The organism is Pelagibacterium lentulum (genome assembly GCF_003992625.1).
Taxonomy (GTDB): domain Bacteria; phylum Pseudomonadota; class Alphaproteobacteria; order Rhizobiales; family Devosiaceae; genus Pelagibacterium; species Pelagibacterium lentulum.
Map to the genome: position 1 here is coordinate 114,484 of NZ_RZMW01000008.1, position 192,823 is coordinate 307,306.

At 56.1% G+C, this 192,823-nt stretch carries 192 protein-coding genes and 6 tRNA genes (1 of these 198 cut by a window edge); 81 read left to right on the top strand and 117 right to left on the bottom strand.

All coding sequences use genetic code 11. From position 1 onward, the window contains the following. The 11 genes from EO133_RS02305 to tpiA all read right to left on the bottom strand — a co-directional run. A protein-coding gene (locus EO133_RS02305; protein ID WP_127071056.1) for a pyruvate dehydrogenase complex dihydrolipoamide acetyltransferase crosses the window boundary here: on the bottom strand, positions 1–704 show its 5' portion. 622 nt of this gene lie to the left of the window's left edge; only the first 704 of its 1,326 coding nucleotides appear in the window; its start codon is at positions 702–704; the stop codon falls past the left edge of the window. A gap of 12 nt (positions 705–716) precedes the next feature. Further along, positions 717–2,123, bottom strand: a complete 1,407-nt coding sequence (locus EO133_RS02310; RefSeq protein WP_127071057.1) for a pyruvate dehydrogenase complex E1 component subunit beta — start codon at positions 2,121–2,123, stop codon at positions 717–719. A 20-nt stretch (positions 2,124–2,143) separates the two neighbouring features. Next, entirely contained in the window at positions 2,144–3,157 is a 1,014-nt protein-coding gene (gene pdhA, locus EO133_RS02315; RefSeq protein ID WP_127071058.1) for a pyruvate dehydrogenase (acetyl-transferring) E1 component subunit alpha, read from the bottom strand. A 201-nt stretch (positions 3,158–3,358) separates the two neighbouring features. Beyond that, entirely contained in the window at positions 3,359–3,679 is a 321-nt protein-coding gene (locus tag EO133_RS02320) for an FtsB family cell division protein (protein WP_127071059.1), read from the bottom strand. Positions 3,680–3,729: 50 nt separating this feature from the next. After that, positions 3,730–4,092 (bottom strand): DUF4180 domain-containing protein, encoded by a 363-nt coding sequence (locus EO133_RS02325; RefSeq protein WP_127071060.1) that lies wholly within the window; start codon positions 4,090–4,092, stop codon positions 3,730–3,732. A gap of 54 nt (positions 4,093–4,146) precedes the next feature. Then, on the bottom strand, positions 4,147–5,421 hold the full coding sequence (gene eno, locus EO133_RS02330; RefSeq protein WP_127071061.1) for a phosphopyruvate hydratase: 1,275 nt from the start codon (positions 5,419–5,421) through the stop codon (positions 4,147–4,149). Positions 5,422–5,562: 141 nt separating this feature from the next. Continuing rightward, positions 5,563–5,928, bottom strand: coding sequence for a PRC-barrel domain-containing protein (locus EO133_RS02335; protein WP_127071062.1), 366 nt, complete (start codon positions 5,926–5,928; stop codon positions 5,563–5,565). A 107-nt stretch (positions 5,929–6,035) separates the two neighbouring features. Next, complete coding sequence (locus tag EO133_RS02340; RefSeq protein WP_127071063.1) at positions 6,036–6,224, bottom strand: DUF4169 family protein; 189 nt, start codon at positions 6,222–6,224, stop codon at positions 6,036–6,038. An 8-nt stretch (positions 6,225–6,232) separates the two neighbouring features. Further along, positions 6,233–7,861 (bottom strand): CTP synthase, encoded by a 1,629-nt coding sequence (gene pyrG / locus EO133_RS02345; protein WP_127071064.1) that lies wholly within the window; start codon positions 7,859–7,861, stop codon positions 6,233–6,235. Between the two features lie 121 nt (positions 7,862–7,982). Beyond that, entirely contained in the window at positions 7,983–8,453 is a 471-nt protein-coding gene (secG, locus tag EO133_RS02350; protein WP_127071065.1) for a preprotein translocase subunit SecG, read from the bottom strand. 194 nt (positions 8,454–8,647) lie between these two features. Next, the gene (gene tpiA / locus EO133_RS02355) at positions 8,648–9,403 is read right to left on the bottom strand and encodes a triose-phosphate isomerase (protein WP_127071066.1); all 756 of its coding nucleotides are present in this window, start codon (positions 9,401–9,403) and stop codon (positions 8,648–8,650) included. A gap of 135 nt (positions 9,404–9,538) precedes the next feature. Here tpiA and EO133_RS02360 point away from each other — a divergent pair, with 135 nt between their 5' ends. From EO133_RS02360 to EO133_RS02390, 7 genes are read left to right on the top strand one after another with little or no spacing between them, the layout of a single operon-like run. Next, positions 9,539–11,410, top strand: coding sequence for a SurA N-terminal domain-containing protein (locus EO133_RS02360; RefSeq protein WP_127071067.1), 1,872 nt, complete (start codon positions 9,539–9,541; stop codon positions 11,408–11,410). Between the two features lie 18 nt (positions 11,411–11,428). Then, the gene (gene trpE, locus EO133_RS02365; protein ID WP_127071068.1) at positions 11,429–12,934 is read left to right on the top strand and encodes an anthranilate synthase component I; all 1,506 of its coding nucleotides are present in this window, start codon (positions 11,429–11,431) and stop codon (positions 12,932–12,934) included. Beyond that, positions 12,931–13,530, top strand: coding sequence for an anthranilate synthase component II (locus EO133_RS02370; protein WP_188681896.1), 600 nt, complete (start codon positions 12,931–12,933; stop codon positions 13,528–13,530). Before trpE ends, EO133_RS02370 begins: the two co-directional genes overlap by 4 nt. A 21-nt stretch (positions 13,531–13,551) precedes the next feature. Next, a complete protein-coding gene (gene trpD / locus EO133_RS02375; protein WP_127071070.1) occupies positions 13,552–14,568 on the top strand; it encodes an anthranilate phosphoribosyltransferase in 1,017 nt (338 codons plus the stop codon). Beyond that, on the top strand, positions 14,565–15,365 hold the full coding sequence (gene trpC / locus EO133_RS02380) for an indole-3-glycerol phosphate synthase TrpC (protein ID WP_127071071.1): 801 nt from the start codon (positions 14,565–14,567) through the stop codon (positions 15,363–15,365). The genes trpD and trpC overlap by 4 nt, the downstream gene beginning before the upstream one ends. Then, on the top strand, positions 15,365–15,847 hold the full coding sequence (gene moaC / locus EO133_RS02385) for a cyclic pyranopterin monophosphate synthase MoaC (protein WP_127071072.1): 483 nt from the start codon (positions 15,365–15,367) through the stop codon (positions 15,845–15,847). Before trpC ends, moaC begins: the two co-directional genes overlap by 1 nt. Next, the gene (locus EO133_RS02390) at positions 15,844–17,040 is read left to right on the top strand and encodes a molybdopterin molybdotransferase MoeA (protein ID WP_127071073.1); all 1,197 of its coding nucleotides are present in this window, start codon (positions 15,844–15,846) and stop codon (positions 17,038–17,040) included. Before moaC ends, EO133_RS02390 begins: the two co-directional genes overlap by 4 nt. On the opposite strand, the gene EO133_RS02395 is transcribed toward EO133_RS02390, so the two are convergent. The 7 genes from EO133_RS02395 to EO133_RS02425 all read right to left on the bottom strand — a co-directional run bounded on the left by EO133_RS02395 (position 17,037) and on the right by EO133_RS02425 (position 24,964). Further along, entirely contained in the window at positions 17,037–18,194 is a 1,158-nt protein-coding gene (locus EO133_RS02395) for an iron-containing alcohol dehydrogenase (RefSeq protein ID WP_127071074.1), read from the bottom strand. The two genes, EO133_RS02390 and EO133_RS02395, sit on opposite strands and share 4 nt — an antisense overlap. 1 nt (position 18,195) lies before the next feature. After that, the gene (locus EO133_RS02400; protein ID WP_127071075.1) at positions 18,196–19,572 is read right to left on the bottom strand and encodes an aldehyde dehydrogenase family protein; all 1,377 of its coding nucleotides are present in this window, start codon (positions 19,570–19,572) and stop codon (positions 18,196–18,198) included. 110 nt (positions 19,573–19,682) lie between these two features. Continuing rightward, positions 19,683–21,044: a glutamine synthetase family protein gene (locus EO133_RS02405; RefSeq protein WP_127071076.1), complete on the bottom strand. Its 1,362-nt coding sequence runs from the start codon at positions 21,042–21,044 to the stop codon at positions 19,683–19,685. 83 nt (positions 21,045–21,127) lie between these two features. After that, positions 21,128–22,195 (bottom strand): TRAP transporter substrate-binding protein, encoded by a 1,068-nt coding sequence (locus EO133_RS02410; RefSeq protein ID WP_127071077.1) that lies wholly within the window; start codon positions 22,193–22,195, stop codon positions 21,128–21,130. 150 nt (positions 22,196–22,345) lie between these two features. Continuing rightward, positions 22,346–23,671 (bottom strand): TRAP transporter large permease, encoded by a 1,326-nt coding sequence (locus EO133_RS02415; protein ID WP_127071078.1) that lies wholly within the window; start codon positions 23,669–23,671, stop codon positions 22,346–22,348. Next, positions 23,668–24,180: a TRAP transporter small permease subunit gene (locus EO133_RS02420; protein WP_127071079.1), complete on the bottom strand. Its 513-nt coding sequence runs from the start codon at positions 24,178–24,180 to the stop codon at positions 23,668–23,670. The genes EO133_RS02415 and EO133_RS02420 overlap by 4 nt, the downstream gene beginning before the upstream one ends. Continuing rightward, positions 24,164–24,964: an N-formylglutamate amidohydrolase gene (locus tag EO133_RS02425; protein ID WP_127071080.1), complete on the bottom strand. Its 801-nt coding sequence runs from the start codon at positions 24,962–24,964 to the stop codon at positions 24,164–24,166. Before EO133_RS02425 ends, EO133_RS02420 begins: the two co-directional genes overlap by 17 nt. Before the next feature lie 110 nt (positions 24,965–25,074). Between EO133_RS02425 and EO133_RS02430 the strand changes: the two genes are divergently transcribed. Together EO133_RS02430 and lexA are read left to right on the top strand one after the other, a co-directional pair. After that, the gene (locus EO133_RS02430; protein WP_127071081.1) at positions 25,075–25,905 is read left to right on the top strand and encodes a MurR/RpiR family transcriptional regulator; all 831 of its coding nucleotides are present in this window, start codon (positions 25,075–25,077) and stop codon (positions 25,903–25,905) included. Between the two features lie 100 nt (positions 25,906–26,005). After that, on the top strand, positions 26,006–26,716 hold the full coding sequence (gene lexA, locus EO133_RS02435; protein ID WP_127071082.1) for a transcriptional repressor LexA: 711 nt from the start codon (positions 26,006–26,008) through the stop codon (positions 26,714–26,716). A 23-nt stretch (positions 26,717–26,739) separates the two neighbouring features. On the opposite strand, the gene EO133_RS02440 is transcribed toward lexA, so the two are convergent. Then, the gene (locus EO133_RS02440; protein ID WP_164734847.1) at positions 26,740–28,812 is read right to left on the bottom strand and encodes a ComEC/Rec2 family competence protein; all 2,073 of its coding nucleotides are present in this window, start codon (positions 28,810–28,812) and stop codon (positions 26,740–26,742) included. Between the two features lie 145 nt (positions 28,813–28,957). On the opposite strand from EO133_RS02440, the gene gltX reads away from it, so the two are divergent. Both gltX and gltA read left to right on the top strand, forming a co-directional pair. Further along, entirely contained in the window at positions 28,958–30,385 is a 1,428-nt protein-coding gene (gene gltX / locus EO133_RS02445; RefSeq protein ID WP_127071084.1) for a glutamate--tRNA ligase, read from the top strand. Positions 30,386–30,556: 171 nt separating this feature from the next. Continuing rightward, on the top strand, positions 30,557–31,846 hold the full coding sequence (gene gltA / locus EO133_RS02450) for a citrate synthase (protein ID WP_127071085.1): 1,290 nt from the start codon (positions 30,557–30,559) through the stop codon (positions 31,844–31,846). Here the strand turns inward: gltA and lpxB are convergent. The 35 genes from lpxB to EO133_RS02625 all read right to left on the bottom strand — a co-directional run bounded on the left by lpxB (position 31,833) and on the right by EO133_RS02625 (position 71,389). Continuing rightward, on the bottom strand, positions 31,833–32,969 hold the full coding sequence (lpxB, locus tag EO133_RS02455; RefSeq protein WP_164734848.1) for a lipid-A-disaccharide synthase: 1,137 nt from the start codon (positions 32,967–32,969) through the stop codon (positions 31,833–31,835). The two genes, gltA and lpxB, sit on opposite strands and share 14 nt — an antisense overlap. After that, on the bottom strand, positions 32,959–33,780 hold the full coding sequence (locus EO133_RS02460) for an LpxI family protein (RefSeq protein ID WP_127071087.1): 822 nt from the start codon (positions 33,778–33,780) through the stop codon (positions 32,959–32,961). The genes lpxB and EO133_RS02460 overlap by 11 nt, the downstream gene beginning before the upstream one ends. Before the next feature lies 1 nt (position 33,781). Beyond that, on the bottom strand, positions 33,782–34,591 hold the full coding sequence (gene lpxA, locus EO133_RS02465; RefSeq protein ID WP_127071088.1) for an acyl-ACP--UDP-N-acetylglucosamine O-acyltransferase: 810 nt from the start codon (positions 34,589–34,591) through the stop codon (positions 33,782–33,784). Beyond that, positions 34,588–35,025 (bottom strand): 3-hydroxyacyl-ACP dehydratase FabZ, encoded by a 438-nt coding sequence (fabZ, locus tag EO133_RS02470; protein WP_127071239.1) that lies wholly within the window; start codon positions 35,023–35,025, stop codon positions 34,588–34,590. The genes lpxA and fabZ overlap by 4 nt, the downstream gene beginning before the upstream one ends. A gap of 47 nt (positions 35,026–35,072) precedes the next feature. Then, positions 35,073–36,101: a UDP-3-O-(3-hydroxymyristoyl)glucosamine N-acyltransferase gene (lpxD, locus tag EO133_RS02475; RefSeq protein WP_127071089.1), complete on the bottom strand. Its 1,029-nt coding sequence runs from the start codon at positions 36,099–36,101 to the stop codon at positions 35,073–35,075. A gap of 226 nt (positions 36,102–36,327) precedes the next feature. Continuing rightward, entirely contained in the window at positions 36,328–38,646 is a 2,319-nt protein-coding gene (gene bamA / locus EO133_RS02480) for an outer membrane protein assembly factor BamA (protein ID WP_127071090.1), read from the bottom strand. A gap of 185 nt (positions 38,647–38,831) precedes the next feature. After that, on the bottom strand, positions 38,832–39,944 hold the full coding sequence (rseP, locus tag EO133_RS02485) for an RIP metalloprotease RseP (RefSeq protein ID WP_127071091.1): 1,113 nt from the start codon (positions 39,942–39,944) through the stop codon (positions 38,832–38,834). A gap of 58 nt (positions 39,945–40,002) precedes the next feature. After that, positions 40,003–40,878 carry a phosphatidate cytidylyltransferase gene (locus EO133_RS02490; RefSeq protein WP_127071092.1) on the bottom strand — a complete coding sequence of 292 codons (876 nt, stop codon included), beginning with the start codon at positions 40,876–40,878 and terminating at the stop codon, positions 40,003–40,005. Then, positions 40,875–41,627, bottom strand: a complete 753-nt coding sequence (locus tag EO133_RS02495) for an isoprenyl transferase (protein ID WP_127071093.1) — start codon at positions 41,625–41,627, stop codon at positions 40,875–40,877. The genes EO133_RS02490 and EO133_RS02495 overlap by 4 nt, the downstream gene beginning before the upstream one ends. 38 nt (positions 41,628–41,665) lie before the next feature. Further along, positions 41,666–42,226, bottom strand: coding sequence for a ribosome recycling factor (gene frr / locus EO133_RS02500; protein WP_127071094.1), 561 nt, complete (start codon positions 42,224–42,226; stop codon positions 41,666–41,668). A gap of 126 nt (positions 42,227–42,352) precedes the next feature. After that, positions 42,353–43,066: a UMP kinase gene (gene pyrH, locus EO133_RS02505; RefSeq protein WP_127071095.1), complete on the bottom strand. Its 714-nt coding sequence runs from the start codon at positions 43,064–43,066 to the stop codon at positions 42,353–42,355. Between the two features lie 314 nt (positions 43,067–43,380). After that, on the bottom strand, positions 43,381–44,307 hold the full coding sequence (tsf, locus tag EO133_RS02510; RefSeq protein WP_127071096.1) for a translation elongation factor Ts: 927 nt from the start codon (positions 44,305–44,307) through the stop codon (positions 43,381–43,383). 169 nt (positions 44,308–44,476) lie between these two features. Continuing rightward, the gene (gene rpsB, locus EO133_RS02515) at positions 44,477–45,268 is read right to left on the bottom strand and encodes a 30S ribosomal protein S2 (RefSeq protein WP_127071097.1); all 792 of its coding nucleotides are present in this window, start codon (positions 45,266–45,268) and stop codon (positions 44,477–44,479) included. A 225-nt stretch (positions 45,269–45,493) separates the two neighbouring features. Next, the gene (gene dnaE / locus EO133_RS02520) at positions 45,494–48,943 is read right to left on the bottom strand and encodes a DNA polymerase III subunit alpha (protein WP_127071098.1); all 3,450 of its coding nucleotides are present in this window, start codon (positions 48,941–48,943) and stop codon (positions 45,494–45,496) included. Positions 48,944–49,417: 474 nt separating this feature from the next. Further along, positions 49,418–50,104: an ABC transporter ATP-binding protein gene (locus EO133_RS02525; protein WP_127071099.1), complete on the bottom strand. Its 687-nt coding sequence runs from the start codon at positions 50,102–50,104 to the stop codon at positions 49,418–49,420. Continuing rightward, the gene (locus EO133_RS02530) at positions 50,097–51,401 is read right to left on the bottom strand and encodes an ABC transporter permease (protein ID WP_127071240.1); all 1,305 of its coding nucleotides are present in this window, start codon (positions 51,399–51,401) and stop codon (positions 50,097–50,099) included. The genes EO133_RS02525 and EO133_RS02530 overlap by 8 nt, the downstream gene beginning before the upstream one ends. Before the next feature lie 65 nt (positions 51,402–51,466). Then, positions 51,467–52,816, bottom strand: a complete 1,350-nt coding sequence (proS, locus tag EO133_RS02535) for a proline--tRNA ligase (protein WP_127071100.1) — start codon at positions 52,814–52,816, stop codon at positions 51,467–51,469. 358 nt (positions 52,817–53,174) lie between these two features. Continuing rightward, positions 53,175–53,420 carry a DUF1467 family protein gene (locus EO133_RS02540; protein ID WP_127071101.1) on the bottom strand — a complete coding sequence of 82 codons (246 nt, stop codon included), beginning with the start codon at positions 53,418–53,420 and terminating at the stop codon, positions 53,175–53,177. A 3-nt stretch (positions 53,421–53,423) separates the two neighbouring features. Next, on the bottom strand, positions 53,424–55,106 hold the full coding sequence (locus EO133_RS02545; RefSeq protein ID WP_127071102.1) for a ribonuclease J: 1,683 nt from the start codon (positions 55,104–55,106) through the stop codon (positions 53,424–53,426). 72 nt (positions 55,107–55,178) lie between these two features. Beyond that, positions 55,179–56,015, bottom strand: a complete 837-nt coding sequence (locus EO133_RS02550) for a biotin--[acetyl-CoA-carboxylase] ligase (protein WP_127071103.1) — start codon at positions 56,013–56,015, stop codon at positions 55,179–55,181. A gap of 1 nt (position 56,016) precedes the next feature. Next, positions 56,017–57,462, bottom strand: a complete 1,446-nt coding sequence (nuoN, locus tag EO133_RS02555) for an NADH-quinone oxidoreductase subunit NuoN (protein ID WP_127071104.1) — start codon at positions 57,460–57,462, stop codon at positions 56,017–56,019. 9 nt (positions 57,463–57,471) lie between these two features. After that, positions 57,472–58,974 (bottom strand): NADH-quinone oxidoreductase subunit M, encoded by a 1,503-nt coding sequence (locus EO133_RS02560; RefSeq protein WP_244640782.1) that lies wholly within the window; start codon positions 58,972–58,974, stop codon positions 57,472–57,474. Beyond that, positions 58,971–60,929 carry an NADH-quinone oxidoreductase subunit L gene (nuoL, locus tag EO133_RS02565; protein WP_127071105.1) on the bottom strand — a complete coding sequence of 653 codons (1,959 nt, stop codon included), beginning with the start codon at positions 60,927–60,929 and terminating at the stop codon, positions 58,971–58,973. The genes EO133_RS02560 and nuoL overlap by 4 nt, the downstream gene beginning before the upstream one ends. A 6-nt stretch (positions 60,930–60,935) precedes the next feature. Then, on the bottom strand, positions 60,936–61,250 hold the full coding sequence (gene nuoK, locus EO133_RS02570; RefSeq protein WP_127071242.1) for an NADH-quinone oxidoreductase subunit NuoK: 315 nt from the start codon (positions 61,248–61,250) through the stop codon (positions 60,936–60,938). Positions 61,251–61,261: 11 nt separating this feature from the next. Continuing rightward, positions 61,262–61,870, bottom strand: a complete 609-nt coding sequence (locus tag EO133_RS02575; RefSeq protein ID WP_127071106.1) for an NADH-quinone oxidoreductase subunit J — start codon at positions 61,868–61,870, stop codon at positions 61,262–61,264. Positions 61,871–61,879: 9 nt separating this feature from the next. Next, positions 61,880–62,368, bottom strand: coding sequence for an NADH-quinone oxidoreductase subunit NuoI (nuoI, locus tag EO133_RS02580; RefSeq protein ID WP_127071107.1), 489 nt, complete (start codon positions 62,366–62,368; stop codon positions 61,880–61,882). Between the two features lie 11 nt (positions 62,369–62,379). Then, complete coding sequence (gene nuoH, locus EO133_RS02585) at positions 62,380–63,414, bottom strand: NADH-quinone oxidoreductase subunit NuoH (protein ID WP_127071243.1); 1,035 nt, start codon at positions 63,412–63,414, stop codon at positions 62,380–62,382. Positions 63,415–63,486: 72 nt separating this feature from the next. Beyond that, a complete protein-coding gene (nuoG, locus tag EO133_RS02590; protein WP_127071108.1) occupies positions 63,487–65,580 on the bottom strand; it encodes an NADH-quinone oxidoreductase subunit NuoG in 2,094 nt (697 codons plus the stop codon). Between the two features lie 6 nt (positions 65,581–65,586). After that, on the bottom strand, positions 65,587–66,894 hold the full coding sequence (nuoF, locus tag EO133_RS02595) for an NADH-quinone oxidoreductase subunit NuoF (RefSeq protein WP_127071109.1): 1,308 nt from the start codon (positions 66,892–66,894) through the stop codon (positions 65,587–65,589). A 6-nt stretch (positions 66,895–66,900) separates the two neighbouring features. Continuing rightward, positions 66,901–67,818 carry an NADH-quinone oxidoreductase subunit NuoE gene (gene nuoE, locus EO133_RS02600; RefSeq protein ID WP_127071110.1) on the bottom strand — a complete coding sequence of 306 codons (918 nt, stop codon included), beginning with the start codon at positions 67,816–67,818 and terminating at the stop codon, positions 66,901–66,903. Beyond that, positions 67,818–69,008, bottom strand: coding sequence for an NADH-quinone oxidoreductase subunit D (locus EO133_RS02605; RefSeq protein WP_127071111.1), 1,191 nt, complete (start codon positions 69,006–69,008; stop codon positions 67,818–67,820). Before EO133_RS02605 ends, nuoE begins: the two co-directional genes overlap by 1 nt. Beyond that, on the bottom strand, positions 69,005–69,607 hold the full coding sequence (locus tag EO133_RS02610) for an NADH-quinone oxidoreductase subunit C (RefSeq protein WP_127071112.1): 603 nt from the start codon (positions 69,605–69,607) through the stop codon (positions 69,005–69,007). Before EO133_RS02610 ends, EO133_RS02605 begins: the two co-directional genes overlap by 4 nt. Positions 69,608–69,620: 13 nt before the next feature. Next, positions 69,621–70,199, bottom strand: a complete 579-nt coding sequence (locus EO133_RS02615) for a NuoB/complex I 20 kDa subunit family protein (RefSeq protein WP_127071113.1) — start codon at positions 70,197–70,199, stop codon at positions 69,621–69,623. Further along, positions 70,190–70,555 (bottom strand): NADH-quinone oxidoreductase subunit A, encoded by a 366-nt coding sequence (locus tag EO133_RS02620; protein WP_127071114.1) that lies wholly within the window; start codon positions 70,553–70,555, stop codon positions 70,190–70,192. Before EO133_RS02620 ends, EO133_RS02615 begins: the two co-directional genes overlap by 10 nt. A 327-nt stretch (positions 70,556–70,882) precedes the next feature. Further along, entirely contained in the window at positions 70,883–71,389 is a 507-nt protein-coding gene (locus EO133_RS02625; protein ID WP_127071115.1) for an outer membrane protein, read from the bottom strand. A gap of 313 nt (positions 71,390–71,702) precedes the next feature. Here EO133_RS02625 and EO133_RS02630 point away from each other — a divergent pair, with 313 nt between their 5' ends. Next, positions 71,703–71,957 carry a YjhX family toxin gene (locus EO133_RS02630; protein WP_127071116.1) on the top strand — a complete coding sequence of 85 codons (255 nt, stop codon included), beginning with the start codon at positions 71,703–71,705 and terminating at the stop codon, positions 71,955–71,957. Positions 71,958–71,996: 39 nt separating this feature from the next. Here the strand turns inward: EO133_RS02630 and EO133_RS02635 are convergent, their stop codons facing one another. The 5 genes from EO133_RS02635 to EO133_RS02655 all read right to left on the bottom strand — a co-directional run bounded on the left by EO133_RS02635 (position 71,997) and on the right by EO133_RS02655 (position 75,312). Beyond that, positions 71,997–72,314 (bottom strand): hypothetical protein, encoded by a 318-nt coding sequence (locus tag EO133_RS02635; RefSeq protein WP_244640780.1) that lies wholly within the window; start codon positions 72,312–72,314, stop codon positions 71,997–71,999. A 2-nt stretch (positions 72,315–72,316) separates the two neighbouring features. Further along, on the bottom strand, positions 72,317–73,801 hold the full coding sequence (gene gatA, locus EO133_RS02640) for an Asp-tRNA(Asn)/Glu-tRNA(Gln) amidotransferase subunit GatA (RefSeq protein WP_127071118.1): 1,485 nt from the start codon (positions 73,799–73,801) through the stop codon (positions 72,317–72,319). Positions 73,802–73,820: 19 nt separating this feature from the next. Continuing rightward, positions 73,821–74,339, bottom strand: coding sequence for a GNAT family N-acetyltransferase (locus EO133_RS02645; RefSeq protein ID WP_127071119.1), 519 nt, complete (start codon positions 74,337–74,339; stop codon positions 73,821–73,823). 3 nt (positions 74,340–74,342) lie between these two features. Next, positions 74,343–74,630, bottom strand: coding sequence for an Asp-tRNA(Asn)/Glu-tRNA(Gln) amidotransferase subunit GatC (gene gatC / locus EO133_RS02650; protein WP_127071120.1), 288 nt, complete (start codon positions 74,628–74,630; stop codon positions 74,343–74,345). Positions 74,631–74,778: 148 nt separating this feature from the next. Then, a complete protein-coding gene (locus tag EO133_RS02655; RefSeq protein WP_127071121.1) occupies positions 74,779–75,312 on the bottom strand; it encodes a hypothetical protein in 534 nt (177 codons plus the stop codon). 72 nt (positions 75,313–75,384) lie between these two features. Between EO133_RS02655 and ruvX the strand changes: the two genes are divergently transcribed. Next, positions 75,385–75,849 (top strand): Holliday junction resolvase RuvX, encoded by a 465-nt coding sequence (gene ruvX, locus EO133_RS02660; protein ID WP_127071122.1) that lies wholly within the window; start codon positions 75,385–75,387, stop codon positions 75,847–75,849. On the opposite strand, the gene EO133_RS02665 is transcribed toward ruvX, so the two are convergent. Continuing rightward, positions 75,814–76,788, bottom strand: a complete 975-nt coding sequence (locus tag EO133_RS02665) for an AraC family transcriptional regulator (RefSeq protein ID WP_127071123.1) — start codon at positions 76,786–76,788, stop codon at positions 75,814–75,816. The two genes, ruvX and EO133_RS02665, sit on opposite strands and share 36 nt — an antisense overlap. A gap of 132 nt (positions 76,789–76,920) precedes the next feature. Here EO133_RS02665 and EO133_RS02670 point away from each other — a divergent pair, with 132 nt between their 5' ends. The 9 genes from EO133_RS02670 (at position 76,921) to rpmG (ending at position 87,749) form a co-directional block, all read left to right on the top strand. Continuing rightward, a complete protein-coding gene (locus EO133_RS02670) occupies positions 76,921–77,751 on the top strand; it encodes an NAD(P)H-binding protein (protein ID WP_127071124.1) in 831 nt (276 codons plus the stop codon). A 266-nt stretch (positions 77,752–78,017) separates the two neighbouring features. Next, positions 78,018–79,004, top strand: a complete 987-nt coding sequence (locus EO133_RS02675) for an aspartate carbamoyltransferase catalytic subunit (RefSeq protein WP_244640778.1) — start codon at positions 78,018–78,020, stop codon at positions 79,002–79,004. After that, complete coding sequence (pyrC, locus tag EO133_RS02680; RefSeq protein ID WP_127071125.1) at positions 78,997–80,295, top strand: dihydroorotase; 1,299 nt, start codon at positions 78,997–78,999, stop codon at positions 80,293–80,295. The genes EO133_RS02675 and pyrC overlap by 8 nt, the downstream gene beginning before the upstream one ends. Beyond that, positions 80,292–80,885, top strand: coding sequence for a glycerol-3-phosphate 1-O-acyltransferase PlsY (plsY, locus tag EO133_RS02685; protein ID WP_127071126.1), 594 nt, complete (start codon positions 80,292–80,294; stop codon positions 80,883–80,885). Before pyrC ends, plsY begins: the two co-directional genes overlap by 4 nt. A 13-nt stretch (positions 80,886–80,898) precedes the next feature. Then, entirely contained in the window at positions 80,899–82,014 is a 1,116-nt protein-coding gene (gene dprA / locus EO133_RS02690; protein WP_127071127.1) for a DNA-processing protein DprA, read from the top strand. Positions 82,015–82,178: 164 nt separating this feature from the next. Continuing rightward, positions 82,179–84,737 (top strand): type I DNA topoisomerase, encoded by a 2,559-nt coding sequence (topA, locus tag EO133_RS02695; RefSeq protein WP_127071128.1) that lies wholly within the window; start codon positions 82,179–82,181, stop codon positions 84,735–84,737. Positions 84,738–84,746: 9 nt separating this feature from the next. After that, positions 84,747–87,044, top strand: a complete 2,298-nt coding sequence (gene rnr / locus EO133_RS02700; RefSeq protein WP_127071129.1) for a ribonuclease R — start codon at positions 84,747–84,749, stop codon at positions 87,042–87,044. Positions 87,045–87,046: 2 nt separating this feature from the next. Further along, positions 87,047–87,478, top strand: coding sequence for a DUF983 domain-containing protein (locus EO133_RS02705; RefSeq protein ID WP_127071130.1), 432 nt, complete (start codon positions 87,047–87,049; stop codon positions 87,476–87,478). Between the two features lie 103 nt (positions 87,479–87,581). Then, positions 87,582–87,749 (top strand): 50S ribosomal protein L33, encoded by a 168-nt coding sequence (rpmG, locus tag EO133_RS02710; protein WP_116654165.1) that lies wholly within the window; start codon positions 87,582–87,584, stop codon positions 87,747–87,749. A gap of 371 nt (positions 87,750–88,120) precedes the next feature. Here the strand turns inward: rpmG and EO133_RS02715 are convergent, their stop codons facing one another. Further along, positions 88,121–89,491 carry a PleD family two-component system response regulator gene (locus tag EO133_RS02715; RefSeq protein ID WP_127071131.1) on the bottom strand — a complete coding sequence of 457 codons (1,371 nt, stop codon included), beginning with the start codon at positions 89,489–89,491 and terminating at the stop codon, positions 88,121–88,123. 41 nt (positions 89,492–89,532) lie between these two features. Next, the gene (locus EO133_RS02720) at positions 89,533–89,907 is read right to left on the bottom strand and encodes a response regulator (RefSeq protein ID WP_127071132.1); all 375 of its coding nucleotides are present in this window, start codon (positions 89,905–89,907) and stop codon (positions 89,533–89,535) included. A gap of 99 nt (positions 89,908–90,006) precedes the next feature. On the opposite strand from EO133_RS02720, the gene EO133_RS02725 reads away from it, so the two are divergent. The 6 genes from EO133_RS02725 (at position 90,007) to EO133_RS02750 (ending at position 94,602) form a co-directional block, all read left to right on the top strand. Beyond that, positions 90,007–90,282, top strand: a complete 276-nt coding sequence (locus EO133_RS02725) for a DUF3572 family protein (RefSeq protein ID WP_164734850.1) — start codon at positions 90,007–90,009, stop codon at positions 90,280–90,282. 27 nt (positions 90,283–90,309) lie between these two features. Next, positions 90,310–91,605, top strand: a complete 1,296-nt coding sequence (locus tag EO133_RS02730; RefSeq protein ID WP_127071245.1) for a DNA polymerase IV — start codon at positions 90,310–90,312, stop codon at positions 91,603–91,605. Further along, entirely contained in the window at positions 91,595–92,050 is a 456-nt protein-coding gene (locus tag EO133_RS02735) for a RidA family protein (RefSeq protein ID WP_127071134.1), read from the top strand. The genes EO133_RS02730 and EO133_RS02735 overlap by 11 nt, the downstream gene beginning before the upstream one ends. Next, entirely contained in the window at positions 92,051–92,806 is a 756-nt protein-coding gene (locus tag EO133_RS02740) for a glycerophosphodiester phosphodiesterase family protein (RefSeq protein WP_127071135.1), read from the top strand. Further along, positions 92,803–93,984, top strand: a complete 1,182-nt coding sequence (locus EO133_RS02745; RefSeq protein WP_244640777.1) for a GNAT family N-acetyltransferase — start codon at positions 92,803–92,805, stop codon at positions 93,982–93,984. Before EO133_RS02740 ends, EO133_RS02745 begins: the two co-directional genes overlap by 4 nt. A gap of 198 nt (positions 93,985–94,182) precedes the next feature. Beyond that, positions 94,183–94,602, top strand: a complete 420-nt coding sequence (locus EO133_RS02750; RefSeq protein ID WP_127071136.1) for an HIT family protein — start codon at positions 94,183–94,185, stop codon at positions 94,600–94,602. A gap of 88 nt (positions 94,603–94,690) precedes the next feature. Here EO133_RS02750 and EO133_RS02755 read toward each other — a convergent pair whose 3' ends face one another. The 3 genes from EO133_RS02755 to EO133_RS02765 form a co-directional block, all read right to left on the bottom strand. Then, entirely contained in the window at positions 94,691–95,383 is a 693-nt protein-coding gene (locus EO133_RS02755; protein ID WP_244640776.1) for an outer membrane protein, read from the bottom strand. A 196-nt stretch (positions 95,384–95,579) separates the two neighbouring features. Continuing rightward, on the bottom strand, positions 95,580–96,215 hold the full coding sequence (locus tag EO133_RS02760; RefSeq protein WP_127071137.1) for an outer membrane protein: 636 nt from the start codon (positions 96,213–96,215) through the stop codon (positions 95,580–95,582). Positions 96,216–96,415: 200 nt separating this feature from the next. Next, the gene (locus EO133_RS02765) at positions 96,416–96,982 is read right to left on the bottom strand and encodes an outer membrane protein (protein ID WP_127071138.1); all 567 of its coding nucleotides are present in this window, start codon (positions 96,980–96,982) and stop codon (positions 96,416–96,418) included. Between the two features lie 466 nt (positions 96,983–97,448). Here EO133_RS02765 and EO133_RS02770 point away from each other — a divergent pair, with 466 nt between their 5' ends. From EO133_RS02770 to EO133_RS02800, 7 genes are all read left to right on the top strand, one after another. After that, positions 97,449–98,075, top strand: a complete 627-nt coding sequence (locus EO133_RS02770) for a helix-turn-helix domain-containing protein (protein ID WP_127071139.1) — start codon at positions 97,449–97,451, stop codon at positions 98,073–98,075. Positions 98,076–98,185: 110 nt separating this feature from the next. After that, positions 98,186–98,259: transfer RNA gene (locus EO133_RS02775), tRNA-Cys, on the top strand. An 80-nt stretch (positions 98,260–98,339) separates the two neighbouring features. Beyond that, on the top strand, positions 98,340–98,984 hold the full coding sequence (gene mobA, locus EO133_RS02780; RefSeq protein WP_164734851.1) for a molybdenum cofactor guanylyltransferase: 645 nt from the start codon (positions 98,340–98,342) through the stop codon (positions 98,982–98,984). A gap of 68 nt (positions 98,985–99,052) precedes the next feature. Beyond that, positions 99,053–99,127: transfer RNA gene (locus EO133_RS02785), tRNA-Asn, on the top strand. A 94-nt stretch (positions 99,128–99,221) separates the two neighbouring features. Next, positions 99,222–100,616 (top strand): site-specific integrase, encoded by a 1,395-nt coding sequence (locus EO133_RS02790; protein ID WP_127071141.1) that lies wholly within the window; start codon positions 99,222–99,224, stop codon positions 100,614–100,616. A gap of 154 nt (positions 100,617–100,770) precedes the next feature. After that, positions 100,771–101,109: a hypothetical protein gene (locus EO133_RS02795; RefSeq protein ID WP_127071142.1), complete on the top strand. Its 339-nt coding sequence runs from the start codon at positions 100,771–100,773 to the stop codon at positions 101,107–101,109. Beyond that, positions 101,106–101,318 (top strand): hypothetical protein, encoded by a 213-nt coding sequence (locus EO133_RS02800; protein ID WP_127071143.1) that lies wholly within the window; start codon positions 101,106–101,108, stop codon positions 101,316–101,318. Before EO133_RS02795 ends, EO133_RS02800 begins: the two co-directional genes overlap by 4 nt. A gap of 803 nt (positions 101,319–102,121) precedes the next feature. On the opposite strand, the gene EO133_RS20670 is transcribed toward EO133_RS02800, so the two are convergent. Both EO133_RS20670 and EO133_RS02805 read right to left on the bottom strand, forming a co-directional pair. After that, entirely contained in the window at positions 102,122–102,247 is a 126-nt protein-coding gene (locus EO133_RS20670) for a hypothetical protein (protein ID WP_280516117.1), read from the bottom strand. Continuing rightward, entirely contained in the window at positions 102,244–102,480 is a 237-nt protein-coding gene (locus EO133_RS02805; protein WP_127071144.1) for a hypothetical protein, read from the bottom strand. The genes EO133_RS20670 and EO133_RS02805 overlap by 4 nt, the downstream gene beginning before the upstream one ends. An 83-nt stretch (positions 102,481–102,563) precedes the next feature. On the opposite strand from EO133_RS02805, the gene EO133_RS02810 reads away from it, so the two are divergent. The 9 genes from EO133_RS02810 to EO133_RS02855 all read left to right on the top strand — a co-directional run bounded on the left by EO133_RS02810 (position 102,564) and on the right by EO133_RS02855 (position 111,658). Further along, positions 102,564–103,049 carry a thermonuclease family protein gene (locus EO133_RS02810; RefSeq protein WP_244640774.1) on the top strand — a complete coding sequence of 162 codons (486 nt, stop codon included), beginning with the start codon at positions 102,564–102,566 and terminating at the stop codon, positions 103,047–103,049. Positions 103,050–103,303: 254 nt separating this feature from the next. Next, positions 103,304–104,470 carry a DUF6161 domain-containing protein gene (locus EO133_RS02815; RefSeq protein WP_127071145.1) on the top strand — a complete coding sequence of 389 codons (1,167 nt, stop codon included), beginning with the start codon at positions 103,304–103,306 and terminating at the stop codon, positions 104,468–104,470. 676 nt (positions 104,471–105,146) lie between these two features. After that, positions 105,147–106,115: an SRPBCC family protein gene (locus EO133_RS02825; RefSeq protein WP_127071147.1), complete on the top strand. Its 969-nt coding sequence runs from the start codon at positions 105,147–105,149 to the stop codon at positions 106,113–106,115. Between the two features lie 255 nt (positions 106,116–106,370). Continuing rightward, a complete protein-coding gene (locus tag EO133_RS02830; RefSeq protein WP_127071148.1) occupies positions 106,371–106,568 on the top strand; it encodes a hypothetical protein in 198 nt (65 codons plus the stop codon). A gap of 190 nt (positions 106,569–106,758) precedes the next feature. Then, positions 106,759–106,953 carry a hypothetical protein gene (locus EO133_RS02835; protein WP_127071149.1) on the top strand — a complete coding sequence of 65 codons (195 nt, stop codon included), beginning with the start codon at positions 106,759–106,761 and terminating at the stop codon, positions 106,951–106,953. A 14-nt stretch (positions 106,954–106,967) separates the two neighbouring features. Next, positions 106,968–107,723, top strand: a complete 756-nt coding sequence (locus tag EO133_RS02840) for a BRO-N domain-containing protein (RefSeq protein WP_127071150.1) — start codon at positions 106,968–106,970, stop codon at positions 107,721–107,723. Positions 107,724–107,733: 10 nt separating this feature from the next. After that, entirely contained in the window at positions 107,734–107,982 is a 249-nt protein-coding gene (locus tag EO133_RS02845) for a hypothetical protein (protein ID WP_127071151.1), read from the top strand. Positions 107,983–108,969: 987 nt separating this feature from the next. After that, positions 108,970–111,189 (top strand): hypothetical protein, encoded by a 2,220-nt coding sequence (locus EO133_RS02850; protein WP_127071152.1) that lies wholly within the window; start codon positions 108,970–108,972, stop codon positions 111,187–111,189. 82 nt (positions 111,190–111,271) lie between these two features. Next, a complete protein-coding gene (locus EO133_RS02855) occupies positions 111,272–111,658 on the top strand; it encodes a MarR family winged helix-turn-helix transcriptional regulator (protein ID WP_127071153.1) in 387 nt (128 codons plus the stop codon). A 189-nt stretch (positions 111,659–111,847) separates the two neighbouring features. On the opposite strand, the gene EO133_RS02860 is transcribed toward EO133_RS02855, so the two are convergent. After that, positions 111,848–113,134: a serine protease gene (locus EO133_RS02860; protein ID WP_164734852.1), complete on the bottom strand. Its 1,287-nt coding sequence runs from the start codon at positions 113,132–113,134 to the stop codon at positions 111,848–111,850. Between the two features lie 825 nt (positions 113,135–113,959). Here EO133_RS02860 and EO133_RS02865 point away from each other — a divergent pair. Beyond that, positions 113,960–114,319, top strand: a complete 360-nt coding sequence (locus EO133_RS02865) for a MarR family winged helix-turn-helix transcriptional regulator (protein ID WP_127071155.1) — start codon at positions 113,960–113,962, stop codon at positions 114,317–114,319. Positions 114,320–114,595: 276 nt separating this feature from the next. Here the strand turns inward: EO133_RS02865 and EO133_RS02870 are convergent, their stop codons facing one another. Beyond that, complete coding sequence (locus tag EO133_RS02870) at positions 114,596–115,390, bottom strand: potassium channel family protein (protein ID WP_280516116.1); 795 nt, start codon at positions 115,388–115,390, stop codon at positions 114,596–114,598. 185 nt (positions 115,391–115,575) lie between these two features. Between EO133_RS02870 and EO133_RS02875 the strand changes: the two genes are divergently transcribed. The 7 genes from EO133_RS02875 to EO133_RS02905 all read left to right on the top strand — a co-directional run bounded on the left by EO133_RS02875 (position 115,576) and on the right by EO133_RS02905 (position 120,586). After that, complete coding sequence (locus EO133_RS02875) at positions 115,576–116,208, top strand: recombinase family protein (RefSeq protein ID WP_127071156.1); 633 nt, start codon at positions 115,576–115,578, stop codon at positions 116,206–116,208. A gap of 86 nt (positions 116,209–116,294) precedes the next feature. Beyond that, the gene (locus tag EO133_RS02880) at positions 116,295–116,579 is read left to right on the top strand and encodes a hypothetical protein (RefSeq protein WP_206513452.1); all 285 of its coding nucleotides are present in this window, start codon (positions 116,295–116,297) and stop codon (positions 116,577–116,579) included. A gap of 29 nt (positions 116,580–116,608) precedes the next feature. Beyond that, positions 116,609–116,971, top strand: a complete 363-nt coding sequence (locus EO133_RS20785; RefSeq protein WP_428372625.1) for a DUF805 domain-containing protein — start codon at positions 116,609–116,611, stop codon at positions 116,969–116,971. A 376-nt stretch (positions 116,972–117,347) separates the two neighbouring features. Beyond that, positions 117,348–118,376, top strand: coding sequence for a TerC family protein (locus EO133_RS02890; RefSeq protein ID WP_127071157.1), 1,029 nt, complete (start codon positions 117,348–117,350; stop codon positions 118,374–118,376). Positions 118,377–118,476: 100 nt separating this feature from the next. Continuing rightward, positions 118,477–119,673, top strand: a complete 1,197-nt coding sequence (locus EO133_RS02895) for an MFS transporter (RefSeq protein WP_127071158.1) — start codon at positions 118,477–118,479, stop codon at positions 119,671–119,673. A gap of 14 nt (positions 119,674–119,687) precedes the next feature. Then, complete coding sequence (locus EO133_RS02900; RefSeq protein ID WP_127071159.1) at positions 119,688–120,125, top strand: SRPBCC family protein; 438 nt, start codon at positions 119,688–119,690, stop codon at positions 120,123–120,125. A gap of 77 nt (positions 120,126–120,202) precedes the next feature. Next, entirely contained in the window at positions 120,203–120,586 is a 384-nt protein-coding gene (locus tag EO133_RS02905) for an ArsR/SmtB family transcription factor (protein ID WP_164734854.1), read from the top strand. A 4-nt stretch (positions 120,587–120,590) separates the two neighbouring features. Here the strand turns inward: EO133_RS02905 and cysN are convergent, their stop codons facing one another. Together cysN and cysD are read right to left on the bottom strand one after the other, a co-directional pair. Further along, positions 120,591–122,480 (bottom strand): sulfate adenylyltransferase subunit CysN, encoded by a 1,890-nt coding sequence (gene cysN, locus EO133_RS02910; protein WP_127071161.1) that lies wholly within the window; start codon positions 122,478–122,480, stop codon positions 120,591–120,593. Between the two features lie 2 nt (positions 122,481–122,482). Then, complete coding sequence (gene cysD / locus EO133_RS02915; protein WP_127071162.1) at positions 122,483–123,397, bottom strand: sulfate adenylyltransferase subunit CysD; 915 nt, start codon at positions 123,395–123,397, stop codon at positions 122,483–122,485. A 198-nt stretch (positions 123,398–123,595) separates the two neighbouring features. Between cysD and EO133_RS02920 the strand changes: the two genes are divergently transcribed. The 3 genes from EO133_RS02920 (at position 123,596) to cls (ending at position 127,669) form a co-directional block, all read left to right on the top strand. Further along, on the top strand, positions 123,596–125,008 hold the full coding sequence (locus EO133_RS02920; RefSeq protein ID WP_127071163.1) for a cryptochrome/photolyase family protein: 1,413 nt from the start codon (positions 123,596–123,598) through the stop codon (positions 125,006–125,008). A gap of 159 nt (positions 125,009–125,167) precedes the next feature. Then, positions 125,168–126,214 carry a cysteine synthase A gene (locus EO133_RS02925; protein ID WP_127071164.1) on the top strand — a complete coding sequence of 349 codons (1,047 nt, stop codon included), beginning with the start codon at positions 125,168–125,170 and terminating at the stop codon, positions 126,212–126,214. Between the two features lie 15 nt (positions 126,215–126,229). Continuing rightward, positions 126,230–127,669, top strand: coding sequence for a cardiolipin synthase (cls, locus tag EO133_RS02930; protein ID WP_127071165.1), 1,440 nt, complete (start codon positions 126,230–126,232; stop codon positions 127,667–127,669). A gap of 18 nt (positions 127,670–127,687) precedes the next feature. On the opposite strand, the gene EO133_RS02935 is transcribed toward cls, so the two are convergent. The 5 genes from EO133_RS02935 to EO133_RS02955 all read right to left on the bottom strand — a co-directional run bounded on the left by EO133_RS02935 (position 127,688) and on the right by EO133_RS02955 (position 133,431). Continuing rightward, positions 127,688–128,701 carry an amino acid ABC transporter substrate-binding protein gene (locus tag EO133_RS02935; RefSeq protein WP_127071166.1) on the bottom strand — a complete coding sequence of 338 codons (1,014 nt, stop codon included), beginning with the start codon at positions 128,699–128,701 and terminating at the stop codon, positions 127,688–127,690. 436 nt (positions 128,702–129,137) lie between these two features. Then, complete coding sequence (locus EO133_RS02940) at positions 129,138–129,932, bottom strand: amino acid ABC transporter ATP-binding protein (RefSeq protein ID WP_127071167.1); 795 nt, start codon at positions 129,930–129,932, stop codon at positions 129,138–129,140. Positions 129,933–129,937: 5 nt separating this feature from the next. Then, complete coding sequence (locus EO133_RS02945; RefSeq protein WP_127071168.1) at positions 129,938–131,080, bottom strand: amino acid ABC transporter permease; 1,143 nt, start codon at positions 131,078–131,080, stop codon at positions 129,938–129,940. Positions 131,081–131,089: 9 nt separating this feature from the next. Then, complete coding sequence (locus tag EO133_RS02950; protein ID WP_127071169.1) at positions 131,090–132,292, bottom strand: amino acid ABC transporter permease; 1,203 nt, start codon at positions 132,290–132,292, stop codon at positions 131,090–131,092. Between the two features lie 119 nt (positions 132,293–132,411). Next, positions 132,412–133,431, bottom strand: coding sequence for an amino acid ABC transporter substrate-binding protein (locus EO133_RS02955; protein WP_127071170.1), 1,020 nt, complete (start codon positions 133,429–133,431; stop codon positions 132,412–132,414). Between the two features lie 252 nt (positions 133,432–133,683). Between EO133_RS02955 and metC the strand changes: the two genes are divergently transcribed. Continuing rightward, positions 133,684–134,877 (top strand): cystathionine beta-lyase, encoded by a 1,194-nt coding sequence (gene metC / locus EO133_RS02960; protein WP_127071171.1) that lies wholly within the window; start codon positions 133,684–133,686, stop codon positions 134,875–134,877. Here metC and EO133_RS02965 read toward each other — a convergent pair. Then, the gene (locus EO133_RS02965; protein ID WP_164734855.1) at positions 134,853–135,650 is read right to left on the bottom strand and encodes a phosphatase PAP2 family protein; all 798 of its coding nucleotides are present in this window, start codon (positions 135,648–135,650) and stop codon (positions 134,853–134,855) included. The genes metC and EO133_RS02965 overlap by 25 nt on opposite strands. Positions 135,651–135,735: 85 nt before the next feature. On the opposite strand from EO133_RS02965, the gene EO133_RS02970 reads away from it, so the two are divergent. The 3 genes from EO133_RS02970 to EO133_RS02980 all read left to right on the top strand — a co-directional run bounded on the left by EO133_RS02970 (position 135,736) and on the right by EO133_RS02980 (position 137,202). Further along, positions 135,736–135,812 (top strand) — tRNA-Pro (locus tag EO133_RS02970). A 41-nt stretch (positions 135,813–135,853) separates the two neighbouring features. Continuing rightward, positions 135,854–136,159 carry an ETC complex I subunit gene (locus tag EO133_RS02975; RefSeq protein ID WP_127071173.1) on the top strand — a complete coding sequence of 102 codons (306 nt, stop codon included), beginning with the start codon at positions 135,854–135,856 and terminating at the stop codon, positions 136,157–136,159. 248 nt (positions 136,160–136,407) lie between these two features. Further along, positions 136,408–137,202 (top strand): DUF4394 domain-containing protein, encoded by a 795-nt coding sequence (locus EO133_RS02980; protein WP_127071174.1) that lies wholly within the window; start codon positions 136,408–136,410, stop codon positions 137,200–137,202. A 59-nt stretch (positions 137,203–137,261) separates the two neighbouring features. Here EO133_RS02980 and EO133_RS02985 read toward each other — a convergent pair whose 3' ends face one another. From EO133_RS02985 to EO133_RS03025, 9 genes are all read right to left on the bottom strand, one after another. Continuing rightward, positions 137,262–138,410 carry a Gfo/Idh/MocA family protein gene (locus EO133_RS02985; protein ID WP_127071175.1) on the bottom strand — a complete coding sequence of 383 codons (1,149 nt, stop codon included), beginning with the start codon at positions 138,408–138,410 and terminating at the stop codon, positions 137,262–137,264. 12 nt (positions 138,411–138,422) lie between these two features. Next, a complete protein-coding gene (locus tag EO133_RS02990) occupies positions 138,423–139,478 on the bottom strand; it encodes a sugar phosphate isomerase/epimerase family protein (RefSeq protein WP_127071176.1) in 1,056 nt (351 codons plus the stop codon). 196 nt (positions 139,479–139,674) lie between these two features. Beyond that, positions 139,675–140,811, bottom strand: a complete 1,137-nt coding sequence (locus tag EO133_RS02995) for a Gfo/Idh/MocA family protein (RefSeq protein ID WP_127071177.1) — start codon at positions 140,809–140,811, stop codon at positions 139,675–139,677. Between the two features lie 12 nt (positions 140,812–140,823). Then, complete coding sequence (locus EO133_RS03000; protein ID WP_127071178.1) at positions 140,824–141,570, bottom strand: sugar phosphate isomerase/epimerase family protein; 747 nt, start codon at positions 141,568–141,570, stop codon at positions 140,824–140,826. A 13-nt stretch (positions 141,571–141,583) separates the two neighbouring features. Beyond that, entirely contained in the window at positions 141,584–142,666 is a 1,083-nt protein-coding gene (locus tag EO133_RS03005) for an ABC transporter ATP-binding protein (RefSeq protein ID WP_127071179.1), read from the bottom strand. 4 nt (positions 142,667–142,670) lie between these two features. Further along, the gene (locus EO133_RS03010) at positions 142,671–143,597 is read right to left on the bottom strand and encodes a carbohydrate ABC transporter permease (protein WP_127071180.1); all 927 of its coding nucleotides are present in this window, start codon (positions 143,595–143,597) and stop codon (positions 142,671–142,673) included. Next, on the bottom strand, positions 143,594–144,532 hold the full coding sequence (locus EO133_RS03015) for a carbohydrate ABC transporter permease (RefSeq protein ID WP_127071181.1): 939 nt from the start codon (positions 144,530–144,532) through the stop codon (positions 143,594–143,596). The genes EO133_RS03010 and EO133_RS03015 overlap by 4 nt, the downstream gene beginning before the upstream one ends. 116 nt (positions 144,533–144,648) lie before the next feature. Next, positions 144,649–145,899, bottom strand: coding sequence for an ABC transporter substrate-binding protein (locus tag EO133_RS03020; RefSeq protein ID WP_127071182.1), 1,251 nt, complete (start codon positions 145,897–145,899; stop codon positions 144,649–144,651). A gap of 350 nt (positions 145,900–146,249) precedes the next feature. Then, the gene (locus tag EO133_RS03025; protein WP_127071183.1) at positions 146,250–147,548 is read right to left on the bottom strand and encodes a DEAD/DEAH box helicase; all 1,299 of its coding nucleotides are present in this window, start codon (positions 147,546–147,548) and stop codon (positions 146,250–146,252) included. 419 nt (positions 147,549–147,967) lie between these two features. Between EO133_RS03025 and EO133_RS03030 the strand changes: the two genes are divergently transcribed. Together EO133_RS03030 and EO133_RS03035 are read left to right on the top strand one after the other, a co-directional pair. Beyond that, positions 147,968–148,044, top strand: a tRNA-Arg gene (locus tag EO133_RS03030). A gap of 94 nt (positions 148,045–148,138) precedes the next feature. Beyond that, a complete protein-coding gene (locus EO133_RS03035; RefSeq protein WP_127071184.1) occupies positions 148,139–148,573 on the top strand; it encodes a universal stress protein in 435 nt (144 codons plus the stop codon). Between the two features lie 2 nt (positions 148,574–148,575). On the opposite strand, the gene EO133_RS03040 is transcribed toward EO133_RS03035, so the two are convergent. Next, positions 148,576–149,070, bottom strand: a complete 495-nt coding sequence (locus tag EO133_RS03040) for a DUF192 domain-containing protein (RefSeq protein ID WP_244640771.1) — start codon at positions 149,068–149,070, stop codon at positions 148,576–148,578. Positions 149,071–149,077: 7 nt separating this feature from the next. Continuing rightward, positions 149,078–149,704, bottom strand: a complete 627-nt coding sequence (locus EO133_RS03045) for a cold-shock protein (RefSeq protein WP_244640769.1) — start codon at positions 149,702–149,704, stop codon at positions 149,078–149,080. 249 nt (positions 149,705–149,953) lie between these two features. Here EO133_RS03045 and EO133_RS03050 point away from each other — a divergent pair, with 249 nt between their 5' ends. The 8 genes from EO133_RS03050 (at position 149,954) to EO133_RS03085 (ending at position 153,706) form a co-directional block, all read left to right on the top strand. Next, the gene (locus tag EO133_RS03050; protein WP_127071186.1) at positions 149,954–150,373 is read left to right on the top strand and encodes a VOC family protein; all 420 of its coding nucleotides are present in this window, start codon (positions 149,954–149,956) and stop codon (positions 150,371–150,373) included. A gap of 161 nt (positions 150,374–150,534) precedes the next feature. Then, positions 150,535–150,942, top strand: a complete 408-nt coding sequence (locus EO133_RS03055) for a YcbK family protein (RefSeq protein WP_164734856.1) — start codon at positions 150,535–150,537, stop codon at positions 150,940–150,942. Positions 150,943–151,011: 69 nt separating this feature from the next. Beyond that, a tRNA-Glu gene (locus tag EO133_RS03060) sits at positions 151,012–151,087 on the top strand. 147 nt (positions 151,088–151,234) lie between these two features. Next, positions 151,235–151,417, top strand: a complete 183-nt coding sequence (locus EO133_RS03065; RefSeq protein WP_127071188.1) for a hypothetical protein — start codon at positions 151,235–151,237, stop codon at positions 151,415–151,417. A gap of 584 nt (positions 151,418–152,001) precedes the next feature. Continuing rightward, positions 152,002–152,661: a response regulator transcription factor gene (locus tag EO133_RS03070; RefSeq protein WP_127071189.1), complete on the top strand. Its 660-nt coding sequence runs from the start codon at positions 152,002–152,004 to the stop codon at positions 152,659–152,661. A 79-nt stretch (positions 152,662–152,740) separates the two neighbouring features. Next, on the top strand, positions 152,741–152,935 hold the full coding sequence (locus tag EO133_RS03075) for a hypothetical protein (protein ID WP_127071190.1): 195 nt from the start codon (positions 152,741–152,743) through the stop codon (positions 152,933–152,935). 249 nt (positions 152,936–153,184) lie between these two features. Then, positions 153,185–153,418 (top strand): hypothetical protein, encoded by a 234-nt coding sequence (locus EO133_RS03080; protein WP_127071191.1) that lies wholly within the window; start codon positions 153,185–153,187, stop codon positions 153,416–153,418. A 96-nt stretch (positions 153,419–153,514) separates the two neighbouring features. Continuing rightward, a complete protein-coding gene (locus EO133_RS03085) occupies positions 153,515–153,706 on the top strand; it encodes a hypothetical protein (protein ID WP_127071192.1) in 192 nt (63 codons plus the stop codon). Positions 153,707–153,915: 209 nt separating this feature from the next. Here EO133_RS03085 and EO133_RS03090 read toward each other — a convergent pair whose 3' ends face one another. Next, positions 153,916–154,137 carry a DUF4376 domain-containing protein gene (locus EO133_RS03090; RefSeq protein ID WP_486813335.1) on the bottom strand — a complete coding sequence of 74 codons (222 nt, stop codon included), beginning with the start codon at positions 154,135–154,137 and terminating at the stop codon, positions 153,916–153,918. 244 nt (positions 154,138–154,381) lie between these two features. On the opposite strand from EO133_RS03090, the gene EO133_RS03095 reads away from it, so the two are divergent. From EO133_RS03095 to EO133_RS03105, 3 genes are read left to right on the top strand one after another with little or no spacing between them, the layout of a single operon-like run. Then, complete coding sequence (locus tag EO133_RS03095; RefSeq protein WP_127071194.1) at positions 154,382–154,984, top strand: sigma-70 family RNA polymerase sigma factor; 603 nt, start codon at positions 154,382–154,384, stop codon at positions 154,982–154,984. Then, the gene (locus EO133_RS03100; RefSeq protein WP_127071195.1) at positions 154,981–155,634 is read left to right on the top strand and encodes a ChrR family anti-sigma-E factor; all 654 of its coding nucleotides are present in this window, start codon (positions 154,981–154,983) and stop codon (positions 155,632–155,634) included. The genes EO133_RS03095 and EO133_RS03100 overlap by 4 nt, the downstream gene beginning before the upstream one ends. Before the next feature lie 3 nt (positions 155,635–155,637). After that, positions 155,638–156,384, top strand: coding sequence for an SDR family NAD(P)-dependent oxidoreductase (locus EO133_RS03105; RefSeq protein WP_127071196.1), 747 nt, complete (start codon positions 155,638–155,640; stop codon positions 156,382–156,384). Between the two features lie 12 nt (positions 156,385–156,396). Here the strand turns inward: EO133_RS03105 and EO133_RS03110 are convergent, their stop codons facing one another. The 4 genes from EO133_RS03110 to recJ all read right to left on the bottom strand — a co-directional run bounded on the left by EO133_RS03110 (position 156,397) and on the right by recJ (position 161,770). After that, positions 156,397–157,632 carry an SAM-dependent methyltransferase gene (locus EO133_RS03110; protein ID WP_127071197.1) on the bottom strand — a complete coding sequence of 412 codons (1,236 nt, stop codon included), beginning with the start codon at positions 157,630–157,632 and terminating at the stop codon, positions 156,397–156,399. Next, positions 157,625–158,461 carry a DUF1365 domain-containing protein gene (locus EO133_RS03115; protein WP_127071198.1) on the bottom strand — a complete coding sequence of 279 codons (837 nt, stop codon included), beginning with the start codon at positions 158,459–158,461 and terminating at the stop codon, positions 157,625–157,627. Before EO133_RS03115 ends, EO133_RS03110 begins: the two co-directional genes overlap by 8 nt. Next, the gene (locus EO133_RS03120; RefSeq protein WP_127071199.1) at positions 158,446–159,783 is read right to left on the bottom strand and encodes an NAD(P)/FAD-dependent oxidoreductase; all 1,338 of its coding nucleotides are present in this window, start codon (positions 159,781–159,783) and stop codon (positions 158,446–158,448) included. The genes EO133_RS03115 and EO133_RS03120 overlap by 16 nt, the downstream gene beginning before the upstream one ends. 205 nt (positions 159,784–159,988) lie before the next feature. Continuing rightward, on the bottom strand, positions 159,989–161,770 hold the full coding sequence (gene recJ, locus EO133_RS03125; RefSeq protein WP_127071200.1) for a single-stranded-DNA-specific exonuclease RecJ: 1,782 nt from the start codon (positions 161,768–161,770) through the stop codon (positions 159,989–159,991). Positions 161,771–161,937: 167 nt separating this feature from the next. Between recJ and EO133_RS03130 the strand changes: the two genes are divergently transcribed. Further along, positions 161,938–162,480 carry a hypothetical protein gene (locus EO133_RS03130; RefSeq protein ID WP_127071201.1) on the top strand — a complete coding sequence of 181 codons (543 nt, stop codon included), beginning with the start codon at positions 161,938–161,940 and terminating at the stop codon, positions 162,478–162,480. A 52-nt stretch (positions 162,481–162,532) separates the two neighbouring features. Here the strand turns inward: EO133_RS03130 and glpX are convergent, their stop codons facing one another. The 4 genes from glpX to argC all read right to left on the bottom strand — a co-directional run bounded on the left by glpX (position 162,533) and on the right by argC (position 167,618). Next, positions 162,533–163,504 (bottom strand): class II fructose-bisphosphatase, encoded by a 972-nt coding sequence (glpX, locus tag EO133_RS03135; protein WP_127071202.1) that lies wholly within the window; start codon positions 163,502–163,504, stop codon positions 162,533–162,535. Positions 163,505–163,509: 5 nt separating this feature from the next. Beyond that, a complete protein-coding gene (locus EO133_RS03140) occupies positions 163,510–164,826 on the bottom strand; it encodes a homoserine dehydrogenase (RefSeq protein WP_127071253.1) in 1,317 nt (438 codons plus the stop codon). Between the two features lie 334 nt (positions 164,827–165,160). Beyond that, a complete protein-coding gene (locus tag EO133_RS03145) occupies positions 165,161–166,378 on the bottom strand; it encodes an LL-diaminopimelate aminotransferase (RefSeq protein WP_127071203.1) in 1,218 nt (405 codons plus the stop codon). 187 nt (positions 166,379–166,565) lie between these two features. Then, positions 166,566–167,618, bottom strand: coding sequence for an N-acetyl-gamma-glutamyl-phosphate reductase (gene argC, locus EO133_RS03150; RefSeq protein ID WP_127071204.1), 1,053 nt, complete (start codon positions 167,616–167,618; stop codon positions 166,566–166,568). A gap of 146 nt (positions 167,619–167,764) precedes the next feature. On the opposite strand from argC, the gene EO133_RS03155 reads away from it, so the two are divergent. Further along, positions 167,765–169,048: a glycosyltransferase gene (locus tag EO133_RS03155; protein ID WP_127071205.1), complete on the top strand. Its 1,284-nt coding sequence runs from the start codon at positions 167,765–167,767 to the stop codon at positions 169,046–169,048. Positions 169,049–169,114: 66 nt separating this feature from the next. Here the strand turns inward: EO133_RS03155 and EO133_RS03160 are convergent, their stop codons facing one another. The 5 genes from EO133_RS03160 to EO133_RS03180 form a co-directional block, all read right to left on the bottom strand. Then, on the bottom strand, positions 169,115–169,876 hold the full coding sequence (locus EO133_RS03160; protein ID WP_127071206.1) for an ABC transporter permease: 762 nt from the start codon (positions 169,874–169,876) through the stop codon (positions 169,115–169,117). Continuing rightward, positions 169,873–170,820: an ABC transporter ATP-binding protein gene (locus EO133_RS03165; protein WP_127071207.1), complete on the bottom strand. Its 948-nt coding sequence runs from the start codon at positions 170,818–170,820 to the stop codon at positions 169,873–169,875. The genes EO133_RS03160 and EO133_RS03165 overlap by 4 nt, the downstream gene beginning before the upstream one ends. Before the next feature lie 163 nt (positions 170,821–170,983). Continuing rightward, positions 170,984–171,463, bottom strand: a complete 480-nt coding sequence (gene rpsI / locus EO133_RS03170) for a 30S ribosomal protein S9 (protein WP_127071208.1) — start codon at positions 171,461–171,463, stop codon at positions 170,984–170,986. 1 nt (position 171,464) lies between these two features. Next, complete coding sequence (rplM, locus tag EO133_RS03175; protein WP_127071209.1) at positions 171,465–171,929, bottom strand: 50S ribosomal protein L13; 465 nt, start codon at positions 171,927–171,929, stop codon at positions 171,465–171,467. A 177-nt stretch (positions 171,930–172,106) separates the two neighbouring features. Beyond that, positions 172,107–173,168, bottom strand: coding sequence for a COX15/CtaA family protein (locus tag EO133_RS03180; RefSeq protein WP_244640766.1), 1,062 nt, complete (start codon positions 173,166–173,168; stop codon positions 172,107–172,109). 92 nt (positions 173,169–173,260) lie between these two features. On the opposite strand from EO133_RS03180, the gene EO133_RS03185 reads away from it, so the two are divergent. Next, positions 173,261–173,470 carry a DUF2842 domain-containing protein gene (locus tag EO133_RS03185; RefSeq protein WP_244640765.1) on the top strand — a complete coding sequence of 70 codons (210 nt, stop codon included), beginning with the start codon at positions 173,261–173,263 and terminating at the stop codon, positions 173,468–173,470. Positions 173,471–173,479: 9 nt separating this feature from the next. Here EO133_RS03185 and EO133_RS03190 read toward each other — a convergent pair whose 3' ends face one another. Both EO133_RS03190 and EO133_RS03195 read right to left on the bottom strand, forming a co-directional pair. Further along, a complete protein-coding gene (locus EO133_RS03190; RefSeq protein WP_164734857.1) occupies positions 173,480–174,436 on the bottom strand; it encodes a polysaccharide deacetylase family protein in 957 nt (318 codons plus the stop codon). Positions 174,437–174,543: 107 nt separating this feature from the next. Then, positions 174,544–176,598, bottom strand: coding sequence for a GumC family protein (locus tag EO133_RS03195; protein ID WP_164734858.1), 2,055 nt, complete (start codon positions 176,596–176,598; stop codon positions 174,544–174,546). A 140-nt stretch (positions 176,599–176,738) separates the two neighbouring features. On the opposite strand from EO133_RS03195, the gene EO133_RS03200 reads away from it, so the two are divergent. From EO133_RS03200 to EO133_RS03215, 4 genes are all read left to right on the top strand, one after another. Continuing rightward, complete coding sequence (locus EO133_RS03200; RefSeq protein WP_127071213.1) at positions 176,739–177,293, top strand: polysaccharide biosynthesis/export family protein; 555 nt, start codon at positions 176,739–176,741, stop codon at positions 177,291–177,293. Between the two features lie 8 nt (positions 177,294–177,301). Continuing rightward, the gene (locus EO133_RS03205; protein ID WP_127071214.1) at positions 177,302–178,429 is read left to right on the top strand and encodes a glycosyltransferase family 4 protein; all 1,128 of its coding nucleotides are present in this window, start codon (positions 177,302–177,304) and stop codon (positions 178,427–178,429) included. 111 nt (positions 178,430–178,540) lie between these two features. After that, a complete protein-coding gene (locus EO133_RS03210) occupies positions 178,541–180,058 on the top strand; it encodes an undecaprenyl-phosphate glucose phosphotransferase (protein ID WP_127071215.1) in 1,518 nt (505 codons plus the stop codon). Next, entirely contained in the window at positions 180,055–181,329 is a 1,275-nt protein-coding gene (locus EO133_RS03215; protein WP_127071216.1) for an O-antigen ligase family protein, read from the top strand. The genes EO133_RS03210 and EO133_RS03215 overlap by 4 nt, the downstream gene beginning before the upstream one ends. Here the strand turns inward: EO133_RS03215 and EO133_RS03220 are convergent. Together EO133_RS03220 and EO133_RS03225 are read right to left on the bottom strand one after the other, a co-directional pair. Further along, positions 181,326–182,306, bottom strand: coding sequence for a phosphotransferase enzyme family protein (locus EO133_RS03220; RefSeq protein ID WP_164734859.1), 981 nt, complete (start codon positions 182,304–182,306; stop codon positions 181,326–181,328). The genes EO133_RS03215 and EO133_RS03220 overlap by 4 nt on opposite strands. Before the next feature lie 48 nt (positions 182,307–182,354). After that, positions 182,355–182,431 (bottom strand) — tRNA-Pro (locus EO133_RS03225). A 139-nt stretch (positions 182,432–182,570) separates the two neighbouring features. Here EO133_RS03225 and EO133_RS20130 point away from each other — a divergent pair. After that, positions 182,571–182,738, top strand: a complete 168-nt coding sequence (locus EO133_RS20130; RefSeq protein WP_164734860.1) for a hypothetical protein — start codon at positions 182,571–182,573, stop codon at positions 182,736–182,738. Positions 182,739–182,751: 13 nt separating this feature from the next. Here EO133_RS20130 and EO133_RS03230 read toward each other — a convergent pair whose 3' ends face one another. The 10 genes from EO133_RS03230 to EO133_RS03275 form a co-directional block, all read right to left on the bottom strand. After that, the gene (locus EO133_RS03230; protein ID WP_127071218.1) at positions 182,752–183,510 is read right to left on the bottom strand and encodes an iron ABC transporter ATP-binding protein; all 759 of its coding nucleotides are present in this window, start codon (positions 183,508–183,510) and stop codon (positions 182,752–182,754) included. Next, positions 183,507–184,502, bottom strand: coding sequence for an iron chelate uptake ABC transporter family permease subunit (locus EO133_RS03235; RefSeq protein WP_127071219.1), 996 nt, complete (start codon positions 184,500–184,502; stop codon positions 183,507–183,509). The genes EO133_RS03230 and EO133_RS03235 overlap by 4 nt, the downstream gene beginning before the upstream one ends. Next, entirely contained in the window at positions 184,492–185,454 is a 963-nt protein-coding gene (locus tag EO133_RS03240) for an ABC transporter permease (RefSeq protein WP_127071220.1), read from the bottom strand. The genes EO133_RS03235 and EO133_RS03240 overlap by 11 nt, the downstream gene beginning before the upstream one ends. A 78-nt stretch (positions 185,455–185,532) precedes the next feature. Next, positions 185,533–186,462: a siderophore ABC transporter substrate-binding protein gene (locus EO133_RS03245; RefSeq protein ID WP_206513453.1), complete on the bottom strand. Its 930-nt coding sequence runs from the start codon at positions 186,460–186,462 to the stop codon at positions 185,533–185,535. Positions 186,463–186,606: 144 nt separating this feature from the next. After that, positions 186,607–187,104: a MerR family transcriptional regulator gene (locus EO133_RS03250; RefSeq protein ID WP_127071221.1), complete on the bottom strand. Its 498-nt coding sequence runs from the start codon at positions 187,102–187,104 to the stop codon at positions 186,607–186,609. 26 nt (positions 187,105–187,130) lie between these two features. Further along, the gene (locus EO133_RS03255) at positions 187,131–187,442 is read right to left on the bottom strand and encodes an integration host factor subunit alpha (protein WP_127071222.1); all 312 of its coding nucleotides are present in this window, start codon (positions 187,440–187,442) and stop codon (positions 187,131–187,133) included. A gap of 85 nt (positions 187,443–187,527) precedes the next feature. Then, entirely contained in the window at positions 187,528–188,505 is a 978-nt protein-coding gene (locus tag EO133_RS03260) for a beta-ketoacyl-ACP synthase III (protein ID WP_127071223.1), read from the bottom strand. After that, positions 188,502–189,569, bottom strand: a complete 1,068-nt coding sequence (plsX, locus tag EO133_RS03265; protein WP_127071224.1) for a phosphate acyltransferase PlsX — start codon at positions 189,567–189,569, stop codon at positions 188,502–188,504. Before plsX ends, EO133_RS03260 begins: the two co-directional genes overlap by 4 nt. 104 nt (positions 189,570–189,673) lie before the next feature. After that, a complete protein-coding gene (locus EO133_RS03270) occupies positions 189,674–190,213 on the bottom strand; it encodes a YceD family protein (RefSeq protein ID WP_127071225.1) in 540 nt (179 codons plus the stop codon). Further along, the gene (locus tag EO133_RS03275; protein ID WP_127071226.1) at positions 190,210–190,737 is read right to left on the bottom strand and encodes a ubiquinol-cytochrome C chaperone family protein; all 528 of its coding nucleotides are present in this window, start codon (positions 190,735–190,737) and stop codon (positions 190,210–190,212) included. Before EO133_RS03275 ends, EO133_RS03270 begins: the two co-directional genes overlap by 4 nt. A 155-nt stretch (positions 190,738–190,892) precedes the next feature. Here EO133_RS03275 and EO133_RS03280 point away from each other — a divergent pair, with 155 nt between their 5' ends. Continuing rightward, entirely contained in the window at positions 190,893–191,339 is a 447-nt protein-coding gene (locus EO133_RS03280; protein ID WP_164734861.1) for an outer membrane protein assembly factor BamE, read from the top strand. Here the strand turns inward: EO133_RS03280 and EO133_RS03285 are convergent. Continuing rightward, complete coding sequence (locus EO133_RS03285) at positions 191,331–192,530, bottom strand: MFS transporter (RefSeq protein ID WP_127071228.1); 1,200 nt, start codon at positions 192,528–192,530, stop codon at positions 191,331–191,333. The two genes, EO133_RS03280 and EO133_RS03285, sit on opposite strands and share 9 nt — an antisense overlap. Positions 192,531–192,823 lie beyond the last annotated feature (293 nt).

Below are 192,823 nucleotides of genomic sequence, written 5' to 3' on the forward strand. Positions count from 1 at the left end.
TGTGGCACCGTCTGCTTGGATTCTGTAAGCCGCGCAGCCACGGTTTTGCGCATGCCGTCGGCAGGCACGAGATCGTATGTGCCTTCCTCGTACATCGCGACGACCTGGTTCTTGGAAAGCCCGGTAGCCATAGAAGCACCGGCGACGGGAGCCGGCGAAGCCTTGGACGGCACGCCATCTTTTTTGGCTTTCTCAACGTCGGCTTTGACAATGCGCCCCTTGGGTCCTGTGCCGGAAAGATCCGAAAGCTCGATACCGGCCTCTTTCGCGAGACGGCGGGCCAGCGGCGAAGAGAAAACGCGGCCGCCAGAGTCCTTTGGTGCAGGCGATGGCGCTGATTCTACTTTGGCTTGCACAGGTGCAGGAGCGGCCTTTTCCTCGTCCTTGGAAACTTCCGGCTTTGCTTTTTCTGCTTTTGCGGCAGGGGCCAGAGCGACGTCGCCGATGTCGCCTGCGCTTTCGCCTTCCTCCAGCAACACGGCAATCACGGCGTTGACCTTGACGTTTTCGGAGCCTTCCGAGACAAGAATCTTGCCAATTGTGCCTTCGTCGACGGCTTCAACTTCCATAGTCGCCTTGTCGGTTTCGATTTCGGCAATGACATCGCCTGCGGAAACGCTGTCGCCTTCCTTGACGTGCCACTTGGCTAGCGTGCCCTCTTCCATGGTCGGCGACAGGGCAGGCATTGTGATGTTGATGGGCATCTCGTTGCTCCCTCAGCTCCGGTAGGTCACGGCGTTTACCGCCGCGATGACTTCATCGACGCTTGGCAACGCCAGTTTCTCGAGGTTGGCGGCATATGGCATCGGAACGTCCTTGCCCGTCACACGCGTCACCGGCGCGTCGAGATAGTCGAATGCCTGCTCCATCAAGCGCGCCGCAATTTCTGAGCCGATACCGCCCTGCGGCCAGCCTTCTTCGACGGTGACGCAGCGACCGGTCTTTTTGACCGATTCGATTACCGTCTCAATGTCGAGCGGACGCAGCGTGCGCAAGTCGATCAGTTCGACATCGACCCCGGCATTGACCAGCTTTTCAGTCGCCTGGGTCGCGTAGCGCATGCCCATCGAATAGGACACGATGGTAACGTCCTTGCCCTTTCGGGCTACACGAGCCTTGCCGATAGGCAGAACGAAATCATCCATCTTCGGCACTTCGCCGGTTGAACCGTAGAGAATTTCGTTTTCAAGAAACACAACCGGATTGGGCGAGCGTATTGCTGCCTTGAGCAACCCCTTGGCATCGGCGGCAGTATAAGGCGCAATAACGATCAGACCCGGTACATGGGAGTACCACGCGGAATAATCCTGGCTGTGCTGGGCGCCAACGCGCGCCGCAGCACCATTGGGGCCGCGGAACACCATCGGCGCACTGACCTGTCCGCCAGACATGTAAAGCTGTTTTGCAGCAGAGTTGATGATCTGATCGATGGCCTGCATGCCGAAGTTCCAAGTCATGAACTCGACAATTGGCTTAAGGCCGGCAAAAGCGGCACCTACCGCCAATCCGGCGAAGCCGTGCTCGGTAATCGGTGTGTCGATAACACGTTCCGCACCAAACTCCTGAAGCAGGCCCTGGGTCACCTTATATGCGCCCTGGTACTCGGCCACCTCTTCGCCCATGACAAAGACGTCCTTGTCCGCCCGCATTTCTTCGGCCATTGCGTCGCGCAAAGCCTCGCGAACCGTGATCGTTACCATCTCCACGTCACCGGGAATATCGGGGTCGTCCTGTGGCTTGAACTGCGGCGCTGCCGGAGCATCTGTTGCCTTGGTGGTTGGCTGGGATTGCTCGGCCGCCGCGCTATCGGGACCCGGCTTTTCCGATTCCTTGGGCTCATCAGTACCGGTCTGCGAAGAAGAAACGTCATCGGCGCTTTCGCCCTCGCCGAGCAAGGCAGCAATCGGGGTGTTGACCTTTACCCCTTCAGTGCCTTCGGCAACGAAAATCTTACCGATCGTTCCTTCGTCCACAGCCTCGACTTCCATCGTGGCCTTATCGGTTTCAATCTCGGCAATTGCGTCGCCTGGGGCAACCTTGTCGCCTTCCTTGACGAGCCATTTGGCCAGTGTACCCTCTTCCATCGTCGGAGACAGGGCGGGCATAAGAATATCGGTTGGCATTGCGAATGTTCTCCCTGCCCTTAGAGCGTAATGTCGGTATAGAGCTCGGATGTATCCGGCTCAGGATCGTTGGTCGCAAAGTCTGCCGCCTCGGTGACGATGGCGCGAATTTCCTTCTCGATTTCCTTGAGATCGTCCTCGGTAGCATGACCTTCAGCAAGGATGCGCTGACGCACCTGTTCGATAGGATCGCGCTCGGAGCGCATAGAAGTCACTTCGTCCTTGGAACGATATTTCGCCGGATCGGACATAGAGTGCCCGCGATAGCGATAGGTTAGCATTTCAAGGATGTACGGCCCCTTGCCAGACCGCGCGTGTTCAATCGCGCGCTCCGCCGCTTCCTTGACCAGCCGCACATCCATGCCGTCGACCTGTTCGCCGGGAATGCCGAACGACACGCCGCGCTGGGACAGATCCGTGGTCGATGCCGCGCGCTCAAGCGATGTCCCCATGGCGTATTTGTTGTTTTCGATTATATAGACAACCGGCAGGTTCCAGAGCTTGGCCATATTGAAGCTCTCATAAACCTGCCCCTGATTGGCTGCGCCATCGCCGAAATAGGTAAGCGATACGCTGTCCTCACCGCGATATTTGGATGCAAAGGCAAGGCCAGTACCGAGTGAAGCCTGCGCGCCAACGATGCCATTACCGCCATAGAATCGATGCTCGTTGGAGAACATGTGCATCGAGCCGCCCTTGCCTTTGGACAAGCCGCCCTGGCGGCCGGTCAATTCCGCCATGACCCCCTTAGGATCAAGTCCCATGACGAGCATGTGCCCGTGGTCGCGATACCCAGTTATCTGGGCATCTTCGCCCTTGCGTGAGGCCATGGTAATGCCTGTAACAACAGCTTCCTGCCCAATATACAGGTGGCAAAAACCGCCAATGAGGCCCATGCCATACATCTGACCGGCCTTTTCTTCAAAGCGCCGGATCAGAAGCATTTCACGGAATGCGTAAAGCTCGTCTTCCTTGGAAAATTGAGGGGCATTGGTCTTGGCTTTGGCCTTTGTGGCCGTCGCTTTACGCGCCATGCGGACGTCTCCAGTCGAAATGGATCAAATCCGACACCAGAAGGTGCGCGGATACTGAACAGCAGTGATGCACATTATAGGCTGGATTGCTATCGCAAAAGTGGCAAACGCATCCCTTTTCGACACGCAATTATATGATATTAAACAGAAAAATAAAATTACCTGAATTTCAGTTAACTCTTGATGTTAACCTATATCAAGTTATGCGTCCGTGTCGATGACGATGACAATATCGTCGGGATGGACCAGCCCCAGCAATGCTCGTGCTCGTTCGGTGAGGATATCTGGATCGAGTTTGCGTGGATTAAACAGCGCAATTCTATGCCGATAGGCATCAGCTTCTATTTGAAGAGCAGCTTTTCGAGCGTTGAGTACCGCGATTTCTTCAACCATAGCCTTCTGGCTTTGAATGCCGAACGCACCTGTCAAAACATGGTAGCCAAGATAGCCTTGAAAAGCCAGCAACCCCGCGGTGACCGATAGCTTAAGCAATATTGAGGGACGCTTGATGCGGGTGGGCATGATGACTCGACACTCACAAGGTACTTTATACTGTTAATAGCGCATCAAGCTTAAGGACTGGTTGCCGAGCCTGCCAATTCTGACAAGCAATTGAGAAAGCGAAAACTGCCGCCCCGGTTGCATTCGCGGACAAAATCCTGAAGCGCTTTGCTGTTCGCAAGGTGCTCGGAAATGTCACCGACGATCAGGGCCTTCATTCGGTAATTGGTCAGTTTCTGAAAAAAGCCGCCTGCCTTGCGATTGCGAAGCTCGAAAAAATCCGGGGCCAGGCGCGAGACTGGAATGGCTACCCATTCCGCCTCGCTTCCATAAATTTCGCCCAGCAAATCGAGGGCGCCCTGCTCGTCGTTCAGTTGTAGCCCGTTGTCGTCAACAACGACGATCACCTGTCCACCGATGCTGACGTGTCTCATTATGTCGCCTCACGCATGAGGGGCAGAGACACTGCCCCTATGCCTGTCGTTATCTCAGGCTTTGAGAATAGAGCGGCCTGCATATGTCGCTGCCGTCCCCAAAAACTCCTCAATACGGATGAGCTGATTGTACTTGGCCAGCCGGTCGGAACGAGCAAGCGAGCCTGTCTTGATCTGTCCGCAATTGAGTGCAACGGCGAGATCGGCAATCGTTGAATCTTCTGTTTCGCCGGAGCGATGTGACATGACCGAAGTGTAGGAAGCCTTGTGGGCTGTTTCGACAGCTTCCAGGGTTTCGGAGAGCGAGCCGATCTGGTTGACCTTAACGAGTATCGAATTGGCGACACCCATCTTGATGCCGGATACGAGGCGCTCTGTATTGGTCACAAACAGGTCGTCACCAACAAGCTGAACCTTGTTGCCGATAGTTTCGGTCAATGCCTTCCAACCGTCCCAGTCGTCCTCGGCCATGCCATCTTCAATCGAAATGATCGGGAATCGATTTGCGAGATCCGCCAGGTAACTGACCATTTCGTCTGGGCCGAGCACTCTGCCTTCGCCCTTGAGATCGTACTTGCCGTCCTTGTAAAATTCGGTCGATGCGCAATCGAGTGCGAGGAAAACGTCGTCGCCAGGCGTATAGCCGGCTTTCTCGATGGACCGCATTATAAAGCCCAGGGCGTCCTCGGTTGAACTGAGATTCGGAGCAAAACCGCCCTCATCGCCGACATTGGTATTGTGACCTTCAGCCGCAAGGTTTTTCTTGAGCGTGTGGAAGATTTCTGACCCGATCCGCACAGCATCGGCAATCGAATCCGCGCCGACCGGCATGATCATGAATTCCTGAATATCGATTGGGTTATCCGCGTGTTCGCCCCCGTTGATGATGTTCATCATTGGAACCGGAAGAATGCGAGCGTTCGGGCCGCCGATATAGCGATGCAGCGGCAATGCGCTGGACTCGGCTGCCGCGCGTGCCACGGCCAGGGACACGCCGAGGATGGCGTTGGCACCGAGCTTGCTCTTGTTGGGCGTGCCGTCAAGTTCGATCATGGCACGGTCGATCGTGATCTGGTCGAGCGCATCCATTTCTTCGATTTCGTTGGCAATCAGGGTGTTAATGTTGTCGACCGCATTGAGAACGCCTTTGCCCATATAGGCCTGGCCACCATCGCGCAATTCCACGGCTTCGTGTGCGCCGGTCGATGCGCCTGAAGGCACCGCCGCACGGCCAAAGCTGCCGTCATCGAGCACAACATCAACTTCGACGGTGGGATTACCGCGACTATCAAAAATCTGACGGCCGATGACATCAACAATAGCGGACATAGGAAAAGCCCCTCATCTTTCAAATGGGAATACCAAGCCGCACTTCTATTTGAGGATTGGCAGTGATGAAAGGGTTTGGGGCAAAAATATTGCGGGCAGATGACGATCCACCTACCCGCAAACCGAAGCCTGCTGGTCAGACTAATTCCAGTAAGGATCCACGTTATAGTATTTGTAGGCTTCCTGACGAGCGATCAGCCCGTCATCACGGGTCAGTTCATTGATCGATTTCGCGGGGGCCGCTTCAAGTTCTTCCTTGGAATAGGGCACGACATAACCGTCGGCATCCTTGGAATAATCCAAGCTGGACCAGGGAAGAGGATGATATTTCTCTCCCATCCCAAGAAAGCCACCGAAACCGACGACCGCGAACATGATCGAATTATCCGTCTTGTCGAGGACGATGTCCTCAACAGATCCGATTTTTTCGCCGTTCATATTGTATACGCTTGTGCCAACGGCCTTTGTTGCGCGAATTGCCGTTGTATGACCGGACGCTGTGGGCATGAGAACCTCCTGTTGGTCTTTTGTTTGCACAGGAACAACGTCAGGAGGTCAACGAGGTTCCAGCCCGCCAAAGTGTCTGCAAACTGAGGCGCAGCAGGCGCGAACCATCAGGTCTCTTCGCTTTCATTGCGAAGATGCCCGTCAAGGCGCCGCATTTGCAGCGCTTTTTCTGCTTCGATTTTCTGCTTCTCGGTCTTTGTACGCCCAAAAAGCAGACGATTTTCGTCCGCCTGCTTCTCTTTTTCCGCCTTGGCTTTGCGTTTGCGAGCCGCTCGCAGATTGACGATCTCGGCCATAATGCTTGTTAAACCAACCGGCTTTGCTCGACTGCCGCTGAAATGAAAGACTCAAACAGCGGGTGCGGCTCAAACGGGCGAGACTTCAGTTCGGGATGATATTGTACCCCGATAAACCAGGGGTGATCGGTGCGCTCGACAATTTCGGGCAACTGACCATCCGGTGAAAGGCCTGAAAACAGCAGGCCATTGGCTTCGAGCACCTTCCGGTACTTCATGTTGACTTCATAGCGATGCCGATGGCGTTCCGAAATCCGGTTGGTTCCATAAATGTCGGCTACGCGGCTGCCACGCACGAGCTGGGCTGGATACGCACCAAGACGCATTGTGCCGCCGAGATCGGTATCCTCGCCGCGCTTTTGCTTTTCGTTTTCCTTGACCCATTCGGTCATCAGGCCAACGACGGGCTCCTTGGTTGGCCCAAACTCGGTGGAACTGGCCTTTTCAATACGTGCTGTGTTGCGTGCGGCCTCGATGCACGCCATCTGCATTCCGAAGCAAATGCCAAAATATGGTACATCACGTATGCGAGCAAATCGGGCAGCGTTGATCTTGCCTTCCGCACCGCGCTCGCCAAAGCCGCCCGGTACCAGAATCCCGTGGATACCTTCCAGATATGGCGCGGGATCATCGCGCTCGAACACTTCAGAATCGATCCATTCGATATTGACCTTCACCCTATTGGCGATGCCACCGTGAAAGAGCGCTTCGGAAAGTGACTTATAGGCATCTTTAAGGCCGGTATATTTGCCGACAATGGCAATATTGACCTGCCCTTCGGGGTTGTGGATGCGATGCGAAATCTCGCGCCAGCCTTCAAGCTTGGGCTCCGGCGCGTCCTTGATACCAAAGGCGGCAAGCACTTCCGCATCAAGTCCTTCCTCGTGATAGGCAATTGGCACGTCATAGATCGAGGCGACATCAAGTGCCTGAATAACCGCTGTCGGGCGGACATTGCAGAACAACGACAGTTTGCGTTTTTCGCTTTCCGGGATCGGTCGATCACAGCGCACCAGCAATACATCCGGCTGAATACCGATCGAACGCAACTCCTTTACAGAGTGCTGAGTTGGTTTGGTCTTGAGTTCACCCGCGCTTGGGATGAAAGGCATCAGGGTAAGGTGAACGAAAACGGCGTCGCCCCTGGGCAACTCGTTGCCAAGCTGGCGGATTGCTTCGAGGAAAGGCATAGCTTCGATATCGCCGACCGTGCCGCCGATTTCGCAAAGCACGAAATCGTACTCCTCGTTATCGGACACGACGAAATTCTTGATTTCGTCGGTGACGTGCGGGATCACCTGGACGGTCGCGCCGAGATAGTCGCCCCGGCGTTCCTTGGTCAGAATATCGGAATAGATGCGGCCGGTCGTGATATTGTCCTGCTGATTGGCGGAACGACCTGTGAAGCGTTCATAATGGCCTAGATCGAGATCGGTTTCCGCACCATCATCGGTCACAAACACTTCGCCATGCTGGTACGGCGACATGGTTCCGGGATCTACATTGAGATAGGGGTCGAGCTTGCGCAGGCGGACTTTGTAGCCACGCGCCTGCAGCACAGCGCCCAACGCTGCGGATGCGAGTCCCTTTCCAAGAGAGGACACCACGCCACCGGTTATGAAAACGTACCGAGTCATGGGATTTCACCTTACATAAGATCAGTCAAAATCGAAGCGCGTTTTTGCACGAATGCAGGAAACGCACACAAAAAAGAAGGGGATGTTTCCATCCCCATTCTTCTGGTCATTCAAGACCCGGCTAGTTTGCCGGTGCCTCCTCCTCTTGGGCAGGAGCCTCTGGCGCTGTCATCGCCTCTCCGGGAAGCAGCAAATCTTCCCCTCCAGCGGGAGCAGCGGGTGCCTCGACATCATCGGTTGGCGCCGCTGGCAGAGCAGGAACGCTCAAGTCATCATTACCAGTTCCCATTGCATCAAGCGCATCGAGAACCGATGCCGGCGAGCCATCGCCCTGCACCGCACGATCAAGAATAGTGCCCGAGCCACGTTCAACCTGGCTTACAATAGTCAGGCCAATTGCCGTGAGCATGAACAGCGTTCCAAGAATGGCTGTCGTTCTGGTGAGCAGATTTGCAGAGCCGCGCGCGGACATAAGTCCGCCGCCGCCACCACCGCCCATCCCCAGCCCGCCCCCTTCGGAGCGCTGCAGCAGGATTACGACGATCATGGCGAGCACAATCAGCAGATAGGCGACAATCAGTACCGTTGCCATAGGTCAGGGATGTCCTTCAGGTCTTCAAAGCCAAAAGGGCCGCGCAAAGCGCGACCGAGCCTTATATCTTTATTGCGGACCGCTGATACAAGCCAAACTGGCTTTTTGGCTTCGCACAACGACGGTGTTGTGGCGCGTTCTACACGGAAAAATATCCAAATGCCAGATGTCAGCACCACTTTTCGACATACCGCTCAAGCAGCGGAAATAATACCGAAAAAGTCGTCTGCAAGCAGGCTTGCGCCGCCGACCAAGGCGCCATCGACATTCTCAATCGCTAGAATTTCCCCGGCATTTGCGGGTTTTACCGAACCGCCGTAGAGAATGCGGGGCGTTGGCCCGGCCGCTCCATATCTTTTTGTCAGCTTAGATCGAATGTGGGTGTGCATTGCGGCAATGTCTGCCAGCGTGGGTGTTTTCCCGGTCCCGATGGCCCAAACAGGCTCATATGCAACAACAACCCGATCTGGGCTTTCGGTTTCAGGTAGCGATCCGGCAAGTTGCTCGGAAACAACCTGATTCGCCCGCCCAGTCTCACGTTCGGCCTCGGTTTCACCAACGCATACAATAGGCGTCAGACCGGCACGCAGCGCCGCCATTGCTTTTGCCTTAACTTGACTGTCGGTTTCGCTGTAATCCGAGCGACGCTCGCTATGGCCAACAATGACATAGGTTGCGCCGGCGTCTGCGAGCATTTGTGCGCTGACGTCTCCGGTATGGGCTCCCTGCTCGCTGGCGTGACAGTCCTGCCCACCGACGGCAATTGCCGTACCCTTAACCGCTTGAAAGAAGCGTTCGACAAGTGTGGCGGGCGGGGCAATCAAAATATCCACATCGGCAAGGTCGGCGCCGGAAAGGTGATTGCGCAATTTAGTAACTTCGCTCAATGCGGCCCCGGTTCCGTTCATCTTCCAGTTTCCCGCGATCAGCGGACGCAACGCGTTGCTCATGAATTCTCCTCAACTACATCTTGCTATGGCCAATCGAATGGCTTACCCCGGCTTCTGACACGCCTTGCGACGCTCAATGGTCCCTGTCTATTATGCGCGCGCCTCAAATGCCACTGGGTTTTAGAACGGAAAAAGATGCTCGATAGTCTTCGTAATGCAGGCCGGTCCTGGGTAGCCAAAGTGTTGATCGGTGTTCTTATTCTCGCCGTGGCAGGTTTTGGTATTCCAAGTGTTTTTCTGGATCTCAACGCAAATACAGTTGCGCGTGTCGGGGATCAGAATGTGACCGCGCGCGATTTTGATCGTCTTTATCGTAGCCAGCTCAATCAGTTTGCGGCTCAGACAGGTCAATCGCTAACCGCGCAGCAAGCGCTTGCGTTCGGTGTACCGGGTTCCGTTCTTGGGCAGTTGGCGAACGATGCCGCTATCGAGACGCTGGCGCAACGGCTTGATCTTGGTGCATCCGACGAGCGGCTTGCCGCATTTGTTCGACGGGACCCCTCTTTTGCCGGCGCGCTTGGAGCATTTGATCGCAGTGAGTTTGTCGCCGTTCTGCGGCAGGCCGGCTATACGGAAAGCGAGTATCTCAATCTTCAGCGCCGCGCAGCAAAGCGTGAGCAGGTTGGCGCAATCTTTGACGGTCTTGCCTTGCCTCAAACGGCATTCGATATCGCCCGCGCATATGAGAACGAGCGGCGCGTGATAGAGTTTATCGAGCTGAACCCCGTTTTGTTTGCCGTTATCGACGAACCAAGCGAGGAGGAACTCGCTCAGTTTTTCGAGGAAAACCAGAATCGGTTTCGCACTGAGGAAACCCGTCGCGTTCGTGTTTTGCCACTTACCGCCGAGACGCTGGCCGCCGGCATTGAAGTTTCTGACACGGAAATAGAGGCCGAGTACGAACGCACCTCCAGTCAATATCAGACTGTCGAGCGCCGTTCAGTTCATCAACTCGTGTTGGCAAATGAGGAAATCGAGACAATCTTTACCCAAGGATTGGCAGATGGCGTTTCGTTTGAAGACCTTGTTGCTGAGGCCGGTGCGGAAGGTCGGGTGCAGGCACTCGGGACGCTTCAGCAATCGCAGATGACCGATACTTCTCTGGCTAATGCCGCGTTCGGCCTGGAGGAAGGCGAGTTTGCGATCATTTCCGGCGCACAGGGGCCGCGCGCCATCTGGGTGTCCGAAATCATTGAAGGCGGCGTTCAGCCGCTTGACGAGGTTCGCGATGCAATCGAGCGCAGCCTCGCTACAAGCCGGGCACAGGGACTTTTGCTCGATGCCTTTGATGCAATCGATGAAGCGCGAGCAGCCTTTCAGCCAATTGATGACGTGGCTGCTCACTTCGGGCTGGCGATTTATGAGCTTGATCTAACGCGTTCGGGCGATGCTCTTGCAGAAATTGACGCTATTCCAGCCGATGCGCGCTCCAATGTCACACAACAGATTTTTGATGCATCGGAAACCGCGAACATAACACCCGCGATTAATCTGGGCTCTAATCGTACGGTCTTTTTCGAGATCGAGAACGTGCAGCCGGTGCGCGATCAAACGCTTGACGAGGTTCGTGACGAGGCAATTGCGGCATGGCAGGAGTTGCAGTCCGAACTGAGCATGATCGCGGCCGCTGAAGATATGGTTGCTTCTCTCGATTCCGGCGCGGATATGTTCATGACCGCCTCTCAGGCTGGCCAGATCCCGCAGGTATCCCAGGCATTCAGTCGTGACGGTTCGGGTGATGCTACGATCGGTGCAGATGTAGCGCGGGCCGCATTTATGGGCACGGTGGGAGCCGCAGGTTATGCGCCCATAGCCTCGGGAGAAGTGGTAGTTTTCCAAGTAACCGAGGTCATGGAAGCTGATGCCGACGCACAATCCAATATCGCAGCGGCGCTTTCAGCGAATTTCCCCGATCAGATGTTTGGTAGCTTCGTGGAAGGTTTGCGTGAAGACACGCCTATCCGCATCAATGAATCAACGCTCAATCGCTTGATTGGGCTCGAATAGGACACAAAGGCGTTATTTATGAGTGACGAGTTTGACGCCTTTGCTAAAATCTATGAGTCCGGCGCTGGGCAGGTGTTGTTCCGGAGGATCGTTGCCGATCTTGAAACGCCGATCGGCACTTATCTGAAGTTGGCCGAGGGGCGCAAATACAGCTTTCTTCTCGAATCGGTGGAAGGCGGAGCGGTTCGTGGCCGTTATTCGATTATCGGTCTTGAGCCTGATCTGCTGTGGCGCGTTAAAAACGGCAAGGCCGAAATCAACCGCAAGGCAGGGCTAGATCCGGATAGCTATGAGCCTGAACCCGGTCTGCCGCTCGACGCGCTACGGAATCTCATTGCCGAAAGTCAAATCGACATGCCTGACATTCTGCCAGCCAACTCGGCGGGTGTTTTCGGCTATCTCGGGTACGATATGGTGCGCTTCATGGAAGTGCTGCCGGATAACAATCCAGATGACCTCGGACTGCCCGACGCCATCATGATGCGCCCTTCCATCCTGGCTGTCTTCGACACGCTCAAGGATGAACTTTTCCTCTCCGCGCCGGTTTATCCGCGCGAAGGTGTTACGGCACGGCAAGCGTTAGAATCCGCCAATGAGCGGATCGAAGACGCAATCGCGCGCTTGGGACGTGCCCTGCCCCGCAGTATCGATTTGCCCGATCTCGATGCCATCGAAATCAAGAGCAATACGACCCGTGACGAATATTTCAACATGGTTCGTATCGCGCAGGATTATATTGCCGCTGGCGATATCTTTCAGGTCGTTCTCAGCCAGCGCTTTCAGGCGGACTTTTCCTTGCCGCCCACTGCTCTTTACCGTGCGCTCCGCCGCACCAATCCGTCCCCCTACATGTATTTTCTTGAGTTGGGCGATTTTGCCGTCGCTGGCTCGAGCCCAGAAATTCTGGTTCGAGTCGATGATGGTGAGGTAACGATCCGGCCGATTGCCGGAACGCGCAAACGTGGCGCTACGCCGGAACGTGACAAGGAGCTGGCCGACGAACTTCTGAACGATCCCAAGGAGTTGTCCGAACATCTGATGTTGCTCGACCTGGGGCGTAACGACGTTGGACGCGTTGCAAAGATTGGGACCGTAAAGGTTACAGACAAGTTCTTCCTCGAATACTATTCCCACGTCATGCACATCGTTTCCAATGTCGTGGGTGAGCTCGATCCTAAATATGACTACATCGATGCGCTCTCGGCTGGTTTCCCAGCAGGCACGGTGTCTGGCGCCCCTAAAGTACGCGCAATGGAGATCATTGACGAACTTGAGAAGGCCCGGCGCGGTGTCTATGCCGGATGCGTGGGCTATTTCGGCGCCGATGGCCGTATGGACACCTGTATTGTGTTGCGCACGGCAATTCTAAAGGACAACAAGCTCTACGTTCAGGCAGGCGCAGGTATTGTCGCCGATAGCAAGCCGGACCTTGAGCAGATGGAATGCGAGAACAAAGCACGGGCCCTTTTCAGTGCGGCGGAAGAAGCGCTACGCTACGCAGGCGAAGCGAAGGTTGGCCAATAATGCGCGTACTCGTCATCGATAATTACGACAGTTTTACCTACAATCTCGTCCACTATATCGGCGAGCTTGGGGCTGACACTGAAGTTGTGCGCAATGACAAGATCACCCTCGACGATATCGCCCAAAAGGCACCGGAAGCGATCGTTCTGTCTCCCGGCCCCTGCACTCCCAACGAAGCGGGCATATGTATGCCGGTGATATCGCGCTTCGCGAATGAGATTCCCATTTTCGGCGTTTGCCTTGGCTTACAGTCGATTGGCGCGGCGTTTGGTGGCGAAGTCGTGCGCGCGCCGGTGCCGATGCACGGCAAGGTTTCAACTATTACACATGATGGTCGGGGCGTGTTTCGAGGACTCAACAAGCAGTTTGAGGCAACGCGGTACCATTCGCTTGTCGTGCGCGAAGATAAACTGCCGGTCGAACTCACAGTTACCGCACGATCCGGCGACAGCCAGATAATGGGCCTGCAACACCGGTCGCTACCGGTTCACGGCGTGCAATTTCATCCCGAAAGTATTTCGTCGGAAAACGGCCACGCAATCTTGCAGAATTTTCTCAATATCGCCCGAGATTTCAATAAAGACCGTGCAGCCTGACGGTGCCGGAGGGGGACGCCAGTGGACATAAAAACCGCCCTTAATCGCATTGCCCTGGGCAAGGATCTGACCGGCACGGAAATGCGCGCCGTAATGAGCATCATCATGTCAGGTGAGGCTACGCCCGCTCAGATCGGCGCATTTCTGATGGGGATGCGAGTAAAAGGCGAAACCGTTGGTGAGATTGCCGCAGCCGTATCGATATTGCGTGAGAAGATGGTGCCGGTCGTCGCTCCGGTTGATGCAATCGATATTGTCGGCACGGGCGGCGATGGCGCTGGAACGCTCAATATTTCGACCGGCGCTGCATTGGTCGTCGCTGGCGCTGGCGTTCCTGTGGCAAAGCACAATAACCGCGCCCTTTCGTCAAAGGCCGGGTCCGCCGACACGCTGCAGACGCTTGGCATCAACCTTGATTTGGAAGCATCCGCAATCGAAGCCTGCATTGCCCAAGCAGGCATTGGCTTCATGTTTGCGCCCAACCACCATCCTGCCATGCGCCATGTCGGTCCGGCGCGGATGGAGATGGGTGTGCGCACGATGTTCAATCTGCTCGGGCCGCAATCCAACCCTGCGGGTGTTAAGCGTTACGTGCTCGGAGTTTACGATCGCGAATGGGTTGAGCCGGTGGCTGCAGCACTGCTTGCCAATCAAGCCCAGTCGGCATGGGTCGTTCATGGCGATAGCGGTCTTGATGAATTGTCGACAACGGGGCCGTCTTTTGTCTCACAGATCAAGAACGGCAACCTGACGAGCTTTGAAGTGACACCGGAAGAAGCGGGCCTTTCGCGCTCAACGCTTGACGACATCATTGGTGGCGATCCCGAACACAATGCGCGCGAGCTTCAAAAGCTGCTGGACGGCAAACTTAGCGCCTATCGTGACATTGTGCTGCTCAATGCCGCTGCGGCATTTATTGTTGCGGATAAGGCGCAAACACTCAAAGAAGGCGTTGCACTAGGTGCCCAGAGCATCGATAGCGGCAAGGCAAAGGCTACGCTGGAAAAACTGGTTTCTGTTTCGCAAGGTATGGCATGACCGATATTTTAAGGCGCATCGAAGCCTACAAGCGCGACGAGATTGCGGCGGCAAAAGCTGCGCAGCCGTGGGCGGAAGTCGTCGCGCGCGCACACGATCAGGAGCCGCCCCGCGGCTTCGTCGATGCCATCAAGGCGAAACGAAGTGCAGGCGCCTACGGTCTGATTGCAGAAATCAAGAAGGCCAGCCCGTCCAAAGGACTTATCCGACCTGATTTCGATCCCCCCGCTCTTGCCAGGGCCTATGAGGAAGGCGGGGCCGCATGCCTTTCGGTGCTCACCGATACGCCATCTTTTCAGGGCGCACCCGAATTTCTCGGCCAAGCGCGCGCTGCAACGTCGTTACCGGCTCTGCGGAAAGACTTTTTGTTTGAAACGTATCAGGTTGCAGAAGCGCGAGCGTGGGGCGCCGACTGCATTCTCATTATTCTTGCTTCCGTCGACGACGAAGCGGCGCGGTATTTGCTCGATGCTGCGGCCGAGTGGGGCATGGACGCGCTGGTGGAGGTGCATGATGAGCCGGAAATGGTGCGCGCGCTAGAGCTGGGCGCCAGTTTCATTGGCATCAACAACCGCAATTTGCGCACTTTCGAGGTAACGCTGGATACGACGTTACAGCTGGCCAGGATGGTTCCTGAGGATCGTCTGCTGGTCAGTGAGAGCGGTATTTTCACCCATGAAGACGTGCAGTTTCTTAAGCGCGAATGCGGTGTCGGAGCATTTCTTGTGGGCGAAAGTCTCATGAGGCAGGACGATGTGAGCGCCGCAACCCGATTGCTTTTGACAGGCCAGAACTGATGGCTGAACCCCTCACCCATCTCAATGAGCGGGGCGAAGCCCATATCGTCGATATCGGCGACAAGGATGAAACGCGGCGCGTGGCTGTCGCGCAGGCGGAGCTTAACGCAACATCTGAAATCGTCGCTGCTATTTTGCAGGGTGGGCTGAAGAAGGGCGATGCAGTGGCGGTTGCGCGCGTCGCGGGTATTATGGCGGCCAAAAAGACATCGGAGCTCATCCCGCTTTGCCACCCTATCCCGATTACCAAGATCGCGATCGATATTGCTGAAGGTAAGTCGAGAGACATCATCGTGGTGCAGGCGCGCGTTGAAACAACTGGCCGCACCGGGGTTGAGATGGAAGCTTTGACTGCGGCATCGGTTGCTGCGCTCACGCTTTACGATATGGCGAAGGCGCTCGATAAATCGATGACCATAACCAACGTCGCTCTGCTGGAAAAAAGCGGCGGGAAATCCGGCGATTTCACACGGGGTGCATGATGCTGCTGCCGGTTGATGAGGCTATCGCAACGATTGTCGAGGCCAGCGCTGCGCTACCCTCGGAGACAATCGATCTGCACCACGCCTCGGGCAGAACGTTGGCCGCACCTGTTGTCGCCAAGCTCGATAATCCCCCCTTCCCAGCAAGCGCGATGGACGGATATGCCGTCCGCGCAGCAGATGTGACTGAAGGAGCGGTGTTAAAGCAGATCGGAGAGGTGTCGGCGGGCGCTTTGCCAATCGGCCTCACGGTCGCTCCCGGCACATGTGTTCGCATTTTTACCGGTGCTGCGGTTCCTGATGGCGCTGATGCGGTCATTATGCAGGAGGACACAGAAGCCTCTGCCGCAGGCATCTTGTTCAAAACAAGTGCAGCCGCCGGGCGCAACATCCGCAAGAAAGGCAATGACTTCCAGGCTGGCGATGTGCTGTTGCAGACCGGAACAGCGCTTGGGCCGGCGCAGATGGCGCTTGTCGCGGCCGGAAACAATGCGCAGGTCATCGTGTGCAGGCGCCCACATGTTGCCCTACTTGCAACAGGCGATGAGCTTCTGCCGGTTGGATCTGCGCCCGCACCAGGCCAGATCATTTCTTCAAATACGACCGGTTTGAGCGCTGTATTTGGCGGAGCTTGTAACGTGACTGATTTTGGCATCGCGCCTGACGATCGCGCAGTGCTCGGCTCTATTTTGCAGACGATGCTAGCACGCGAGCCCAATGTTATTGTCACAACCGGTGGCGCCAGTGTCGGCGAGCATGATTTTGTGCAGGAAATGCTGATTGCCAATGGCGTCGAGATCGGGTTTTGGCGGCTCGCGATGCGGCCTGGAAAGCCGCTGATGTTCGGTCGTAAAGGCAACACGCTCGTTTTCGGACTGCCAGGAAATCCGGTTTCGGCACTGGTGACTGCGCAGGTTTTCGTCCTGCCCGCGATAAGAGCGATGTTGGGGCAGGAGCAAACTACCCCTTTGACTATACCGCTGGGCGCCGACCTGCCTGAAAACGGAAGCCGTCGGCATTATGTTCGCGCTCGACTGCAACGCGGATCGGATGGACAGACATGCGCGGTGCCAATCGGCGAGACCGATAGCGGGCACCTATCGTCCCTCGCTCAGTCAGATTGCCTTATCATTCAGCCAGAAAACGCCCCGGCCATGGGGGCCGGAACGCTCGTTGACGTGCTGCCGCTTTAGATTTTGCCTGCCAAGGCATTGTCGAAGATGGACAGCGCGAGTTCCTTTGTGAACTTTTGAGGATTGCCGCCCGCCGTGGGATCAACAATCGCCATGTCGCCGATCAGGTCGCGCTGGTTTGCATCCACACCAAATTCCGCCAAGCTATGCGGTACTTCGAGGCTTTTACGCAATTTCAGGATAAGGTCCATGAAGGTGTCAAAGCCGGGCTGTAGCCCCAGATAAGCCGACAGCCTGATAATCCGTTCTTCGATGACTCCTCTGTTGGCGGCCAGCACATAAGGCATGAAGACCGCGTTGGTCATGCCGTGATGCTTGTCGTAAAGCGCTCCCACCGGGTGCGAGAGTGCATGAATGCCACCGAGTCCCTTCTGGAAAGCGGTTGCGCCCATTGCCGCAGCGCTCATCATATGGCCACGCGCTTCCAGATTATCAGGTGTTTCTGCCACCTTGGGCAGGTTTTCGATTGAAAGGCGTATGCCCTCAAGGGCTATGCCATCCGCCATCGGGTGATAGCCGGGCGCACAATAGGCTTCAAGGCAGTGGGCAAGTGCGTCAAAACCGGTGCCGATTGTGATGAAGCGCGGCATTCCGACCGTCAGTTCCGGGTCGGCGATAACGACTTTGGGCATCATTAGCGGATGGAAGATCACTTTCTTGGTGTGGGTCGTCTCATCGGTGATGACCCCTGCCCGCCCGACCTCTGATCCGGTCCCGGCCGTTGTGGGCACTGCGATGATCGGTAAGATGCCGTCGGGATCGGCGCGCGTCCACCAGTCGCCTATATCCTCGAAATCCCACATGGGGCGGGTCTGCCCGGCCATGAAGGCGATGACTTTGGCAGTGTCCAACCCTGAACCGCCGCCAAAGGCGATGACGCCATCGTAGCCGCCTTCTCGTAACACTTTGATGCCAGCCTCCACATTAGCGGAAACTGGATTGGGTTTGACGTCTGAAAACAGGCCTGTTTCGATGCCTGCGGCTTTCAGCAAATCCAGCGTCTTTCGGGTTACTGGCAGGTCTGCAAGGCCGGAATCGGTGACGAGCAAAGGTTTTTTGATGCCCGCGTCTGCAAGCACTTGCGGCAGTTCTGCGATGCGGCCCGCGCCAAAGCGCATAGCGGTCGGATAGTTCCAGTTCGATTGATAGTTCATTCTATACCGCCTTGAAATGCAATGATTTTGGCTGTGTCAGGCTATGGTAGCCAAGTTCGCTCAGTGCCGCGCCCCTGCCTGTGTCTTTTACCCCGGTCCAGACGAGCGCCGGATCGAGATAGTCGCACCGGTTGGCAAACACAGTGCCCGTTTCGATCTTGAGCGCCAGTCGGGCAGCAGCATCGAGATCCCGAGTCCAGACGGAAGCCGTCAGACCATAGGGGCTATCATTCATCAGGCCGATGGCTTCGGCGTCATCGGCAACTTTCATGATCCCGACAACAGGCCCGAAGCTCTCATCCCGCATAACCGACATCTGATGATTGACGTTCACCATGACTTCCGGGGCGAGATAGGGTGAGCCTTCGCCCCTGTCTTCGCCGTTGAGCAAGGTTGAGGCGCCACTGCGTTTGGCCTGAGCGATCTGGCTGCGCACGTGATCTGCGAAATCGGCGCGCGCCATCGGCCCGACGAGGGTGGATTTGTCCAGTGGATCGCCGAGGGTCCAACCCCTTGCACTTTCTACAAAACGCTCAAGGAAGTTGTCGTAAAGCTCTGAATGAACATAGATTCTTTCAATTCCACAACAGCTTTGCCCCGAATTGAAAAACGCGCCATCGACTAGATTGTCGACCGTGGCATCAAGATCGGCATCGGCACGGACATAGGCGGGGTCCTTGCCGCCAAGTTCAAGGCCGAGCGAGGCGAATGTGCCCGCGGCGGCTTTTTCGATCCTTCGTCCGCCTTCAACCGAGCCGGTAAACTGGACGTGGTCGATTAATCCGGACGCTATGAGTTTCTCGGTATCACCGTGACTTAGAACAAGATTTTGGAACACTCCTTCGGGCAGACCGGCTGTTTTTGCTGCAATAGCAATGCGCTCGCCGACAAGAAGCGTCTGGCTGGCGTGTTTTAACAAAACCGCATTGCCAGCCATCAATCCGGGGATGATGGCATTGATTGCGGTCATGTAAGGATAGTTCCATGGGGCTATGACGAGGACAAGTCCCAGCGGTTCGCGGACTATCTTGCGATCAAAGCCGGATTTCTCGGGTAGAATGATCGGGCTAAGCGATTGTTCTGCAATGGCAATCATGTGCCGCGCGCGTTCTTCCATGCCGCGCGATTCCCCACCGAAACGGATGGGACGGCCCATTTGCCAGGCAAGTTCAGGAACGATCTCGGAATTTTGGGCCAGCAGCGCATCAACAAAGGCGCCGACCAGTTTTGCGCGCTCGGCGATAGGCGTGTGAGCCCATTCTTTTTGGGCGCTTTTGGCTTTAGTAACCGCCGCATCGATTGCTGTGCCATCGGCATAAGGACGCTCGGCATAGACGCTGCCGTCGATGGGAGAGATGATTTTGACCATATCGGTCATAGGCTGGAATTCCTTCGCTTAACGGAAAGTTTCGACCAATTTACTCGGGTTAAATTCTCAAAATCGCCGCTTAACGGAAAATTATGCGGCAAGATTTTGATTGCGGCATGTCAGTAGCGCTCGAAGCCGCGTTTTACCTCCCAATCGGTGACCCGACGATCATATTCGAGTTGTTCCCAACGCGCGGTATGAACGTAGTGATCGACCACCTGATCACCTAAGGCTTCACGCAGCATGGTCGAACCCTCGAGTGCTGAAATTGCAGCGCGGAGCGTTTTGGGAACATCACGAAGATCTTCGCCGATATATGCGTCGCCTGCATAGGGCGGATCGAGTTCGAGTTTGTCCTCGATGCCCTTGAGGCCAGCGGCGATAAGACCGGCATAAGCGAGATAGGGATTTAGGTCCGCGCCCCCGATACGGCACTCGATGCGCACGCCCTTGGTATTCTCGCCGCAAAGTCTGAAACCGGCCGTCCGGTTATCACGGCTCCAGATCACCTTGGTTGGTGCAAACGTGCCAGCCTGGAAGCGCTTGTATGAATTGACATAGGGCGCGAGGAACCAAGTGATATCGTCGGCGTACTTGATCTGCCCGGCAACGAAACTCTTCATGAGCTGTGACATGCCGAACTCGTCGGTGTCGTCGGCAAATATATTCAGCCCGTCCTTGGCCAGCGACATGTGGATATGACTCGACGATCCGGCGAGATCATAATTCCACTTGGCCATGAAGGTTACGGCCTTGTCCTGCGCGTGCGCGATTTCCTTGATCGCGTTCTTGATCACGACATGCCGGTCGGCCATCGTGAGGGCCTCGGCATATTTGACATTGATCTCTTCCTGCCCTGGGCCCCACTCGCCCTTGGAGTTCTCAACCGGAATACCAGATGCCTGAAGTTGCCGCCGGATGGCGCGCATGACCGGCTCTTCCTTGGTCGTCTGGAAGATATGGTAATCTTCGATGTAATAGCCCGCCGTTTTTGGGTTGGTGTAGCCCCGCTCATAGAGCGCACGGAAATCCTCATCGAAAAGATAAAATTCGAGCTCGGATGCAAAATGGGCGGTCAGGCCCATCGTCTCAAGCCGCGCAAGCTGCTTTTTGAGGATGGCGCGTGGCGAATGGGGCACCGGCTCGCGATGATGGTGATCGACAAGATCACACAGCACCAGAGCCGTGCCCTCAAGCCATGATGCAATCATCAGGGTTGAGAGATCAGGCAGCATGACGAAATCGCCATAGCCCTGCTTCCAGTTTGCGGCCGCATAGCCCGGCACCGGTTCCATGTCGATGTCGTTGGCCAGTAGATAGTCGCAGCCATGGGTTTCTTCGAGCGCACCGTCGAGAAAGAATTCGGCCTGAAACCGCTTGCCAATCAGCCGCCCCTGCATATCCGGAAAGCAGACAAGGACGGTATCGATCCTTCCCAGGGCGACATCGGATTTGAGCGCGTCAAGACTATAGGCGGTCATTTGAAGTTCCCGGTTTTGTTATTGTTGGCTTCTAGAACCGGCCGCGCATTTGAACGGTTGCGCGACCGGCATCCCCCAAAGGATCAAGAGTAGCGATATGGCGCGCCGGCAGCGCGCATGGTTTCCGCGTAGTTTTTGAGAATTTCGACGACCCGGCGGTTGCGATCCGATGTTTCGGCAACCTCGTCCCAGAAGGCCATCGCTTCGTTTTCGACGGTCTGCCATTCGGACTCGGGGATTGTCGTCAGTTCCAGTTTGCCGCCGGTGGTGCGGTAGTGTGCTTCGCCCCACCAATACCAGTGCTGGCGGTAATAGTGCGAGGAGTCGATCGTGAGTTTGTAGAGCGTCTGGAGATGCTCGGGCAACTCGTTCCAACGGTCCTCATTGACAAAATACGACCCCGCCCAGGCGCCGGAAATGTTGTTGGTCAGATAGTGCGAGGTAATGTCCGCCCAGCCTACGGTGTAGGTTTCGGTGGCACCGCACCATGCAACGCCATCGAGTTCACCGGTCTGGATCGCAACTTCGATGTCTTCCCATGGCAGAGTGACCGGAACGACGCCGAAACGCTCAAGGAAGCGTCCGCCTGTCGGGAAGGTGAAGACGCGCAGACCGCGCAGATCTTCAAGCGAGTTGATGGCGCGGGTGGTTACGAAGTTGCAGGGGTCCCATGCACCGGCGCTGAGCCACTTTACGCCGGGAATCTCGTCATAGGCCTCTTCCCAGATTTCCTTGAGGCCGTACCATTCCCAAAGGACCGGCACATCGAGTCCGTAACGTGAGGCGAACGGGAAATAGGCGCCGAATACGGAGACATCGACCGGGGATGCCATGGAATCGTCGTCCGACTGCGCTCCGTCCAACGTACCCTGCTGAACGGCGCGGAAAAGCTCGCCCTGCGGCACGAGCTGGTCGGCTGTATAGAGTTCGATTTCCATTTCGCCGTTCGCGGCCTTGTTGAAGGCTTCGATCTGCGGCTGGATAACGTGTTCGGCCAATGCCGGGCCGGCATAGGTCTGAACCCGCCAACGGATCGGGCTTTGCGCCTTTACGTAAGGCATAGCCAGAGCCGTGGTGCCAACGGCACCGGCCGTTACAGCGCCGGCTTTTTTGAAAAAGCCGCGACGTGTCGTCTTTATCTTGTCAGTCATGATGCATTCCCTTCCTTTGAGTCATGATGCGGCCTCATCCGGCAGCCCTGCCGTTCCCACTCAGACCGCGATTGCTTTCCCACCTTCAGTCTTGCCTATGTTCGGCCTCCGTCAGTTGATTGCATTTACAGATCATTGTCCGTCCCGCCGTTAGCGCCCCGCATAGAGATTGGGCAGCCAGAGCGCCAAATCAGGGAAGATCATCAGAATGACGATCGTGAGCACCATGAGCATCACGAACGGGAAAATGGACTGGTAGATATCGCTTAGACTGATCTCTGGCGGCGCCATGGCGCGCATGAGGAACAGATTGTAACCAAAGGGCGGCGTGATATATGCGATCTGGCAGGTAATCGTGTAGAGAATGCCGAACCAGATCGGGTTGAAACCGAGCGTGATGACCAGCGGAATATAGAGCGGTGCCACGATGACCAGCATGGCGGTATCGTCAAGGAACATGCCGAGCACGAGAAAGCTGGCCAGCATCATGATCAGGATGAACCAGGGATCGAGGACCCAGGTATCGAGCAACAGCCCGCGGATGGCGCGGATGGCGCCCAGCCCGTCATAAACCGCGCTGAAGCACAATGCGGCCAAGATGATCCATAGGAACATGCAGGAAATGGCAAGTGTGCGACGCGTGGACTCTTGGAAAACCTCCCACGTGAGACGTCGCGTGACTAGGGCGGCCAGAACGGCCATTGTGGCGCCGACAACCGAGCTTTCCACAAGGCTGGTTACGCCGGTCAAAAACAATCCCATCATGGTGCCGAACACCGCAAGCGGCAACAGCCCTGCCCCAAGGGCCTTGATTTTATCCGCAGTGGTGATCGCGGCGCGTTCGTCTTCCGGCATTGCGGGGGCCAGTTCTGGCTGAATGCGGCAGCGCAGATAAATATAGAGGCTGAACAGCCCGGCCATCATCAGACCCGGAACGATGCCTGCAAGCCAAAGTTGCAGGACAGGCTGACGCGCAATCATTGCGTAGAGCACGAGAACGACGCTGGGTGGAACGAGAATGCCAAGCGATGAGCCCGCCTGAATGACGCCCGTGACCATGCGCTTGTCATACCCCCGGCGCAAAAGCTCCGGGAGCGCAACAGTAGCGCCGATCGCCATACCCGCAACCGACAGCCCATTCATGCAGGAAATCAAGACCATAAGGCCAATGGTGCCCAAGGCAAGTCCGCCCCGCATAGAGCCGAACCAAATGTGGAACATGCGATAAAGATTGGAAGCGATGCCGCTTTCGGAAAGAATAAACCCCATAAAGACAAAAAAGGGCACGGTGATCAGCGGGAACCAGTTGAGTACCTGAAATGCCGCGTTGAAAGGCATTTCAACCGCGCCGCGCCCCCAAAGCCACATGGCAGCGATGGCACCGACAAAGCCGATGATGCCGAAGACCCGTTGGCCGGTGACAAGAAGCACCAGCATCGTCGAGAACATGAAAAGGGTGATGAATTCGGAACTCATGTCAGCGGCTTCCCGCTGGCCAAGGCAATATCCTTGATGAATTGGGAAATCATCTGGAGCAGCATCAGAAAGATGCCGGTGGTCATAATGACCTTGATCGGCCAGAGGACCGGCGCCCAGGACGTATAATTGCGCTGGTTATAGGTAATTGAGTATTCGGTGCTGGAAATTGCGCCGCGCAGCAGCAGCACGAGATAGATAATAACGAAAATGATCGTGAACGCATCAATTGCAGCCCGGCTTTTCGGCGTCCAGCGGCTGTAGAACAGGTCCATGCGGACATGCGACCCCATCTGCACCGAGTAAGCGCCACCCAGAAGATAATAGGCCGAAAGGACGAACTGGCTCATCTCCAGCGACCAGTTGATGGGCACACCAAGAAACAAGCGGGAGCCAGTCGCATAAAGCAGAATGGCCGCCAGCACGAAGAGCAGATACATGGCGAACTTGCCAACAAAGGCGTTGATCGCATCGACCGTACGGACAAAGCCCCTAACCGCCTTCAGCATGCTGCGCCCCTCCCGCCGATACCGACGCGCTAGCTGAATCGATGACCGCAAGGGCGGACACAAGCGCCGTCGCCAGGCGCTCTGACCAAACCGCTACACCCGCGTCATCTGCGATTTCATCATTGCGAACTTCAATCATGGTGGCATCCAGCCCACGCCCATCGCCATGCTTTTCAAGCGTGAGCGTGACACCATTGAGCGCCGCGTAGGGCTCGTTCCATCCGATCAGGACCTCTGGCGCGATCTGTTCAAGCTGTGTCAGCAAGGCGCGCGAATAGCGCTGGCCCGTACCGTGGATCAGTCCGATCTCCCATGGACGCGCAATGCCGAGATAGATCGGTGTGAACGAATGCATGCAGACGAGGACCGTACGCTGCCCGCTGCTCGCGCGGGCGTTGAGCAGATCGTCGATTGCAGCATGAAACGGCGTATGAAACCGATCGATCCGGGACTGGCGCTCGGCGGCAGTGAGATTGAGGTTGCCAGGAACGGGGGTTGCCTCGGATAGCGTCCAGATGAGGTCTGGCGCATCGATGTCGCGGTTGCAATCGATGACGATTCGGGAAACTTTTGAAGCAACGAGCGGCGCATCGAGCAGTTCGACAAGCCTTTCGCAGACAGCGAGTGCGCCAGGATCCCAGGCAATGTGACTTTCCCGCTCGGCCTGGGTCAGACCAAGGTCGCCAAACTCGGGCGGAATGAAGTTGGAAGCATGATCGCACACCAGAACGAATGGTGAACACCCTTCCGCGTTGATTACCGCAACGGCAGTTCCCTCTTGCACCGGTTACATCCCCTCTGCAACACGTCAGCGTTGTTAACGCTTGTAATATTTGTTCGGGAAATGCGATATATGTCAATACTGAAACGTATGGTTCAGAATGCGAGGCGAAAATGGTGCCGAAAAGCGTCGAAATCCGCATCCATGATGCGATGATTGCGCTGACCGCTGCAGAAAAGCGCGCGGCACGGGCGCTGCTGGGCAACTACCCCATGCTGGGTTTTGCGCCGGTAGCTGAATTTTCCAACGCTGCGGGCACCAGCCCGGCAACCGTCTTGCGGTTTGTCTCGCGGCTGGGCTTTGCGTCTTATCCGCAGTTTCAGCGGGCGCTGCGCGATGAGCTTGAAGAGCGCACGAAATCGCCATTGCAGCGCAGCCATGAGGTGCCTGCACGCGATCCGGACCATTTTCTCGACCGCTTCTTCGATCAGACAATAGAGAACCTGCGCAACTCTGTGGGCGGTATTCCGCTTTCGGAATTTGAGGCCGCATGTGCCCGGATTGCCGAGCAGCGCACCGCGTGCCACCTTGTGGGCGGACGCTTTACCGACGCGATCGCGCGTTACATGGAAGCGCATCTGAGGCTGGTGCGCCCCGGCATCAGACGGCTCGATGGGCGCCCGGCGACACGGCAGGATCAGTTGCTTGACATCAAGGCGGGCGATACGGTGCTGTTTTTCGACGTGCGGCGCTACGATACCGATCTGTATGAGACTGCGGAGGCGCTTGCGGCGCGGCGGGCGTTTCCTATCCTGATTACCGACGAGTGGATTTCACCGTTGTCACGCTATGCGAAAATTGTGCTGCCATGCCGGATTTCAGTGGAGCGGGTGTGGGACGCCAACACGGTATTGTTCGCGCTGGCTGAGGCCATTATCGCGCGCGCAACAGAACTTGCCTGGTCGACAGCATCACGGCGGATCGGCGACATCGAGCAGAACTGAGAAGCGGTTATGGCCACATGACTTGCGGAACAATAGTGGAACATGTATAAGTGTTCAATATTTGTTCCGATTCTCTTGAACTCCGGGAGCGAGGCCGACAATGCTGACGCGCAAACAACATGAGCTGCTGATGTTTATTCATGAGCGCATGAAGGAAAGCGGCATTCCTCCTTCTTTCGATGAAATGAAAGAAGCGCTGGATCTCAAGTCCAAGTCCGGCATTCATCGGCTGATCACCGCGCTGGAGGAGCGCGGCTTTATCCGGCGGTTGCCCAACAGGGCAAGGGCGTTGGAGGTAGTCAAGTTGCCTGACTCGATGAATCCCTCGCTCGGCGGACGCAAGGCAAAGTTCGAGCCGAGCGTTATTGAGGGAACCCTGGGTAAGGTGCCGCCGCGGCCGGTTTTGCGCAGTTCGGAAGACAGCAGCGCCCCAGTTACAGTCCCGGTCATGGGACGGATTGCTGCCGGTGTGCCCATTGAGGCCATCCAGACCCATTCCCATTCGATTTCCGTACCACCTGAAATGCTGGGTGGAGGCGAGCATTTCGCGCTGGAAGTGCGCGGGGATTCAATGATTGATGCCGGAATCTTCGATGGTGACACGGTTTTGATCCGCAAGCAGGATTCGGCTGGCAATGGCGAAATCGTGGTTGCACTTGTCGATGACGAGGAAGCCACCCTCAAGCGGTTGCGCAAGCGGGGCAATGCCGTGGCGCTGGAAGCGGCCAATCCGGCCTATGAAACGCGGATTTTCGGGCCCGATCGCGTGCGTGTTCAGGGCCGACTCGTGGGGCTTATCCGCCGTTATTGAACTGTGTCGGTACTGAGTCGATCTTATTCTTGCCCATTGGGAACGTAGGTCGGGCGCCAGGGCCGGTTCGGGTCTGGGACCGTTGGCTTGATGCGAAAGGTCTGTCTTGCCCGGTTCCAATAGAGCATATGAGTTCCATGGGTTGACAGTGCTGTTTCGTCGATAACGGCCGAGGCCATATCGCTACATGAAGGCGGCGCCGGCATTCTTGTGATGACCAGATCGGCCAGCGCGCAGTCCTCATTGAAGGCAGCAGGGTCGCGTACCAGCGCTACGGTATAGCCCTCCGAAGCAGAAATCACGCAGCCTAGGCCATCGCAATTGGTGACGTCATGGCGGGATGCGATGGACTCTATATAGCGCTCCGACCAGACATTTGTAGCAAAGGTGTTGTTTCGTCCCGCAATCAGGGCAAGAGCGCCCTCATGCCGTACGACGGTCGCTTGGGTGGAATCGGCGATCAGGACATTCGGAGACGGTTCCGTGCAAAAGGCGAAGATGACGGGGACGGCGAGGGCCGGTCCCCAGATGCGTATTCTGCATTGGAAAAAGGCTAACCAGGCCAATGCAACAAGGCCGACGACAAGCGCAGAGGGCGCGAGTATTGGGCTTGGATCGAAACCGAAGCTCACCGTTTGCACGAAATGTGCGCACCAAAGCACTGCTTCGATCGACCAGCCCATGATGAGATAGAACGGTCCTTCAAGGCCAAACGGGATCATAAGCGTTGCGATCAAAGCAGATGGCATCATTACAAGTGTGACGATAGGCATTGCCATGAGGTTGCCTAGAAGGCCGAAAGGCGCAGTCTGCTGGAAATGATAGGCGGTAAAGAGCATCGTAGCAGCCCCGGCAATAATGCTGGTGACGCCAATCTCCTTGAAAAAGCGCAGCAGTTTGCTGGTTTCGTATGTCTTTTTCTCACGTGAATCGCGGGCGAGTTCAAATGCCGCAATCAGTGCAATAACGGCAGCGAATGAAAGCTGGAAACTGGCGCGAAAAATGCTGGCCGGATCCACCAGCACGATAAGGATTGCAGCGATGGCGACATTGCGCATGGTCAGAGCGTGGCGACCGGCCATGACCGCTCCCAAGACCAGACACAGCATGATGGTTGCGCGGATGGCGGATATGCCCATGCCGGAAATGAAGAGATAGGCAAAAGCGGTCGTAATGCCACCAAATGCTGCAATACGTTTGATCGGATAGTGTTCAGCAATGCCTGGGATGGCACTGAGAACCAGACGCAAGACAGCAAAGACGCTACCGGCAGCGATTGTGAGATGCAGCCCGGAAATCGCAAGCACATGGGCCAAGCCCGCTGATGCCATCACAGCGCGTTCATCTGGATCGAGCCGGCTTTGATCGCCGGTAATCAAAGCTGTTGCGACCCCGCCAATGCGATCGTCGAGTACCGTCAAGATACGAGCACCGATTTCGGCACGAACCCAGGCAACCATTTCGGCAAAGCCGGTATCAATAGTATGGTGGACTTCAACATTTCCAAGCACAGAGCCATAGGCGCCAATAGACTGAAAATAGCTGACAAATTGTGCGTCATAGCCACCCGGTACGATTGGCGGCGGAACTGGAGAGAACCGAACACGGGCCGATATTGTATCACCCTGCTCCACGGCAAAAATATCGCGGGTTGCAAGGCGTGCCCGGTTGACGCCCGGATCGTTGCGCGGCTGGTCGGCCACAATCTGTGAAACAATCCAGCGCTGGCTGTTTCCATCGTCAAATATGATTTGGTCGATCGTGAACTCATAAATACCGTAGCGTGGCGCTTCGAGCATTTTGGTGCCCCACAGGGCGCCATGCAAAGGCAGCACCAGTGTTCCGATCCATATCCAGGTGAGAAACAGAACAAGGCGACGGGAGACGCCCGACGACCGGAAGGCGATGGCGCACAGCGTGACAAACATGGTGCCTGCAATCCACACAGTTCCCGTTGGCTCGCCAGGCATTATCCGATAGGCAATCAGGCCCAGGATCAATGCGAAAGGAACGAGCAGAAAGAAGCGGCGCTGTTCGAGCGCAAAATCGGCCGCCCTCGCAATCGAAATGGCCAGACCTCTTGATAGATCGCCCATGCGATGGCGCCAACCGGGCGGCGTTTTCGAGCCGCTATCCCCGATCAATATGCCATGAACCATCGCTGCGCTTGCCCCCGCCCTTGCGCTTGCCGTTTGCTATGGTACACACGGGCTCACAATTTCTCCAAACGGTCCTTTTAATATGTCACAGCCTGTCGTTACGCGCTTCGCTCCTTCACCTACCGGATATCTGCATATCGGCGGCGCCCGTACGGCTCTTTTCAATTGGGTCTATGCGCGCAAGCTGGGCGGCAAAATGCTGCTGCGTATCGAGGACACCGACCGGGAGCGGTCGACCGAGGCCGCCGTGAGCGCTATTCTTGATGGCATGAGTTGGCTTGGCCTGGATTGGGACGGCGAGCCCATTTCCCAGTTTGAACGTGCAGACCGACATGCCGAAATTGCAATGCAGTTGCTGGCACAGGGTAAGGCCTATAAGTGCTATTGCTCGCCCGAAGAATTGACTGAAATGCGCGAGGCGGCGCGTGCAGCGGGCAAGCCCCCCCGGTATGATGGACGCTGGCGGGATCGGGACGAAAGCGAAGCGCCCGAGGGCGTTAAGCCGGTTATTCGTATCAAGGCACCTCAGAGTGGTGAAATCGTCGTTGAGGATCAGGTTCAGGGCCGTGTGGTGTTCAAGGCCCAGAATCTTGACGACTTCATTATCCTGCGGTCGGACGGCACGCCAACCTATATGCACGCCGTTGTGGTGGACGACCATGACATGGGTGTTACCCATATCATTCGCGGTGACGACCATCTGACCAACGCGGCGCGCCAGATCGTGATCTATCAGGCCCTGGGTTGGGACGTCCCCGTAATGGCCCATATTCCGCTGATCCATGGGCCGGATGGCGCAAAGCTTTCCAAGCGCCATGGCGCCATGGGCGTAGAGGCCTATCGGCAGATGGGATACCTGCCCGAAGCACTGCGCAATTATCTGGCGCGGCTGGGCTGGGCGCATGGGGACGACGAAATCTTTTCGACCGCTCAGATGGTCGAGTGGTTCTCGCTTGAGGCACTCAACAAAGGCGCTTCGCGCTTCGACTTCGTGAAGCTGGGCAACCTCAATGGACATTATATCCGGGAAGCCGAACCTGTGCGGCTTTATGAAGTGATGGTCGATACAGCCTCGGAACTGGGGCGGAATGCTGATTATCTGGGGCTGGTCAACAATAAGACTACTGCCCTGGCCGCAATTCCCGAGTTGCAGCCACGGGCCAAGACGGTACTTGAACTCATCGACCTCGCACAGTTCATCTATACCGAGCGCCCGCTGGCCCTTGAGGAAAAAGCAGCCGCCCTATTGGGCGAGGAGGGGCTGGCGCATATCGCCGCACTGGTTCCACAGTTTGAGGCGCTGCAGGACTGGTCGGTCTCCTCGATCGATGCCTGCGTAAGAGCCTATGCAGAAACATCGGACGTCAAGCTGGGCAAGGTGGCGCAGCCGTTACGCGCGGCGTTGACAGGCAGAACGGTTTCGCCCGGCATTTTTGAGGTGATGGTGCTGATCGGCAAGAGCGAAAGTCTCGGCCGATTGAAGGATCAGGCCGCGAAAGTCGCTGCCTGATCTCCGATCAGATATTCGTTTTACCTATACGTCAAGAAGTATGACGTAGTTGCATACGTCACATAAATCGGATACCGAAAGGCGACATTTTTTACGGTTCAACAAAACAGTCCCCGTGCCAGTGAGAGCGACCGCTTTGACCCGCCGGGATGGCTAGTCGGGAGGCGCCATATGAGCGATCAAACTGCGAAACTGACCATTGGTGAAGAAACCTTCGAGTTTCCGGTCCTCAACGGCACCGTCGGCCCAGATGTCATTGATATAAGGTCACTTTACGCCAAGACCGGCATGTTTACCTACGATCCCGGTTTCACGTCCACAGCCGCGTGCGACAGCGCTATTACCTATATCGACGGTGACAAGGGCGAACTGCTCTATCGCGGTTATCCGATCGATCAACTGGCCGAAAAAAGCTCGTTCCTCGAAGTCTGCTTTCTGCTGCTTTACGGCGATTTGCCCAAAAAGAACGAACTTGCCGATTTCTCCAATCGCGTAACACGACACACGATGGTGCATGAGCAGATGCACTATTTCTATCGCGGTTTCCGGCGCGATGCGCACCCGATGGCAATCGTAACCGGCGTTGTAGGAGCAATGGCGGCCTTCTATCACGACAGCACCGACATTTCCGATCCGGTGCAGCGCGAGATCGCATCGATCCGCATGATCGCAAAAATACCGACCATCGCGGCCATGGCCTACAAATACTCAGTTGGCCAGCCCTTCGTTTATCCGCGTAACGATCTCGATTACGCTTCCAACTTCCTGCACATGTGCTTTGCCGTTCCGGCCGAAGAATACAAAATCGACCCGGTTGTCGCCAAAGCCATGGACCGGATCTTCACGCTTCATGCCGACCATGAGCAGAACGCTTCGACCTCGACAGTGCGCCTGTCGGGCTCGTCGGACGCCAATCCGTTCGCCTGTATTGCTGCCGGTGTTGCGTGCCTGTGGGGCCCGGCCCACGGTGGTGCCAACGAAGCCGCGCTCAACATGCTGCGCGAAATCGGCACGGTCGACCGCATCCCCGAATATATCGAAAAGGCCAAGGACAAAAACGATCCGTTCCGCCTTATGGGGTTCGGGCACCGGGTCTATAAAAACTACGATCCGCGCGCTGCCGTCATGCAGGAATCTGCGCGCGAAGTGCTTGAACTGCTCGGCGTCGAGAACAATCCCACGCTCCAGGTGGCTCAGGAACTCGAAAAGATTGCCCTAAGCGACCCCTATTTCGTGGATCGCAAGCTGTATCCGAACGTGGATTTCTACTCAGGCATCATTCTCGATGCGATCGGCTTCCCGACATCGATGTTCACCGCGATCTTTGCGCTGAGCCGCACCGTTGGCTGGATTGCACAGTGGAAAGAAATGATCGGCGATCCGCAAAAGAAGATCGGTCGTCCGCGTCAGCTTTACAATGGTGTCGCTGCCCGCGATTACACGCCGATCAGCGAGCGTTGATCCACGCGCCAATCCGGTCGACTGGATTTGAAAGGGGTGCCTCTGGCGCCCCTTTTTCCATTGTGGCGCGGATCGTCTTGAAGGCCTCGAGTTGGCTTTGCCGCTGCGCCTGGTTGTCGAGAAGGTCTTTGACGGCATGGATGGCGCGTTCAGGCTCGGCTCGGTGGGCAAAAAGGATTTCCGGAACGATTTCAGCGCCTGCGAGAATGTTGGGCAGGCCGACAAAGCGCGTGATCGCCTTTTGGAACATGCGGACCTGGGCGCCTTCGGCAATGTAGGTTATGGCGTGCGGAATGCCCGCGAGCGCCAGTTCGAGCGTTACGGTGCCACTGACCGCAAAAGCCGCGACAGCTTCATTCAATACGGTCTGCCGTGCATTAGCCTCGCTGACGATGCGAGCGGGCACTGGCCATTTGGCGACAGCGGCCTCGATACGCGCGTGCTGCGCCCGTGTGCTAAGGATGACAAGCTCATCGACGCGCGCGTGCGCGAGAGCCATCTCGCCCACGGCGCGCATGAGCGGCAGATGTTTGGTGATTTCGCCGGTGCGGCTGCCGGGCAATAGCAAAAGCGGGCCGTTGGCGGGCAATTTCTCGCGCATGGGGATACGGGCCAGCGCTGGATGCCCGACATAGCTCGTTCTCGGACCGCCGAGCTGTTCCATCGCGGAAGGTTCGAATGGCAATACCGCGAGCACTTCGTCGTACAGTGGAGCGATTTTCCTGGCGCGTTCCGGCTTCCAAGCCCAAACGGACGGGGCAACATAAAGAACGATCGGCTTTTCAAAGCTGCGCTTACGCAGCCGGCTCGCTACGACCTGCGAAAAAACCTGAGCATCGATCAGCACGACGATATCGGGCTGGGACGCGAGGATCGCGTTGACTGTTTGGCGCGCACGCCAGAGCAACAGCGGCAATCGCAACAGCACATCGCGATAGCCCATGACGGCAAGATCATGAATGGGAAAGAGCGAAGCCAGCCCTTCGGCTTGCATCTTTTCGCCCCCCACCCCGATAATCTCGACTTGCTGGCGGGCCTTAAGGCCAGCGATCAAGTCTGCGCCAATGGCATCGCCGGACGACTCGCCGGCAAGGATGAACAGTTTGGCCGGGTTATTGGTCATCGGGCCTGATCCCGATGAGCGCAATACCGGCAGCATCGGAACGAGCAATGATTTGCTCGCGCTCGATAAGCAGGGTGCGGCCCGTTTCGACCACTATAGCCTGAGCGCCGAGGGCCTGTGCGCCGGTTACAGTATCGGGACCGATGGCGGGCAGGTCGACATGGAGCGGTTGGCCGGGCTTTGAGGCCTTGGCGAGCACGATCCGCGCCTGGCCATCGCCGATTAGCCCGCGCTGACGCAATTGGCTACAGCGCGCGAGCAACGCATCAGTGCCACCGATATCTTCAAGCGCGACGATGCGGGCGCCTGAGGCTACAAGCGCTTGACCAAGGTCGAGTTCACCTGCGGCACGAACTTTGGCGAGCGCAAAACGAGCGGTCGCGAGCGTCTCTTCGTCGGGCTGCACCCCGCCGATGATACCCTCGGGGGCGAGCAGGTCGGAGACGATTTCATGCACACCGATGAAGGGAATGCCCAGCATCTTGAGCAACATGGAACCCAGTTGGGAGAGTTTGGCATCACCCTGGGATTGTTTTTTCTCGGCTCCGGCAAATTCCGATAGCGTCTCGCGGTCGCGATCTGACATATGCATGCCGCCAACCGCGCAAACATGGGTGGCCTTAAACTTTCGAATTTCACGCAGCACCTGATCGGGGCGCGAAACCCTGATCGGGAACGGGTTCTCGGCGGCAAGATCGTCTCGCGGATGCAGGGCAAGCACCCTTACCTCCCAACCCGCAGCGCGTGCCGCGCTGATGGCTCTTGGCACCAGGGCCCCTGCCCCGGCCACGAGTGCAAGCCGGCCTGCCATATCAGCCTTCCGATCCAGCCTCGTTGCGCGGCATGCACAGAGCACGCTCTGAGGGCTGGCGAATGAACTCGATCACATCTTCGACGAGCTTTTCGCCTTTGAAAATTTCAGCGGCGTCCTCAATGCGCTCGCGCAAAGTGCCCTCATTGGAAAAGATCATGCGGTAAGCTGCGCGCAGGGCGTGAATGGCACTACGGTCGAACTGGCGCCGCTTGAGGCCGACGAGATTGAGTCCGCCCAGATGAGCGCGATTGCCCAGTACAGAGCCATAGGGAATGACATCGTTCTCGACAAAGCTCATTGCTCCCACAAAAGCATGGGCACCAATACGAACAAACTGATGGACGCCACAAAGGCCGCCGAAGCGCACATAATCGTCGACGACACAATGCCCGGCAAGGCTTGCCTGATTGGCCATGACAACGTGATTGCCGAGGCGGCAATCATGCGCGATATGCACGCCAACCATCAAAAGGCAGTTGTTGCCAACCCGCGTTTCCATGCCACCCCCGGAGGTGCCAGGGTTGATGGTCACGTATTCGCGCAGCACACAGTCGGTGCCAACAGTAACCGTGCTGGACTCACCATCGTACTTCAAATCCTGAGGCGGGTGGCCGATAGAGGCGAATGGATAGAGTTTGGTGCGGTCGCCTATCGTCGTGCGCCCATCAAGCGACACATGGGACACGAGCGTTACATCGTCGCCGATTACAACATTGTCGCCGATCGTGCAGAATGGCCCGATCGTCGTGTTATTCCCGATTTTGGCTTTCGGTGAAACGATAGCGGAAGGGTGAACTGAAGAGGTCACGCGGTATCCCTGACGATCATTGCGCCAATTTCTGCCTCTGCATAGACCACGCCATTTACGATGGCTTTTGCTTCGTAGCGACCGACCGTCTTGCGTCGGTGTATCTTTTTGATGTGGTATTCGAGCCTGTCGCCTGGCTTGGCGGGCTTGCGGAACTTCACATTGTCGATCGTCAGCAGGTAAACGATGTGCTTTTCGCCACCCTTGTTTTCGAGATTGATCACAATGGCGCCCGCAGTCTGGGCCATGCCTTCAATTATCAGCACACCGGGAAAAATAGGTTCGCCTGGGAAGTGGCCCGTAAACTGAGGCTCGTTGTAGGTGACGTTCTTGATGCCCACAGCGGATTCATCGCCGTCGATATCAATGATCTTGTCGATCATCAGGAAGGGATAGCGATGCGGCAACGCCGCGAGAACGGCGTCGATTTCCATCGTTGAGAGTTCAGTTTTGGTGGTTATAGAGTCGTCAGACGATCCACTCACTTCTTGTCCCCTTCTTTAGACAATCGCCGCAGAGCGACGATTTCGCGCTTCCACATTTTTACGTCCTGTGCCGGTGCGCCGCCGATGTTGGAGCCTGCCGGGAAGCTATGCGAAACGCCGCTTCTCGCCAACACAATTGTGCCTGCTCCGATTGTCATGTGTCCGGCGGTTCCAGCGCCGCCGCCCATAACGACGCCATCTTCCAAAATTGTGGACCCGCTCAGTCCACACATACCGGAAATCACGCAATTGCGCCCGATTCGGCAATTGTGTCCGATCTGAACGAGATTATCGATTTTCGTGCCTTCACCGATAACCGTATCCGATAAGGTGCCACGATCAACAGTGGTATTGGCACCAATCTCCACAGCATCCTGAATGATAACGCGCCCCAATTGCGGTATCTTCTTGTGCCGATTGCTTTTGAGTTGAAACCCGAATCCTTCTGCGCCAATGACAACGCCTGGTTGCAGAACGACCTCATTGCCAAGATGGGCACATTCGATCTTGCTCCCTGCTCCAATCACACAATTGCGCCCGATGGTCACGCCAGAACCGATAACGGCGTTGGCGCCAATGACGGTACCCGAACCGATTTCGGCGCCCTTGCCGACGACAGCGCCGGCCCCGATGACCACATTGTCTTCGAGCTTATAGTTCTCGTCGTGGTAAGCGCCTGTTGCTTCGGTAATGCGCCGTGTATCGTCAGGATAAAGAACATTAAGAATATCGATAAAGACCCCATAGGGGTCCTCACAGCGCAAAATGGCCGTTCCGGGAGCAAGTTGATGCTCAAAACCATTAGGAACAAGCACAACCGACGCCGCGGCATCGGCGAGTTTCCTGGCAAAGGCCGCGCGGGCAATAAAGGAGATGGTGCCGGGCTTTGATTCGGCCAGATCACTGGCTCCGGTTATTTTTACTTCTGTGCCCGCCTTTTCAGCCAAATCGGCGTGGCCACTTTTCAAAAGAAGATCGGGTAGAGAAATGGGGCCAGTGAAACTATGAAAACGTGTATCGATCATCTGACCATTTCAAAATACCGAATTTGCATCACGCAAATCGGCGTCAATTTAATATGTTACGCTCTAGCCGATCACGGCAACTTCAAACTTACTTTGATATGAGCTGCACGAGAAGTTCCAGCATAAATTACACTTTTGACCGGGCAATTTGAGGGCCTAAAAAAGAAACCGCGGAGCAAAAGCACCGCGGTTCTAAGCTGGTATAAGGCTGGTGTCCAGTCCGTCTCTAGAACAGAGTCGAAAGTGTCAACTGGAAGACCGAAGTGCGATCCTGCTCCGCTTTGTCGATGACGTGGGCGAAGTCGCCGCGCAGCGGTCCCATGGGCGAATGCCAGATCAAGGAGGCGCCTATGGACGATTTGATATCGCCGCCGATGCCGCCAACAGCTACGCCAGCAACGTCTGGCAACGTGTCGTCGATCCAGCCGATATCGCCCCAGACGGCGCCACGGATACCCCATGCTTCCGGAAGGACCGGGATCGGGAAATCAACTTCGGCAGAAGCGGACGCGTAGGCGAGAACACCAACAGCATTATCTCCGACGTCGGTTCGCGCACCGACGCCGGCCGCGCGGAAGCCGCGCACGAAGTTCGGACCGAGCTGATAGGCTTCGGACGGGTGTATGCCGCTATCGTCAAGATCGGTTATGAGACCGGCCTGGCCGCGGATGCTGCCGATAACGCCCATCTCTTCCCAAAGTGGGTAGTAAGCACGAGCACGCGCTTCAGAACGCAGGAAATTATGGTCCAGCGTTGCATATTCTTGCGAGAAGCTGAGAACCATGCCTTCAGACGGGCGTTGCTGATTGTCGAGCGTGTTGTAGGTCAACGTATAGCCAACGGTCAGCTTATCGAGTTCTGGCGTGTTGGAGATATAGGCAGGAGCAGCAGGCGTATCTTCGTCAGTGAAGCGTTTCTGTTCAAAGCCGACATGCGTCTGCAACGTCAGATTTTCAACGATCGGAAGACCGAAGCGAAGGCGTCCGCCGTTCGTTTCGATACCATAGTCAAAGCGCGAGCCTTCCGAAACGACGCGGCGATATACGTCAACGCCCGCCGAAATCCGCAAGCCCATGAAGCGTGGCTCGGTGAAGCTGAAATCGTAGGTTTCGCCGGTTTCCGAACGACCAACGGCGAGACGCAGATATTGGCCGCGACCAAGGAAGTTGCGCTCGGTCAGCGAGATTTCGCCGAACAGGCCATCCTGCGACGAATAGCCGGCACCAATTCCGTATTCACCGGTGCTCTGCTCGGTAACGGCGACGTTGAGGACAACGCGATCCGGTGCACTGCCCGGAGCCGACGTGATCTGCACGTTCGAGAAAAAGCCGAGCGCTTCGATAGCGGCGCGACCGCGCGTTACCAGAGTCCGGTTGAACGGATCGCCTTCAGCAAAATCGAACTCACGACGAATCACATAATCGCGTGTCTTGTCGTTGCCGGTGATATTGATGCGCTCGACGTAAATGCGCGCACCCTCGTCAACCAGATAGGTGATATTGAAAGTGTTGCTGGCAATGTCACGATCGATCCGCGGCCGAACTTCAGCAAAGGCAAAGCCCTGCTGAGTGGCCCGAACAGCGAGATCCTGCGTCGAATCCTGAAGATCGGACAACGAATAACGCGCGCCGCGATTGGTCTTGATGGCTCCGCGCAGCGCATCGGTATTCAGGCCTGGAATGCTGGTTTCGATAGCAATATTGCCAAAGTCGTAGCGCTCACCTTCTTCAATCGTGAAGTTGATGAAATAGGCATTACGCTCAGCGTCGAATTCAGCGACAGCCGAAAGCACGCGCGCATCGGGGAAGCCGCGATTGGCGTAATAGACACGGATACGCTCACGGTCCACGGCCAGACGGTCTTCATCATACATGTCATCACGGAACAGGAAGCTTAGTAGATGTGATTCCTTGGTGATGAGCGTGTTTTTCAGCGCGGACGAGCTGATGGAATTGTTGCCGGTGAAATTGATGGCGGCAACGCCGGCGCGATCGCCTTCGTTGATATCGAAAATGACGCGGATGCGACCATCGGACGTCGGCTCGGTGCGCGCCGACACGCTGACATTGGTGTAGCCAGCCTGGTCGTAAGCGCTCTGGATCATGCGCACGTCGTTGTTGATGACGTCCGCAGTGTAAATCCGGCGACTGGCCACTTCGACCATCGTATTCAACTGGGCGTCGGTAAAGCGACGGTTGCCCTGGAACTGCACGGAAGAAACAGCGGCCTGCTCGGAAACCTGAACCACCAGCGTGCTGCCCGACATGGCAATGGATACACCCTGGAACAGCCCGCTCTGGTTAAGCGCTGCAGTCGACGCCTGGATGGCGGCAGGAGTCGCCTGTTGGCCGGGGCGGATCGTCAGATACGAAATTACGGTAGCCTCATCGACACGGACATTGCCCGTGACTGAAATCTGGGAAACGGTCTGGGCCTGCGCTTCACTGGCGCCGAACACCCACCCGGCATTTCCCATCAGCGGTGCGGCAGTAGTGAGCAGCAGAGCGAGAGAAACGCTGTGCAAAAGCTTTGAAGAGTTCGTCATGATTATTCTTGCTTTGCCCTTGAGACGTGTTCGGGAATCGCTGTTACGCACGGTTTCCCCCTGATTTCCGATGACCCGTTTTACCTGTTTTTGGCAAACGAGCAAGGTGTAACACCCGATTTGGACGGGAAATCCGCCCTGTCATGCAATCATGCAACACCTGTTAAGCCCTTGATCCTTCGTTGCTAGACAAGATCATTGACCAGCGTAAACACCATCAATGTACACACCAATGCAAAGCCAACTCGATATCCGATTTCCTGAACCCTTTGGCTCAAGGGGCGACCGCGTATAGCCTCGAAAAGGTAATACAACAAATGACCACCATCCAACATTGGCACTGGAAACAGGTTAATTAAGCCAATATTTAGCGACAAAAGTGCAGTTAGGTTAACCAATGCTAACAGCCCGATGGTCGCAACCTCGCCTGAGATCTGAGCCATGCCGACAGGCCCGGCAATCTGATCGAGATCGCCACGACCGACAAAAAGGTCGCCGATAAAGGCCAGCGTACGGTCCACGATGAAGCGCATTTCTTCAAAGGTCATGCCGACCGCCTCAATCGGGCCAGGATGATAAAGGAAGATATCGTCCTCACCCACATTGCGCGACACACCTATGACGCCGATCTTGATCTCGCGTCCGAAATTGGTCATCGACGACTGCGGTTGCGGGGTTACGAAAAGCTCGACGGGCTGGCTGTTGCGCTCAACCACGATCCGGACCTGCCTGTCTGGTGAGGTCGCAACAAGACGCTGGAAATCGGAAAAGCCACGCACGGCATAGGAATCAACCGAAAGGATGCGATCTTCGGGCAGAAAGCCTGCCTCTTCGGCAGCCGAGCCAGGCAGAACCTCGCCGATTGTTGGGTCCAGCGTGTGCTGCCCGTAGCTGACCAGCATGATGTAAAGCACTGCGAAGGTGAAAAGAAAATTTGCCATAGGACCCGCAACGACAATTGCCATGCGTTGCCAGACAGTCTTGTTGGAAAACAATCGGGAAGCATCCTGCGGGCTCAGGTCCTTTGCGGCATCGGGATCCGGAACGCTGGCAGCGTTCATGTCGCCGCGGAATTTCACATATCCGCCAAGTGGAATGGCAGAAATGCGCCAACGCGTGCCATGCCGATCATTCCAGCCCAGCAATTCCGGCCCAAATCCGATGGAAAAGGCGTCGATAGCGACACGGTTCCAGCGCGCGACAAGGTAATGGCCCATTTCATGGACAAACACGATAACCGTGAGCACGGCCAGAAACGGGATTATGTAATTGAGAAAGAACGGCAAGGAACCGATCATACGTTCTTTTTCCTCTCACGCGGCGCGCTGTAACCTTATGCCAGAGCGATGCGTTGCGTTACCAGAACAAAATGCCTTGCGGCACGGCGCCAAATCCCCGGTGCGTCAAGCCGATGAACCAAAGCACGAGGGCTGCCATGGTCAGGCTGTCGATTCTGTCCATCAGGCCGCCATGTCCGGGAATAATATCGCCACTGTCCTTTACCGCAAAGCGACGCTTCACCGCACTCTCGGACAAATCGCCAGCCTGAGCGGCGATGGAGACAATAACAGAAATCAGCAGTCCGATTACAAAAGGTGAAGGCGTATCCATGGCCCAGCCCGCCAGGAACCAAACGATCAAGCCGGCCAATGTGCCCGCAGCCAGCCCCCCGGCGGCTCCCGACCAGGTTTTGGACGGCGAGACGTCAGGCGAAAGCTTGGTGCCACCGACAATGCGTCCGACAAAATAGGCGCCGGTGTCGGTGAGCCACGTCACAGCAAGCAGAAAAACGCCAGCCCAGATGCCGGCAAGCGAACTGCCCCGGATTGCCATGAAAGCCATTGTTATCAGCCCAAAATAAAACAAGCCTGCAATGCGCCATTGTCTGTTGGGGCCCGGAATGAACGCGGCAACCAAAAGAGCGAAAGCAAAAATCGCAGCACTCGCCCAGGCGCCATTCATCGGATAGGCAATTGCGATCATAGCGATAAGCCCCATGATCGGGACCATGGGCCAGTTCGATTTACGGCCTGTGATCATGATTTCCCATTCGCGATAAGCACCGGCCATGACCAACGCAATCAGAAGAGCAAAGGGAATCCAGCCGACAATCAGGGCTACTATCGTAAAGGGGATAAGAATCATTGCCGAAAGCAGACGCGGAATGAGGTCCGGGCCGAATGGCCACAGCCCCTTCCCCTTTTTTTCAGGTTTGGCCTTTGCGTCCTTCACGACTCCACACCGCCGAACCGTCTGTCTCTGTCGGTAAATTCCTGGAGCGCTCTTAAAAAGACCGCCTCATCGAAATCGGGCCAACTCTCTTCCACAAAGACGAGTTCCGAATAAGCCGATTGCCACAACAGGAAATTGGACAGCCGCATTTCACCGCTGGTTCGCAAAATAAGGTCCGGGTCAGGCAAGTCCTGGGTGTGTAGATGCTGGGAGATCGTGGCCTCATCGATTGTGGCAATATCGATTTCGCCGGCCCTGGCCTTGGCGGCAATGCGCTTTACGGCGTCAATGATTTCCGCCTTGGCGCCATAATTGAACGCGATGATCAAATCGAGCCCGGTATTGGCAGCAGTTTTGCTTTCTGCCTCCGCTATGATCGATTTCATCCCGGCTTCGAGGCTGTCGCGATCACCGATGATCCGGATGCGTACGTTCTGCGCAGCGAGCCGCGCAAGATCGGATGCCACGAAGCGACGCAACAGACCGAAGATGAAGTTGACCTCTTCCGGTGGTCGGCGCCAGTTTTCGGAACTGAAAGAAAAGAGCGTAAGGCATTGAACTCCATAGCGAATCGACAGTTCGACAATCCGGCGAACCGATTCAACGCCCGCACGATGACCTTCCGAACGCGGAAGGCCGCGCGCCTTGGCCCAACGCCCGTTGCCATCCATTATGACCCCAATATGCTTGGGAACCTTGATGTTCTCAAGTAAGGGCTCTTTGGAAACAAGCGCCTGGGTGCTCGACATTACATCTCTCAGTTGAGGGTGAGGTTCGGTGCGGGTGGCTAGACCTGCATGATCTCCTGCTCTTTGGCTGCCACCAAGGTATCAATTTCGGCAATCGCATCGTCGGTTGCCTTCTGAACCTTGTCGGTTTGCGCACGGGCATCATCCTGCCCCATCTCGCCGTCCTTTTCCAGCTTGCGCAGCAACTCGATTCCGTCACGGCGAATGTGCCGCACCGCAACGCGCGCCTGCTCGGCATATTGATGGGCGACCTTGGACAACTCGCGCCGGCGTTCTTCGTTGAGTTCCGGCAACGGAACGCGGATCAGAGCACCTTCGCCAATTGGGTTAAGACCCAGGCCGGATTCGCGGATAGCTTTTTCAACCGCACCAGCCATGGACCGATCCCAGACCTGGATGCTGAGCATACGCGACTCGGGCACCGAAACGGTGGCGACCTGATTGAGCGGCATGGGGCTGCCATAGGCATCAACCATAATCGGATCGAGCAGGCTCGCGCTGGCACGCCCTGTCCGCAAGCCGGACAAATCATGCTGCATGGATTCAATAGACTTCTTCATGCGTGCGCGGAGGCTTTCAAGTGAAAACGCTTCTGACATCAGCAACTCCCCTGAACTGGTCGGTTTCCAGAAAACAGATCAGACTCGTACATATTGGTCCGAACCGTCTTAATTGTTTGTCTATGCTTCCAGAACGCAATCAAGCACATTCAAGAAGCGGAAATTTCAGCCTACCCTGGTGCTGGGCGTCCTGCCTTCAAGCACCCCAACAAGGCCTTCGGGTGCGGAAAGGGCATAAACGATTATCGGCAGGCGGTTGTCGCGCGCAAGAGCGAAGGCGGCGGTATCCATCACCCGTAGATCGCGCGTAATGACTTCTTCATGGCTGATGGTTTCAAAACGGGTGGCATCGGCATTTTTCACCGGATCATCGGAATAAACGCCATCGACTTTCGTACCCTTCAGCAACACGTCGCAGCGCAGCTCGATCGCCTTGAGTGCGGCCGCTGTATCGGTGGTGAAAAATGGGTTTCCGGTGCCGCCCGCGCAGATCACCGTGGCACCGCTCTCAAGCGCGGCAATGGCTGCGCGCTGCGTAAAAGTATCGGCAATCGAGGGCATGGGCACCGAGGAAAAGACATGCGGACGCCCGCCAGCGCGCCGAATGGCATCGCCAAGGGCTAGCGAGTTGATCACCGTGCCCAGCATCCCCATGTGGTCACCGATAATTCTGTCGCCGCCTTTTGCAGCCACGGCCATGCCACGAAAAATATTGCCGCCGCCAATAACGATGGCAACTTGCACGCCAAGACGCGTGAGATCCACGATCTGCCGAGCAACGGCATTGAGGAATTCAGGCTCGATGCCATAGGATTGTTCGCCTGTCAGAGCTTCGCCGGAAACCTTGAGTAAAACTCGGGAATAACCTGAACTGGACATGGAAAATCGGCCCTATCTTACGCAAACCTGAGTGGCGCACAACGGCCCCGGTTCGGCCCGCGCGCTACGCTTCGAATCTGAACTAGCGCAGTATCAGAGTTCGGTCGTGAGGGCCACAGTTGAACTCCAGCGCGTGGAGGCATTTCACAGATACCCAACATGCTCTAAATCTTTGTTTTAGCGCAAGTCTTTTCGCGTTTACAGGCCGGTTTTCCGTCAAGTGCAGCCAGATACAAAATTTCCCGCTTCGAGGAACATCGAAGCGGGAAACAAGTGCGTGCAGGCGATGAGGCGCTACCGCCTGTCAGAGTCGATTATGCGCCAGCTGCAGCGGCAGCAACTTCAGCAGCGAAATCGGATTCCTGCTTTTCGATGCCTTCGCCGAGGGCAAAGCGGACGAAGCCGGTGACCTTGATTGGGGCGCCTGCGTCCTTTTCGGCATTGGCAACTGCCTGAGCCACTGAGTTTTCGCCGTCGATAACAAAGGTCTGCTCAAGAAGCGTTACTTCCTGATAGAACTTGCGAATGCGGCCTTCGACCATCTTTTCAACGATGTTGTCAGGCTTGCCCGATTCCTTTGCCTGCTCGACAAAAACGGCACGTTCGCGTTCGACGGCCTCGGGATCGAGATCGTCGGCTGAAAGCGAAAGCGGATTGGTTGCAGCAATGTGCATTGCAATCTGCTTGCCAAGAGCTTCGAGAGTGGCCTTGTCACCGCTCGATTCCAGACCAACGAGAATACCGATGCGGCCAATGCCTTCGGCAATAGCCGAGTGAACATAGGAGCCGATAACGCCTTCGGACACTTCGAGAACGGCCGAACGACGCAGGGTCATATTTTCGCCGATCTTGGCAATGGCTTCGGTCAACTCACCCTGCAGGGTGCGGCCCGTACCGGGATACTGGGCTTCGGCCAGCGCCGCAACGTCGCCGTTCACTTCCAGCGCGAGCTTGGCAGCATTGGAAACGATGGACTGAAACTGTTCGTTGCGGGCAACGAAGTCGGTTTCCGAATTGATTTCAACGATGGCAGCCTTGTTGCCGGCAAGCGCAACGCCAACCAGACCTTCTGCGGCAACGCGATCAGCCTTCTTAGCAGCCTTGGCGAGCCCCTTGGAACGCAGCCAATCGACGGCGGCTTCGATATCGCCATTGGTTTCGGTCAGGGCCTTTTTGCAGTCCATCATGCCGACCCCGGTCAATTCGCGGAGTTTTTTTACGTCTGCTGCACTGATTGACATGAGAATACCTCTTTATCGATGGGCGCCATTCCACTCGGACCGGGGAATGAGCACTATGTCTTTGATATGTCGCGTTTATGAAGCCGAGAGACTTTTACGCAAATTGGGTGCTGAGACTTTCAGCACCCAAAAGACGCAGGCAGAACGCCAGCCCGGCTTGTCGCAAGCCTTAGGCTTGGGCGGCTTCGCCTTCCGCGGCGGCAGGCTCTGCTTCCAGAGCAGGCTCGGCAGGAGCTTCAACCGAAGCGCCGAGGTCAGCCCCCATGGCAGAGGACGAACGCGAAATGCCGTCCAGAGCAGCCTTGGAAATGAGCGAGCAGTACAGTTCAAGCGCGCGGGCGGCGTCGTCATTGCCCGGGATCGGGAAATCGACGACATCAGGATCGCAGTTGGTGTCGACGATAGCCACGACCGGAATGCCGAGACGGCGTGCTTCCTTGATCGCGTTCGCTTCCTTGTTGGTGTCGATCACGAACAGGAGGCTGGGGATGTTGCCCATGTCCTTGATACCGCCGAGGTCACGCTCAAGACGCTCCTGCTCACGGCTGCGCTGCAGGCGTTCACGCTTGGTAAGGCCCTGTGCGCCTTCGGCCTGCAGGGCTTCGAGTTCACGCAGGCGCGCGATCGAGTTGGAAATCGTCTGCCAGTTGGTCAGCATACCGCCAAGCCAGCGCGAGTTGACGTAATATTGCGCGCTCTGACGGGCTGCCTCGGCAACGACCGGAGCGGCCTGACGCTTGGTGCCAACGAAAAGAACGCGGCCGCCATCGGCAACAGTATCGCTGACGAGTTGCAGCGCGCGATAAAGCGCCGGCACAGTCTGGCTGAGGTCAAGAATGTGAATATCGTTGCGAACGCCGAAAATGAAGCGTTCCATCTTGGGGTTCCAGCGGTGCTTCTGGTGGCCGAAATGTACGCCGGCCTCAAGCAGTTGGCGCATGGAAAAATCTGGCAATGCCATTGGGTAGTCTCCTTTACCGGTTATGCCTCTGCAGGGCGTTTAAGAGACGGAAAACCGTCACCGGATCGGTGCCGCGCGAACGCGGTGCCATTCCCTGCATGTGGATTTGACGTGCGGGCTATACAGCAGGCCCATACGCTTGGCAAGCGCAAGAGCGCCGCAGGCTGCGGCGACGCACTAATCTTGCAGCAACTTATATAAGTGCCGCGCAATATATATTCCAGCCTAATTAAGACTGACGTCAATGACACCCGCGATCGACTTCAGGCCACCGGCCAATTGCGGGCTGATACGAAACTGCCCCGGCAACTCGATCTCATATTCGCGCTCGCCCTGATCGCGGATAAGAACCAGACTAACCACCCCTTCCCCGCCGGACTTGAGCTGGGACCGAATAGGAGCAAGACATTTAGGATCGCCCGCAAATATGGTCAGGCGACGGCTCAGTTTTTCGACCGAGCCTTCAATCGGGTCGGCCTTGAGCAGACGCAAGCGCACGCCATCGGGACGTGAGTCGGCACCAACCTCGATAACCACCGATTTGCCCGGTTCAAGCATATGGCCGTAATCATCGATCTGTTCGGAAAAGGCGATGCATTCATATGAACCGCTAGGATCGGACAGCATCATGATGAGCATGGTCGAGCCCTTGCGGGTCTTGCGCTCCTGCCGCGAAATGACTGTGCCTGCCAGCCGTCCGGCAACAGCACCTTGACGCGCGGCTTTTTCAAAGTTGGACCATTGCTGCACCCGCAATTTGTCAAAAAGCTCAAGATAATCGTCAAGCGGGTGCGCTGACAGATAAAAGCCGATGGCCGCATGCTCCTTGGCAAGCCGCTCGGTCAGGCTCCATGCCGGAATGGTCTGGGGCAGCGCAATTTCCTGTGGCTGGGTGGAGGCGAACATGTCGGTGATACCATCCGCCCTGCCCGATGTTTCGCGCTGGGCAGTGCTGATGATCGTATCTACGACCGCCATAACCTGCTCGCGGCGCTTGACGATCCGATCGAATGCACCAGCGCTGATCAGAGTTTCGAGCGTACGCTTGTTGATGACCTTGGGATCGATGCGGCTGGCGAAATCGGCAAGGCTTTTGAAGACGCCGCCGGCCTTGCGCACCTCGACAATATGCTCGGCGACTTGTCGCCCTACGCCTTTGACCGCGCAAAGCGAATAGTGAATCTTGTTGTCCTTGACCGAGAAGATGACTTCCGAGCGGTTGACGCAAGGCGGCAGCACCTCAATCCCTTTTTTCTCCGCTTCGCGGCGGAAGTCGGAGAGCTTATCGGTCTGTGCCATATCGAGTGTCATCGAGGCGGCATAGAACTGGTGCGGGTAATGGGTCTTGAGCCACGCCGTCTGGTAAGACACCCAAGCATAGGCCGCCGCGTGGCTCTTGTTGAAGCCATAATTGGCAAACTTGGCCAGAAGGTCAAAAATGCTGTCGGCAAGGCCCTTGCTGAGGCCGTTCTTGAGCGCGCCTTCCTGGAAACGGACGCGCTGCTTGTCCATTTCCGCCTTGATCTTCTTGCCCATGGCGCGGCGCAGCATGTCGGCTTCACCCAGCGAATAGCCGGACAACAGCTGCGCGATCTGCATCACCTGTTCCTGATAGACGATAATGCCATAGGTCTCGTCGAGAACGGCCCTGATCATCTCATGGGGGTATTCGACCTTTTCCAGCCCGTGCTTTCTATTGATAAAGCTCGGAATATTGTCCATCGGACCAGGCCGATAGAGCGCGTTCATCGCGATCAGATCTTCGATGCGGTCGGGCTTGAGCTCGACCAGCGCGCGGCGCATCCCAGGACTTTCAAACTGGAAGATGCCGTAAGTATCGCCATCGGCGTAAAGCTTATAGGTCGGCGCGTCATCGAGCGGGATCGCGTCGATATCGACATCGATGCCCTGCTCTTTGATCATCTCGACCGCATAGCGGATGGTTGTGAGTGTCTTGAGACCAAGGAAGTCGAACTTGACCAGACCGGCTGGCTCGACCCATTTCAGATTATACTGAGTGACGGGCATATCCGAGCGCGGATCGCGGTAAAGCGGCAGCAATTCATGGAGCGGTCGATCGCCGATTACCAGACCGGCGGCGTGGGTTGACGCGTGGCGGTAAAGGCCCTCGAGCTTTCCGGCTATGGCGAGCAGTTCGGCGACGGTTTCATCTTCGTCGCGCATCATCTGAAGGCGCGGTTCGTCGCGAATGGCCTCGGCCAATGTTACGGGATTGGCGGGATTGTTGGGCACGAGCTTACAGATGCGATCCACCTGCCCGTATGGCATCTGAAGCACACGGCCGACATCGCGCAGCGCAGCGCGCGGCTGAAGGGTTCCAAACGTGATGATCTGAGCGACTTGATCGGAGCCGTATTTATTCTGAACGTAGCGAATGACCTCTTCGCGCCGCTCTTGGCAGAAGTCGATGTCAAAGTCCGGCATCGACACACGTTCAGGATTTAGAAAGCGCTCAAACAGCAGGTTATACCGCAAGGGATCGAGGTCAGTAATGGTAAGGGCATAGGCAACGAGCGAGCCAGCGCCCGAGCCACGCCCTGGCCCCACAGGTATATTGTGCGCCTTGGACCATTTGATGAAGTCGGCAACGATCAGGAAGTAGCCGGGAAATTTCATGTCCCGAATAACCTTAAGCTCGAACTCCAGCCGTTCCTGGTACTCTTCGCGAGCCTTGCCAGGTGCAAGACCGTAACTTTCCAGTCGCCGGTCTAGCCCTTCCCTGGCCTGTCGTGCGAGCTCCTCGCCTTCTGCATGATTGGCTTCCTCCTCGCCCACGCCTTCGGCGGCAGCGAATTTGGGAAGGATTGGATCGAGGGTGCGCGGGCGGTAGCTGACACGCCTTGCTATTTCAATCGTGTTTTCCAATGCCTCGGGCAGATCGGAAAACAAGGCCATCATTTCTGCGCGCGTCTTGAAATAGTGCTGATCGGAAAGGCGCCGCCGTTCAGTCTGCGCTACGACCGATCCCGCTGCGATGGCCAAGAGCGCGTCGTGGGAATCAAAATCGTCCTGTGCCGGAAAATATGGCTCATTGGTCGCAACGAGAGGCAGATCGTTGGCATAGGCCAGATCGATCAACCGCGGCTCTACGGCATTTTCAATCGGCCGATCGTGACGCTGGATCTCAACATAAAGCCGATCGCCGAAAATCTGCATAAGTCGCGACAGTCGCTGGGCGGCAACGCCATCCATACCGGCCGCAAGCAAAGGATCAATCACCCCTTCAGGGCCGCCCGTCAGGCAGATCAATCCATCGGCGTAGCCGTTATCGAACCAGTCGATATGAGCAGATGTCCGGTTCTCTACTCCTTCAAGATAGGCCCGGCTGACAAGGGTGGAGAGATTGGCAAAGCCCTTCTCGTTGGCGGCAATGAGAACGATGTTGCCTTTGCCGAGATTGATGCGCTCGTTAGGCTTTTCTTCATCGGCGCCGAAGTTGAGAGTTAGTTCGCATCCGATAATAGGTTGCAGGCCCTTGCCCGACGCCTTCTCGGAAAACTCGAGCGCGCCAAAGAGATTGTTGGTGTCGGCAATTCCCAGCGCCGGTTGCCCATCGGCAATGGCCATGTCCAAAATCTTGCCCAAGGGCAGCGCGCCCTCGAGAAGAGAGAACGCCGAGTGAACGTGAAGATGGATAAAACCTGGTCCGGACATGACTGCTCCTTGCCGAGACTTTTCTTGTGCCATTCCTTTTGGCGGGGGCCAACAGTCCCTGCTCGATTTGCACAGGTCGCTCAACCAATATAGGCGAGCATATCGACGTAAAGCAGGGCAATGGCGCCGAACGCAGTCAAAGACAAGAGTGCCATGAAATCTTTCACAAAGGCCAGCATCTCGGTTCTCCTTGGTGTTGTTCCATATTTGTTCTTATAAGTTCATATTTTGTTCTCGTCTATATATTTTCAACGCGCAGGGCCATTTTGCTTAATGCAAAGTTAAGCTACAGGGTCTTCGCGACCAATGCATGCGCGCAATTCGGGTACAGGATCCCGACAGTGCATTGATATTGTTTGTATTTTTTATGGGAGAACCAAACGACCCGGCTGCGGCTGCCATTTGGCAAGCCTTTTGGTGGTGCGCTGCTTGACTTGCTAAAGTTTGGTGCTGTGCTGCGTAATACTACTGAGGCTAGAGTTCCGCAGGAGTAACCTTGCCGTCGACGATCGTCACCACGCGGTCCGCCTTCCGGGCGAGATCGTGATTATGGGTCGCGATGATGCAGCCCGCCTCGTGCTCCTTGACCAGAGCGGACAACGCATCGAAAACCTTGTCGCTGGTGGCGGGGTCGAGATTGCCCGTCGGCTCGTCTGCTAGAATGAGGCTTGGGCCGTTGGCAGCCGCCCGCGCGATGGCTACACGTTGCTGTTCGCCGCCTGAAAGCTCGGCCGGACGATGGGTCGCCCGATGGGCAATTCCCATGATCTCGAGAAGTTCGATGCTGCGCGCCTTTGCCTTGTCTTCATTGGCACCAGCTATGAATTGCGGCATCATCACATTCTCAATGGCGCTGAACTCGGGCAGCAGATGATGGAACTGATAGACATAGCCAATGCGATGCCTACGCAAAAGCGTGCGCTGCCGGTCCGTCAGTTTTTCGGTGGCCTGATCGACAACTGTAACAGCACCACCGGTCGGGCGTTCAAGCAGACCGCAGATGTGAAGCAAAGTCGACTTTCCGGCGCCGGATGGCGCAACCAAGGCCACCAGTTCGCCTTTGGAAACCGTAAGATCGGCACCCTTTAGAACATGTACGGCAGCCCCGCCTGTCCCGTAGGTCTGGCTGACGTCCTTGAGATTGATAAGCACATTACTCATAACGCAGCGCCTCCACCGGGTCATATTGGGCTGCGCGCCAGGCCGGATAAAGCGTCGCCAGGAACGATAACGTGAGAGCAAGAACAAGCACTACCGAAACCTCGAACGCATCCACGCGCGATGGCAGCGACGAGAGCAAAAAGACTTCGGGTGGGAACAAGGCGATGCCGAGAACTTCCGATACCCACGCCCGGATGGATTCGGCATTGATGGCAAGGATCAAACCAAGAACAAAGCCGGCAAGCGTACCAACAAAGCCGATGGCCGTCCCCGTCATGCAGAAGATGCGCATGATCGAAGCCCGCGTTGCCCCCATCGTTCGCAAAACGGCAATATCGCCCCCCTTGTCTTTGACAAGCATCACCAGGCTGGAAATGATATTGAACGCGGCGACAAGTACGATCATCGACAATATGACAAACATTACGACGCGCTCGACCTGCAGCGCGGAGAAGAATGTTTCGTTGCGCCGTTGCCAGTCCGTAAAGATCATGGGCCGACCTGCTGCCATCTCAAGCTGCGTCTGGATGGCCCAGGTCGCATCGGGATCACGTAGGAAAACCTCGACTGCGGTTGCCTGATAACGCCGTTCGTAGGCGTCGTCGATTTCCTCATCCGTTGCCATGAGGGGCAGTTCGTCAAAGCCCTCCCGCAGCACTTCGGAGTACATGCGGAAATAGTCCTGCGCCGCCTGGATCGGCATGAAGACAAAGAAGGAATCAAACTCAACCATGCCGACGTCAAAAATGACATTGACCGGATAAGAGCGGATCTGTGGCGTGGATCCGAACGGGGTCTGTATGCCGCGCGGCGTTACAATGGTGATCGGATCCCCAAGACTGAGCCCCAATTGATGCGCCATGCGCGAGCCAATTGCGACACCATCGAGCGCGTTCCAATCTTCCCAGCCACCCAGCGTAGCACTGCTGACCAGGAGCGGCAGCTTTTCAATGTCTTCCATCGACATGCCGCGTACCGCCACCCCGGCGGAATTGTACGCGCCGGTTGCCAGCGCCTGCCCTTCCACAAAGGCAACGGCACTGATGACGCCATCCACCTCTTCGAGCCGGAGCTTTACATCCTCGTAATCGGTAAAAGACTGATCGATGGGAAAGGCCGTGAAATGCCCATTGAGACCGAGAATCTTTGAAAGAAGCTCGTCCCGGAAACCGTTCATGACGCTCATCACCACAATGAGCGTTGCAACGCCGATGGCTATGCCGATCATGGTCAGCGCGGCGATGACCGAGATAAACGTATCCCGGCGGCGCGCGCGCAGATAGCGACCGGCGACCATAATCTCGAAACGCGAAAACGGTCCCGGCGCCTTATCCCTTTTGACGCTGGTTGGTGCGGAGGCGCTCACACGGTGTCTCTGCGTTCGGGTTCGATCAGGGCCTTGAGACGGGAAACCGCATCTTCGATGCCGATGGTCTCGCGCTCCCCGGACTTGCGGTGCTTGATTTCGACTTCTCCCGCTGCGAGCCCGCGCGGACCGACGATCAACTGGAAGGGAATGCCGATCAGATCGGCTGTTGCAAATTTCTGGCCTGCACCGGTTTCGCGGTCGTCATAGAGCACATCGAGCCCGGCAGCGTGGAGTTGATCATAGAGCTTGACATTGGCGGCATCGCAGGCCGCGTCGCCCGACTTGAGGTTGATGAGTGAGACCTCAAAAGGCGCAACCGATACCGGCCATATGATACCGTTTTCATCGTGATAGGCCTCGATGATCGCAGGCACGATGCGGCTGGGGCCAATCCCGTATGAACCCATATGCACCGCGACATCCTTGCCATCCGGTCCAGTTACCGTCGCGCCCATGGGCTCGGAATATTTGGTGCCGAAATAAAAGACCTGGCCGACTTCGATGCCGCGTGCAGCGATGCGCTTGTTTTCTGGCACTTTCGCGCCGAACTCGGCGTCGTCGTGCATGTCTTCGGTGGCGGCGTAAAGCGAGGTCCAATCGGCAACGATGCCCGAGAGATCGCCATCAAAATCCGTATCGGGACCGGGGATCGGCTTGTCGAGCATATCCGCGTGACAGAAGACGCCGCTTTCGCCGGTCTCTGCAAGAACGATGAATTCATGAGAAAGGTCGCCGCCAATGGGGCCGGTTTCAGCGCGCATCGGGATCGCGGTCAGGCCCATGCGGTGATAGGTCCGCAGATAGGCGACGAACATGCGCTGATAGGCCTTTACCGCTGCGTCCTTGTCGATATCGAAGGAATAAGCATCCTTCATCAAAAATTCGCGGCTGCGCATGGTGCCAAAGCGCGGACGGATCTCGTCTCGGAACTTCCACTGGATATGGTAGAGATTGAGCGGCAAGTCCTTGTAGGAGCGTACATAGGTTCGGAAGATGTGCGTGATCATCTCCTCATTGGTGGGACCGTAGAGCATATCGCGCTCGTGCCGATCCTGCATGCGCAGCATTTCCTTGCCATAATCCTCATAACGGCCACTCTCACGCCACAAGTCGGCCGATTGCAAGGTCGGCATGAGAAGTTGGATTGCGCCGGCCCTGTTCTGTTCCTGCTCGATGATCGTCTGAATTTTGCGCAAGACTTTATAGCCGAGCGGCAACCAGGCATACATACCTGCAGCCTGCTGACTGATCATGCCCGCGCGCAGCATAAGCCTATGGGATATGACCTCGGCCTCTTTCGGCGTTTCCTTGAGAACGGGCAGAAAATATTTGGATAAGCGCATGATAACTCCGGGTCCTCCAGGGGCGACTCACCTTGGATGGCAGGCGGCACTATCAAGCGCAAACCACCCCCGAAAGGCAAGGGCAAGCGATGAAGTGCATACGTGACAGTTTTTTGACAGAAAGTGTGACAAAAGACCGCAAATTTCCCTTGGCAGACATAATCCACCCTGTTAGTGTCCGGCCATAAAATTAAGGGCGAGACTAAAATTCGCCTAACGCAGACAACGTCAAGGGAGGAGCACTGGCCGCCCGTTTTACGCGCCGTAAGACCAGTGGATTGTCGCGAAACTCATTTAAGATGCAGGGCTTTAGCCCTGCTTTTTTTTGCTCTGCATTAATTTGGCGCTGGCGCCAAGATCAACTCCAGTAGGCTTGGAGCCATTCATTCGACAGCCCCCACAACACAAGCAGCATGACGACGACCGCGAGCACGGACGTAGCGATCATTTTTTGCAGTGTAAACGGATTTACCGGCGCGCCTGGCTCAGTGCCGTCTGCAACAACGCCGTCTTCATGCTGGCCACGTACGCCAAAGGGCAGCACAACGAACAGCACTGTCCACCAAATCACGAAATAAAGCGCTACATATGTCAGCCACTGCATTGCTCAAACCTTGTGTACGAACACTTTAACAATTGGCCGCCGCCCCCAGACCGCATTGGTCTCCGACCTGACTGCGCGCCGAACAGCTTCGGCAAACCGCGCCGTATCGGTACGCCGCTTCTCAGGGAAGCTCTTTATTGCCCCATGCGCGGCAGAATGAATAACATCACTCAATGGGTCGTCATCTTCCTCAAGTTCAGGGATGCCGTCCAGATCAAATACGGGGCCTGAGACGATCTGCCCCTTCCCGTTGACGGCCAGCGACACCACGACAAGACCACCAAATGCCAGCTTGCGACGATCGCGCACGCGGCTTTCCTCTGGTGTGCAAAGAATGTTGCCATCGAGATAAAGGATGCCGGTCGGCACCTCGGACGGGTAGTGGGCCGGTTCGGGGAATAGGCGCACCATGTCGCCGTTGCGTGCCGAATAGGCGGTTTTGATGCCGTTTTCGCGTCCCAGTTTGGCATGCGCTTCAAGATGCATCGGCTCGCCATGGACAGGCACCAGCAGGCTGGGCTTGACCCAATCGTAAAGCTTGACAAGTTCGTGCCGACGCGGATGACCCGATACGTGTACCATCTCTTCGCGGCCTGTGATCAATTCCACGCCACGGTCAACAAGCTGGTTCTGAATGTCGATGACGGCCTTTTCGTTGCCCGGAATGGACCACGAAGAAAAGATCACCCTGTCGCCCGGCGAAAGGTCAATGACCGGATGATTGCCAGCCGCAATGCGGGCCATGGCTGCGCGGGACTCGCCCTGGCTACCGGTACATATCAGAACCGTCTTTTCGCGCGGGAGATAGCCGTAGGCATCCTGATCGAGAAAATCGGGGATGCCCTCCATAAGCCCGAGCTCGCGCGCAATGCCGGCAACACGATGCACGGCCCGGCCGGCAGCAACGACTTCCCTACCCGCCTTTTTTGCAGCGCGGGCCACCGAAATCATGCGTCCCAGATTGGACGCAAAAATCGTGACGGCAACGCGATACGGCGCTTCGGAAATCAGCCGGTCGAGATTTACGGCCACCTCGGCCTCCGAAGGGCTCTCGCCGTCCTTCATGGCATTGGTGCTGTCGCAGATCAGAGCGAGCGGCTTGCCTTCTGCCCCGATGGCCTTGAGACGTTCGATATCGGTATGCGGTGTACCAACCGGGCCAGGATCGAGCTTCCAGTCGCCGGTATGCAGCACGCGACCCGCTGGCGTATCGATTAGCAGCGCGCAGCTTTCAGGGATCGAATGAGACATGTCGATAGCTTCAACGTGGAACGGGCCGACGTCGAATGGCTTGCCCGATTGGAAGATTTTGACCTCGACATCTTCCTCGATGGCATTTGAGAGCCGCTTGGCCTTGAGCATGGCGGCCGCAAAAGGCGTTGCATAAACCGGGGCGTCAAAGCCAGGCCAGAGATCGAGAACCGCGCCGTAATGATCTTCGTGGGCGTGGGTTAGCACCAGCCCCACGACACCGTCGGCCTCTTCTTCAAGAAAGCGCGGATCGGGCATGATCAGTTCGATACCGGGTAGATCGGGGCCGCCGAAGGTCACGCCGCAATCGACTACAAGCCACTTGCGGTCATTCTCCGGGCCAAAGCCGTATAGGCCCATATTCTTGCCGATTTCGCCAACGCCGCCGAGCGGCACGAAGACGAGTTCATCGCCGCCGCGTTTATTTCTTGCCATAAGCCAATTATGCCCGTGTGACGGAAAAGCCGTCCGGGCACCCTCTCTTCTTCACATTTCACTCGCCGGAATTCAGGCCTTAAGGCTTGCAGTCGTGCCAAAATGCACATCGCCCGCTGCAATCGCGGTTCTGTGCCCTTCTGCGTCCCGCACAATAAGGCGCCCGGCATCATCAATCGTTTCAAAGACGCCGCGAATGACGTCGGAGTTCCGCTTTACTGCCACCTCGGTCCCGATCCCGGTGGCAAATTCGCGCCAGCCCGCGAGAATTTCCCGTGTGCCAGCGCCGTTGTTCCAAAGGGCATAACACTCCACCCAGTGTTCGGCCAGTGCTTCAAAAACCGCTTGGGCATCCAGTGCGCCATTGAATGCGCTCAGTGCCGTTGCCGGATAGGGCAGACCAGCGGGTGCAGCAACGACATTGACGCCAAAGCCGATCACGATCGCCTTGCTGCCGTCAAACCGCGGCTGAACTTCGAGCAGAATACCAGCGAGCTTGGCACCATCAGCCAGAATGTCGTTTGGCCATTTGAGCGCAATGCGGACCGGCCCTTCTTGCGAGACGCCATCGGCACCATCAAGACCGCTCCTGGTTCGCATTTGAGGCACTAATTGATTGAGTGCACGGTTGAGCGCCACCCCCGCAACAAAGCCCAGCGTTGCCAGATGGTGCGCCTCGGCTTCAGGGGCAATCATCAGGCTAGCGGCCAGATTGCCATAAGGGCTTTCCCATTGACGACCGCGACGCCCCCTGCCCTCGGTCTGCTGTAGTGCGACATACCAGATGTTGGGCGCATCGCCGGCAGCAGCGGCTTTCATTGCCTCGGCATTGGTCGATCCAATAGAGTCAAAGCCGATTACCCTGTAACCGGCTTTGCTTGCATTTGGACCGAGCGGAAAGGCAACCACGTTAGAAAAGGCTTCCCGCAGCGTTATGAGCAAGTTGGGCCAAGGGTGCGCCTACAGTGAAATAGTAGGACAGGACCAGAAAGCCGGTCAGCGCCATCACGAAACGCAACTCGATTGCCGGCGTCGCGTAGGAGTTTACCGGCTCGTCGAAATACATGACCTTGACGACGCGCAGATAATAGAACGCGCTGACCGCACTGGCCAACATGCCGATCACAGCGAGGATAAACAGACGCGCTTCGATGGCAGCCAGAAATACATGCCACTTGGCAAAGAACCCGGCCAGCGGCGGAAGTCCTATCAACGAAAACATGAACATGGCGATCATGGCCGCGACGAAAGGCCGATTCTGTGAGAGTCCGGCAAGATCGTCAATGTTCTCGACGTAACCGTCTTCGTTCTTGAGTGCCAGAATGCAGGCGAAAAGGCCAATCGTCATGGTGAGGTAAACAGCCATGTAGATTGCAACGCCTTCAACACCGACAAGATTGCCTGCAGAAAGCCCCACAAGCGCAAAGCCAACGTGACCGATCGAGGAAAAAGCAATAAGGCGCTTGAGATTGCGTTGGCCAATAGCTGCAAAGGCGGCAAGGACCATTGATGCAATGGAGATGAAGATAATGACCTGCTGCCAGTCGCGCGCAATCGGCTCGAAGGCGTCGAACACGATGCGAATGAGCAGTGCCATCGCCGCGACCTTGGGCGCGGAAGCGAAAAAGGCCGTTACTGGTGTCGGAGCACCCTCGTAAACGTCCGGCGTCCACATATGGAACGGCACAGCCGAAATCTTGAAGGCAAGGCCTGCGAGCAGGAAGACAAGGCCGAAGATGATACCGACGTTGCGCTCGCCCAGTGCCACGGCCTGCGCAATCTGGTCGAGTTGAGTATGGCCGGTAAAGCCGTAAACCAGAGAGGCACCATAGAGCAACATGCCTGAGGACAACGCGCCGAGTACGAAATATTTCAGCCCGGCTTCGGTAGCCTTGGCACTGTCACGGCGGAAGGCTGCAAGCACGTAAAGCGAAAGCGATTGCAACTCGAGGCCTACATAGAGGCTCATCAGGTCGTTGGCCGAAACCATCATCAGCATGCCAAGCGTGGCAAGGACGATCAGGACGGGATATTCGAACTTATTGAGGCCTTTATCGGCTGCTGTCGAAACGGTGAGGATCAGCGCAAAGACTGAACCTGCGATGATGAGCACCTTCATGAAGCGTGCAAAACCATCATTGATGAAACCGCCGGCAAAGATGGTGCCTTCGGTACCGCCGAAAACGATCAGAACGCCTACCGCGATGAGTACGCCAATTGCGATGCCGGAAATGCTGGGAGCAATTTCCTTTTTCGCAAAGACGCCGATCATGAGCAGTGCCATCGCACAGACGGCCAGCAGCATCTCAGGGTAAGCGGGCGCCAGTGAGGCGAAACCGGCAAATTCGGAAACCATATTCACCTCCTATTGCACTGCGCCGGCAAGGCCGCTTGCGGCGGCGTACTGGTCAACCAGCGCCTGTACCGAAACAGCCGTCGCATCGAGCAGCGGTGCGGGGTAGAAGCCAAAGAAAATCGTCAGAATGATCAGTGGCACGATCGTAAGCATTTCGCGAGCGTTGAGATCGAGAATGCCTTTGAGGCTTTCCTTCTCAAGACCGCCAAAAATCACCTGGCGATAGAGCCACAACGCATAACATGCCGACAGGATCACGCCGGTCGTCGCAAGGATCGCAAACCACGTATTGACCTGAAAGATCGCAAGCAGCGTCAGGAATTCGCCGACAAATCCCGACGTTCCGGGCAGACCGACATTGGCCATGGTGAAGACCATAAAGGCGAAGGCATATCTGGGCATACGTTCGACAAGGCCGCCATAGGCCGCGATGTCACGGGTGTGCATGCGGTCATAGATGACGCCGACCGAGAGAAACAGCGCGCCGGAGACGATACCGTGCGAAATCATCTGGAAGATCGCGCCCTGTACGCCATAAACGTTGCCGGTGAAGATGCCCATGGTCACAAAGCCCATGTGCGCGACCGAAGAATAGGCGATCAGCTTTTTGATATCCGTCTGAACGAGTGCCACCAGCGACGTGATGATGATGGCAGCGACTGAGAGCACGAAGACAAAATCGGCGAAAAAGACCGAAGCGTCCGGGAACATTGGCAACGAGAACCGCAGGAAGCCATAGCCGCCCATCTTCAAGAGGATTGCGGCAAGGATGACTGAACCGGCAGTCGGGGCCTCCACGTGGGCTTCGGGTAGCCAACGGTGGAACGGCCACATGGGCATCTTGACGGCGAGCGAAGCGAAGAACGCCAGCCACAGCCATATCTGCATGCTTTCCGGAAACTCGACCTGCAAGAGCCGCGAGATGTCCAGCGTACCGGCATACCAGTACATTGCCATGATCGCGAGCAGCATCAGGACCGAGCCAACGAAAGTATAGAAGAAAAACTTGTAGCTCGCCTGAATGCGCTTCTTGCCGCCCCAGATACCGATGATGAGGAACATCGGGATCAGGCTGCCTTCAAAGAAGACATAGAACATGGCCAGATCGAGCGTTGCGAAAACACCGATCATCAATGTTTCGAGCACGAGGAACAACACCATGTATTCGCGCACGCGGAAGCTGATCGACTCCCAGCTTGCAAGAATACACATGGGCATCAAAAGCCCTGTCAGCACAATGAACAGGATCGATATCCCGTCAACACCCATGCGATATCCGATGACATCGCCCACCCAAGGGTAGTTCTGGACGAACTGGAACTCGGCGGTATCGGGATCGAACATGCCCCACATGACCAGCGTAAACAGGAAGGTAACCGTCGTGGTCGCCAGCGCGATACGCTTGATGTTGAGCACGGCGACGTCGTCGCGCCCCGGGGTCAGCAGAATGAAGAAGGCTCCGACCAGCGGCAGAAATGTAACGATGGTCAGAATGTTGTTATTGAGGATCATCCCAAAAGTCCCCCGGCGGCGATTGCCCAGGTTATGAGCGCAGCCACGCCGATCAGCATTGCAAAGGCGTAGTGATAGAGGTAGCCCGACTGGAGCTTGACCACCTGTGCGGTGACCTGCTTGACCCGGCGGCCAAGCCCTTCGACCACCGTTTGATCAATGAACCAGTCGTCAAAGCCCTTCCACAATGCGTTTCCAAGCCAGCGGGCCGGACGCACGAAGATGTGGTGATAAAGCTCGTCGAAATACCACTTGTTCAAAAGGAATTTGTAGAGGTGCGGATGCTCTGCGGCCAGTTGCTTGGGGGTCTCGGGGCTCCTGATATAAAAATACCAGGCACCGACGAAACCGGCGAGCATAGCAACAGTGGCAGACCACTTTACCCAGGTAGGGACGTAGTGCGCCGCATCGATAATCGCCGCATCCACAACGATCGAACCGTGGAAGAAGTGCTCAACATGCTCTGCATGGCCGAAGAAGACATCGTAGAAGATGACGCCCGAGAGCACCGCGCCGACCGCCAGCACATAGAGCGGGATCAGCATGACATTGGGGCTTTCATGCGCGTGATCGAACGTATGATGATCTGCGCGGGTCTTGCCGTGGAATGTCAGGTGAATCAGCCGCCATGAATAGAAGCTGGTGAAGAGCGCCGCCACGACCAGAAGCCAGAAGGACAGTGTGCCTGCCGGGCCGCCGAAAGCGTAAGCTGCTTCGATGATGGCATCCTTTGAAAAGAATCCTGCGAACCCGAACATTGTGCCGGGAATGCCCACACCGGTCAGCGCGAGCGTGCCGATGATCATCATCCAGTAGGTCAGCGGAACCTTCTTGGCGATGCCGCCCATGTTGCGCATGTCCTGCTCGTGGTGCATGGCATGAATGACCGAGCCCGCGCCAAGGAACAACAGTGCTTTAAAGAAGGCATGCGTGAACAGGTGGAATATGCCCGCGGAATATGCGCCTACCCCAAGTGCGACGAACATGTAGCCGAGCTGCGAACAGGTCGAATAGGCGATAACGCGCTTGATGTCGTTCTGAACCAGACCGACTGTTGCAGCAAAGAACGCCGTAATCGCGCCAATATATATAACGACGAGCGTTGCCGTCTCGCTCATTTCAAACATGGGCGAGAGACGCGCGACCATGAATACGCCGGCTGTCACCATTGTTGCGGCATGAATGAGCGCGGAAACCGGCGTTGGGCCTTCCATGGCATCCGGCAACCAGGTGTGGAGCAGGAACTGGGCAGACTTGCCCATCGCACCCATAAAGAGCAGTAGGCAGATGACCGTCATGGCATCGAACTCGGCGCCAAGGAACGGAATTGTCATGCCTTCAGCGCCCGACAGCACGGCAAAGGTCTCGTCAAAACCGAGCGTTCCAAACAGGAAGAACGTGCCGAAAATACCTAGCGCGAAGCCAAAATCACCAACGCGGTTGACGACGAACGCCTTCATCGCCGCTGCATTGGCCGAAGGCTTTTTGTACCAGAAACCAATAAGCAGATATGATGCCAGGCCCACGCCTTCCCAACCAAAGAACATCTGCAGGAAGTTATCGGCCGTCACCAGCATCAGCATTGCAAAGGTGAAGAGCGAGAGATAGGCAAAGAACCGCGCGCGATGCGGATCCTCGTGCATATAGCCGATCGAATAGAGGTGAACCAGGCTCGAAACCGTGTTGACGACGACCAGCATGATTGCAGTCAGCGTATCGACACGCAGCACCCAGCGCAGATCGAGATCGCCAGAATTGATCCAGCGCATGACCTCGACCTGATAGGCCTCGGCATTGCCAAGGAAGAACGGGATGAAGACGGCCCAAGAGAGCAGCGCCGAAATCATCAGCAGTGCCGTTGTAAGGATTTCGGCTGGCTTGTGGCCAATAACGCGGCCGAAAAAGCCCGCGACCAGCGCCCCGATCAGGGGCAGAAAGACAATAGCCTGAATCATTGCCCCTTAGCCCTTCATCATATTGACGTCATCGACCGCGATCGATCCGCGGTTGCGGAAAAAGATCACGAGGATCGCCAGCCCGATTGCTGCCTCAGCCGCCGCAACGGTGAGGATCAGCAAGGCGAATACTTGCCCCACGAGGTCCTGCAGGTGCGCGGAAAACGCAACGAAATTGATATTGACCGCAAGAAGGATCAATTCGACCGACATCAGAATGATGATGATGTTCTTCCGGTTGAGGAAGATCCCAAACACCCCGATGGTGAACAGTATGGCTGCGACGGTCAGGAAATGACCGAGCCCGATAACTGGTGTCATCATATGCCCCCTTACAAACCCTTCCCGCTCTCAACCTTCACGACTTCCACGCCAGTAGCCTTGTTGCGTGCAGTCTGCTTTGCGACGTCCTGGCGCTTGACATTGGGCTTGTGGCGAAGGGTCAGGACGATGGCCCCGATCATCGCGACAAGCAGGATCAGTCCGCTAGCCTGGAACAGATAGATGTAGCGAGTGTAGAGCACCAAGCCCAAAGCGCGGGTATTCTCGATTCCCCCATCGATTGGCAAGGCTCCGCTTCCCGCAGCTTCCGGTACCAGATAGGCAGCGCCAGCAACAAGTAGCAATTCAAGCAGCAAGATGATCCCGATCAGGGCGCCCACTGGCATATATTGCAGCATGCCCCTGCGCAATTCGCCGAAATCGACGTCCAACATCATTACGACGAACAGGAACAGCACCGCGACAGCGCCGACATAGACCACGATCAGAATAAGCGCGAGGAACTCAGCGCCCGCCAGCATGAATATCCCTGCGGCGTTGACGAAAGCAAGGATCAGAAACAACACCGAATGGACTGGATTGCGCGATGCAATAACCATCAGTGCCGACGCGATCACAATCGTCGAGAACAGGTAAAAGAAAAAGAGCGGTAACGTCACATCGGGCTCCTAGCGATACGGCGCGTCGAGCGCGATGTTTTGGGCCAACTCACGCTCCCAGCGGTCGCCATTAGCCAGAAGACGCTCCTTGGAGAAGTAGAGTTCTTCGCGCGTCTCGGTTGCAAATTCAAAGTTCGGCCCTTCTACGATTGCATCAACCGGACAGGCCTCCTGACAGAAGCCGCAATAGATGCATTTGACCATGTCGATGTCATAGCGAAGCGTGCGGCGCGTGCCATCGTTCTGGCGCGGGCCCGCTTCGATGGTGATTGCCTGAGCCGGGCAAATGGCTTCACAGAGCTTACACGCAATGCAGCGTTCTTCGCCGTTGGGATAGCGGCGCAAGGCGTGCTCGCCGCGAAAGCGCGGGCTTATGGCACCCTTTTCAAAGGGATAGTTGATGGTTGGCTTTGGCGCGAAGAAATAGCGCATTGCCAAAAAGAAGGTCGAAACGAATTCTCTAAGGAGAAGCGCGTCGAGAAACCTCAATGCCTGCATGATTGTTCTCCTTATGCCATGCCGCCATGCCAGCCCCAGCCCGTAAGCTGGAGAACGGCAGCAACAGCAACGACCATGAACAGTGAGATCGGCAGGAACACTTTCCAGCCAAGACGCATCAACTGGTCATAGCGATACCGGGGGACGAAAGCCTTGACCATGGCAAACATGAAAAAGACCAGCGAAAGTTTCAGAACGAACCAGACTGCACCTGGAATCCAGGTGAAGGGCGGCAGATCGATCGGCGCGCTCCATCCACCGAGGAACAGGATGGTGGTCAGGGCGCACATCAGGATAATCGCGACATACTCGCCCAGCATGAACATCATGTAGGGAGTGGAGCCATATTCAACCATGAAGCCAGCAACCAGTTCAGATTCCGCCTCCGGCAGATCGAATGGCGGCCGGTTGGTTTCAGCCAATGCCGAGATGAAGAAGATCACGAACATCGGGAAGAGTGGCAGCCAGAACCAGTTCAGGAATGTCAGCCAGGGCACGCCCAGAGCATGGGCCAGCCCCATTTCCTGCTGCGCAATCACGATATGGGTGAGGTTGAGCGATCCGACGCACAGCAGAACGGTAATGATCACAAAGCCGATCGATACTTCATAGGACACCATCTGCGCGGCAGAACGCAGCGCGCCAAGGAACGGGTACTTCGAGTTCGATGCCCAGCCGCCCATGATGATGCCATAAACGCCAAGCGAGGAAATCGCGAAGATATAGAGAATGCCGACATTGATATCGGCAAGCACCCAGCCTTCGGCAACAGGAACAACGGCCCAAGCCGACAGTGCCAGAAGCACAGTGACCAGCGGCGCGAGAAGAAACACGGCCTTGTCTGCACCTGCCGGGATGACAGGTTCCTTAAAGACGAACTTCAACAGATCGGCAAAGCTCTGAAACAGGCCGAACGCGCCTACCACGTTTGGGCCGCGCCGGATCTGGACGGCAGCCCAGATCTTACGGTCCGCCAACAGGACATAAGCTGTAAAGACCAGCAGCGTGACCAGCAGCAGAAGCGCCTTCCAAACAAAACCAATCATCGTGCCCAATCCGAAGATCGGGGCTCCGAAGAGGTAATCGAGCGCGAACAAAATCGAATCCATATCGCTGCCTTACTCTGCTGCCTGCTTTAGGCCCGCCATGAGCTGCGAGCACTCGGCCATCACGGCCGATGCCCGCGCAATCGGGTTTGTGAGATAGAAATCGCTGACCGGAGAGACCAGCGCATAATTTTTCTTAGCCGCTGCGGCATTTGCCAGCTTGCCAACATCATCGCCATTGCCTGCTGCAATCGCATCGAGCCGGGCCAGATGCGGGAATTCGCCGTAAAGCGACGCACGCAGAGCGGTAAGCGAGTCGAATGGCAGGGTCTGGCCGAGAACGCCAGACAATGCGCGCAGAATGGCCCAGTCTTCCTTGGCCTCGCCCGGAGCAAAAATTGCGCGGGTGGTCATCTGGACCCGGCCTTCGGTGTTGACGTAGGTTGCGGACTTTTCCGTGTAGGCCGCTGCGGGCAAAATGATATCGGCGCGATGCGCACCGGCATCACCATGAGTGCCGATATAGACAACCTTGGTATCGCCCAAGGCGCCCATATCGATTTCATCGGCACCGAGAAGGAACAGAACATCAAGCTTGCCGCTTCCGGCCGCCTTGACCATTCCCGCTGTATCCAGGCCGCCGCGACCCGGCACGAAGCCGATGTCGAGCGCGCCGACGCGGGCCGCCGCATTGTGCAATACGGAAAAACCGTTCCAGTCCTTGGCAACCGCGCCGTTGGTCTTGGCGACTTCAGCGGCCAGTGCCAGCACGTCCTTGCCCGAGGCGCCAGTTACCGCGCCTTCACCAACAATAACGATCGGCTTTTTGGCTTTCTTGAGGACCTTGGCAAACGCGCCCTTGCCTGAGGCAATTTCTGCCAAGGTATCGATACCCGCGCCAAGATGGGTGTAGTCGTAAGTCAGGTCGGCGGCGTGGCCGATCACGCCGATTTCGACATTGCCAGTACGCCATGCCTTGCGGATACGCGCGTTTAGAACGGCAGCTTCCTTGCGTGGATTTGTGCCGACAAGCAGGATGGCATCGGCTTCTTCGATCCCGGCAATGGTGGGATTGAAGATATAGGATGCCCTGCCCTTTTTCGGATCGAGCGCCGAGCCAGCCGGACGCGCATCGATATTGGCCGAGCCGAGCGCCGTCATAAGCTGCTTGAGCGCATATATTTCCTCAACACCGGCCAGATCACCCGCGATAGCGCCAATACGTGCGCCCTCGGACGTGTTGACGAGCGCCGCAACAGCGGCAAAGGCTTCGGCCCAGCTTGCGGCCTGAAGCTTTTTGCCCTTCTTCACATAGGGCCGGTCAAGACGTTGCGTGCGCAGTCCATCCCAAATGAAACGGGTTTTATCGGAAATCCATTCCTCATTCACGCCCTCATGGACACGCGGGAGTATGCGCATAACTTCCTTGCCGCGGGCGTCAACGCGAATGGAGGACCCAACGCCATCCATAACGTCGATGGATTCTGTCTTGGAAAGCTCCCACGGACGCGCCTGGAAAGCGTAGGGCTTGGAGGTCAGCGCGCCGACCGGGCAGAGGTCGATGACATTGCCCTGCAACTCGCTGGTCATGGAGCGTTCGAGATAGGAGGTAATTTCGGCGTCTTCACCACGACCGATCAAGCCAAGCTCGGAGACACCAGCAACTTCGGTGGTGAAGCGAACGCAGCGCGTGCAGTGGATGCAGCGGTTCATTATGGTTTTGACAAGCGGGCCGATATGCTTGTTCTCGACCGCGCGCTTGTTCTCCCAATAGCGGGATGTATCCACACCGTAGGCCATCGCCTGGTCCTGCAGATCGCACTCGCCGCCCTGATCGCAGATCGGGCAATCGAGCGGATGGTTGATGAGCAGGAACTCCATCACACCTTCGCGGGCCTTCTTGACCATCGGCGTATTGGTGAACATTTCGGGCGCTTCGCCATTGGGACCAGGACGCAAATCCCGGACGCTCATCGCGCAGCTCGCTTGCGGCTTTGGCGGTCCGCCCTTAACCTCGACGAGGCACATGCGGCAGTTGCCGGCAACCGACAGACGCTCGTGATAGCAGAAGCGCGGAATTTCCGCGCCTGCCGCTTCAGCAGCCTGCATCAGCGTGAAGTGATCGGGAACCTCGATCAGTTCGCCATCGACCTTGATTTGCGCCATAGTCTCTTACTCCGCCGCAACCGAGGGCACTGCGCCATCGGAGGTGGACTTATAGGTGTATGCGTCGATCCGCTCTTCAATCACATGACGGAAATTGCGGATCAGGCCCTGGATCGGCCAGGCAGCGGCATCGCCCAAGGCACAAATCGTGTGGCCTTCGACCTGCTTGGTCACTGCAAACAGCATGTCGATTTCGCGCTTTTGCGCTTCTCCACGCACCATGCGTTCCATGACGCGCATCATCCAGCCGGTGCCTTCGCGGCAAGGTGTGCATTGCCCGCAGCTTTCATGCTTGTAGAAGGCCGAAAGACGCCAGATGGCCTTGATGATGTCGGTGGAATTATCCATGACGATCACGGCCGCGGTGCCAAGCGATGAGCCGACTTCGCGTAAGCCGTCGAAATCCATATGCGCGGTGCGGATTTTCTCGCCCGGCACGCAAGGAACCGATGAGCCGCCGGGGATAACGGCGAGCAGGTTGTCCCAGCCGCCGCGAATGCCGCCGCAATGCTTTTCGATCAGTTCCTCGAACGGAATACCCATTTCCTCTTCAAAGGTCGCGGGCTGATTGACATGGCCCGAGACGCAGAAGAGCTTTGTGCCTGTGTTGTTTTCCCGGCCAAGACCAGCAAACCAGCTTGCGCCGCGACGCAGGATTTCCGGCACGACCGCGATCGATTCCACGTTATTGACTGTGGTGGGGCTACCGTAAAGGCCCATGCCCGCCGGGAACGGTGGCTTTAGGCGCGGCTGGCCCTTCTTGCCTTCCAGTGATTCCAGAAGCGCTGTTTCTTCACCGCAGATATAGGCGCCCGCGCCGTGATGGACGATGATGTCGAAATCCCAGCCGTGGACATTGTTCTTGCCGATCAGTTTAGCGTCATAGGCCTGCTCCACGGCTGCCTCAAGCCGCTGACGCTCGCGCATGAACTCGCCGCGCACATAGATATAGGCAGCATGAGCATCCATCGCGCGGCCGGCGATCAAGCAGCCTTCGATCAGATGATGGGGGTCATGGCGCAGGATTTCACGGTCTTTACACGTACCCGGCTCAGACTCGTCGGCGTTGACCACAAGGTAATGCGGACGGCCATCATTGACCTTGGGCATGAAAGACCATTTGAGGCCCGTGGGGAAGCCCGCACCGCCACGGCCACGCAGACCAGATGCCTTGACTTCATTGGTCAGCCAGTCCCTGCCCTGATCGAGCAATTCCCTGGTGCCGTTCCACGAACCGCGACGTTTGGCGCCTTCGAGGCCCCAGTCGTCCTGACCGTATAGATTTGTAAAGATGCGATCTTTATCCGTCAGCATGTCGCACTACTCTTTCGGCTTGCGCGGGGTGGACTTGCGCGCAGGCTTTTTGGGGGCAGTTTCTTCAATCGCGGGAGATTCCGGACCGGTTGCTCCTTCGCGCATGGCCTGGTCAGGCTTTCGGCGCGCACGGCCAGTTGCCTTTTTCTTTTCCGCTTCCGCCTCTGCGACAGATGGCTTGGTTTCTGCCGGTGCCGGGCTATCGATTGCCGGTGCAGATTCAACCGTCACCTTGCGCTTGCGGCCGGGGCTTGTGGCCTTATTTGCTGCGCTGTCGCCTTCATCGGTTGTTTCAATCGGCTTGGAAGGCTTGGGTGTTTCGAGCAATGTGATCTGCCCGTCGATCGGCGCAGAAAACCTGCGGCCATTCTGCGGACCGGGCTGGATCGTGTCCCCTTTACCTTCCTGGAAGGCAATCAGGATTTCTTCAAAGCGTTCCGGCGTCAAATCTTCGTAGGTGTCAAAGCCGATCGTCACCATTGGCGCGTTGACGCAAGCACCGGCACATTCGACTTCTTCCCAACTCATCGTTCCATCTTCATTGAGATGATGCGGCTCGGGATGAATGTGCTTCTGACAAACGGCACGGATATCTTCGGCGCCGCGCAGCATGCAGGGGGTAGTGCCGCAAACCTGAATATGGGCGCGGGTTCCAACCGGTTGAAGCTGGAACTGGGTATAGAACGTCGCCACCTCCAGCACACGGATATAGGGCATGTCGAGCATGTCGGCGACGCTTTCGATAGTCGCACGCGATACCCAGCCATCCTGTTCCTGCGCCCGCATGAGCAGCGGGATAACCGCTGACTGCTGGCGACCTGCGGGATACATGGCGATGCGTTTTTGGGCCCAAGCAGCATTTTCCTTCGAGAAGGCAAAGGATTGGGGCTGCACGGACTCTTCTGCAAGGCGACGCACACTCATCAGCGATCAACCTCTCCAAATACGATGTCGAGCGAACCGAGGATGGCCGAAACGTCAGCCAGCATATGTCCGCGACACAAGAAATCCATTGCCTGCAAATGCGCGAACCCAGGGGCTCTGATCTTGCAGCGATAGGGCTTGTTCGACCCATCCGATACCAGATAGACGCCAAACTCGCCCTTGGGCGCTTCCACGGCGGCGTAAACCTCACCCTCCGGGACGCGATACCCTTCGGTATAGAGCTTGAAGTGATGGATGAGCGCTTCCATCGAACGCTTCATCTCGCCACGCTTGGGCGGAACGACTTTGCCGTCGGTCGTTGAGACTGGCCCTTTGCCCTCTTCGGAATTGAGCAGATCGATGCACTGCTTCATGAGAGAATTGGACTGACGCATCTCTTCCATGCGGATGAGATAGCGGTCGTAGCAGTCGCCATTTTTGCCGACCGGGATATCGAAATCGAGGCGATCGTAGCATTCATAGGGCTGGCTTTTGCGCAGATCCCATGCCGCGCCCGACCCGCGCACCATGACGCCGGAAAACCCCCAGGCCCAGGCGTCTTCGAGCGAGACAGTGGCAATATCCACGTTACGCTGCTTGAAGATGCGGTTTTCGGTAATCAGGTTATCGATATCGTCGAGCGCCTTGGGGAAGGTCTCGGTGAATTTTTCGATGTCGTCGATCAGGGCCTGCGGCAGGTCCTGATGCACGCCGCCTGGACGCACATAGGCTGCGTGCATGCGGGCGCCGGTTGCACGCTCATAGAATATCATGAGCTTTTCGCGCTGCTCGAAGCCCCAGAGCGGCGGAGTCAACGCGCCGACGTCCATGGCCTGGGTCGTAACATTGAGCAGATGCGACAATATACGGCCAATTTCCGAATAGAGAACCCGGATCAACTGACCGCGGAACGGCACTTCGATGCCCAAAAGCCGCTCGACGGCCAGAGCGAAAGCGTGCTCCTGATTGATCGGCGCCACATAGTCGAGACGGTCGAAATAAGGCACGGCTTGAAGATAGGTCTTGGCTTCGATGAGCTTTTCTGTGCCGCGATGGAGAAGACCGACATGGGGATCGACTCGCTCGACAACTTCTCCGTCCAACTCAAGCACGAGACGCAGCACGCCGTGGGCTGCCGGGTGCTGAGGACCGAAATTAATATTGAATGTCCGTACGTCGTGTTCGGTCATTGCTTGGCCTTTTCATCACCGGGCAACACGTAGTCAGTGCCTTCCCAGGGAGAGAGATAGTCAAAATCACGGAATTCCTGCGCCAGCTTTACCGGCTCATAGACCACACGCTTGCGCTCTTCGTCGTAGCGAACTTCAACAAAGCCGGTCAGTGGGAAATCCTTGCGCAGCGGGTGTCCGTCAAAACCGTAGTCCGTCAGAATGCGACGCAGATCGGGATGGCCGGAGAACAGAATACCGTAAAGGTCGTAAGCCTCGCGCTCAAACCAGTCTGCGCCCGGAAACACCTCGGTGATCGAGGGCACTGGCGTCACGTCATCGGCCAGAACGCGAACGCGAATACGCATATTCTGTGTCGGGCTGAGCAGGTGATAGACAACATCGAAACGCTGGTTGCGTTCGGGATAATCCACCCCGCAAACATCAATGATCGAGATGAAACGCGTACGTGCGTCATCGCGAAGAAACCGCATAACCGATACGATGTCGTCGGCCCGCGCTTCGAGAGTCAGTTCGCCAAAGGCGACCTTAAAACCGGTAAGGGCGGCCTCGAGCTTGAGAGCGCAATATTCGCCCAGTTCTTTCAGAGCTTCGTCCATGCTGAAAACGGCCTTATCGCTCGATCGTACCGGTGCGGCGAATTTTCTTTTGCAGCAACAGCACACCATAAAGCAGGGCTTCGGCCGTAGGCGGGCAGCCCGGAACATAAATGTCGACCGGCACAACGCGATCACACCCGCGTACCACCGAATAGGAATAGTGATAGTAGCCGCCGCCATTGGCACAACTGCCCATCGAAATGACGTAGCGTGGCTCTGGCATCTGGTCGTAAACCTTGCGAAGCGCCGGCGCCATCTTGTTGGTGAGCGTGCCGGCCACGATCATCACGTCCGACTGGCGCGGGGATGCGCGCGGGGCAAAGCCGAAGCGTTCGCCATCATAGCGCGGCATGGACATCTGCATCATTTCCACAGCGCAGCAGGCCAGACCGAAGGTCATCCACATCAGCGAGCCGGTGCGGGCCCAGTTGATGAGTTCGTCGGTGGAGGTAACGAGAAAGCCTTTATCGGCCAGTTCGTTGTTGATTTCCACATAATATGGATCCGTCGCGCCGATGGGCTTGTTTGTCGCCGGATCGATGATCCCGCGCGGAGCCGGCGCGACCAGCGTATTGTTGCCGCTCAATCCCATTCCAGTGCCCCTTTCCGCCATTCATAGATAAAGCCGATGGTCAAAACGCCAAGGAAGATCATCATCGACCAGAACCCGTACCAGCCGATTTCGCCAAAGGCGACGGCCCATGGGAACAGGAAAGCGACTTCGAGATCGAAAATGATGAACAGAATCGCCACCAGATAGAATCGCACATCGAATTTCATGCGCGCGTCATCAAAAGCCTCAAAGCCACATTCGTAAGCAGAAACCTTTTCCGGATCGGGACGTTTGACCGCAATCAGGAACGGCGCAACCAAAAGCGCGAGCCCGATAACCGCAGAAAGCCCTACAAAAATCAAAATTGGCAGATATTCGCTCAGCAGTTCGTTCATAAGACAGCCATGCCTTGTCGATGGAACCCGGAAGGGGCCGTCCGGGCGGGAGCATTGGCGCGCGAACGCGCTTATCTCCATTTAACTTTGGTGAGGGCTTATCCCACCCCTAACCCGGTTTCAAGGGGTGATAAAACTGACTGTTTTTATCATATTTGATGCCATGGAACACGCACCTGCGTTTGCGGGGTAGCACGGGCTGTAAGCACGTCAGGACATTTAGACGCAACCGGTTTGAGTTGCAGCGTCGATCTATGGCACATGAACACATAAAAATGACCGCTCACCAGGAAGGTGAGCGGTCATCCGAACGAGGTTTACCCGGTCTTACATATGGAAGGCGACACCGGCGGTCAGCCGGAAGTCGCTTGGTCCCTTACCCCATTCGCCCAAGCCGAGCGCTTCGCCGCGCACGCTCATATAATCGGTAAAGCCATATTCAGCGCCGCCACCGATCGCGTAGCCGAAATCACCAGAAACAAGGCCTATACCGCCCGTGCCGTAAACCAGCGCGTCGCCGAGCGACATGCCGCCCTTGCCGAGCACGAGGGCGTCAATCGAGAAGTCGTTACCAAAATCGCCGCCAAGCTGAGCTTCGGCACCGAAAACAAGTGAGTCCATCTGAACGTTCACGCCCGTAAAGATACCGGCGCTCCAGGACGTATCGTCACCAAAGGGAATACCACCCCCATAAACGCCTGAATAAAAGCCGTCCCAGTTAAAGCCGGCGCCGTAGCCGCCATATCCATAAGGGCCATAATCTTGAGCGGAAGCGGGCATCACTGCAGCAGCAACAGCAGCGCAGGCAATGAGCAATTTCTTTGCGACCGGCATGGCGTGTCACTCCGTTAAGGTTAATTTGCAGCCATTATGGCGCGCGTGGGCAACAGGACAACCAAAGGCTGCAAACGTGCCTAAGACTTTACTAAAATTGCGCCAATTCTACCTCGTGGTTGCAAAACCCCGTTGCTCCATACCTCTCCAGGGGCTAAAAAGCAGCAATGTTTACTCTGTCTGAGACCCGCTGAGGCCTCACCCTATTGGGGTGGGGCTGATAGATCGAACCAACCGGCTGCCTGGCGCGACGCGGGCCGCATGGTTTCGTTTGACCTTCGGCATATCTGCCGACAGCAGACAGACTCAATCCATGAACATATCGAAAGTCGAACGGCGCGTTTTGAACGCGCTGGCGCTTGGCGGGCACATTGCCTTTCAGAAAGACGAGAACGGCCAGATCGAAACGCTGGACTGCATCACACGCGAGGGCTGGTTCCTCGACGGCTTTGACATGAGCCTTTTCAAAAAGCTCCGGTCCAAACGCATGATCGTGTCTCACAATGGCGGTCCCTACCGGATCACCCGACGGGGCATAGAGGCGCTGCAGGCCGCAAGGCAGGCCTGAGAGCAGAGGGGCGGCCTTGTTGGCCGCCCTGAGTTTGTTTCAATGCTTGACGGTATCGCTCAGACTCAATGCCATATGTTCCCATTCCTGGGAAACCGAGGGCGCCGAACGGCGCTTGCCTGCACGGCGGTACCAGTAGTCGGCGTTGCCCATATCGGCTTCGATCCAGTGGAGCAGTGCATGCACCCAGTCGAATGCCTGCACGCCTTCCATCTGTTGAACGATCCGATGAGCTTGTTCCCATTCGGGGCCCATACGAAACTCACCTTTTTTAACCCACCAAAGGGCTTGGAGCGGCAAGCTCATGTCTTTGGGCGGCTCGGCCCAATCGAGTGTCGAAAAGAAATCGGATGACATTTCTACCACCACTTTGCCGGTGCAAGATCGAGGCCCGCGCTGTTTTCGATCACGCGTCCGGCCGCAAACAGTGTTTCTTCATCGAACGGCTTGCCGATCAACTGCAAGCCGAGTGGAAGCCCCTGGCCGTCCTTGCCAGCAGGCACTGCAATGCCCGGCAGACCCGCCATATTGACCGTAACGGTGAAGATGTCGTTGAGGTACATCTTGACCGGATCAGCGTTCATGTCCTGATCGGCGATGCCAAAGGCGGCAGATGGCGTGGCAGGTGTCAGGATAGCGTCGACGCCCGCGTTGAAGGCATCCTCGAAATCACGTTTGATGAGCGTACGGACTTTCTGCGCGCGGACGTAATAGGCGTCGTAATAGCCTGCCGACAGCACATAGGTCCCAATCATCACACGGCGTTTGACCTCGCGACCGAAACCCTCGGCGCGAGTCAACTCGTACATTTCGGTAATGTCCTTACCAGACACCCGCAGTCCGTACTTCACACCGTCATAGCGCGCAAGGTTCGATGACGCCTCGGCCGGCGCTACGATATAATAGGCAGGAAGCGCATATTTGGTATGAGGCAGAGAAATATTCTTGACCGTCGCGCCTTCCGCCTTGAGCCATTCAAGACCTTGCTGCCAGAGCTTTTCGATCTCTTCGGGCATACCGTCCATGCGGTATTCAGATGGGACACCGATGGTCAGCCCTTTGACACCGCGTTGGACGGCCGCCGCAAAATCGGGAACGGCCATATCCACGCTCGTAGAATCCTTTGGATCGAACCCGCACATCGAGGACAGCATGATGGCGCTGTCTTCGACCGTGCGCGCGATCGGCCCTGCCTGATCGAGAGAGGATGCGAAGGCAACGACGCCCCAGCGCGAGCAGCGTCCATAAGTTGGCTTGATGCCGACAGTGCCTGTAAAGGCTGCAGGCTGGCGGATCGAGCCACCCGTATCCGTCGCGGTTGCACCCGCACAAAGCCACGCGGACACAGCAGCGGCAGAACCGCCGGACGATCCGCCGGGCACCAGGTCCTTATTACCGCCTTCAGCGCGCCAGGGATTGATGACCGGACCGTAATAGGACGTCTCGTTGGACGAGCCCATGGCGAACTCGTCCATATTCAACTTGCCCAGCATCACGGCGCCGTCGCGCCAGAGATTGCTTGTGACTGTCGATTCGTACTCCGGCCTGAAGCCATCGAGAATGTGGCTGGCCGCCTGGGTATGCGAACCCTTGGTTGCGAACAGGTCCTTGATGCCGAGCGGCACGCCCTCGAGCGGCCCTGCCTCCCCCTTTGCTACTTTCGCATCGGAAGCCTTGGCCATGTCGCGCGCCTGATCGGCGGTCACGGCAACATAAGCGTTGAGCTTGTCATTTCCCGATTCGATGGCTTTGAGGTAGGCATCGGTTGCCTCCAGGGACGTGAAATCCTTTTTGGCAATGCCATCACGCAGCGCTTTGAGGCTCAAACGGGTCAAATCAGTCACGGACATATCCTTTTTGGCGTTAGCGCGCAGTGCTTACGGCAGCATCGTCGGTCGATGGTGCCAGCGCAACTCGGCTCAGCGCCATTTCAAAAAATGCTGAATGGGGACTTTCGGGGTAATCGAGAAACGCGCCGCGTTCGACAAAGCCGGAACGCTGGTAGAGCCGCCACGCGCCAGCAAAGCCTTCACCGGTGCCGGTTTCCAGCATGAGCGTGATCACACCTTTCTCACGCGCAAGATTCTCGATTGCGTCCAGCAGCAGCACGCCAACCCGCTGCCCGCGGACATGCGGCATGGTGTACATGCGCTTGACCTCGGCCATATCGCCGGTGTGCATCTTCAATGCGCCGCAGCCGACGGCCCTGCCCTCACCGTCCCGCGCGATGAATACGGTGGTGTGCGGCTCTGCCATTTGCTCGACGGTCATCTTGAACTGGAATTCTTCCGGAGAAAGCGGCAACAGGTGATCGTTGAGCGCGTCAATCAGCGCTCGGACATCGTCCTGCAACGGCGTTTCAATGGCGACGGAAACGCTCACCGGCTACTCCACAACCTTGGGGACCATGAAGAAATTGTCTTCCGAGATCGACGCATTCGCTACGATCTTGTCGGCATAGCCACCATCGGTAACCTTGTCTTCGCGGCGGCGCAGCACCATGGGCGTAACCGAGGTCATCGGCTCGACGCCGGAAACGTCGACTTCATCCAATTGCTCGACAAAACCCAAAATCGCGTTAAGCTCACCCTCGTAAGCGCTCACGTCTTCCTCGGCAATGCGAATGCGGGCAAGGCGCCCAATGCGGCGTACGGTATCGGCATCTACCGACATGCAAGTCTCCCAAAAATAGTGCGGGGATCAATTACGGTTCGGGCCTTTTAACAATGGCAATCGCTTGCTGGCAATTGCCAAATGCCAAATCGGCCCATGCAACAAAGTGGTTTTATTACAGGGATCGGCAAGGTTGATCCCATCAACGTCAAACTTCGACGGCCAGATTGGGCTCAAGCACCTGCAACGGTGTGCGCCCAACATGCGGACGCAACCGTGCAATTGCATCATCAAGACCATCCTCGCCGCAGGCAAGCGCGATCATTTTGGGTCGTGACTGTTCCAGCATGGCAAGACCAGCGGACGCACATGCGTCTGCGTTGCCAAGCAGGATGACGACCAGCCCGTCGGCCCAGCGCCCCCACGCTACTTGTTGCCGGGCATCGGCGAGCAGCAGGCCGCCCTCCTCGCTGGACTGGGCAATCATACCTGCCCTTGCTACCCGCTGAAATTCGACATCTGCTGAGCCGCCCTGATCGATAAGCGCTCGCGGGCTGGGTAACTTCCAGGTGGCCAGATCGATTTCGTTTGTCAATGGATCGGCGAACGCCAGCACATTATCGGCGCCCGATATAAGCTCAGCCTTATCGATTTGTTCCGGTGCCTTGTCGGGATCGACAACGATAATTCTGCCAGCCATTTGCAACCGGATTGTCTTTTCACCAAACCATGTGAATTTCATGGGTGCTGCCCTCGCTTGCAATTGCCTCTTATCAATCCGATAAGCAGCGCCAGCACAACTGCCAAAAGCGCGATGCAAATGACTGAAACCGAAAATCCCCTCGCGGACCTGCCGCCATCGGGCAAGCTGATGGGGCTCGATTTGGGCACCAAAACCATTGGCGTCGCCATCTGTGACGCCATGCGGTATTCGGCAAGCCCGGTTGAAACCATCAAACGCGCCAAGTTCACGGCCGATGCGGAGCGGCTCTTGCAGCTTATCGCGCAGAACAATATCGCCGGCATCGTGATTGGGCTGCCGCTCAATATGGATGGAACCGAGGGTCCGCGCGCGCAGTCGGCCCGCGCCTTTGCGCGCAACCTCAAGCAAAAGACCGGTCTGCCTATCGCCTTCTGGGATGAGCGCATGTCGACAATGGCCGTTACCCGCACAATGATTGAAGCCGATCTATCCCGCGCGCGGCAGGCCGAAGTCGTTGACAAGCTGGCTGCAAGCTACATCCTACAAGGCGCTCTGGAGCGCTTGCGGCGGGGTTGAACGGCGCATTGCACCGGGCGGCATCCCGAATTGCTGTCGAAATGCCCGGCTGAACGCGGCCTCGGAACGATATCCTGATTGCCGCGCTACCTGAGCCAGTGGATCGTTCGAATCCATCAGGCGCGCGCGCGCCAAATGCAAACGCCATTGCGCAAGATAGCTCATGGCCGATTGGTCAAGCCCCTCACTGAACCGGGCTGAAAAGGCGGAGCGGGACATACCGGCTTGGCGCGCCAGCCGCTCAAGCGTCCAATCGGATTGCGGGTGGCGATGAATTGCCACAAGCGCCCGCCCCAGTTGCGGATCGCGGAGAGCGGCCAGCCAGCCCTGATCGGCCTCCGGGGCGGTATCGAGCCAGGAGCGAATGGCCTGAACCACGAGAATATCGGCCAGCCTTGTCATCACGATCTCGCCCCCTGGCTTGAGCGCACTTGCTTCCCTGGCGATCAAACCGAGCGTACTCTGCACCCATTCCCCCAGAGGTTCATCCCAACCGCCGATACGGATCATCGATGGCAGCACGTTTATAAGCCGCTTGCCGGCAACGCTGTCAAACTGCACGACGCCTGCCATCGCGCGTGTCAACTCACCGCCACCACCATGCGTCATTATTTCGTAGCGTTCGCTGATTTTTTCGACCGGGAGTTCAAACAGAGGCCGTGACGCCGCACCTGCATCGCTAAGCAGGCGGAAACTATCCCCGTGCGGCAGGAGTATCATGGTGCCAGCGGGCAGCGTTACGGGTTTTCCGTCGATTTCCGCCACGCATTGTCCGGCCGTGACGATGACGAAAATCATCGAATCGATGAGGCGCGGCATATCGAGCCCCCATGGCGCCGTCATTGTAGCCCGGCAATACAGGGTGCCAGTAAGCCGCAGCATATGCAGCACTTCGCCGAGCGGATCCGATAGCGGCGCGGGTTGAAAGCAATCGTCCATGCCCCGCTTTTATCTCAAGACTTGCCATTAGTCCATTGATTTGGACGAAATGCAATCTTTTGGGGACTTCTTGTGATTGAACGTCTCCCTTAACGCAAGGATATTGTCTCCATCATCAACAGGAGACAGAAGATGACAAACAGCAAACCCATTTTGGTTATTGGCGCGACAGGCAAAGTTGGCTCGCGTGTCGCTCGACGTCTGGCGGATGCTCAATTGCCACATCGCGCCGTATCGCGCGCAACCTCGCCCGCTTTCGACTGGCAGGAGCCAACCAGTTGGGCACCTGCGATGGAGGGTATGCACACAGCTTTCGTGTCCTTCGTTCCCGATCTTGCCATGCCCGGCGCGGCAGATATCATCGAACGCTTCGCTGCCACCGCCAAAACCTCAGGTCTGCGCAAGCTCGTGCTGCTCTCGGGCCGCGGCGAGCACGGCGCAGAACTCTCCGAGGACCGCCTACGCAACAGCGGGCTGGATTTCACAGTCATTCGCGCCAGTTGGTTCAACCAGAACTTCGATGAAGGTCTGCTCCAGCCTGCAATCCTCGCAGGCAAGCTGCAGATTGCCGCTGGCGACAAACGCGAGCCTTTCGTGGATGCCAACGACATCGCCGATGTTGCGGTCGCCGCCCTTCTCGATGACGGCCACAACGGTAAAACATACGAAGTCACCGGGCCCCGCCTGATGACATTTGCCGACGCGGTTCGCGAGATCTCTGCCGCTTCCGGGCTATCGATAACCTATGCACCATTGAGCGTGGAGGACTATCACGCCGTCATGGTGTCCGAGTTCGGCAAAGACCTGGCTGATCTTGTGGCCAGCATATGTGATGAGTTGTTCGACGGCCGGAACGAGCGGCTCGGCGATGGCGTGCAGCAAGTCCTTGGCCGCGCGCCGCGCGACTTCTCGGACTATGTGCGTTCGGCGGTCGCCAGCGGCGCTTGGCAGCAGGCGGCATGATGCAGTCGTTTGAAACGACCTAGATAAGCCGGCGGGTATGGTCGCGCTAGAAACCAGCCTGTCCTTGCCGGTCGGCCGTGGCAAGCTACGACCGGCCTGAGCGCAGCCAAACATTCGATCCCTCCCCTTTCGTGTCCGGGGAGGGATCGGGACAGCAGCACGTTCCCGATACCGGTAGTGACGATGAGTCACAGAAAACTCTCCCGCTACCCTTGCCGCCCCCGCGCCCATGCGATAGGGACCGCTAGTCGCGATTGGGATACATTATGGTACGACGAAAGCCAGACACTTCCGACACCGAAACCGGCGCGTCCGGTTCTTTCCTTCCATTCCGTCACCCGCATCTTTTGGGCATTGCGCAACTGGACCCGGTCGAGATTGTCGATCTGCTGGATCGCGCCGAGGCAATGATCCCGATCTCCCGCCAGCGCAAGACGCTGCCGAACCTTGCGGGCAAGACGCAGATCAATCTCTTTTTTGAAAACTCCACCCGGACGCAGGCGAGCTTTGAAATCGCTGGCAAGCGGCTGGGTGCCACGGTCATGAACATGGCTGTCAGAACATCGTCGGTTGCCAAGGGCGAGACGCTTATCGACACCGCAGCCACCCTCAACGCCATGCAGCCCGATGCAATCGTTGTGCGGCACGGTTCGTCCGGTGCAGTCGAGCTTTTGAGCCAGAAGGTCGAATGCGCAGTATTGAACGCAGGCGATGGCACCCATGAGCATCCAACCCAGGCTCTGCTCGATGCTCTGACGATCCGCCGACATCTGGGAAGGCTCAACGGGCTGACGGTCGCCATCTGTGGCGATATCGCAAACTCGCGGGTCGCCCGGTCCAACCTGATCCTCTTGGGTGCCATGCAAGCGCGTACACGGGTGATCGCACCGAAGTCCCTTCTGCCACGCGGTGTCGAACAGATGGCTTCTGAAGTGTTCACCGATATGCGGGACGGCCTAAAGGGCGCCGACGTCGTGATGATGCTGCGGCTGCAAAACGAACGGGCGTCGGGCAGGCTCATACCATCTGTGCGCGAATACTATCGCTTTTACGGCCTGGATGCCGAAAAGCTGTCCTATGCCAATAAGGGTGCGCTTGTCATGCACCCAGGGCCGATGAACCGCGGCGTTGAAATCGATCCGGCCATCGCCGATGGTCCGCAATCGGTCATAACGGAGCAGGTGGAGATGGGGGTTGCCGTGCGAATGGCGGTACTCGATGCACTGCTGAACAAGGAGAACGGCCATGAATAAGCGCCTCCTTATCGAAAATGCGCGCATTATGGACCCGGCCAGCAGCACGGATGTGACAGGCGCCATTCTGGTCGAAAACGGCGTCGTCTCCGAAATCGTCGAAGGCGCGGCACCGGGCGCCCCTGAAAAGGCCGAGCGCATAAATGCCAGAGGCCTCATCGCAGCGCCCGGCCTTATCGACATGCGGGTCTTTACGGGCGAACCGGGCCATGAATATCGGGAAACGCTGGCCAGCGCAGGCGAAGCCGCTGCGACGGGGGGCGTGACGTCTATACTTGTAATGCCCGATACCGTGCCGGTTATCGACGATGGAGCGCTTGTCGACTTTCTGATGCGCCGCGCGCAAGCGACGTCTTGTGTCCACATCCTGCCGACCGCCGCCATAACCAAGGGACTTGAAGGCAAGGAACTGACCGAGTTCGGGCTGTTACGTGAGGCCGGTGCCATTGGATTTTCAGAAGGACGACATTCCCTGCAAAGCGCGGCGGTTATGCGTGCGGCCATGACCTATGCCACAAATTTCGATGCGCCGATCATTCATAAGCCGCTCGATACGAGCCTTGCCGCTGATGGAGTGATGAATGCAGGACCCCTTGCGACATTCCGTGGCCTTAAAGGCATTCCTGGCGAGGCTGAGACCATTGCTCTGGACCGGGACCTGCAACTGGCTCTGATGACGGGTGCGCGCTATCATGCGGCGCAAATTTCTACGGGCCGATCTGCAGAAATCATGTCGTTTTATAAAGAGCGTAGCGGAACGGTAACGGCAGGTATTTCCATAAACAATCTCTGCCTGAATGAAAATGACATCGGCTCGTACCGGACCTTCTTCAAACTCTCCCCGCCCCTGCGCCATGAAGACGAAAGACAGGCTGTTATCGAGGGCCTAAAGTCCGGGTCAATCGATGTTATTCATTCGGACCACGATCCGCAGGATAGCGAAGGCAAACGCCAGCCATTCGCCGACGCCGCTTCTGGCGCGATCGGGCTTGAAACATTGCTGGCTGCGGCACTGCGGCTTTATCATTCCGGTGACGTCGATCTTATGACGCTATTGCGCGCGATGACCAGTCGTCCAGCGGAAATCCTGGGACTTGATAGCGGAAGGCTGACAAAAGGCGCGCTGGCGGACATCTGCCTTTTCGATCCGCATTATCCCTGGATTGTGGAAGAAACGGCTATCCGATCCCGCTCGCGAAATACAACATTTGAGAATGCGCGAATGATGGGTAAGGTTATGACGACCGTCGTTGGCGGCAGAATCGTCTTTAGGGAGGAAGCCGACGCATGATCGAATATGCGCTGGCACTTATAATTGGGTACGCGCTGGGTTCAGTCCCTTTCGGATTGTTGGCGACAAAACTTGCGGGGCTTGGGGACGTTCGCGATATCGGCTCGGGCAACATCGGGGCCACCAATGTTCTGCGCACGGGCCGGAGGGACCTTGCCGCGCTAACACTGATCGGTGACGCGGGCAAAGGCGCGGCTGCCGTGCTGATCGCAGCATTACTATGGAATGCCGAAGCAGCCATGATAGCAGGCGTTGCGGCATTTTTCGGTCACGTTTTTCCTGTCTGGCTGGGTTTCAAGGGCGGCAAGGGCGTCGCAACCTTCATCGGCATATTGCTGGCCCTAAGCTGGCCCGTCGGCTTCGGCTTTTGTGGCGTATGGCTGGTGGTTGCGCTGGTCACACGCTATTCGTCGCTGGCCGCGTTGACTGCCGCCACGATTGCCCCGATAAGTGCGTTCTTTTTTTCTGGACCAGCACTGGCATTGGCTTCTTTTGCGTTGGTTGCGGTCCTGTATTTCACCCATCGCGGCAACATCGCCCGGTTGTTGAACGGGACCGAGTCCCGTATTGGCAACAAGAAAGCCGCTTGAGGACGCCAGTGGGATGGAGACACGCGAAGGCCTCACCTCCGATCAGCGTGTTGCCTGGCTTCGGCTCATTCGATCGGACAATGTCGGACCGTCCACCTTTCGCAGCCTGATTAACAGGTTTGGCTCTGCCGATGCAGCGCTGGATGCTTTGCCCGATCTCGTCAAGCGGGGCGGCGGGCGGCATGGTGCAATTCCTTCACGCTCCGAAGCGGAAGATGAGATCGCACAGACCGAGCGGCTTGGCGGACGACTGGTTGCGACTGCTGAACCTGATTATCCGCAGAATTTGCGACATGCCGATAATCCCCCGCCACTGCTTTCCGTGATTGGCGGGGCGGCGCTTTCCCATGCGCAGACGGTGGGTATCGTCGGAGCCCGCAACGCGTCGGCAGCGGGACGCCGGATGGCTCAGATTCTTGCAAGGGATTTGGGCAGGCAGGGCTTTGTCGTCATTTCGGGGTTGGCACGCGGCATTGATGCCGCAGCTCATCACGCTTCGCTTGAGGCAGGAACTGTAGCCGTGATGGCGGGTGGGCTAGATCATATTTATCCCAGCGAGAATATCACCTTAGCGCATCAGATCGTTGAGCATGGCGGTTGTCTTGTTACCGAAATGCCGTTGGGCTGGGAGCCTCGGGCGCGAGACTTTCCCCGGCGCAATCGTCTCGTCGCCGGAATGAGCCTTGGCGTCGTCGTCGTTGAGGCGGCGAAGCGCTCCGGATCGTTGATTACGGCGCGGCTGGCGCTGGAGCAAAATCGCGAAGTCTTTGCCGTGCCGGGCTCGCCGCTCGATCCCCGTGCGGAAGGCGGCAATGCACTTATTCGCCAAGGAGCGACGCTCATTACCAGCGCCGATGACATTATCGAAGAGCTCAAGCATTCCGCCCCAAAGCAAACCAACCTTTTTGAGGAAAATGCCGAAGACATGACCGACATCGCCATGCCAGAACCAGATGGCGACGATAGGGCACAGTTGATCGAGGCTCTGAGCCATGTCCCCACATCGATCGATATGATCGTCCAGGTTACAAGGCTATCGGCTGCCAGTGTGCAAATGATCCTGCTTGAGCTTGAACTGGCAGGGAGAATCGAACGTTCTGCCAATCAGATGGTGGCATTGCGCGGCTGAACTGGCTTGTGAGTTGCAACAGCTTGTTACCGCAAACTGCGCGTGTGGCAATTGACACGGCGCGGGGCTTTCACCATGTTGCCCCCACCTTGATGGTCACGTTTTCTGACCCAGTTCCCCTAAAATCAAGGCATGTTCTAGTCAGTTGCGGAGCCTCAAAAGGCATGAAAGTCGTCATCGTCGAAAGCCCGGCCAAGGCAAAGACCATCAACAAATATCTGGGCAAGGACTTTGAAGTTCTTGCCAGTTTTGGCCATGTGCGCGACTTGCCTGCCAAGGATGGTTCGGTGCGTCCCGACGAGGACTTTGCCATGAGTTGGGCCGTCGATGCTGCGTCCAAAAAGCGGCTGGCTGATATCACCAAGGCCGTCAAAGGCGCCGATGAACTGATTCTGGCGACTGACCCTGATCGCGAAGGGGAAGCGATTTCCTGGCACGTGCTCGATGTGCTGCGCGAGAAGAAGGCGCTCAAGAAGGACGTGCCGGTCAAGCGGGTGGTTTTCAATGCCATCACCAAGGATGCCGTCACCCAGGCTATGAAGAACCCGCGCGAGATCGACGGGCCTTTGGTCGATGCGTATCTCGCCCGGCGCGCACTCGACTATCTGGTGGGGTTTACGCTCTCACCCATCCTATGGCGCAAGCTGCCCGGTTCGCGTTCGGCTGGCCGTGTGCAGTCGGTTGCATTGCGGCTTGTTTGCGAGCGCGAGGAAGAGATCGAAAAGTTCAAGCCCGAGGAATATTGGTCGGTCATATCGACCTTGAATCAGGCTGGCAAAAGCTTTGATGCGCGGCTTTATGCGGTCGACGGAAAAAAGGTCGACAAACTTGCCGTCAAGGCAGGCGAAGACGCAGAACTGTTGAAAAAGAGCATCGAAACTTCTCGTCTAGCGGTCGTTTCTGTCGACAAAAAGCCGACCAAACGCAACCCTTACGCCCCGTTCACGACCTCCACGCTGCAGCAGGATGCATCCAGCCGCCTGGGTCTAAGCCCTTCCCGCACAATGCAAATTGCGCAGCGGCTCTATGAAGACGGGCTGATCACCTATATGCGTACCGATGCGGTGCAAATGGCGCCCGAAGCGATCGAAGCAGCCCGCCGCGTCATCGCCAAAGAGTTCGGCGCCGACTATGTTCCTGAGAAACCGAGACTTTATAGCTCCAAAGCCAAGAACGCGCAGGAAGCGCACGAAGCCGTTCGGCCCACCGATCTCGGCAAGCACCCCGATACATTGCGCAACCTCGACCCCGATCAGCACAAGCTCTATCAGTTGATCTGGCGGCGATCGCTCGCCAGCCAGATGCGATCGGCCGAGATCGAACGGACAACGGCGGATATCGACGCCGATACGGCGGAGCGCAAGATCATGTTGCGCGCGGTTGGTTCTGTTATCACGTTCCCCGGCTTCCTTGGCGTCTATGGCATTGAAAAGACGGAAGAAGATGACGAGGATAGCCGTGAATTACCCGCGCTTGCGGAAGGCGATTCTCCCAAGCTCGAGAAGGTGAATATCGCGCAGCATTTCACCCAACCCCCTGCCCGGTTCACCGAAGCCTCGCTGATCAAGAAAATGGAAGAACTCGGGATCGGACGTCCTTCAACCTATGCAGCCACGCTCGGCACCCTGAAGGACCGCGACTATATACGCTTGGAAAAGCGCACGCTTTATCCCGAAGATCGCGGCCGGCTTGTAACCGCGTTCCTGCAAAGCTTTTTCTCCAAATATGTGGAATACGGCTTTACGGCCAGCTTGGAAGAGCAACTGGACGAAATCTCTGCCGGGGACATCGATTACAAAGATGTTTTGCGGCAGTTCTGGACAGACTTTTCCAAGCATACCACGGAAATCAAAGATCTTCGCGTATCCGAAGTGCTCGATGCGCTCAACGATCTTTTGGGACATCACATCTTCCCAGCAAAGGAAGACGGCTCTGACCCGAGGCTCTGCCCGACCTGCGGCGAGGGGCAGCTTTCGCTCAAACTCGGCAAATTCGGTGCTTTTATCGGCTGCTCGAATTACCCGGACTGCCGGCATACCCAACAGCTCTCCGAAAGTGCGACTGGACAATCGAGCGAATCGATTGATGGCGATGGTGTTCTGGGCACCGATCCTGAAAGTGGCGAGGACATTTTCCTCAAGACGGGGCGCTTCGGACCCTACGTCCAATTGGGCGATGGCAAGGAAGCCAAGCGCTCCAGCCTTCCGCGGGGCTGGGATGCGGGTTCGATGGACCTCGAAAAGGCTCTCAAGCTGCTGTCATTGCCGCGAGAAGTCGGGGAGCACCCTGAAACTGGCAAGCCGATCACCGCTGGTATCGGACGGTACGGTCCATTCGTGCTCCACGATGGCACCTATGCGAATCTACCCGATGTGGAAGAAGTTTTTTCTGTAGGTTTGAATCGCGCCGTTTCGCTGATTGCTGAAAAGAAGGCGAATGGTGGCCGTGGAGGCCGGGCAACGCCGGCCGCAATTGCGACATTCGAGCATGATGACGGCCCCATTACGGTGCGCTCGGGGCGCTATGGCCCTTATGTCAATCAGGGCAAGGTCAATGCTACCTTACCCAAGGATCTCGCACCGGAAGCTGTGACATTGGAAAAGGCGCTGGAACTGATTGCCGCAAAAGGCGGGTCTTCGGCGAAAGGCAAACCCAAAGCAAAGGCAAAGGCCAAACCCACAGCGAAATCCAAGGCAGCGGCCAAGAAAAAAGCCGAGGCATAAAGGACACAGATGGCCAAGCGCCCAGAAACGCGGCGTGCCCCGCAGAACGACCTGCCTTCTCGCAGAAAGGGCAAGCCTTCCGCAAAATATCAGCCCGGCCAATTGCCGACGCGAGAAGCCATTATGGAAGCGATTTCGGATTTTCCCGAAATCAGTTCCAAGCGCGAGATCGCGCGGCATTTCGGGATCAAGGGCGATGACCGCATTCCTCTTAAGGTCATGCTGCGTGACATGGAAAAGGAAGGGCTGCTGGCGCGCAACCGCAAGGCCATTCGAGTGGCCAACGAACTGCCTGCCGTAACCGTGCTGGATATTCCCGCCGATGCCGATCCCGAGTCGTTGCACGCGTATCCGGCCAAATGGAATGAAGACGACGGCGAAAAGCCCCGCGTAACCCTCGTTATCGGCAAGGACGCGCGCGTGGTTCCAGCACCGGGCGATCGCATTCTGGCGCGGATTTCCCGTGGCGAGGGATTGGCGCCCATTTATACCGCTCGCCCCATGAAGGTGCTCGATAAGCCACGCAAGGCCGATATCGGAATTGTGCGTATGGACGAAGACGGAGCCCGTCTGGTGCCGGTGGAGCGCAAGGCGCGCGAGATGCGTATTCCGGCCGGAGAACTCGGCGAGGCCAAGGACGGCGATCTTGTCGAAGTGGAAATCACGACGTCCGGGCGCCTGATGATCCCGCGTGCCCGCGTCGTCAATATTGTTGGCAATCCCAGTTCGGAAGGCGCTGTAAGTCTGATTGCGTTGCACGCGCTCGACATTCCCTATCGTTTCCCCGCCTCCGTGCTCAAGGAAGCGGAAAGCGCCAAGGAAGCGACGCTTAAAGGCCGTGAAGACTGGCGCGATATTGCCCTCATCACCATCGATCCGGCTGATGCCAAAGATCATGACGATGCCGTCCATGCAGAGCCCGACAGCGATCCCAACAATCCCGGCGGGCACATCATCCATGTCGGGATAGCGGATGTGTCCAACTATGTCCGGGCTGGATCGGCCATGGATCGGGAAGCATATCTGCGCGGCAACTCGGTCTATTTCCCGGATCGGGTGGTGCCGATGCTGCCCGAGCGAATTTCCAACGATCTCTGCTCGTTGCGGGAGGGTGAAAACCGTGCGGCAATGGGTCTTCGTATCGTTATCGACGCCGAAGGCCATAAGAAGCGCCACTCATTCCATCGCGTTGTCATGCGCTCGGCTGCCAAGTTGAGTTACAATCAGGCCCAGGCGGCTATAGATGGACGGCCAGACGATGCTTCGGGGCCGCTGCTCGAGACCATTCTCAAGCCACTCTGGGCGGCCTATGGCGCCTTGTGCAAGGCAAGGGAGAAGCGCAGCCCGCTTGCGCTCGACCTGCCCGAACGCCGCATCCGGCTCGGTGCCAACGGCATGGTCGAGGGCGTCTATATTCCGGAACGGCTTGAGGCCCATAAGCTCATCGAAGAGATGATGGTGCTTTCCAATGTCTGCGCGGCCGAAACGCTGGAAAAGCACAAGATCGGCCTGCTCTATCGGGTGCATGATGCGCCGGGCCGCGAAAAACTGGCTGCGCTGGGATCCTTCCTGCAATCGCTCGATTTACCGGTGCCGCGCAGCGAAGCCATGCGGCCCAAGGATTTCAATCAAATCCTGCTCAAGGCGGAAAAGGCCGGTAAGAGTGAGCAAGTCAACGAGATGGTGCTGCGTAGCCAGGCGCAGGCGGAGTATGCGCCCGGAAATTATGGCCACTACGGCTTGAACCTGGATCGCTACGCGCATTTCACATCGCCTATCCGCAGATATGCAGATCTGATTGTGCATCGGGCGCTGATCCGCGTCCTCGATTTGGGTCCCGATGGGTTGAGCCATGAGGAAGAAAGCCGGCTTGGCGCTATCGGCCAGCATATTTCTGCAACCGAGCGGCGCGCTATGGCGGCCGAGAGGGAAACGTCAGATCGCCTGCTTGCGCAATATCTGGCCGGTCACATCGGCGCGCGGTTCATGGGCAAGATCGCTGGAGTCGTTGGTGCTGGCCTGTTTGTGCGCCTGGAGGAAACGGGCGCGGACGGCTTCGTGCCTGCCTCTACCCTTGGAAAAGACTATTTCCGCTACATGGAAGACCAACAGGCCTTGATCGGAGAGCGTACCGGTGAGAAATTCGGTATTGGCGACCGGGTCGAAGTGCGACTGCTTGAAGCAGCGCCAATGGCTGGTGCTTTGCGATTTGAGATCTTATCTGAAGGTGAGCGTGTAAAGCCGCCACAGGGCCGCGCGCAACGCAAGTCCCGTCCTACATCGAGAGGGCGGCGCGGCAAGAGGTGAACATGCCGGTATTGGACAATACAGAACATTATCGCCCGCATCGCGCAATCTGGCCTGCGATGAAAAAGGGGCTGGCCTGCAAATGTCCGAATTGCGGCGAGGGCAAGATGTTTCGCGCCTATCTCAAGGTGGCCGACACCTGCCCAAGCTGTGGCGAGGAACTACATCATCATCGCGCCGACGATGCCCCACCCTACCTGGTTATCGTGATTGTCGGTCATCTGCTGGTGGGCATATTTCTCCATATTGAAATGATCCACTCGCTGCATCCGATGATCTATATCTGGACGATGATTCCTGCGACCATCGTTCTCTCGCTATTGCTCTTGCCAGTGGTCAAGGGCGCAGTCGTGGGGCTGCAATGGGCCAAGTATATGCATGGCTTTGACCCCAATGGACCAGATGACGAGTTTGATTATGACACGCGCGGCTAAGTCCGCTTGACAATTGGCGCAAAATGCATAGTTTGCGGCCAACCGATTTCCGAGCCGTGCGCCAATATCGCCGCGCGGCCTATTTTTTCCAAAGGCTACCGCGATGGCAAAGTCCAACACGATCAAAATCAAGCTCGTTTCGACCGCTGACACCGGCTTTTATTACGTGACCAAGAAGAACACCCGGACGGCAACCGAGAAGCTCTCGTTCCGCAAGTATGACCCTGTGGTTCGCAAGCACGTAGAATTCAAGGAAGCCAAGATCAAATAAGATCTCTCGGCAGACTGCCTATACAAAAACCCCGCTGGTTTCAGCGGGGTTTTTTGTTTGGATGCGCAAGTAAAAGAACATGCCGCCCAAGAGGCTGGAAAGCTGTTTTACTATTTCATGAAAAGAAGGGAAGGCTGACCCGGCGCGGGTGTCGAAGAGGCCACTCTTAGACCGCATCCGGGCCAGCCACCCTACGGAATCAGGAGTTGCGGCGGACCTGAAAGCCGTAGGGTTTGAAGCTGATGCCGCAACTCTTAAAGCTGCCGCATCAGTACAAACGACACTAATGCGGAAATCGGGGAAAACCAAGCACTCCCGGTAGGTTGAGCGCGGGTACTGCGAATCATAATGAAAAATTAACCCTAATGCGTTCAAGCTGCATCAAATACAACCTGATTACGACCCGCTCTTTTAGCGCGATACAGGGCAATATCTGCGCGCTTAATAATCGTTTCGGGTGTATCATCAAGATATTCATTAAGCGCCAGTCCTGCACTTACCGTAATATTAATTGGCAAGTCCAGGCCCGCATTAAACCCATAGTCCGACATGGCGACACGCACACGTTCAGCGACATTATTTGCCTGTCCCCTGTCTATGTCGGGCATAACCACAACAAATTCTTCCCCGCCATACCTGCACGCAAGATCAACGCCTCGGATATTGCGCTGCAAACGCAGTGCAAATTCCTTGAGAATGATATCGCCCACATCATGGCCGTAAGTGTCGTTGATTGGCTTGAAGTAATCGATATCGAGCAACATGATCGCCATTAAGCGATCCTGCTCCTGAGATTTATCAAGTAATAGGGAAAGATGGCGCTCGAAATATCGGCGATTATAGAGGCCGGTCAATTCATCGATCACGGCCAGCGCCATTGTGGAATTGACGCTTTCGCGCAACTCGACCGTGTAACGTTGGCGCCTGATCTGTGTTCTGACGCGCGCGCCAAGCTCGTTACGCTCTAAGGGGCGCATGATGAAGTCGTTCACACCCAAATCAAGGGCGCGCACGACGCGAGGCTTGTCGTGTTCGTCGGCGATTAGCAGAATAGGCAGGTTGCGCGTCTGCTCGACCGTACGGATTTGTGAGCATATCCGGAGGGGATCGAAACCCTCCAGATCCAGGCTGACGATAGCCAGTTCGTATTCTCCACCCGACAGTTGGAAAACTGCATCGGCAGGCTGGGAGAGCACATGGACGTCATGCTTTTCGCCAAGATATCCGCTGACCCGATTGCCGCGAGCGGTGTCGGTGTCAATGACAATGATCTTACCGTCATCCGTGCGTACACCGCCAGCGGATCGGTTGGCGTCTTCGAGCGCAATATGATGGCTCGTGACGGCCCGTGAACGCAATTCGTCGGTCAGAACCTTAAGCCTCACGAGACTCTTTACCCGCGCCATCAGTTGCACGTCGTCCACTGGCTTGGTCAGGAAGTCGTCAGCGCCCGCATCAAGTCCAAGTACCCGGTCCGAAGGCTGGTCCAGCGCCGTGATCATAACCACTGGGATATGAGATGTCTTGGGATCGTGCTTAAGGATCTGGCAGCACTCAAAGCCATCCATTTCCGGCATCATGACATCGAGAAGAATGATGTCGATGTCATTGGTCCTGCATATGTCGATTGCCTGCTGACCGGACGAGGCGGAAACCACATCGAAGTACTCGGCCATAAGCCGCGCTTCCAGCAGTTTTACATTCGTTGGTATATCATCAACGATCAGCACTCGTGCCGTCACGAAAAGTTCCTCTCAGCTTTTGCGTGAAAACAAGTCAGGCGTTATTCAGCCTTGCCAATGTAGCTTTCAATCGTTTCCAAAAAGTGAGGCACAGAGATAGGCTTGGAAATATATCCTTCGCATCCGCCCTGAAGAATTCTTTCCTCGTCCCCCTTCATTGCAAAAGCCGTGACAGCAATCACCGGAATGGGTGCCAGCGCTTCATCTTCCTTAAGCCATTTGGTGACAACCAGGCCGGATACTTCGGGCAACTGGATATCCATAAGGATCAGATCGGGCATATGCTCGCGCGCGAGATCGAGCGCTTCCATGCCGTTCCGGGTCTGGATGGTTGCATAGCCGCGAGACTCGAGCAGATCATGAAAGAGCTTCATGTTAAGCTCATTGTCTTCCACAATCATCACGGTTTTGGCCATGAAACCTCGCTTGGCATCCAGTAGTGATGCTTTTTGGTTGTTATCGGTATGCGGTAGCATCAATATCTTACGAAACAAGAAATAAGCGAGTCCTGCGGCGTGCGCGATACAATTGAAAGTGCGGAAATTTCCACGGTTGCGGAACAGTGCCTGAGTTGGCTGGTTTCCGATGTCGAGGAGCTTGAGCGTTTCATGCTGATGGCAGGCTACACCCCTCAAACTCTGCGTGAAGCCTTAGGCTCCTCAGCGTTTGAGGCTGGCCTGGTAGATTATTTCGGTCGCAATGAGCCGCTGTTGCTTGCAATGTGCGCCAATGCGGGCATGCCGGTCGAACGTGTCATGCGCGTGTGGCACCGCATGAACCGGCAGGACTGATTACCGGTGACACCTCCCCTCCCCTATATGTGCCGGGACTGCCTTGCCTTTGGGGAATTGACAAGGGCCGCGCGGCGCTGCCCGTCCTGCGGATCGCCGCGTATTTTCGCCCATAGCGAGCTTTTTGCGTTGGCAATCGCGCATGTGGATTGCGACGCCTTTTTCGCGTCGGTGGAAAAGCGGGACGATCCGGGCCTTATCGATAAGCCGCTGATTGTTGGCGGCGCCGTACGGGGCGTGGTTTCCACCTGCTGCTATATTGCGCGTATGAGCGGCGTGCGTTCGGCCATGCCAATGTTTAAGGCACGGCAGCTTTGCCCAGATGCGGTGATCGTCAAGCCGAACATGGCGAAGTATGTTGAGGTCAGCAGGCAGATTCGCAGCGCCATGGAGGCACTGACACCGTTGGTGCAGCCACTATCGATCGATGAGGCGTTTCTCGACCTTTCAGGCACCGAACGGGTACACAAGGCACCGCCTGCCGTCAGTCTCGCGCGGTTTGCCCGAAAGATCGAGGAGGAGGTCGGCGTTTCGGTATCCGTGGGCCTTAGCCATAACAAGTTTCTGGCAAAAGTAGCTTCCGATCTGGACAAGCCGCGCGGTTTTGCGGTTATCGGCAAAGCGGAAACGCTGGATTTCCTGCACTCCAAGCCGATCAGCTTTATCTATGGTGTGGGCAAGGCCATGTCGGAAACGCTACGACGGGATGGCTTGGAGACCATTGGGCAATTGCAGGAAATCGCTCCAGAAGACCTGATGCGCCGATATGGCGAGATCGGTGCGCGGCTGGCAAGACTATCGCGCGGACAGGATGCCAGAACCGTTTCAATCGAGCGGGAAACGAAATCTGTCAGCACCGAAACGACATTCAATTCCGATCTATCGGATTTCGATTCACTTTCTTCCTCACTGTTGGCTCTATGCGAAAGGCTTTCCGAACGCCTGAAAAAGCAAGGGTTCGTCGGCGATACGGTAACTTTGAAACTCAAGACGGCAGGGTTCAAGACACGCACCCGCGCGCAACACCTGATGATGCCGACCCAACTTGCCCTTACGCTGTACGAGACGGCACTGCGCCTTCTGGAAAAGGAAATCGACGGGACGTCGTTTCGCCTGCTTGGGATTGGGGTTTCTGGCCTTTCGATGGCCGATGGAACGGACCCAGTGGACCTGATCGAGCCGGCGGTTGCGCGCAAGGCTGCCGCGGAGAGGGCTGTGGACAAGGTTCGGACACGCTTTGGCAGAGATGCACTTGTTCGAGGCAAGCTGTATCGTGAGCCCAAACCCATACAACGAAAGCCGGAGATAAAGGATGACCGTTGAAGCAAAACTCAACGAATTGGGGCACACATTACCCAAGCCCGTCGCGCCCGTTGCCAGCTATGTGCCGGTGACGCGCAGCGGCAACCTGCTTTATGTATCGGGTCAGCTTTCCATCGGGCCCGACGGCATGATCAAGGGGCAATTGGGCAGCAATATCAGCGTTGAGGAAGCCCAGAAGGCCGCGGAGTTCTGCGCGATCAATATTTTGGGCCAGGTCACAACCGTTGCCCCGCTCGAATCGATTTCCGCAGTGCTCAAGCTGACGGTCCTGGTTTCTTCGACGCCTGAGTTCAACGAGCAGCACCTGGTCGCCAACGGCGCATCCGACCTGTTCATAAAAGTGTTAGGGGAGACAGGTAAGCACGCCCGCGCCGCTTTTGGCGTAGCTTCCCTGCCCCTTGGCGCCGCCGTCGAAATCGACGCTGTTATCGAGTTAAAGGCATAAATGAACACCTCTCCTTTTGCGCGCCCTGTGGCGCATCGCGGCTACCATGATCGGCAGGCCGGAACTATCGAAAATTCCCGTTCCGCTTTTGAAGCGGCAATTGCCCAGGGCTTCGGCATCGAATGCGACCTGCAACTGACGCAAGACAATCAGGCAGTGGTTTTTCATGACGACACCCTTGAACGCCTGGTTGGCAAGGACGGGCGTATCGATGAGATTGCCGCCACCGAAATTTGCGTGACACCGCTGCTCGGCAGCGCCGATGGGGATTGTCCGCAGCTATTTTCCGACTTTCTTGAGCAGATTGCCGGACGAACACCGCTTGTCGTGGAACTAAAGAGACAGAAAAGCGTCGAAGCCGGGCAACGGCTGGCCAAAGTGGTGGCTGCAGCCATCAAGGACTACCAGGGGCCGTTGGTTTTGAAATCCTTCGACCCCTCGATTTTGTCTGCAGTCAGAAAGGCAGGCTATAACGGTGCGGTGGGCATAATCACCTACGACTATCGGCGTCCTGAATGGGATGCCTCGCTTGGCACTACAAAAAGATTTGTTCTGCGCCACCTCTTGCACTGGCCTGCATCGCGCTTCACATTCGTCTCTTGTGAGCGGACATCGCTGACACTACCTATGGTTCGTCTGTGCCGCGCGCTGGGCATGAAGGTCATGAGCTGGACGGTCAAGGACAAAGCTCATGTGCCGCAAGTGCTGCAGCACGCAGATCAAATCGTATTTGAAGGGTTCGATCCCGATTCGTGAACAGCTCGACTGCGCCTGACCAACCGCTGACCATATCGATACAGCCTTCCACAGGCTCTATACCCAGGAGCACCTGGAATACGCTTGCAGCGATGGGTGCGGAACGGCCCGCAAGTCCCTTTCTCGAGCACGATTTTTTCCTGGCTCTGGAAGAGTCCGGATGCGCGGTTGCTGGCACCGGTTGGCAACCGCAACATATCCTTGTCGAGCGCTGCGGCGAGCCGATTGGGCTCATGCCATTGTTCCTCAAGTCCCACTCGATGGGCGAATATGTTTTCGATCATGCCTGGGCCGATGCGATTGAGCGTGCGGGCGGACACTACTACCCGAAACTGCAATGTTCAGTGCCGTTTACGCCAGCAACGGCAGCAAAGTTGCTGGTGGCCAATGGCAGCATGGAAACACAACTTTTGCTTTTGCAGGCAGCGGAAACACTTGCCCAAAGGCTTGGCGCCTCGTCGATTCACGGCACATTCGTCACCGAAAGCGAGCAGGCCATCGCACAGCAAGCTAAATGGCTCGCGCGGTACGACACGCAATTTCATTGGCATAATGATGGGTTTTCCGGCTTTGAGGACTTTCTGAGCACGCTGCAATCGCGCAAACGCAAAGCCATTCGACGGGAGCGGCGCGAGGCACTCTGTTCTGGCCTGACGGTTGAATGGGTGACTGGATCGGATCTGACGGAAAGCCATTGGGACGCGTTCTATGACTTTTACATGGACACTGGCAGTCGAAAATGGGGCCGCCCCTATCTCAACCGTGAATTCTTTTCGCGCATTTCGGCCGTAATGGCGGATCGGATCGTTCTGATTCTGGCAAAGGACGGCGGTGAATACGTTGCCGGAGCGCTCAACTTCATCGGCACCGATACGCTTTATGGCCGGAACTGGGGTGCGATTCGTGACGTCGCATTCCTTCATTTTGAGCTTTGCTATTATCAGGCAATCGATTTTGCCATTGCGCATGGGTTGAAAAGCGTCGAGGCAGGGGCGCAGGGTGAGCATAAGCTGGCGCGGGGTTATGCGCCGCAAGTTACGCGCTCCATCCATCAGATTACGCATCCCGGTCTGCGCCATGCCGTTGCCGATTACCTTGAGCAGGAACGGCGCATCGTTGAGCGCAATCAGCAGATTCTGGATGCCCATACGCCGTTCAGGAAAGACGACAGGAGTTGACCCGGAGGCCCTCGGTTTGCCGATGATTATGCTTTATGGTGCTGCAAACCAGATCAAATCTGCTGTTCAATGAATCGCAGCTTTGATCTAAATGCTTAATTTTGTCGCGTGTCCGAACCGGAAAACCGTTTCCACCCTCGGATCAGGTCCGAGGGCATGCTTTTGTTGGATACGCTCTGGTCACTTTCGGGGAGCACTATGAACGATTATCAGCCAGACAACATTTTTGCGAAGATCCTCAAAGGGGAAATCCCGAGCCACAAGGTCTATGAGGACGATACGACCCTGGCGTTCATGGACGTAATGCCACAGTCCAAGGGGCATACGCTTGTGATTCCCAAGACAGGTTCGCGCAATCTGTTCGATGCCGATCCCGATGTGCTGAGCGATCTCATCGTCAAGACGCAGAAAGTTGCCCGCGCCGTAATGATCGCCACCGAGGCTGACGGCGTGCGCATTGCGCAATTCAATGAGTCAGCAGCAGGCCAAACCGTGTTTCACCTGCATTTTCACGTGATTCCCATGTATGAGGGCGTGCCGCTGAAGCCGCATTCCGGCGACATGGCTGACAATAGCGAGTTGGCGGTGCTGGCCGAGATGATCCGCGCTGCGATGTAAGCGGTATTTCTTTTTCAAAGCCCTTGCCACAGACGAAAACGGCCCCGAAATTCGGGGCCGAAATCAATTCTATCTGCTTTTGGGCAGATTAGAAGTGGAAGTTCACGCCAGCGCGAACGGTGTGGAAGCGCAGGCCGAGATCGTCGGAGCCAATACCTGGAATTGTGTACTCTGATTGTCCGAGGTCGGTATATAGATACTCGCCCTTGAATGAAATCGAGTCATCCATGGCGATCTCGACACCGCCACCGACTGTCCACCCCCAGTGATTTGCCGTGTCGCTGCCATAGCCTTCAATGTCCAGCTTCCCACCGCCAAAGGCAAAACCGCCGGTCAGATAGGGCATAACATTGTCCATCGCGACACCTGCGCGCGCCCTTACGGTGCCGAAATATTCAAGCGAAGCGGTTGCATCAAGAAGAATAACGGCGGCAGTGACATTGGGGTCCTGAACCTGCAAGGTCTGGGACATGCCGGACAGTTGAATGTCGCCTTCGACGCCGAGGACAAACATGTCAAATTGGGCATTGGCGCCAACTTGCACCCCGCCGATCAGGCCATTGACACGATCGAACTCGGTGACACCTGCATCATTATAGACCTCCCCAAATCCATAACCGGCATTGATACCAGCGTAAAAGCCGGTCCAGTCATGGGCCAAGGGCGCAACAGCAGCTGGTGGTATAACGGGCGGCGGCAGTATCGGATCAGCGGCGTTGGCAGCCGACGCAAAAGCCAGAAAAGCCACAGAAGCAAGTAAACCAGTCTTAATCGAAGTCATAGCGGACACTCTCAAATAGATTGGATGCTTCATCATGGCTCAATTCAAGCGCTTTGCCAAGCAATTACCCCGCCCCAATGTTGAAATGAACTACATCTTGGACGCCTGTTGTCGACACAACACAATTATTGACCCGACAAACGAAAACGGCCCCGCGTTGCGGGGCCGAATTCATTTCCATCTGCTTTTGGGCAGATTAGAAGTGGAAGTTCACGCCAGCGCGAACTGTGTGGAAGCGCAAACCAGCGCTATCACCAAAGTAGGTTTCTTCGCCAAGGTCGGTGTAGAGATATTCACCCTTGAACGATACGGAATCGTCAAGCGCAACTTCAACACCGGCACCAGCCGTCCAACCCCAATGAGTGTTGGTTTCGTTGGCTACGCCGTTGTCGACCTTGCCGCCGCCATAAGCGAAACCGCCGGTTACGTAGGGCATGAAGTTGTCAACGGCGACACCGGCACGCGCACGAACTGTACCGAAGTAATCGAGCGAAACCGTAACGGGGGCGATTTCCTGAGACATACCGGAAACCTGGATGTCACCTTCAACGCCGAGAACGAACATGTCGAACTGAACATTGGCACCAATCTGAGCGCCGCCGACGAGACCGTCAATGCTGTCAAAAGCATCTACACCGGGATCGCCATAAAGCTTGCCGAAGCCGTAGCCAGCATTGATACCAGCATAGAAGCCGGTCCAGTCATGGGCCATGGTTGCAATAGGAGTGACCGGCATAACGGGAGCCGGCATGATCGGGTCAGCAGCATTTGCGACCGAAGCAAAAGCGAGAACGGCTGCGGAAGCAAGCAGGCCGGTTTTAATTACAGTCATAGTATGACACCTTCAACTAGAGTGGGTTGATGCAATATGGCTGGAATCGGGCCCGCTGCCAAGCAATTAGCCAAGGGCAAGGCTCAAATTTGGCGTCTTCGTGGCGACCTGTTGCCGATGCAACACACTTATAATGCTTAACAAATGAAAAACGGCCCCGCCGAGGCGAGGCCGTCAAACCCAACTCTAATGTAAAGCGATTAGAAGTGGAAGTTTGCACCGATGGTGAACTTGTGCACATCGGTTGAAGTGGCGTCGTTGGTCTGGTCCCAGCCATAGAGATACTGGCCGCGAACGGTCACGTCGTCGGTCATTGCGAATTCAAGACCGCCACCTGCGAGGATGTGATCGCCAGGACCGTTGGTGGCATCGAAATCCGAACCATAACCAACTGCAGCGTAAGCAAGCAGTTCGTTGGTTACGATGATACCGCCACGTGCCAGGATTTCACCATAGGCATAGGTTTCGTCTTCGTCGAAGACCGCATCGATACCGAGTTCTGCACCCAGTACGAAGATGTCGAAGGCAGCGTTGACACCAACCTGACCGCCGAGGGTCCAGTGTGTGTCACCATCGACTTGGTTGAGACCGCCAACGCGGCCACCGGCATAAAAGCCATTCCAATCAAAACCCGAAGGCTGATCGAAAACCGGAATTTCGGCTGCCGGAGGCGGAGGGGGCATACCAATAGCGTCGGCAGCAAACGCGCCACCAAGAGCAGTCGTGGACAAGAGGGCTGCAACAGCCACTGTCTTAAGCGAATTCATTTGTATTCTCCTTTTTACCGGCGTGTGTACTGAAAAAAGAGTGCCGGTGTGCTTTGGTTCCTGTGCCGATCGGGTGCTCGTTCCGTTGCCACGGGAGGTGTGGCTAAAAAAACACACACGATCGATTCACGGGACCTTCGCGACGCGCCGAACTTCACGGCTGAGTGCGGACGAAGTGGGGCCACGCCGTGGCAAGATTGAGGCAAAGGACGAATGTTGCTCAAAAGCAACGCAATCATGGTTAGCACTTAGTAAATAAAGCACTTTTGAGTGAGAGCGCCGGCTGTCGATCGCGGATCACGCGATTGGCATTATGGTCCATCCCAAAGACATGATGTTGCGCTTACCCGCGCCGCAGCCCAGCAATCGAACGCCTCACTTTTTCGTCCCAGGACCGCAAAAACCGGTTTTCTCTCCGGGTCCCGGTGCTCTACCCTAGCCATAAACAAAAAAGGGGCGGTCATTGATGAACCGGCATGTCGAAGCATCCAACTTGAGCCTCACGCGGGTTGGTCCACTTATTCGCGCGCGGAGGCATAAGCTGAAATGGACTCTCAATCAGCTTGGAGAAGCGGCCGGTATTTCGGTTGGCTACCTTAGCCAGGTCGAACGCGATCAGGCCCTGCCCTCCTTGAGCACATTGGCCGCCATCGCGCGCGCGCTTGATGTGGGGGTCGATTATTTCATTGCCTCGCCGCGCGCGCAGGATGCGCTGACTCGCGCTGGTGAAAGGATGCGCTTTTCCGTGAGCGATCCGCTTATTGCCTATGAGAAACTGCATACAGAATTTCCCGGCAATATCCTTTCCTCGTTTCTCATCACGATTCAACCGGGCTACCGGTCCGAGCCCACAAGTCATGAAGGCGAGGAAGCAATCTATGTGCTGGGCGGCGTTCTAACCCTTACCGTCGACAGCGACATGATGAAGGTGGGCGCGGGAGACAGTTTCCATTTCCGCGGCAACCGCTCACATTTCTGGGCCAACGAATCCGATGGCGTGGTGCGGCTGATCTGGTCTGGAACGCTGGAAATGTTTCACTCGAGCAAGAGCCGCTCTCCCTTTAACAGCGGTACAACGCCTTGGGGGGATTGAGACGATAGCGAAAATTGCAGGGCACCGGTTCGACCGGAAGACAAATTTGTCGGGACCAGCTTACTGGCGCTTGCGCAATTTCCTACAGTGCAATAGAACCCCGCTCCAGAGGCCTCGTGGCGGAGTGGTGACGCAGCGGATTGCAAATCCGTGTACACCGGTTCGATTCCGGTCGAGGCCTCCACTTTCCCCCTATTGCCGCACACTGAACATGCCCCATTACGGGTTACAGCATTGCCCTGCGCAGCTTGTCGGTCATCGGTCGTGACAGCATCTTCAAGAATTGTCGGACTTGTTCTGGCTGGCGGCAAAGGCAGTCGGCTGGGTGGCGTGGATAAGGCCCTGCTGCGGCTTGAAGGCGTTTCACTGGCGAATCGCGTAATCGCGCGATTAAGGCCGCAATGCGAAACGATTCTCTTGTCAGTCGCGCAAGCGACAGATGAGGCGCCTTTCAGACAATATTCGGTTTCGGTGCTGCCGGACAGAAGCGATGGACCTGCGGGCCCTGCCGCAGCTCTTTGGGCCGGCCTATGCTGGGCGAAAGCCAATGCGCCCGACGCCGCAATTCTCACCGTTACCGTCGATTGCCCGTTCACTCCCCTCGATTTTGCGCAGCGCAGCCTTGATGCCATAGGCGATTCGGGCTGTGTCGCTGGCGCCTATGAAGGGCAGATCTATCCGACTCACGCGTTGTGGCAGATCGAAGCGCTGGAGACGGTCCTTGATGGTCAAATGAGCAGCGACAAGGGCCCTTCCCTGTTCGCCTTGCTGGAAAAAGCGAAAGGCCGATCTGTCGACTATCGGGCATATGCTCATTTCAATCCATTCCAGGGTATCAATACGGTGGCCGACTTGCTGTCGGCATCGGCCGGAATTCGGAATTTCACAGGACAGCACACTTCATTTTGAAATGGGGGTTGGCAAACGCAATCAAATTGGCTAGATGATCGCCACCTGCCAATGCAGTGCTGCCTTGTTCCCCGGTAGCTCAGTGGTAGAGCAACCGGCTGTTAACCGGTTGGTCGCTGGTTCGAATCCGGCCCGGGGAGCCATTGGCACGTCTAAAAGCCCCAGAATACAAGGATTTCAAGGGTCTCCGTCTCCTCAGAGGTACACTACAAGGTACACCGAGGGGTACACTCTGTAATGCTTATGGCAGTTCCTTTCCTACAGAAACGGGGCAATTCTTATCGCTACAGGCGAAAGATTCCTGAACACCTACGTGACATTCTCGGAAAGCGAGAGATAGCGATTCCACTTGGTAAGTCTGAGCCGGAAGCGCTCAAGCACTACGCCAAGGCACATGCTCAGGCTGAAAAGCTGTTGATAACCGCTAGCCTTCCACAGTCCACCCCAACAGCCTTAGATCACTTCAAGGCCGCCCAAAGGCAAATTGAGGAATGGCAACTGGACCCTGAATGGGCCGGTGAAGGTGACCCTGATTCCCCTGATGATGATGAAGCGTTTGCCCGTTCGGTTACTGCGGAAGGCATTGCTGCGAAATATCGTGAGTACCAGAGTGGTGCCCGGCAAGAGTTTTCGCCACGCGATAAGGCACTAATTCAAAGCCTGATGAGCGGAAGCCGTGCCCCGCGCCCTGCCCCAACCCTTGAGGACGCCAGAAGGCTTTATGCTGAGGAAAAGATAAACGGGGACAAGAAAAAGAGCCAGCAGCTTGAGAACATATTCAAGCTGATTGCGCCGGTGGTGAAGCTGAACCGTCCCTTGGCAGAATTGCGCAGGGCAGACGCCAAGGAAATAAGGGACTGCCTGTTAGACGGAAGAAAGCCCCAGTCAGCCCAACGCTACCTCAATACGCTTCGGTCATTGGTCAATCACGCGATCAGGGAATATGAACTGACCGGCGTAAACAACCCATTCGATAGTTTGCCTGTCAGTAATAAAGAGGAAGCCACGCCCGACAAAACCAAGCGGGATGCCTTCACTGAGGTTGAACTGAGCAGAACACGCGCCCGTGTGCTTTCGATGGCACGGGACGATGTTCAATTAATATGGCGCATATTGGAGAACACGGGTTGCCGCCCAGCGGAAGTGTCAGGGCTTCGCGTTGAGGACGTGCTTCTTAATCACCCTATCCCTCACATTGTTGTCGAATGGCACGATGCCAGACGCATAAAGACCCTTTCATCACGGCGGAAGGTTCCCCTGATAGGTGACGCGCTCGAAGCCGCGAAAGAAGCCATTGATGCCGCTGGTGATGGACCGGGGCTGTTCCCTGCTTATTTCCGTGAAGGTGGCGCAGATAGCCTGTCAGCCGCACTCGGAAAGCACGTAAGGGCATGTGTGACCCGGAAAGAGGTTGTGACCTATTCCCTTCGTCACCGCATTGATTCTCGCTTAGAGGTCGCCAAGGTTCAGCCGTACACGATTGACCGCGTGATGGGGCATACCAGCGGCAAAATCGGTGAAGTCTATGGCGGGGAGTATGCTGACTTGCTCAGGGCCAAAGAAGCCCTTGAAGCGGCCCTGTCTCCTGAAATCACAGCACAGCTAAAAGCGATACAGCCGAACGCGCAGTAAGCCCCTCGGCAGGGCCATAGGTGCGCGTTCAGCGTCGTTCGGTTCTCTTGGGGTTTCCCTCAAGTGCCGCACTGACTCTGCGTTCGATTCTGCCTGTGGTCCTGTTTAGGGGCTTTCTGAGCCAGACTTTCAACCGCCAAAACAGGATAAGACAATGAGCGGTAGCTTCAATCAAAGCGGTATTTTTTCACGGGTTACGGCATTTGGTGCTGAGATTAAGGAAACGATCAAACAGGCAGTGAACCGAAACCTCGATTGCTTCGTCAGTGACGGGAAAGTGGTCAGCATGTTCATCCGCAATCCCCTTACCGGCACCGAGGTCTATATCGAGAGGACCGAAGAGAACTTGGGTTGGGGATGGAACAAAAGCGAGGCAAACCGCCTCGATGGATGGGACCGTGAGTTTTTCCTTGGGCGTCTCCGGGGCGATATTAGCGGCATCAAGCGTTCACTCCCGTTCACCAAGCGCCAACGGAAGGGGCAAGCGGTATGACTGTCCTTGTTGCGGCCATTTCGGGCATCGGCGCTTTTCTTGTGGTCAACACGTTCCTTGGGATTGTCCGGGCGATTGCCAGCGGTTCCATCCCGGCCATAGGCATCATTTTGCATCTTTCACCGCTTGCCGTGCCGATCAGGTGCGCAGGATGGTTTGTCGCGGTATGGGCTGGATGGTCCGTCTTTGACGCGATGGGCGGAATGTAGCCCGTAGGGCATTGACGATGACTGAGGGCGTTCTGGTGTGGATCATCGGGACGCCCTTTTTCGTTGCCCGCGCTGCCCGTACCGAACTACCGGATTTATTCTCCGGTAGTCGCGCACCTACCCACAGCACCCTCAAGACTGACGAGATAAGCAACATCTGCCGAACCGATGTAGGTCTCAAACTCGGTCGGGACTTGGTGACTGTCTTGGTTCGGACGAAAAACGCTATGTAGATCGAACCTGTTTAGGTCTGCGTCCCGGCAAGCAAATGACTATTGTATCCGAAGGACTACAAAGCATCTGATGCGGGGCACTCTGGATCGACTCTTTAAGAAGATGCTCAACGCAGACGAGGCTCAGTTTAATCGGATTAAAGTGAGTGCTGGGAGGGTTCGCATCACCATGCTGAACACCCTCAGATATTCTGCGGTAGTCGAGAACCGCAACCTAAACGCAAATGAGACTACCCTTCATCCGATGAATAGAAAGACAAGCGGGACATTGAATGAGGGATTTCCGCACTAAAAGATTGCCGGTTGAAGGGCCTGTCCGATTCAGGGCTGTCCCAGCCCCACGCAACACACCGGAAAGACCGCCCCCGGGTGAGGTTGAGCAGAATATGACATGTGCGCGTACCACACTAAGGGAGTGGGGCACCTGAAATAGAAAGCCCCGCCTCGAAAGGCAGGGCTGTCAGTCTTTGGGCTTGGTATCGCCTTATATGACTCGCCACCCGAAAGTGGACTTGAGGCGCACTACAGTTTCCCGCAAGCGCAATCGTCGGTATTCTAGTGTAGCAAGCGTCACTCGGCGGGGTGATGCTGACCGTTCTTCTTGTCGCCATAGCCGTAAATGCGCATAGCGATATAGGCCATCGCAAGGATGACCAAGGGAGCGCCATAGAGGGCGTAGATCGTAAATGCGGTCATCTCAGGCTCCTTAAGGAACGTCTCGCCAACCAATTTAGTGCGAAACCGGACAAAAGCCAAATCACGCTTGAAAGAACAAAGTTGACCGGCGGTACATCGGCTGCCGTTGAAAGCCCCAGCGTCACCGCAATGAGCGGGGCAAACACACCAGTGATAACGATACCAGACCCCAGCGCGTTCAGCCATGTGGCGAACAATTTAAGCCGCTCGTTGTAAACTGCATCTTGATCCATATCGCGCTTATATCTCGATTCTACGCCGCGTCATGCCCTTGGTTATGCTTTACATTTGGGATTTACCCGGCAATTGGTGACGGATGACACTCAAGCACCGCATTATCGTTGGCACTCTGATTGCTGCTGGAGCGGCCAGCATTGTCGTACCGCTTGCACTATCATTCTCAGCAGCCCTAGCGCCGATGCTCTCTGCATCCCCTGTTATGGCCGAACAGCCGCAATTTGATCTATGCCCAGCCGGTGAACGGCGCACCGAGGCAACTGTTTGCGTATGGGACGGTGATACCGTGGTCCTTTATGGGGAACGCATACGGCTTGAGGGAATCGATACGCCTGAGCGCACAGGGTATGATTGTGATGCCGAACTTGAACTGGCGATGGAAGCAACCTACCGCCTGCAAGAAATACTCAATAGCCACGAATGGGAACTGGTGAGGTCCGGCCAAGACCGCTACCAGCGCACCCTTGGGCATTTCCGTATTGGTGACACGACAGCAGGCCAAATGCTGATGAATGAAGGTCTTGCCCGTGAATGGCCCGATGGTGAGCGGTTCTGGTGCGAATAGCCGGTGTCAATGCTTCCCTCGAAGCCACTTCAGAACCCTGCAAGCCCAAAGAATCTCTCCTCAGTTCACCAAGGACGAAGTTGAGTACGCCATGAAGCTTGCTCGAACGGCAAACGGCGACAACCGAATATAGCCACAGCAATCGCGAGCCGCACAAAGCCCCAACGTTCCACCTCATCGGGCGAGGGCAAAACGAGCTTGCTTGGCAATTTAAGGCAATTGTGGCTACCTTGGCGAAGCGATTGGGGGAAACAATGTCCGAAGCAACAAAGCCGCTAATTCAGTTCCAACCAATGGGAACTGAACCAATCATATTAAAAGACAAAGCAGAAGCTAAAGAGTTCTTGAATAGCGAGCAGAATTGTTGGCAGTGGCTTCAATCAAGCAAGGAGCCCGACGCCGACAAACTCCACCAATATGTGCAAAGTCAATTCAGAGCTTTACACCAAGGCTTAGCGCGAAATCAATTCTCTCAGCTTGAGGTGAAGTTCACCAAAACCACCATTCCAACGTCCCGCTCCACGCTGTTTCAATTTATCGAAACGGTGCGAGCTAACGATGAGAAGCTCGCCATCGCAATTGCGGGGCTCACTTGGGGCATGGCTGAAATCAAACTAGGCCACCCTATGACATTGGCCGCGTTATCATCCCTAGTGACCTTTTGCGAGGGTGTTACACCAGAAAGCGCAGCAGCAATTCGCACCCAGCTGGATGAGGTGTTAGCCCGCTATAAACGCAGTGAAAGTGCGACGCGCGGATGGGCAAAACGTCTGGAAAGTGAGCTTGATGCGTCCCGCCAGACTACCTCACGTGTTGTTTCGCTAGGCCGTAGATACGCTAAACACAAGCTTCGTTTCCAGCGAAAGAGTGATGACGCGAGGATTGAGAGCGCAATTGGTGAACTCAACGAAACGCGCAGAGTCTATATGGAATACATGGCCCTCAGTGCGCCGGTGTCCTATTGGCAGGCCAAGGCGGCATCACATCGCAAGCGGGAGGGGACACTAAAAAACGTGGCTATCTGTTATGCCCTAGGCGCAGGAATTGTTGTCGTTGTGGCGCTCTTTTGCTTGGCAAAGTTCGCACTTCAGGCGGCTTCACAAGAGGCTCACACCAGCGTTCTCCTGATTTATGCGGGCATTGGCGTGGTCATTACAACCATCGGCTTTTGGATCGGTAGGGTTATCACGCGCCTATACCTATCAGAAGCTCATCTAGCCGTTGATGCGGAAGAGCGCGCGACCATGGTGCAAACATACCTTGCACTCACTAACGTAAATCAAGCATCCGCTGAGGACCGAACTATCGTTCTAGCATCGCTCTTCCGCCCAACTGAAGATGGAATTGTCAAGGATGATGGCGCTCCTGACTTCTCCGCGGCTGGTGTTCTGTCTCGCTTCAGTACGTCCGGCGGCGGGTGAGGTGGATCGTTAGGACGACACCTATCTTGATCGGTATTGCTCAATCATCGCGTCTGTAACGTCATCCACGTAACAGATTGGACTCTGCCCGCCCGGACGCGACCAAGCACTTCGCCCACCACATTGGCTACCATTCGCTGCCCGATTATAGGGGCAAGGGCAGTTTCCATGCCGCTGAAGGTAACTCGACACGCTTTCGTGAACTATCTGCTCAGCAATTTCCGCGCGGCTTTGTCCATAAGTAGCCTGCACGAGCACAAATGTGATGCTGAGCGCCACTATCCAGCGTTTCATTCGGTTCCCCCAAACCTACGCCGGTATCAAAACATGTCATTGGACGGGGAGTCGAGACGGTCATTTCGTGCGCTTCAAGAACCACCCTGCCCCCTCAGATCATTTCAACCGCACCCCAGTTCATTCCTACTTGTTATAGCCCGGTCCGTGAGGGCTACCCCAGTCCCCAAATACACCGAAAAGACCGCCCCGACTGCGGCTGCTAGTGCATGGTTTGGGGCATGTGCGGCGCAGTTTGTGGCGCTTCAAAGCATCATTTTCTTGTAATTGTACGACACAATTGCCTTGGCTTTGCCATCGTCCGCAAATTAATACATGCTATCGGGAAACGCAGGGCACGGAATCTCCGTTGCACTCATAGGGCACTGCCAGACAACGAATAATGACGACTAATTCATCAGTCCCGCAGCCGATCATTCGGCGGCTCGCAATCGCCTTTGTCTTCGCTCTGGCATACGGGCTTCTGCTCTATCTTCTGATATGGGTAAACGATACCGAGAGCCTGTCATTCATCGCTGGCCTCTTCTTGCTGCCCATGGCTGTTGCGGGAGTGGCGACGAGTGTAGCCGACCCCACTGGCCGGGGGCCGCTCTGGCCGCATATTCGTAACGGTTGGATCGTCATCGCATTGCTCGTCGTCATCACCATGGTTCTCTTTCGGGAAGGCGGGATTTGCGTTGCCATGGCTGCCCCCTGCTTTCTTGTAGGGTCTGCTGCCGGTTCTGCGTTGACATTATGGCTATTGCGGCAGTTTCAGTCGCCGCGATCAACAACACTTGTCATTGTCCTGCCCTTGCTGGGATTTCCTATTGAACCGCATTTGAGCTACCCGGAATACGCAGGCGAAGTGACAACCGTGATCGAGATCGCGGCACCCCCATCGACTGTTTGGCAAAATACGGTGGAAATACCAGCTATCGACCCTGCGGAACTGCCGTTCACCTTTAGCCACCACGTTGTTGGTGTTCCACACCCCGAAAATGCTGTCATCGTAGGAGAAGGTGTGGGGGCGGTCCGTCAGTTAAGCTGGACGAAGGGCGTTCGCTTTGAGGAGGTCGTAACGCGCTGGGATCAAGATCGTCATCTGGCTTGGGATTTTCGTTTCGGACCAGACTCTATCCCTGACGCGGTTGAGGCACATATTGAGGTCGATAGCTCTTACCTCAAGCTTGCCAATGGCGAATACACGCTTGAACTGCTGCCAAACGGAAACACCCGGCTCTCGCTTACAACGCGCTATTGGATAGCGACACCGATCAATGCCTATTGCAAGCTTTGGGGAACGATATTCCTCAACGATTTTCACGGCGCGGTGTTGAAGATCATCAAGGACCGGTCCGAGCGAGTATAGGCGGGGCGGCCTGTCTGTTCGCGCAATCATCTACAGGATGAGAACCACCCTGCTCCCTTAGATCATTTCAACCGCATCGCAGTTCATTCCTATTTGTCATAGCTCCGTCCGTGAGGGCTGTGGGTGCTGACGACCGGCAAGCCATGCCGCAGACGTTGAGTTTCGCACCGTGGAGTTTCGGTGTCGCGCGGTGACAGTCGATGGCGTCCCTGCACTCGCTTGGTACTACCACGATCTGCTCGTGAAGGTGGTCGTATGAGGGCAGGAAGCAGAGACCTCATCACCAAGGTCATCAAGCTGCGCAACCTGCTCAAAGCCAGTCAGCAAGACCTTCGCAAGAACCCCTCGTATGGCCGTGCAGTGGCCGTTCAGAAGGACAAGAGGAAACTGAACGAGGCCATAAGTGGGCTTCGGGCCACCTTCGTCATCGTTGATGAGCATGGGGGGCGCTGATGTGCCTACCCAGTATGCACTCCAAGAACCCTTGGCCTGACCATGAGTTCGGACCCTCGAAAGAAATCTTGCTCAGGGCGAGAGCCACAGGAGGGACGGTGATGTTTGATACCCGCACCCGCACCTTCCGTGTCCGCCCTTCGTGGCGCGTCCCCTCCATCAAGCTCAAGCGTAAGGGCCGGTGGTTCTGATGCTGGACGGAAGACAACGCGGGCTGACCCGCATCATCCGTGAGGGCTGCCCCGATCACCCCACCTACAAAGGCAAAGGCGAAGTACCGACCGCTCACTGTGGCCGGTGCCAGACACTTCACGCGGCTTGGACTGAATTGGTCGAAGCCATGAACGAACTTCTCGATGACGCACTGAGCGCACCTGATAGCTAGGAATGAGATTTAATATGACTGAACTGAAGACTTTTGATTTTGGCGCTCACGGTATCCGCGTGGTGGTGATTGAGGACGAGCCGTGGTTCATCACACGAGACGTGGCACTGGCCTTGAACATTGCGGTGCAAGAGGATGGGAGCGTCAATACCGCGAACGTGACGCGGTTCGTTGGGACGGATGAGAAACAGCTTCTTCGCCGATCTACCCCTCGCCTGACGATGGATACTGTGAATGAACTTTTCCGCCGTAAGCAGCCTTCATTGTCAGCGGTCTCCGAGTCTGGCCTTTACAAGCTCATTATGCGCTCGGACAAACCCGAAGCCCGCAAGTTTCAAGACTGGGTGACCCGCGAAGTCCTCCCCGCTATCCGCAAGACAGGCGGTTATCTTCTCAATGAGGAAGCACGGGAGACAGCCAAGGCCGACGACCGGCAGGGAATGCCGTTGCCTGAAGAGTTCGCTCAGGTCATGCAGCATTTGGCTGAGATCACCGCGATCAACAAGGAACTGGTGGAAACCAACCGTAAGCTGGTTGAGCTTCTTCAGTCCCAGCCCGCTCCGGCCCCTGAGGTCAAGGACGAAACACCGACCCTTGCCCGTGAGTTTATCCGCACCAATCGCCTTGGCTGCTCAAGCTCGGACCTCGGCTGGGCAGCAACAAAATACTGCAACGACCGGGGCATCTACTTTGTGGAAGGAAGCGGCAACCGCTCGAACCGCTACCCTCGCTGGGTGCTTGAAATCGTGGCTCCCGGTGTCTTCGCGTAGGAGATCGAATATGACCACTGAATACCAAGTCCACACACATCGGTTCATCGGCCCCGACGAAATGAACCGGCTCAATAAGGCAAAGGCCCTTGAGGTCATAGATGAGGAACACACCTGCACCCCCGGAATGAATAGGCGCGTGGTTCGGCTCCCTGATGGGACGCTGTGGCGTGGCCTCTATGACATTAAATATCTGACCTTCGAGCCAGTGGAACCGGTTGAGGTCACGGTCAAGAAGTGGCGCTCCCTGAACCACTGACCAATTACCCCTCAGTATAGGACGCTCACAACCGTCACCCTCAAAATCACTTTCGTCAGCCCTCGTGCCTCTCCGGTGCGGGGGCTTTTTGCATTTATGACCACGTTAAAGGAATAACATGGCCGACAATAAGAAGCGCAAGGCCGTAAACCTTGCGACCCCGAAGGTTCCCTTCCGTTTCCCGAAGCTCAATGAGCCGGACTACGGTTTCCGCTGACCTCCATCACTGAAATTGATAGCTCATCACAGATATTGATAATAAGACTCAGTGAATGGCAAAAAGACAAGTTATTACAGATGGATACGGATATATCCTTACCTTGTCTCTGGCAAACTCTAAATATTCCAGTAAAATCAATTACTTATAATTACCCCTCATACCTGGATAAGCTGCCCTATGATATTATAGGTTCTTCATGCTCATTCCCGATGCCTTCTCCTGAAGGATGGAGGGAAGATTATGATGAAGACAGCTATAGTGGACACTAATGTTGACCATAGCCAACCTAGGTCAACTTCAGTGGCCCGTGAGAGGTCACGTCATCAAAATCTCCTATAACCATTTTCATGGGGATAATGACCATCATTCATGCCGCGCCATTTGGTCGCCTGATCTTCATGACCCCGCAAATCCACACAGGGACTCGCTGAGAGTCCTTTTCGGCCTTCCATAAGGCTTGGCAAGGCAAAGGCCCGCAACCCCGCTCACTGAGTCTCCCTGCCCCATTATCATCACCATCATTCCATCAGGCCCCCGGCCAATGCGGTTCGGGGTTTTTCTGTATGCGACAACCGCAAGGAACATAAATGGCAAACACAGTTCCGGGGCTTCGGCCTCATACTTCTGACCGTCCATCCGTAGGCGCTGCTAACCGGGGACGCGCTCAGTCCCCTTCGCCCCGCGATATACAGGCTCCGGGGCTTCGTCCTACCGCTCGCCCGGTGGACACTTACGCGCGGCCTCAGGCACCCGCTGAGGGCAACTCGATGCTCCAACTGGCCTCCGCCTTGGCCGCGATCAGTCCCACCCTGAACACCTATTTGCAGGAAGAGGGAAACCGTCAGCGTCAACATTACGAGGACTTGGCGGCACGTAGGCTGGCCGGGATGACCAATGAAGAGGCTGAGCGTCGTTATCGCGAAGGCTCGCTTCAAGACTTGGATAACCCTTGGTATCAGGCTGCCTTTATGAAGAGCCTCGGTCAGCGCCTCGCCTTCGACCGTCAGAACCAATTGTCCCGCATCTACGAGACCGACTTCGATAAGCGTAATGGCGACTTCGGTTCCCTTATCGCGGAACAATCAGCCGCCGATCTTGAGACCTATGGTGACAATCGGTTCTTCATGGAGGGCTACGGCCCTATCATGGACAACTACCGTACCCGTGGTCTTGCCACTCAGGCGGAACACCAGACTGAGCTTCTGCACACCGAAGCCCGCGAGAATGTCTTCGGCACATTCCTCGGTGTTGCCCATGATGGCATCCGTGAAGGTCATACCCCTGAAGAAATCCACCAGTCCATCCGTGCGCTGTTCTCAGGGAACCAGCAGTTCCTCCATATGTCCTTCCGAGAGCAAGACGAAGAAATGCTCAAGGTGGCCTCTCAGTTGGCCGAAGAGGGACATTACGAGCTTGTTCAGGAAATCCTCAGAGGCAACCGAACGGGCGCTGATGGTACTGAACTTGGCCCTTTGGTGGAAAACCGTGCCCACAGTGCCCGTGCCTATCAAATCCTCACCCGCGCTCAGAATGTCCGGGCAGGAAATGACCATGATGCAACATGGGATTTGTGGTCGGACATTCAGCGTCGTGCCCGTGACGGAACGATTACTGAAGAGGAACTGAGGGAGATCAGGGAAGAGAACCCTAACCTGATGACCCGTGAGCAGTACCAGTCCATCCTGCGCATCAGTGAAGGTGAGCAGATGAAGCGGGAGGCCGCGCTGCTTGAGGCTGAGACCGAAGCGGCCTACCAGATGGCCTATAACGGTGAACGCCGTGCCCGCCTCGGCAATGACCTTCAGGAGCTTGAAGCGGGACGCCTCGGTTACCTTGAGGACATTGAGGTTATCGGCCCTGATGGAAAGCCCAAGACAATTACCGGCGATGACCGGGCTGCTGAGGTTCTGGACTATTACTCGATGGAACTTGCCAACCGGGTAGCGGATGGTGAGATCACCGAGGATGACAGGTTCGCCCTTGAGGTCACCGCATATGCCACGAGCGGCATGACGAATGACCGTTGGAAAATCCCGCTCACACATGGGTACGCTGCGGCCTCGTCCATGACCACTGCGGGTGGCGGTGATTGGCCTCCTGCGGTCGCTGAGGGTATCGAGTTGTATAATCGTCTCCGGGCGATTGACCCCCGGTACGTGAACACCATCATCGGGTCCAATGAACAGGAGTTCTTCGAGTCCATCAGGGTTTCTGAAGCGGACTTGGGGATGACCAGAGACCAAGCCTTGTCATTTGCGATGGCCGATCAGGGCACCCAGTCTGGCAATCCGTACCACACGATTACCATCAGGGACGTTGAGGACGCCTTACGCGGCTCTAACGCCCGCCAGTTCTCATTCATGGGTTTTGGTCCGGGTGACGTTCGGAACCTCGGTGAAGCCTCTGATGCTATCGTTCGGTACGCTCAGCGTTACAGTCGTCTTGGCAAGGACGAGGCGATCAGGCGTGGTGTTGAGGCATTCAACAATAACTATCAGATCATCAATGGCTGGGCGGTCCACGCAAGTGGGCGTTCGGTGCCAGCGCAGTTCTCTCAGTATGCTGGTGACTATGCCCGGTATTACGTGCGGAACTGGATGGCTGATGGAGAGGTACTGGACGAGCAGGACGTTATTCTTATTCCTGCCCCTATGGGGTCAGACACTTGGATGCTGTTTGACGTCTCGATGATGGCACCAGTTGCCAACCCTGAGCGGCGTTACATCACCCCAAGGACGCTGATGGAGCATCAGGAGACCGTGGCGGCTGAACGGGCACTCAGGCAGGACCGGGAGATCAATGCCAGAAGCATGGCCCGCGATCTCAATATGCTGCCTCAGGGTGGCGCTCCCGGCCACTACTACCAGAATAATCAGGTTTACCGGGTGGACTTTGAGGATGGTTCGACAGAGCCAATCTTCGTTCCTGCCACGCGGGGTGCCCAAGGCTCTTGGATCACCGACCCGCCTGAATGGCTCCGAGACTGAATACCCCCTTCAATCAACTTCACATGGCCCTGAGCTTCGCGCTTGGGGCCTTTTTCATATGCGACAACCGCAAGGAATCTACATGACCAAAAAACTGTCACAGAACCACAAGCCTACCGCTGAAGGCATCGATCAACTGCTTGAGTTGATAGGGCTGTTTCGAGAGCAACACCCCATGATGCCCATGCAGATGGCCCATACATTCTTATTGATTGCACGATACCCCGGCATCCGCGCTTCTGAATTGATCGACATTACCGGCCTTAGCCAACCCTCGGTCTCCCGCAACGTCGCTGCCCTGACTAAGCTCGACAGCAACGGCTCATCGGGACTGAGCCTCATCAAGCGGACGTTGTGCCCTGAAGACCCGCGAGTACACCGGCTGAAGCTAACCAAGAAGGGAAAGCAGTTCCTTTCCGAGATCACCGGGGTCACTCAAGAGAATAACGGCCTGTTCGACAATCTGTAGCTGACGCTGATCGACTAGGTATATTACCAATGCCCACAACCGGCGAGTAAATGCCCTCGGTCAAAAGGTCATTATCCCCCTGCCCATCCTCACCAACCACAGTTGTCCTGTCTTCAGGGTGATTACGGCTCTAGCGTTGTCCAATAGCAGGTGACGGGTGGGCAGCGGAATGATGATCTTGAACCCCACTTAATTGGCGTGGGTAGAGCAGACGATTTGAACGGTAAAGTCCCTCGCAATTTCCACCGAAGCTCTCACAGGAATTGCCTCTTTGGAGGGCTTGGTGTCCGGCAATCGAAATATGCTTAGAAAATCCAGCAATGGTCCGGTCTTAATGGCAAAGCCCACATTGGGTGCTACCGTTCCTATCGAACTGAGTAGATAGAGTTCATCGCTCTTAGCTACCGCCACACCGATCACCTGTCCATATTCGTCAAGCAGTGGTCCGCCACTGTTGCCATACTGAATACCCACATTGGTTGTGAACCAACGCTGTTCGCCACGTAGGCCGGTTTCGCCAGAGACAATGCCGGTGCCCACGGACAGTGAGGAATTGAGATAAGTGGCAAGAGGATAGCCAACCGATACCACGGCCTCGCCCAGTTCAATGTCTCTAGTACGAAGCGTCGCAACTGCGTGACTATGCGGGTCATCTAGACGCAGTACGGCAAGGTCCAGATCAGCATCGCTCAAAATGACGCTGGCCGCGCCATATCCAGGCACGTCGATGGCTGAACAGTTCTCAATCACATGATGGTTGGAAACCAATACGCCATTCTCCGCCACGAAAAAGCCGGTGCCATAACTCACTCTAGGAACGGTTGGCGTAAAACCTTGCGGCGTCTGTACCGCCTCTGGTGACTGTGACGTTGCCAGTAGAGGGTATGAATGCGATGCCATGAACACAGCCAGCATCCCCCCTACCTCATCATATTGACTGTCCCACTCTATCGAGAACCCAATGCTGCTTTGAGGTGCCGCCGACATATAGATGTAGAATGGAAAGCCCTGCCGATAGCCTGTCACGACAAAGCGGCTGGCATTGAAGGTCTTGTAAGTAATTTGCCGTCTGGCATTTTCGGTAGATAGCGACCGATAGAGACTCTCGTAGCTTTCGTCAGCGTACGGCTTGCTAATCGTTTCGAGCCGGATTGAGTTTGATGGATCGAAATAGGCCATGCCGCGCCGGGTGTTCTCAGTTTGACTGAGCAAAGCAGTCGGCAAAAGCATCGACATTTGGCCGCGCGCGTCTTCCACTATCTCCATGCCCATTTCGGCAAACATGAAACTGGCACGTTCATGAAGGTCAATCAGGGCTGTTGAACTGAGGACGCCGCTCGGCTGGTCACCACGCACAGCTTGGAAATTGGTCAGCGCACGGTACGTGGCGGGGCCGAACTGGCTGTCCGCAATCGCACTGTATTGTCCAACCAAGATCAGCTTGGACTGTAGCAGTCCCCGGTCTTCTTCACTCATTGAGTAGAACCACTGCCGACTTGCGTTTAAGTCCGCTTGAACGGGAAATGCCCAACCGGCAATCAGACACATGAAGCAGAAATAAAGTGACGGATTGAATAAACGCTGAGGCAAGCTGTTCCCCCGATGCAAACCTTCCGATGGTCTCGGTGTATTGTGCAGAAAAAATCAATGCCGCCAAGATCGACCTGTATGACTTGCTATTAGCGTCGCGTCCCTCTCGCAGATGCCAATCCGCATGATGCCGTCACTGGTGCCTATTGGCCGACAGAGTAGCGGATAATGTTCTTGAGCCAGTGTCCCATAGAGTGGACTCAGGGAGTCACTGAGCGGGGTCTCCAGTGTTGCCGGTGGGTAAGGACCAGCTTAGCTGAACCACTTGCGCGATGCCTTCCTGAGCTACACACAATCGAATGACGCTCGATACCCTTGAGTACTCTTATGTTTCGCTGCTTTCCCATACTGACCACAGAATCTTTCAGCTACAGGAAAAGCGTCCATTTCGTTCCACACGTTCCCAATTATCACGCCATGCTCATTGCCCGTTACGTTGTTTCCAAAGGGGCCACCATAGATATTTGCGTTCTCAGGGTCGGTGGAAGTTGCACAGCCTGTGAGAATAAGAGCGGCCGAAATGGATACAAGGCGAAGCATGAAGATTCCTTAGGTGGGCTGAAATGTACCGGGCAAAAATACCGAAAAAATCTGAGCCGCCAAGATCAATCTACATGACCCGCAATACCCCCCGTGGCCCCTGAATTTCCTCAAAATAACCTCTTGATTTGCCATTAACTCATTGTATTATATGAGGAAAAGGACGCTCCAATGACACTCAAAACTGATGAAAACCACAAGCCCAACAACCGGGACATTGATCGTTTGATCGAAGTGATAGACCTGTTCCGAGAACAGCGGCCCATGCTGCCGATGCAGACTGCCGCCATATTTCTACTGATTGCTCGCTACCCCGGCATCCGTCTCAATGAACTTATGAAAATCACGGGGCTTAGTCAGGCATCGGTCTCTCGTAACGTGTCGGCCCTATCCAAACTCGATAGGCAGGGCGCACCGGGGATGAACCTTGTCCTGCGAAGGATGGACACTAAAGACCCACGGGTGCAACGGCTAAAGCTGACCAAGAAGGGCACTGAGTTTCTTGCCAGTGCCACTCTGGTTGGGGCTTAGGTGCCCGGCACTACCGACACAGGCTTCTATCGACATACGTGCGATTGCCTCTGGAATTGATATAGTAGCATCCTCCGCGTGGTCCCCGGTAATACTGACGATAGGAACTCGTCCTTGGAACGAACACTGGGCTGGATACGGTACTGACGCTAGTGCTAGTCGGAACCGTTCCTGCGGGCCGCTGTGCGTATGGCGCAGCACAGCCCGCGAGGCATAGCGCGATAGCTAATGCGGTAAATCTAATCATTGCTCCCCCCAAAAGCGTGGTAGATGACCTTAATCAGATTTGCCGTCTTCCGTCGACTGCTCGGACTGGCGTTGCCGCTGTATTGCATCCGAGAAAGCCGAAGCCAAGATACCTGTAGGCATGGCAATTAGACCTATACCCAACAGTGCCGTGAACCCAGCTAGGGCACGCCCCAAGGCGGTGACTGGTACAATGTCGCCATAACCCACAGTGGTAAGCGTTGCAATTGACCACCACATCGCACGGGGAATGCTACCGAACGCATCCTGCTGGCTATCTCCCTCAACGATGTATAACAGGGTGGAGGAAAACAGGAGCAGCACTGCGGCAACTACTACGCTCATTAGAAGCTCGTATCGGCGGACATGCAGTGCTTCAATTATGGCAGTAGTAGCCCGCGAAAAACGCCCCAACTTGGCTAATCGTAGGACGCGGAAGAGCCTGAACAGCCGAAGGAGAAATGCTTGACTGCCTAGTAGTCCAAGCAGCAGCGGCAGAAGCGCCATAAGATCAATCAGCGCAGATGGCGAAGCCATGTAGCGCAGCCTGCCTATCAACCCGCGATATTTTTCTTGCTCGCCTGCGACCCATATACGGGCACCGTACTCCGCCGTGAAGATGATGGTGAGCACAGCTTCCACCCCAAGAAACAGGTGAGTGTTCTCTTGAAGAACCGATGCCTCGCTCTCCAAGATCGCGATTAGTGCTGCAAAGCAAATCAGCGCCGTGATGAACTTGTTCAGGGGTGAAAGACCTTTATGCGGCCAAGCCTGAGGTTCCAAAAGCACGAATAGACGATGCCTCAGCCCAATATCTCTCATCATGTCCCCCAAACCTTGCAGAGCGAATGAACGATAGGACGTTTCAGATCACCAGCCAACACCGACCGTTAGGGTATAGCCCTGCGTACAGCGCCCCTTGAGTCCACAAGGGTGACCGTAAGGGTTGACGTGACTCTGCGTACATGTATTTATATGGACACTACCCATGTGAACATACTGAGGACGCCGTGAAAACCATTCTCTATGCCCGCGTATCGACCACCGATCAAACCCTAGACCATCAGAAGACCCAAGCGGAACAAGCTGGGTTTGTCATTGACGATGTGGTTTCCGATCACGGTGTTTCTGGCGTCTCCACAAGGCTCAGGGAAAGACCAGAAGGCAAACGCCTGTTCGACATGCTTAGGACTGGCGATACTCTTGTGGTGCGCTGGGTGGACCGGCTGGGACGCGATTATGCGGACGTGACCAAAACGATCAGAGAGTTCATGGAACGCGGGGTGATCGTTAGAACGGTCATCAACAACATGACATTTGATGGTGCCACCAAAGACCCCGTTCAGATGGCCGTGAGGGACGCGCTAATCGGCTTTATGGCCGCAACGGCACAAGCCAACCATGAAGCCACCAAGGCCAGCCAGCGAGCGGGAATAGACGCCGCCAAAGCGGACAAGAAAAAGTATCTCGGACGCAAACCAAGCTATGACCGCAAGGCGCTTGATGCCGTGCTATCGATGATTGAAGTGGGCACGAACGGCACCAGTGAAATTGCCAAGGCCACGGGGCTTACCCGGCAGACTGTCATCCGCATCAAGCAAGACCCTGCCAAGGCAAACACGATATTGAGCGCGTGGGAGTGAGACAGGGTGCATCTATTGGTTTTTCCACTAGCCAGCAACCGAACTTCAGGTAAAATTGATTCGTCGACTCGCTGTGGGGGCAATAGATGCAGATTTTTTTTGGTATTGCATACTTGGTTGTGGGGCTGGTCCAGCTATTCGCTATTATGGATGGAATTTCAGCGATCACTTCCATTACTGGTTTTTTCGCGTTCATGATTGCGCTGTTTGTTACGTACATTCCGCTTTTGGGCGCTGGATTGGGAGTCTATGGCGCAATTACGGTCTGGGACTGGCCACTGTTGCAAGCGTCTCTTCTTTTCTTCTGGTATGTGCCGGTGTTTTTGATTTTGGCTATAGCTGATGGCATTTTTAGCCGGAGAACATATTGAGCCTTCCTGCTACAGAGAAATGGTTTTCTTTGTCTGCTAGGCGAAACCGAAAAAGTTTCATCCTAGCGTTGGTTATATTGAACGGAATATTACTAGCAGTAGGCGCCGGGATCGGTTTTTTCGGCGCGCCGAGCCGTGTCGCAGTTGTAATTTTTTGGTTTTTCTTTGTCCCTTACTTCATTTGTAGTTACTTTTTGACAGCTCAGCGATTGCGGGACTTTGGACTAACGGGATGGTTGGCTCTGCTATGGGTAGTTATTGGTGTCCTCGATGATGGGGTACGTGCATTTGCAACGTTGGCGTTTGCCCTAGTCCTTTGCTCGATACCGGGAACCCAAGGTTATAACCGCTATGGACCGGACCCTTTGGAGCGGTACAGCGATAACGAGTAGGTCAATAATGGTCCACAGACTGGAAAGCAAAAGTTCAACCGCTGTGTAACTGGATCGCGGTAACGCAATGTCAGCTTGACACAGAGGTACACCGAAGCTACCCCTTGAGGTACACGCAACGTGTAAACATGATTTGGGGAGCGGTCCCTACCCTTTTGTAATTAAAGGGCTTTTACCGCCTTCGGCTCAAAATCCGGTTTTTCCAGCAGACCGGCCCGGGGAGCCATTTTACTTCAATTTACGTATCGGCACTTTTATTGCCGCCTCGATAGGCGTATATCTGCTCGCGCAGTTGCCGGGCCCCTCTGGCGGATGGCCCTTGAGCCTTTCGTGATGTCGGAGCTGCTCCAGTCTATGAAATGGAGATGGTCCGGCGATGGAAGATTTCGCGCAATTTTTCGCGTCCCCGATTCTGGGGACACCAGCCTGGTTCTGGCTTGCCTTTATCACAATCGTTACTGCCGTTCTGGTCTTTGATCTCGGCTTCCTGCACCGGGAACAAAAAGAAATAAGCGCGCGCGAAAGCTTCATCCTTTATGGATGCTATGTGGCGCTGGCGCTTTGTTTCGGTGGCTGGGTGTGGGCCGTGCGCGGCCCTGAGGCCGGTCTTGAATTTTTTACCGGCTACGTCATCGAGCAGAGTCTTGCGATGGACAACATCTTTGTCATTGCAACAATCTTTACGTTCCTCGGCGTGCCGCGCGTCTATCAGCATCGCGTGCTGTTCTGGGGCATTATCGGGGTCTTGTTCTTCAGAGCTTTGTTGATTGGTGCCGGGGTCGCGCTCGTCAATAGCTTCGAGCCGATACTTTATGTCTTCGGCGCGTTTCTCGTTTTTACCGGTGTTAAAATGTTCTCCAAGGTCGAGCAACATAACGACATCGAGAACAACAAAATTCTGAAATTTCTGCGCAAGCATTTCAGAATCACACCGCGATTTCACGGCACCAAGTTTCTCGTCGAGCAGCCCCATCCGCAAACCGGCAAGCTGGTCCTTTTTCTGACCCCGCTTGCCGTAGCGTTGATTATGGTCGAAATCGTCGATGTTATTTTTGCGGTCGACAGTGTGCCTGCGATCTTTGCGATCACGCAGGACCCTTTCATCGTTTACACCTCAAATGTCTTTGCCGTTCTCGGCTTGAGGGCGCTGTTTTTTGCGCTCTCGGCGGCCCTTGCGCGCTTTCGCTATCTCCAGACCGCGCTCGCGATCATTCTCGTCCTTGTGGGAGTCAAAATTTTCCTTGTTCCACTCGACGTGCATATCGATACCGGCCTTTCTCTGGTTGTCACACTCTCGATACTTGCCACGGGCGTGCTCTATTCGCTTTGGAATACACGCCATGAAGTCATCGACAATGAACCGCCACAGACGGACGACATAAAAGCAGACGCTCACAAGACCTGATCTACGAGGCACGGCAGCGCTTGACGCGATGATGCGTCAGGATTAGGACCTAAAATATTAGTCGGCGGAATAGCGCGACGATATTTCGGGAAGTTTTCTGATGTCCATCAGCGCTCAAGCCGCGCCGGCTCCAGCGGTTCGCAACAAATCACTTTGGGTCCTGTTTGCCGTCAGTTTTGCGCATCTGCTCAACGATCTCAAGCAAGCGATCCTGCCGGCCGTCTATCCGCTGTTGCGGGATCTTTATGCTCTCGATTTCACCCAGATTGGGTTGATTACGCTCGTCAACCAGTTGACCGCATCGCTGCTGCAGCCTTTGGTGGGCATGTATACCGACAAGTACCCCAAACCCTATTCGCTGCCGATTGCGATGTGCTTTACGCTGTTCGGTCTGCTGACGCTGGCCAACGCCGACAGTTTTCCAGGCCTTTTGCTCGCTGCCGGGCTGATCGGCATAGGTTCTGCAATTTTCCATCCCGAAGCCTCGCGTGTCGCTCGCCTTGCCTCGGGTGGCAAGTTGGGATTCGCGCAATCGCTGTTTCAGGTTGGCGGCAATATCGGCACCGCCATCGGGCCGCTCATGGCGGCGTTCATCATCATTCCTCGCGGCCAATCCAGTGTGTCCTGGTATGCGCTTGTGGCCTTGACAGCCATATTTGTGCTCTGGGCCGTAGGGCGCTGGTATTCCGACCATAATCGCCAGTCCAAACCTGCACCGGTGACAAAGCGCGATCCGTCGATCTCGCGTACTCGTCTGACGTTCATTTTTATCGTCATTGGCATGCTGGTGATGTCGAAGAACGTCTATCTGGCGTCGATGACGAGCTTTTATGCGTTTTTTCTGATCGACCGGTTCGCACTCGATGCCAGCCAGGCCCAACTCGGCCTGTTTGTGTTTCTTGCCGCTGCTGCGGCAGGAACATTCATTGGTGGCCCGGTCGGGGACAGGATCGGCCGGCTCAAGGTTATCTGGGTGTCGATCCTGGGGCCCTTGCCCTTCGCTCTGGCCCTGCCCTACGCCAATCTCGAACTGGCGCTCGTGCTCACCGCAATCGTTGGGTTTGTCATGGCGTCGGCATTTTCGGCAATTCTCGTTTATGCGCAGGAACTTGTTCCCGGCAAGGTCGGGCTCGTGGCGGGCCTCATGTTCGGGTTCGCATTCGGCATGGCGGCCATTGGGGCGGCGTTGATGGGGATCATTGCGGATAAAACCAGTATCGTGTTTGTCTTCCAGCTCTGTTCATTTCTGCCTGCTGTTGGTTTATTGACGATATTTCTGCCGAAAACAAACGCCTGACCAGGAGCAAAGCGATGAGCGATCATGCGGAAACCAGCATCAGTCTCACGCGCGTGATCGATGCACCCGTCGAAATGCTGTTCGCTGCCTGGACCGATCCGGCGCTGCTCGAGCAATGGCAGGCCGAAACAGTGTCCTTTGAGCCATTTGAGGGCGGAGCGTTCCGCTTCGAGACGGCAGATGAGGACGAGCCCGGTCGCGTTCATGTGGTCAACGGGACTGTTCTCAAATTTGAGACTGACAGGTTGCTGGTAGAGCGATGGTCGTATTCAGAAGACGACGGCACGACCGACGATTCCGTTCTGACTGTGACATTTCGTGCTATCGATGACGAGCGAACTGAAATCACGCTGATTGAAGATGCGCCGGCGCATGCTGATCCGGAATCGCGCATCTTCTCGATAGAGGCATGGGACGCAGCGCTGAACGAACTTGCCGAATTGTTGGAATAGCCGACTTTCCACAGGATTACCGGGATCAACTGTCGCAAGCGCTTGCCAATTCCCCAAGCCCATATAATGGCTGGCTTATGGATATTTTCTTTGTCATTGCCGATCCCACCCGGCGCAAAATGCTGGAAATGATGCGCGCGGGCGAACTGCCCGCAGGGGCATTTGTTGCGGAATTTCGGTCTATCAGCCAGCCTGCGATCTCCCAGCATCTCAAGGTTTTGCGGGACGCGGGCTTGGTATCTGTAAGAGCAGACCGCCAAAAGCGCTTTTACAGTATCAAACTCGATGAACTCCGCGCCGTCGGGAACTGGGTTGAGGGTTTTCACCCAGGCCCGCCGACAAAGGCACAGCCACCGGAACTCGTGCCTTCTGAAGGACAGGCAGCGAAAGCCAAGCCCAAGCCACGCCCGGCAAAGCAGAAAATTGACGATGCGCCCCTAACGCTGGACCTTTTCGGCTAATCGCTCAGCCGAAAAGCTTCTCATAGAGTTGCACTGTCATTTCCTCGGGGGACTTATCTGCGCCATGGAGAATGATGTCGGCACGCTGGGGTACCTCAAACGGTGAATCGATACCGGTAAAGTTCTTGATCTCACCCTTGCGGGCACGCGCGTAAAGCCCTTTGGGATCGCGGGCTTCGCAGACCTCGAGCGGGGTATCGACATATGCCTCGATAAACTCGACATCGCCAGCGATTTCCCGCGCCAGACGCCGCTCGTTCATAAATGGCGAAATAAACGAAACCAAAACGATCAGGCCGGCATCGGCCATCAGTTTGGCCACCTCGGCAACCCGGCGAATGTTTTCAACACGCGCAGCATCGGTAAAGCCAAGATCCTTATTTAGCCCATGCCGGACATTGTCGCCGTCAAGAATATAGGCGTGCTTGCCTTCGGCCGTCAGGCGTTTTTCAAGCAGGTTGGCTACCGTGGACTTGCCCGAACCCGAAAGTCCGGTGAACCAGACAATGCGCGGCGTCTGCCCCTTCATCTGCGCTCGCACGTCGCGATTGACGTCGAAAGACTGATAAGTGAGGTTGTGTGCCCGGCGCAAACCAAAGCTCACTGTTCCAGCGCCAAGTGTTATATTGCTGATGCGATCAATCAGAATGAACCCGCCCGTCAGCCCGTTCTGGCTATAGGGATCAAAGGCGATGGGTTTATCAGTCGCAAGCGTAACCGTGCCGACCTCATTGAGTTCAAGGCTTTTGGCTGCGCTCTTTTCCAGCGTGTTTACATTGGTTCTGTGTTTGAGATCGGTCAGCGTGGCCGGCACCATCTGACTGCCGATCTTCAAGAGATATGAACGTCCCGGATAGGCTGGCTCATCAGCCATCCAGACAAGCTCCGCCTGAAACTGGTTGGAAAATTCCGGCGTCTGGCCCGGCTGGCTCAGAACATCGCCGCGAGAGATATCGACTTCCCGGTCCAGCACGAGCGTTACCGCTTGTCCAGCAACTGCGACGTCGAGATCGCCATCCATCGTAACAATCCGCTTGAGCTTTGCAGGCTTGCGCGAAGCGGCAACGAGCACTTCGTCCCCCGGACGCACGGTGCCGGAAGCGATCGTGCCGGAAAAGCCGCGGAAATCGAGATTGGGCCGATTGACCCATTGCACCGGAAAGCGGAAAGCCGCTTCTGATGTGTCGCGCTCGACCGAGATGGTCTCAAGATAGGGTAAAAGTGGCTGTCCGCCATACCAGGGCGTGCGCTCGCTGGGCGCTACAATGTTATCGCCGCGCAGCGCCGAAACCGGAATGGCGGCGAAGCTCTCAAAGCCCAACCCATCGGCGAAAGCGCGATATTCAGCCTCGATCTTTTCAAAGATTTCGGCGCTGTAATCCACAAGGTCGATCTTGTTGACCACCAGCACGACGTGCTTGACGCCCAGAAGCGACAGAATAAAGCTGTGACGGCGTGTTTGGGTCAAAATGCCCTTGCGCGCGTCGATGAGCAAAAGTGCCAGGTCCGCGTTTGAGGCGCCGGTCGCCATATTGCGGGTATATTGCTCATGGCCCGGCGTATCGGCTACGATGAACTTGCGCTTGTCGGTTGAAAAAAAGCGATAGGCCACATCGATTGTGATGCCCTGTTCGCGTTCGGCGACAAGCCCATCGACCAGAAGGGAAAAATCGATCCCCTCATCGCCCACATGCCGATTATGGCTGTCCTTCTTGAGACTGGCCAACTGATCGTCAAGGATAAGCTGGCTGTCATAAAGCAAGCGCCCGATCAGGGTGGACTTGCCATCGTCCACGCTACCGCAGGTCAGAAAACGCAACAGGGATTTATCGGTCTGCTGGCCGAGCCAGAGGTCGATCTCGGTATCTGGGGTCAGTTCTGCCAAGCTGCTCATGATCAGAAGTACCCCTCTTGTTTTTTCTTTTCCATCGAACCGGCCTGATCGGAATCGATAAGCCGCCCTTCCCGTTCGGAGGTTCGAGAGGCCTGCATTTCCATTATGATCTCAGGCAAGGTGCCTGCATTGGACCGGATCGCCCCGGTTAGCGGATAACAGCCGAGGGTTCTGAACCGCACAATTTCCTCTCGCGGGGCTTCTCCTGCCTCGAGTGGCAACCTGTCGTCATCGACCATGATCAAGGTGCCGGAACGCTCGACCACGGGCCGTGGTTTGGCAAAATAGAGCGGCACGATCGGAATCTGCTCGGAATAGATGTAGGTCCAGATATCGAGTTCGGTCCAGTTCGAGAGCGGGAATACGCGCATCGACTCGCCCGGATTGATCCGCGTATTGAATGTCCGCCAAAGCTCGGGCCGCTGGTTCTTGGGATCCCACGCATGGTTGGCATTGCGATGGGAGAATACACGCTCCTTGGCGCGGCTTTTCTCTTCATCGCGACGGGCGCCGCCAATTGCGGCATCGTATTGCCCCGCATTAAGCGCCTGACGCAGCGCCTGGGTCTTCATCACGTCGGTATATCGTGCAGAGCCGTGCTCGAACGGATTGATATTGGCAGCCAGGCCCTCAGGATTGGTATGCACCCGCAATTCGAACCCGTATTCCTCTGCCATCCGGTCCCGGAATCCGATCATCTCGGCAAATTTCCAGGTCGTGTCGATATGGAGCAAGGGGAATGGAATGCGAGATGGATAAAAAGCCTTGCGTGCCAGATGCAGCAGGACCGATGAATCCTTGCCGATCGAATACATCATGACCGGGCGCTCGAAACTGGCCGCAACCTCACGGAAAATTTCGATACTCTCGGCTTCCAGACGAGACAGATGCGTGAGCGCGGGAGCAGCTTTTGACATTCGGTATCCTGAACCTTTGTTTCAACCGAGGGAAATACGCCCTCAAATCGATTGAAACAAGGCATCGCACTGGCCCGAACCTTTGATCTGATGCGCCTGTTTTCGCGTTAGAGAAATATGGTGCCTGCCCGTTGCGCCAGATTCCTTTTGCGCGGGACGGCGTGTGAACGATACGCATAAACAAAAGAAAAGTTTTTCATGTCCCATTCTGGCTTGGTCTGGTTTCGCGACGATCTGAGAACCTCCGACAATCCAGCGCTATGGGCTGCATTGGAAAAGTGCGATGATGTTCGAGCGATCTACATCATCGAGGCCGACGCCAATCTGAGGCCAATGGGTGGCGCCGCTCTTGCGTGGCTCAAGGAAAGCCTGAAACTACTGAGCAAGGACCTTGCCAGACTTGGTGTGGCGCTTGATGTTTTCAATGGTGAAAGCGCCGAAGCGGTCGCGGCATACACGCAAGAGCACTCTGTCGAAGCCGTATTCTGGAACCGGCGCTATGGCCCGGCTGAACGCGATCATGACGCTGCCATCAAGAAAAGCCTGAGCGGTCTGGGCGTTGCAGTAAGCAGCTTCAACGCCAGCCTGCTGATGGAGCCGTGGGAGATCAAGACCAAATCCGGAACGTCGTTTTCGGTCTTCACTCCATTCTGGAAGAATTTGCGCGGCCAGAACATTGCCTTCCCGATCAATCCGCCTAAGGGGCATGGCCGCATCAAAGCTGAAGATATTGAACTGGAGCCACATCCTGACTGGGCTGACAGGCTGCTCGGAAACTGGAAGATCGGGGAAACTGCTGCACACGATAAGCTTGCCGGCTTCCTCGAACAGGGCTTGCGGACCTATCAAAAGAAGCGGGACTTGCCTTCGGAGGACGGCACATCGGGCCTTTCTCCACATTTGCGCTTTGGCGAAATTGGACCGCGGCAGATCTGGCATGCCGTTCAGCACATTATCGAAGCCAAGCACAGCCTTGCTGATGAAGGACAGAAGTTTCTGTCTGAACTGGCTTGGCGGGATTTTTCTTACCACCTGCTCTATCACCGCGACGACATTGCGGCAAAGCCGATGCAGGCAAGGTTTTCCGAAATTGAATGGCGCAATGCCCCGAAAAGCCTTGAAGCCTGGCAAAAGGGGCAAACAGGCATTCCCATCATCGATGCCGGAATGCGGCAACTTTGGGCCACCGGCTGGATGCACAATCGGGTACGCATGCTCACCGCGTCATTATTGAGCCAGAATCTGCTGATCGACTGGCGCAAAGGCGAAGCATGGTTCTGGGATACGCTGGTAGATGCCGACCCAGCCAACAATCCAGCAAGCTGGCAATGGGTTGCAGGCTGCGGCGCTGACGCCGCGCCATATTTCCGCATATTCAACCCAGTAACCCAAGGACAAAAATTTGATCCCGATGGCGCATATGTCCGGCGCTGGGTGCCAGAACTTCAGAAACTGGACGCAAAATATATTCACAATCCTTGGGATGCACGCGACGACGTGCTCGAAAAGGCGGGCATAAATCTTGGCAAAAGCTACCCAAAACCGATTGTGGACCTCAAATCCAGCCGCGAACGGGCGCTCGAAGCGCTCGGCACACGCACCAGGGCGTAGCCGGGCAAGCCATTCCATCGAAACTGCATTTTGCGCGACCGCTTTGCGCCCCTTCTACGGAATGGGAAAAGCCATGTCGAATGAGCGTGTTATCGCTTGTCCCGCCCGGACGCCGACACTACCATTTGTTCTCCCGCAACAATTCAAGTGCCAGAGAACATGTCCCGTCATCACGATATCACTTCCGCAATTGGCAATACGCCACTGATCCGGCTCAATGCTGTATCGGAAGCAACAGGGTGCGAAATCTGGGGGAAAGCCGAGTTCCTCAATCCGGGACAATCGGTCAAGGATCGCGCAGCGCTTTACATTATCCGGGACGCCATTGCACGGGGGCAACTCCGAGCGGGCGGCACCATCGTTGAGGGCACTGCGGGCAACACCGGCATCGGCCTTGCTCTTGTGGGCAACGCCTTGGGTTTCAAGACCGTGATCGTTATCCCTGAAACCCAAAGCCAGGAAAAAAAAGACGCGATCAGGCTGGCCGGCGCCGAACTTCTTGAGGTACCAGCCAAGCCCTACAAGAATCCAAACAATTACGTGAAAGTGTCAGGAAGGCTGGCCGAAAAGCTGGCGGGCGAATTGCCGAACGGCGCCGTTTGGGCCAACCAGTTCGATAATGTTGCCAACCGCCAAGCGCATATAGAAACGACCGGCCCCGAAATTTTCGAGCAGACCGATGGTAAGGTTGATGGCTTTATTTGCGCGGTGGGTTCTGGTGGTACGCTGGGCGGCGTTGCACAGGCCCTCAAAGAACGAAACAAGGATATACAGATAGGTTTGGCCGATCCTGAAGGCGCCGCTCTTTACAACTATTATGCTCACGGTGAACTTAAGTCCTCTGGCACTTCCATCACTGAAGGTATTGGCCAGGGCCGCATCACGGCAAATCTCGCCGATCTGAGCGTGGATCATGCCTATCAGATTTCAGACGCCGAGGCCTTTCCGTACATTTACGACCTGATTGAGAAGGAAGGTCTGTGCCTTGGCGGCTCGTCGGCTATAAATATAGCGGGCGCCGTTCGACTTGCACGGGAACTCGGGCCGGGCAAAACCATTGTTACCGTGTTGTGTGACTATGGAAACCGCTATCAGTCCAAGTTGTTCAATCCTGAATTTCTCCGGGCGCGCGACCTACCGGTGCCGAAATGGTTGGAAGCGGCTCCCAGTGTTGTTATCAATGGCGTACTTGAGCCGGATCAATAATTTGAAGTCTTTGTAGTGGATGTAAGCCGCGCATTTTTGGACAATTTCAGCGTCATTGCGACGCTTTATATTGCAAACTACCTGCTGGCATTCGTTTGCGCTGCCCGTGAGATCATGAACTCGCGCACCTCGCAAGGCTCGATTGCGTGGCTCATCTCTCTCGCTGTCCTGCCCTTTCCAACGACTTTCATCTATCTGGTCTTCGGGTGGAAGCTGTTTGACGATTACGCCGAGGCCCAGACCCATTCGGGCCGCGCCTGGCGCATGGCCCATTCCGAAGATATCCGGATCGTGGACCATGCCACCGGCAATGATTGGCCGGTCCTTACACGGGTCGCCGAGCTTCCCTTTTTGTACGGAAACGCTGCAACCTTGCTTATCGATGGCGAGGAAACATTCGCATCGATCATTGATGGCATTTCACGCGCGCAGGATTATGTGCTTGCCCAATTCTACATTATTCGCGACGATGCACTCGGCCAAAGGTTTGCCGACGCGTTGATTGAACGCGCGCAAGCCGGGGTGCAAGTGTGTCTGCTCTATGACGATGCAGGCAGTCATGCCTTGCCTCGCAGCTACAAGAACCGGCTGCGGGACAATGGCGTTTTGATTTACTCTTTCAACCACAGACACCGCCTTCTGCGCCTTTATGGCCTGACCCGCATCAATTATCGCAACCATCGTAAGAACGTCGTGATCGATGGACGCGAAGCTTGGGTCGGTGGCCTCAATGTCGGCGACGAATATATGGGACTTTCAGAAAAATTCGGGCGCTGGCGCGACACCCATGTAAAAGTGGAGGGCCCTGCAGCGCTCGCGTGTTCGCTCATGTTCCGCGAGGATTGGCACTGGGCGACGGGCGAGGACTTGCCTGCGGCCTATCCAACCGACATTCCTACGCCTGGAGACAACCCTGTTCTTGTGATGCCGACCGGCCCGGCCGACAAGCTGGAAGACTGCGCCATAGCCTTTACGGAGGTGATTTCGCGCGCACGTAAACGGCTGTGGATCGTAAGCCCCTATTTCGTTCCGGGTATCGAGGTGCAGACCGCCTTGTTTGCCGCATCGCTCCGCGGCGTGGACGTTCGTATTCTACTTCCTGAAAAGGCCGACCACACCATTGTCTGGCTGGCCAGCTATGCCCACGCCGATCAAATGGTTTCACACGGGATCAAGGTCTATCGCTACGAAGGCGGCTTTCTGCATCAGAAAGTTATCCTGTGCGATGACGAAATCGCAGGGATCGGAACGGTCAATTTCGACTATCGCTCGTTCAACATCAATTTCGAGGTCACGCTCTGGTTTACGGGCGCAGAAATAATTTCGCACGTAGAAAAGATGCTAGAGATCGATTTTGAAGCGTCGCGGCTGACGACCACGAAAAATCTGGCACGCCGCAGTTTTCCGTTCCGTCTGGCCTGTCAGGGAGCCCGACTGCTTTCCCCCGTTCTGTGAGCGATTGGCAAGTCGCCCTCATTTGACCGGTGGAGCGAAGAGCATCCCGCCATTGGTCCATAGCGCATTTTGCCCGCGCAACAGAGGGACACCGCTGCTGGCGCCGAAATAGCGTTCGTACACTTCACCATAGTTCCCAACGCCGCGGATCACTTCACGCATCCATGTCGGGGATAGACCGAGTTCTGTTCCGGCATCGAATTCAACGCCTAACAGCCTGCGTATGCCGGGTGTGCGCGCAGACAACATAGATTCGATGTTGACCGAAGTCACTCCGAGCTCTTCCGCATTGATCATAGCGAACAATGTCCAGCGCACGATCACGAGCCATTGCTGATCGTCGCTACGGACCACCGGGCCATATGGTTCCTTGCTCAACCGTTCAGGCAAGATCCGGTGAGCCGCAGGTTCAGGCAATGTGCGGCGAATGCTGTGGAGCCAGCTCGCAGGCGCGGAAATGGCTTCGCAAAGCCCGATCCGGTAAGCGACCGCCAAATCTTCGCGATCCTCGTAGAGCAATTCTTCATAAGCGACCTGGCCGGAAAAGAAGAAACTCTGCACGCGCCGCAGGGATTCCCCTGTATTTGCTACACAAACGGTCAAGTTTTCCAACTCGTAGGCAGAGACCACGCCAATACTGGAGGGCACCATGAAGGCCTGCCCATCATAAAAGCTGTTCGCGACATAAGTGCCGCCAAAGGCCGTATCCCGCGTCATGGTCCAAGGCGCGTTGCGCACAACGAGGTCGACATCGCCCAGCGCAAGATGCGCGAAGCGGCTTTCGCCCGACAATGGCCGGAATTCAACGCGAGATGGATCGCCAAAAACGGCGGCGGCAACCGCACGGCAAATGTCCACATCAAATCCGGACCAAAGCCCCTCGGCGTTCACCTGCGCAAAGCCGGGCGTTGGCCGGGAAGCGGCACAAATCACGTATCCGCGGGCCCGGACTGTATCGAGTGTCGAGAACTGGAAAGGAACATGCGCCTCAGTATCGCCTTGAGCGGCCGCAGGCCCCAAGGTCGCGCACATTCCGGCACTAACAAATGCAAGCGATGCAGCGCAACGCGTTATGAAACCCAACAAATCCAAACCGACGCTGACCTTTCGCGGTCATCCCTCCGAAATTATCTCGCATATTGGCATTGAACCGAAGACGGTCAAGGCATCGCAACGCGATGCCACAGAACAATTCCAGTAACGACACGATAACCGGAATGTGTCCGGCAAAGTATGCCCTCATATCCCGCTTATTGAATCTGTACAGCCACTCGGAGCACGCGAGCAAAAAAGCGGCGAGACAAAGCCTCGCCGCCTTTGCCCCCAAACGGGCATCGGAGCCTGGAGCCGTTTTGGTTTTGATGGAATCAAGACCGAGCTCCAAGTCCTTATTTTGTAACGTGCCCGAACCGCAAAACCGTTTCCGCCCTCAGATCGAGTCCAGGGGTATGCTTTTGCTGGACACGCTCTAATGGAGTATCTGACTCAGGAACAACTTGGTGCGTTCATGCTGCGGATTGTCAAAGAATGCCTCGGGCTCGTTTTGCTCAATGATCTGGCCTTGATCCATAAAGATCACACGATTGGCAACCTGCCGTGCAAAGCCCATTTCGTGGGTAACGCAGAGCATGGTCATGCCGTCCTCGGCCAGTTGCACCATTACTTCGAGCACTTCCTTGATCATTTCCGGATCGAGCGCTGATGTGGGTTCATCGAAAAGCATGATCTTGGGGTTCATACAAAGCGAGCGTGCGATAGCGACGCGCTGCTGCTGCCCGCCCGAAAGCTGACCGGGAAACTTGTTGGCCTGCTCCGGTATTTTCACCCGCTCGAGGTATTTCATCGCGATTTCCTCGGCTTCGGCCTTTGGCGTGCCACGCACCCATATTGGTGCAAGCGTCAGATTTTGCAGGATAGTGAGATGGGGAAACAGATTGAAGTGCTGGAACACCATGCCCACTTCGCGCCGCACCTCATCGATGCGTTTGAGATCGGAGGTCAACTCGATCCCGTCCACAACAATCTGACCGTCCTGATGTTCCTCCAGGCGGTTGATGCAGCGGATCAGTGTCGACTTGCCCGACCCCGAGGGCCCGGCGATGACGATACGCTCGCCCCGCATGACCTTCAGATTGATGTCGCGCAGCACATGGAAATCGCCATACCATTTGTTCATGCCGACGATTTCCACAGCGACGTCCGTTTTGGAAACGGACATCTTGGTCCGGTCGGGCTGGTGATCTACGTCAAGTTCGAGAGACATACGATTTACCTCTTATGTCCGGTATGCAGCCGGTTTTCCATAAAGATGGAGTAGCGCGACATTGCAAAACAGAATGCCCAGAACAGGAAACCGGCAAATATATAGCCGGTCACCGCGTGCGTGGGCGAAGACCAATTGGCGTCCGAACCTGCGGAACGAACAGTGTTGAGAAGTTCAAAAATGCCGATGATCGAGACCAGCGAGGTATCCTTGAACAAGGCTATGAAGTTGTTCACGATGCCCGGAATCACATGCTTGAGCGCCTGGGGCAAAATGACCAGCCCCATGGTTTTCACCTTACTCAACCCCAAGGCATAAGCGGCCTCAAACTGGCCACGCGGCATTGCCTGCAGTCCGCCGCGAACCACTTCGGCCATATAGGCGGACTGGAACAAGCATATGCCGATTATGGCACGGAGCAATGTGTCGGGATTAACACCTTGCGGCATGAAAAGCGGGAACATGACCGAGGCCATGAACAACACCGTAATCAAGGGCACCGCGCGCCAGAGCTCGATGAATCCGACACAGAATGTCTTGACGATCGGCAGCTTCGATTGCCGCCCCAATGCCAGCAGAATGCCGAGCGGCATTGAAACGATGATGCCAATCAGCGAAATGATCAAGGTCAGGGTCAGCCCGCCCCATTGTCCCGTAGGCACCGGGCGGAGCGCCACCCCAAGAAATGTCCCGCCCGCCATCAGCCAATACGCCACGAACGGGTACACCAGGAAGAACAGGACCGCTGCCGTCCGCACAAAGGGCGCTTTTGGCGTCAACAGCGGAATAAGCAACACCACCCCGATGGCGAACATCAAGTTTATGCGCCAAATCTCATCGAACGGGAAAAAGCCGTAGATGAAGAAGTTTATGCGGCCCTGGATAAATATCCAGCACGCGCCAACGCCTTCGAAACGACAGGCCTCGCCCCTTAGCCCTTCAGGGTCGCTGAAAACTGCATTCCCAATGAGGAAGCTATAAAGCGGCGGCACAATCCAGGCGACAAAAACCAGCGCCAGAATGGTCCCTATAGTATTGGATGGCGAGGAAAACAGGTTCTCCCGCATCCACGCGATAGGCCCAGTGGTCCGTGTCGGCGGTGGGAGTTCCGGCTGCATTTCCTTACGAACATAACTCAAATCAGACATGACGCGCCCTCACCGTTCCACAAGCGCAACGCGCGCGTTATACCAATTCATGAAGATCGAAGTGACGAGCGAGAGCGTCAGGTAAACCAGCATAGTCAAGCCGATGATTTCGATGGCCCGGCCACTCTGGTTGAGTGCCGTTCCCACAAAAACATTGACCAGTTCCGGAAAGCCAATGGCCGCGCCCAACGAAGAGTTCTTCGTCAAGTTGAGATACTGGCTTGTCAGAGGCGGAACGATAACGCGCATGGCTTGGGGGATAATTACAAGGTTTAGCCGGTCGCTATCCTTGAGACCGAGCGCAGCCGCCGCTTCGGTTTGTCCGTAATTGACCGACTGGATGCCTGCCCTGACGATTTCTGCAATGAAGGCCGCAGTGTAGAGAACCAGACCTAGAATGAGCGCGGTGAGTTCGGGCGGGGCTGTCCAGCCTCCAGTGTAATTGAAACCCGTCAATTCCGGGAATGAGAACTGCACCTGGGTGCCGGTGAGGAAAAAGGCTGCGACGACAGGGACAATCAGAACCCCAAAGAAGGGTAACCAGACCGAACGCCGGTCACCTGTCGTTTCAATCTGCTTCAATGTGCGGCGGCGCATGACAAGTGCGACGGTCAAAGCAACGACCGCAACCAGCGCGACCCAAATGAAGCGATCGTCAAATATTGGCTGCGGAAAGCTCACACCGCGCCGATTGGCGACGATGCCGCCCGGAAGCGCCAGCGACTCCCGCACAACGGGAAGAGCGTTAAGCGAAAGGAAGTACCAGAAAATCAACTGCAAAAGCAGTGGGACGTTGCGTATTATCTCGATATAGACCGCGGCCAGAGCCCGGATCAGTACATTTTTAGAGAGGCGCGCAATGCCGACGGCAAAGCCCAGAAAGGTCGCCAATACAATGCCAACTGCCGCGACAAGAAGCGTGTTGAGAATGCCGACGAAATAGACCTGCAGATAGGATGATGTTCGGTCGAACGGGATCAGAGAGAAGCTGATATTGAAACCCGAAGATTGTCCGAGAAACGCAAAGCCAGTCGCCCTGCCTTGCGCGGCAAGATTGGTCGCTGCGTTCATCCAAAGCCATAAAAAGAGGCCGAGCACGGCAATAACAAGTGCCGCTTGATAAAAGAAAGCCCGAAATTTCGGGTCATTGATAAATGAAGTCTTTGCCTGGACTCGTCGCGAGTCCACACCTTTTTCTGTCGTGTCCGTCATGTAAGCCTCTGCCCGGTATCATGACCATGCGAAAAATCGCTTCTGGCGAGCCAAGCGCAAATGGAAAAAACAATCCCGGCAAACACCTGAGGTGTCTGCCGGGACCATTTGCAAGCTAGTTACCGAACCGGTGGGGCATATTGGATACCACCGTCTGTCCACAGAGCATTGATGCCGCGCGGGATCGCCAGCGGAGTATTCGGGCCGACATGGCGATCATAGACTTCGCCATAGTTGCCTACGTGTTTGATGATACGATATGCCCAATCGGTCGACAGTCCAATCGGTGCGCCAAAGTCCCCTTCCACGCCGAGAAGACGCATGATTTCGGGGTTATCCGAACCGAGCATTTCATCTACATTCGCCTGCGTTACACCCAGTTCCTCGGCATTGAGCAGTGCAAAATATGTCCAACGAGCAATGTTGAACCAGCGTGTATCGCCAGAGCGCACGACGGGGCCGAGCGGCTCCTTCGAGATGATTTCCGGCAGAATGACGTGCTCATCCGGGTTGGGGAACTGTGTGCGTTCAGCAGCGATGGCCGAGGCATCAGTCGTGTAAACGTCACAACGGCCATCGAGATATGCCTGAACCACTTCGTCACGAGTCACAAAGATGACGGCGTTGGACAAATCCAGGCCATTGGCAGCGAAATAGTCGGCAGCGTTGAGTTCGGTCGTGGTGCCGGATTCAATGCAGAGAGCTGCGCCGCTCAGTTCCAAAGCAGAACTGATTCCGTCGGACTCACGTACAACAAAGCCCTGGCCGTCATAGAACATGGTGCCAACGAAGGTGAGACCGAGATCGGTGTCGCGCGTCATGGTCCAGGTTGTGGTACGCGAGAGCACATCGATATTGCCCGAGCCAAGCGTTTCAAAGCGAGCCTGCGAAGTCGTCGGTGTGTACCGGACAGCATCCGGATCATCGAAAATGGCTGCGGCCAACGCACGGCAGTAATCGACTTCAAGGCCTGACCATTCGTTGTTCTCATCCGGGAACGAGAAGCCCGGCACACCTTCTGTCACGCCGCATTGCACATAGCCGCGAGCGATCACATCGTCCAGAAGATCTGCATAAGCCACAGACGAAGTGGCCGCCATCGCGGACGCGACGGCGAGAGTCAAAAGTTTTTTTTGCATAGGTTTGCCTTTGTTTCCTAACCCTTGAATTTAAGTGAGCCGGTGCATTTCTTGCCCGCGCCCCTCATAGCCATCTGAAAAATGACCGGCATCTGGTCCTATTGCCATCGAACCGAATACCAGTCAGCATCGAAGCCCATAACTGCCGCTTGCGTCAAGGCCCAAAACGATACCAAATTAGTCATTTCGAACCACCCGCCTAAATAACCAGCAATAGTGCTGACCTATTCAACACGAAGACGACCCTATTTCATGTCAAATTCGCTTGAAACTTCAAAGCATAACGGTGCTACGGAAACTCTGCTGACCCACGGAGGTCGCATACCCAAAAACCAGTACGGTTTTGTAAATACGCCAGTCTATCGAGGAAGCACCGTGGTGTTCGACACTCTCGACGAGTTGGAAGACCATAAGATACGCTATCGGTACGGACGTCAGGGCACGCCACTAACGTCGGCGCTTGAGGACGTCGTAAGCGAATTGGAAGGCGCAGAGGGCACTGTGCTGTGTCCTTCAGGTGTAGCGGCTATCAGTGTTGCGCTATTGAGTTGCCTTTCATCGGGTGACGAATTGCTGGTAACCGACAGCGTCTATGAGCCAACCCGAGCGTTTTGCGAGACAGTTTTGAAACGCCAGGGAATCACGACGCGATATTTCGATCCGCGCATAGGCGACGGGATCTCGGCGTTTATTTCAGAGCGCACGCGGGCGATTTTTCTGGAAAGCCCCGGTTCGCTGACATTTGAGCTGCAGGACATTCCTGCAATCGCTGGAGCGATAGGCAGTCGCGATATCACCGTTCTGGTGGATAATAGTTGGGCAACACCGCTCTATTGCAAGCCCCTTTCCCTTGGCGCCGACATTGTAATCCATTCTGGCACAAAGATGTTTGCGGGCCATTCCGATACCATGATCGGCACCGCCTCAGCCAATGCCAAGGCCCTGCCGGGCCTGATCAAGACACACCGTACGCTGGGCCAGATCGCCTCACCTGACGATACATTCCTAACTATGCGCGGGATGCGTACTCTGGCGGTAAGGATGAAGGAACACCAAGCGCGCGCGCTGGAGCTTGCTCAATGGCTGGAGGGCTGGAGCGACAAGATAAAGGTGCTGCACCCCGGATTGCCAAGCCATCCCGATCACGGCGTCTTTAAGAGAGATTTCAGTGGCTCGGGCAGCCTATTTTCGTTCATTTTGCCGGAGGCACCGCGCACAGCCAAAGCCGCGATGGTCGACAATATGACCTTGTTTGGTATGGGCTATTCCTGGGGCGGTTTTGAAAGCCTGGTACTGCCCGCATGGCCGCAAAAGATTCGCACAGCCGTGCCATGGCGTGAGCCGGGCAACCTGTTCCGGCTTCACGTTGGGTTTGAAGATATGGGCGAGTTGAAGGCGGACCTTGATAGCGGATTGAAGCGTTATTTCAGCATCTTGGGGATGTGACGCCGTTGTAGCCAGCGCCAAAGGGGCAAAAAGCCTGTAAAGAGCCGGAAGCGCACTTTGCCCTTTTCGATCCGCATGCCCCAATTGCGGGTGGCAAAGTAGTCGCGGATTACGATGGTGCTGGCGGTGCCCAGAAGAATGCCCGAAACCACGTCGGTAAAAAAGTGATCGCCGACAACGATTCGGCTCAGGCCTATTGCAAGGCCAAACGCGATGATCGCCCCCCGGAATCGGTCGTTGGTCAGCGTGAGCAAGACAATTGTGAAGGCCAGGGCGGTTGTCGAATGGCCGGATGGAAAACTATGGAATGACCAATCGACAAGATGCTGGAACGGCTCGAAATGCAGTACGCCCAGTTCGTCCATATACATCGGGCGTGCCCGGCCGATTATCCGTTTCAGGATAACGACAATCAGACCCGGCAACGCAACCCCAACGAAGACGAAAGCGCAGACGCCTGCAACCGCACGCATCGCCCAGCGCCATGAATAGGTCAGTGGCAGATACCCCAGAACCCAGGCGACCAGCATTCCGAGCAAGGTCGGAATCAATATCCAGTCCGATTTCCCGAAACCAGTAACAAAAGCAAAGAACGCGCGTTCGTGGGCCGGCCAGTTGGTAAGCGCGTGAATGACTGGGCCATCAAAGAATATCGCGGCAAGCAGGAACCCTGCTACCGTGAGGATCGGCCACCAGAAGAGAATTCGATGGGACTCATGGCCACGACGCAGAGCCTGGCCGACGCGAGCGGAAAAACTATCCGGTGCAAGCACGTTTTTGCATTCTCCTGTTTTTATATGCGGTAACATGCCTTGCCCTCGCATGAAAGAATGTGTATCGGAGCGGGCATGGCCATGTCGGGGTATAGCTCAGCCTGGTAGAGCACCGGTTTTGGGAACCGGGGGTCGCAAGTTCGAATCTTGCTGCCCCGACCAGCCATAGCAGCGAAGGCTGCTTTGTTGACAGGACGGATTGCATGATCGCACGTATCTATCGCCCTTCCCCGAATGCCATGCAGTCTGGCAGAGGCAAGAGCAACGAATGGGTTCTGGTGTACGAACCCGAGGCTCCTCGTTCGATCGACCCCTTGATGGGCTACACCTCGTCAACTGATATGAAGCAGCAGGTGCGTCTGCGCTTTTCTTCGCTCGAGGAGGCCGAAGCCTACGCGGTGCGCGAGGGAATTGCCTATTCCGTGCAGCCAGCGCAGAACACAACTGTGAAAAAAGTCAGCTATCCTGATAATTTCCGTTACGATCGCAAGGCGCCCTGGACACATTAAGACTGGCGCGCAAACGCACTATGTTCAGTGCTTGGCGGATTTGCTGAAAATCATTGTTTTATAAATCACGTGGACTGGAACGCAGATTTTCTGCGTGATCGATTCCGGGGCCATGCTGGCGCCGAATAAGTCAGTATTCAAATTTTTCTGCCTGATTCCGAAACTTTTCCGATCTGCGCTCCGTAGCTTCCACCACGATGCCGTGGGGGAGCGTCGTTTCTCGCCCCTTACAATTACGGAGAACCGCAATGAACAATCGTACGCTTGCCACCACCCTTCTCGCCGGCGCCAGTCTTTTCGCACTCTCGGGTGCTGCCCTCGCACAGTCGGCCATAGGCCTGGCCGGGGACAAGACTCTGGTCATGATCAATGCTGAAACATTGTCTGTTGAGGGCATGATGGAGGTCTCTGGCGTCGATATGCTGCACGGCATCGACCGTCGCACTGCCGACGGATGGGTTTACGGTATCGATTCGGAGAACAATATCGTCACAATCGACCTGGAAACCGGCGACGCCAGCGTCGTATCCACAATAACCGAAACAATTCCTGATGGCGCCATCGCATCGGTTGACTTCAATCCGGTGGCCGACCGACTCCGGTTTATGGGCAATGATGGCACCAATTTGCGCATTAATGCCGATACCGGAGAAACCATCGTCGACGGTGAGTTGCATTTCGATGATGCCGGGTACAATGCCGGCGGCGACCAAAATACCGTTGCGACGGCCTATACAAACTCGATCGGCTCGCCAGACGAAACCGCAATGTACAACATTGACCTGGATATGATGGCGCTTGTCCGGCAAACTGCGCCCAATGACGGGACGCTTTCAGTCGTCGGACCGCTTGGCATCGACGCAGCGGAAGCGATTGCCTTTGATGTTTATTCGCCTGAGGTTGGCGAAAACATCGCTTACCTCGTGGCCAACATGACACTCTATACGGTTGACCTGGAAACGGGCGAGGCAACCGATTGGGGTATGATCGACGGGCTCGACGTTGAGCTGCGCGACATAACCTTCCTCTCAATGGGCATGTAACTGCCCAAATAAAAAGGGGCGGCTCAATGCCGCCCCTGCTCGTGAGATAACCGCTCGCCTTACTCGCCGAACCGAGTCCACTTGCTATCGTTCTGGCTCGACTTGACCGATGCCATGATGAACTCCATTCCCTCAACACCATCATCAAGCGTTGGCAGCAATCCTTCGTAATCGGCCCCCTCCCCACGCACAATTGCCGCAAACTGACTATAGAGCGTTGCAAAGGCTTCCAGATAGCCTTCCGGATGCCCGGCGGGAATGCGCACGCCCATTGCATTGGCCGCGTTCCCATCGATGGCACCGCCGCGGGTAAGCAATTGCTTGGGCTTGCCGAACTCGGTGAACCACATGTAGTTGGGGTTATCCTGCCGCCATTCGATACCAGCCTTATCGCCATAGACACGCAGTTGCAGGCCGTTTTCACAGCCCACAGCCACCTGGCTGGCCCAAAGCATGCCTTTTGCGCCTCCTTCGAACCGCAGCATGATATGCACATTGTCATCGAGCTTGCGGCCGGGCACGAACGCCGTCAAATCGGCTGAAACGGCTTCAGTTTTCAGGCCGGTCACATAGCGCGCCAGATTATAGGCATGTGTGCCGATATCGCCAATGCACCCCCCAGCCCCCGACCGGGCCGGATCGGTTCGCCAGGATGCCTGCTTGTTGTCGTCGTCGGTGGGTTCGGTCAACCAGTCCTGCGGATATTCGGCCTGCACAACACGAATTTTTCCAAGAACGCCCGAAGCCACAAGTTCGCGTGCCTGCCGGATGAGTGGATAGCCTGTGTAGTTGTGGGTCAGCAGAAACTTCGCGCCGTTCTTTGGTTGTACTTTTTGCAAGGCATAGGCATCTTCGATGGTCGATGTCAGCGGTTTGTCGCAGATGACATGAATCCCGGCTTCCAGAAACGCCTTGGCCGGTCCGAAATGCATGTGATTGGGCGTGACGATGGAAACAGCCTCGATGCCATCCTCACGCGCGGCCTCGGCCCTGGCCATTTCTTCGTAGTCGGTATAGATTCTGTCATCTGCCAGTCCGAGATTTTTGCCGCTTTCCCTGGCGACTTCGGGCCGTGATGAAAGCGCGCCGGCAACCAGTTGAAAATCGCCATCGATGCGAGCTGCGACACGGTGGACATAGCCAATGAAGGCACCCGTTCCACCACCGACCATACCCAGCCGGATTGGCCGCTTTCCGTTCTCTGCCATTGTATTCTCCTCTTAGTCCAAACCAAGCATCTTTCGATTGGCTGCCTTATCCGTTCCGCCACTGGCGAAATCGTCAAAGGCATGCTCAGTGACGCGAATGATGTGATTTGCGATGAACTCGGCGCCTTCTCTTGCTCCATCTTCAGGATGCTTGAGCGCGCATTCCCATTCGAGAACGGCCCAGCCTGCAAAATCGTTCGCTGCCAATTTTGAAAAAATTGCTGCAAAGTCCACCTGCCCATCGCCAAGCGAGCGAAAACGCCCTGCCCGATCCACCCAGCTTTGGAAACCGCCGTATACGCCTTGGCGTCCGGTCGGGTTAAACTCGGCATCCTTCACGTGGAAGGCTTTGATCCGATCTTTGTAAATATCGATGAAATCAAGATAATCGAGCTGCTGCAGGACGAAGTGGCTCGGATCGTAAAGCAGGTTGGCGCGGGCGTGATTGTTCACGCGCTCAAGGAACATTTCATAGCTGATCCCGTCATGCAGATCTTCGCCGGGATGGATCTCATAGCACACATCAACACCCGCTTCGTCAAAAGCATTGAGGATGGGTGTCCAACGGCGCGCAAGCTCGTCAAAAGCCTCTTCGACCAAACCCGCAGGCCGCTGCGGCCAGGGATAGACATAAGGCCACGCCAAGGCGCCGGAGAATGTTGCGTGCTCGGTCAGCCCAAGATTCCGGGAAGCCTTTGCCGCATGCAGCAGCTGCTGCACCGCCCATTCCTGTCTCGCCTTGGGGTTGCCGCGCACTTCTGGAGCCGCAAAGCCGTCAAAGGCAGTATCATAGGCGGGATGAACCGCAACCAGTTGTCCCTGCAAATGTGTCGAGAGTTCTGTGATCGCTATGCCATGCTTGCCCGCAATGTCGCGTAATTCGTCGCAATAGTCTTTGGAATTGGCGGCTTTTTCCAGATCGATAAAGCCGGAAACCCAGCTTGGGATCTGCACGCCTTTGTACCCTAGCCCCGCCGCCCAGGCACAAATATTGTCCAGCGTGTCGAATGGCGCTTTGTCACCCGCAAACTGCGCAAGAAATATCGCTGGGCCTTTAAGTGTCCGCATAATCGCTCCTCCTGATTCCATTGGTCATCTAGACGGTTGTGCGAAATCGCCCGCAAATAGATAGGTTCGCGTATGATGCACGTACGTCAGAATTCTTTACAACGATAATGCTGCACGGCAGCCTGTCAAGCTGATGACGACTCCAATCCAGCGAACGGCGGCGCTCGAACTTTAGGCACCGCCGAGCGCATCTGCCCTATTTGAGAAGTGCCTGCGCCTTTTCAGGCCCCAGCGCTTCGGGGCGCTCACAAGTGGTCGTCAACTCGATAGCGTTGCCGGTTTCGCCTGACTTCAAGATAGAGGTCATGACGTCGACCCCATGCAGTGTCGCATCGAGCGAACAGCGCGGCTTTTTGCCCTCGCCTATCGCCTGCACCATGTCGGCCAAGCCAGCGGTACGATAGTTTGCAAACGGAGGGCCATTAGGCCGTTCCCAATTGGGCACGCCGAGCGGGTGCGCCCAAGGCTCAACGATCTCGCGCTCGCCATCCCGGCGGGCAATTACCAGTTCACCGCCAAAAAAGTTCGGATCGGGGACATAGAGCGACGCATCGGTTCCATAAAGTTCCATATTGGCGTGCTGATGCGCCTGCACGTCCCAAGATGCGCCAAGCGTGATAATCGCGCCATTATGGAATTCCATTACGGCGTGAATCGTTGTCGGCGTTTCCACCGTGACGAATTCGCCGCGACGCGGTTCGCTTGTGATTTCGCGCTTGTCGCGCGCGCTGCCACTAAAGGCTGTAACCCGCTTTACCGGTCCGACCAGATTAATGAGATTGGCAATGTAGTATGGTCCGATATCAAGAACCGGTCCGGCGCCCGGCTTGAAAAAGAAGTCAGGATTGGGATGCCAATGCTCCATGCCATAACTCATGACATGACATGTGCCGGAGACGATTTTCCCAACGTGTCCATCGTCGATAATTGCCCGAGCCTGCTGATGTGCACCACCGAGGAACGTGTCAGGTGCGCATCCTACTTCGACGCCATTTGATTTGGCGGCAGCACGAAGATCCTCACCTTCCTCGAGTGTCAAAACCAATGGTTTTTCAGAATAAGCATGCTTGCCAGCGGAAACGATGTCCTTGGACACCCGATAATGAGCATCGGGGATTGTAAGATTCACAATGACGTCAATTTCGTCATTTGCCAGCATCTGGTCAGGTGTTAGTGCCAAAACGCCGAACTCATCAGCGCGCGCCTTGGCTGCTTCCGGCACGATGTCAGCGACCGCGCGTACTTCCAGCCCCTTAAACAAGGGCGCCAGCTTGAGATAAGCCGTAGAAATATTGCCCGCGCCGAGGATTCCGACGCCCATGGTCTTTGTCATTTTTCTTAAGTCCTAAAGATCTTTGACAGACTGGATCGAACGCGAAGCAAACCGTTCCAGATCTGAGGGGTTATCGTGCTCCATCACGAAATGGGTGGCTTTGGTCGTCGATTTCAGCTTGGGCAGCAATTCACGCCAGTTCATAATGCCGTGCCCAACGTCCGCCCATCCATCTTCATCCTGCGCTTCGCCATTAGGAGCGAGGTCCTTGACGTGAATGGCGGTAATGCGGTCGCCGTATTTTTCCACCCACTGCATGGGGTCGTGCTCGCCGCGCACCACCCATGCGACGTCCATTTCCCAGTCAATGTCCGGCGCGCCATCGAGAAGAATGTTCATCGGCAATGCGCCGCTCGCTGTCGGCCAGAACTCGAAGTGATGATTGTGCCAGCCAAATCGGTAGCCCTGCCCCTTGTAAAAGGCGCCCAACTCGGCAAGCTCATCTGCCAGTTTCTTCCAATCATCCTCAGGCTGTTCCCACAGTTCACGCGGGATCGCTGGACAAAACAGGCCCGTAATGCCGAGCGTATCGGCAGCCTTGCGCGCCTTGTCCTTATCCTTGAGCTGATCGAGCCCGAAATGGCCAGTCGGCATTGTCAATCCTGCCTTGTCCAACAAGGCTTTCAGTTCCTGCGCGTTGTCGTATAGCCCGCCAAAGCCTTCGACCTGTGCGTAGCCGTGCTTTTTCAGCAGGTCGATGACAAAGGACATCGGCGGGAAATTTCGGGCGCTATAAAGCTGGAATGAAAAATCGGTCATAATAAATAGCCTGCTATATTCGTGTGCCTGACTGGGCATCAAAGATTGATGAGCGGATCGGATCAAAGCCAATCCGAATTTTTTGCCCTGTTTGAGGCGCGGTTTCACTGTTGGTGCGAAGCGTAAAGGTCTCGCCTGCCAATTTGGTCCAGGCGACCGTTTCCGCCCCCATAGGTTCCACAATCTCGATCTCGGCCTCGAACTGGCAAGGTTGGCTTTCAACACCCGGCCCGATAACCACATGTTCAGGGCGAACGCCAAGAATAACATCTTGCGCCGTTCCGCCTTGGCCCGTCTCGAACTCATATCGCGACACGTCGAAATTGTGGCCGCCTAGCGTCACAGTACCATTCTCAAACCGCCCATTGATGAAGTTCATCGAGGGTGATCCGATAAAGCCGGCAACGAACAAATTGACTGGCTTGTTATAAATGACGTTTGGTGCATCGAGTTGTTGAATGACGCCGCTTTTCATAATGGCGATACGATCGGCAAGCGTCATAGCTTCAATCTGGTCGTGTGTGACGTAGATCATGGTGTTCTTGAGACGCTGATGCAGCCTTTTGATTTCCACCCGAAGGTCCGAGCGAAGCTTGGCATCGAGATTGGATAGCGGTTCGTCGAACAGGAAGACGTCGACATCGCGGACTAGCGCCCGGCCGATGGCTACACGCTGGCGTTGCCCGCCGGAAAGATTGGCGGGTTTACGGTCCAGCAGCGGCTCAATCTGAAGCATCTCCGACGCACGCGCGATACGCTTGTCGATCTCTTCTTTCTTGAAGCCTGCAACCTGAAGGCCGAATGACAGATTCTTGCGGACGCTCATTTGCGGGTAGAGAGCATAGGACTGGAAGACCATTCCAATTCCACGATCCTTGGGCTCTTCCCAGGTGACGTTCTTGCCGGAAATGAAAATCTGCCCGTCGCTGACATCGAGAAGGCCGGCGATGCAATTGAGCAGAGTGGACTTTCCGCAGCCGGACGGCCCCAGCAGCACCAGAAATTCTCCTGGTGCAATATCGAGGTTCATCGACTGGAGAACATTGACCGCACCAAAGTTCAACGAGAGGTCTTTTACTGAAACGCTGTGTTCCATCTTTTTATCCTTTCACAGCACCGGCCGCGATGCCGCGGACAAACCATTTCCCGGAAATGAAGTACACGGCCAGCGGGACGGCAGCAGCCAGAATGGTTGCAGCCATGTTGACGTTGTACTCACGGGTGCCGGTTGTTGTTGTAACGATGTTGTTGAGCTGAACGGTCATCGGCATGTTCTCACGCCCGGCAAACACAGTACCGAACAGGAAGTCGTTCCAGATACCCGTGACCTGCAGAATTACCGCTACGATGGCAATGGGTACGGACATGGGCAACATGATCCTGAAAAAGATCTGCCAATATCCGGCGCCGTCGATGCGCGCCGCTTTGAACAATTCCTCCGGCAGCGACGCGAAGAAATTTCGGAAAAGCAGCGTCAGGATTGGCATGCCGAAGATGGTATGCACGATGATGATACCGGGAAGCGTCGCGAACAAGCCCATCTCACGCATGAAAATGATCAATGGATAGATGACGACCTGATACGGCACAAAGGCGCCAAACATCAGGATTCCGAAGAAAATCTCGGAACCCCTGAACTTCCAGTAACTCAGCGTATAGCCATTGATCGCAGCGATGGTTATCGAAACGATGACGCCAGGTACGGTAATCTTCACCGAGTTCCAGAACCCTGGGCTGATCCCGTTGCAGTCACGGCCCGTACAGGCTGTAGCCCACGCTTTGATCCACGGCTCGAAAGTGAACTCGCGTGGCCAATTGAAAAGATAGCCTTCCCGGATTTCCGGCATCGTCTTGAAAGACGTGACCAACATTACCCATAAGGGCAACAGGAAATATATTGCCGAGATTACAAGAAACGCATAGACGCCAATGCGCGTTATGGTCAGCTTGCGGGGTTTCGGTCCGGCCGGTTCCACGACCACCTTCGCGCCCGCGGCAGGTTTTGTTGAAATTGCTGCACCACTCATGACGCTTTAACTCCCTGAGCCTGCGGTAATGTAGCGACTGCCGCTCCAATGCCTGCCGCCCTGCGGCGACTCCTCCAGGCGAAATATTGCTGGATTGCGATCAGTACGATGATCGGCAAAAGCATCATTGTTGCAGCGGCCATACCAAGGCCCACATTCGAACGCCCTGAAATATGCTGAATGACAAAAACCGCCGGCATCTGCGTGGAAATACCCGGCCCACCCTGGGTCATGGCGATAATGAGGTCGTAAACCCGGACCACCCCGACGCATTGCAATACGAAGGCGGTGATGAACGCGCCGCGCATCATCGGCAGCGTAATGAACAGATAGGTCTTCCAAGTTGGAATTCCGTCAACTCTCGCCGCTTTCCAAACCTCCTCGTCAACGCCGCGCAGACCTGCGAGCAAAATGGCCATCGTGACGCCTACGCCGTTCCAGATCCCAGCGACAATAACGCCATAAATAGCGGTCGCTTCGTTGGTAAGCGGCGAAAACCGGAAATCGGTAAAGCCCATATTACGGACGGCGGACTGGAAACCGAGATTGGGATCCATGATCCACTGCCAGACCAGGCCTGTGACCACCAGCGACATCGCGAAAGGATAAAGGAAGATGGTGCGGAACGCGTCTTCCTGCTTGATGCGCTGATCCATGAATACGGCCAGCAGGTAGCCGAAAATCATGTTGAAGGCGATCGAGAAGAATCCGAACAGCCAGATATTTCGCACTGAAATCAGCCAGCGCGGTGTCTCCCACAGGCGCTCATACTGCGCAAAACCGATGAACTCGAAATTCGGAAGCAGTCTTGAATTGGTGAAAGAGAGAACAATTGAATAGATGATACAGATGACAAAGACACCAACAGCGGTTGCTATCATCGGCGTCAAGCCGATCAGCGCCATTGGATTTATCTTGATGCGACGCCTTGCCATTTCATGCCCTCGCGTTGCCGATAAGCTTGCGCCAGACTGGCCGAAGCTTACCTATTGGAAGAAGTGCCGGTGCGGCCGAAAATGCCGCACCGGCCTTGATATACGAAGTTGCACGATTACTCGGCAGCAGTCGCAATGATGTTGGCAAAGCGCTCCTGGGCCTCTTCGATCGACATATCGCGATTGAACGAGAACTCTACCCAAAGGTCATTGAGGCGCTGAACGTCATCTTCCAGCATGTAGAACCCTGCGCCCTGGAACACACGATCCGGATTTGAGAGAATTTCCAGCCCTTTCCGCATGCAAGCATCGGCAAGCGAGAAATCAACGTCATCGCGTACAGGGAGCGAGCCCTTGGCATTGTTAAACAACGCCTGAACGCGTGGGTTGACCATCATCGATGCCATTTCAAGCTGGGCGGCTTCGACTTCAGGATCGTTCTGCTTGGGGAAAAGGAAGATGTCGCCACCCGTATCGAGATACGGATCGTCGGACGGACCGGGAAGGCACTCATAATCGACACCAGCTTCAAGCCCAGCCAATGCGAACTCTCCGCGAGCCCAGTCGCCCATGATCTGCAAGGCGGCCTGGTCGGTGATCACGAGATTGGTGGTATCGTTCCAGTTGCGGTTAGCGGCACCGTCATCGATGGTGGCTGTCATTTCGCGCCAGATTTCGAGGCCGCGCGCAACCTCTTCACTGCGTGCATAGTCGGCATCGCGGTCCCGATAAAGGCGCAGATGCCCTTCCAGACCCATAACGCTCATCAACGTAACGCCAAGCGCACCGTTGTGCTGCCACGGTTCACCGCCGATTGCGAGCGGGATAATGCCTGCTTCCTGAAGAGCAGGAATTGCAGCGACGAAGTCTTCCAGATTGGTCGGAACTTCCAGTCCTGCGGCCTCGAAGGCCGGAACTGACGCCCAGCCCCACTGCCAGGAATGAATATTGACCGGGACGCAGTAGATGCGGCCATCGAATTCACAAACGTCCAGAATCGCATCAGGACGAATAAAATCGCGCCAGCCTTCAGCTTCCGCCAGATCGGTCAGGTCAAGGAGCAGACCTGCTTCGGCGAGTTCTTCAAATTGGCGGGAGATATTGAACTGCGCGGCACCGGGGGCATCGCCGCCGAGAATGCGCTGCAAGGTTGCGGAACGAGATGCGTCACCGCCGGCAATAGCCGTATCGATCCATGTATGGCCGGATTCAAGCGCTTCAAATTCTTCAGCAAAGACAGACACTGCGGCCTGTTCACCACCGGAAGTCCACCAGTGCATCACCTCGACACTCGCAGCATTTGAAATTGCGGTTGAGCCAAGCAGTGCAGCAGCCGAGACGGCGCCCACCAAAACAAAACGATTCATCATTTTCCTCCCAAAAGGTTGAGCGGGCCATCGCTGGCCCCATTTTCAATGATCGAACCGCCCTGATAGCGGCCTCCTCCGATCATAAAATGTAATCGATTACAGTAAGCGCTATCCGCAGCTCTGCAATCGATTTCATCAGCATCGGGCATCATGCGCTTTGCTGTCAAGTGGTAATAATACAAAAGTATAATCCGCCCGCACAGCTCCCATGCTCACCGCCGGTGATGAGCAGATGCTTTTTGTTTTTTTCAACTCTCTACGGCTGCTTTAAGGAATTTCGCACAAACAAAAAGGGCTAAACGCAATGCGCTTAGCCCAGTCTTTGTGGACAGGAACCTTGAGGATAATCAGGCTGCCTTTGCCCCGTATTTCGGCCGCTGCTTTTTGCGGCTATGGCGACTTGCGGCCTTTAACGGATCGAACGCATTGGCCGGTTTGTTGCCACCATGCCCTGCATTCTTCGATCTCGGCTTTGCCTTGCCATTTCGTCCTTGGCGCTCGATTTTCGGAACGCGTTGAGGACGCTCACCGCTGTCGGTTTCAATCGCTATGTTCATCAGTTTCTCAACAGCCCTGAGAAGGCCGAATTCCGCAGGAGCACAGAACGCTATTGCCTCGCCTTCAGCTCCAGCACGGGCGGTGCGCCCAATGCGATGGACATAATTTTCGGCAACTTCAGGGAGCTCAAAATTATAGACATGGCTGACACCGGGAATATCAATGCCACGCGCCGCAACGTCGGTTGCCACAAGCACGCGAATCTCGCCGTTGCGAAAGGCTTTCAAAGTACGATCGCGATGTCCTTGGCTCTTGTTGCCGTGAATTGAACCAGCCGCAAATCCGGCCTGAACCAGTTGCTTCATGAGCTTTTCCGCACCGTGCTTGGTACGGGCAAAAACCAATGAAAGGGCTTCGGTATCCTGTGCGAGCAGCGTCTTTAGCAGTTCAGCCTTTTCCTTGGCGTCAACGAAATGCACGCTTTGCGCGATTTTGTCGGCGGCCTTACCAGGTGCTGACACTTCGATCCGGACGGGGTCGGTAAGGTAAGAGCCAGCTATTTCGGCCATTTGTTTCGGCATCGTTGCGGAAAACAGAAAGCTCTGCCGCGGATGACCGACCAGTCGGGAAATTTCGCGCAGGGCGTGGATAAAGCCGAGATCGAGCATCTGGTCTGCTTCATCGAGCACCAGGTATCTGGCGCTATCGAGCCTGACAGCCTGCCGTTTTACCAGATCGAGAAGACGGCCCGGCGTGGCAACCAGTATGTCGCTGCCGAAGGCCAGGGCCTTGATCTGGGCGTGTATAGACATGCCACCCACGACGCAATTGACCTTGATGGGGGTCCCTTTGGTAAATCCGCGCAGGTTCACTGCGATCTGGTTCACAAGCTCGCGGGTAGGCGCAAGAATCAGGGACTTGATTGTCTTTGGTGCCGGGCGTCCCGGCAGAGCCATCAGATGATGGATCAGCGGCAGGCCGAATGCGGCGGTCTTGCCTGTTCCGGTTTGAGCCAGCCCCAGAATGTCACGACCAGACAATGCCACGGGGATAGCCTGAGTCTGAATGGGGGTAGGCTCATCGAAGCCGAGTGTCTCGACCGAATGCAGAATCTGTGTATTGAGCCCAAGGGCTTCAAATCTATTCAAAATTTATCCTTCATGCGGCGCCAGTCTGCCTAGCGCCGTTTGAACATGCACATCAGCCCCTGCCCTTTAAGCAAGAGGTCGTGTGTTGCGGTTGCGATTCTGATCCACTCACAAGGCCGAACTGCCTTGTGCATCAGAATCGTCGGAACCCCGCGTGATTTGGGAACTCTGTTAGGGAAGGCCGGGCGCCACTTGAGCGCATCCCCGTAGGGGGCACGCTAAGAACCGATTTGAAATCGGGAAGCGGACTGCTCACGCGGCAGCCAACCGGCAACTGCGCTCATATCGGGCTGATGAAGCAGAAAGTCAAGCAAACAAATAATTTAAGTCGGTCGCGCGCCTCGGCAACGTATTTTCTGTCCGTCAAATGCCTCAGCATCCTGACAAAGTCTGCAATATGCGCTAGAGGGAGCCGATGCGGCCCCGTAGCTCAGCTGGATAGAGCAGTAGCCTTCTAAGCTATTGGTCACAGGTTCGAATCCTGTCGGGGTCGCCAATTCCGACACATACCTCCCGATACGGCTTGATGCAGGTCAAGTTGAACCCTCTGGCGCGTGATAGCGTTAGTCAACCAACTGGGAGACAAGGTTATGTATAAGCACATTCTCATCGCAACGGATGGTTCCGAATTGTCCACCAAAGGGCTCGATCACGGCCTGCGACTGGCCAAGACCGTGGGCGCCAAAGTCACGATCGTCACAGTCACCGATGTCTGGGCCACAAGTGCCATTGCTGCAGCAGGTCCGGCAACGATTGCCGATTACGAGGCTTCAATTCGTGCGGCCGTAGAAGAAATTCTGGCGCAGGCCAGTAAATTTGCGACCGAGTCGGGCGTTGAATTTGAGACCCGGCATATACCCAATAGCTACGCAGCCGATGCAATTGTCGAGACAGCTCAGGACAACAATTGCGATTTGATCGTCATGGCCTCGCACGGACGCCGGGGCCTGAGGAAAATGCTGCTTGGCAGTCAGACCACGGAAGTCTTGACGGCGAGTACAGTGCCGGTACTCGTCGTGCGCTAGGCTTAGCGCTTCACCCGAGGGTGCTCCAGGCGGTCGCCCTCGGCAATCCCCAGCTCGGCAGATCGCCCTCCGGGGATCTCCAGAACAAATCTAACCGGCTGTCCGGACGGTATCGGGGTCTGATCGTGCGGCCGGGCGTTTTCGTGAATCCGCACGATTTCGCCATTTGCCAGAACGAAAAGCATGTCGAGTGGAATATATGTATTCTGCATCCAGAACGACACAGGACGCTCACTCAGGAAATCGAAAAGCATTCCAGAATTTGGTGCCAGTTCCTGGCGGAACATAAGTCCCCGCGCCCGGCTTTCGTCTGTATCGACAACTTCCACCTTGAATCGATGCGCTCCATTCCCGGTCTGGATGACGACAACATCCTCGCCGGCAAGCGCCTCACCCTGCGCCAGCGCCCAGTAGGCAAAGACGGCAGCAACCAGCAACAGAAACGCGGAGAGTGCAATTCCCTGCCGACCGAATATGAAAGCTCGAATATGATGCACTGGATTATCAATGCGAAGATGGCGCGTCGCCCCAACCATCGGGGCGAATTTCGGCGACCATAAGGCCTTTGGGGCCGTCGCCGTACCGCGCGAGTACGAACTGCCCCGGACGCAATTCCGTCAGGCCGAACCGGCGCAACGTTTCCATGTGAATGAAAATATCGGGATGCCCCTCACCAGCCGAAAGAAAGCCAAACCCGCGAACGCGATTGAACCATTTGACTTCCAGCCTTTCCAGCTTGGAGGTGGGCTCGACCTGCACGTGGGTCTTGGCGACTGGCATCTGCGCAGGATGCCGGGCGGTCGATTCATCCATGGAAATTACGCGAAAGGCTTGTAAGCCGCCAGGTCGGTTGAGGGCTTCAACCACAATGCGTGCGCCTTCATAAGCAGTCTGATAGCCATCTCTGCGCAGGCAGGTTACGTGCAACAGCACATCGGCTCCGCCATTATCGGGCACGATGAAACCGAATCCCTTGCCGGCATCGAACCACTTAATCGCGCCCGCCACCTCGATGACATCAAGGTCGGCGGCGGAATTGGCGAAGGTTTGCCCCTCTTGGTCCGACCGAGTTGCCTTAGCCGCGTCGCGGTCAGTCTCCCCGGTGCCGGAACTGTCCTTTACCCCCATCATCCACGCCTTTTTGAACTCGACCCCGCATACATATCGGGTACTGCACTTACTCGGTCACACATTGGCCGATTCAGACGGAAAAGTTAAGGACCATTCATAAATTTGTTGGATTTGATTAACCTTTTTGTCTGCCGTGGAACGCTGGCCCGGCAAAAGCGGTTCTGATAGCGTAACGCATGTTAGAGCAACGGCACCGGTTATTGCTGTTGCCCCGGTCCTATTTGCCGGAGACGGAAAGGTTTTAAGGACGTGAAGTATCTACACACAATGGTCCGCGTGACCGATATAGACGAAAGCAAGCGCTTTTATTGCGATGGCCTCGGCCTTGTGGAATCGCGCCGGATCGATAACGACAAGGGACGATTCACACTGGTTTTCTTGAACGCCCCTGGTGACGAGGATGCCAAGGTCGAGCTGACCTACAATTGGGACCCGGAGGAATATTCGGGTGGCCGCAATTTCGGGCATCTGGCCTACCGCGTCAAAGACATCTACGCCCTTTGCCAGCACCTTCAGGATATGGGCTACACCATTCACCGCCCTCCGCGCGACGGTCATATGGCGTTTGTAAAATCGCCCGATGGCATTTCCATCGAATTGCTTCAGGAGGGCGACAGCCTGCCTGCCAAGGAGCCTTGGGCCTCAATGGCCAATACCGGGACGTGGTAAACGGGTAGCGCTTTTTTAACCATGATGATTGACCGGCGGTTAGGCAACCGCCGGTTATTTTTTGCCTGTGGTCGGGAATTCCCAAACAATCCACAGGTTAGATTATGCGCTTCATCTCTTCAGTTCTGCTCATGCTCACACTTTTGGGAGCCTGCGCCCCTATGGCCATGTTTGCCTCAAGCAGCGGCCATGGCTATTCCGGCCTGAAGACGGACTGGGGCACTTTCGTTGCTCACGGCAATGTCAACGCCTTATGCCTAACCCCTGCCCTGCGGCTGCTGATCTGGGATTTTGAGGGGCATTTTGGCCAGAAGGTCGTGATGAACTCGGGCTTCCGAACCCCTTGGCACAACGCTTCGGTCGGCGGTGCGGCAGCATCCTATCACACGCGTTGCATGGCTGCCGATTTCTATATTCCGGGCGTGGAGAAGCAGCGACTGATTGCATATGCGATGCGCAATTCGCTTGTAGGCGGGCTTGGCTGCTATCCCGGACAGCGCTTTATCCATGTCGATGTCCGCGACAGGCCACGCGGTCGCAACCAGCCCGTGACATTCAGTGGCTGTTAAAAAATCAAAAAATTGAATTTTGGGTATTGCCTATCTCTCAAGCCCCCCCTATACACCCCTCCATCGCTTGCGCCCTTCGTCTAGCGGTCTAGGACGCCGCCCTTTCACGGCGGAAACACGGGTTCGAGTCCCGTAGGGCGCGCCAGCGATTTCAAGGACTTAGACCGGCCCTAGGCAAAGTCATTATATATCCGTCAAATATACCGGACCACGCAGAAGCGAACGTAGACGAACGGTCGCTTGCATCGACCTGCCGTGTCTTTCATGTTCGGGGAAACGATTGTGGAACGGGATGCACGACGGCAAGGCCAAGGTAGGTTATGAGATTCGCGATATCATCTTAATGTTCAAGGCACTTGAAGCAGCGGTGAGCTCTTTGAAATTTCATGGGTTCGACGTTGAGTCAGCAGAAATGTCTGAGATGCCTTGGGTAGCCACCTTCAAAGGGCCACAGGTGTTCGAGGCAGCGCTGTAGGTTGCCTTTGGCCATCATGGCCTCCTATCGATATGTTGAATGCAAAAAAGCCGCCCGGAGGCGGCGGGTCACAAGAAGTTTGCTTTCGTCCTTGCAGAATTGGGCCTATGGTCGAGGATGACATCCAAAACCATGATAATTGGCGCCGCCCTCCTACTCCTGATTGTTATTGCCGTGACTTATTTTGGCACGGCGGATATCAACCGGATCACAGGGCCAGGCACCATGAACCCATTTGCGAGCTGACCCTTGACCAGGCGCAGAATCACCTGCATCGCCTTTGAAGCTCATCGGTGATTCTCCAAGGATGCCGACATAGGCAACCTGGCCAACTGATCGGCGACGGCGTCGGCCAAGTATAGCTGCCGGCGCTGCCCAACACACCGGAATGCTAAGCTCTTGCAAGATTGAGTGATTCTCGCGCAGACTGCTTGCACAGGGGGCACGTGTGGGACTGCGCAAAAATAATGCATTTCGCGCATCCATGACTACTGCAATTGCTTGGCGCTTACGTAGTCAAACTTAGTTACAATTGCGAAAATTCATGTGTAGAATCCCCATGTTATATAGTAGCGGGGGCTAGTATGAACTTACCGAAATTCAGCAAGGACAAAGATATACGGAGCAAAGAACCAGTATATCTGTCCGTTTTCAATCGCAATCGACTGGTCCATATCGTCGATGCCGACATGTCATCTTGTGGTGGCATCACGGCCTTATTCCGCCTTGAGGGGTTTCTCACGGGTTTCTCAACCAGCCTCACGCATCTTGAGGACGAACTGGAGAAGCGCTGGCCCGACATCTTCATCTATAATCTCTCCTTTGGCATCGATGTGCTGCGGCAGATCAAAAGCACGCGCCGCGGCACGCCGATTTTCGCGACAATCGATGAACCCGATATCAACCTTGCCGTCGAAGCCATGCGCACTGGTGTGATCGATGTCGCTGCAAAACCGATCGAGCCCGATGCGTTTATGACCAAGGTGCGCGACGCGCTGCGCCGCGATGTTCATGTCAGCGCGGCCCGCGACGGTCTTCGCAAAGTTGAAATCCGGGGCTTTCACCAGCTCACACCACGGGAGCGCGAAGTGCTTCAACATCTCGTTGAGGGCAAGTCCAACAAGGAAGTAGGACTTGATCTCGGTATTTCGCCACGGACAGTAGAGGTGCACCGGGCGCGGCTCATGGAAAAATTGTGCGCTAGAAATACTGCCGATCTTCTTCGTATAGTGCTTACAAGTTGAAGCTTATGAGACTTGACTTATGTCAATGTCATCGTCAGTAACTCCGGCCTAATGCGATCATCGCTGGCCGGAGTCAAGCATGGGCAAGAAAATCGAATTCGAGTTCGACGATGTAACTGATGAAATCGACCGGGCAGCGCGTGTTGCGGCACTGGCAGATCATGAGTTGCTTTCCTATCACGCCCGGCTCCATTCAAGGGCTCTGGCGGGCGGAGAGTGGATATCTCTGCTGGAAGACGAAATGGAACGGCGCGGACTGATAAAGCGATCCTGAATCTTTTTATCCTTTCTCTCCTCAGCCTGTGGTGCTGCTAAATCAATCTAACTGACTAGATAAACGTAAAGAGAGGCCTCTGCAGCAGCAAGTCTTGATGCCGGGCGTACGCGCAGCATCACAAATGTCGACATTTACAAGACGGCGCCCTGTGTCGATGCCTCCTTCGGGTTTCTTATTGTGCCGGAAAATAAAGGCCCGACAGAACGGCAGGCAGATGTTAGGGTCTGCCTCGACCAGTGAGGCACAATGACCACTACGTTCATCGTTCAGTCGTTCCAACAGCGCGGGCGCAAGCTCGTGTCCGATCCTTTGCAGCGCGCAAAGTCAGCGGAGAGCGCCATCGCCACGGCCGAGCGCCTGGCACCAACGAAGGCTGGCGTCGTGGCTTTTTCTCAGGAAGTAGATATCGAAACCGATTCCTATGATGAGCCGCGTGTTCTGTTCACGATCGGAACATTGCCCCCGGAATTGATGGACTAGGCCGCCTTGGGCGAGGCGACGCACTTCGGAAAACCGAAGGTGACGATGAGCAACGCGCATGGCTATCCTTCAGAAACTGGCTAGAAGGATACTTCCATGTTCGACAAAACCTATGAAATTAAAGTCCGCATCGGTGAAGAAACCCTAGCAGGCTTGCGCCGATTTCAGTTGGCCCTCGGCCTTGAAATCGCCGAAGAGGCGGCGCGCATATATCTGCGCAACCATTTGGTCGATTTCAGCTACATAGCTGTCGACGCACCGGCACCTTCAGATCTGTTTCAGAACTGAGTTGCTCCGCCTTAACGTAGATTACAGCCGCAACCGTCCATTGCATTCGGCATTAATCAAGAGCAAAGCCCTTCGCGCTCTGAAGTCGTCCGTTCCGTTCTTCACCCCGACAACTCCAAGGAGCGGGCGGCCCATTTGATCTTGCCACCGCGTCCCATGAAATTGTCCAGGAACCGGCCGGGCTACTGGCGGCAGTTGGCCCAGTTTTCCTATTCGCAGGGCCAGCCGGTCTCTATCTTGATCGCATTGAGCGCAGCTTCGTCCTCGGCGGCATCGACGGCCGCGAGCAGTGGTGCTTCATAATCGAAACAGGCCTGTACATTGGCCAGCGCTGCAACAATGGAGGTGGACATGTCCTGATTGCTCATGGCGCGGGGGACTTCATCGGCGAATTTGAAGATTGCCCTATCCTGCCGCAGGCTAGCGTTGATGGGGTCACCAAGAGAACCCGTTAATCATTGAGGATGCCAAGTGAGAAGCCAAAAGCGTCATCGGCCGGTATGGCCGTTACATCCCAGTCGGTGGCGGCGCTCGCACTAGCCTCGGGAAGATGCCCTCGATTGCGGCTCAACGGTCGCTGCGTCCCGCGCTTGAGAGGCCTTCATTGTCGCTCGCCACTGTTTTTGTGATCCAGGCGTTTTTCTGCTCCGTAAAGGACTAAAACGATTGGAGGCTATGGTGTATGCAGTAGTGATGAGTGACACCACACCCCAGCCGGCACATGGCACTGCCCCTATCGTCGATCCAGCCGAATTGCTTTCGCGCATTGCGGAGCAAAAGGATCGTCAAGCATTGGCGGAACTTTTTCGCCTGCTGGCACCGCGGCTTAAGTCGATGATGTTGAAGCTTGGTGCTGATTCCGCTCTGGCTGAGGATCTGGTGCAGGAAACGCTTTTGGCTGTGTGGCGCAAGGCCCATTTATACAGTCCCGAGCGTGGTGCACCCGTAACGTGGATATTCACTATTGCACGCAATCTGCGCATCGATCAGTTGCGGCGTCTGTCGAACAAACCCTACGAAGATCTTGACGGAATCGACGCCACTGACGACACGCCCACCGGCCTGCAAGTCGTTGAACAGCAACAAATGGTGTCACGAGTGAAGTCTGCGCTCGAAACACTGCCAGACGATCAGCGACAAGTGGTAAAATTGAGCTTTTTGAACGATATGACGCATTCTGACATATCCGCAGCCCTTGGAATTCCTCTGGGCACGGTGAAGTCGCGCCTGCGCTTGGCCTATGGGCGATTGCGGCCAGTATTGGAGGATCTCCAATGAGCGTCGTCCATCATCCCGACATCACGACACTTATGGCTTTCAGCGCCGGTACGCTGGATGAACCTTATGCCCTGGTTATTTCCACGCATTTGGCCATGTGCGCCGCGTGCCGTGAGCAGATCAAGCGAATCGATCTGATCGGTGGAGCCCTTCTGGACGCAGAAGAGGAGGTCCCGGTTGAAGATGACGCTGTGGATCGCCTGTTTGCACGCCTTGATACCCCCAAGGAAGCAGGCGATACGATAAACGTAATTCCCAAGGTTCGGGACGTTCCCGCGCCTCTTGTCCGTTATCTGCCCGATGGACTTGATGCCGCGCCATGGAAGGCCAGGGGCGGTGGTGTATGGACGTGCGATTTGCCTGTCAGTGCCAATGCACAGTCGCGCCTGATGCTGCTCAAGGTCGGAGCCGGCCGCGCCGTTCCCGAGCATGGGCATGGTGGGCATGAACTCACACTGATTCTAAAAGGCGCCTACAAGGATCGGTTCGGGCGCTTTGGTCCAGGTGATATCGCGGATCACGATCAGGATGTCGATCACCAGCCGATCGCAGAAATGGGCGAGGATTGCATTTGTTTGGTTGCGGTCGATGCCAAGCTCAACTTCCGCAGCAGGATCATGAAGCTGCTGCAGCCGTTTATCGGAATGTGATCCATGAGCAAAACCGCCTGGGTACTCGGGGGCGGCTCCGGCATTGGGGCCGCTCTCGTCAAAGAGCTTGTCGCGCGCGGTTGGACGGTCGCGATCTCCGGACGTCGTACAGAGCCCTTGCAAGCGCTGGCGGAAAGCCATGATGCAAGGCCCTATCGGCTTGACGTTACCGATTTCGATGCTGTCAAAGACACGGTCAAGCAAATCGCTGCCGATATTGGTAAAATCGATCTCGTCGTATTTTCCGTAGCGGCCTGGGAAGTGACCAAGCCCGGCACGTATGATTATGAAAGCTTTCGCCGGATCATCGATACCAACCTGCTTGGCGCAATGCGGGTGATCGATCCTGTCGTTGCCCAAATGCGCAAGCAAGGCTTTGGCGAGATCGCGTTGGTCGCTTCGGTGGCAGGATATTTTGGCCTGCCGCGCTCCGCAGCATATAGTTCGGGCAAGTCGGCGATGATCACGCTGGCAGAAACCATGCGCACCGAACTGGCTTCTGACAACATTTCGGTTCGGATTGTCTGTCCGGGATTTGTAAAAACCGATCTTACGGCTAAAAACGACTTTCCGATGCCGTTTCTCATGGAAGCCGACAAGGCGGGCAAGAGAATCGCGGACGGGCTCTTGAATTCCAAGCGCTTTGAAATCGCTTTTCCGACGCGATTTGTGCTGCTGCTCAAACTGATCGGTTTGATGCCCTACCCTATATTCTTTGCCATAATGAAACGGCTGATTGCCAGAAAATAGTCCCTCACGGGACTATTCAGGGCGGCGATACTGATAGATTCCGACATCAATAAAGCCTTCGGTAAAGCCAGCCTCGCAATATGAGAGATAATATATCCATTTGCGTCTGAACGCTTCGCTATAGCCCAGTTTGGCGATTTCCGGCCAACGGTCCACGAAACGCTCCCGCCAAAGCCGGAGCGTCTTTGCATAGCTGTGACGGAAGCAATCGACATTTTCCAGAATCAGCCCACTTTTTTCGGCATGCTCGCGCATTGCTGCCTTGGTAAGCAGCATGCCGCCGGGGAAGATGTAACGCTGGATGAAGTCGGGGCCGGATTTATAAGTCTCAAACTCTTTTTCGAGAATGGTGATTGCCTGAATGGCGGCCGTTCCGCCCGGCTTGAGCCGATCATGGACCGTTTGGAAATATTGCGGCCAGTGTTCTTCGCCAACCGCCTCGATCATTTCAATCGATGCAACATGGTCGAACTGTCCCTTGGTATCCCGATAGTCCTCAAAAACAAGCTTTGCCTTGTCGTTCAGTCCCTGCCGCTCAAGCCGCTCCAGCCCGTACTTGAGCTGCTCGCGTGAGAGGGTGATACCCCGCAGATTGGCTCCCACCTCTTTGGCCACCGTTTCGGCAAATCCACCCCAGCCGCACCCGATCTCCAAAATGCTCGAACCGGGTTTTACATCTGCCATTTCAATGATGCGCCGGTATTTGGCGTATTGCGCTTCCTCCAGGCTCTGCTCTTCGGCGCCGAAATAGGCCGACGAATAGGTCATGGTCGGGTCCAGCCATTCCGCATAAAAGTCGTTGCCGAGGTCGTAATGCTCGGAAATGTTCTGCTTGGAGCCCTCGCGCGTATTGGGGCGCGCCATATGATAGGCAAGATCCTGCGCGGCGCGCCTGAAAAGCCCAGGATTGGCATTATCAAAAATATCGCGGTTCTGAAGGAAGAACCTGAACATCTTCGTCAGGTCCTCCATCTCGATGTCGCCGTTTATATAAGCCGCGGCAAATCCAACGGTACCGCGTCGCATCGCTTCGCCGAGTACGTTGAAGTTCTTAAGCCGGAGATAGGCATGCAGCCCACTGCTCGCGTCGCCTAGCGTGCGGCAACGCCCGCTAGGCAGGGTAACTGTAACGGCACCCTTCCTGGGTATTCCAAGCAGCGCCGCGCCGATTTTCTCAAGTGCAAATGATGAAATGCGCGTCCCGAGACTTGCGCCCCGCCCACTGCGCCGTACCACGGCGTTACTCATACCGCCCTCGCCCTGCGTCCAACTCTTTTGCGCTTACCTCCTGCGTCCCGGCATGGAGATCTTTGCGCAAACCCAAAGTATGCGGCACCCCCTTCAACCAAAGCTTGAAAGCTTCCCAATGGATGCCTGCCATAATCTTAATGGTCATTAACGGATATGCAAGACTGAGCTTTGCGATCATGGAATCACTGAACTCCCGGCGCGCTCCAGAGAACCATGCCGTCAATACCGCGCCACGATCCGTGCTCAGTGTTATCCCATTAAACACGGTCTCAGCAGGTGGCTTGACCGAAAACCGGTAGTTTCCCTCCAGCGTATTGAATGGGGAGACGTAGAAGGCTTTTTTTGCGTTGTGCATGATTTCGCCGTCGGCCCGAGCGTCCACGACCTGCTGATAGAAATGATGTTCCCCAAATGTATTGCGAACCTCATAGATAAGCATAACGGGGGCGCCGTTCGCATCTTCAAGATAATAGACCGTCAGAGGATTGAAGGCGTAGCCGAGTATGCGGGGGTAAAACAGCATTCTCACCCGCGAAACCTTATGGCCTATACCCGCAAGAACCGCCCTGTTTCGCGCAAATTTGGCAGGATTGCAGCCATCCCTTGCTCCGAAATCGGAGAACTTCAATGAGAACAGGTTCCATTTGTTGACGGAAAAGAACTTGAACTGTTTTGCCATTGCCTCGACCTCATCGAGATCGACGAGCAGAGAAAACACTTTGTAGCGCAAGCTGTGTATCTTGGGTCGCGCACGCTTGTGTACGACCTCACCCACATAGATTGCGCCCGCGTGAGCAGGCTTGTCAGGTTCTATTCCGCCGCCCATTTGGCTGGCTCTCCCTGCATCCAGTTATGCGCAATTCTCGCACGGGCATTTGCAACTTTCCAAGGCCGCTCGAGGAGGCCGATCCGTTCGGCAACTTCCAGCCCGGCTTGCAAACCGTCTTCATGAAATCCGTAGCCAAGCCAGGCACCCGCAAACCAGGTGCGATTGACGCCCTGAATACGCGAAAAGGATGATTGTGCGTCGATTGCCGCCGCATCGAATAAAGGATGCTCGTACTCGGTTTCGTACTGAACCGTTCCCGGTGCAAACTCCTTATACGGATTGAGTGTCACAAAGAGATCGGTTCGTGTCGGCAACGGCTGCAACCGGTTCATCCAGTATGTAACGCTCAGCGCATCGTCACGTTCAACGTCGGGGCGAAGATAGTTCCAGGCACACCATAGGTGGCGGCGCTTCGGCATAAAGGAACTGTCGGTATGCAGCACTGCGCGATTTTTTGAAAAACGAAACGCAGACAGCACATTCCGTTCCTTAATCGAGGCATCATCAAGCAGCTTGAGCGCCTGATCGGCGTGGCAAGCCAGCACAACTTCGTCAAAGCTCTGGGAAATGCCCTGTTCATCGACAATCTCCACGCCATTGGTATGGCGTCGTATCGCCTTGATATCGACACCCTGCCTGACGTCCATCCGCGTGTCGGCAAGGATACGGGACACATATTCCTGCGACCCTCCCATAACCGACCGCCACGCAGGCCGCCCGACAATTTTTAACAGCCCGTGATTTGCAAAGAACTTTACAAAGGTATGCGCGGGAAATGACAGCATACCACGCGATGGCGTCGACCAGATGGCCGCCGAGACCGGCAGAATATGGTTTTCAACAAAGCTCTGCGAGTAGCCGCCTTCGTGCAGAAACTCTGCAATTGTCATATCGGCAGGCATTTCGACAATATCGCGCTCCGCACTGTGAAAGAAGCGCACGAGATCCTGAACCAGTCGCCAATGGTCCAACCGCAGCAGATTGCGCTTTTGGCCGAACATGCCGACGAGTTTCTCGCCGTTATATTCGAGCCGTCCTTCGCCGAGTGAAACGGCAAACCCCATATGCGCGGGCGCCGTTGCCACCTTCAGGTGATCGAACAATGCAGTCAGATTGGGATAGTTGGTTTCGTTAAAGACGATAAAGCCGGTATCGACCGGCACTGGCCCGTCCGCCGTCGTCGCATTCACCGTATTGGTATGGCCGCCAATGCGCCGCTCGCGCTCGAACAACGTAACCTTGTGTGACTTGGATAGAAGCCATGCCGCGGAAAGACCCGCAATTCCGGAACCGACGACGGCGATATGTTGTTGCGGCATGCACCTGACCTTGAAATTGTTATAGGTGCGTTACGAAACAGGTTTACGGTTGGATCAGCCGCCGGTTGCGGCAAAATCACATTTATCGTCCTGAAATCAGTCGCTAGAGCGTGTCCAGCAAAAGTGGAAACGGTTTTGCGGTTCGGACGCGCGACAAATCAAAGACTTAGATCAAATCTGCGATTCTATGAAAAGCGGATTTGTTCTACGGGATGGCTGCATCGATGATGCGCAATTGAGCGGTTTCCCGGCCCTGCCAATGGTTGATGTTGAGCGCGCCACAGACATGCAGTCGTCCTGTGTCACGCGCTTTGAGCAATGCGTCGCCCAACGGCGTTCCTGCGGCCCGGAATGCGATGGCCTTAATGTTTGCGCCGTCGCCGGATGCCAGGGTAAGCCGCACATGACCGCCAGCCCCCACTACGTCGGCAAAACGTACCTGATGGGCTGGGAAAGCGAATATCGGTGTTGGATTGCCTGCGCCAAACGGGCCGGCACGCTCGACATCGTGAACGAAGTCAGCAGAGGCTGCCCGCGCAGTAAGCGCAGCGTCGATCTTGACCGCGCGTGACTTGCGCGCCTCTCGAACTGACGCTTCCAGGGCATCGCTGAGATAGTTGCGGAAGGCGCCAATCTGGCCTGCGCCGATTGTTACCCCCGCAGCCATCGCGTGGCCGCCGCCCTTAACGATAATATTGTCGCGGACAGCGGCAATTACGGCGGCTCCGAGATCGACGCCGGGCATCGAGCGCCCCGAACCGGTGCCACTACCATCCGGGCGCAGGGCCACTGCAAATGACGGGCGTTCAAACCGCTCGCGCAGTCGCGCCGCCACCAGCCCCACAATGCCGGGATGCCATTCAGGCGACGCCGCAACAAGAACCGGAGGTCCCTCGCCCTCGCCGATCTCCATTTCCGCCGTCGCACAGGCCTGCTCGACCGCCTCGGCCTCGATCCGCTGGCGTTCCGCGTTGAGTTCGTCGAGTTTTGCGGCGATGCTTAGGGCTTCATGCTCATCTTCCGTAGCAAGCAATTTCGCTCCCAGGCCCGCATCGCCAATCCGGCCACCGGCATTGATGCGCGGCCCAAGCAAATATCCCAGATGGTAGGTTCCGATAGGACCACCAGCACGCGCTGCAATCGCCAGGGCCCGTAGCCCGGCATTGCCGCCCTGACGCAGCACTTCGAGCCCCCGGACCACAAACGCCCGGTTAAGCCCGACAAGCGGCACGACATCGCAGACTGTTGCCATAGCGACAATATCAAGTAGCGCCATAAGATCGGGAACGGCGCGTTCGCCGCGAAGGAGCCGGTTCACCGCAACAAGCACCATAAAGCTCACCCCGGCCGCGCATAGATATCCCATCTGGGAAATATCGTCCTTGCGATTGGGGTTGACGATAGCGCCGGCGGGCGGAAGAGTGTCACCAGCAAGGTGATGGTCGATCACCAGAACGTCGGCGCCGCGCGCGCGCGCATGGACAATGGGCTCATGGCTGGTCGTGCCGCAATCGAGCGTAACGATCAGCGTTGCACCCTGTGCGATCAAACGATCCATCGCTTCGATATTGGGACCGTATCCCTCAAAAATGCGGTCGGGAATGTGGGTAATGACCCTGATACCAAGCTGGCTGAAATAGCGCGACATCAAGGCAACGGAACAAGCGCCATCAACGTCGTAATCGCCGAAAAAGCCGATGGTTTCCCCTCGTCTGGCTGCGTCTGCCAGCCTCTCGGCCAACCCGTCCATATCCATCAGACTCGAGGGGTCGGGCATCAGGTCGCGGATCGCTGGCGCAACAAAGCGTTCCGCTTCTTCAACCGGAACGCCCCTTGCGGCAACGATCCGCGCCAGAATTTCGGATAGGCCGGTCTGTTGAGCTATTGCACCTGACATGCGCGAGGCCACCGGATCCAGGCGATCGATCCATGTTCGCCCCGTAACGGATTTGGAAACATTCAGAAAGGGTTCGACATCTGGCTTCATATGCCCGGTTATATCGCCTTTTGAGCTGGCGGAAATGCTTAAAAGATTCAAATCGCTGGTGGATTTTTTTAGACGCCCTTGGAACCTTTGGTATCCTGCCTTCGTTGATTGGCAAGGCAGAGCTTGGCATCGGCCTGTTCGGCTATGAGACATTTTCAGGACGTGAGATGATCAAGATAAAAAGGCTTTTTCTTCCATTTGCAGCAGTTTCCGTGCTCGCTCTGGCGGCCTGCGACAACCAAACCCAGGCGCCCGGTGTTGTCGACCCTGACGCAGGAACACCCCCTGCCGCCGAAACCACTCCGGATGAAACCCCAGCAAGCGTTGAAGTTGAAACACAGGCTCCGGCAGACCTTCAGCGTCAGATCGATGCCGTTCAAGAGGAAGCGCAGGAGACCTTTCAGGATATCCAGCAGCAATCTCAGCAAGCTGGCGAATCCCTGATGGATGCGGGCTCCAATATGATGGATGCCATGACGCAACAAATGCAGGCCGCCGGTGACAGTCTTTCGGCTCAGATCGACGCTATCGTGGAAAGCGCCGAGGAATTCCGCGACGACAACATGACCGACGAGCAAAAGCTCGAGGTTGTGGCCAATGCGCGTGTTGCCGCCGAACAGGCCGCTCGGGGATTGGGGCGCACAGAAGCCGAAGTCATAGCAGCAGGCGATGAAGCCGAATTGCGGGTGCGTCAGGCGCTCGACATCTAAATAAATTCATTGGGCGCGCCGCATATAAGCAAGCACCTATATGCGGCGTGTCTTACTTGAAGTATTCGGATTTGAACCAGCGGATCGTCTTGGACCAGGATCGCATGACAACGCTGGATGTAACCGTCTTTTTCTGCATCAATCGAACGCCGCCGAGCAGGCTACCGTCGGTCACGCCAGTCGCTGCGAACAGCACATCGCCGCGAGCCATGTCTTCGACGGAATATTTTTTTTTCTGATCCTTCAGCCCAAGGTCTTCTGCCGCCGACCGCTTGTCCGGGGTATCCAGGATCAATCGTCCCTGCATCTGACCGCCGATGCAGCGCATGGCCGCCGCTGCCAGCACACCTTCCTGCGCACCGCCCGAGCCGAGGTAAATATCAATCCCGGTATCGTCGCTATTGGCCGCATGAATAACGGCGGCAATATCGCCGTCAGGCAGTAGCTTGATGGCAACGCCAAGCGCGCGCAGTTCGGCGATCAAAGGCGCATGGCGCGGCCGGTCGAGCACACAGGTAACGATATCGGTAACGGCCACCCCCTTGGCCTGCGCCAGAGCCTCAATATTTTCCGTGGCATTTTTGTCGAGATCGACAATGCCCGGTGGATAACCGGGTCCGATAGCGATCTTTTCCATATAGCATTGGGGAACCTGCATAAGCCCACCGCGCTCTGCAAATGCCAGTACCGACAGCGAGTCCGCCAGGTTTTTGGCGCATCCGGTAACGCCTTCAAGCGGATCGACGGCAACGTCTATCGGACTGCCCTGCCCCGTGCCGACAGCATGTCCGAGCCCAAGACGCTCCGCATCGGAAGGTTCGCCAATGACAACCCGTCCATTTATGTCGATAAGGTTTAGTGCCTCTTGCATGGCGGCGACCGCGGCCGTGTCGGCCAGCATCTCGTCTCCCTTGCCGCGCAATTGCGCCGCCGCAATCGCGGCGCGCTCGGTAATGCGCACAATCTCCAGCGTCAGATTGCGATTGACGACCGAAGCAGTGCCTACCTGTTGCGCGTCAGCCATGAGCCTTAGAACTCCTCAATACGAATCAATTGCGGCTGCCCCACGATAAAACCGTCACTGGCGATGCGATTGAGCGCTTCACGCACCGCGCTTTCTATCGTTTCATGGGTGATCAGAACGACCGTTCGCGAGGTCTCCTGCTCCACGCCAGGCTCACTAGCACGCAAATCGGGACGCTGGATGACGCTTTCCAGAGAAATGGAACCTTCTCCCATGCGCGTTGCAATGGCAGCCAGGGCGCCGGGCACATCGCGGGCGTTCAACCTGATATAGTACCCACCTTCATGCACACGCATGGGAGCCCTTGTGCATGGCACCAGATCGTCGGTCGGCACGCCCAGGGGTGGCACATGCGTTCCCCGTGCAATGTCCAGTATATCGCTCAGAACGGACGCTGCGGTGGCCTCGCCGCCAGCACCGGGACCGGCCAGAAGCAATTCCTGCACATGATTTGTTTCGAGTGCCACAGCATTGAGAACGCCATCGACCCCGGCGATCGAACTGGTCTTGCGCACAAGTGTTGGATGCACGCGCTGCTCGATGCCATCGGCTCGCTTTTGTGCCATTCCGAGCAGTTTGATTTTGTATCCCAGATCGGCTGCGACCTTGATGTCTGCTTGCGTTATGCGCGCAATACCTTCGACAAACACCTGATCGGCCGCGATTTCGGTTCCAAAGCAGAGACTTGTGAGGATGGCGAGCTTGTGCGCGGTATCGAAGCCCTCGATATCGAAGGTTGGATCGGATTCCGCGTAACCCAGTTCCTGCGCGTCCTTGAGGCATTCCTCAAATGAAATGCTTTCAGCACCCATCCGGGTAAGAATGTAGTTGCAGGTGCCGTTCATGATTCCATAAACGCGTGTGATCGAAGAAGACCCAAGGCCCTCACGCAGAGTTTTAATGACCGGAATTCCACCGGCGACCGCGGCCTCAAACCCCAACTGGGCACCATTTTTCTCGGCCATGGCGGCCAGCGCAACACCGTGACGCGCCAGCAAAGCCTTGTTTGCAGTGATAACAGGGCACCCCCGTTCCAGCGCCGCTGAAACTGAAGCCAATGCCGGCCCGTCCTCACCACCGACAAGCTCAACAAACAGGTCCACATCGGGCGATTTTGCAAGTGCGACCGGATCGTCGAACCAGGCGAATTCATCGATACTGACGCCGCGCTCCCGATGGCGCGAACGCGCGCTGACGGCCGAAACGACGATTCTGCGACCTAGCTTGCGAGCGATGGCGTCGCCGTCATTGTTGAGGATATTGATGAGTGCAGCGCCGACCGTGCCCAGCCCGGCAATACCTATGCGCAGGGGCCGCCCCAGCGCATCCATCGAAATCTCGTGAGTCTGCATTGCCTTGGCGATGCGCTGACGGGTTTCGGTGCGTGGTTCCCTGCCCTCGCGCAAATCGAAAACGAAAAGGGGGTCGCCCGCAATTTCGCGGCCAAAACGGGTTGGGGTCCAACCACGCGAAGAAATAAACGACTCTATGGCTTGGCGAAAAGTTTCTATATCACTCATGAAAACGCACCTGATTAGGATGTGCGCACATGAATAGGAATTCACCTACAGGTCAAGACGCAATTTCAAAATTTGCGTAGACGAGATGTTGGCAGACCCACCCAATCGGTGGGCCTACCCTGCAGGTTGGAACAAGTCAGGCTTTGCCTAAAGATACGACATTGCCCTTGCTTCCAGCCTCGCCACCCATGAAGCGCTTGATCGCGCGCGCGGCCTGTCGGATGCGTTGTTCATTTTCAACGAAAGCCAACCGGACATATTGATCGCCATATTCACCAAAGCCCACGCCGGGGGCGACAGCCACGCCGGTTTCCTTGATCAGCAGTTTGGCAAATTCCAGAGAGCCCAGATCAGCGAACTGATCGGGGATCGGCGCCCATGCAAACATCGTGGCTGCCGGGGTTGGAATGTGCCAGCCTGCGCGTCCAAAGCTTTCAACCATCACGTCACGACGATGCTTATAAATCTGGCGAACCTGTTCAACGCAGCTATCGTCGCCGTTAAGCGCGGCAGCGGCAGCAACCTGAATAGGCGTGAAGGCGCCATAATCGAGATAGGACTTCACCCTCGCAAGCGCCGCAATCAGGCGTTCATTGCCAACCGCAAAGCCCATGCGCCAGCCGGGCATGGAGAAGGTCTTGGACATTGAGGTGAACTCAACAGCAACGTCGATAGCGCCGGGAACCTCAAGAATTGAGTGCGGCGGCTCGTCATCAAAGTAGATTTCAGAGTAAGCCAGGTCCGAAAGGATAAAAATGTCGTGTTCGCGGCAATAGTCCACCACTTCCTTGTAGAAATCGAGCGTGGCGACATAAGCCGTGGGGTTGGCCGGATAATTGAGGATCAGTGCAATCGGTTTCGGGATCGAGTGCCGGACAGCGCGATCGAGCGAGCGCAGGAAATCCTCATTGGGGTCGGCCGGCATCGAACGGACCACGCCGCCCGACATGATGAACCCGAAGGAATGGATTGGATAAGTGGGATTTGGAACAAGGACCACATCACCGGGCGCGGTGATCGCCTGTGCCATATTGGCAAAGCCTTCCTTGGATCCCAGCGTGGCAACGACTTGCGTGTTGGGATCGAGCTTAACGCCAAAGCGCCGCCCGTAATAGGAGGCCTGGGCCTTGCGAAGTCCGGGAATGCCACGTGACGTCGAATAGCGATGGGTTCGCGGGTCCTTGACTGTCTCCTTGAGCTTTTCGACAATGTGCGGCGGGGTTGGAAGATCGGGGTTGCCCATGCCCAGATCGATAATATCCACCCCGTCAGCGCGCGCTTTCGCCTTGATCGGGTTGATGTGCTCGAACACATAGGGTGGCAAACGGCGGATGCGATGGAACTCTTCGCTCATATTGTCCTCGATGGGGCTTGGCCTGTGCCCCTGTTAGCTCGCGGCTTTGGCGTAAACTGGACGCCATGAGCCGGAGAGAATTATCTCAATAACATGATGTTCAAACTATGAACGGGCCGCCGAAAGCGAAAAGCCGACTGGGCGGGCCGTGTTCTTTACCGGCCCTGCCCTCTGTTCCCGCAGCGCTCTAGGGGAACAGTGGCAGAGCCTCAAGCGCCGCCGCTTCGTCAAACCCGAACGCCAGATTGAAATTCTGTATTGCCTGTCCCGCGCTGCCCTTCACGAGATTGTCGATCACCCCAATGACGATGACACGGCCAGGGATGCGGTCCTCAAAAACATTGAGCACACAATAATTTGAACCGCGCACATGCGCCGTCGAGGGGATGACGCCCTTATCCGCGATCCGAATGAACGGTTCGTCGGCATAGGCTTGTGCCAAGACCGCGCGCACCTCATCGGCATTTTGGGCGTTGCCGAGTTTGACATGAGCGGTGATCAACTCGCCGCGGCTCATGGGAATGAGGTGCGGCGTAAAGTTCACAGCGACCGGGGCACCGCTTACAAGCGATATTTCCTGTTCGATTTCCGGCGCATGCCGATGCGTGCCCACTGCATAGGGCGATACGCTTTCTCCAGCTTCGGCCATAAGCGTATTCTGCTTGAGCCCGCGCCCTGCCCCCGACACGCCGGATTTGGCGTCGATGATCACGTCATCGGTCGACATCGCACCAGACCGCACGAGCGGAAGCAGCGCAAGCAAGGTTGCCGTCGGATAGCAGCCCGGACACGCAATAACCTTGGCATCGCGAATGGCGTCCCGATTGTGTTCGGTCAGGCCATAGGCCGCTTTCGCCTGCAGTTCGGGCGCAACGTGCCTGGCGCCATAGGCCAATTGGTAGTGATCGGGATTGCGGAAGCGGAAGTCGGCACCCATATCGATCACACGAAGATGATCGTTTTTGCCGACAATTTCCGCAATCAAGGTCTGGCTGGTGCCGTGTGGCAACCCGCAAAAAACGACATCAACTTTGGAAAAATCGACATCCTCGTTGGTGATGAGATCAGGCAGACCGACGCCGCCAAGGTGAGGGAAAACCGACGACATGGGTTTCCCGGCATGGGTATTGGCGGTCAGATAGACGAATTCGATGCCCGGATGACGCACGCCAAGTCGCAGCAAGTCAGCTCCGGTGTAACCGGAAGCGCCAAGCAATGCGGCTTTAATGGGCGTGGTCATGTCTCTCTTGCCCTTTCGTGGCGTTTAAGCATATGAAATGTCTGCGAGGTGCCGTCATAATTGTACGTGTTTATAAAGTAAATGGGGTCGCATCGAATGGCTAAACGGTTTTGTCGCTTTAGCTTGAGCTGCGGCGCGAGGTTTTGATGAGCAAACGCATTGCGATAGCCACAATCGGCACGCAGGGAGACGTTCAGCCTTATGTGGCCCTTGCCAGAGCACTCAAGGCCCGCGGCTATTCGGTCGTTGTCGGTGCGCCGGACGACTTTGAGGACATGGTGACGAGCCATGATCTGGAATTTGCCAGTCTGGGTAGCCGAATCCAGGAATTTCTCACGCAGACGCGATTCGAAAAGGCGATGAGTGAGAACATGCTGGTCAACATGCCCTCGCTATTGCGGCAGGGCCAGCAACTCGTCGACACGGCCGCCCGGCTGTCATGGGATATGGCCCAGGGCGCCGATGCCATAATCGTGAACATGAATACCAGCTTCGGCATAGATATAGCCGAAGCACTGGACATCCCCTCGATTATGTCGGCCTTGCAGCCGCTCAATTCGACCAGCGAATTTCCGTTGTGTGCGTATTATGGCCCTTCATTCGGGCGCGCATTCAACCGCGTGACCTATACGGCAATGACGGTGCAGCAGATTTACTACAATCTGCCACGCAACAAGTTACGCCGGGAATTGATGGGCCTTGAGCCGCGCAAGAAGGGTGGCTTCTTCAAGGATACTGACGGCACGAACCTGACCACGCTATACGCCTATTCCGCTCACGTTTCGCCCCGTCCCAGAGACTGGCCGAAAAACGCGATCGTTTCCGGCTACTGGATGCTGCCGGACAATACCGGCTGGCAACCGGACGCTGCATTCAAGGCATTTCTCGCCCAAGGCGATGCCCCCATCTATATAGGGTTCGGCTCGATGCCCTTCGGGGCCGAGCGCAATACCGAAATACTCAAGGAAGCAATGCGCCTTTGGGGTGGCCGGGCGGTGGTTGCGCGCGGCTGGGGCGGCATTAACCCAGATGACCTTCCGCCAAGCATATTTGCCATCCAGAAAGCCCCGCACGACCAGTTGTTCAAGCATGTAAAAGGCGTGGTGCATCATGGTGGCGCTGGCACGACCGCTGCGGGCCTCCATCTTGGCTTGCCCACATTTATAGTGCCGCAGGCGGTCGATCAGCCCTTCTGGGGACGGCGGATTTACGAACTGGGTTGCGGGCCCAAGCCGGTGCGCCTGCGTAAGCTAACCCCGGAATTGCTCGCCGAGGCGCTCCGTGCGCTCGACACCAATGCAGGCTATGCGCGCAACGCACAAATTCTGGGCGAAAAGCTGCGCGCCGAAGATGGAACCGCCAACGCGATCAAGGTTATTGAGCGTGTCATGGCCAATTATCAGACCGGGCGCCATCGTCAGCGTGCCTGATTGGGGCGTTTCCAGAACAGGTGGGTGGCACCTATTCTGGAAACCTGATGAGGTATTGGGACGGTTTCAGGTCCGCAAGCGATAACCCGTCTTGAATATCCAGGCGATGATGCCAAGAGCGGCAAACAGGAAGACGAGCGTCATCGCAAGGCTGATGGCAATATCGACGTCAGCCGTGCCGTAAAAGCTCCAACGGAACCCGCTCACCAGATAGACCACTGGGTTGAAAAGCGAAATCGTCTGCCAGATCGGCGGCAACATCGTGATCGAGTAGAATGTGCCGCCAAGAAAGGCGAGCGGCGTCACGATCAGCAGCGGGAAAAGCTGCAACTTTTCAAAGCCATCTGCCCAAATGCCGATAATGAAACCAAGCAGCGAAAAGGTTATGGCCGTGAGCGTCAGGAAAATCACCATCCAGACAGGATGCTGGATTTGCACGTCCACAAAGAGATTTGCCGTTGCGAGAATGATCAGCGCAAGCACGATGGATTTCGTTGCTGCGGCGCCGACAAAGGCAATAATCGTTTCAACATGGGAAATCGGGGCGGACAGTATTTCATAAATCGTCCCCGCGAATTTGGGAAAGTAGATGCCGAATGAGGCATTGGAAAGCGATTGCTGCAGCAGTGACAGCATGATCAGACCAGGCACGATGAAGGATGCGTAGCTGACGCCTTCCACCGACTCGATGCGCGACCCGATCGCAGCGCCAAACACTACGAAATAAAGCGAAGTCGAAACGACCGGCGAGATGATCGACTGCATGATGGTGCGCCACCAGCGCGCCATCTCAAACACGTAAATGGCCTTGATTGCGTGAAAATTCATGACCGGTCCCTCAGCAATCCAATAAAAATGTCTTCCAGCGAGCTCTGCCGCGTACTCAGATCCTTGATGCGGATGCCGTGCTCGTTCAAAGTTCCAATAAGTGTTGCAATGCCGGTCCGGTCGGCATGGCTGTCGTAACTATGCACGAGTTCGGTGCCCTCGTTTTGCAATTCGAGCCCCAAAGCCGCGAGTGCAGCAGGAACCGCTTCGATGGGCTCCTGCAACTGGATCGCGAGGTCCTTTTTGCCGAGCTTTTGCATCAAGGCCATCTTGTCTTCGACCAGAATGATCTCACCGCTTGAAATGACCCCGATACGATCGGCCATTTCCTCGGCTTCTTCGATATAATGGGTTGTCAGAATTATCGTGACGCCGTTTTCGCGCAGATCACGCACCACATTCCACATGTCGCGACGCAATTCGACATCGACGCCAGCAGTCGGTTCATCGAGGAACAGAATTTCGGGCTCATGGGAGAGCGCTTTTGCGATGAGCACGCGCCGCTTCATACCACCTGACAAGGTGATGAGCTTGTCATTGCGCTTGTCCCAGAGCGAGAGGTCGCGCAGGATTTTTTCGAGAACGGCATCATTGCGCCCCTTGCCGAAGAGTCCGCGCGTAAAGGCAACCGTATCCCAAACCGTTTCAAACCGATCCGTGGTCAATTCCTGCGGCACCAAACCGATCATCGACCGGGTCTTGCGGAACTCGGTTACGACGTCGTGCCCGCCCACCAATATCTTGCCCGCGGTGGGTCTAACCAGTCCACAGATTGTGCCGATCAGAGTGGTCTTGCCCGCCCCGTTCGGGCCGAGCAGAGCGAAAATTTCGCCCTTGCGAATTTCCAGACTTACGTTCTTGAGGGCCTGAAATCCTGTGTCGTAGGTTTTGTCGAGATGGGAAATCGACACCGCCGTTGCGGCAGCGGTAAATTGCTGATTCATGATGAATCCGCCCTCCGGTTGTATGAAGGCATTTATTCCGAGCGAGTTGGTCCCGCACCTAGCCCCGGCTGCCTATATAGGCGTCCAATCATATTTGACCAGAGTGTGGCAAAAGAAAAAGGCCCGCGCGAGGCGGGCCTTTTGAAACACTTGCAGAAAATGCTTAGCGCTTGGAGAACTGGAAGGAACGGCGAGCCTTGGCCTTACCGTACTTCTTACGTTCAACGACACGGCTGTCGCGGGTCAGGAAACCGCCCTTCTTGAGGACGCCGCGCAGTTCCGGCTCATAAAGTGTCAGTGCCTGGGAAATGCCATGACGAACAGCACCCGCCTGGCCGGAAAGACCGCCGCCAGCAACCGTTGCAACCACGTCGTACTGATCGACACGTTCTGCAGCGACGATCGGCTGCCGCAGAATCATCTGGAGAACTGGACGGGCAAAGTAAGCGGTAAATTCCTTACCGTTCACGGTGATCTTGCCGGAACCGGGCTTTACCCAAACACGAGCAACGGCGTCCTTGCGCTTGCCGGTTGCGTAAGCGCGACCGTACTGGTCCAACTTCTGCTCGCGGACAGGTGCGTCGGAGGCTGCTGTCTGGGTTGCCGTACCGAGGTCTTCGAGGGAATTGATGGTCTCGGACATATTACTTCACCCTCACATTCTTGGTGTTAAGTGCACCAACATCGATTGTTTCGGGCTGCTGGGCTTCATGGGGATGCTCGGAACCGGCATAAACGCGCAGGTTCTTGAGCTGGGCACGGCTGAGCGGGCCGCCGGGCAGCATGCGGCGCACGGCATTTTCCACGACGCGCTCAGGGAAACGCCCTTCGAGCAGTTCGCGCATGGTGCGATCCTTGATGCCGCCGGGATAGCCGGTGTGCCAGTAAAAGCGCTTGTCATCGAGCTTCTTGCCGGTGAACTTCACCTTGTCGGCATTAATCACGATAACATTGTCGCCCATGTCCTGGTTAGGCGTGAAAGTGGGCAGATGCTTGCCGCGCAGACGAGTGGCGACAAATGCAGCGAGCCGACCGACGACGAGACCTTCCGCGTCGATCAGGATCCACTTTTTCTCGATCTCGCCGGCCTTGGCGGAGTAAGTTTTCATGGTCAGTTTCCCTGATACATCCTGAAATGGATCAAGCCGCCGAAACCGGCGGCTTTCCCAGAGGATTGCTTGCAATAAAGCAACCTGTTCGGGGCGCTGTGTATATCGCTCCAAACAACACGTCAAGCGGAAAGAATTTATGCTGTAAAAACAATATCTTAAATTTTCGGTATTATATTACCACTCAGAAACGCGTTTCATATCAGCAAGATATGCGATCACCATGGCAATGAGCATGAATGCAAGTGCCTGATGCCCCAACGCCAAGGGAATATTGACGACAGTAAGCAGCGTTGCGATGCCCAGGGCGACCTGCAAGAGCGTGATGATGGCTATGCGCGGCATCCACCCATGAACACCCTGGTATCCGGGATGCGCCCTGCCCCACCACCAAAGCACTGCGATATAGGCTGTAAGCAGGTACGCGATGATCCGGTGATTGAACTGCACGGTCATAACGTCCTCAAAAAGGTTGCGCCAGAGGGGTTCGAGGCCAAACAGGCCATCAGGCACCAAGGCGCCTTCCATCAGCGGCCAGGTATTGTGGGAACTGCCCGCATCCAGCCCAGCGACAAATGCACCGGCCACAATCTGGACGAACAACAGACCGACGAGCCCCCAGATTGCGAGGCCCCATCCCTTGCTCGCGTGTCGGGCCGCTGCAATCGGTCGCTCCAGGCTGCGCGCGACCCACACTAGCGCCATCAACAGGATACAGGCAGCCGCCAAGTGGACCGCAAGCCGATACTGAGATACCGACGTCAGTTCCGACAGTCCCGACGAAACCATCCACCATCCGAGCACGCCCTGAAAGCCGCCGAGAACGAACAGCCCGGCCAAAGGCAATAGCAAGGATTTCGGAATCCGCTTCTGAACCAGAAAGATTGCAAAGGGTATGGCAAAGACAAAGCCGAGCATCCGGCCCAAGAACCGATGCAGCCACTCCCACCAGAAGATCAGCTTGAATTCCTCAACGCCCATCCAGCCGGCGAACTCCTGCTGATACTGCGGAATCTGCCGATAGGCCTCGAATTCGGCCGCCCAGTCCGCATCAGTCAGCGGCGGGATGATTCCTGAGACAGGCTTCCAGCTTGTGATCGAAAGGCCGGATTCGGTAAGGCGCGTGGCGCCGCCCACGAGCACCATCAGCAGCACACCTAAGGCAAGGACATATAGCCAGATGCGAACCGGTCGCAGACGATCGTAATCAAGCGAATTGGGAGCGGAAACTGCGGACACGTTGGATACCGATATTGTCAACACTGCCCAAAGTGCTAATGGGAGGTACTCTTAAAGGCAAGTTTCCCAATCGCCGCAGGCAGGAGCAACAATTGACTCAGCGACAACGTAAAGCAATCGGCACGGTCGTCAGCATTGTTTCGATTATCGTCTGGGCCGTTATCGGTATGTGGCTTTATGAGCTGTGGCTGGTCGATGCTCCCAACTGGGCCCATCTTATCTTTTTCGTTTTGTTTGGCCTTGCCTGGATATTCCCGGCCATGATCGTGATCCGCTGGATGGCAAAGCCCGATTCCAAGTAGCAGGTCGTCTCAAGCGGCGTTGACCTTCCGGTATCCGTTGAGCGCCGAAAAGACGGCGCCTGTCAGAAAAACATCGAGATAGCGGCGTTTTTGAAAGTTGCCGTTGAGAGAGACGCGCGGAAGCGCGGTAAGGTGGCCGCCGTGTTCCTGATAGATCGCGCCGGGGCGCGTCGTGACGGCCGTTACAAAGCCCAGTTCCTTGGCAAGTTCAAACTCCCTACTCCCGGCCGAAACGGGCGCGCCAATTGGGAATGAAAAATGCTTTGGACGCCTGCCGAATTTTCGGGCGATGATATCTGCCGACATCGCCATTTCCGTTCGCGCCTCGTCGACCGGCAATTTTGCCAATTCGTAGTGATGCACCGTATGCGCTCCAATTGTGCATAGCGGTTCACTTACAAATGCCGAAAGCTCGTCCCAATCCATGATCAGCGAACGGCAATGCGCCGCGAGGTCGAAATCGTGGGCGTCCGCCAGCGCACGGATTGCAGCGACACGCTCGGTTTCGGGAATGGTTCTGTAATGCGCATAGAGCTTGGAAAAGAGCTGATGCTTCTGCGCCAGAGTTTCCGCCTCGGCGTATTGACCAACCGAACCATCCTGTATCCGGACCCGCTCATTTCCCGCGATAATATCTTCAAGGGCCTGCCACCAGATCTCCCCTTTGGCATCCACCAGTCCTGTGGGCACATATAGCGTGAACGGGGCACCGTGACGCCTGAGAACAGGCAGCGCGAACTCGAGATTGTCGCGATAGGCATCATCGAATGTGAGAACCACAAATGGCCGGGTCGAGTCAGGATTTTTGGTCCGTGTGACCGCTTCATCGAGATCGACGATATCGAACCCGTCGGCCCGCGCCTTTATGATGGCCTGTTCCAGAAAATCGGGCGTGACCTGTAGTATCGCGTTCGGGGCGAAGTCCGCCGGGATGTCTGGCAAGACGCGGTGCAGCGTGAAGATCAACCCCTTCGCTGCCGATTGACGCCTTATTATGGGACACAGCCTTGAGGCCGACAGAATTTCAAACGCTGCTTTAAAAGCCAGATAGCGCGACACCCGATTTCCCCTTGTCAGGCGACCTCGGAACGCAACTCGGAGGTGGCCACGATGGATAGAGGCGCAAATCCCAGAGCCTCAATGTCTCCCGATGCCCTTTGCGCATCTGCCGTACTTGACGCGAGCAGAACGCAGCCGGCTTCCAATCCGGCAAATAGCGGCAAAGTCGACCGCATGCCAACCTTACCCGTCACCACGATGACCACTTCGTAAATATCCGATAGCGCCTCAACCAGCGTTTTCAGCTTGTCGGTTTGCGGCGCAAGGCCAGCATTCTGCCCCCATGGCACAAATGCAAAGCGTTCCTGATTGCCACGATGAACAATATCCCCAAAATCAGCATCGCCCGCCGTCAGGTCCGTCAAACCCAGTTCGATTCCGTTCTGATGGCTTGCAGCGTCAATTTCGGCAACGCTTTGGCCTGCCGCAACGAGCCTTGCCGACAGGCGCTCGGCAAAATCCGAACTGTCGCGCCATTCGTCCACGGACGCCACAACCAGGCGTCGCGTATTCTTGGCCAGGAGCGTGTCGATCAGACGATCGATCGATGCGTCCAGCTTTGTCGTATCGGCCTGCGTAATCCGCAATGACATCGGGGAAATCGTTTCGGACTGCGCCTTGGGTGCATTTCCATGTATCGAAAGCGCCTGATGGTTATCATTATTAGGCGCCTCGGCGCGCGTGCGGCGCTTTTCAACAATTGCCCTGCCCGACAGCAGTTCTGAAAAGATGATCGCGCCAACCTGCAACGTTAGCGACGCCAGAAGCATTGCCACCAATATCAATGTGGTTTTCGGCGACACGGGTGACGCCGACGGCGCAGCTTCGCTGACGATACGCACATCGGGAAGTGCCGAATTCTGCTCGGTACGCGCTGCCGCCTCGCTGTAACGCAGTAGATAGGCATTGAGCAGATCGCGTTGAGCGGCAGCTTCGCGCTCCAGTTCCGCAAGGGAAACGCCCTCACGCGTCGCCGAACCCGCCGCGACCTTCAGACGGTCGAGTTCTTCTTGCAGCGAACGTTCCAGTTCACTTTCAATTCTGGACTGCGCCTCAAGCGCCTCGGCAACCCTGCGCCCCTCCGAGGCAATCTGCTGATTGACCTCTCCAATCTGAGCATCCAGCGCGCGGATCGTGGGATGGTTGGACAGCAAGGTCGCAGACCGCTGCGCTCGCTCGCCCTGTAACCGCGCCATTTCCTGACTCAGTTGCTGAACGACTGGCGAATCCTGAACGTCCTGAACACCGGCAACGGACTGCCCGGCGTCCAGAAGTGACCGGATAAGCTGCGCACGTGATTGTGCCGCGCTGCGCCTTTCGGCAGCCGATGTGATCTGCGTTGCAATGTTTGAAAGCTGCTGATCGACCAGACTTGTGTTGTTCTGCCCGACAAAAAGATCATTGGCGACACGAAATTCGGCAACCCGGCCTTCTGCCTCGACCACGCGTCCGCGAAGTCGGTCGATTTCCCGTTCGAGCCAGACCGTGGCCTCGGCAGTATCGGAGAGTTGCTGCCCTGCCCTGCGGGCCAGATGAGCCGCGGCAATTGCATTTGCCACTTCAGCAGCGCGTTCCGGATCGGTAGAGCGGAATGCAATTGTGACCAGCCGCGAATCGCGTTCTCTGGCAACAACAAGGCGATCGTTCACAGCGGAGATAATCTGGGTGTCGGTTTCCTGCGGCGAACGTCCCAACCCGATAAGCGACAGAAGTCCTCCGCTCGGCGCAAATTCGGAAACATCCCTTAACCCGGTCGCTTCGATGGCGTCCAGCAGTGTCCCGCGCGACTTGATCAGTTCGATCTGACTGGAAACCTGAGCATCGTCAACGATGTATCCTGTCGTCAGGTCACTTGTTGCGCGCGTGAATATGTTGGACCGGGGCTCAACGAGAATACTGGCGGTGGACTCATAGACGCGCGGCACAAACATCAGCAAAACATAGGTCGCAACGCATAAGAGCAGCGTCACCAATCCAATGCGAAAAATGCGCCTGAGCACGGCCATGAGCACGACTCCAGCATCGATACTGGCGTCGGCAACCTCAGGAACGGGCGCAGAAGTGGTCATAGAAGTCCCCATAGTCTTTGTCCGCTTATGCCCCGCGCATGGTAATAATTCCGTTAAGCCGAACGCGCGAAAATACCAAAATAAGGAGAATCTTAACCACGGCGTGAGATCAGTTCGATAATGAATACCCGGATGAAGAAATGACCTGGCTGCGCGTTCCAATTGTTTTCCTGCTTGTGTTTCTCGCAGCCTGTGCCCATACGGGCCGTCCGGCGACGTATCTTGTCGAACCCACTGGACCCTATCTCCTCGACAGCGGCGATATCGTCCGCGTTACCGTTTATGGCGACCCCGAACTGACGTCCAATTACCGGGTCGACGACAAAGGTGCGATTTCAATGCCGCTCGTTGGTGCCGTCGCGGTTCGCGGGCTTACGACGGAAACTGCGACACGTCGCGTTACCAGCGCCCTTGCGTCGGGGTTCATGCGCAATCCCAATGTTGCTCTCGAAGTCGCCGAATACCGTCCATTTTTCATTCAAGGCGCGATCAGAAACTCGGGCCAGTTCCCCTATGTCTATGGCATGACTGTCCGTGCCGCCATCAGCACGGCAGGCGGCCATACCGAGACGGCGGACCGCAACAGCGCCACCATCTATCGCAGACAGGGCGATGAAATGGTGCGCGGTAATGTCGAACTCGACTTCCCCATCATGCCCGGCGATACGATCGTTATTTCCGAACGCTGGCTTTAGGAGCCGTTGTGACACGGCACCCGCTTCGCATCCTGCAGATCATGCGTGCGCCGGTCGGCGGACTGTTCCGGCATGTTTCCGACCTGACCCATGAGCTTTCGGCCCGCGGTCATCAGGTTGGCATTGTGGCCGACAGCCTGGCGGGCGATGCCCAAACCGAATCGAAGCTTTTGAAACTGGAAGCGGTTGCCAGCCTTGGCGTTCATCGATTTCCGATACCGCGCCTGCTGGGTTCAAACGACCTGATAACTCCCTTCCGGATCAGCAGATTATCCAAGGCCCTGGATGTTGACGTCCTGCATGGACACGGCGCCAAGGGCGGCTTTAATGCCCGCCTTGCCAAACTGCTCAACCGCAAGTGCGTTTCGCTCTACACGCCACATGGCGGGGCATTGCATTTCGACCAACGCAAGCCCGCTGGCGCCGCCTTCATGGCCATCGAGCGTCTGCTCATCGGGCAGACCGGCGCCCTGATCTTTGAAAGCGCGCACGCGCAGAAGGTCTTCGCCGAGAAAGTCAAAGAACCCAGGTGCTCGCATCACGTCATACATAACGGATTGGCAGCTTCGGAGTTTGAGGAAATCTCGCCCGATCAAGGCGCTGCCGATTTTGTGTATGTCGGCGAATTGCGATGGCTCAAGGGTATCGATCTGCTTATCGAGGCGCTTGCGCCATTGCGCCGCTCCGATGGCTCGCCCGCAACGCTTGTCATGGCTGGAGATGGCCCTGACGCACCTGCCCTGCGCGAAAAAATCCAACGTCTAGGCCTGGAACAGCGCGTCACTCTGGTCGGCGTTCAACCCGCTCGCGACATGTTCGCGCGTGGTCGATGTGTCGTTGTGCCCTCCCGTGCAGAGTCGCTCCCCTATATCGTGCTTGAAGCCGCCGCGGCCGGACGCCCGGTCATTGCGACCGCTGTAGGCGGCATAGGAGAGATTTTTGGCCCCACGTCATCGGAACTCGTAACGCCGGACAATGCTCCAGCGCTCGGAAACGCCATGGCGGCCTATCTTGCCGACGGCGCTGGCCTTGCGGCAAGCACCGCTTTGCGGCACCGGCACATAGAAGCTCAATTTTCGATTTCCCATATGACGGACCAGATCGAAGCCGTTTATCGCGGCCTTGTCGCCAGCTGAAATACGCGCAAGTTTTCACTGAGTACGCGCAAGTTTTCACCGAGTTTTCATACCTTCTCGGTCACACTAAGCGCCAAAAGCATAATTTCCACGTTTTGAGGCGTACCAGATATGTTCCGGCTTGACCCCAAACAGGCTGTGATCGACCATTTGCATGGCAAGGGTGACGATGCCCGGTCTAACCTCAGCAATGCGGCAGAAGCAATTGCCAGAAGTCCGATAGAGTCCGGTTACTCGCATACCGTTATTTCGGGTGTTGCCCAGATCGTTGAAGCATTGATCCTGCTCGCGGCCGGGTTCGCCATTTACGCATTCTATCTGGGCGGTAGCGACCCGCTGTTTTACGGTCCGCTGATCCTTGGGGGCGTCCTTGTCGCCAACGTTCTTTTCAATGTTGCGCGCACCCATCGCATCGTGGCCTATCGCACACTTTTCAAGCAATGCTCGCGGGTACTTGCAGGCTGGTCGATCGTGATGCTGATTATTGTCGCCGGACTTTTCATCTTTAAGGCCGGTGACATGATGTCCCGCGTGTGGCTGATAGGCTGGTACGTGTCGGGTTGCGCCCTGCTTATCGGCTACCGTCTTGCGTTGCGCGCACTGATCGGTCACTGGACCCGGCAGGGGCGCCTCAAGCGGCGTACGGTCATTGTTGGCGGCGGACCGGATGCCGCCCCGCTTATTGAAAGCATTCGCAATTCCGCTGCTGGCGACATCGAAATGATCGGGTTATTCGACGATCGTGTCGGCGAGCGTTCGCCCGATGTCGTTGCCGGGCTTTCCAAGCTCGGTCGCGTTGCCGATCTCATCGAGTTCTCCCGCCGCGCCAAGATCGATCTTGTGATCGTATCCATGCCACTTTCAGCCGAAGCGCGCGTTCTGGACATGCTGCGGCAGCTTTGGGTCTTGCCCGTAGATATTCGGCTGAGTGCGCATATGAGCAGGCTGCGCTTTACCGACAAGACCTATTCCTATCTCGGAGATCTCCCGGTTTTCGATATGGCCGACCGGCCAATTTCGGACTGGAACCTGGTTTTCAAATGGGTTTTCGATAAATGCGTTGCGGCAACGGCGCTGGTTGTCTTGTCCCCTCTCATGATCGGCACAGCTATTGCCATCAAGCTTACGAGCAAGGGCCCAGTTCTGTTCCGTCAGCAACGCCACGGTTTCAACAACGAGTTGATCCAAATCTACAAGTTCCGCTCAATGTACACGGACATGAGCGATAGCGCTGCCGACAAGCTCGTTACCAAAGACGATCCGCGCGTTACGCCCGTCGGCCGCTTCATCCGCAAGACCTCGATTGACGAGTTGCCGCAGTTGTTCAACGTACTCAAAGGCGAGCTTTCCATCGTCGGCCCGCGGCCACATGCCCTGCAGGCCAAGGCCGCCAACAAGTTGTATCACGAGGCTGTGGACGGCTACTTTGCGCGCCACAAGGTCAAGCCAGGCATTACTGGCTGGGCGCAGATCAATGGCTGGCGCGGGGAAACCGATACGCTCGACAAAATCATGCAGCGCGTCGATCACGACCTTTATTACATTGAAAACTGGTCACTCTTTCTTGACCTCTACATTCTCGTAATGACCCCGGTATCGCTCTTCAGCAAAAACGAGAATGCCTTTTGAGCGTCACGGGAACAGTCTCGCCTGGCAATCCAGCCCTGGGGCGCATGTTCTTGCTGTCGAAGACGCAGGCCATTCTCACATGGGTCTTTGTGCTGTGGATTTTTTCTGGCGCTTTCGTCCTGATCGAGCCGGCCCCCTATGAGTTGCTATTTCTGCTGGCCCTGGGCTTGGGCCTGGCAAGTGGGCTGCGGCTGCATCGGGAAACACTTCCCTTGCTCTATATCTTTCTGTTGTTTGTACCGTTCGGCCTGATCGGCGCCTTTCAGGTCCGCCGAATGGAGCTGGTACATGCACTGATCTACAATCTCGTCACGATCTTCCTATTTCTCACGAGTTACTTCGCAGCCAACTACATCGCCCAATCGCCGTTCCGGCGCATGCGCTTGCTGGCAAAAGCCTACCTTGCAGCAGCAGTCATAACCGCGCTTGTGGGCACCCTCGCCTATCTCAACCTCATTCCGGGTGGAGATCTGCTTCTCCTTTATGGCCGCGCCAAGGCCTTCTTCAAGGACCCCAACGTTTACGGGCCCTTTCTTGTTCTGCCCGCCATGTTTGCATTGCAGCGCACCCTTTTGGGAACTCGACGCGAGGCGATATGGGGAGGGGCGGCCTATATGATCCTTTTCGTCGGCATCTTTGTCAGTTTTTCGCGAGGCGCCTGGGGACATCTGGCCGCATCGTCGCTTATGGTTTTTCTGCTGTGCTTCTTTCTCGAAGCGCGAACCCAAGACAAGGTTCGCATGCTTTTACTGGCCGTTGGCGGTGCCATGGCACTCAGCGCCGCACTGGTCGGTCTTTTGAATGTCGAACCGGTCGCAGAGCTTTTTGCCCAACGCTTTTCCGTGACCCAAAGCTACGATACAGGCGAGACAGGGCGCTTTGGGCGTATCGGCTATGCAATTGACCTTGCGCTGACTCATCCATGGGGCCTTGGACCGCTCGAATTCAGTTGGCTGCGAATTGCCGAACAACCCCACAATACCTACATCAACGTATTCCATGCCTATGGCTGGGGTGGCGGGCTCACATATCTCGTTCTCGTGCTGTGGACTTTGGGACGCGGTGCCGCCGGTCTGGTGCACCGTACGCCCAACAGGCTGTTGCTTATCCCTGTCTATGCCACGTTTGTGCCATTGGTCCTGCTGTCCGGCATCATTGACACCGATCACTGGCGGCACTGGTTTTTGGTGGCCGGACTTGTATGGGGCGTCGTTGCGGGACGCTCTATTGTCGTTTCCGAACAATGTACCGGGCAGCGCGCCCTGCCCTAACCGCGATCGATTGTACCTGTCACCAAAAATCGCTCGGCCATTTCGGCCGTGATATTGGCAAAGTCCGCCCTGAGGCTTTGTGCCAATTCCGTCTCGGAATGTGAGCCGATCCAGGCTAAAAGCGCCATCCGACGCAACATGACCATCGTATCGAGCATGGCCTCATGTTCAGCGCCGAAGGCCCTGAATTTCCGGTATCCTTGCAGCCAGGCGTTGCGCAATTGCGGCACAAGCGGGGAATCCTCGAAAAACGAAACCGCAGCGGCGAAATCGTATCCGAACCAGCAAAAGCCGCAGTCATCGAAATCGATCAGGCGCGTCGTTCCGTTCTCAACCAGCAGATTGGCAAGACGCATATCCGCATGGATAAGCCCAAACCTGTCGCTTTGCTGGCCATATTGGCCAAGGTTCTTCCGCAATTGCTGGTCAAGCCGGTCGAGCACCGCTCGGATGTCATCTCTAACGTTCGGTGCTTCTCGCCAATCGCCCCAGATAGCATCGGCATCAAGAATGGCGCCCTCGGTCCAGATCTGGCGCTCGAAGCGAGACGGCGGCGTCCAGCCTTCTACATGGCTGTGGCAGCGGGCGGCAAGCTCGCCGAGTTGCGCAAAAACGAGCGCAAGCCCCTCGTCCTCTTCGGGTTCCTCGCCTTCTTCAAAGGCAAAGAGCACCATATGTCGTTGATCGGATTCGCTTATGAAGGGTGCGATCTGCACATCCTGGCCGTTCAGCCCCGGAATTGGCTGGGGTGTGAATAGGCCCGCTTCGGCTCGCAGCGCCCGCATCCAGGCCAGCTCACTCTCAATGGCCAGTTGGGAGTGATATGTCGGACGATGTACGCGCAGCACAAATTTTTTGCCTGCCGGCGTATCGAGGCGGAAGGTGTGGTTCTCCGAAAGGTTAAGCAGATGGGCACGGGCGCCAGCGGTTTCCGGCCACAGACCGAACGCCTTTTCCAACTCGTGCCATTCGGTCATTCGATGCCCCTTTAACAAAAAAGCCATCCCACGGGATGGCCTTTTTAATGGTCGGAGCGGCCGGATTTGAACCGACGACCCTTTGTCCCCCAGACAAATGCGCTACCAGGCTGCGCTACGCCCCGACTGGCAGGAGACATAGAGAAACTATCGGTTATGTGCAAGGGGGGAAAACCATGAAAATGGTGCAATTTCCCAATGGCGGAACTGACCACAAAGGCGGAACGTTGGTGGTGGGAAATCAGCTTCCGAGGCAGGACCAACATGCCAATTCTTCTTATTATACTGCTCGCCTTTCTCATTGGCACCGTCGGTTTTTGGGACGCGCTCGGCGCCCTTATCGGTGCCGTAGCGCTGATTGGGCTGTTCTGGCTTATTTTGGCAGCAGCAGTAGTTGTCGGGATCATGTGGGTTCTGCGGCGCCTGCGTTAGGCCCTCCCGGCGATCAGTCGTAGAACAGGGAAACCCGATGTCCGCCGATCTCATGGACATTGATATCCATGTCGTAAATATCCTTTAGCGCCTCTGGCGTTATAATCTGGCTGGTCGTTCCGTGACGGCGGACCTTGCCGTCGCGCATCGCAATTATGTAGTCCGAATACCACGACGCAAAATTGATATCGTGCAGGACCAGCACTACGGTCTTACCCAATTCCCGGCACGCCTTCTGCATAAGTTTCATCATGCTCATGGCGTGCTTCATGTCGAGATTGTTGAGCGGCTCGTCCAACAGCACGTAGTCCGTGTCCTGACAGAGCACCATTGCCACAAAGGCGCGCTGGCGCTGCCCGCCCGACAGTTCGTCGAGAAAGCGTCCCGAGAGTTCCGTGAGATTGAGATAGTCGAGCGCGCGCTCGATATGATCTTTGTCCTCAATCGTCAGTCGCCCCTTTGAATAGGGATAGCGGCCAAACGAAACCAGATCGTGCACCGTTAGCCGCGCACTCATATGATTGTCCTGGCGCAGGATCGACAGCCGTTTTGCCAGCACATCGCTGGGAGTCTTGGTAACGTCCATACCGTCCACCGTTACCGCCCCGCTATCCATGCCGAGCAGTCGGCTGACAATGGATAACATGGTGGATTTCCCCGCCCCATTGGGGCCGATAATGGAGGTAATGCCCTTCTGGGGCAGCGTGATCGACACGTTATCGACGACCAGCGTTCCGCCGTAGGATTTGCTGACGCCCTCGGCAACAATCATCGGGCCGCTCCTCTCAAGATCAGGATTATGAAGACAAGTCCGCCAAGGAATTCCACAATGATGGACAGAGCGGTATCGAACTCGAAAACACGCTCAAACAGTGTCTGCCCGCCAACCAGGGCGATTACGCCCAGCAATACCGCGGCTGGGAGAATGTGCCTATGCCTTGACTCGCCGATAAGGCCGTGTGCCAGGCTCGCGACCAGCAATCCGAAAAAGGTTATCGGGCCAACCAAGGCAGTCGATACCGACACAAGGATGGCAACCAGAACCAGGATCGTGACGACGGTACGCTTATACTCGACGCCAAGATTGATGGCCGTCTCGCGCCCCAGCGAAAGTACGTCGAATGTATGCCCGAGCCTGAAAAGCACAAGTGTAACAACGCCAATTGTAGCGGAAGCAACGCCGAGCAAGGTTGGATCGATGGTCGAGAAGCTGGCAAAAAATGTGTCCTGCAACACCTGAAACGCGTTGGGGTCGAGCAGCCGCTGCATGAAGTTGGAAAGGCTTCGGAAGAAGATGCCAAAGACAATGCCGACCAGCACCAGCAGATGAAGGCTTCTGTTCCCACTTAGGAACAGCCAATGAAACAGCAGCCACGAGAATCCCATCATGAGTGCGACCTCTATGCCGAACTGGGCATAGGGGTTGATCAGCACCAGCATTTGCGGACCGAGAAAGAACACGATGGCGGTCTGCACAAGGATGTACAGCGCATCGAACCCCATAATGGAGGGCGTCAGAATACGGTTGTTGGTGACGGTCTGGAACAGTACCGTTGAAACTGCGATGGAATAGGCAACGAGCAGCAGACCAAGCAGTTTCCTGCCCCGAAAGGGAATAATGAAGCTCCAGTTGCCTCTGGCGCCCAAGGTCATGAAACAGGCAACCGAAATCAGAGCCAGAGCCGCCAGTATGACGATAACGATCGTAGGTCGCGACCAACTAAAGTCGCGCCGCGTTGTGGCGCTTTCAGCTTTATGCAGCATTGTGGCGCTTCCTGAGCAGAAGATAGAGGAAGAGACCGCTGCCAATTACCCCGACCACAACGCTGATCGGTACCTCATAGGGAAAGCGGATCAGACGCCCGATTATATCGCAAGCCAAGACAAATGCTGCGCCAAGAACGGCTACCCACGGAACCGTTTGCCGCATGTTGTCGCCTATCATCAGGCTCACGACATTGGGTACAATCAGGCCAAGGAACGGAATGGATCCAACGGAAACCAGAACCACGGCACTCACAATCGAAACTATGATCAGTCCCAGCGTCATCACGCGCTTGTAGTTGAGGCCCAAATTGGTTGTAAAATCCTGCCCCATACCAGCAACGGTGAACCTGTCCGCTGCGATATAGGCAAGTACCGTAGCAGCAAGGCCAAACCACAAAAGCTCGTAGCGCCCGCGCAAGACCCCGGAAAAATCACCCATACTCCAGGCGAGCAGAGACGGAAGCAGATTGAACCGGTACGCAAAAAACGACGTTATGGCACCGATGACACCGCCGAGCATGATGCCGACCAACGGCACCAGCAAAACGTCCCTTAAAGGCACGAAACGTAGAATACGCAGAAAGAGAGCAGTCCCCGCCAAAGCAAAGAGAGCAGCCACCATCATCTTGCCGAACAGCGGCCAGGCCGGCGCAAACAGAGTGACGACCAAAAACCCGAGACTCGCGGCTTCGGTCGTTCCGGCAGTCGAGGGCTCTACGAAGCGATTGCGTACAATGATCTGCATAACCAGACCGGCAATTGCCAGAGATGATCCGGCCAGGAGAATTGCGAGCGTACGCGGGATGCGGCTCACCAGCATCACCTGCATTGCACGCCCCTCTTGGCTCCCCGACAGCAACGTACCGATGGAAACGTTACTGACGCCGATAAAAAGGCTCACAAGAGCCAGACCCAAGGTCGCAACAATCGCCAGAACAAGAAGGCGCAAGGGGAATTCCGTGGCTAGCTGGAGATTACAAAAAAACGCCCGGCACCGATGCGCCGGGCGAAAACTTAATTGGCCGCCTTACTGGGCGCTGCTCAGGCCCTCGATAACCTGGTCGAGCATCAGCATCAGGCCGCTATAGCCGTGCATGGAAATGTAAGCTGCCTGTGGATCGAGGAAAATGATCTGATCGTTCTGCCAGAATGTTGTCTGATGGATCAGTTCATTGTCCAGCAATGAGCGCGCAGCGCCTTCATTGCCCACGCCAGCGTCCCGATCGATAACAAACAACCAATCGGGGTCGGTTTCGAGCAGGTATTCAAACGAAATTGCGTCGCCGCCGTGATCTCTGTCGTCGACATCGTCGAACACAGAGGGGAAACCGAGATCGTTGTAGATCCAGGCAACGCGGGATTCAGGGCCGTATATGCCAAGATTTCCGGCATTGGTAACGATCACCAGACCTGTGCCCTGCCCTTCGACCAGAGCCCGTGCCTGCATGACTTTGGCATCCAGATCGACAATCAAATCGGCAGCACGACCCTCGATACCGAACACTTCACCGAGTGTTTCAATATTGTGCTTCACGCCTTCGACAAAGCTGTTGTTGTCGACCGACATGTCGATGGTCGGTGCGAGTTGAGATAGCGTTGGATATGAAGTCGATGAACGTGCTGCCACAACGATGAGGTCGGGCTGCTCTGCCGCAATGCCCTCGAAGTCCGGCTCAAACAAGGATCCGACATTGATCAGATCATCGGCAACGATGTCCGACATATAAGAGGGAATGTTCGATCCGGGAGCGCCATGGATGTCGACCCCGAGGGCCGACAGATTATCGTAAGCTGCCCAATCGATTACGAAAACCGTTTCCGGCACACCCGGAAGGGTGGTTTCGCCCTGAGCATGCGTGACTGTAATTTCCTGTGCGGAGGCTCCAGCGGTGAGGGCGAGCGATGCAGCAAGAAAAGACGTTGCCATCAAGGCATGAGAAAGCTTGGAAATTGTCACGTTAAAACCTGCTAGTTGGATATGACCGAGCAATCAGTCAAATTAAACTGACTGCTCCGATCATGTTACCTAACGAGCCAAGCCAGCAAGGTCAACATTTATGACATCAATAGTCATGATATTGGATTATGCCGTTTCCACGGGCTAAGCGTTCCGTGCCTTATCCAAAGTCAGTCTGCAGCGCTCAAGCAGGTCAAGCGCGTCCTGGAGGCGTTGCATTTGGTCTGCATCGAGACTTCTCGAACCCGCCTGAACATGTGGCGCGGCCTCGACCGCAATATCGTTTGACGAGCTCAATGCGGGTTCCGCGTAATACTCCAACGCTGATTCCGGAACAGCGCCGGTCTGCGGCGCCACAGGCTGGATCGAACCGGTTTCCCCGATGGCAACAACATGCCGGGCGCCCTGCTCTTTCAGGATGCGTTGGACGCCTTTGATTGTGAAACCTTGATCGTAAAGCAGGTACCGGATGCCCTTGAGCAATTGCACATCGTCGGGACGATAATAGCGCCGCCCGCCGCCTCGTTTGAGCGGCTTTATCTGATTGAACCGCGTCTCCCAGAAACGCAGTACGTGCTGTGGTAGGTCGAGTTCGTCCGCCGCTTCGGAGATCGTCCGGAAGGCGTCTGGCGACTTGTCCAACGCTAGTGTCCCGGTTAAAAAAACTATTATTTTCCGGTACGAACCATAGATTTATTGATCTTGGATTTCAAGACATTGGATGGTTTGAACACAAGAACCTGTCGAGGCAAAATCGGAACCTCCTCACCAGTCTTGGGATTTCGGCCGATCCGTTCGTTCTTGGAACGCACCTGAAAAGAGCCAAATGACGAAAGTTTCACATTCTCTCCCGTCGCTAGCGAATCGCTGAGCACCTGCAGAAATCGCTCAACGAGTTCCGCCGACTCGGTGCGAGATAGACCAACGGACTGATAGACGGCCTCAGCCAGATCCGCCCGGGTGACTGTTTTTCCCGACATCGCATTCCCCTCAAACCGCAGACAAGCAGGAGCACTAACCCCTGAAATCAAATACTTAACGCCCTTCCGGCCTCCGGGTCAACGCTTACCACCGTATGAGCGAGGCACCCCAGGTAAATCCACCACCCATGGCCTCGATCATTACAAGGTCGCCCTTCTTGATCCGCCCGTCCCGGCTGGCCACCCAAAGCGCCAACGGCACCGATGCTGCCGAGGTGTTGGCATGCTTATCGACTGTCACAATGGTCTTTTCCGCAGGAATGCCCAGTTTCTTGCCTGCGCCATCGATGATGCGCTTGTTGGCCTGATGAGGAACGAACCAGTCCAGTTCCTCGGTTGTGCTACCGGTTTTTTCCAGAACGTCTTCAATGACGTCCGAAATCATGCCAACCGCATGCTTGAACACCTCGCGGCCTTCCATCCTCACAAAACCGACGGTCTTGCTGGCCGAAACCCCGCCATCCACGTAGAGTTTGTCCCAATGAGTGCCATCGGTCCGCAGGCTCGATGCGAGTACGCCGTTTTCTGGCGCATCGGCGGCTACTTCCTGCGCTTCGAGAATGATCGCGCCGGCGCCGTCCCCGAACAAGACGCAGGTCGTGCGGTCGGTCCAGTCGATGATGCGCGAGAAGGTTTCCGCGCCAATGACCAGTGCCCGCTTGGCCTGTCCGGTCTTAAGGTAGGTGTCGGCAGTCGTTACGGCAAAAACGAAGCCCGAGCACACGGCCTGAATGTCGAACGCCATGCCGTGGCTGATTCCCAGCTTTTGCTGCACCAGCGCGGCGGTCGACGGGAATGTGCGGTCGGCGGTCGTCGTGCCTATGATAATAAGATCGATGTCCTCAGCCGTCAGCCCCGCATTCTCAAGCGCACTCTTGGCCGCATTGAGCGCGAGGTCGGAGGTCATTTCACCTTCGGCGGCAATATGGCGCTGCCTGATTCCAGTCCGCTGGACGATCCACTCGTCGGACGTATCGACTCGTTTGGAAAGTTCGTCATTGGTCAGGATGTGCGCCGGAAGATACCCCCCGACGCCACGCACTACGGATTGGATTCTGGTCACGTCGAAGGTGTCTCCGAAACTGTTTCAACATCAGGCACTTCCCCTGGCTTGAGACGGGAAATGCCATCGCCGATCTTGTCGATCAACTGGTTGCGCGCCATGTCATAGGCTAGGCTCAGCGCGCTCTTGTAGCCGATTTCGTCGGTTCCACCATGGCTTTTAATAACGACGCCGTTAAGGCCGAGGAACACGCCACCGTTTACGGTCCTGGGGTCCATCTTGCTTCTGATAGCCCGAAGCCCTTGAGAGGCCAGCAATGCGCCCAGCTTCGTAAGCCAGTTCATAGCCAAGGCATTGCGCACGTATGTCGCAACCTGGCGTGCCGTGCCTTCGGCTGTTTTGAGCGCGATGTTGCCGGTGAACCCTTCGGTCACCACAACATCGACTGTGCCCTTGCCGATATCGTCACCCTCGACAAAGCCATGATATGTAAAGCCCGCGCCGGAGGTCTCCGAAAGGATTTTCCCGGCATCCTTTACCCATTCATTGCCCTTGGCTTCTTCCACGCCAACGTTGAGAAGGCCGATTGTCGGGCTTTTCATGTCGAACAGCGCGCGCGCCAGAGCGGCACCCAGAATGGAAAAATCGACGAGCTGGTCAGCGTCAGCACCGATTGTGGCGCCCACATCGAGCACGACAATATCGCTGCGCAGTGTTGGCCAGATCGCCGCAATTGCGGGTCGGGAAATCCCCGGCATGGGCCGCAGGCAAAATGTCGCCATGGCCATCAGGGCTCCGGTATTTCCCCCTGAAATGGCAACCTGCGCTTCCCCGTCCTTGACCGACTGAATGGCGGCCCACATGGAGGAATTGCCCTTGCCCTTGCGAAGGGCCTGGCTGGGCTTATCCTCCATCGTAATCACGGTCTCGCTGTGGCGAATTTCGCTGACCGGTTTCAGCTCGGAGAACTCTTCGAGCAGCGGAGCGAGGTTTTCTTGCCGGCCGTGAAAAATGAACCGAGCGTCAGGCCGCTCGCGCAGCAGCATTTTCGCACCTTCAATCGGTGCTCGCGGCGCGTTGTCTCCGCCCATCGCGTCCACGGAGATTGTAATATTCCCACTCATCAAATGCCTGTTCCAGGTCTATTAGCCAATCGGTGGGCCTTCCCCGCACTTTCGGCACACCATAGCCAAAGAGCGGCGTCGTGCAAGTTTTCTTCCAAGGCGGTTCAGTCTCCCTTGAGCGCCTTGAGCGCTGCGAAAGGGGAAAGCTCGGCGGGATCATCGCCCGCGACCCCATCTTCGAGCTCAGCTCCGGGCGCGCGTGGATAAAGGTCAATCGCCAGGGCAAATATCTCCATCGCGGTTTCGCCCAGATCGATTTCGTCGCCGTCATAGTAGTCGGGCAGATCGTCCTGTTCCAGATTGACGAAGATTTCGGCACCGGCCGTTGCTTCGCTGGCCTGATCGTGACCGGGCAGAAACACCCGGTCGATAGGCTCGGAAATGTTTTGTATCACCGGCTCACCCGTAACAATGCAGGGTTGCACGATTGTGCCATCCACATTTCCGGTTGCCCGTATGCCTCCACGGAACCGGCTAGCAGTGACATTGGCCGCGAAGGACCGCACTTCGGTAACGCCGAAGCGCTCGGCGAGAGCCTCACGTTGTTTTTCGTCGGTATCGATTTTTACGACACGACCGGCGCCGGGGATTTTATCCACGCGGATACGGGCATCAAGGTCCTGATCGCTTGGCAAGTGACTCATGCTGGCGCTCCAAATGTCAGTTCACCGGCAACTATGCTGCTGGCTGGCTGGCTCCGCAATTGGTCTTCCAGCCGATTTATGTAGGCAGCGAATTGCTGCGATGTCTCGCTTGTTTTCCCGTCGAGAATATTGCGCGAAATCACAGATTCCAGTTCGTTGGCATCGCCGCTGTCCAGCGCAGCATTAAGATTGGCGAGCATACCGTAGAACAGGCTACCCATTTTCTCTATCCGCTTTCCCACCGAAAGATCGCCGACGCCCATCTCGCGCAACGAACGGTCCATGTCGAAAAAAAAGCAGTCGAACAGCGCCTGTGCGAATTCCTTGGTTGCCTTGTCATCCTGTCTGAGGCGCCGAAATACCATGGCCATATGCAGCGAAATCATGTCGAACCGGCCCGTCAGTGTATCGGGGACACTCCATTGTGCGTAAAAAATCTCGTGCCGGGATTGTGCCACAATAGCATTATAGACGGCGTAAACAGGCGCGCTGAGGCGGTTTTTGCGAAAGAATGGCAAGATCATCACAGGACCCCTTGAAACAAAAGGAAATCTAGCTCAAGCAGAGTGAAATCTGAATGCTCGCTTGCCAGAACCGGCCTTGGGCGGCTAAACAACACCAACGTCCTTGGCGCTATGACGCGAGGCTATAATCGAGAGCCATGAGGAAAGTCAATTCCATGCCCCTGCGTACTGCACTTGTTCGCCTGTCGCCAATTGCCGCGGCATTTGCCCTCGGGATTACTCTTTCGGCATGTGCCGGCACAGGTCTGGTAAACACACGAACACAGGGCTATGTCATCCCCAATGACGCCGTGCAGCAGATTCGTCCCGGCGTCAGCATGGATCTGGTACGCGCAGTTCTCGGTTCACCGCAAACAACCAATACGTTTGGCGGACAGACAGCCTGGTATTACATCGAAACCAAGGTGAACCAGACCGCTTTCGGCTTGACGACAGCCCAGGAGCGGACGGTTCTCGCGGTTTACTTCGATAATAATAACCGTGTTGCCGAGCGCGCAGTCTATGGCTTGGAAGACGGCGCGGTGTTCACCATCGAAGGTCAGCGCACACCATCCTTTGGTCAGGACGCTACGTTCGTTCAGTCGATTCTGTCCTCATTCTGATACTGCTGTCTCCTGCTTGAGCCTGCGACCGCGCAAGTCGGTCCAGGCCAAAAGCAGCAGCACCGCCACAACGATCGGCATGACCATCAGGTTTACCGCTTCCCAGCCGAACCGGTTGAGCAGCACCCCGGCCCCGATCGAGGCCAATGCCATGCCGCCGAATACGACCTGTTCGTTGAGCGCTTGTGCGCGGGCGCCTTCTTCAGGCCTGTATCCGCGCGTCAACATCACCGTTGAACCGATAAAGCCGAAGTTCCAGCCCACGCCGAGCAAAATCAGACCGATATTGAAGTGCAGGACCGAAATTCCTGTCAAGGCAATGCCGGCACTGGCCAGGATCAGCAGCAAGCCTATGGCAACGGTAAAGTGTGTTCCGATACGGTTTATGATCGTTCCGGTGATGAAGCTTGGGGCGAACATGGCAACGATGTGCCACTGGATAGCCGTGGCGGCCTCACCGGGCGTATGTCCACACCAGTAAACCATTGCAAGCGGTGCTGCGACCATCACAAAGGTCATCAGCGCGAAACTCGCCATGCCTGTTAGCATCGGGACAAAAATATCAGGATCTCGGACCAATTGACCAAATGCGCGTCCGCTTTTGCCCGGCTCCGGCTTTGGCTGGCCTTTTGGCAGATCGGTAAATGCCACAAGAGCGATGCCGATACAAACCATCGCCGCCAAAGCAATAAAGGAACCGGAATATTGGGCTCCTGGCACCATGTCGGCAGTCGCCCCGGCCAGTCCCGGTCCGAGGAAGCCCGAGAGAACACCGCCGAACATCACCCATGAGACGGCCTTGGCCTTCAAGTCCGGTGGAACGCTGTCTGCAGCGGCGAATCGTATTTGCTGGCCAAAAGCCGCCGACGCGCCGATGAGGCCGAAACCGGCCACAAAGAGTATAAACTGTTCAAGATAGACCGCCAGAGCAACAATCAGCGCACCGATGACGGCTATGCTCATGCCCATCACCAAGCCGCGCGTCCTTCCGGCCCGATGCAAAATCATCGCTGCAGGACCTGCGGTAAGCGCCAGGCACACGATCATTACGGTCGTTGGCACGGTCGCGTAAGTCATGTCCATCACCAGCGAGGCCGCTGCCAGTGCCCCCACTGCCATCACCATACCCTGGGATGAACCGGCAATGGCTTGCCCACCGGACAAAAGGGCTATGTTCCGCATATGGGCCATTGGGTATTCTCTCGTAGACTCGCTTTTCTCATCTTATCCCTCTGATGGGCTTTGCGCCATGGCATCGAGCACAGCATGCCCGTTAGGCATTGGCCTCACTGCCGCGCCATTGCCCCCTCTCGCTCGTGACCCGCCGACGTAAGCCAAAGAACCATGATGAGCCTGTCCCATCCCCTCCACTATCGTCCCCGGCCTTGAGCCGGGGATCTCTCTTTGCAGCGCTTGCTTGGGGCACCGACCCGCGGGTCAAGCCCGCGGGCGAAACAGAGAAGCATTGCCAAAAAACTTATCCC

Excerpts from the sequence above, each read along its gene's own strand:
- EO133_RS03160 (WP_127071206.1), bottom strand. The coding sequence starts at position 169,876 with ATGAATTTTCACGCAATCAAGGCCATTTACGTGTTTGAGATGGCGCGC.
- EO133_RS02830 (WP_127071148.1), top strand. The coding sequence starts at position 106,371 with ATGAGGGCAGGAAGCAGAGACCTCATCACCAAGGTCATCAAGCTGCGC.
- argC (WP_127071204.1), bottom strand. The coding sequence starts at position 167,618 with ATGACCACGCCCATTAAAGCCGCATTGCTTGGCGCTTCCGGTTACACC.
- EO133_RS02440 (WP_164734847.1), bottom strand. The coding sequence starts at position 28,812 with ATGGGCGATCTATCAAGAGGTCTGGCCATTTCGATTGCGAGGGCGGCC.
- pyrC (WP_127071125.1), top strand. The coding sequence starts at position 78,997 with ATGAATAAGCGCCTCCTTATCGAAAATGCGCGCATTATGGACCCGGCC.
- rplM (WP_127071209.1), bottom strand. The coding sequence starts at position 171,929 with ATGAAAACTTACTCCGCCAAGGCCGGCGAGATCGAGAAAAAGTGGATC.
- EO133_RS02735 (WP_127071134.1), top strand. The coding sequence starts at position 91,595 with ATGACCGTTGAAGCAAAACTCAACGAATTGGGGCACACATTACCCAAG.
- EO133_RS02950 (WP_127071169.1), bottom strand. The coding sequence starts at position 132,292 with ATGACGGACACGACAGAAAAAGGTGTGGACTCGCGACGAGTCCAGGCA.
- EO133_RS02405 (WP_127071076.1), bottom strand. The coding sequence starts at position 21,044 with ATGACCGCCTATAGTCTTGACGCGCTCAAATCCGATGTCGCCCTGGGA.
- EO133_RS02620 (WP_127071114.1), bottom strand. The coding sequence starts at position 70,555 with ATGAACGAACTGCTGAGCGAATATCTGCCAATTTTGATTTTTGTAGGG.
- EO133_RS02720 (WP_127071132.1), bottom strand. The coding sequence starts at position 89,907 with ATGGCCAAAACCGTGATGATTGTGGAAGACAATGAGCTTAACATGAAG.
- EO133_RS03065 (WP_127071188.1), top strand. The coding sequence starts at position 151,235 with ATGCACGACGGCAAGGCCAAGGTAGGTTATGAGATTCGCGATATCATC.
- eno (WP_127071061.1), bottom strand. The coding sequence starts at position 5,421 with ATGTCCGCTATTGTTGATGTCATCGGCCGTCAGATTTTTGATAGTCGC.
- pdhA (WP_127071058.1), bottom strand. The coding sequence starts at position 3,157 with ATGGCGCGTAAAGCGACGGCCACAAAGGCCAAAGCCAAGACCAATGCC.
- EO133_RS02670 (WP_127071124.1), top strand. The coding sequence starts at position 76,921 with ATGACAAACAGCAAACCCATTTTGGTTATTGGCGCGACAGGCAAAGTT.
- metC (WP_127071171.1), top strand. The coding sequence starts at position 133,684 with ATGTCAAATTCGCTTGAAACTTCAAAGCATAACGGTGCTACGGAAACT.
- gltX (WP_127071084.1), top strand. The coding sequence starts at position 28,958 with ATGTCACAGCCTGTCGTTACGCGCTTCGCTCCTTCACCTACCGGATAT.
- nuoG (WP_127071108.1), bottom strand. The coding sequence starts at position 65,580 with ATGGCGCAAATCAAGGTCGATGGCGAACTGATCGAGGTTCCCGATCAC.
- nuoL (WP_127071105.1), bottom strand. The coding sequence starts at position 60,929 with ATGATTCAGGCTATTGTCTTTCTGCCCCTGATCGGGGCGCTGGTCGCG.
- EO133_RS03095 (WP_127071194.1), top strand. The coding sequence starts at position 154,382 with ATGGTGTATGCAGTAGTGATGAGTGACACCACACCCCAGCCGGCACAT.
- rpsI (WP_127071208.1), bottom strand. The coding sequence starts at position 171,463 with ATGTCCGAGACCATCAATTCCCTCGAAGACCTCGGTACGGCAACCCAG.
- EO133_RS02990 (WP_127071176.1), bottom strand. The coding sequence starts at position 139,478 with ATGCGGACACTTAAAGGCCCAGCGATATTTCTTGCGCAGTTTGCGGGT.
- glpX (WP_127071202.1), bottom strand. The coding sequence starts at position 163,504 with ATGGCTGACGCGCAACAGGTAGGCACTGCTTCGGTCGTCAATCGCAAT.
- EO133_RS02765 (WP_127071138.1), bottom strand. The coding sequence starts at position 96,982 with ATGAATTCGCTTAAGACAGTGGCTGTTGCAGCCCTCTTGTCCACGACT.
- rpsB (WP_127071097.1), bottom strand. The coding sequence starts at position 45,268 with ATGGCATTGCCAGATTTTTCCATGCGCCAACTGCTTGAGGCCGGCGTA.
- EO133_RS02920 (WP_127071163.1), top strand. The coding sequence starts at position 123,596 with ATGTCCCATTCTGGCTTGGTCTGGTTTCGCGACGATCTGAGAACCTCC.
- EO133_RS03115 (WP_127071198.1), bottom strand. The coding sequence starts at position 158,461 with ATGGGCGGCGGAATAGAACCTGACAAGCCTGCTCACGCGGGCGCAATC.
- lexA (WP_127071082.1), top strand. The coding sequence starts at position 26,006 with ATGCTGACGCGCAAACAACATGAGCTGCTGATGTTTATTCATGAGCGC.
- EO133_RS02760 (WP_127071137.1), bottom strand. The coding sequence starts at position 96,215 with ATGACTGTAATTAAAACCGGCCTGCTTGCTTCCGCAGCCGTTCTCGCT.
- EO133_RS02635 (WP_244640780.1), bottom strand. The coding sequence starts at position 72,314 with ATGTCATCCGATTTCTTTTCGACACTCGATTGGGCCGAGCCGCCCAAA.
- EO133_RS02740 (WP_127071135.1), top strand. The coding sequence starts at position 92,051 with ATGAACACCTCTCCTTTTGCGCGCCCTGTGGCGCATCGCGGCTACCAT.
- EO133_RS03005 (WP_127071179.1), bottom strand. The coding sequence starts at position 142,666 with ATGGAACACAGCGTTTCAGTAAAAGACCTCTCGTTGAACTTTGGTGCG.
- plsY (WP_127071126.1), top strand. The coding sequence starts at position 80,292 with ATGATCGAATATGCGCTGGCACTTATAATTGGGTACGCGCTGGGTTCA.
- EO133_RS02860 (WP_164734852.1), bottom strand. The coding sequence starts at position 113,134 with ATGAGTGAAGAAGACCGGGGACTGCTACAGTCCAAGCTGATCTTGGTT.
- tsf (WP_127071096.1), bottom strand. The coding sequence starts at position 44,307 with ATGTCAATCAGTGCAGCAGACGTAAAAAAACTCCGCGAATTGACCGGG.
- EO133_RS02310 (WP_127071057.1), bottom strand. The coding sequence starts at position 2,123 with ATGCCAACCGATATTCTTATGCCCGCCCTGTCTCCGACGATGGAAGAG.
- EO133_RS02675 (WP_244640778.1), top strand. The coding sequence starts at position 78,018 with ATGGTACGACGAAAGCCAGACACTTCCGACACCGAAACCGGCGCGTCC.
- dnaE (WP_127071098.1), bottom strand. The coding sequence starts at position 48,943 with ATGTCCGGACCAGGTTTTATCCATCTTCACGTTCACTCGGCGTTCTCT.
- EO133_RS03035 (WP_127071184.1), top strand. The coding sequence starts at position 148,139 with ATGTATAAGCACATTCTCATCGCAACGGATGGTTCCGAATTGTCCACC.
- EO133_RS02770 (WP_127071139.1), top strand. The coding sequence starts at position 97,449 with ATGAACCGGCATGTCGAAGCATCCAACTTGAGCCTCACGCGGGTTGGT.
- secG (WP_127071065.1), bottom strand. The coding sequence starts at position 8,453 with ATGGCAACGGTACTGATTGTCGCCTATCTGCTGATTGTGCTCGCCATG.
- EO133_RS03210 (WP_127071215.1), top strand. The coding sequence starts at position 178,541 with ATGTTCCGGCTTGACCCCAAACAGGCTGTGATCGACCATTTGCATGGC.
- EO133_RS02335 (WP_127071062.1), bottom strand. The coding sequence starts at position 5,928 with ATGCCCACAGCGTCCGGTCATACAACGGCAATTCGCGCAACAAAGGCC.
- nuoH (WP_127071243.1), bottom strand. The coding sequence starts at position 63,414 with ATGATTGGTTTTGTTTGGAAGGCGCTTCTGCTGCTGGTCACGCTGCTG.
- lpxB (WP_164734848.1), bottom strand. The coding sequence starts at position 32,969 with ATGACCAATAACCCGGCCAAACTGTTCATCCTTGCCGGCGAGTCGTCC.
- EO133_RS02985 (WP_127071175.1), bottom strand. The coding sequence starts at position 138,410 with ATGGCAGAGAACGGAAAGCGGCCAATCCGGCTGGGTATGGTCGGTGGT.
- EO133_RS02995 (WP_127071177.1), bottom strand. The coding sequence starts at position 140,811 with ATGACAAAGACCATGGGCGTCGGAATCCTCGGCGCGGGCAATATTTCT.
- dprA (WP_127071127.1), top strand. The coding sequence starts at position 80,899 with ATGGAGACACGCGAAGGCCTCACCTCCGATCAGCGTGTTGCCTGGCTT.
- EO133_RS02560 (WP_244640782.1), bottom strand. The coding sequence starts at position 58,974 with ATGATCCTCAATAACAACATTCTGACCATCGTTACATTTCTGCCGCTG.
- EO133_RS02540 (WP_127071101.1), bottom strand. The coding sequence starts at position 53,420 with ATGCAGTGGCTGACATATGTAGCGCTTTATTTCGTGATTTGGTGGACA.
- EO133_RS02360 (WP_127071067.1), top strand. The coding sequence starts at position 9,539 with ATGCTCGATAGTCTTCGTAATGCAGGCCGGTCCTGGGTAGCCAAAGTG.
- cysD (WP_127071162.1), bottom strand. The coding sequence starts at position 123,397 with ATGTCAAAAGCTGCTCCCGCGCTCACGCATCTGTCTCGTCTGGAAGCC.
- EO133_RS03010 (WP_127071180.1), bottom strand. The coding sequence starts at position 143,597 with ATGAGTGGTGCAGCAATTTCAACAAAACCTGCCGCGGGCGCGAAGGTG.
- EO133_RS02810 (WP_244640774.1), top strand. The coding sequence starts at position 102,564 with ATGACACTCAAGCACCGCATTATCGTTGGCACTCTGATTGCTGCTGGA.
- EO133_RS02870 (WP_280516116.1), bottom strand. The coding sequence starts at position 115,390 with ATGATGAGAGATATTGGGCTGAGGCATCGTCTATTCGTGCTTTTGGAA.
- EO133_RS02705 (WP_127071130.1), top strand. The coding sequence starts at position 87,047 with ATGCCGGTATTGGACAATACAGAACATTATCGCCCGCATCGCGCAATC.
- EO133_RS20670 (WP_280516117.1), bottom strand. The coding sequence starts at position 102,247 with ATGACCGCATTTACGATCTACGCCCTCTATGGCGCTCCCTTGGTCATC.
- EO133_RS03285 (WP_127071228.1), bottom strand. The coding sequence starts at position 192,530 with ATGGCCCATATGCGGAACATAGCCCTTTTGTCCGGTGGGCAAGCCATT.
- EO133_RS02430 (WP_127071081.1), top strand. The coding sequence starts at position 25,075 with ATGGTGCCGAAAAGCGTCGAAATCCGCATCCATGATGCGATGATTGCG.
- EO133_RS02805 (WP_127071144.1), bottom strand. The coding sequence starts at position 102,480 with ATGGATCAAGATGCAGTTTACAACGAGCGGCTTAAATTGTTCGCCACA.
- EO133_RS02955 (WP_127071170.1), bottom strand. The coding sequence starts at position 133,431 with ATGCAAAAAAAACTTTTGACTCTCGCCGTCGCGTCCGCGATGGCGGCC.
- EO133_RS02980 (WP_127071174.1), top strand. The coding sequence starts at position 136,408 with ATGAACAATCGTACGCTTGCCACCACCCTTCTCGCCGGCGCCAGTCTT.
- EO133_RS20130 (WP_164734860.1), top strand. The coding sequence starts at position 182,571 with ATGCCAATTCTTCTTATTATACTGCTCGCCTTTCTCATTGGCACCGTC.
- EO133_RS02610 (WP_127071112.1), bottom strand. The coding sequence starts at position 69,607 with ATGGACGAAGCTCTGAAAGAACTGGGCGAATATTGCGCTCTCAAGCTC.
- EO133_RS02755 (WP_244640776.1), bottom strand. The coding sequence starts at position 95,383 with ATGACTTCGATTAAGACTGGTTTACTTGCTTCTGTGGCTTTTCTGGCT.
- EO133_RS02415 (WP_127071078.1), bottom strand. The coding sequence starts at position 23,671 with ATGAGTTCCGAATTCATCACCCTTTTCATGTTCTCGACGATGCTGGTG.
- EO133_RS02495 (WP_127071093.1), bottom strand. The coding sequence starts at position 41,627 with ATGTCGAGCACCCAGGCGCTTGTTTCCAAAGAGCCCTTACTTGAGAAC.
- ruvX (WP_127071122.1), top strand. The coding sequence starts at position 75,385 with ATGCAAATGACTGAAACCGAAAATCCCCTCGCGGACCTGCCGCCATCG.
- EO133_RS03230 (WP_127071218.1), bottom strand. The coding sequence starts at position 183,510 with ATGATTGTTGCCGAGGGCGTCAGCAAATCCTACGGCGGAACGCTGGTC.
- EO133_RS02665 (WP_127071123.1), bottom strand. The coding sequence starts at position 76,788 with ATGGACGATTGCTTTCAACCCGCGCCGCTATCGGATCCGCTCGGCGAA.
- lpxD (WP_127071089.1), bottom strand. The coding sequence starts at position 36,101 with ATGATCGATACACGTTTTCATAGTTTCACTGGCCCCATTTCTCTACCC.
- EO133_RS02925 (WP_127071164.1), top strand. The coding sequence starts at position 125,168 with ATGTCCCGTCATCACGATATCACTTCCGCAATTGGCAATACGCCACTG.
- EO133_RS02340 (WP_127071063.1), bottom strand. The coding sequence starts at position 6,224 with ATGGCCGAGATCGTCAATCTGCGAGCGGCTCGCAAACGCAAAGCCAAG.
- EO133_RS03085 (WP_127071192.1), top strand. The coding sequence starts at position 153,515 with ATGTTCGACAAAACCTATGAAATTAAAGTCCGCATCGGTGAAGAAACC.
- nuoN (WP_127071104.1), bottom strand. The coding sequence starts at position 57,462 with ATGGTTTCCGAATTTGCCGGTTTCGCCTCACTGGCGCCCGCTTACCCT.
- EO133_RS02625 (WP_127071115.1), bottom strand. The coding sequence starts at position 71,389 with ATGCCGGTCGCAAAGAAATTGCTCATTGCCTGCGCTGCTGTTGCTGCT.
- EO133_RS03220 (WP_164734859.1), bottom strand. The coding sequence starts at position 182,306 with ATGACCGAATGGCACGAGTTGGAAAAGGCGTTCGGTCTGTGGCCGGAA.
- EO133_RS02855 (WP_127071153.1), top strand. The coding sequence starts at position 111,272 with ATGACCAAAAAACTGTCACAGAACCACAAGCCTACCGCTGAAGGCATC.
- EO133_RS03275 (WP_127071226.1), bottom strand. The coding sequence starts at position 190,737 with ATGATCTTGCCATTCTTTCGCAAAAACCGCCTCAGCGCGCCTGTTTAC.
- EO133_RS02835 (WP_127071149.1), top strand. The coding sequence starts at position 106,759 with ATGCTGGACGGAAGACAACGCGGGCTGACCCGCATCATCCGTGAGGGC.
- EO133_RS02325 (WP_127071060.1), bottom strand. The coding sequence starts at position 4,092 with ATGAGACACGTCAGCATCGGTGGACAGGTGATCGTCGTTGTTGACGAC.
- EO133_RS03080 (WP_127071191.1), top strand. The coding sequence starts at position 153,185 with ATGACCACTACGTTCATCGTTCAGTCGTTCCAACAGCGCGGGCGCAAG.
- moaC (WP_127071072.1), top strand. The coding sequence starts at position 15,365 with ATGGCTGAACCCCTCACCCATCTCAATGAGCGGGGCGAAGCCCATATC.
- rnr (WP_127071129.1), top strand. The coding sequence starts at position 84,747 with ATGGCCAAGCGCCCAGAAACGCGGCGTGCCCCGCAGAACGACCTGCCT.
- EO133_RS02410 (WP_127071077.1), bottom strand. The coding sequence starts at position 22,195 with ATGACTGACAAGATAAAGACGACACGTCGCGGCTTTTTCAAAAAAGCC.
- EO133_RS02605 (WP_127071111.1), bottom strand. The coding sequence starts at position 69,008 with ATGACCGAACACGACGTACGGACATTCAATATTAATTTCGGTCCTCAG.
- EO133_RS03200 (WP_127071213.1), top strand. The coding sequence starts at position 176,739 with ATGACCTGGCTGCGCGTTCCAATTGTTTTCCTGCTTGTGTTTCTCGCA.
- EO133_RS02895 (WP_127071158.1), top strand. The coding sequence starts at position 118,477 with ATGTCCATCAGCGCTCAAGCCGCGCCGGCTCCAGCGGTTCGCAACAAA.
- EO133_RS02940 (WP_127071167.1), bottom strand. The coding sequence starts at position 129,932 with ATGTCTCTCGAACTTGACGTAGATCACCAGCCCGACCGGACCAAGATG.
- EO133_RS02545 (WP_127071102.1), bottom strand. The coding sequence starts at position 55,106 with ATGGCAAGAAATAAACGCGGCGGCGATGAACTCGTCTTCGTGCCGCTC.
- EO133_RS02630 (WP_127071116.1), top strand. The coding sequence starts at position 71,703 with ATGAACATATCGAAAGTCGAACGGCGCGTTTTGAACGCGCTGGCGCTT.
- gltA (WP_127071085.1), top strand. The coding sequence starts at position 30,557 with ATGAGCGATCAAACTGCGAAACTGACCATTGGTGAAGAAACCTTCGAG.
- EO133_RS03045 (WP_244640769.1), bottom strand. The coding sequence starts at position 149,704 with ATGATGGGGGTAAAGGACAGTTCCGGCACCGGGGAGACTGACCGCGAC.
- EO133_RS02935 (WP_127071166.1), bottom strand. The coding sequence starts at position 128,701 with ATGTGCGCGACCTTGGGGCCTGCGGCCGCTCAAGGCGATACTGAGGCG.
- EO133_RS02900 (WP_127071159.1), top strand. The coding sequence starts at position 119,688 with ATGAGCGATCATGCGGAAACCAGCATCAGTCTCACGCGCGTGATCGAT.
- plsX (WP_127071224.1), bottom strand. The coding sequence starts at position 189,569 with ATGAGTGGGAATATTACAATCTCCGTGGACGCGATGGGCGGAGACAAC.
- EO133_RS03195 (WP_164734858.1), bottom strand. The coding sequence starts at position 176,598 with ATGACCACTTCTGCGCCCGTTCCTGAGGTTGCCGACGCCAGTATCGAT.
- EO133_RS03075 (WP_127071190.1), top strand. The coding sequence starts at position 152,741 with ATGGGCAAGAAAATCGAATTCGAGTTCGACGATGTAACTGATGAAATC.
- EO133_RS03110 (WP_127071197.1), bottom strand. The coding sequence starts at position 157,632 with ATGAGTAACGCCGTGGTACGGCGCAGTGGGCGGGGCGCAAGTCTCGGG.
- nuoE (WP_127071110.1), bottom strand. The coding sequence starts at position 67,818 with ATGAGTGTGCGTCGCCTTGCAGAAGAGTCCGTGCAGCCCCAATCCTTT.
- fabZ (WP_127071239.1), bottom strand. The coding sequence starts at position 35,025 with ATGGAAATCGACGCCGTTCTCGCGGCGTTGCCGCATCGCTATCCCTTC.
- EO133_RS03100 (WP_127071195.1), top strand. The coding sequence starts at position 154,981 with ATGAGCGTCGTCCATCATCCCGACATCACGACACTTATGGCTTTCAGC.
- EO133_RS03235 (WP_127071219.1), bottom strand. The coding sequence starts at position 184,502 with ATGCTGCATAAAGCTGAAAGCGCCACAACGCGGCGCGACTTTAGTTGG.
- topA (WP_127071128.1), top strand. The coding sequence starts at position 82,179 with ATGAAAGTCGTCATCGTCGAAAGCCCGGCCAAGGCAAAGACCATCAAC.
- EO133_RS02320 (WP_127071059.1), bottom strand. The coding sequence starts at position 3,679 with ATGCCCACCCGCATCAAGCGTCCCTCAATATTGCTTAAGCTATCGGTC.
- nuoK (WP_127071242.1), bottom strand. The coding sequence starts at position 61,250 with ATGACACCAGTTATCGGGCTCGGTCATTTCCTGACCGTCGCAGCCATA.
- EO133_RS03130 (WP_127071201.1), top strand. The coding sequence starts at position 161,938 with ATGATCAAGATAAAAAGGCTTTTTCTTCCATTTGCAGCAGTTTCCGTG.
- EO133_RS02730 (WP_127071245.1), top strand. The coding sequence starts at position 90,310 with ATGTGCCGGGACTGCCTTGCCTTTGGGGAATTGACAAGGGCCGCGCGG.
- nuoI (WP_127071107.1), bottom strand. The coding sequence starts at position 62,368 with ATGCAGGCATTGAGGTTTCTCGACGCGCTTCTCCTTAGAGAATTCGTT.
- nuoF (WP_127071109.1), bottom strand. The coding sequence starts at position 66,894 with ATGCTGACGGATAAAGATCGCATCTTTACAAATCTATACGGTCAGGAC.
- proS (WP_127071100.1), bottom strand. The coding sequence starts at position 52,816 with ATGCGCTTATCCAAATATTTTCTGCCCGTTCTCAAGGAAACGCCGAAA.
- EO133_RS03270 (WP_127071225.1), bottom strand. The coding sequence starts at position 190,213 with ATGAGTCACTTGCCAAGCGATCAGGACCTTGATGCCCGTATCCGCGTG.
- frr (WP_127071094.1), bottom strand. The coding sequence starts at position 42,226 with ATGTCAGAAGCGTTTTCACTTGAAAGCCTCCGCGCACGCATGAAGAAG.
- gatC (WP_127071120.1), bottom strand. The coding sequence starts at position 74,630 with ATGTCGGTAGATGCCGATACCGTACGCCGCATTGGGCGCCTTGCCCGC.
- EO133_RS03155 (WP_127071205.1), top strand. The coding sequence starts at position 167,765 with ATGAGCAAACGCATTGCGATAGCCACAATCGGCACGCAGGGAGACGTT.
- pyrG (WP_127071064.1), bottom strand. The coding sequence starts at position 7,861 with ATGACTCGGTACGTTTTCATAACCGGTGGCGTGGTGTCCTCTCTTGGA.
- EO133_RS02905 (WP_164734854.1), top strand. The coding sequence starts at position 120,203 with ATGGATATTTTCTTTGTCATTGCCGATCCCACCCGGCGCAAAATGCTG.
- EO133_RS02420 (WP_127071079.1), bottom strand. The coding sequence starts at position 24,180 with ATGCTGAAGGCGGTTAGGGGCTTTGTCCGTACGGTCGATGCGATCAAC.
- EO133_RS02890 (WP_127071157.1), top strand. The coding sequence starts at position 117,348 with ATGGAAGATTTCGCGCAATTTTTCGCGTCCCCGATTCTGGGGACACCA.
- EO133_RS03280 (WP_164734861.1), top strand. The coding sequence starts at position 190,893 with ATGCCCCTGCGTACTGCACTTGTTCGCCTGTCGCCAATTGCCGCGGCA.
- EO133_RS02945 (WP_127071168.1), bottom strand. The coding sequence starts at position 131,080 with ATGTCTGATTTGAGTTATGTTCGTAAGGAAATGCAGCCGGAACTCCCA.
- EO133_RS03015 (WP_127071181.1), bottom strand. The coding sequence starts at position 144,532 with ATGGCAAGGCGTCGCATCAAGATAAATCCAATGGCGCTGATCGGCTTG.
- EO133_RS02865 (WP_127071155.1), top strand. The coding sequence starts at position 113,960 with ATGACACTCAAAACTGATGAAAACCACAAGCCCAACAACCGGGACATT.
- EO133_RS03070 (WP_127071189.1), top strand. The coding sequence starts at position 152,002 with ATGAACTTACCGAAATTCAGCAAGGACAAAGATATACGGAGCAAAGAA.
- EO133_RS03055 (WP_164734856.1), top strand. The coding sequence starts at position 150,535 with ATGGCCATGTTTGCCTCAAGCAGCGGCCATGGCTATTCCGGCCTGAAG.
- trpC (WP_127071071.1), top strand. The coding sequence starts at position 14,565 with ATGACCGATATTTTAAGGCGCATCGAAGCCTACAAGCGCGACGAGATT.
- EO133_RS03000 (WP_127071178.1), bottom strand. The coding sequence starts at position 141,570 with ATGACCGATTTTTCATTCCAGCTTTATAGCGCCCGAAATTTCCCGCCG.
- bamA (WP_127071090.1), bottom strand. The coding sequence starts at position 38,646 with ATGACGAACTCTTCAAAGCTTTTGCACAGCGTTTCTCTCGCTCTGCTG.
- EO133_RS02525 (WP_127071099.1), bottom strand. The coding sequence starts at position 50,104 with ATGAGTAATGTGCTTATCAATCTCAAGGACGTCAGCCAGACCTACGGG.
- pyrH (WP_127071095.1), bottom strand. The coding sequence starts at position 43,066 with ATGTCCAGTTCAGGTTATTCCCGAGTTTTACTCAAGGTTTCCGGCGAA.
- EO133_RS03120 (WP_127071199.1), bottom strand. The coding sequence starts at position 159,783 with ATGCCGCAACAACATATCGCCGTCGTCGGTTCCGGAATTGCGGGTCTT.
- EO133_RS02825 (WP_127071147.1), top strand. The coding sequence starts at position 105,147 with ATGACGACTAATTCATCAGTCCCGCAGCCGATCATTCGGCGGCTCGCA.
- EO133_RS02840 (WP_127071150.1), top strand. The coding sequence starts at position 106,968 with ATGACTGAACTGAAGACTTTTGATTTTGGCGCTCACGGTATCCGCGTG.
- EO133_RS02975 (WP_127071173.1), top strand. The coding sequence starts at position 135,854 with ATGATCGCACGTATCTATCGCCCTTCCCCGAATGCCATGCAGTCTGGC.
- EO133_RS03020 (WP_127071182.1), bottom strand. The coding sequence starts at position 145,899 with ATGAATCGTTTTGTTTTGGTGGGCGCCGTCTCGGCTGCTGCACTGCTT.
- trpE (WP_127071068.1), top strand. The coding sequence starts at position 11,429 with ATGAGTGACGAGTTTGACGCCTTTGCTAAAATCTATGAGTCCGGCGCT.
- EO133_RS03165 (WP_127071207.1), bottom strand. The coding sequence starts at position 170,820 with ATGAATCAGCAATTTACCGCTGCCGCAACGGCGGTGTCGATTTCCCAT.
- cysN (WP_127071161.1), bottom strand. The coding sequence starts at position 122,480 with ATGAGCAGCTTGGCAGAACTGACCCCAGATACCGAGATCGACCTCTGG.
- EO133_RS02395 (WP_127071074.1), bottom strand. The coding sequence starts at position 18,194 with ATGAACTATCAATCGAACTGGAACTATCCGACCGCTATGCGCTTTGGC.
- EO133_RS02460 (WP_127071087.1), bottom strand. The coding sequence starts at position 33,780 with ATGGCAGGCCGGCTTGCACTCGTGGCCGGGGCAGGGGCCCTGGTGCCA.
- recJ (WP_127071200.1), bottom strand. The coding sequence starts at position 161,770 with ATGAAGCCAGATGTCGAACCCTTTCTGAATGTTTCCAAATCCGTTACG.
- EO133_RS02530 (WP_127071240.1), bottom strand. The coding sequence starts at position 51,401 with ATGGTCGCCGGTCGCTATCTGCGCGCGCGCCGCCGGGATACGTTTATC.
- EO133_RS02615 (WP_127071113.1), bottom strand. The coding sequence starts at position 70,199 with ATGGGATTGAGCGGCAACAATACGCTGGTCGCGCCGGCTCCGCGCGGG.
- EO133_RS02800 (WP_127071143.1), top strand. The coding sequence starts at position 101,106 with ATGACTGTCCTTGTTGCGGCCATTTCGGGCATCGGCGCTTTTCTTGTG.
- EO133_RS02815 (WP_127071145.1), top strand. The coding sequence starts at position 103,304 with ATGTCCGAAGCAACAAAGCCGCTAATTCAGTTCCAACCAATGGGAACT.
- EO133_RS03105 (WP_127071196.1), top strand. The coding sequence starts at position 155,638 with ATGAGCAAAACCGCCTGGGTACTCGGGGGCGGCTCCGGCATTGGGGCC.
- EO133_RS02390 (WP_127071073.1), top strand. The coding sequence starts at position 15,844 with ATGATGCTGCTGCCGGTTGATGAGGCTATCGCAACGATTGTCGAGGCC.
- EO133_RS02790 (WP_127071141.1), top strand. The coding sequence starts at position 99,222 with ATGCTTATGGCAGTTCCTTTCCTACAGAAACGGGGCAATTCTTATCGC.
- EO133_RS02845 (WP_127071151.1), top strand. The coding sequence starts at position 107,734 with ATGACCACTGAATACCAAGTCCACACACATCGGTTCATCGGCCCCGAC.
- EO133_RS02750 (WP_127071136.1), top strand. The coding sequence starts at position 94,183 with ATGAACGATTATCAGCCAGACAACATTTTTGCGAAGATCCTCAAAGGG.
- rpmG (WP_116654165.1), top strand. The coding sequence starts at position 87,582 with ATGGCAAAGTCCAACACGATCAAAATCAAGCTCGTTTCGACCGCTGAC.
- EO133_RS03145 (WP_127071203.1), bottom strand. The coding sequence starts at position 166,378 with ATGAGCGAAGAGTTCCATCGCATCCGCCGTTTGCCACCCTATGTGTTC.
- rseP (WP_127071091.1), bottom strand. The coding sequence starts at position 39,944 with ATGATCGGTTCCTTGCCGTTCTTTCTCAATTACATAATCCCGTTTCTG.
- EO133_RS02880 (WP_206513452.1), top strand. The coding sequence starts at position 116,295 with ATGCAGATTTTTTTTGGTATTGCATACTTGGTTGTGGGGCTGGTCCAG.
- EO133_RS02400 (WP_127071075.1), bottom strand. The coding sequence starts at position 19,572 with ATGACCGATATGGTCAAAATCATCTCTCCCATCGACGGCAGCGTCTAT.
- EO133_RS02850 (WP_127071152.1), top strand. The coding sequence starts at position 108,970 with ATGCTCCAACTGGCCTCCGCCTTGGCCGCGATCAGTCCCACCCTGAAC.
- EO133_RS02795 (WP_127071142.1), top strand. The coding sequence starts at position 100,771 with ATGAGCGGTAGCTTCAATCAAAGCGGTATTTTTTCACGGGTTACGGCA.
- EO133_RS03255 (WP_127071222.1), bottom strand. The coding sequence starts at position 187,442 with ATGTCGGGAAAAACAGTCACCCGGGCGGATCTGGCTGAGGCCGTCTAT.
- EO133_RS02655 (WP_127071121.1), bottom strand. The coding sequence starts at position 75,312 with ATGAAATTCACATGGTTTGGTGAAAAGACAATCCGGTTGCAAATGGCT.
- tpiA (WP_127071066.1), bottom strand. The coding sequence starts at position 9,403 with ATGAGCAACGCGTTGCGTCCGCTGATCGCGGGAAACTGGAAGATGAAC.